General features: G+C 73.0%; 223 protein-coding genes, 3 pseudogenes and 2 riboswitches (3 of these 228 only partly in view). Of the genes and pseudogenes, 105 read left to right on the forward strand and 121 right to left on the reverse strand.

Translation table 11 applies throughout. The features are described from left to right. Positions 1-564, forward strand: partial view of a ZIP family metal transporter gene (locus IEY98_RS14210; protein WP_189210899.1) — the 3' portion only. The gene continues 183 nt to the left of window position 1, outside the view; the window shows 564 of its 747 coding nt (coding positions 184-747); its start codon lies off the left edge, out of view; it ends in the stop codon at positions 562-564. On the opposite strand, the gene IEY98_RS14215 is transcribed toward IEY98_RS14210, so the two are convergent. Genes IEY98_RS14215 through IEY98_RS14225 form a run of 3 tightly spaced genes read right to left on the reverse strand, consistent with a single transcriptional unit; the run spans position 561 to position 3,079 of the window. After that, positions 561-851, reverse strand: a complete 291-nt coding sequence (locus IEY98_RS14215) for a DUF3618 domain-containing protein (RefSeq protein WP_189210900.1) — start codon at positions 849-851, stop codon at positions 561-563. The genes IEY98_RS14210 and IEY98_RS14215 overlap by 4 nt on opposite strands. After that, complete coding sequence (locus IEY98_RS14220) at positions 848-1,246, reverse strand: phage holin family protein (RefSeq protein ID WP_189210901.1); 399 nt, start codon at positions 1,244-1,246, stop codon at positions 848-850. Before IEY98_RS14220 ends, IEY98_RS14215 begins: the two co-directional genes overlap by 4 nt. Before the next feature lie 9 nt (positions 1,247-1,255). After that, positions 1,256-3,079, reverse strand: coding sequence for a transketolase (locus tag IEY98_RS14225; protein ID WP_189210902.1), 1,824 nt, complete (start codon positions 3,077-3,079; stop codon positions 1,256-1,258). Positions 3,080-3,195: 116 nt separating this feature from the next. Here IEY98_RS14225 and surE point away from each other — a divergent pair, with 116 nt between their 5' ends. Both surE and IEY98_RS14235 read left to right on the forward strand, forming a co-directional pair. Then, positions 3,196-3,957 (forward strand): 5'/3'-nucleotidase SurE, encoded by a 762-nt coding sequence (gene surE, locus IEY98_RS14230; RefSeq protein WP_189210903.1) that lies wholly within the window; start codon positions 3,196-3,198, stop codon positions 3,955-3,957. 24 nt (positions 3,958-3,981) lie between these two features. Next, positions 3,982-5,208, forward strand: coding sequence for an AGE family epimerase/isomerase (locus IEY98_RS14235; protein WP_229786901.1), 1,227 nt, complete (start codon positions 3,982-3,984; stop codon positions 5,206-5,208). On the opposite strand, the gene IEY98_RS14240 is transcribed toward IEY98_RS14235, so the two are convergent. Continuing rightward, positions 5,199-5,645, reverse strand: a complete 447-nt coding sequence (locus IEY98_RS14240) for a PaaI family thioesterase (RefSeq protein ID WP_189210904.1) — start codon at positions 5,643-5,645, stop codon at positions 5,199-5,201. The genes IEY98_RS14235 and IEY98_RS14240 overlap by 10 nt on opposite strands. Positions 5,646-5,715: 70 nt before the next feature. Here IEY98_RS14240 and IEY98_RS14245 point away from each other — a divergent pair, with 70 nt between their 5' ends. Both IEY98_RS14245 and IEY98_RS14250 read left to right on the forward strand, forming a co-directional pair. Next, positions 5,716-6,252: a TetR/AcrR family transcriptional regulator gene (locus IEY98_RS14245; protein ID WP_189210905.1), complete on the forward strand. Its 537-nt coding sequence runs from the start codon at positions 5,716-5,718 to the stop codon at positions 6,250-6,252. Between the two features lie 29 nt (positions 6,253-6,281). Continuing rightward, positions 6,282-7,031 carry a GntR family transcriptional regulator gene (locus tag IEY98_RS14250; protein ID WP_189210906.1) on the forward strand — a complete coding sequence of 250 codons (750 nt, stop codon included), beginning with the start codon at positions 6,282-6,284 and terminating at the stop codon, positions 7,029-7,031. A 356-nt stretch (positions 7,032-7,387) separates the two neighbouring features. Here the strand turns inward: IEY98_RS14250 and IEY98_RS14255 are convergent, their stop codons facing one another. From IEY98_RS14255 to IEY98_RS14270, 4 genes are all read right to left on the reverse strand, one after another. Next, the gene (locus tag IEY98_RS14255) at positions 7,388-7,951 is read right to left on the reverse strand and encodes a hypothetical protein (RefSeq protein ID WP_189210907.1); all 564 of its coding nucleotides are present in this window, start codon (positions 7,949-7,951) and stop codon (positions 7,388-7,390) included. A 42-nt stretch (positions 7,952-7,993) separates the two neighbouring features. Beyond that, entirely contained in the window at positions 7,994-8,860 is an 867-nt protein-coding gene (locus IEY98_RS14260) for a DUF8832 domain-containing protein (protein WP_189210908.1), read from the reverse strand. 68 nt (positions 8,861-8,928) lie between these two features. Then, complete coding sequence (locus tag IEY98_RS14265; RefSeq protein ID WP_229786902.1) at positions 8,929-10,584, reverse strand: choice-of-anchor B family protein; 1,656 nt, start codon at positions 10,582-10,584, stop codon at positions 8,929-8,931. Positions 10,585-10,788: 204 nt separating this feature from the next. Beyond that, positions 10,789-11,508 carry a maleylpyruvate isomerase family mycothiol-dependent enzyme gene (locus IEY98_RS14270; protein ID WP_189210910.1) on the reverse strand — a complete coding sequence of 240 codons (720 nt, stop codon included), beginning with the start codon at positions 11,506-11,508 and terminating at the stop codon, positions 10,789-10,791. A gap of 154 nt (positions 11,509-11,662) precedes the next feature. Between IEY98_RS14270 and IEY98_RS14275 the strand changes: the two genes are divergently transcribed. After that, complete coding sequence (locus IEY98_RS14275; RefSeq protein WP_189210911.1) at positions 11,663-12,370, forward strand: hypothetical protein; 708 nt, start codon at positions 11,663-11,665, stop codon at positions 12,368-12,370. Between the two features lie 319 nt (positions 12,371-12,689). Here IEY98_RS14275 and IEY98_RS14280 read toward each other — a convergent pair whose 3' ends face one another. The 4 genes from IEY98_RS14280 to IEY98_RS14295 are packed head-to-tail and all read right to left on the reverse strand — an operon-like array spanning position 12,690 to position 14,303. Beyond that, on the reverse strand, positions 12,690-12,854 hold the full coding sequence (locus IEY98_RS14280; RefSeq protein WP_189210912.1) for a hypothetical protein: 165 nt from the start codon (positions 12,852-12,854) through the stop codon (positions 12,690-12,692). A 21-nt stretch (positions 12,855-12,875) separates the two neighbouring features. Beyond that, positions 12,876-13,346 (reverse strand): hypothetical protein, encoded by a 471-nt coding sequence (locus IEY98_RS14285; RefSeq protein WP_189210913.1) that lies wholly within the window; start codon positions 13,344-13,346, stop codon positions 12,876-12,878. Between the two features lie 59 nt (positions 13,347-13,405). Then, on the reverse strand, positions 13,406-13,813 hold the full coding sequence (locus IEY98_RS14290) for a type III secretion system chaperone family protein (RefSeq protein ID WP_189210914.1): 408 nt from the start codon (positions 13,811-13,813) through the stop codon (positions 13,406-13,408). 25 nt (positions 13,814-13,838) lie between these two features. Continuing rightward, positions 13,839-14,303, reverse strand: a complete 465-nt coding sequence (locus IEY98_RS14295) for an NAD(P)H-dependent oxidoreductase (RefSeq protein ID WP_189210915.1) — start codon at positions 14,301-14,303, stop codon at positions 13,839-13,841. 81 nt (positions 14,304-14,384) lie between these two features. Here IEY98_RS14295 and IEY98_RS14300 point away from each other — a divergent pair, with 81 nt between their 5' ends. Both IEY98_RS14300 and IEY98_RS14305 read left to right on the forward strand, forming a co-directional pair. Further along, entirely contained in the window at positions 14,385-14,714 is a 330-nt protein-coding gene (locus IEY98_RS14300; protein WP_308425886.1) for a PadR family transcriptional regulator, read from the forward strand. After that, positions 14,711-15,553 carry a hypothetical protein gene (locus IEY98_RS14305; protein ID WP_189210916.1) on the forward strand — a complete coding sequence of 281 codons (843 nt, stop codon included), beginning with the start codon at positions 14,711-14,713 and terminating at the stop codon, positions 15,551-15,553. The genes IEY98_RS14300 and IEY98_RS14305 overlap by 4 nt, the downstream gene beginning before the upstream one ends. On the opposite strand, the gene IEY98_RS14310 is transcribed toward IEY98_RS14305, so the two are convergent. Further along, on the reverse strand, positions 15,498-15,983 hold the full coding sequence (locus tag IEY98_RS14310) for a gluconokinase (RefSeq protein ID WP_189210917.1): 486 nt from the start codon (positions 15,981-15,983) through the stop codon (positions 15,498-15,500). The two genes, IEY98_RS14305 and IEY98_RS14310, sit on opposite strands and share 56 nt — an antisense overlap. 65 nt (positions 15,984-16,048) lie before the next feature. Between IEY98_RS14310 and IEY98_RS14315 the strand changes: the two genes are divergently transcribed. Both IEY98_RS14315 and IEY98_RS14320 read left to right on the forward strand, forming a co-directional pair. Further along, entirely contained in the window at positions 16,049-16,738 is a 690-nt protein-coding gene (locus IEY98_RS14315; RefSeq protein WP_189210918.1) for a FadR/GntR family transcriptional regulator, read from the forward strand. 10 nt (positions 16,739-16,748) lie between these two features. After that, entirely contained in the window at positions 16,749-17,366 is a 618-nt protein-coding gene (locus tag IEY98_RS14320; RefSeq protein WP_189210919.1) for a copper resistance CopC family protein, read from the forward strand. A gap of 3 nt (positions 17,367-17,369) precedes the next feature. Here IEY98_RS14320 and IEY98_RS14325 read toward each other — a convergent pair whose 3' ends face one another. Next, positions 17,370-18,911 carry a deoxyguanosinetriphosphate triphosphohydrolase family protein gene (locus IEY98_RS14325; protein ID WP_189210920.1) on the reverse strand — a complete coding sequence of 514 codons (1,542 nt, stop codon included), beginning with the start codon at positions 18,909-18,911 and terminating at the stop codon, positions 17,370-17,372. 50 nt (positions 18,912-18,961) lie between these two features. Between IEY98_RS14325 and IEY98_RS14330 the strand changes: the two genes are divergently transcribed. Both IEY98_RS14330 and IEY98_RS14335 read left to right on the forward strand, forming a co-directional pair. Continuing rightward, positions 18,962-20,122 (forward strand): lycopene cyclase family protein, encoded by a 1,161-nt coding sequence (locus IEY98_RS14330; protein ID WP_229786903.1) that lies wholly within the window; start codon positions 18,962-18,964, stop codon positions 20,120-20,122. A gap of 133 nt (positions 20,123-20,255) precedes the next feature. Then, positions 20,256-21,983, forward strand: coding sequence for a GGDEF domain-containing protein (locus IEY98_RS14335; RefSeq protein WP_189210921.1), 1,728 nt, complete (start codon positions 20,256-20,258; stop codon positions 21,981-21,983). Positions 21,984-21,993: 10 nt separating this feature from the next. Here the strand turns inward: IEY98_RS14335 and glmS are convergent, their stop codons facing one another. Genes glmS through IEY98_RS14390 form a run of 11 tightly spaced genes read right to left on the reverse strand, consistent with a single transcriptional unit; the run spans position 21,994 to position 31,301 of the window. Continuing rightward, positions 21,994-23,814, reverse strand: a complete 1,821-nt coding sequence (gene glmS, locus IEY98_RS14340) for a glutamine--fructose-6-phosphate transaminase (isomerizing) (RefSeq protein WP_189210922.1) — start codon at positions 23,812-23,814, stop codon at positions 21,994-21,996. Positions 23,815-23,824: 10 nt separating this feature from the next. After that, positions 23,825-24,082, reverse strand: a complete 258-nt coding sequence (locus IEY98_RS14345) for a hypothetical protein (protein WP_189210923.1) — start codon at positions 24,080-24,082, stop codon at positions 23,825-23,827. A gap of 28 nt (positions 24,083-24,110) precedes the next feature. Then, complete coding sequence (gene mug, locus IEY98_RS14350) at positions 24,111-24,674, reverse strand: G/U mismatch-specific DNA glycosylase (RefSeq protein WP_373292389.1); 564 nt, start codon at positions 24,672-24,674, stop codon at positions 24,111-24,113. Positions 24,675-24,721: 47 nt separating this feature from the next. Further along, on the reverse strand, positions 24,722-25,108 hold the full coding sequence (locus IEY98_RS14355; RefSeq protein WP_189210925.1) for a metal-sulfur cluster assembly factor: 387 nt from the start codon (positions 25,106-25,108) through the stop codon (positions 24,722-24,724). Further along, a complete protein-coding gene (sufU, locus tag IEY98_RS14360; RefSeq protein ID WP_189210926.1) occupies positions 25,105-25,545 on the reverse strand; it encodes a Fe-S cluster assembly sulfur transfer protein SufU in 441 nt (146 codons plus the stop codon). The genes IEY98_RS14355 and sufU overlap by 4 nt, the downstream gene beginning before the upstream one ends. Further along, positions 25,545-26,837 (reverse strand): cysteine desulfurase, encoded by a 1,293-nt coding sequence (locus IEY98_RS14365; protein WP_189210927.1) that lies wholly within the window; start codon positions 26,835-26,837, stop codon positions 25,545-25,547. The genes sufU and IEY98_RS14365 overlap by 1 nt, the downstream gene beginning before the upstream one ends. 40 nt (positions 26,838-26,877) lie before the next feature. Continuing rightward, entirely contained in the window at positions 26,878-27,651 is a 774-nt protein-coding gene (gene sufC, locus IEY98_RS14370; RefSeq protein WP_189210928.1) for a Fe-S cluster assembly ATPase SufC, read from the reverse strand. 22 nt (positions 27,652-27,673) lie between these two features. Continuing rightward, the gene (locus IEY98_RS14375; RefSeq protein WP_189210929.1) at positions 27,674-27,988 is read right to left on the reverse strand and encodes a non-heme iron oxygenase ferredoxin subunit; all 315 of its coding nucleotides are present in this window, start codon (positions 27,986-27,988) and stop codon (positions 27,674-27,676) included. After that, positions 27,985-29,130: a Fe-S cluster assembly protein SufD gene (sufD, locus tag IEY98_RS14380; RefSeq protein ID WP_189210930.1), complete on the reverse strand. Its 1,146-nt coding sequence runs from the start codon at positions 29,128-29,130 to the stop codon at positions 27,985-27,987. Before sufD ends, IEY98_RS14375 begins: the two co-directional genes overlap by 4 nt. Then, complete coding sequence (gene sufB, locus IEY98_RS14385) at positions 29,131-30,573, reverse strand: Fe-S cluster assembly protein SufB (protein ID WP_189210931.1); 1,443 nt, start codon at positions 30,571-30,573, stop codon at positions 29,131-29,133. Then, positions 30,570-31,301, reverse strand: a complete 732-nt coding sequence (locus IEY98_RS14390; protein ID WP_189210932.1) for a helix-turn-helix transcriptional regulator — start codon at positions 31,299-31,301, stop codon at positions 30,570-30,572. The genes sufB and IEY98_RS14390 overlap by 4 nt, the downstream gene beginning before the upstream one ends. Before the next feature lie 148 nt (positions 31,302-31,449). On the opposite strand from IEY98_RS14390, the gene mptB reads away from it, so the two are divergent. From mptB to IEY98_RS14405, 3 genes are read left to right on the forward strand one after another with little or no spacing between them, the layout of a single operon-like run. Continuing rightward, on the forward strand, positions 31,450-32,997 hold the full coding sequence (gene mptB / locus IEY98_RS14395; protein ID WP_229786904.1) for a polyprenol phosphomannose-dependent alpha 1,6 mannosyltransferase MptB: 1,548 nt from the start codon (positions 31,450-31,452) through the stop codon (positions 32,995-32,997). An 11-nt stretch (positions 32,998-33,008) separates the two neighbouring features. Further along, positions 33,009-33,920 carry an ABC transporter ATP-binding protein gene (locus IEY98_RS14400; protein WP_189210934.1) on the forward strand — a complete coding sequence of 304 codons (912 nt, stop codon included), beginning with the start codon at positions 33,009-33,011 and terminating at the stop codon, positions 33,918-33,920. 53 nt (positions 33,921-33,973) lie between these two features. After that, complete coding sequence (locus tag IEY98_RS14405; RefSeq protein WP_189211792.1) at positions 33,974-34,681, forward strand: ABC transporter permease; 708 nt, start codon at positions 33,974-33,976, stop codon at positions 34,679-34,681. Here the strand turns inward: IEY98_RS14405 and IEY98_RS14410 are convergent. Then, positions 34,665-35,516: a GNAT family N-acetyltransferase gene (locus tag IEY98_RS14410; RefSeq protein WP_189210935.1), complete on the reverse strand. Its 852-nt coding sequence runs from the start codon at positions 35,514-35,516 to the stop codon at positions 34,665-34,667. The genes IEY98_RS14405 and IEY98_RS14410 overlap by 17 nt on opposite strands. A gap of 75 nt (positions 35,517-35,591) precedes the next feature. Between IEY98_RS14410 and IEY98_RS33290 the strand changes: the two genes are divergently transcribed. Beyond that, positions 35,592-36,737, forward strand: a complete 1,146-nt coding sequence (locus IEY98_RS33290; protein WP_189210936.1) for a GyrI-like domain-containing protein — start codon at positions 35,592-35,594, stop codon at positions 36,735-36,737. Here the strand turns inward: IEY98_RS33290 and IEY98_RS14420 are convergent. After that, on the reverse strand, positions 36,724-37,167 hold the full coding sequence (locus tag IEY98_RS14420) for a helix-turn-helix domain-containing protein (RefSeq protein ID WP_189210937.1): 444 nt from the start codon (positions 37,165-37,167) through the stop codon (positions 36,724-36,726). The two genes, IEY98_RS33290 and IEY98_RS14420, sit on opposite strands and share 14 nt — an antisense overlap. Positions 37,168-37,501: 334 nt before the next feature. On the opposite strand from IEY98_RS14420, the gene IEY98_RS14425 reads away from it, so the two are divergent. Beyond that, positions 37,502-38,416: a COX15/CtaA family protein gene (locus IEY98_RS14425; protein ID WP_189210938.1), complete on the forward strand. Its 915-nt coding sequence runs from the start codon at positions 37,502-37,504 to the stop codon at positions 38,414-38,416. Here the strand turns inward: IEY98_RS14425 and IEY98_RS14430 are convergent. Continuing rightward, positions 38,413-38,718, reverse strand: a complete 306-nt coding sequence (locus IEY98_RS14430; RefSeq protein WP_189210939.1) for a hypothetical protein — start codon at positions 38,716-38,718, stop codon at positions 38,413-38,415. The genes IEY98_RS14425 and IEY98_RS14430 overlap by 4 nt on opposite strands. Positions 38,719-38,800: 82 nt before the next feature. Here IEY98_RS14430 and IEY98_RS14435 point away from each other — a divergent pair, with 82 nt between their 5' ends. Next, complete coding sequence (locus IEY98_RS14435; protein WP_189210940.1) at positions 38,801-39,769, forward strand: quinone oxidoreductase family protein; 969 nt, start codon at positions 38,801-38,803, stop codon at positions 39,767-39,769. Between the two features lie 6 nt (positions 39,770-39,775). Here the strand turns inward: IEY98_RS14435 and IEY98_RS14440 are convergent, their stop codons facing one another. After that, positions 39,776-40,330, reverse strand: coding sequence for an FKBP-type peptidyl-prolyl cis-trans isomerase (locus tag IEY98_RS14440; RefSeq protein ID WP_189210941.1), 555 nt, complete (start codon positions 40,328-40,330; stop codon positions 39,776-39,778). A gap of 206 nt (positions 40,331-40,536) precedes the next feature. On the opposite strand from IEY98_RS14440, the gene IEY98_RS14445 reads away from it, so the two are divergent. From IEY98_RS14445 to IEY98_RS14460, 4 genes are all read left to right on the forward strand, one after another. Beyond that, a complete protein-coding gene (locus IEY98_RS14445) occupies positions 40,537-41,538 on the forward strand; it encodes a hypothetical protein (protein WP_189210942.1) in 1,002 nt (333 codons plus the stop codon). A gap of 5 nt (positions 41,539-41,543) precedes the next feature. Further along, positions 41,544-42,176, forward strand: coding sequence for a hypothetical protein (locus tag IEY98_RS14450; RefSeq protein ID WP_189210943.1), 633 nt, complete (start codon positions 41,544-41,546; stop codon positions 42,174-42,176). A gap of 44 nt (positions 42,177-42,220) precedes the next feature. Then, entirely contained in the window at positions 42,221-42,880 is a 660-nt protein-coding gene (locus IEY98_RS14455; protein WP_189210944.1) for an HD family phosphohydrolase, read from the forward strand. A gap of 82 nt (positions 42,881-42,962) precedes the next feature. Further along, positions 42,963-43,463 carry a DUF6328 family protein gene (locus tag IEY98_RS14460; RefSeq protein ID WP_189210945.1) on the forward strand — a complete coding sequence of 167 codons (501 nt, stop codon included), beginning with the start codon at positions 42,963-42,965 and terminating at the stop codon, positions 43,461-43,463. On the opposite strand, the gene IEY98_RS14465 is transcribed toward IEY98_RS14460, so the two are convergent. Next, on the reverse strand, positions 43,445-46,204 hold the full coding sequence (locus IEY98_RS14465; protein ID WP_189210946.1) for an ATP-binding protein: 2,760 nt from the start codon (positions 46,202-46,204) through the stop codon (positions 43,445-43,447). The genes IEY98_RS14460 and IEY98_RS14465 overlap by 19 nt on opposite strands. Before the next feature lie 215 nt (positions 46,205-46,419). Here IEY98_RS14465 and IEY98_RS14470 point away from each other — a divergent pair, with 215 nt between their 5' ends. Continuing rightward, positions 46,420-46,560 carry a hypothetical protein gene (locus IEY98_RS14470; protein WP_189210947.1) on the forward strand — a complete coding sequence of 47 codons (141 nt, stop codon included), beginning with the start codon at positions 46,420-46,422 and terminating at the stop codon, positions 46,558-46,560. Positions 46,561-46,618: 58 nt separating this feature from the next. On the opposite strand, the gene IEY98_RS14475 is transcribed toward IEY98_RS14470, so the two are convergent. Next, positions 46,619-47,557 (reverse strand): heme o synthase, encoded by a 939-nt coding sequence (locus IEY98_RS14475; RefSeq protein WP_189210948.1) that lies wholly within the window; start codon positions 47,555-47,557, stop codon positions 46,619-46,621. Positions 47,558-47,860: 303 nt separating this feature from the next. On the opposite strand from IEY98_RS14475, the gene tkt reads away from it, so the two are divergent. From tkt to IEY98_RS14520, 9 genes are all read left to right on the forward strand, one after another. Continuing rightward, positions 47,861-49,969 carry a transketolase gene (gene tkt, locus IEY98_RS14480; protein WP_229786905.1) on the forward strand — a complete coding sequence of 703 codons (2,109 nt, stop codon included), beginning with the start codon at positions 47,861-47,863 and terminating at the stop codon, positions 49,967-49,969. Between the two features lie 70 nt (positions 49,970-50,039). Beyond that, a complete protein-coding gene (gene tal, locus IEY98_RS14485) occupies positions 50,040-51,170 on the forward strand; it encodes a transaldolase (RefSeq protein ID WP_229786906.1) in 1,131 nt (376 codons plus the stop codon). 28 nt (positions 51,171-51,198) lie between these two features. Continuing rightward, positions 51,199-52,800: a phosphoglucose isomerase-related protein gene (locus IEY98_RS14490; protein WP_189210951.1), complete on the forward strand. Its 1,602-nt coding sequence runs from the start codon at positions 51,199-51,201 to the stop codon at positions 52,798-52,800. Next, positions 52,797-54,329 (forward strand): glucose-6-phosphate dehydrogenase, encoded by a 1,533-nt coding sequence (zwf, locus tag IEY98_RS14495; protein ID WP_189210952.1) that lies wholly within the window; start codon positions 52,797-52,799, stop codon positions 54,327-54,329. Before IEY98_RS14490 ends, zwf begins: the two co-directional genes overlap by 4 nt. Beyond that, on the forward strand, positions 54,326-55,492 hold the full coding sequence (gene opcA, locus IEY98_RS14500; RefSeq protein ID WP_189210953.1) for a glucose-6-phosphate dehydrogenase assembly protein OpcA: 1,167 nt from the start codon (positions 54,326-54,328) through the stop codon (positions 55,490-55,492). Before zwf ends, opcA begins: the two co-directional genes overlap by 4 nt. Then, a complete protein-coding gene (gene pgl, locus IEY98_RS14505; RefSeq protein WP_189210954.1) occupies positions 55,489-56,229 on the forward strand; it encodes a 6-phosphogluconolactonase in 741 nt (246 codons plus the stop codon). Before opcA ends, pgl begins: the two co-directional genes overlap by 4 nt. A 126-nt stretch (positions 56,230-56,355) precedes the next feature. Next, positions 56,356-57,372 carry a sigma-70 family RNA polymerase sigma factor gene (locus IEY98_RS14510; protein WP_189210955.1) on the forward strand — a complete coding sequence of 339 codons (1,017 nt, stop codon included), beginning with the start codon at positions 56,356-56,358 and terminating at the stop codon, positions 57,370-57,372. Next, a complete protein-coding gene (locus IEY98_RS14515; protein WP_189210956.1) occupies positions 57,369-58,775 on the forward strand; it encodes an MFS transporter in 1,407 nt (468 codons plus the stop codon). The genes IEY98_RS14510 and IEY98_RS14515 overlap by 4 nt, the downstream gene beginning before the upstream one ends. Next, positions 58,768-59,517 (forward strand): isocitrate lyase/PEP mutase family protein, encoded by a 750-nt coding sequence (locus IEY98_RS14520; RefSeq protein WP_189210957.1) that lies wholly within the window; start codon positions 58,768-58,770, stop codon positions 59,515-59,517. The genes IEY98_RS14515 and IEY98_RS14520 overlap by 8 nt, the downstream gene beginning before the upstream one ends. 51 nt (positions 59,518-59,568) lie before the next feature. Here IEY98_RS14520 and IEY98_RS32600 read toward each other — a convergent pair whose 3' ends face one another. The 3 genes and pseudogenes from IEY98_RS32600 to pabB form a co-directional block, all read right to left on the reverse strand. After that, positions 59,569-60,546 (reverse strand): glycerophosphodiester phosphodiesterase family protein, encoded by a 978-nt coding sequence (locus tag IEY98_RS32600; protein WP_268244593.1) that lies wholly within the window; start codon positions 60,544-60,546, stop codon positions 59,569-59,571. A 15-nt stretch (positions 60,547-60,561) separates the two neighbouring features. Further along, positions 60,562-61,590, reverse strand: a pseudogene (locus tag IEY98_RS32605) (glycerophosphodiester phosphodiesterase family protein); the annotation flags it as partial. Positions 61,591-62,021: 431 nt separating this feature from the next. Next, on the reverse strand, positions 62,022-64,046 hold the full coding sequence (gene pabB, locus IEY98_RS14530; RefSeq protein ID WP_189210959.1) for an aminodeoxychorismate synthase component I: 2,025 nt from the start codon (positions 64,044-64,046) through the stop codon (positions 62,022-62,024). 237 nt (positions 64,047-64,283) lie between these two features. Between pabB and IEY98_RS14535 the strand changes: the two genes are divergently transcribed. The 5 genes from IEY98_RS14535 to IEY98_RS14555 all read left to right on the forward strand — a co-directional run bounded on the left by IEY98_RS14535 (position 64,284) and on the right by IEY98_RS14555 (position 68,084). Next, positions 64,284-65,411, forward strand: coding sequence for a sensor histidine kinase (locus IEY98_RS14535; protein ID WP_229786907.1), 1,128 nt, complete (start codon positions 64,284-64,286; stop codon positions 65,409-65,411). 97 nt (positions 65,412-65,508) lie between these two features. Continuing rightward, positions 65,509-65,796: a hypothetical protein gene (locus IEY98_RS14540; RefSeq protein ID WP_189210961.1), complete on the forward strand. Its 288-nt coding sequence runs from the start codon at positions 65,509-65,511 to the stop codon at positions 65,794-65,796. After that, positions 65,793-66,722 (forward strand): hypothetical protein, encoded by a 930-nt coding sequence (locus tag IEY98_RS14545; RefSeq protein ID WP_189210962.1) that lies wholly within the window; start codon positions 65,793-65,795, stop codon positions 66,720-66,722. The genes IEY98_RS14540 and IEY98_RS14545 overlap by 4 nt, the downstream gene beginning before the upstream one ends. Next, a complete protein-coding gene (locus IEY98_RS14550) occupies positions 66,719-67,336 on the forward strand; it encodes a DUF3558 family protein (protein ID WP_189210963.1) in 618 nt (205 codons plus the stop codon). The genes IEY98_RS14545 and IEY98_RS14550 overlap by 4 nt, the downstream gene beginning before the upstream one ends. Before the next feature lie 160 nt (positions 67,337-67,496). Then, positions 67,497-68,084 (forward strand): DUF3558 domain-containing protein, encoded by a 588-nt coding sequence (locus IEY98_RS14555; RefSeq protein WP_189210964.1) that lies wholly within the window; start codon positions 67,497-67,499, stop codon positions 68,082-68,084. A gap of 48 nt (positions 68,085-68,132) precedes the next feature. Here IEY98_RS14555 and IEY98_RS14560 read toward each other — a convergent pair whose 3' ends face one another. From IEY98_RS14560 to gap, 5 genes are all read right to left on the reverse strand, one after another. Next, positions 68,133-68,474, reverse strand: a complete 342-nt coding sequence (locus IEY98_RS14560; RefSeq protein ID WP_189210965.1) for an RNA polymerase-binding protein RbpA — start codon at positions 68,472-68,474, stop codon at positions 68,133-68,135. 32 nt (positions 68,475-68,506) lie between these two features. Then, entirely contained in the window at positions 68,507-68,737 is a 231-nt protein-coding gene (gene secG / locus IEY98_RS14565) for a preprotein translocase subunit SecG (protein WP_189210966.1), read from the reverse strand. A gap of 274 nt (positions 68,738-69,011) precedes the next feature. After that, the gene (tpiA, locus tag IEY98_RS14570) at positions 69,012-69,797 is read right to left on the reverse strand and encodes a triose-phosphate isomerase (RefSeq protein WP_189210967.1); all 786 of its coding nucleotides are present in this window, start codon (positions 69,795-69,797) and stop codon (positions 69,012-69,014) included. Continuing rightward, entirely contained in the window at positions 69,797-70,984 is a 1,188-nt protein-coding gene (locus IEY98_RS14575) for a phosphoglycerate kinase (RefSeq protein ID WP_189210968.1), read from the reverse strand. Before IEY98_RS14575 ends, tpiA begins: the two co-directional genes overlap by 1 nt. Beyond that, positions 70,984-71,988 carry a type I glyceraldehyde-3-phosphate dehydrogenase gene (gene gap, locus IEY98_RS14580; RefSeq protein WP_189210969.1) on the reverse strand — a complete coding sequence of 335 codons (1,005 nt, stop codon included), beginning with the start codon at positions 71,986-71,988 and terminating at the stop codon, positions 70,984-70,986. Before gap ends, IEY98_RS14575 begins: the two co-directional genes overlap by 1 nt. 206 nt (positions 71,989-72,194) lie before the next feature. Here gap and IEY98_RS14585 point away from each other — a divergent pair, with 206 nt between their 5' ends. Then, entirely contained in the window at positions 72,195-72,611 is a 417-nt protein-coding gene (locus IEY98_RS14585) for a DUF3592 domain-containing protein (protein WP_189210970.1), read from the forward strand. A gap of 154 nt (positions 72,612-72,765) precedes the next feature. Here IEY98_RS14585 and whiA read toward each other — a convergent pair whose 3' ends face one another. The 11 genes from whiA to rpe all read right to left on the reverse strand — a co-directional run bounded on the left by whiA (position 72,766) and on the right by rpe (position 82,828). Further along, a complete protein-coding gene (gene whiA / locus IEY98_RS14590) occupies positions 72,766-73,752 on the reverse strand; it encodes a DNA-binding protein WhiA (protein WP_189210971.1) in 987 nt (328 codons plus the stop codon). A gap of 76 nt (positions 73,753-73,828) precedes the next feature. After that, the gene (locus IEY98_RS14595; RefSeq protein WP_189211793.1) at positions 73,829-74,773 is read right to left on the reverse strand and encodes a gluconeogenesis factor YvcK family protein; all 945 of its coding nucleotides are present in this window, start codon (positions 74,771-74,773) and stop codon (positions 73,829-73,831) included. Between the two features lie 5 nt (positions 74,774-74,778). Then, complete coding sequence (gene rapZ, locus IEY98_RS14600; RefSeq protein WP_189211794.1) at positions 74,779-75,636, reverse strand: RNase adapter RapZ; 858 nt, start codon at positions 75,634-75,636, stop codon at positions 74,779-74,781. 41 nt (positions 75,637-75,677) lie between these two features. Then, a complete protein-coding gene (gene uvrC, locus IEY98_RS14605; RefSeq protein ID WP_189210972.1) occupies positions 75,678-77,660 on the reverse strand; it encodes an excinuclease ABC subunit UvrC in 1,983 nt (660 codons plus the stop codon). A gap of 103 nt (positions 77,661-77,763) precedes the next feature. Then, on the reverse strand, positions 77,764-78,234 hold the full coding sequence (locus tag IEY98_RS14610; RefSeq protein ID WP_229786908.1) for a Rieske (2Fe-2S) protein: 471 nt from the start codon (positions 78,232-78,234) through the stop codon (positions 77,764-77,766). 76 nt (positions 78,235-78,310) lie between these two features. Beyond that, the gene (locus IEY98_RS14615; protein ID WP_229786909.1) at positions 78,311-78,733 is read right to left on the reverse strand and encodes a PH domain-containing protein; all 423 of its coding nucleotides are present in this window, start codon (positions 78,731-78,733) and stop codon (positions 78,311-78,313) included. Next, the gene (gene ribH, locus IEY98_RS14620; protein ID WP_189210974.1) at positions 78,730-79,227 is read right to left on the reverse strand and encodes a 6,7-dimethyl-8-ribityllumazine synthase; all 498 of its coding nucleotides are present in this window, start codon (positions 79,225-79,227) and stop codon (positions 78,730-78,732) included. The genes IEY98_RS14615 and ribH overlap by 4 nt, the downstream gene beginning before the upstream one ends. Beyond that, positions 79,224-80,483, reverse strand: a complete 1,260-nt coding sequence (locus tag IEY98_RS14625) for a bifunctional 3,4-dihydroxy-2-butanone-4-phosphate synthase/GTP cyclohydrolase II (RefSeq protein WP_189210975.1) — start codon at positions 80,481-80,483, stop codon at positions 79,224-79,226. The genes ribH and IEY98_RS14625 overlap by 4 nt, the downstream gene beginning before the upstream one ends. Further along, positions 80,476-81,099, reverse strand: a complete 624-nt coding sequence (locus tag IEY98_RS14630; protein WP_189210976.1) for a riboflavin synthase — start codon at positions 81,097-81,099, stop codon at positions 80,476-80,478. The genes IEY98_RS14625 and IEY98_RS14630 overlap by 8 nt, the downstream gene beginning before the upstream one ends. An 11-nt stretch (positions 81,100-81,110) precedes the next feature. After that, positions 81,111-82,109, reverse strand: a complete 999-nt coding sequence (gene ribD / locus IEY98_RS14635) for a bifunctional diaminohydroxyphosphoribosylaminopyrimidine deaminase/5-amino-6-(5-phosphoribosylamino)uracil reductase RibD (RefSeq protein ID WP_189211796.1) — start codon at positions 82,107-82,109, stop codon at positions 81,111-81,113. A 65-nt stretch (positions 82,110-82,174) separates the two neighbouring features. Further along, on the reverse strand, positions 82,175-82,828 hold the full coding sequence (rpe, locus tag IEY98_RS14640; protein WP_189211797.1) for a ribulose-phosphate 3-epimerase: 654 nt from the start codon (positions 82,826-82,828) through the stop codon (positions 82,175-82,177). A gap of 118 nt (positions 82,829-82,946) precedes the next feature. On the opposite strand from rpe, the gene IEY98_RS14645 reads away from it, so the two are divergent. The 3 genes from IEY98_RS14645 to IEY98_RS14655 are packed head-to-tail and all read left to right on the forward strand — an operon-like array spanning position 82,947 to position 84,690. Next, positions 82,947-83,591 (forward strand): MOSC domain-containing protein, encoded by a 645-nt coding sequence (locus tag IEY98_RS14645; protein WP_189210977.1) that lies wholly within the window; start codon positions 82,947-82,949, stop codon positions 83,589-83,591. After that, complete coding sequence (locus IEY98_RS14650; protein ID WP_189210978.1) at positions 83,591-84,019, forward strand: NUDIX domain-containing protein; 429 nt, start codon at positions 83,591-83,593, stop codon at positions 84,017-84,019. Before IEY98_RS14645 ends, IEY98_RS14650 begins: the two co-directional genes overlap by 1 nt. Next, a complete protein-coding gene (locus IEY98_RS14655; RefSeq protein ID WP_229786910.1) occupies positions 84,016-84,690 on the forward strand; it encodes a DNA alkylation repair protein in 675 nt (224 codons plus the stop codon). The genes IEY98_RS14650 and IEY98_RS14655 overlap by 4 nt, the downstream gene beginning before the upstream one ends. Before the next feature lie 1,019 nt (positions 84,691-85,709). Here IEY98_RS14655 and pheT read toward each other — a convergent pair. The 6 genes from pheT to infC all read right to left on the reverse strand — a co-directional run bounded on the left by pheT (position 85,710) and on the right by infC (position 91,578). After that, on the reverse strand, positions 85,710-88,250 hold the full coding sequence (gene pheT, locus IEY98_RS14660; protein ID WP_189210979.1) for a phenylalanine--tRNA ligase subunit beta: 2,541 nt from the start codon (positions 88,248-88,250) through the stop codon (positions 85,710-85,712). Beyond that, entirely contained in the window at positions 88,247-89,317 is a 1,071-nt protein-coding gene (gene pheS, locus IEY98_RS14665) for a phenylalanine--tRNA ligase subunit alpha (protein ID WP_189210980.1), read from the reverse strand. Before pheS ends, pheT begins: the two co-directional genes overlap by 4 nt. A 102-nt stretch (positions 89,318-89,419) precedes the next feature. Continuing rightward, positions 89,420-90,211: a TrmH family RNA methyltransferase gene (locus IEY98_RS14670; protein WP_229786911.1), complete on the reverse strand. Its 792-nt coding sequence runs from the start codon at positions 90,209-90,211 to the stop codon at positions 89,420-89,422. Between the two features lie 20 nt (positions 90,212-90,231). Then, positions 90,232-90,609, reverse strand: a complete 378-nt coding sequence (gene rplT, locus IEY98_RS14675) for a 50S ribosomal protein L20 (RefSeq protein ID WP_189210981.1) — start codon at positions 90,607-90,609, stop codon at positions 90,232-90,234. Positions 90,610-90,671: 62 nt separating this feature from the next. Beyond that, complete coding sequence (gene rpmI / locus IEY98_RS14680) at positions 90,672-90,866, reverse strand: 50S ribosomal protein L35 (protein ID WP_189210982.1); 195 nt, start codon at positions 90,864-90,866, stop codon at positions 90,672-90,674. 79 nt (positions 90,867-90,945) lie between these two features. After that, complete coding sequence (infC, locus tag IEY98_RS14685) at positions 90,946-91,578, reverse strand: translation initiation factor IF-3 (protein WP_189211800.1); 633 nt, start codon at positions 91,576-91,578, stop codon at positions 90,946-90,948. A gap of 221 nt (positions 91,579-91,799) precedes the next feature. Between infC and IEY98_RS14690 the strand changes: the two genes are divergently transcribed. Further along, positions 91,800-92,162 carry a DUF1844 domain-containing protein gene (locus IEY98_RS14690; RefSeq protein WP_189210983.1) on the forward strand — a complete coding sequence of 121 codons (363 nt, stop codon included), beginning with the start codon at positions 91,800-91,802 and terminating at the stop codon, positions 92,160-92,162. Here the strand turns inward: IEY98_RS14690 and IEY98_RS14695 are convergent. Together IEY98_RS14695 and IEY98_RS14700 are read right to left on the reverse strand one after the other, a co-directional pair. Continuing rightward, a complete protein-coding gene (locus tag IEY98_RS14695; protein WP_189210984.1) occupies positions 92,143-92,820 on the reverse strand; it encodes a response regulator in 678 nt (225 codons plus the stop codon). The two genes, IEY98_RS14690 and IEY98_RS14695, sit on opposite strands and share 20 nt — an antisense overlap. Then, positions 92,817-94,415, reverse strand: coding sequence for an ATP-binding protein (locus tag IEY98_RS14700; protein WP_189210985.1), 1,599 nt, complete (start codon positions 94,413-94,415; stop codon positions 92,817-92,819). Before IEY98_RS14700 ends, IEY98_RS14695 begins: the two co-directional genes overlap by 4 nt. Positions 94,416-94,542: 127 nt before the next feature. Here IEY98_RS14700 and IEY98_RS14705 point away from each other — a divergent pair, with 127 nt between their 5' ends. After that, positions 94,543-95,889, forward strand: coding sequence for a cation:dicarboxylate symporter family transporter (locus IEY98_RS14705; protein WP_229786913.1), 1,347 nt, complete (start codon positions 94,543-94,545; stop codon positions 95,887-95,889). A 70-nt stretch (positions 95,890-95,959) separates the two neighbouring features. Here IEY98_RS14705 and IEY98_RS14710 read toward each other — a convergent pair whose 3' ends face one another. From IEY98_RS14710 to uvrA, 3 genes are all read right to left on the reverse strand, one after another. After that, positions 95,960-97,891 (reverse strand): YcaO-like family protein, encoded by a 1,932-nt coding sequence (locus IEY98_RS14710; RefSeq protein WP_189210987.1) that lies wholly within the window; start codon positions 97,889-97,891, stop codon positions 95,960-95,962. Further along, positions 97,881-98,075: a hypothetical protein gene (locus tag IEY98_RS14715; RefSeq protein ID WP_189210988.1), complete on the reverse strand. Its 195-nt coding sequence runs from the start codon at positions 98,073-98,075 to the stop codon at positions 97,881-97,883. Before IEY98_RS14715 ends, IEY98_RS14710 begins: the two co-directional genes overlap by 11 nt. 101 nt (positions 98,076-98,176) lie before the next feature. Continuing rightward, entirely contained in the window at positions 98,177-101,029 is a 2,853-nt protein-coding gene (uvrA, locus tag IEY98_RS14720; protein ID WP_189210989.1) for an excinuclease ABC subunit UvrA, read from the reverse strand. Between the two features lie 241 nt (positions 101,030-101,270). Between uvrA and IEY98_RS14725 the strand changes: the two genes are divergently transcribed. Continuing rightward, entirely contained in the window at positions 101,271-102,005 is a 735-nt protein-coding gene (locus tag IEY98_RS14725; RefSeq protein ID WP_189210990.1) for a maleylpyruvate isomerase family mycothiol-dependent enzyme, read from the forward strand. Positions 102,006-102,067: 62 nt separating this feature from the next. Here the strand turns inward: IEY98_RS14725 and IEY98_RS14730 are convergent. After that, positions 102,068-103,024, reverse strand: a pseudogene (locus tag IEY98_RS14730) (acyltransferase family protein); the annotation flags it as partial. A gap of 87 nt (positions 103,025-103,111) precedes the next feature. Here IEY98_RS14730 and IEY98_RS14735 point away from each other — a divergent pair. Further along, on the forward strand, positions 103,112-103,789 hold the full coding sequence (locus IEY98_RS14735; RefSeq protein WP_189210991.1) for an MBL fold metallo-hydrolase: 678 nt from the start codon (positions 103,112-103,114) through the stop codon (positions 103,787-103,789). Positions 103,790-103,822: 33 nt separating this feature from the next. On the opposite strand, the gene IEY98_RS14740 is transcribed toward IEY98_RS14735, so the two are convergent. Beyond that, complete coding sequence (locus IEY98_RS14740; protein WP_189210992.1) at positions 103,823-104,119, reverse strand: hypothetical protein; 297 nt, start codon at positions 104,117-104,119, stop codon at positions 103,823-103,825. Between the two features lie 69 nt (positions 104,120-104,188). On the opposite strand from IEY98_RS14740, the gene rnhA reads away from it, so the two are divergent. Further along, positions 104,189-104,671: a ribonuclease HI gene (gene rnhA / locus IEY98_RS14745; protein WP_189210993.1), complete on the forward strand. Its 483-nt coding sequence runs from the start codon at positions 104,189-104,191 to the stop codon at positions 104,669-104,671. Here the strand turns inward: rnhA and IEY98_RS14750 are convergent. From IEY98_RS14750 to IEY98_RS14765, 4 genes are all read right to left on the reverse strand, one after another. Next, positions 104,631-105,521 carry an XRE family transcriptional regulator gene (locus IEY98_RS14750; RefSeq protein ID WP_189210994.1) on the reverse strand — a complete coding sequence of 297 codons (891 nt, stop codon included), beginning with the start codon at positions 105,519-105,521 and terminating at the stop codon, positions 104,631-104,633. The genes rnhA and IEY98_RS14750 overlap by 41 nt on opposite strands. A gap of 89 nt (positions 105,522-105,610) precedes the next feature. Then, on the reverse strand, positions 105,611-107,440 hold the full coding sequence (locus IEY98_RS14755) for a S8 family serine peptidase (protein ID WP_229786915.1): 1,830 nt from the start codon (positions 107,438-107,440) through the stop codon (positions 105,611-105,613). A 298-nt stretch (positions 107,441-107,738) separates the two neighbouring features. Then, a complete protein-coding gene (locus IEY98_RS14760) occupies positions 107,739-108,323 on the reverse strand; it encodes a DUF7711 family protein (protein ID WP_189210995.1) in 585 nt (194 codons plus the stop codon). Positions 108,324-108,329: 6 nt separating this feature from the next. Next, positions 108,330-109,280, reverse strand: coding sequence for a hypothetical protein (locus IEY98_RS14765; protein ID WP_189210996.1), 951 nt, complete (start codon positions 109,278-109,280; stop codon positions 108,330-108,332). 257 nt (positions 109,281-109,537) lie between these two features. On the opposite strand from IEY98_RS14765, the gene IEY98_RS14770 reads away from it, so the two are divergent. Then, positions 109,538-109,912 (forward strand): FKBP-type peptidyl-prolyl cis-trans isomerase, encoded by a 375-nt coding sequence (locus IEY98_RS14770; RefSeq protein WP_189210997.1) that lies wholly within the window; start codon positions 109,538-109,540, stop codon positions 109,910-109,912. A gap of 146 nt (positions 109,913-110,058) precedes the next feature. Here the strand turns inward: IEY98_RS14770 and IEY98_RS14775 are convergent, their stop codons facing one another. After that, a complete protein-coding gene (locus IEY98_RS14775; protein ID WP_189210998.1) occupies positions 110,059-110,772 on the reverse strand; it encodes an alpha/beta fold hydrolase in 714 nt (237 codons plus the stop codon). A gap of 11 nt (positions 110,773-110,783) precedes the next feature. On the opposite strand from IEY98_RS14775, the gene IEY98_RS14780 reads away from it, so the two are divergent. Then, positions 110,784-112,043 (forward strand): cytochrome P450, encoded by a 1,260-nt coding sequence (locus IEY98_RS14780; protein ID WP_229786916.1) that lies wholly within the window; start codon positions 110,784-110,786, stop codon positions 112,041-112,043. Between the two features lie 35 nt (positions 112,044-112,078). Beyond that, positions 112,079-113,134 (forward strand): ATP-grasp domain-containing protein, encoded by a 1,056-nt coding sequence (locus IEY98_RS14785; RefSeq protein WP_189210999.1) that lies wholly within the window; start codon positions 112,079-112,081, stop codon positions 113,132-113,134. A 131-nt stretch (positions 113,135-113,265) separates the two neighbouring features. Here the strand turns inward: IEY98_RS14785 and IEY98_RS14790 are convergent, their stop codons facing one another. After that, positions 113,266-114,249, reverse strand: a complete 984-nt coding sequence (locus tag IEY98_RS14790) for a Gfo/Idh/MocA family protein (RefSeq protein ID WP_189211000.1) — start codon at positions 114,247-114,249, stop codon at positions 113,266-113,268. Between the two features lie 167 nt (positions 114,250-114,416). Between IEY98_RS14790 and IEY98_RS14795 the strand changes: the two genes are divergently transcribed. After that, complete coding sequence (locus tag IEY98_RS14795; RefSeq protein WP_189211001.1) at positions 114,417-114,815, forward strand: SSI family serine proteinase inhibitor; 399 nt, start codon at positions 114,417-114,419, stop codon at positions 114,813-114,815. 143 nt (positions 114,816-114,958) lie between these two features. Here IEY98_RS14795 and IEY98_RS14800 read toward each other — a convergent pair whose 3' ends face one another. Continuing rightward, positions 114,959-116,836: a beta-propeller domain-containing protein gene (locus tag IEY98_RS14800; RefSeq protein ID WP_189211002.1), complete on the reverse strand. Its 1,878-nt coding sequence runs from the start codon at positions 116,834-116,836 to the stop codon at positions 114,959-114,961. Between the two features lie 155 nt (positions 116,837-116,991). Between IEY98_RS14800 and IEY98_RS14805 the strand changes: the two genes are divergently transcribed. Together IEY98_RS14805 and IEY98_RS14810 are read left to right on the forward strand one after the other, a co-directional pair. After that, positions 116,992-117,576: a DNA-binding protein gene (locus tag IEY98_RS14805; protein WP_189211003.1), complete on the forward strand. Its 585-nt coding sequence runs from the start codon at positions 116,992-116,994 to the stop codon at positions 117,574-117,576. Positions 117,577-117,598: 22 nt separating this feature from the next. Next, positions 117,599-118,252 (forward strand): RES family NAD+ phosphorylase, encoded by a 654-nt coding sequence (locus IEY98_RS14810; RefSeq protein WP_189211004.1) that lies wholly within the window; start codon positions 117,599-117,601, stop codon positions 118,250-118,252. 16 nt (positions 118,253-118,268) lie between these two features. Here IEY98_RS14810 and IEY98_RS14815 read toward each other — a convergent pair whose 3' ends face one another. After that, complete coding sequence (locus tag IEY98_RS14815) at positions 118,269-120,200, reverse strand: S9 family peptidase (protein WP_189211005.1); 1,932 nt, start codon at positions 120,198-120,200, stop codon at positions 118,269-118,271. 68 nt (positions 120,201-120,268) lie between these two features. After that, positions 120,269-121,270: a TerC family protein gene (locus tag IEY98_RS14820; protein WP_189211006.1), complete on the reverse strand. Its 1,002-nt coding sequence runs from the start codon at positions 121,268-121,270 to the stop codon at positions 120,269-120,271. 312 nt (positions 121,271-121,582) lie between these two features. On the opposite strand from IEY98_RS14820, the gene IEY98_RS14825 reads away from it, so the two are divergent. Genes IEY98_RS14825 through IEY98_RS14845 form a run of 5 tightly spaced genes read left to right on the forward strand, consistent with a single transcriptional unit; the run spans position 121,583 to position 128,808 of the window. Next, the gene (locus IEY98_RS14825) at positions 121,583-124,432 is read left to right on the forward strand and encodes an alpha/beta fold hydrolase (protein WP_229786917.1); all 2,850 of its coding nucleotides are present in this window, start codon (positions 121,583-121,585) and stop codon (positions 124,430-124,432) included. Then, a complete protein-coding gene (locus tag IEY98_RS14830) occupies positions 124,429-125,433 on the forward strand; it encodes an ABC transporter permease (protein ID WP_189211008.1) in 1,005 nt (334 codons plus the stop codon). Before IEY98_RS14825 ends, IEY98_RS14830 begins: the two co-directional genes overlap by 4 nt. Before the next feature lie 16 nt (positions 125,434-125,449). Then, positions 125,450-126,520 carry a J domain-containing protein gene (locus IEY98_RS14835; protein ID WP_229786918.1) on the forward strand — a complete coding sequence of 357 codons (1,071 nt, stop codon included), beginning with the start codon at positions 125,450-125,452 and terminating at the stop codon, positions 126,518-126,520. Between the two features lie 40 nt (positions 126,521-126,560). Beyond that, on the forward strand, positions 126,561-127,721 hold the full coding sequence (locus tag IEY98_RS14840; protein WP_189211010.1) for a helix-turn-helix domain-containing protein: 1,161 nt from the start codon (positions 126,561-126,563) through the stop codon (positions 127,719-127,721). A gap of 52 nt (positions 127,722-127,773) precedes the next feature. Then, a complete protein-coding gene (locus IEY98_RS14845) occupies positions 127,774-128,808 on the forward strand; it encodes a helix-turn-helix domain-containing protein (RefSeq protein ID WP_189211011.1) in 1,035 nt (344 codons plus the stop codon). Between the two features lie 514 nt (positions 128,809-129,322). On the opposite strand, the gene IEY98_RS14850 is transcribed toward IEY98_RS14845, so the two are convergent. After that, the gene (locus tag IEY98_RS14850; protein WP_189211012.1) at positions 129,323-129,526 is read right to left on the reverse strand and encodes a hypothetical protein; all 204 of its coding nucleotides are present in this window, start codon (positions 129,524-129,526) and stop codon (positions 129,323-129,325) included. Between the two features lie 259 nt (positions 129,527-129,785). On the opposite strand from IEY98_RS14850, the gene IEY98_RS14855 reads away from it, so the two are divergent. The 3 genes from IEY98_RS14855 (at position 129,786) to IEY98_RS14865 (ending at position 133,061) form a co-directional block, all read left to right on the forward strand. Next, complete coding sequence (locus IEY98_RS14855) at positions 129,786-131,021, forward strand: Rv0361 family membrane protein (RefSeq protein WP_189211013.1); 1,236 nt, start codon at positions 129,786-129,788, stop codon at positions 131,019-131,021. Positions 131,022-131,152: 131 nt separating this feature from the next. Then, a complete protein-coding gene (locus IEY98_RS14860) occupies positions 131,153-131,650 on the forward strand; it encodes a hypothetical protein (RefSeq protein WP_189211014.1) in 498 nt (165 codons plus the stop codon). Between the two features lie 214 nt (positions 131,651-131,864). Then, the gene (locus IEY98_RS14865; RefSeq protein WP_189211015.1) at positions 131,865-133,061 is read left to right on the forward strand and encodes a toll/interleukin-1 receptor domain-containing protein; all 1,197 of its coding nucleotides are present in this window, start codon (positions 131,865-131,867) and stop codon (positions 133,059-133,061) included. Between the two features lie 15 nt (positions 133,062-133,076). On the opposite strand, the gene IEY98_RS14870 is transcribed toward IEY98_RS14865, so the two are convergent. Together IEY98_RS14870 and IEY98_RS14875 are read right to left on the reverse strand one after the other, a co-directional pair. Continuing rightward, positions 133,077-135,017, reverse strand: coding sequence for a vWA domain-containing protein (locus tag IEY98_RS14870; protein ID WP_189211016.1), 1,941 nt, complete (start codon positions 135,015-135,017; stop codon positions 133,077-133,079). Further along, positions 135,014-136,408, reverse strand: a complete 1,395-nt coding sequence (locus IEY98_RS14875) for an ATP-binding protein (RefSeq protein WP_189211017.1) — start codon at positions 136,406-136,408, stop codon at positions 135,014-135,016. Before IEY98_RS14875 ends, IEY98_RS14870 begins: the two co-directional genes overlap by 4 nt. 135 nt (positions 136,409-136,543) lie before the next feature. Here IEY98_RS14875 and IEY98_RS14880 point away from each other — a divergent pair, with 135 nt between their 5' ends. The 4 genes from IEY98_RS14880 to IEY98_RS14895 all read left to right on the forward strand — a co-directional run bounded on the left by IEY98_RS14880 (position 136,544) and on the right by IEY98_RS14895 (position 139,124). Then, positions 136,544-137,014: a YcxB family protein gene (locus IEY98_RS14880; protein ID WP_189211018.1), complete on the forward strand. Its 471-nt coding sequence runs from the start codon at positions 136,544-136,546 to the stop codon at positions 137,012-137,014. 11 nt (positions 137,015-137,025) lie between these two features. Then, entirely contained in the window at positions 137,026-137,820 is a 795-nt protein-coding gene (locus IEY98_RS14885) for an Rv1486c family protein (protein WP_189211019.1), read from the forward strand. Further along, positions 137,814-138,386: an ASCH domain-containing protein gene (locus IEY98_RS14890; protein ID WP_189211020.1), complete on the forward strand. Its 573-nt coding sequence runs from the start codon at positions 137,814-137,816 to the stop codon at positions 138,384-138,386. The genes IEY98_RS14885 and IEY98_RS14890 overlap by 7 nt, the downstream gene beginning before the upstream one ends. A 168-nt stretch (positions 138,387-138,554) precedes the next feature. Next, positions 138,555-139,124 carry a hypothetical protein gene (locus tag IEY98_RS14895; protein WP_189211021.1) on the forward strand — a complete coding sequence of 190 codons (570 nt, stop codon included), beginning with the start codon at positions 138,555-138,557 and terminating at the stop codon, positions 139,122-139,124. A 247-nt stretch (positions 139,125-139,371) separates the two neighbouring features. Here the strand turns inward: IEY98_RS14895 and IEY98_RS14900 are convergent, their stop codons facing one another. After that, entirely contained in the window at positions 139,372-139,980 is a 609-nt protein-coding gene (locus tag IEY98_RS14900) for a TetR/AcrR family transcriptional regulator (RefSeq protein ID WP_189211022.1), read from the reverse strand. A 52-nt stretch (positions 139,981-140,032) separates the two neighbouring features. Between IEY98_RS14900 and IEY98_RS14905 the strand changes: the two genes are divergently transcribed. After that, a complete protein-coding gene (locus tag IEY98_RS14905) occupies positions 140,033-140,881 on the forward strand; it encodes an SDR family NAD(P)-dependent oxidoreductase (RefSeq protein WP_229786919.1) in 849 nt (282 codons plus the stop codon). Beyond that, entirely contained in the window at positions 140,845-142,425 is a 1,581-nt protein-coding gene (locus tag IEY98_RS14910; protein WP_189211023.1) for an AMP-binding protein, read from the forward strand. Before IEY98_RS14905 ends, IEY98_RS14910 begins: the two co-directional genes overlap by 37 nt. Here IEY98_RS14910 and IEY98_RS14915 read toward each other — a convergent pair. The 3 genes from IEY98_RS14915 to fabG are packed head-to-tail and all read right to left on the reverse strand — an operon-like array spanning position 142,422 to position 144,941. Further along, positions 142,422-143,441, reverse strand: a complete 1,020-nt coding sequence (locus IEY98_RS14915; RefSeq protein ID WP_189211024.1) for a ferrochelatase — start codon at positions 143,439-143,441, stop codon at positions 142,422-142,424. The genes IEY98_RS14910 and IEY98_RS14915 overlap by 4 nt on opposite strands. Continuing rightward, positions 143,438-144,205: an enoyl-ACP reductase FabI gene (gene fabI / locus IEY98_RS14920; protein WP_189211025.1), complete on the reverse strand. Its 768-nt coding sequence runs from the start codon at positions 144,203-144,205 to the stop codon at positions 143,438-143,440. Before fabI ends, IEY98_RS14915 begins: the two co-directional genes overlap by 4 nt. A 31-nt stretch (positions 144,206-144,236) precedes the next feature. Beyond that, complete coding sequence (fabG, locus tag IEY98_RS14925) at positions 144,237-144,941, reverse strand: 3-oxoacyl-[acyl-carrier-protein] reductase (protein WP_189211026.1); 705 nt, start codon at positions 144,939-144,941, stop codon at positions 144,237-144,239. A gap of 140 nt (positions 144,942-145,081) precedes the next feature. Here fabG and IEY98_RS14930 point away from each other — a divergent pair, with 140 nt between their 5' ends. Further along, complete coding sequence (locus IEY98_RS14930; protein ID WP_189211027.1) at positions 145,082-146,278, forward strand: PP2C family protein-serine/threonine phosphatase; 1,197 nt, start codon at positions 145,082-145,084, stop codon at positions 146,276-146,278. A gap of 1 nt (position 146,279) precedes the next feature. On the opposite strand, the gene IEY98_RS14935 is transcribed toward IEY98_RS14930, so the two are convergent. Beyond that, entirely contained in the window at positions 146,280-146,885 is a 606-nt protein-coding gene (locus IEY98_RS14935; protein ID WP_189211028.1) for a hypothetical protein, read from the reverse strand. 178 nt (positions 146,886-147,063) lie between these two features. Between IEY98_RS14935 and IEY98_RS14940 the strand changes: the two genes are divergently transcribed. The 3 genes from IEY98_RS14940 (at position 147,064) to IEY98_RS14950 (ending at position 148,802) form a co-directional block, all read left to right on the forward strand. Beyond that, on the forward strand, positions 147,064-147,771 hold the full coding sequence (locus tag IEY98_RS14940) for an ESX secretion-associated protein EspG (RefSeq protein ID WP_268244595.1): 708 nt from the start codon (positions 147,064-147,066) through the stop codon (positions 147,769-147,771). A 97-nt stretch (positions 147,772-147,868) separates the two neighbouring features. Then, positions 147,869-148,243 (forward strand): hypothetical protein, encoded by a 375-nt coding sequence (locus tag IEY98_RS14945; protein WP_189211030.1) that lies wholly within the window; start codon positions 147,869-147,871, stop codon positions 148,241-148,243. A gap of 13 nt (positions 148,244-148,256) precedes the next feature. Beyond that, positions 148,257-148,802 carry a DUF3558 family protein gene (locus IEY98_RS14950; protein WP_189211031.1) on the forward strand — a complete coding sequence of 182 codons (546 nt, stop codon included), beginning with the start codon at positions 148,257-148,259 and terminating at the stop codon, positions 148,800-148,802. Between the two features lie 1,978 nt (positions 148,803-150,780). Here IEY98_RS14950 and IEY98_RS14955 read toward each other — a convergent pair. The 5 genes from IEY98_RS14955 to mobA form a co-directional block, all read right to left on the reverse strand. Continuing rightward, entirely contained in the window at positions 150,781-151,911 is a 1,131-nt protein-coding gene (locus IEY98_RS14955; protein WP_229786920.1) for a S1 family peptidase, read from the reverse strand. 257 nt (positions 151,912-152,168) lie between these two features. Continuing rightward, positions 152,169-153,152: a VWA domain-containing protein gene (locus IEY98_RS14960; RefSeq protein ID WP_189211805.1), complete on the reverse strand. Its 984-nt coding sequence runs from the start codon at positions 153,150-153,152 to the stop codon at positions 152,169-152,171. A gap of 2 nt (positions 153,153-153,154) precedes the next feature. Next, positions 153,155-154,036 (reverse strand): DUF58 domain-containing protein, encoded by an 882-nt coding sequence (locus IEY98_RS14965; protein WP_189211806.1) that lies wholly within the window; start codon positions 154,034-154,036, stop codon positions 153,155-153,157. Between the two features lie 50 nt (positions 154,037-154,086). Next, positions 154,087-155,097, reverse strand: a complete 1,011-nt coding sequence (locus IEY98_RS14970; RefSeq protein WP_189211032.1) for an AAA family ATPase — start codon at positions 155,095-155,097, stop codon at positions 154,087-154,089. A 76-nt stretch (positions 155,098-155,173) separates the two neighbouring features. Next, positions 155,174-155,773 (reverse strand): molybdenum cofactor guanylyltransferase, encoded by a 600-nt coding sequence (mobA, locus tag IEY98_RS14975; protein ID WP_189211033.1) that lies wholly within the window; start codon positions 155,771-155,773, stop codon positions 155,174-155,176. 80 nt (positions 155,774-155,853) lie between these two features. On the opposite strand from mobA, the gene IEY98_RS14980 reads away from it, so the two are divergent. Together IEY98_RS14980 and IEY98_RS33120 are read left to right on the forward strand one after the other, a co-directional pair. Continuing rightward, positions 155,854-157,038 (forward strand): NAD(P)/FAD-dependent oxidoreductase, encoded by a 1,185-nt coding sequence (locus tag IEY98_RS14980; protein ID WP_229786921.1) that lies wholly within the window; start codon positions 155,854-155,856, stop codon positions 157,036-157,038. 61 nt (positions 157,039-157,099) lie between these two features. After that, positions 157,100-157,234 (forward strand): hypothetical protein, encoded by a 135-nt coding sequence (locus IEY98_RS33120; RefSeq protein WP_268244580.1) that lies wholly within the window; start codon positions 157,100-157,102, stop codon positions 157,232-157,234. On the opposite strand, the gene IEY98_RS14985 is transcribed toward IEY98_RS33120, so the two are convergent. Then, complete coding sequence (locus IEY98_RS14985; RefSeq protein WP_229786922.1) at positions 157,231-158,577, reverse strand: rhodanese-like domain-containing protein; 1,347 nt, start codon at positions 158,575-158,577, stop codon at positions 157,231-157,233. The genes IEY98_RS33120 and IEY98_RS14985 overlap by 4 nt on opposite strands. A 73-nt stretch (positions 158,578-158,650) precedes the next feature. Here IEY98_RS14985 and IEY98_RS14990 point away from each other — a divergent pair, with 73 nt between their 5' ends. Both IEY98_RS14990 and IEY98_RS14995 read left to right on the forward strand, forming a co-directional pair. Beyond that, positions 158,651-159,412, forward strand: coding sequence for a GntR family transcriptional regulator (locus IEY98_RS14990; RefSeq protein WP_189211036.1), 762 nt, complete (start codon positions 158,651-158,653; stop codon positions 159,410-159,412). Then, positions 159,412-160,179: a sulfite exporter TauE/SafE family protein gene (locus IEY98_RS14995; protein ID WP_189211037.1), complete on the forward strand. Its 768-nt coding sequence runs from the start codon at positions 159,412-159,414 to the stop codon at positions 160,177-160,179. Before IEY98_RS14990 ends, IEY98_RS14995 begins: the two co-directional genes overlap by 1 nt. Here IEY98_RS14995 and IEY98_RS15000 read toward each other — a convergent pair. Next, positions 160,176-161,153, reverse strand: a complete 978-nt coding sequence (locus IEY98_RS15000) for an LCP family protein (protein WP_189211038.1) — start codon at positions 161,151-161,153, stop codon at positions 160,176-160,178. The two genes, IEY98_RS14995 and IEY98_RS15000, sit on opposite strands and share 4 nt — an antisense overlap. Next, a complete protein-coding gene (locus IEY98_RS15005) occupies positions 161,150-161,653 on the reverse strand; it encodes a SigE family RNA polymerase sigma factor (RefSeq protein WP_189211039.1) in 504 nt (167 codons plus the stop codon). The genes IEY98_RS15000 and IEY98_RS15005 overlap by 4 nt, the downstream gene beginning before the upstream one ends. 212 nt (positions 161,654-161,865) lie before the next feature. Between IEY98_RS15005 and IEY98_RS15010 the strand changes: the two genes are divergently transcribed. Further along, positions 161,866-162,732 (forward strand): alpha/beta hydrolase family protein, encoded by an 867-nt coding sequence (locus IEY98_RS15010; protein ID WP_189211040.1) that lies wholly within the window; start codon positions 161,866-161,868, stop codon positions 162,730-162,732. On the opposite strand, the gene IEY98_RS15015 is transcribed toward IEY98_RS15010, so the two are convergent. After that, the gene (locus IEY98_RS15015; protein ID WP_189211041.1) at positions 162,729-163,487 is read right to left on the reverse strand and encodes a pentapeptide repeat-containing protein; all 759 of its coding nucleotides are present in this window, start codon (positions 163,485-163,487) and stop codon (positions 162,729-162,731) included. The two genes, IEY98_RS15010 and IEY98_RS15015, sit on opposite strands and share 4 nt — an antisense overlap. Before the next feature lie 41 nt (positions 163,488-163,528). Between IEY98_RS15015 and IEY98_RS15020 the strand changes: the two genes are divergently transcribed. Further along, positions 163,529-164,398 (forward strand): hypothetical protein, encoded by an 870-nt coding sequence (locus tag IEY98_RS15020; protein WP_229786923.1) that lies wholly within the window; start codon positions 163,529-163,531, stop codon positions 164,396-164,398. A 1-nt stretch (position 164,399) separates the two neighbouring features. Here the strand turns inward: IEY98_RS15020 and IEY98_RS15025 are convergent, their stop codons facing one another. The 3 genes from IEY98_RS15025 to IEY98_RS15035 all read right to left on the reverse strand — a co-directional run bounded on the left by IEY98_RS15025 (position 164,400) and on the right by IEY98_RS15035 (position 166,862). Beyond that, positions 164,400-164,624, reverse strand: coding sequence for a hypothetical protein (locus IEY98_RS15025; RefSeq protein WP_189211042.1), 225 nt, complete (start codon positions 164,622-164,624; stop codon positions 164,400-164,402). Between the two features lie 331 nt (positions 164,625-164,955). Then, complete coding sequence (locus IEY98_RS15030; RefSeq protein ID WP_189211043.1) at positions 164,956-165,693, reverse strand: class I SAM-dependent methyltransferase; 738 nt, start codon at positions 165,691-165,693, stop codon at positions 164,956-164,958. Then, a complete protein-coding gene (locus tag IEY98_RS15035) occupies positions 165,693-166,862 on the reverse strand; it encodes an aminotransferase-like domain-containing protein (protein ID WP_229786924.1) in 1,170 nt (389 codons plus the stop codon). Before IEY98_RS15035 ends, IEY98_RS15030 begins: the two co-directional genes overlap by 1 nt. Positions 166,863-166,935: 73 nt before the next feature. On the opposite strand from IEY98_RS15035, the gene IEY98_RS15040 reads away from it, so the two are divergent. Genes IEY98_RS15040 through IEY98_RS15050 form a run of 3 tightly spaced genes read left to right on the forward strand, consistent with a single transcriptional unit; the run spans position 166,936 to position 168,808 of the window. After that, the gene (locus tag IEY98_RS15040; protein WP_189211044.1) at positions 166,936-167,448 is read left to right on the forward strand and encodes an Lrp/AsnC family transcriptional regulator; all 513 of its coding nucleotides are present in this window, start codon (positions 166,936-166,938) and stop codon (positions 167,446-167,448) included. Next, on the forward strand, positions 167,445-167,843 hold the full coding sequence (locus IEY98_RS15045; protein ID WP_229786925.1) for a cupin domain-containing protein: 399 nt from the start codon (positions 167,445-167,447) through the stop codon (positions 167,841-167,843). The genes IEY98_RS15040 and IEY98_RS15045 overlap by 4 nt, the downstream gene beginning before the upstream one ends. Positions 167,844-167,845: 2 nt before the next feature. Further along, positions 167,846-168,808: an NADPH:quinone reductase gene (locus IEY98_RS15050; RefSeq protein ID WP_189211045.1), complete on the forward strand. Its 963-nt coding sequence runs from the start codon at positions 167,846-167,848 to the stop codon at positions 168,806-168,808. Here IEY98_RS15050 and IEY98_RS15055 read toward each other — a convergent pair. From IEY98_RS15055 to IEY98_RS15065, 3 genes are all read right to left on the reverse strand, one after another. Then, positions 168,805-170,937: an NACHT domain-containing protein gene (locus tag IEY98_RS15055; RefSeq protein WP_189211046.1), complete on the reverse strand. Its 2,133-nt coding sequence runs from the start codon at positions 170,935-170,937 to the stop codon at positions 168,805-168,807. The genes IEY98_RS15050 and IEY98_RS15055 overlap by 4 nt on opposite strands. Before the next feature lie 65 nt (positions 170,938-171,002). Continuing rightward, a complete protein-coding gene (locus IEY98_RS15060) occupies positions 171,003-171,662 on the reverse strand; it encodes a response regulator (protein ID WP_189211047.1) in 660 nt (219 codons plus the stop codon). After that, positions 171,659-172,456, reverse strand: a complete 798-nt coding sequence (locus IEY98_RS15065) for a sensor histidine kinase (protein WP_229786926.1) — start codon at positions 172,454-172,456, stop codon at positions 171,659-171,661. The genes IEY98_RS15060 and IEY98_RS15065 overlap by 4 nt, the downstream gene beginning before the upstream one ends. Positions 172,457-172,588: 132 nt before the next feature. On the opposite strand from IEY98_RS15065, the gene IEY98_RS15070 reads away from it, so the two are divergent. Both IEY98_RS15070 and IEY98_RS15075 read left to right on the forward strand, forming a co-directional pair. Then, entirely contained in the window at positions 172,589-173,287 is a 699-nt protein-coding gene (locus IEY98_RS15070) for an ABC transporter ATP-binding protein (RefSeq protein WP_189211048.1), read from the forward strand. Then, complete coding sequence (locus tag IEY98_RS15075) at positions 173,284-175,578, forward strand: ABC transporter permease (RefSeq protein ID WP_189211049.1); 2,295 nt, start codon at positions 173,284-173,286, stop codon at positions 175,576-175,578. Before IEY98_RS15070 ends, IEY98_RS15075 begins: the two co-directional genes overlap by 4 nt. A gap of 4 nt (positions 175,579-175,582) precedes the next feature. Here IEY98_RS15075 and IEY98_RS15080 read toward each other — a convergent pair whose 3' ends face one another. Continuing rightward, positions 175,583-176,848 carry an NlpC/P60 family protein gene (locus IEY98_RS15080; protein WP_229786927.1) on the reverse strand — a complete coding sequence of 422 codons (1,266 nt, stop codon included), beginning with the start codon at positions 176,846-176,848 and terminating at the stop codon, positions 175,583-175,585. A gap of 205 nt (positions 176,849-177,053) precedes the next feature. Between IEY98_RS15080 and IEY98_RS15085 the strand changes: the two genes are divergently transcribed. From IEY98_RS15085 to IEY98_RS15095, 3 genes are all read left to right on the forward strand, one after another. Then, positions 177,054-177,503 (forward strand): hypothetical protein, encoded by a 450-nt coding sequence (locus tag IEY98_RS15085; protein WP_189211051.1) that lies wholly within the window; start codon positions 177,054-177,056, stop codon positions 177,501-177,503. Beyond that, positions 177,500-178,942 (forward strand): flagellar basal body protein FliL, encoded by a 1,443-nt coding sequence (locus IEY98_RS15090; protein WP_189211052.1) that lies wholly within the window; start codon positions 177,500-177,502, stop codon positions 178,940-178,942. Before IEY98_RS15085 ends, IEY98_RS15090 begins: the two co-directional genes overlap by 4 nt. A gap of 211 nt (positions 178,943-179,153) precedes the next feature. Next, complete coding sequence (locus IEY98_RS15095) at positions 179,154-181,955, forward strand: aconitate hydratase (protein ID WP_189211053.1); 2,802 nt, start codon at positions 179,154-179,156, stop codon at positions 181,953-181,955. 48 nt (positions 181,956-182,003) lie between these two features. On the opposite strand, the gene IEY98_RS15100 is transcribed toward IEY98_RS15095, so the two are convergent. Further along, positions 182,004-184,127, reverse strand: coding sequence for an ATP-binding protein (locus IEY98_RS15100; protein ID WP_189211054.1), 2,124 nt, complete (start codon positions 184,125-184,127; stop codon positions 182,004-182,006). A gap of 429 nt (positions 184,128-184,556) precedes the next feature. Beyond that, positions 184,557-185,354, reverse strand: coding sequence for an NmrA family NAD(P)-binding protein (locus tag IEY98_RS15105; RefSeq protein WP_189211055.1), 798 nt, complete (start codon positions 185,352-185,354; stop codon positions 184,557-184,559). 713 nt (positions 185,355-186,067) lie between these two features. Here IEY98_RS15105 and IEY98_RS15110 point away from each other — a divergent pair. Next, positions 186,068-186,784: a sulfite exporter TauE/SafE family protein gene (locus tag IEY98_RS15110; protein ID WP_189211056.1), complete on the forward strand. Its 717-nt coding sequence runs from the start codon at positions 186,068-186,070 to the stop codon at positions 186,782-186,784. 44 nt (positions 186,785-186,828) lie between these two features. On the opposite strand, the gene egtD is transcribed toward IEY98_RS15110, so the two are convergent. The 4 genes and pseudogenes from egtD to egtA form a co-directional block, all read right to left on the reverse strand. Next, complete coding sequence (gene egtD, locus IEY98_RS32615) at positions 186,829-187,797, reverse strand: L-histidine N(alpha)-methyltransferase (protein WP_229787048.1); 969 nt, start codon at positions 187,795-187,797, stop codon at positions 186,829-186,831. A gap of 21 nt (positions 187,798-187,818) precedes the next feature. After that, positions 187,819-188,559 (reverse strand): annotated as a pseudogene (gene egtC / locus IEY98_RS32620) (ergothioneine biosynthesis protein EgtC); the annotation flags it as partial. Between the two features lie 2 nt (positions 188,560-188,561). Continuing rightward, a complete protein-coding gene (gene egtB, locus IEY98_RS15120; protein WP_189211058.1) occupies positions 188,562-189,881 on the reverse strand; it encodes an ergothioneine biosynthesis protein EgtB in 1,320 nt (439 codons plus the stop codon). Beyond that, positions 189,878-191,155 (reverse strand): ergothioneine biosynthesis glutamate--cysteine ligase EgtA, encoded by a 1,278-nt coding sequence (gene egtA, locus IEY98_RS15125; RefSeq protein ID WP_189211059.1) that lies wholly within the window; start codon positions 191,153-191,155, stop codon positions 189,878-189,880. The genes egtB and egtA overlap by 4 nt, the downstream gene beginning before the upstream one ends. 125 nt (positions 191,156-191,280) lie before the next feature. Here egtA and IEY98_RS15130 point away from each other — a divergent pair, with 125 nt between their 5' ends. Next, a complete protein-coding gene (locus IEY98_RS15130) occupies positions 191,281-191,871 on the forward strand; it encodes a TetR/AcrR family transcriptional regulator (protein ID WP_189211060.1) in 591 nt (196 codons plus the stop codon). After that, on the forward strand, positions 191,871-193,022 hold the full coding sequence (locus IEY98_RS15135) for an MFS transporter (protein WP_189211061.1): 1,152 nt from the start codon (positions 191,871-191,873) through the stop codon (positions 193,020-193,022). The genes IEY98_RS15130 and IEY98_RS15135 overlap by 1 nt, the downstream gene beginning before the upstream one ends. Positions 193,023-193,266: 244 nt before the next feature. Here IEY98_RS15135 and IEY98_RS15140 read toward each other — a convergent pair whose 3' ends face one another. Continuing rightward, entirely contained in the window at positions 193,267-193,695 is a 429-nt protein-coding gene (locus tag IEY98_RS15140; protein WP_189211062.1) for a hypothetical protein, read from the reverse strand. 263 nt (positions 193,696-193,958) lie between these two features. Here IEY98_RS15140 and IEY98_RS15145 point away from each other — a divergent pair, with 263 nt between their 5' ends. The 8 genes from IEY98_RS15145 to IEY98_RS15180 all read left to right on the forward strand — a co-directional run bounded on the left by IEY98_RS15145 (position 193,959) and on the right by IEY98_RS15180 (position 201,754). After that, a complete protein-coding gene (locus tag IEY98_RS15145; protein WP_189211063.1) occupies positions 193,959-195,275 on the forward strand; it encodes a hemolysin family protein in 1,317 nt (438 codons plus the stop codon). Next, complete coding sequence (locus tag IEY98_RS15150) at positions 195,272-196,309, forward strand: hemolysin family protein (protein WP_189211064.1); 1,038 nt, start codon at positions 195,272-195,274, stop codon at positions 196,307-196,309. Before IEY98_RS15145 ends, IEY98_RS15150 begins: the two co-directional genes overlap by 4 nt. Next, positions 196,302-197,171 carry a 3-methyladenine DNA glycosylase gene (locus IEY98_RS15155; RefSeq protein ID WP_189211065.1) on the forward strand — a complete coding sequence of 290 codons (870 nt, stop codon included), beginning with the start codon at positions 196,302-196,304 and terminating at the stop codon, positions 197,169-197,171. The genes IEY98_RS15150 and IEY98_RS15155 overlap by 8 nt, the downstream gene beginning before the upstream one ends. Positions 197,172-197,297: 126 nt before the next feature. Then, positions 197,298-198,908 carry a carbohydrate binding domain-containing protein gene (locus IEY98_RS15160; RefSeq protein ID WP_189211066.1) on the forward strand — a complete coding sequence of 537 codons (1,611 nt, stop codon included), beginning with the start codon at positions 197,298-197,300 and terminating at the stop codon, positions 198,906-198,908. A gap of 173 nt (positions 198,909-199,081) precedes the next feature. Further along, positions 199,082-199,591 (forward strand): anthrone oxygenase family protein, encoded by a 510-nt coding sequence (locus IEY98_RS15165; RefSeq protein WP_229786928.1) that lies wholly within the window; start codon positions 199,082-199,084, stop codon positions 199,589-199,591. Next, positions 199,588-200,016 (forward strand): hypothetical protein, encoded by a 429-nt coding sequence (locus IEY98_RS15170; RefSeq protein WP_189211067.1) that lies wholly within the window; start codon positions 199,588-199,590, stop codon positions 200,014-200,016. Before IEY98_RS15165 ends, IEY98_RS15170 begins: the two co-directional genes overlap by 4 nt. After that, positions 199,983-201,098, forward strand: a complete 1,116-nt coding sequence (locus tag IEY98_RS15175) for a sensor histidine kinase (RefSeq protein WP_189211068.1) — start codon at positions 199,983-199,985, stop codon at positions 201,096-201,098. The genes IEY98_RS15170 and IEY98_RS15175 overlap by 34 nt, the downstream gene beginning before the upstream one ends. Then, positions 201,095-201,754: a response regulator gene (locus IEY98_RS15180; protein ID WP_189211069.1), complete on the forward strand. Its 660-nt coding sequence runs from the start codon at positions 201,095-201,097 to the stop codon at positions 201,752-201,754. Before IEY98_RS15175 ends, IEY98_RS15180 begins: the two co-directional genes overlap by 4 nt. 94 nt (positions 201,755-201,848) lie before the next feature. Here the strand turns inward: IEY98_RS15180 and IEY98_RS15185 are convergent, their stop codons facing one another. Beyond that, on the reverse strand, positions 201,849-202,187 hold the full coding sequence (locus tag IEY98_RS15185; protein ID WP_189211070.1) for a tyrosinase family oxidase copper chaperone: 339 nt from the start codon (positions 202,185-202,187) through the stop codon (positions 201,849-201,851). Between the two features lie 196 nt (positions 202,188-202,383). Between IEY98_RS15185 and IEY98_RS15190 the strand changes: the two genes are divergently transcribed. Both IEY98_RS15190 and IEY98_RS15195 read left to right on the forward strand, forming a co-directional pair. Continuing rightward, positions 202,384-202,767, forward strand: a complete 384-nt coding sequence (locus tag IEY98_RS15190) for a tyrosinase family oxidase copper chaperone (protein ID WP_189211071.1) — start codon at positions 202,384-202,386, stop codon at positions 202,765-202,767. Between the two features lie 13 nt (positions 202,768-202,780). Beyond that, positions 202,781-203,605, forward strand: a complete 825-nt coding sequence (locus IEY98_RS15195) for a tyrosinase family protein (protein ID WP_189211072.1) — start codon at positions 202,781-202,783, stop codon at positions 203,603-203,605. Between the two features lie 63 nt (positions 203,606-203,668). Here IEY98_RS15195 and IEY98_RS15200 read toward each other — a convergent pair whose 3' ends face one another. From IEY98_RS15200 to IEY98_RS15225, 6 genes are all read right to left on the reverse strand, one after another. Further along, positions 203,669-204,133, reverse strand: a complete 465-nt coding sequence (locus IEY98_RS15200; protein WP_189211073.1) for a peptidoglycan-binding domain-containing protein — start codon at positions 204,131-204,133, stop codon at positions 203,669-203,671. A gap of 14 nt (positions 204,134-204,147) precedes the next feature. After that, the gene (locus IEY98_RS15205; protein WP_189211074.1) at positions 204,148-204,609 is read right to left on the reverse strand and encodes a peptidoglycan-binding domain-containing protein; all 462 of its coding nucleotides are present in this window, start codon (positions 204,607-204,609) and stop codon (positions 204,148-204,150) included. A gap of 116 nt (positions 204,610-204,725) precedes the next feature. Then, complete coding sequence (locus IEY98_RS15210; RefSeq protein WP_189211075.1) at positions 204,726-205,403, reverse strand: response regulator transcription factor; 678 nt, start codon at positions 205,401-205,403, stop codon at positions 204,726-204,728. Beyond that, complete coding sequence (locus tag IEY98_RS15215) at positions 205,385-206,491, reverse strand: hypothetical protein (protein WP_189211076.1); 1,107 nt, start codon at positions 206,489-206,491, stop codon at positions 205,385-205,387. Before IEY98_RS15215 ends, IEY98_RS15210 begins: the two co-directional genes overlap by 19 nt. Further along, complete coding sequence (locus tag IEY98_RS15220) at positions 206,488-207,591, reverse strand: sensor histidine kinase (RefSeq protein WP_189211077.1); 1,104 nt, start codon at positions 207,589-207,591, stop codon at positions 206,488-206,490. The genes IEY98_RS15215 and IEY98_RS15220 overlap by 4 nt, the downstream gene beginning before the upstream one ends. A gap of 78 nt (positions 207,592-207,669) precedes the next feature. Continuing rightward, positions 207,670-208,101: a DoxX family protein gene (locus IEY98_RS15225; RefSeq protein ID WP_189211078.1), complete on the reverse strand. Its 432-nt coding sequence runs from the start codon at positions 208,099-208,101 to the stop codon at positions 207,670-207,672. A gap of 87 nt (positions 208,102-208,188) precedes the next feature. Between IEY98_RS15225 and IEY98_RS15230 the strand changes: the two genes are divergently transcribed. Then, the gene (locus IEY98_RS15230; protein ID WP_189211079.1) at positions 208,189-208,725 is read left to right on the forward strand and encodes a TetR/AcrR family transcriptional regulator; all 537 of its coding nucleotides are present in this window, start codon (positions 208,189-208,191) and stop codon (positions 208,723-208,725) included. A 239-nt stretch (positions 208,726-208,964) separates the two neighbouring features. On the opposite strand, the gene IEY98_RS15235 is transcribed toward IEY98_RS15230, so the two are convergent. Then, the gene (locus IEY98_RS15235) at positions 208,965-209,786 is read right to left on the reverse strand and encodes an aldo/keto reductase (RefSeq protein ID WP_189211080.1); all 822 of its coding nucleotides are present in this window, start codon (positions 209,784-209,786) and stop codon (positions 208,965-208,967) included. Between the two features lie 239 nt (positions 209,787-210,025). Here IEY98_RS15235 and IEY98_RS15240 point away from each other — a divergent pair, with 239 nt between their 5' ends. Continuing rightward, positions 210,026-210,217 carry a hypothetical protein gene (locus IEY98_RS15240; RefSeq protein ID WP_189211081.1) on the forward strand — a complete coding sequence of 64 codons (192 nt, stop codon included), beginning with the start codon at positions 210,026-210,028 and terminating at the stop codon, positions 210,215-210,217. Between the two features lie 88 nt (positions 210,218-210,305). On the opposite strand, the gene IEY98_RS15245 is transcribed toward IEY98_RS15240, so the two are convergent. From IEY98_RS15245 to IEY98_RS15285, 9 genes are all read right to left on the reverse strand, one after another. Continuing rightward, the gene (locus IEY98_RS15245) at positions 210,306-210,698 is read right to left on the reverse strand and encodes a hypothetical protein (protein ID WP_189211082.1); all 393 of its coding nucleotides are present in this window, start codon (positions 210,696-210,698) and stop codon (positions 210,306-210,308) included. A 4-nt stretch (positions 210,699-210,702) separates the two neighbouring features. Next, entirely contained in the window at positions 210,703-212,379 is a 1,677-nt protein-coding gene (locus IEY98_RS15250) for an AbeC-like domain-containing protein (RefSeq protein ID WP_189211083.1), read from the reverse strand. Positions 212,380-212,503: 124 nt separating this feature from the next. Beyond that, the gene (gene gcvP, locus IEY98_RS15255; protein ID WP_189211084.1) at positions 212,504-215,371 is read right to left on the reverse strand and encodes an aminomethyl-transferring glycine dehydrogenase; all 2,868 of its coding nucleotides are present in this window, start codon (positions 215,369-215,371) and stop codon (positions 212,504-212,506) included. Positions 215,372-215,430: 59 nt separating this feature from the next. Continuing rightward, positions 215,431-215,547, reverse strand: a riboswitch (glycine riboswitch). Continuing rightward, positions 215,548-215,651, reverse strand: a riboswitch (glycine riboswitch). A gap of 74 nt (positions 215,652-215,725) precedes the next feature. Next, entirely contained in the window at positions 215,726-216,271 is a 546-nt protein-coding gene (locus IEY98_RS15260) for a MerR family transcriptional regulator (protein WP_189211085.1), read from the reverse strand. Between the two features lie 505 nt (positions 216,272-216,776). Next, complete coding sequence (locus IEY98_RS15265) at positions 216,777-217,253, reverse strand: bifunctional nuclease family protein (RefSeq protein WP_189211086.1); 477 nt, start codon at positions 217,251-217,253, stop codon at positions 216,777-216,779. A 124-nt stretch (positions 217,254-217,377) separates the two neighbouring features. After that, on the reverse strand, positions 217,378-218,031 hold the full coding sequence (ftsR, locus tag IEY98_RS15270; protein WP_189211087.1) for a transcriptional regulator FtsR: 654 nt from the start codon (positions 218,029-218,031) through the stop codon (positions 217,378-217,380). A 5-nt stretch (positions 218,032-218,036) separates the two neighbouring features. Next, on the reverse strand, positions 218,037-218,483 hold the full coding sequence (garA, locus tag IEY98_RS15275; protein WP_189211088.1) for a glycogen accumulation regulator GarA: 447 nt from the start codon (positions 218,481-218,483) through the stop codon (positions 218,037-218,039). Between the two features lie 102 nt (positions 218,484-218,585). Beyond that, positions 218,586-219,152: a cardiolipin synthase ClsA gene (gene clsA, locus IEY98_RS15280; protein ID WP_229786929.1), complete on the reverse strand. Its 567-nt coding sequence runs from the start codon at positions 219,150-219,152 to the stop codon at positions 218,586-218,588. A gap of 13 nt (positions 219,153-219,165) precedes the next feature. Continuing rightward, positions 219,166-219,714: a type 1 glutamine amidotransferase domain-containing protein gene (locus IEY98_RS15285; protein ID WP_189211090.1), complete on the reverse strand. Its 549-nt coding sequence runs from the start codon at positions 219,712-219,714 to the stop codon at positions 219,166-219,168. 84 nt (positions 219,715-219,798) lie between these two features. Between IEY98_RS15285 and IEY98_RS15290 the strand changes: the two genes are divergently transcribed. Further along, a complete protein-coding gene (locus tag IEY98_RS15290; RefSeq protein WP_229786930.1) occupies positions 219,799-221,145 on the forward strand; it encodes an FAD-binding oxidoreductase in 1,347 nt (448 codons plus the stop codon). On the opposite strand, the gene IEY98_RS15295 is transcribed toward IEY98_RS15290, so the two are convergent. After that, a complete protein-coding gene (locus IEY98_RS15295) occupies positions 221,132-221,965 on the reverse strand; it encodes a crotonase/enoyl-CoA hydratase family protein (RefSeq protein WP_189211091.1) in 834 nt (277 codons plus the stop codon). The genes IEY98_RS15290 and IEY98_RS15295 overlap by 14 nt on opposite strands. Before the next feature lie 123 nt (positions 221,966-222,088). On the opposite strand from IEY98_RS15295, the gene IEY98_RS15300 reads away from it, so the two are divergent. Continuing rightward, on the forward strand, positions 222,089-222,235 hold the full coding sequence (locus tag IEY98_RS15300; RefSeq protein WP_189211092.1) for a hypothetical protein: 147 nt from the start codon (positions 222,089-222,091) through the stop codon (positions 222,233-222,235). A gap of 55 nt (positions 222,236-222,290) precedes the next feature. Then, positions 222,291-222,815 (forward strand): ArsR/SmtB family transcription factor, encoded by a 525-nt coding sequence (locus IEY98_RS15305; RefSeq protein ID WP_189211093.1) that lies wholly within the window; start codon positions 222,291-222,293, stop codon positions 222,813-222,815. A gap of 37 nt (positions 222,816-222,852) precedes the next feature. Continuing rightward, positions 222,853-224,061 (forward strand): MFS transporter, encoded by a 1,209-nt coding sequence (locus IEY98_RS15310; RefSeq protein ID WP_189211094.1) that lies wholly within the window; start codon positions 222,853-222,855, stop codon positions 224,059-224,061. Between the two features lie 26 nt (positions 224,062-224,087). Beyond that, positions 224,088-225,645 carry the 5' portion of a MoxR family ATPase gene (locus IEY98_RS15315; RefSeq protein ID WP_229786931.1) on the forward strand. Its footprint extends 14 nt past the window's final position, so 1,558 of the gene's 1,572 nt are visible here — the first part of the coding sequence; the start codon lies at positions 224,088-224,090; its stop codon lies off the right edge, out of view. Continuing rightward, on the forward strand, positions 225,638-225,645 hold the 5' end (the start) of the coding sequence (locus IEY98_RS15320) for a hypothetical protein (protein WP_189211095.1). The gene runs 961 nt beyond the window's last position; only the first 8 of its 969 coding nucleotides appear in the window; its start codon is at positions 225,638-225,640; the stop codon falls past the right edge of the window. The genes IEY98_RS15315 and IEY98_RS15320 overlap by 22 nt, the downstream gene beginning before the upstream one ends.

The raw sequence follows: 225,645 nt of genomic DNA on the forward strand, positions 1-225,645 counted from the left end.
GGGGGCCTCGCGGCCACCGCGGGCGGGTTCCTCGCCGGGGCGCTGGCCTACGTCGCGGCGAACATCGCCCTGTCCCGGCGCGGCGCGCGGCACCGCAAGCGCTCGTCCGGGCTGCAGCCGTCGGAGGAGCAGCACGCGGGCAGCGGCACGGCCATCGCGGTCGGCGCGCTGCTCGACGGCGTGCCGGAGTCGGTGGTCCTCGGGCTGTCGCTGCACGGCGGCGGCGTCGGCGTGACCGTGCTGGCCGCCGTGGCGATCTCCAACCTGCCCGAGGGCCTGTCCAGCGCGGCGGGGATGAAGGAGGCCGGCCGCTCCGCGCGCTACGTCTTCGGCGTGTGGGCCGCGATCGCGGCGGCGTCGGGCGTGGCCGCCCTGCTGGGCAGGGCAGCACTGGCCGACGCGTCGCCCCAGCTGATCGCGGTGATCACCGCCGTGGCGGCGGGCGCCATCCTGGCGATGGTGGCCGACACGATGATCCCGGAGGCGTTCGAGCGCGCGCACCTCTACGCCGGTCTGCTGACCACGCTCGGCTTCCTCACCGCGTTCGTCATCGACCGGGTCTAGTGCCGCAGCCCGCGGGCCAGCGCGCCGAGCGCCCCCACGCCCAGCACGGCGCCGACCGCGACCGGGACGGGATCGCGGCGCACCCGGGCCGCGGTCCGCCTGCCCGCCAGGGACGCGCGGCCGCGCAACTGCCCCGCCTTGGCCGACGCGCGGCCGCGCAGCTCGTCGGCCTTCGCCGAGGCGCGCCCGCGGACGTCGGTCTTCTCGACCAGCAGCTCCACGGTGTCGGCCAGCTCGGCGCGGGCCTGCTTGATGTCCTCGCGCAGGACGTCCTCCTGCCTGCTCATCGGTGTGCCCTTTCCTTGATCGCGTTGATGTCGCGGCGCGTGCTGGCGATGGCCTGCTCGGGCACCGGCGGGGTGGCCTTCTTGACGTCGCCCACGCCGACGGCGGCGAGCACGCCCGCGGCCAGCAGCAGGACCGCGCCCACGATGAGCGCGGCGGCCCACACCGGCAGCACGAGGGCCAGCGCGGCCCCGGCGGCCACGAGCAGGGCGCCCAGCCCGAACCAGGCCAGCACCCCGGCCGCGCCGCCGAGCGCGGCCCCGGCGCCCAGCCGTTTGCCCTTCTGCCGGAGTTCGGCCTTGGCCAGCGCCAGCTCGTCGCGGACCAGGCGGGACACCTGGTCGCCGACGCGGCTGATGAGTTCCGCTGTCGATGGTTCGCTCCTCGGTGCGTCCATGTCCGGGGACTACCCCGTCCGCCCGATGATCACGCGCGCGGCGGCGGCGATGGCCTCGGCGTCGATGCCCGCGGCGGCCAGCAGCTCCGCGGGCTTGCCGGACACGGGCATGTCCCGCACGGCGAGGTGGCGCACGGTGGCCTGGACGTCCGCCTCCGCCAGCGCGGCCAGCACGGCCTCACCCAGTCCGCCCTGCGGCCAGTGGTCCTCGACGACGATCAGCCCCGCGGTCTCGCGGGCAGCGGCGACCAGCGTGTCGACGTCGATGGGCTTGACCGAGTAGCAGTCGACCACCCGGGCGCGCACACCCTGCGCGGCCAGCAGCTCGGCTGCGGCGTCCGCCTCGTCGACGGTGATCCCGCACGCGACGATGGCGAGGTCGTCGCCCTTGCGCACGACCCGGCTGCCGCCGACGCGCACGTGCTCGTCCGCCGGTGTCCGCACCTTCGTCGCGCCCCGCAGCGTCCGCAGGTAGGAGATGCCGGGCAGCTCCGCCATCGCGCGCACCAGCTGTGCGGTCTGGTTGGCGTCCGACGGGTGCAACACCGTGCTGCCGTGCACGGCGCGGAAGAACGCCAGGTCCTCCAACGCCATCTGCGACGGCCCGTCCTCGCCGATGGACACGCCCGCGTGCGAGCCGCAGAGCCGCAGGTCGGCGCGCGACACGGCGGCCATCCGGACGAAGTCGGCAGCGCGGGACCAGAACGCGCCGAAGGTCGAGGCGAACGGCTTCCACCCGCGCGCCTGCATGCCGACGGCGGCGGCGAGCATGAGCTGCTCGGCGATGAACATCTCGAAGTACCGCTCGGGGTGCGCCTCGGCGAACAGCTCGCTGTGGGTGGAGTTCGACACCTCGCCGTCCAGGGCGACCACCGCGCCGTCGCGGGCGCCCAGCGCGGCCAGCGCCACCCCGTAGGCCTTGCGGGTCGCCACCTCCTCGCCGACGCGCCACGTCGGCGGGTCGGCGGAGCCCGGCGGGAACCGGTACGGCGTGCCGTCGGCGGGCGCGGCGACGGAGACTGCCAGGTCGCGCTCGCCGCCGAGCTCGGCGATGGCCGCGCGCGGGTCGTCCAGCGGCTTGCCGTGCTTGCCCGGCTTGTCCTCGACCACGGCGACGCCGTGCCCCTTCTCGGTGCGGGCGACGACAGCGGCGGGCCGGTCGGCGCCCTCGGCCTCGGCGTAGGCGCGGTCAACGGCCTCGACGTCGTGGCCGTCGACCACGACGGCGTGCCAGCCGAAGGCGCGCAGCCGCTCGGCGTAGCCGTCGACGTCCCAGCCCAGCATGGTCTCCCGGGTCTGGCCGAGTCGGTTGACGTCGATGATCGCCACCAGGTTGTCCAGCCCGGCCCAGCCCGCGTGCTGGATGGCCTCCCACATCGAGCCCTCGGCCATCTCCGAGTCGCCGCAGAGGACCCACACCCGGTACGGCAGCCGGTCCAGCCGCTTGCCCGCCAGCGCCAGCCCGACCGCGACCGGCAGCCCCTGCCCGAGCGAGCCGGTGGCCACGTCGGTGGGCGGGATGCGCGGGGTCGGGTGGCCTTCCAGCCTGCTGCCGAAGGTGCGGAAGCCCAGCAGCTCGTCGTCGCTCACCGCGCCAGCGGCCTTGAGCATCGCGTAGTACAGCGGCGACGCGTGTCCCTTGGAGAACACCAGGTGGTCGTTGGCGGGGTCGTCCGGGCGGTCGTAGCGCAGCCGCAGGTGCCCGTCGAGGAGCACGGCCATCAGGTCGGCCGCCGACATCGACGACGTCGGGTGGCCCGACCCGGCCGCCGCCGCGGCCCTGATCGAGTCGACTCGCAGCTGCGCGGCCAGCTCACGGCGGAAATCGGACACGGCGCATCGCCCCCTTCAGGTGTCGGCGATGACCGGCGTACCCGGCCGCCGCCGCGCCAAACCTGTCTACAGTGGACTCTGGGTTGACCGCGCCCCGGACGGGGTAGCAACTGGATATGACGATGGTCGTGATCACCAACGACGACGGCATCGACTCCCCCGGGCTGCTCGCGCTGGCGCGCGCGGCGCTGGCCGCGGGCTACGACGTCGTGGTCGCCGCCCCGCACGCGGAGTCCAGCGGCACCTCGGCGGGGCTGACCGCGGCCGCGGAGGACCGGCGCGTGGTCACCAAGGAGCACCCGCTGGCGAGCCTGCCGGACGTGCCCGCCTACGCGGTGGAGGCCCATCCCGGGCTGATCTCCCTGGCCGCCTGCCACGGCGCCTTCTGCGACGAGCCCGACCTGCTGCTCTCCGGCATCAACCGGGGCGCCAACGTCGGCCGAGCCGTGCTGCACTCGGGCACCGTCGGGGCCGCGCTGACGGCGAGCATCAACGGCGTCCGCGCGCTGGCCATGTCCCTCGACGTCCCGCTGAAGGCGAGCGAGGAGCCGCACTGGGACACCGCGGCGGGCCTGGTCGCCGACCTGCTGCGCACGCTGGCCGAGAGCCCGCCGGACACGGTGCTCAACGTCAACGTGCCCGACGTCCCCGCCGCCGACCTCAAGCCGGTCCAGTGGGCCCCGCTGGCGCCGTTCGGCTCCGTGCGCGCCCTGGTCCAGCGCACCGAGGACGGCGCGATCGAGGTCGGCTCGGTGGTCGGCGACGAGCCGCCCGCCCCGCACACCGACGCCGCGCTGCTGGCCGACGGCCACGTCACGGTCACCGCGCTGCGCTCGGTCGCCGAGGACGCCCGCACGCAGGGCGCGTTGACCGCTTAACCGATTGAGTCCTAAGGTCTGGCCGTGACGATCGACCCCGAGGTGATCACCTCAGCGGCCCATCGCAAGTGGCTGACCGAGCAGCGCAGGGCCCTGGCCGCCTTCGCGACCGGTTCCCGGGTCCCCGGCGGTTTCGCCTGGCTGGACGCCGCGGGCGCGCCTCAGCCCGGCCAGCCCGTCGCCACCTGGATCACCTGCCGCATGACCCACGTGTTCGGCCTCGCCGACGGCCTGGCCGAGATGCCCGCGCCCGGGGTGTCGGCCGCGGACCTCATCGACCACGGGATCGCGGCGCTGACCACCGGCCCGCTGCGCGACACCGCCAACGGCGGCTGGTTCACCAACACCGAGGACACCGTCAAGGACGGCTACGCGCACGCCTTCGTCGTGCTCGCGGGCGCGGGCGCCGCGGCGGCGGGCCGCCCGGGCGGGGCCGACCTGCTGGCCGAGGCGCTGGCCGTGGTCGACCGGCGGTTCTGGGACGAGGACGCGGGCCTGGCCCGCGAGACCTGGGACGCGGCGTGGACGTCGACCGAGGACTACCGGGGCGCCAACAGCAACATGCACCTGGTCGAGGCCTATCTGGCGGCGGGCGACGTCACGGGCGACCGCATGCTGCACGAGCGCGCGCTGCGCATCGCCTACCGGATGGTGCACGAGTTCGCCGCGGCCCACGACTGGCGGCTGCCCGAGCACTACGCCGCGGACTGGACCGTGGACCTGGAGTACAACCGCGACCGGCCCGACCACCCGTTCCGCCCGTACGGCGGCACCGTCGGGCACTGGCTGGAGTGGGCGCGGCTGCTGCTGCACCTGGACGCCGTCCTCGGCGCGGACGCCCCGGCGTGGCTGCTGGCCGACGCCCGTGCGCTGTTCGACTCGGCGGTGCGCCGGGGCTGGGAGGCCGACGGCCACGCCGGGTTCGTCTACACGCTGGACTGGCGGGACCGCCCGGTCGTCGACGCCCGCATGCACTGGGTGATCTGCGAGGCCGTCCTGGCCGCGTGGGCGCTGCACGCGCGCACCGGCGAGGCCCAGTACGCCGACTGGTACAGCCGGTTCTGGGCGTACGCGCGCGAGCACCACATCGATGCCGAACTGGGCGGCTGGCGGCACGAGCTGACCCCGGACGGGCGGCCCGCGGCCAGCACCTGGGCGGGCAAACCGGACACCTACCACGCCTACCAGGCCGTGCTGATGCCCATGCTGCCGCTGACCCCGGCGCCCGCCGTCGCCGTGCGTCAGCGGTAGATCATGCAGGTGGTGGTGCCGTGCGCGACGAGCCTGCCCTCGGCGTCGGTGACCCGGCCCTCGGCCGTCGCGGTGCTGCGGCCGACGTGGACCGTGGTCCCGGCCGCGGTGATCAGGCCGCCGTCGGCCGGGACGGCGCGCACGTAGTTGACCTTGAGTTCCAGCGTGCCGTAGCCGACGCCCGCGGGGAGGCGCGAGTGGACCGCGCAGGCCATCACCGAGTCCAGCAGCGTGGCGCAGATGCCGCCGTGCAGCGTGCCGAGCGGGTTCGCGTACTCCGGCCGGGTCGGGAGGCTGAAGGCGACGTCGCCCTCCTCCAGCCGTTCCACCCGCATGCCGAGGAAGGAGCCGATGTTGGGCGGCGGCTCCGGCATGGCGAACATCGCCCGCAGTGCTTCCAGGCCGGACAGCCCGGCGAAGTCGAGTGCGGTGGTCAACGGATCACCCCGGTTCTATGGAACGGTCGGTCTACGCGCGTAGCATAGACCGACCGGTCTAGGAGGTGGCATGGGTCCGCGGGACCGCCTGATCGCCAGCACGATCGCCCTGATGCGCGAGCGCGGCGTCGCCGCGACCGGCGTGGCCGACCTGCTCGCCCACAGCGGGACCGCGCGCGGGTCCATCTACCAGCACTTCCCCGGCGGCAAGACCGACCTGGTGATCGCCGCCACGCACGCGGCGGGCGACTACGTGCTGCGGCTGATCGAGCGCGTGACCGCCGACCAGTCGCCAGCCGAGGCGATCTCCGCGCTGGTGGAGTGGTGGCGCCCGGCGCTGGCCGGGTCCGGGGACGCGGCGAGCTGCCCGATCGCCGCCGCGGCCGTGGCCGACGAGCGGGTCCGCGCCGCGGCCGCGGAGGTGTTCGCGTCCTGGGAGAACGCCCTGGCCGGGGCGCTGGAGCGGGCCGGGGCGCACGACTGCGCCTCGCTGGCCGGGTTCATCGTCGCCGCGCTGGAGGGCGCGGTGCTGCAGTCGCAGGCCGCCGGGTCGATGCGCCCGCTGGAGAACGCCCGGGACAACCTCCTGCGGCTGCTGCCCCGGTGATGCGAGACTTCCCGGCGGGAGGACTGGTGATGGCGGCACGCACACTCGACCGCGCCGACGCGCGCCCGCTCTGGCGTCAACTGCAGGACGACCTGATAGAGCGGCTGCGGATCGGCGAGTTCGCCGACGGCTTCCCCGGCGAGCTGGCCCTGGTCGAGGACTACGGCGTCAGCAGGCACACCGTCCGCCAGGCCCTCCGCAAGCTCCGCGCGGACGGGATGGTCACCGCGGAGCGCGGCCGCCAGCCCCGCGTGTCGCCCGCGGCCGACATCGTGCAGCCGTTGGGCGTGCTCTACAGCCTCTTCTCGTCGGTCGAGGGGACCGGACTGGCGCAGCGCAGCGTGGTCCAGACCATCGGCCTGCGCGCGGACGCCGTGGTCGCGGACCGCCTCGGCCTGGAGGGCTCGACCCCGCTGGTCCACATCGAACGCGTCCGCTACGCGGGCGACGACCCGCTGGCCATCGACCGCGTCTGGCTCCCCGCCGCCATCGCCGAGCCCATCCTGGACGCCGACTTCTCCCACACCAGCCTCTACACCGTCCTGGCCGAACGCACCGGCCTCCGCCTCGACCGAGGCGAGGAGACGATCCGCGCGGTCCTCCCCACCCCCGGCGAACGCACCCGCCTGGGCACCACCCCCGACCAGGCCGCCCTCTCCATCCACCGCCTCAGCTACGCGGGCCCCCACCGCGTCGAATGGCGCCACACCCTGGTCCGCGGCGACCGCTTCGCCCTCAGCGCCGAAACAACGGCGAGCTACCGCCTCACGGCCCGCTGAGCTGGCTCTAGGGTCGGGAAGACCCACTCCGACGACCGCCGGACCGCCTCCAAGCCCCGCACGCCCAGCCCGCACCACCGGCCGACGGCCCGCTGAGCTGCCCCCGGGCACGCGGGTCCCCACAGCCCGCCGACGCGCCACGAGGTGGACCTCGGCCGACTCCAGCCCGGCCAGACCGCCGCCCACCGTGGTTCGCGAAGCGACTGCGTCCTCGACGCCTCGGTTCGCCCTCGCGCCCCAAGCCCGGCGGCACCCCCCGCCGCGTCGATCCACTCCACCGACCGTCCCCTGAACCGGCTCGAGCAGGCGCAGCCCCCACCCGTCCTGCTCAGCCGCCCAATCCCTCCTCACCCATCTCAAGGCGCGCTGAGGCCGCGCCTGTCCTCGTCGGTCCACTCTGGAGGGCGGCCGAGTCGGGCGCAGTACTCGGCCCAGGTCAGGCGTTGGCCGGCTGGGGTGCCGGGTCTGGCCCAGTACGTCACCTGGCCGTTGTGACGCCAAGCGCCGGTGGCTGGGCCGTACTTGCTCACCAGCTCACCCATCCGCTCCAGGCGGCCCAGGGCGAGGGCGAAGCGGACGCTGGAGGCCGTGTAGGTGCGAGGGCCGAACATCGAGTGGCCCTGCTCGGCCACGTGCCCAGCGAACAAGGCGGGAAAGCCCTTGCGCAGCCGGTGCTCGACGATTCCGTACTCCACGAAGGGCTCGCCCTGGATCACACACGTGCCCAGCGGGGTGAGGAGGTCGTCGGTGACGCCCTCCCGCACCTCACCCGGACCCTTGACCGCCCCCACCGTCGTGAGCCACTCATGGATACCGTGCGCGCCCTCGTTCTCACACCGGTACTGCAGCAGGTGGTCCGGCAGCTTGCGCGGCGGTAGGACGTCGTTGGCGCTGAAGCACCTGGGGCACGTGATGATCACATCGCGGGAATCGGCGCACCGGCCCGACCGTTACCCCCGAACTCAGGTGACCATCACCGTCAGCGCCGCCGTGTGCACGACCCCGCCCACGTTGAACTCCAGGAACAGCCGGTGCTCCCCCCGCTCCGCGAACGCGGCACGGAAGGTCAGTTCGCCGTCGATCAGCGGCGTCCCCGGCGGCTCCACCGGATGCAGGTGCGTGGCCGACAGCAGCATCGTGTTGAACCCGGTCATGTGCCCGCTCGCGCCCAGGTGCGGCTCCACCTTCTCCACCGGCCGCCCGTCGGGCCCGCGGATCGCCAGGCGGAGCAGGGTCGGGGTGCGGACCGGGATCGGCGCGACGCCGTCGGTCCGGCTCACGGTGAAGCCCGCCGCGGTCGAGGTCGACGCGGCGGGCGCGGGCACCGGGGTGAGCGCGGTGTCGCCGGTGATCGCGAACGGGACGCCCAGCACGATGGGGTGCATGGGATCGGCGGAGTCGAACGGGATGAACTCGGCGAACATGCGGTACGCGCCGCCGTCGGGCAGGGCGACCCGCGTGCGCCAGGTGTCGCCCACCAGCTCCGGGTGCACGTGCTGGAACACCGCCATGTCGTCGCGGACCACGAAGAAGTGGACCTTCTTGGTCTGGTTCACCTGGAAGTCGGTCACCGGCGCGCCGTCCGGCCCGATGATCCGGAACGCCGCCTCCAGCGCGTCGCCGCGCTCGGTCGGGACGGTGACGGGCTCCATCCGGTAGCCGTTCTCCGCGTCGGACAGCCCGTCGCTGTGGGCCGCGGGGACGACGGCCTGGGGCATGGTGTGCGCGGACGGGCTGCCCGGGGTGAGCACGATGACCAGCAGCAGGCCAGCGGCGACGACCGCCGCGACCCCGACCGCCACCCATTCGTACAGGCGCAGGGCGCGCATAGGGGACTCCTCACGAACAGAGCGGGGACCGGGGACGCCGTCAGGGCGCCCCCGGTCCCCTCATGGGCTCAGAACTGCAGGCTCCACGCGTTGATGTAGCCGGTGTCGGCCCGGTAGACGTCGCGGACGCGCAGCTGCCACGTGCCGTTGGCCGTCTCCGACGACGCGTTCACCGAGTAGGTGGCGATCACGTTGTCGGCCGAGTCGCTGGAACTGGAGTTCTTCAGCCGGTAGGCGGTCCCGTCCGGCGCCACCAGGTCGATCACCAGGTCGCCCCGGTAGGTGTGCCGGATGTCGACGCTCACCTGCAGGTCGGACGGCGCGTTGCCGGAGAGCCCGCTCACCGCGATGTCGCTGGTGATCGCCGAGCCGCCGTCGGGGATGGTGACGTCGGTGGTGTTCTCGAACTTGTCGCCCGGGGGCTCGGTGCCGCCGTCGAGGTTCGGCCGCACGACGACCAGGCCCTGCTCGATGCCGTTGACGATCACGACACCGCTGGCGAAGTACGGGTAGTTGCTCCACGCGCCGTTGAACGCCGCGCCGTCGCCGGACTCGTAGATGTCGAAGTACCCGACCTCGGTCAGCTGGGCCGACGCCACGTTCGAGACATCGAGGATGCGCAGACCGGCCCGGTAGTTGGCCTGGTAGGCGTACTTGCCCTTGATGTACAGGTTGTGGTCGATGGCCTGCGCGGGCGAGTTGTACGTCCCGGTGTGCACCGGGTTGTCCAGGTCCACCAGGTCCCAGATGTAGGTCTTGGTCCGCTTGTCCGAGCCGTTCTGCTCGTCGAGCTCGTCGTCGAGCAGGAAGTACCGCTGGTCCTCGGTCAGCCAGCCCTGGTGCGAGTACTGCGCGGCGCTGTAGCCCTTGCGCGCGATCTGCACCGGGTTGGACTTGTTCGTCACGTCGACGATGGTGAGAGTGTCCTCATTGGAGTTGAAGCACAGCTCCCTGCCGCGGTAGTCGGCGTCCGGGCCCCGGTAGATCACGCACTGGTTGTCGTGGGTGTAGCCGTCCTGGCTGACACATCCGGCGTACACCGGCGACTTCGGGGTGCGGATGTCCACCATGTGCGGGCCGCCGCTGCAGGTGTTCGACCCGATCGCGTAGGCGTAGCCCGTCTCCTCGTTGATGGCGATGTTGTGGGCCGGGCCGAAGCGGGTGTAGGTGGTGTCCGCGCGGAAGGTCTGCGGGCTGGTCACCGAGCGCAGCCGGGTCAGGTCGAAGACCTGCATGCCGTGCCCGGAGATCATGTCGGCCACGATGAACGCGTGGTCCTTGTAGACCTTCATGTCGCGCCAGGTGCTGCTGCCGCCGTTGGACGGCAGGTTGCCCAGGTAGCGCGGGGACGTCGGGGTGCTGATGTCGACGAACGCCGTGCCGTTGGTGCGGCCGACGATCGCGTACTCCTTGCCGGACTGCGGGTCCGTCCAGCCCCAGATGTCGTTGCCGTTGCCCCCGCCGATGCTCGACAGCGGCAGGACGCTGAGGAGGTCGACGTTCTTGCAGGGGTACTTGTCCGCCCTGCCGTTGACGCACGGGACGCCGTCCGCGGTGCCGACCAGCGGCGCGCGCCGGTCGGCGGGCTCGTGGTCGGCCATGAACGCCTGGACGGCCGCGATGCCCTCGGGCGTGTTCGGGTCGTGCGCCGACGCGGGGGTCAGCGACAGCGTCACCGCCCCGACCGCCAGCACCGCGAGCCCCGCTGTTCGCAGGATTCTCATAATGGGACCTCTCATGGAGTTAACCGGGCCAGCGGTCGTCCCGCTCCCCCGGTCGCAGGGACTCCGTGAACACGCGTGTTTGCGCGATCACATCAAGTGAGTGTAAAGGCGGGGTTCAGCGCGGGCACACCGACAATTCACGGCTACCTGCCGGTAAGTTCCGGCCTTTTATTCCCACTTGCCAGGCGAGATCAATTCAGTGAATCAGAACGGCGTGCGGTCCAGGAAATCCGCCGCCACCGCCTGGTCGCCGAAGACGTCGACCCGGTCGAGCGGCGTTCTGCGCAGCAGCACCAACAACAGCTCCATGGCCGGGCCGCGCACGGCCGCGGTCGCCTTGGCGTGCCCGGGTTCCCACACCACGCCCGCGCCGTCGCGGCGCAGCGTCCACTCGCCGTCGGTGTCGGTGGCGTGCAGGTGGAGGCTGACGCCGTCGTCCAGCGCCGGGGCCTTCCCGTCCGCCAGCAGCGACAGCCACTCGGCCACGCCGTCCGCGGCGAGCGCCGGGTCCTCGTCGACCGCGCTCCCCAGCGCCAGCAGCGCGTCGGCGCGGTGCACCAGGACCTCGTGCAGCCGTCTGCGCACCCACCAGGCGGCGGGCCGGGGCCCGACGAACGTCCACACGGGAACGTCCGGGTCGGCGGCGACGGCGTCGATGAGCAGGCCCGGACCCGCGGCCAGCCAGGCGACGGCGGCGGCGTGGTCGGCGGGCGGCTTGCCGTCGGCGACGGTCTTCGGGTCGACGCGGGCATCGGCGCGCGTGGCCACGATCGTCGCCGCCCAGCGGTCGCCGCGGCCGACGTGGGTCAGCAGCTGCCGCAGCGTCCATCCGGGGCACGCGGGCACGGGCGTGTCCGGGTCGGCGGCGGCGAGCACGTCGGCGAACGCGCGGTTGCGGTCGACGAAGGCGGCAGCGGTGTCCATGCGCCCCAACCCATCCCGGCTGTGATGATCGCCATACGGCGAGCCGTCCCGGCGACGGCTTTCCCGAGTAGATCACGGGTCGGGGGCGGTCGGCCACCGTGATCTCCACCGAACGATGGCCACCCGAATGGCGGAAGCACTACGGTAGGGCCCCGTGTCGGACTCTGTGCCCAAGTTCCCGCCCCGGCCCAGTGACCAGGGGTCGCTGATCGTCAGCTCCCTGCCCGACCAGCTGCCGCTCACGCTGCGCACGGCGCCGGTCGCCGCGCCGCCGCCCCGGCGCCGCCGATGGCCCGTGATCGCGGGCGGCGTCCTCGCCGCGCTGCTGGTGGCGGGCGGGGTGCTGTGGTGGTCGACCGGCTCGGCGCCGCCGCAGCCCGCCCCGCCGCCCGCCGCCCCGGCCGCGGAGTTCGTCTTCGCCCGAGCGCCGGAGACCCAGCGGGCCGTTCTGGACAGCGACTGCTCCGCCCACGCCTACGGCGACACCAAGGCGTTCCTGGTCGACACGCCGTGCGCGCAGCTGACAAGGGCGCTGTTCACGACCACGACGGCGGACGGCAGGACCGTGCACACCTCCGTCGCCGTCGTCCGCATGCACACCGCCGACGACGCGACCCGCCTGGGCGACCTCGTGCGGGTCGACGGGACGGGCAGCGTCAACGACGTCCTGCGCGACCGGGTGGCCGTAGTGCCGGGCCTGACCCGGCTGAGCCGAGGCGGCTTCGCGGCCACCGTGCTCGACCAGCACGTGATCATCGCCGAGTCCGACACGGCCACACCCCTCCCCGACCCGATGGCCCACAAGGCCGAGATGAAGCGCGTCAGCACCGCCGCCCTGGACCTGGGCGTCGGCCTGAACTGAGGGCGGGTCCTTCCGGCCTCGACGCCGGGGAGGCGAGAACCCGCCGCAGGACCGGCGATGGCCTTCGGCTCGCTGGACGTCGGACGGCCGGGACAGCAGGGCTTCGGCTGCCCGGCCGAGACCGGCGTGGGAACGCGCTGGAACGTCCGGCCCCAGCGGGCGGCCTCGCCGATCAAGGTGAGGTGAAGTCCCACGTGCCCCGGCTCCGCGAGCTGGTGCTTCACCACATCGGATGAGCTCGAAGCGGACCGGCGATCTCCCCGGACCCGCGGCGGGGTGAGCTGGAGAAGGCCCACCCGTCAGGGTGGGCCGTGGGTGGTCAGTCGCGCTTGGTCAACAGGTTCGGGCCGAGGATCTTGCGGGCGATCCTGCGGGCCATGCTCTTCTGCGGCGTCGGGCGAGGGGTCGGCAGGGTTCCCGCAAGGCGGATGCGGACCGTCGGGGCGTCATGAGCGGTGGCGGGCTGGGGTTCGCTGGCCGTCATGCGCTCGATCTTGCCAGGGCCTCAGCAGAAGGAGTCCATCCGGTCCAGGGCGTCGCTGGTCTTCTCGCGGTTCTCCGGGGTGTCGCCGCCGTCCAGCGAATCGATGAGGTCGCGGCCCGCCTCCTGGCACTTGGTCAGCTCGCCGACCTTGGTCTCGGCGACGCGCTTGTCCTCCTCGACGCCCGACAGGGTCTCCTCCACCTCCTTGACCCGCTTCTCGCTGTCGGCAAGCGCGCCCTCGCTCTTGGTCAGGCTCTCGCGGGTCGCGGTGTGGTCGCCGCCCTCGATGATCCAGAGCGTGGCGAAGGTGCCCGTGCCGATCACGGCCAGCACCAGCAGCACGACCAGGACGACCACCGGGCCGCGGCCGGACTTGGCCGGTGGCGCGGCGGGCGCGCCGTACTGGCCGTACTGCTGGCCGCCTGCCGGGGTGGCCAGCCCCTGGTACGACGAGGCCGGATAGCCGCTGGACTGATCAGGTCCGTACGTCATGTGGAATCCCCCTCCGGATGTCTCCGCCATCGGATGGCCGACGCGGGCTCTCGGTTCCGTCAGTAGTGGTCGCCGCCGAAGAACATCTCCTCGAGCTGGTCGCCGGTCCCGGCCAGCAGGGCCAGCGGCTCGGTGAACTCGTGGATGTCCAGGGTCGCCAGCGGCAGCGAGTGCCGCAGCACGACGTGCTCCCCCATGATCGCCGCCCCGCAGGCGATGCTGGAGTGCCCGATCTCGGTGAGCAGGGCCCGCAGGTCCACGTCGGCCGCCTTGCCGATGGGCGTGGCGATCTGCACCCACTCGTGCTGCTTGTCGAGGACCTCCCGCACCAGGATCACGACCTGGGTGCGCTCGTCCTCCTCGTTGAAGTGCTCGAAGTCGAACAGGATGCGGATCTCGTCCTCAGCCTCGCTGAGAACCTCGTATTCCTCGCGCACGTACTCGGCCAGATCGGCCCATGTCGACATGTGATCATGCTATCGAGGCGCACCGTCATCCCGGTCGGGAACAGGCGTTGACGGTTTCCAAAGTGCCCAACGCCGCGTCCAGCGGGTCGAGATCGGCCTGGTGCTCGGGCAGGAACAGCGTGGGCAGCGCCCGGGGCCCGAGCGCGGGTCGCAGCGCGTGGTCGAGCACGCGCGCGTGCGCGGGGAAGGCCCCGACCGCGACGGGCAGCGCGGGGAACTCCGGGGCCAGCAATCCGACCAGCGTCTTGAGCAGGCCGCTCGTCGACGCCCGGGTGACGGCGGCGACCACGACCAGCGCCTCGACGGCGTCGCCGCGCAGCCGGGCGATCGCCGGGTGGTCGGCGTCCCCGGTCAGCAGGGCGAGGGTGGGCAGGTCGCGCACGCACACCACGCGGGCGGCCCGCCCCCGCTCGCCGAGGCGGGCCGCCGCGTAGCCCGCGTAGGCCGCCGCCGCGGGCGAGCCGCCGGACAGGATGAGGATGGACGCCACCCGGGCAGCCTCCCCCGCCCCGCTGACACCGCGCCGACGCGGCGCTGGCCTTATACTTCGCGTGCCGATATATTCCGCAGCATGAGCGTTCGAGGCATGTCCGAGCAGGCGTTCCTGGTGGTGACGGCGCTCGCCGACGAGCCGATGCACGGGTACGCGATCGTCCAGGCCGTGGAGGCGCTGTCCGAGGGCCGGGTGCGGCTGCGGGTCGGGACCCTGTACGGGGTCCTGGACCGGCTGGTCGCCGACGGCCTGGCCGAGCGCGACCGCGAGGAGGTCCACCAGGGCAGGCTGCGCCGCTACTACCGGCTGACCGACGCGGGCGTGCGCGCCCTCGCCGCCGAGGTGGCCAGGATGCGGTCCAACGTGCGCGCGGCCAGCGCCGTGCTGCGGGCACGGGAGGCGCGATGACCAGCAGGCTCGAGCGCCGCTACCGCGCCCTGCTGTCCGTGCTGCCCGCGCGGTACCGGGCCGAGCGCGAGGAGGAGATGGTCGCGAGCTTCCTCGACGGGCGCGACGGCGACCTCGACGCGGAGTACGGCTGGCCCGGCTGGGCCGAGACCGGCGCGACCCTCGCGCTCGCCGTGCGGACGCGGCCCCGGCTGCGCGACGCCGCCCGCCACGCGGGGCTGTTCGGCCTGCTGCTCGGCGTGGCGATGGGCGCGTTCTCGCTCGCGTCGGCGCACGCGGCGCCCGTGCTGTCACTGTGGACGCTCGTCGCGGTGGCGTCGGCGGGCGCGGTGGTCGCCGCCGTCCGGGGCGCGTGGACCGAGGCCAGGCTGCTCGCCGCCGTCCCGGTCCTGCCCGCCGCGGCGGCGGTCGTGGTCGCGTTCCCGCCGGAGGACCCGCCGTGGCAGGCCGTGCTGGCCGCGGCGTTCTCCCTGCCCGCCGTGGCCACGGCGCTGTGCCTGTGCGCGGCCACGCCGACCCGGGTGTCCGCCCGCTGGCTGTGGGCGGCAGCGGCGGCCGCCGCCGTCGGCGCGCTGCTGCCGCTCACCGGACTCGACCCGCTGACCTGCGCGCCCGCCGCCCTGCTGGCCGCGGCGGCGCTGCGCCGGGGTCGGGTGTGGACGGACGCGGTCGCGCTGTCGGCGCTCGCCCTGCTCCCGCACGCCGTCCTGCTGGCCTGCCTGCCCGGCGCTGCCCCCCGGCCGCTGCTGATCGCCATGGCGGCCGCGGCCGCGCTGGCCGCCGTCAGGATCGCAGCAGGTCCGCCGCCTCGGCGACGATCCGGTCCACGGGCTCGGTGACGTCGGCGGTGAAGCCCGCCTCGTCCGGGCTCAGCGGCTGCAGGTCGGCGAACTGGGAGTCCAGCAGGGACGGCGGCATGAAGTGCCCGCTGCGCCCGGACATCCGGCCCGCGATCACCTCGCGCGAGCCGTGCAGGTGCAGGAACCACGCCGGGCCGCCGGAGCGCAGCAGGTCGCGGTAGGAGCGCTTGAGCGCCGAGCAGGTGACGACGCCGCCGCTCTCGGCGTGCTCGCCGATCCACACCGCGATCGCCCGCAGCCAGGGCTTCCGGTCGGCGTCGGTGAGCGGCACGCCGGAGGTCATCTTGTCGATGTTCGACCGCGGGTGGAACTCGTCCGCCTCGGCGTACGGCACGGCCAGCTTCTCCGCCAGCGCCATGCCGACCGTGGTCTTGCCCGATCCGGACACGCCCATCACCACGACCACCATTCGCCCGCCTCTCCTCGGCACAAATACGACTTATTCAAGCATCCCGCACGGTAGATTTCCCGCTCATGACCAACGGCATGCACGCGCGGGTGCTGGCCGAGCTGGGCGCCGAGATCGTCTCCGGCGCGCTGCCGCCGGGGTCGGTGCTGCGGCTGGAGGGCCTGCAGTGCCGCTTCGGCGTCTCCCGCACGGCAGCGCGCGAGGTGGTGCGCGTGCTGGAGGCGTTGCGGCTGACCACGAGCAAGCGCCGGGTCGGGATCACCGTCCGGGAGCGCGACGAGTGGAACCACTACGACCCGCTGGTGATCCGCTGGCAGCTCGACGGCCCCGGCCGGGTGGCCGCGCTGCGCGCGCTGACCGAGCTGCGCCACGCCGTCGAGCCCACCGCTGCCCGCTGCGCGGCGGCCCGCGCCACGCCGGAGCAGCGCGGCGCCCTGGCGGACATGGCGCGGCGGCTCGCGGCCGCGACCGGCGACCTCAACGCCTTCCTCGACCACGACATCGCCTTCCACGACCTGGTGCTGCGCGCGTCGGGCAATCCCATGTTCCGCCAGCTGTCGGCGGTGGTCGCGGAGGTGCTGCGGGGCCGGACCGGGCACGGCCTGATGCCCGAGCGCCCCGCGCCCGAGGCCGTCGCCCTGCACGCGACGGTGGCCGCCGCGATCGCCGACGGCGCGGCCGAGCGGGCCGAGGCGGCGATGCGCGCGCTCGTCGTGCAGGCGCACGACGAGGTGGCCGAGCTGGCCCGCGACTAGAGTCTCGCGGATGCACCGTCGACTCACGGTGGCCGCGGTCGCGGCCGCGGCCGCGCTGCTGGCGGGCGCCCCGCCCGCGGCGGCCCACGTGGAGCTGGAGTCCAGCGACCCGGCGCAGGGCGCCGCCCTGTCCTCGGCCCCGTCGGCGGTGACGCTGACGTTCTCCGGGCCGGTCGCGGCCAACCCGGAGTCGGTGCGGGTCACCGCGCCCGACGGCAGCGCGTGGCGGGTGTCCGATGTGGAGGCCTCCGGGTCGGTGGTGACGGCGGCGGTCGTCGCGGCCGGACCGGCGGGCGTCCACGGCCTGGCCTACCGCGTCACCTCCGACGACGGCCACATAGTCACGGGCACGATCCGCTTCACCCTCGCCCGACCCGCGCCGACGCCCCCGCCGAGCACCACTGCGCCGGTCACCACTGCGACGGCCACCGCTGCGACGATCACCACTGCGACGATCACCACTGGGGCGCCCACGACCACGTCCGCCGCTCCCGTGTCGGTCGCCACGCCGTCCGCGCCTGCCGAGGACACCGAGGACGGCGGCGGCCTGCCCGCGTGGTTCTGGGTGCTGTTCTCCGCCGTCCTGGTGTGGGGCGCGCTGTGGCTGTTCCGCGCGCGGCGGTCGTGAGGCTCAGAGCACCAGGGCGTCCGACCAGAACCGGCTCTCCCGGCCGCTGAGCGCGTCGAGCAGGGACACGGTCTGGCCGTCGGTGAGCGAGGCGACGAAGTCGATCACCGCCCGGCCCCTGGCCAGCGCGGGCACGCTGACCTCGCGCTCCCCGCGCGGGCCGACCAGGGTCTCCGGATGGTCCTTCGCCAGCTCGCTGTACTCGTCGTGGGCGAGTTCGACGAGGTCGAACAGCCGCCGCGGCAGCCGGTCGGCCTCGTACGGGTCCGCCAGCCACTGGTCGAGCGCCTCCACCAGCGAGGTGAGCAGCCGCGCCTGTCCGCGCTGGTGCAGCGCCAGGTCGGGCCGCAGCAGCACGAAGCGGCGGTGGACGAACTTGAGCACCTGGACCTCGTGCCACTGGTCGCACGCCAGCAGCACGTGCCCGGACCGCGTCGGCGGGTCGGCGAGCACGTGCACGCCCGCGACCAGCCGCCGCGTCCAGCCGGTGGAGAACGCGCCGAAGGCCTGCTCGGCGGCCACCGAGCCGTCGAACGGGACGGCCAGCAGCGCGTCGACGAGGTCCTCGCGGACCCGGGTGACGGCGGCGGCGAAGGCGTCGTCGTCGACCATCCAGCCGTCGCGCAGGTGCAGACGGCGGCGCAGCGCCTCCAGGGACCGGCCCGGCCTGCGCCGGTCGGCGGCCAGCTCGGTGTCGGAGAGCTGGGCGAACTCCGCGCGCCCGCGCTCCCAGCGGCTCAGCTCGGCGGAGACCGGCGCGTGCTGGAGGACGCCGATGCGGTGGAAGTCCTCCAGGTCGTGGATGGCGTAGGCGATGTCGTCGGCGTTGTCCATCACCGAGGACTCGACGGTCTGCTGCCAGTCGGCGATCCTCCCGGCGAACGGCGCGCGGCAGTCGAGCAGGTCGTCGAGCTCGGTGACGTAGGCGGAGAACTTCGCCGACCCGGTGCCGGGCGACTCCGGCGGCTCGGCGGCGCCGCGCGGCGGGTCGGCCATCGTCCTCGGGTGCGGGTCCGGGTGGGTCAGCCGCGTCCACGGGTACTTGAGGACGGCAGCGCGCACCGCGGCGGTCAGGTCCAGGCCCGCGGCCTTCGGCCCGCGCGTGTCGGTCGTGGTCACGATGCGGAAGCTCTGCGCGTTGCCCTCGAACCCGTCGGGCAGGCCGAAGCGGTGCCGGGCCAGCCGGTCGAGCACCTGCTCGCCGAGGTGGCCGAACGGCGGGTGCCCGAGGTCGTGGGCGACCGCGGCGGCCTCGACCACGTCCGGGTCGCAGCCGCCGAGGTCGGCCAGCAGCGGCGCGACGTCGGGGTCGGCGGCCAGCCGCTCGGCGATCGCCCGCGCCACCTGGGCGACCTTGAGGCTGTGGGTGAGGCGGTTGTGCAGCAGGCCGGAGCCGCCCGCCGTCACCACCTGCGTCACCCCGCCCAGCCGGGCGAAGAACGGCGAGGCGACCAGCCGGTCCCGGTCGCCGCGGAACGGCGTGGCGGCCAGGTCCCCGGGCGCGGGTCCGGGGTCGCGGCGCCCGGCGCGGTCGTGTTCGGCCATGCCGGAGAGCCTATTCCCCGCGTTCGGCCGAACGTGGTGGGATCGTCGCCGTGGCAGCGGTGGACGTGATCGTCGCGGGCAGCGGACCGGCCGGGTGGGCGCTGGCCCGCGCATGCACCACTCGGGGGCTCTCCACGACCGTGGTGGCCCCGCGGCCGGACGCGGCATGGCGGCCGACCTACGGGCTCTGGGCCGACCAGGCCGACACGCTGCCCCCGGGCGCGTACATGGTGACCGCGACGGAGGTGCGCGCCTGCGGGCGTCCCGTCGACCGCCCGTACGCCGTCCTCGACAACGCCGCCACGGTCGCCGCGTACGTCGCGGGCAAGACGCCGGTGGTGCGCGACAAGGCGGTGGGCGTCACCGGCACGGCGCGCGGCGTCACCGTGCACCTGGACTCCGGGGGCGAGATCAGCGCCGCTGTCGTCGTCGACGCGACCGGGCACCGGCGCGGCCTCACCGGCGGGCGCCCGCCCGGTCCCCGGGTCGAGCAGTCCGCCGTGGGCGTCGTCCTGCCCGCCGACGTGGCCGCCCCGCTCGCGCCGCCGGGCACGGCGGTGTTCATGGACGACTGGGACACCGCCGACGGCCTGGCCACGTTCCTCTACGCCGTCCCGCTGCCCGACGGGAGCACGCTGGTGGAGGAGACGTCCCTGGCCGCGCGCCCGGGCGTCGGCTCCGACGTCCTGCGCGCCCGGCTGGCCCGCAGGCTCGCGGCCGCGGGCGTCGCCGTCCCGGCCGACGCGCGGACCGAGCGCGTGCGCTTCCCGCTCGACCTGCCGATCCGCACCCCGGCCACCGCGCGGGGGCACGCCGCGCCGGTGGCCTTCGGCTCGGCGGCGGCCATGGTGCACCCGGCCACCGGCTACAGCGTCGGCGACGCCCTGGCCACCGCGCCCGCCGTGGCCGAGGCGATCGCCGCCGCCCTGCCCGAGGGCCCGGCCGCCGCCGCGGCCGCGGCGCGCGCCGCCGTGTGGCCGCGCCCGGCCCGCGCGGTGCACGCGCTGCGCAGGCAGGGGCTGCGCGCGCTGCTGGCCCTCCCGCCGGAGCGGGTGCCGGAGTTCTTCGCCGGGTTCTTCGCCCAGCCCGCCGGGCGCAGGCGGGCGTTCCTCACCGGGCGCGCGGACCTCGCGGGCACCGTGGCGGCCATGTCCGCGATCTTCGCTACCTCGCCGTGGCCGATTCGCCGAAAACTGGCCACACTGCGATAGATCTTCACCGCAACAATTGATCTTCGGCATTCATTCACCCATTCGGGGAATGCCGGGCGGCGAAGAACAATGCTCAGTGAACACCTGGTGACAAAGGCGCCCAAAGGCCTGGTCGGAGTGCACACTGTCCGGCGTGACCGTGGTGCCGGACGTCAGCTTCGCGTTCCAGCCATTGCTCAGCACCCGCACCGGGGAGACCGTGGCGGTCGAGGCCCTGGCCCGGCCCAAGGACGGCTCCATCTACGACTTGCTCAGGCAGGCCGGAAAAGCGGGCAGGCTGACCGAGACGGATATCTCCCTCGCCAGCGGGGCGCTGCTGGCCGCGGCGGGGCACAGCACCGCGCTGCCGGTGCACGTCAACATCCTCGCCGCCACGGCGACCCGCGCCGACGAGCTGATCCGGTTCCTGCGCCCGGCGCTGGCCCGGTGCGGCAGGCACCCGCACGACGTCGTCCTGGAGATCACCCCGCCGTACAGCCGCGTCCACCGCGCCGCCCTCGTCCGCGGCGTGACCGCGCTGCGCGAGCAGGGCTTCCGCATCGCCTTCGACGCCGTCGGCGACGGCGACCTGCCCCTCACCCTGCTCACCGACCTGCGGCCGGACCTGGTCAAGCTCGACGCCCACCTGATCGGCGGCCTGCCGGACGACGACGCCTGCCGCGCGGTCGTGGAGTTCCTCGCCCAGTACTGCGCCCGGGTCGACGTGCGCCTCGCCGCCGTCGGCGTGGACAACGAGGAGCAGCTGCTCTGCCTCAACCGCGCGGGCGTGCGGCTGGCCCAGGGCAACCTGCTGGCGGGCGCGAGCCGCGTCGGCATCCCGGCCCAGCTGCCCCGCCCGGTCGCCGAGATCATCGAGCTGAACGCCACGACCACCACCGAGGGCACGGGCGTGCCGATGGTCGCCGACTTCCTCCGGCAGGCGTCCACCCTGCCCGAGGACGCCCCCGCCGAGGCCGCCCGCGAGCGCTTCGCCGACGACCCGACGGTCAACGGCATCGTCCTGCTCGACCCGGACGGCAAGCCGGTGGGCACCGTCACGCGCAGCCGCTTCCTGCTGGCCGTCACCGGCCTCTACGGCCACGCCCTCAACGCCAAGCGCCCGGCGGCCCGCCACGGCGAGCCCTCGCGGATCATCGGCATCGACGCCACCGGCCTGCAGCTCCTGGAGGCCGTCGACGACGCCGAGTGGGACCGCTGGGGCGAGGACATCGTGGTCGTGGACGCCGCGGGGGTCTGCCAGGGCGTCGTCCGCCTCGGCGAGGTCGTCCGCGCGGTGGCCGCGGCGCGCATCGAGCAGGCGGCGGCCCTCAACCCGCTGACCCGCCTACCGGGCAGCGACGTCATCGACCGCGAGATCGACCGCCGCATCCGCCGCGGCGCGATGTTCGTGGCCGCCTGGCTGGACGTGGACTCCTTCAAGGCCGTGAACGACACGGCGGGCTTCGCCGCTGGCGACGACCTGATCCGCGCCATCGGCCGCGAGCTCTCCCGCGCCCAGGCCGAACTGCCGGGCGTCCGCGTCGGCCACGTCGGCGGCGACGACTTCCTGGTGGTCGCCGAGGTCGATGAGATCGCCGCCGTGGCCGCCAGGGTGGTCGACCGCCCCTGGTCCACCGAGGGCGTCGAGGTGTGCGTGTCCCTGGCCTCCCTGGTCTGCGGCGCGGGCACGATCTCGTCGTACCGCGACGTCTCCCGGCAGCTGGCGGCCCTGAAGAAGCGCGCGAAGGCCGTACCGGGCTCGAGCTGGGTGCTGGGCCGCACCGGCACCGACCGCGTCGAAGTGCTCCGAGGCCGGACCGTGCGCACCGCGGACCCCGCCCTCCAGCGGGCCATGCCCTCCCCGGACCGAGTGGCGGGGTAGCGCCCGGCGCTTACTCCACCGTCACGCTCTTGGCCAGGTTCCGCGGCTTGTCGATGTCCCGGCCCAAAGCCGCGGCAGTGTGGTACGCCAGGAGCTGCAACGGAATCCCCAGCACCAGCGGGTCCAGCACGGCCTCCCCCCGGGGCACCCGCACCACCTCGTCCGCCACCCCGGCGGGGAGGTCCACAGTGGTCACGGCGATCACCGGCCCGCCCCTGGCGCGAATCTGCTCCATAGTGGACACGTTCTTCACCACGATGTCGTCGTCCGGCACGATCACCACGCTCGGCATGTCCTTGTCGATCAGGGCGATCGGGCCGTGCTTCAGCTCCGCCGCCTGGTAGGCCTCCGCGTGCACGTACGACACCTCCTTGAGCTTCTGCGCGCCCTCCCGCGCCACCGGCCAGCCGCTCACCCGGCCCAGGAAGAACATGTGCCGGGCCGAGGCGTACCGCGAGGCGATCCCCGCGATCTCGTCGTCCAGGGCCAGGGCGGCCTCGATGCGCTCCGGCAGGGCCTGCAGGCCCGCGACGACCCGCGCGCCCGCGGCGGCGGAGAGGTCGCGCACCCGGCCCAGCAGCAGCGCCAGCATGGCGAACGACACGCCCATCGTCGTCACCGCCTTCGTCGACGCCACCGAGATCTCCGGGCCCGCGTGCAGGAACACCCCGCTGCCGCACTCGCGCGCGATCGCGCTGCCGACGACGTTCACCGCGCCTATCACGCGGCCGCCCTTGCGGCGCAGCTCCTGCACCGCCGCGAGCGTGTCCAGGGTCTCCCCCGACTGGCTGACCGCCACGTACAGCGTGTCCGGGTCCACCACCGGGTTCCGGTACCGGAACTCCGATGCGGGCTCGGCGTCGGCCGGGATGCGCGCCAGCGACTCCACCAGCCCCGCGCCGATCTGGCCCGCGTAGTAGGCCGACCCGCAGCCGAGGAACTTCACCCGGCGCACCGAGCGCAGCGCCACCGGGTCCAGGTCGAGGCCGCCCAGGTGCGCGGTGGCGAACCGGGTGTCCAGCCGCCCCCGCAGCGCGCGGCGGACGGCCTCGGGCTGCTCGGCCATCTCCTTGCGCATGAAGTCCGGGTGGCCGTCGAGGCCGTACGAGCCCGACTCGAGGTCCACCGTGGTCGGGGTGCGCGTCGTCGTCGTGGCGTCCAGGGTGCTGGTGCGGTACTCCCCCGCCTTCACCGTGGCCACCTCGCCGTCGTCCAGGAACACCACGCGCTGGGTGTGGTGGACCAGGGCGGCGACGTCGGAGGCGACGAACATCTCCCCCTCGCCCACGCCGAGCACGATGGGGCTCCCGTTGCGCGCGACCACCAGCTCGTCCGGCCTGGTCCGGTCCAGCACCACCAGGCCGTACGTGCCCTCCACGTGCCGCAGGGCGGTGCGCACCGCGTCCTCCAGCGGACCGTCGCCCAGCGACGCGGCGATCAGGTGGGCGAGCGCCTCGGTGTCGGTGTCCGACGCCAGCGCGACGCCGTCGGCGCTCAGGCGGGCGCGCAGCTGCTCGGCGTTCTCGATGATCCCGTTGTGCACCACCGCGACCCGTCCGGACGCGTCCAGGTGCGGGTGGGCGTTGCGGTCGTTGGGCTCGCCGTGGGTCGCCCAGCGCGTGTGGCCGATGCCCGTCGTCGCGGCGCCGGGCAGGTCGAGGCGGTCCCGCAGGTCGCGCACGCGGCCCGCGACCTTGGTCACCGCGATCCGCCCCCGCCGGGGCACGGCGACCCCGGCCGAGTCGTACCCGCGGTACTCCAGCCGGTGCAGGCCCTCGACCAGCACCGGGACGGCCGGACGCGCCCCCACGTATCCCACGATCCCGCACACAAGCGGCTCCTCACCCGTAGACGATCCTGCGCAGCTGCCGCTCGGACAGCGCCTCCGCCGCGAACGGCCGCGCGGCCAGCTCCTCGGCGACGGCGGTCCAGATCTCGGCGTTGCGGTGCTGCCGGTTCCGCAGCTCGGCGTGGCGGCGGCGGACGAACTGCTCGACGGTCTCGCCGTAGTACGCCACCACGTCCGCGACGACCCGGGCCGCCACGGCGGGCGGCAGGCCGGTGCTCTGGGCCACGTGCCTCACAAGCGGGTCGGTCACGACCGGACCCTGCCACCCGGAACCGGGTTCAGCAACTTTCCTGCCCGATTTCGGGCAGGGCGCGGCGCAGAGCGCGGAACTCGGCCGCCAGATCGGGGAGCTGGTAGTGCGCGTTGAGCCCGCTCGGATTGGGCAGCACCCAGACGGCGGCGGACCCGACGGTCTCCGGCCGCCTGCCCACGCGGGCGTCGGGGATGCCGAACGCGACCCGATAGGCCGTCACGCCGACGACGGCCACCACCCTCGGCCGATACCGCCCCACGAGTGCGCGCAGGCGCGCGCCGCCGCGCACCAGTTCCTCGGCGGAGAGCTCGTCGGCCCGCGCGGTCGCCCGGCGGACCAGGTTGGTCACGCCCAGCCCGAACCCCGGCAGCAGGCCCTGCTCGTCCGGGCGCAGCAGCCGCGGCGTGAAGCCCGACAGGTGCAGCGCGGGCCAGAACCGGTTGCCCGGCCGCGCGAAGTGGTGACCGGTCGCCGCCGAGTACAGGCTGGGGTTGATGCCGCAGAACAGCACCGCAAGACCGGGCGCGACGACATCGGGGATGGTGCGGTCGCGGGCGGCGTCCAGTTCGGCGCGGGTGGGGCGGGGCACGCCCACCATGTGATCAGAAGTGGATCAACCCCGCCACCGCGACGCCGCTAGACGGTGAAGCCGAGGGCGCGCAGCTGCTCGCGGCCGTCCTCGGTGATCTTCTCCGGGCCCCACGGCGGCATCCACACCCAGTTGATGCGGAAGTCCGACACGATCCCGCCGCCCGCGCCGCCGGTGAGCGCGGCCCGGGTCTGGTCCTCGATGACGTCGGTCAGCGGGCAGGCCGCCGAGGTCAGGGTCATGTCGATCGTGGCGGTGTTGTCGTCGTCGACCCGGATGTCGTAGACCAGGCCGAGGTCGACCACGTTGATGCCCAGCTCGGGGTCGACCACGTCGCGCATGGCCTCCTCGACGTCGTCGAGGTTGGCCTTGTCGGCGCGCGGGGCGATCTCGGGCATGCCCGCCGCGCCGCGCTCCACGGTCTCGTCAGTCATGCTTGTCCTCCCGTACGGGCCAGCGCGTCCTTGAACGCCATCCAACCAAGCAGCGCGCACTTCACGCGGGCGGGGTACTTCGCCACGCCCGCGAACGCGATGCCGTCCTCCAGCACGTCCTCGTCCGGCTCGACCTGGCCGCGGCCCTGCATCAGCTCGACGAAGGCGTCCATCGTGGACAGCGCGTCGGCCACGCCCCGCCCGACCACGAGATCGGTCAGCACCGACGTCGACGCCTGGCTGATCGAGCAGCCCTGCCCCTCGTAGGAGACGTCCTCGACGGTGTCGCCCGCGAGCCTGACCCGCAGCGTCACCTCGTCCCCGCAGGTCGGGTTGACCTGGAAGGACTCGGCGTCGTACGGCTCGCGCAGGCCGCGCCCGTGCGGGTTCTTGTAGTGGTCCAGGATGATCTCCTGGTACATCTGCTGCAGCTGCATCACGCCACCCCGAAGAACCGCTGGGCCGCCCGGACCCCGTCCAGCAGCGCGGCGATGTCGCCCAGGTCGTTGTAGAGGTAGAAGCTCGCCCGCACGCTGGCGGGCACCGCCAGCCGCCGGTGCAGCGGCCACGCGCAGTGGTGGCCCACCCGGACCGCCACGCCCTCGTCGTCGAGCACCTGGCCCGCGTCGTGCGGGTGGACGCCGTCGATGACGAACGACACCGCGCCGCCGCGGTCGGCCACGTCGCCTGCGGCGTCCAGGCCGGGGCCCAGCACCCGGACGCCGGGGATCTCGGCCAGCCCCGCCAGCGCGGCCACGGTCAGCGCGTGCTCGTGCTCGGCCACGCGGTCCATGCCCACGGCGTTGAGGTAGTCCACCGCCGCGCCCAGGCCGACGGCCTGGGAGGTCATCGGCACCCCGGCCTCGAACCGCTGCGGCGGCGGGGCGAAGGTGGACCGGGCCATCTCGACCATCTCGATCATCGATCCGCCGGTCAAGAACGGCGGCATCGAGCCCAGCAGCTCCCGGCGCCCGTAGAGCACGCCGATGCCGGACGGTCCCAGCATCTTGTGCCCGGAGAACACCGCGAAGTCCACGCCCAGCGCCGCGAGGTCGACCGGCGCGTGCGGCACGGACTGGCAGGCGTCGAGCACGGTCAGCGCGCCCACGGCCTGGGCGCGGGCGACCAGCGCCGCGACCGGGTTGACCGTGCCGAGCACGTTCGACTGGTGGGTGAACGCCACCAGCCGCGTGCGCTCGGTCACCAGCGCGTCCAGGTCGGACAGGTCGAGCCTGCCGTCGTCGGTGACGCCGAACCAGCGCAGCGTCGCGCCGGTGCGCTGGGCGAGCTGCTGCCACGGGACGAGGTTGGCGTGGTGCTCCATCTCGGTGACCACGATCTCGTCGCCGGGACCGAGCACGAACCGCGCCGACTCCGGGCCCGCGGTGGCCGCGTTGCCCATCGCGTACGCCACCAGGTTGATGCCCTCGGTCGCGTTCTTGGTGAACACGACCTCGTCCGGCGTCACCCCGACGAACGCGGCGATGCGCGCGCGGGCGGACTCGTAGGCGTCCGTGGCCTCCTCGGCGAGCTGGTGCGCGCCGCGGTGCACGGCGGCGTTGTGCCGCTCCAGGAACTCCCGCTCGGCGTCGAGCACCTGGCGCGGCCGCTGCGACGTGGCCCCGGAGTCCAGGTACACCAGGCGTTTGCCGTCGCGGACGGTGCGGCCGAGGATCGGGAAGTCCGCGCGCAGCGCGGCCACGTCCAACGGCGCGGTCAGTGCGGTCACCGGGAAAGCCACCTCCTCCAAGGGCCTACGCGGTACAACGTCAGGACGCGCTCGCGGCTTCCTGCTTGCCCGCGTACTTCACGTAGCCCTCGGCCTCCAGCACGTCGGCCAGCTCCTTGCCGCCGGACTCGACGATGCGGCCACCAGCGAAGACGTGCACGAAGTCGGGGGTGATGTGGCGCAGGATGCGGGTGTAGTGCGTGATCAGCAGCACACCGGACTCGCCGGAGGCGCGGAAGCGGTTGACGCCCTCGGACACCACGCGCAGCGCGTCCACGTCGAGGCCGGAGTCGGTCTCGTCGAGGATGGCGATCTTCGGGTTCAGCAGCGCCAGCTGCAGGATCTCGTGGCGCTTCTTCTCCCCGCCGGAGAAGCCCTCGTTGACGCTGCGCTCGGCGAAGGACGGGTCGATCTCCAGCTCGCCCATCGCCGCCTTGACCTCCTTGACCCAGGTCCGCAGCTTCGGCGCCTCGCCGCGGACCGCGGTCGCCGCGGTGCGCAGGAAGTTCGACATGGACACGCCCGGGACCTCGACCGGGTACTGCATGGCCAGGAACAGGCCCGCGCGGGCCCGCTCGTCCACGCTCATCTCCAGCACGTCGACCCCGTCGAGGGTGACCGAACCCGAGGTGACCTCGTACTTCGGGTGCCCGGCGACGGCGTAGCTCAGCGTCGACTTGCCCGAGCCGTTGGGGCCCATGATCGCGTGCGTCTCGCCCGCCTTCACGGTGAGGTCGACGCCCTTGAGGATCTCCTTGGGACCCTCGTCCGTGGCGACCGAGACGTGCAGGTCCTTGATTTCCAGCGTGGCCATTGCGGCTTCCTACTCCAAAAAGTCAGTTCGTCGTGGTGGTGATGTCGACGTGCACATCGCCAGCGACCACGGTCACGGCGTAGACGTCGACGGGTTCGGTCGCGGGCGGCGCGGAGGGCGCGCCGGTGCGCAGGTCGAAGCACGACCCGTGCAGCCAGCACTCGATGCCCTTGCGGGTCACCTCGCCCTCCGACAGCGCCAGTTCGGCGTGGGAGCACTCGTCCCGCAGGGCGTGCACCTCGTCGCCCTGGCGCACCAGCACCACGGCCACGTCGTCGACCTCGACGGCGAACGGCTTGCCGTCGTCGAGGTCGGCCAGGGCGCACACGCGGGTCATGCCCCGACCGCCGCCAGCTCGGCCTCGATCGCGGCCTCCAGGCGCTCGCGCACCTCGGGGACGTCGATCTTCATCAGCAGCTCGTGGAAGAACCCGCGCACCACCAGCCTGCGGGCCTGGTCCTCGGGGATGCCGCGCGCCTGCAGGTAGAACAGCTGCTCGTCGTCGAACCGGCCGGTCGCCGACGCGTGGCCCGCGCCTGCGATCTCGCCGGTCTCGATCTCCAGGTTCGGCACCGAGTCGGCGCGCGCGCCGTCGGTGAGGACCAGGTTGCGGTTCAGCTCGTAGGTCTGGGTGCCCTCGGCCGCGGCGCGGATCAGCACGTCGCCGATCCAGACCGTGTGCGCGTCATCACCCTGCAGCGCGCCCTTGTAGACCACATTGGACGTGCAGTTGGGCTGCGCGTGGTCGACGAAGGTGCGGTGCTCCAGGTGCTGGCCCGCGTCGGCGAAGTACAGCCCGGTCAGGTCGACCTCGCCGCCGGGACCGGCGAACGCCGCCGTCGGCGAGACCCGCACGACGTCGCCGCCGAGGGTGACCACGATGTGCTTGAGCAGCGCGTCGCGGCCGACCTTGGCGTGGTGGGCCGAGACGTGCACCGCGTCGTCCGCCCAGTCCTGAATGGACACCACGGTCAGCTTGGCGCCGTCGGCCAGCACGAACTCGACGTTGTCGGCGTACACCCCGGAGCCGCGGTGGTCGAGCACCACGACGCCCTCGGCGAACAGCTCCGCGCGCACCTGGAGGTGCCCGTAGGCGACCTGGCCCGCGCCCGGCCCGGTCACGGTGACCGTGGTCGGCTTCGACGCCTTGGTCTCCCCCGGCACGGTCACCACGGTGGCCGACGTGAACGAGGAGTACGCCTGCGCCGCGACCCGGTCGGCGGGCACGCCCGCCTGGCCGATGCGGGCGTCGGCGCGCTCGACGGTCTCGACGCGCACCTCGGGCGCGGCGTCCACCTCGACCGACGCCGAGCCGGTTGCGGCGGCGCCGGTGTGCAGGCCCGCGAGCCGCTTCATCGGCGTGAAGCGCCAGATCTCCTCCCGGCCGGAGGGGGTCTCGAACGCCTCGACGTCATAGGAGGTGAACCAGTCGGCCCGCGACGACTCGGGCACGACCGGCTTGTCGACAGAGACGGTCATTTAGCCGACCGCTCCTTCCATCTGCAGCTCGATCAGTCGGTTCAGTTCCAGCGCGTACTCCATGGGCAGCTCGCGCGCGATGGGCTCGACGAACCCGCGCACGACCATCGCCATGGCCTCGTCCTCGGTCAGGCCGCGCGACATCAGGTAGAACAGCTGGTCGTCGCTGACCTTGGAGACGGTGGCCTCGTGCCCCATCTGCACGTCGTCCTCGCGGATGTCGACGTAGGGGTAGGTGTCCGAGCGGCTGATCTGGTCGACCAGCAGCGCGTCGCACTTCACCGTGGACTTGGAGTTGTGGGCGCGCTTGTTCACCTGGACCAGGCCGCGGTAGGACGTGCGGCCGCCACCGCGGGCCACCGACTTCGACACGATCGTCGAGGAGGTGTGCGGGGCCATGTGAACCATCTTCGCGCCCGCGTCCTGGTGCTGGCCCTCGCCAGCGAAGGCGATCGAGAGGACCTCGCCCTTGGCGTGCTCGCCCATGAGGAAGACCGCGGGGTACTTCATCGTGACCTTGGAGCCGATGTTGCCGTCGATCCACTCCATGGTCGCGCCCTCTTCGGCCTTGGCGCGCTTGGTGACCAGGTTGTAGACGTTGTTCGACCAGTTCTGGATGGTCGTGTAGCGGCAGCGGCCGCCCTTCTTGACGACGATCTCCACGACCGCGGAGTGCAGCGAGTCGGAGGAGTAGATCGGCGCGGTGCAGCCCTCGACGTAGTGCACGTAGGCGCCCTCGTCGACGATGATCAGCGTCCGCTCGAACTGGCCCATGTTCTCGGTGTTGATCCGGAAGTAGGCCTGCAGCGGGATCTCCACGTGCACGCCCGGCGGCACGTAGATGAACGACCCGCCGGACCAGACGGCCCCGTTGAGCGCGGAGAACTTGTTGTCGCCGTGCGGGATGACCGAGCCGTAGTACTGCTCGAACAGCTCCGGGTGCTCCTTGAGCGCAGTGTCCGTGTCGAGGAAGATCACGCCCTGCTTCTCGAGCTCCTCGTTGATCTTGTGGTAGACCACCTCGGACTCGTACTGGGCGGCGACACCGGCGACCAGGCGGGCCTTCTCCGCCTCCGGGATGCCCAGCTTGTCGTAGGTGTTCTTGATGTCCTCGGGCAGGTCCTCCCAGGACTGGGCCTGCTTCTCGGTGGAGCGCACGAAGTACTTGATGTTGTCGAAGTCGATGCCCGAGAGGTCGGCGCCCCAGGACGGCATCGGCTTGCGGTCGAAGAGGCGCAGCGCCTTGAGCCGGGACTCCAGCATCCACTCCGGCTCGTCCTTCTTCGCGGAGATGTCCCGCACGACGGCCTCGGACAGGCCGCGCTGCGCACTCGCCCCCGCGGTGTCGGCATCGGCCCAGCCGTACTCGTAGCGCCCGAGCGTGGCAAGGGTCTCTTCCTGCGAAAGCGGCGTGGTGGTGCGCTGCTCGGCAGCGGCAGTCATTCGGACTTCCCTCCATCCGGAACCGGTGGTGCTATGGCCTTGGGTGCGTTCGCCAGCGGGACGTGGGTGGTGCACACGGCGTCCCCGTTGGCGATGGTCGCCAGCCGCTGCACGTGCGTGCCCAACAGCGACGCGAACGCCGCCGTCTCCACCTCGCACAGCTCGGGGAACTCCGCGGCGACGTGCGCCACCGGGCAGTGGTGCTGGCACAGCTGCTCCCCCGCGCCGACGCCGCGGGTCGAGGCAGCGTAGCCCTCCCTGGTCAGCGCGGCGGCCAAGGCCTGGGCCCTGGCCACGGGATCGCTCTGGCCGGTCACCGCGGCGCGGTGGCGGTCGACCAGCGTGGCCACCCGGCGCTCCGCGAACGCGCGCACCGCCTGCTCTCCCCCGTTCTCGGCGAGGAAACGCAGCGCGGCGATGGCGAGATCGTCGTAGGCGTGGCCGAAGCGGGCGCGGCCCGCCTCGGTGAGCAGGAAGAGCCTGGCGGGTCGTCCTCGGCCCCGGTCGCCCCGGCGGGGGGCGTCTCGCGTGCCCGCCTCGCCGTCGGCGACCAGTGCGTCCAGGTGCCTTCGGACGGCCGCCGGGCTCAGGCCCAGCGCCTCGGCGATCGCGGCCGCCGTGATCGGCCCCTGCTCCAGCAGCAGGCGCGCGACACTCTGCCGAGTGCGCCCGTCGTGCTGCGCGGGACCCCCGTCGGGGGTCCGCGGAGCCGGAGCCGTCTTTTTCACAACACAAGTGTGTCTTATTTCGCCGACGACGGCAAAGGCGGGGTGATCGGAGTCACCGGGACCACGCACGAACGGATCTTGCCCGCTGCCCCGATACGCTCTCGACGTGGTGGCGGGAGACACGGATCGGCGCGGAGCGGTGACTCCGGTGACGGGGCTGAACGCCGCCGAGCGCAGGCAGCTCGACGTCATCCGCCGCTTCGGCACGGTCGGCGCGCTGCTGCTGCTGCTCGGCTCGCTGGGGGCGGGCGCGGCGCCGGTGTTCAACCCGGTGCTGCGGCTGCCGGTGCTCAGCCTGTTCAGCCGCATGCCCACGGTGTCCATCGCGGTGGGCTTCACCGGCGTGTTCATGCTCGTCCTGGCCTGGCTGGCGCTGGGGCGGCTGTCGCGGCCCTCGCGCGAGCGGGTGGTGTCGCTGCCGCAGATGGCCCGCACGCTGGTCATGTGGATCACGCCGCTGGTGTTCACCGTGCCCAGCTTCAGCCGCGACGTCTACAGCTACCTGGCGCAGAGCGAGATCGCCGCGCTGGGCATGGACCCCTACACCGAGGGCCCGGCGCAGGCGCTCGGCGTGGACCACCCGCTGACCAAGGGCGTGCCGACGGTGTGGCGGGAGACGCCGTCGCCGTACGGGCCGCTGTTCCTCTCGGCTGGCCGCATCGTGAACTGGCTGACCGGCGGCCACGTCGTGTGGGGCGTGGCCATGCACCGGCTGCTGGCGCTGATCGGCCTGGCGATGATCATCTGGGCGCTGCCCCGGCTGGCCAGGCGCTTCGGCGTGCACCCGGTCAGCGCGCTCTGGCTGGGCGCGGCGAACCCGCTGGTGCTGTTCCACCTGGTCGTCGGCGTGCACAACGAGTCGCTGGCGATCGGGCTCATGCTGGTCGGCTTCGAGCTGGCGCTGCGGCGGATGCCGTGGGTGGGCCCCGACGGCCCGTTCCCGCCGCTGCAGCCCGGCGAGCTCGTCGGCTACGCCGTCGGCGCGTCGGTGATCACCCTTGGCGCGGCAGTGAAGATCCCGGCCGCGCTGGCGCTGGGCTTCCTCGGGGTGATGATCGCCCGCAGGCTCGGCGGGCAGTGGAGCAGGCTGTTCGCCGTCGCGGGCGGGCTGTTCGTGGTCTTCGCCGTGGTGCTGACCGCGGCGTCGCTGGGCAGCGGCCTCGGGTACGGCTGGGTGGCGACGCTGAACACGGCGGCGACCATCAAGAGCTGGCTGGCCCCGATGACCGCGCTCGGGTTCGCCGCTGGCGGGCTGGGCATCCTGCTCGGCCTGGGCAACCACATGGACGCCGCGATCACCGTCAGCCGGGTCGTCGGGTCGGTCATCGGGCCGCTGATCGCGGCCAAGCTGCTGTTCGACAGCTTCCGGTGGAAGCTGCGCCCGCTCACCGGCCTCGGCGTCGCGCTGGGCGCGGTGCTGGTGTTCGGCGCGACCGTGCAGCCCTGGTACCTGCTGTGGGCCGCGGTCCCGCTGGCCGCGGCGGCGGGCGACACGAAGTTCCGCGTGGTGGCGACCGGCATCAGCGTCGCGCTCGCGGTCGTGCTCAACACGACCGGCTCGCCGTTCGACGGGCGGACGTTCCAGCTGCCCTACGCCTACATCGCGGCGATCATCGCCACCGGCCTGGCGGTGCTGCTCGCGCGCAGGCACCTCATCGGCACGCCCGGAGGCCGCGTGACCAGCGGCACGGCCTAGGCTTTCCGCCTGTGAGCGAGTCCGCCGTCGAGGTCGCCGACGTGGTCAAGCGCTTCGGGCCGACGACCGCGGTGGCGGGGGTCGACCTGAGCCTGCCGCGCGGTCAGGTGCTGGCGCTGCTCGGGCCGAACGGCGCGGGCAAGACGACCACCGTGGAGATGTGCGCGGGCTTCCTGCGCCCGGACTCCGGCAGCCTGCGCGTGCTCGGCATGGACCCCATGTCCGCCGCGCTGCGGCCGCGCGTCGGGGTCATGCCGCAGGGCGGCGGGGCGTACCCGGGGGTGCGGGCCGCGGAGATGCTGCGGCTGGTGGCCGCGTGCGCGCGCGACCCGCTGGACCCGCCCTGGCTGCTGGACGTGCTGGGCCTCTCCGGCGCGGCGCGGACGCCGTACAAGCGGCTCTCGGGCGGGCAGCAGCAGCGGCTGTCCCTGGCGTGCGCGCTGGTGGGCCGCCCCGAGCTGGTCTTCATGGACGAGCCGACCGCGGGCCTGGACCCGCAGGCGCGGCGCCTGGTGTGGGACCTGGTCTCGGCGCTGCGCGCCGACGGCGTGAGCGTCCTGCTGACGACGCACCTGATGGACGAGGCCGAGGCGCTCGCCGACCGGGTGGTGATCATCGACGGCGGCCGGGTGGTCGCCGAGGGCACGCCCGCCGCGCTGACCACGGAGGGGCAGATGCTGCGCTTCCGCACCCGTCCCGGGCTCGACCTGACGCTGCTGAGCGCGGCGCTGCCGGAGTCGTGCGTGGTCGCCGAGCCGTCGCCGGGGGCCTACCTGGTGAGCGGGGAGGTCGACCCGCAGGTCGTCTCGGCGGTGACGGCGTGGTGCGCCCAGCAGGGCGTGCTCGCCGAGGAGCTGCGGGTGGGCAGGCGCAGCCTGGAGGACGTCTTCCTGGAGCTGACCGGACGGGAGCTGCGCTCGTGACCTTCCCATCGGGCACCTTCACCCCGGCGCCGGGCGCGGGCCGCCCGCTCCGGATGCTGTGGGTGCACGCGCGCACCGAGGCGACGCTGACGCTGCGCAACGGCGAGCAGGTCCTGCTGACGCTGCTGATCCCGCTGGCCCTGCTGATCGGGCTGACGCTGGTGCCGGTGATCGCGCTGCCCTCGCCGAGGGTGGACGCGGTGACGCCCAGGGTGCTGGCGCTCGCGGTGCTCTCCTCGGCCTTCACCGGCCAGGCGATCGCGCTCGGGTTCGACCGGCGCTACGGCGTGCTGAAGCGGCTGGCGGCCACGGCGCTGCCTCGGTGGCTGCTGGTGCTGGGGCGGGTGGTCGCCGGGCTGGTCGTGGTCGCCGTGCAGGCGGTCGTCATCTCGGTGGTGGCGCTGCTGCTGGGCTGGTCGCCGTCCGGTCTGCTGTGGATGGTCGCGCTGCTCGCGCTGGGCACCCTGTGTTTCGGCGCGCTCGGCGTGCTGTTGGGCGGGGCGCTGAAGGCGGAGGTCGTGCTGGCCCTGGCGAACGTGGTGTGGTTCGTGCTGCTGCTGGCGGGCGGGATCGTGGTGGCCACCGCGGACCTGCCGTCCGGGATGGCGTCGGTGGTGGCGCTGCTGCCGTCCGCTGCGCTGACGGACGGGCTCACCACGGCCCTGTCCGGGGGCGTCCCGCCGCTGTCGGTGTGGGTGACGCTGACGGCGTGGGGCGTGGGCGCGGGCGTCCTGGCGACCCGGACTACCCGGTTGACCTAGCGTAGATCATCCCGCGGCCGTACTCGGTAAAGCCGAGGTCGCGGTAGAGCGTCATCGCCCCCGGATGCCCGGGCGGACTGTCCACTGGGAACACCACGGCGGTCTCCGCGCCGAGGTCCTTGAGCGCGTGCAGCGCGCCGAGGCAGACCGCGCGGGCGAGCCCCCTGCGGCGGTGGTCGGGGTGGGTGCCGACCGGTTCGAGCTCGCCCACCCGGTTGTGGTCGTCGAGCCAGATGAGGCAGTAGGCGGCGTACGTGCCGTCGGGGGCGACCGCCACCCAGTCGAGTTCGGGCCGGAACGGCCAGGTGCTGCTGACGTTCCGGTAGCTCTCCTCGGTCACGCGCGATGGGTGCCACACCGCCCGGTGGCACGCGACCCGTTTCGCCGAGTCGGTGCTGGGGCCGATGGTGTAGCCCGGCGTCGCGGGCAGGTCGGGGAGGTCGGCGAGGCTCCGCGAGAGGTAGTGGTGGACGCACTCGTCTGCGGGGGCGTAGCCGTGGCGTTCGAGCGCGGCCCGCAGGTGCGGCCGGTCGTCGGCGATGCCGACCGTCAGGCGCTCGGCGGTGGCGGTGCTGGCGAACCACTCGAGGATCTCGTCGACGAGGTCCGGGTCGGCGGTGAGGAAGTCGAGGTGGCCGGGCGGGTGCTGCCAGGCCCAGGCGACGGTCTCGCCGCCTGCCTCCCAGAGCACGATGGGCCAGTCCCGGTCGAGGTGCTGCGTGCGCTGCCAGGCCAGGTCGCCGATGTGCCAGTGGCACGGCCACAGGCGCTGGGTGAGGTTCTGCATCGCGCGGAGGTCGGCGAGACCTCCGTAGGGCCGTGCCGTCGCCGCCATCCCGCCACCTTCCCGCCCGGGGCGGCCCGCCCTCAACTCGATTTCCGCCGCTATTCCAGTGCTAGAATAGCGCCTATGTCGCTGACCGATGGCGAGCTGACCGTGCTCGGGCTGCTCGTCGAGCAGCCCCGCCACGGCTACGACCTGGAGCGGGTCATCGAGGAGCGCGGCATGCGCGCGTGGACGGCGCTCGGCTTCTCCTCCATCTACTACGTGCTCGACAAGCTGGCCAAGCGCGGCCTGATCGAGGCGACCGGCGCGCCGCCGTCGGGGAAGTCGCGCGTCACCTTCCGCGCCACCGAGGCGGGCCGCGAGCTGTGCGCCGACGCCACCCGGGAGGCGCTGGCCACGCTGACGCCGCCGCGCCCCCGCGTCCTCATCGGCATGGCCAACAGCCCCGGACTGCCCGACGCCGACGTGGTGGCCGGGCTGACCAAGCGCCTGGCGGCCCTGCGCGGAGAACTCGCGGACGTGCGGGCGGCTCGCGCCGCCCGGGAACCCCTGCCCTCCGCGGCTTCGGCGATCTTCGATTACGGCGAGGCCATGCTCAGGGCCGATGTCGACTGGACACAGGCCACGCTGAACGCGTTCACGAAGGAGTCCGCGGTGGAGAAGTACGACATCAAGAAGGCCCACAAGGACCTCTACTCCCCCTCGTCGCGGGACTTCACCGTCGTCGAGGTGCCCGAACTCCGCTACATCGCGGTCGACGGTCGCGGCGACCCCAACACCTCACCGGCGTACGCGAACGCGGTCGAGGCCCTGTACACGGTGGCCTACACGGCGAAGTTCGCGGCCAAGGCCACCGGCCGCGACTTCGTGGTCGGACCGCTGGAGGGACTGTGGCGAGCGGACGATCCGAGCATGTTCACGGCCCGGCGCAAGGAGAGCTGGCAGTGGACCATGCTGATCAGCATGCCCGCGTGGATCACCGACGACATGGTCCACTCCGCGATCGACACCGCGGCGAGGAAGAAGGACCTCCCCGCGCTCGGCGACGTCCGGCCGCTCACGCTCGCCGAGGGGACCTGCGTCCAGATCCTGCACATCGGGCCCTACGACGACGAGACCCCGACCCTGGACCGGCTCCACAACCGGTTCCTGCCCGAGAACGGCCTGACCTTCAACGGCGACCACCACGAGATCTACCTCAGCGACGCGCGGCGGACCCCGCCCGAGAAGCTGAGGACCGTTCTGCGGCAGCCGGTCAGGCGCGGGTAGCGGGGTCGGTCACGCCGGGCTTGGACGCGGCGCGCTCGATGTCGCGCACGCGGATGGCCATCTCCAGCAGGGCGGCGCGCCCGGCCTCCGACAGCTCGCCCGCGCGCATGGCGATCGCGCGCACCTGGCTGTCGCGCCAGGCGGCCATGAGGTCGAGCTGCTCATCGATGCGCGCGGACTCGGCGTCGTCGCTGAAGTAGGCGATGGGGACGCCGAAGAACTTGGCCAGGGCGGCCAGATGGCGGAAGCTCGGGTTGTCGCGGGTGCCGCGCCGCCACGCCGAGACCGCGCTGTGGGTCAGCTCGACGTTCTGCTCGTCGCGGATGGCCGCGGCGATCTCCTCGTTCGTGTACGGCCCGCGCCCCGCCGGGTGCACCGTGGCCACCAGACGGTTGAGTTTGGCGGCCAGGCTGCCGGTCCCCAGTTCCATGACACCCCTCCCGGTGGCGCTCGACAACCGTCGAACACACCCACCGGCAATTGCACCAGTGTTGAAACGCCTGCACAAGCAGTATAGGTTTACCCGTGAGGGGTGGCGCTACCGCCGGACGGCCCGTTGGGGGGAGCGAACCGTCCGGCGGTAGCTGAAGGAAGGCGATGGGGGAGGCCGCCTTCCGCGACGTAGTGTAGTGCCCTGTGATCGCTCCGTGGGGACGAATCGCGAACATGGCCACACTTTTGTCATTGGGCACGCAGTGAGACGGGCGACACGGTAGGAGACCACCGCCGGGATCGCGCGTCCGCGCACGTCCTACGATTCAGCGGTGAGCCTGAAGACCCGCCTTGACACCGTCCGACCGCTTTCGCGGCGCACTCAGCGGTCGCTGGCGTGGGCCGTCGTCGTCACCCAGGCGCTGATCGCGGTCACCGGGTCGATCGTGCGGGTCACCGGGTCCGGGCTGGCGTGCACCACCTGGCCGGAGTGCCACCCCGGCAGCATGGTGCCCACGGAGCACCCGGAGTACGCCGACCTCAACCAGTGGATCGAGTTCGGCAACCGGCTCTTCACCGGCGTGGTCGGGCTGATCGCGTTCGCCGCGTTCGCCGCCGCCTACCTCGACCGCCCGCGCCGCTCCCGCTACGTCAGGCTGGCGCTGATCATGCCGATCGGTGTCGCCGTGCAGGCGGTGATCGGCGGGATCACGGTCCGGTTCGACCTGTTGTGGTGGACGGTCGCCGTGCACTTCATGGCCTCGGCGGTCATGGTGTGGCTGGCGGTGCTGCTGGTCTACGCCGTGGACGAGCAGGACGGGCCGCCGCGCCCCGTCGGGCCGCCGGTGCTGGGCCGCACGCTCCAGGCGATGGCCGCGCTGCTGGTCGCCCTGCTGATCGCGGGCACCTTCGTCACCGGGGCCGGGCCGCACGCGGGCGACGCGCTGACCCCGCGCCTCGACGTCGAACTCGAGACCATGGCGCACGTGCACGCCGCGTTCCTGTACGCGTTCCTCGGCTTGCTGGTCGCCGTCGGCCTGATGCTGCGCCGGGTCGGGTCGCGGAGGCTGTGGCGGCACTACATCGTGCTGGTCGCCGTCGTGCTCGCCCAGGGCGCGCTGGGCTTCACCCAGTTCGCCCTCGGCGTCCCCGAGCTGCTGGTCGCCCTGCACGTCCTCGGGGCGATGGCGGTCATCGTCGCCGCCGCCGCCCTGTGGAGCGCCGCGCACCCGCGCGAGCGCGCCTAGCCCCGGGTGCGGGCCGCCATCTTGGCCCGGTGGCCCGCGCCGATCCTGGTCGCCGCGACCGTCTCGCGGTCCCACTCCTCGGCCGCCTCCAGCCCGTCGACCCGCTCGACGAGCGCGTCGGCCGCCGCCATGGAGGCGACCATGACGTCGCCGAGCGCGCCGTCCGCGCCGACGAGCACCACGCGCACCCCGGCGAGGCCGACGTTCTCCGCCACGGCGCGCGCGGGCTTGCCGTGCGCGCCGACGAACGCGGTGGCAGCCTTCACCGCGGTAGGGCTGGGCTTCTCGGTCTCAGTCGCCATGCGGGGAGCCTAGAGCGCGGGGCCCGGGAACACCGGGCGGTCGTGATCGGTTCCACTCGACGAGAGCGAGAAGGAGGCGCGCGTGCCCACAGCAGTCCTGGTGTCCGAGACGGGCGGCCCCGAGGTCCTGACCGTCACCGAGGCCGAGCCCGGGTCCCCCGGTCCCGGCGAGGTCCTGGTCGACGTCGCCGCGGCGGGCGTGAACTACATCGACACCTACCACCGCAGCGGCGCCTATCCCCTGCCGCTGCCGTTCCGGATCGGCCTGGAGGGCGCGGGCACCGTCACCGCCGTCGGCGAGGGCGCCGACGCGAAGGTGGGCGACCGCATCGCCTGGTCGAGCACCCTGGGCAGCTACGCGGCCCAGGTCGTCGTGCCGGTCGCGGCCGCCGTGCCCGTCCCCGACGGCGTGGACGACCAGACCGCGGCCGCCCTCATGCTGCAGGGCCTGACCGCGCACTACCTGCTGACCTCCACCTATGCGGTGCAGCCCGGCGACACGGTGCTGGTGCACGCCGCCGCGGGCGGGGTCGGCCTGCTGCTGACCCAGCTCGCCACCGCGCGGGGCGCCCGCGTCATCGGCACGGTGTCCACCGCGGAGAAGGCCGAGCTGGCCAGGGCGGCGGGCGCGGCCGAGGTGATCCGCTACGACCAGGTCGACTTCGCCCCGGCCGTGCGCGAGCTGACCGGCGGCGAGGGCGTCGCCGCGGTGTACGACGGCGTCGGCGCGAGCACCTTCGACGGCAGCCTCGACTCGCTGCGCAGGCGCGGCGTGCTGGCCCTGTTCGGCGCGGCCAGCGGCCCGGTCCCGCCGGTCGACCCGCAGCGGCTCAACCGGGCGGGCTCGGTGTTCCTGACCCGGCCCACGCTGGCCGACCACGTGGTGACGACGCAGGAGCTGCGCGGGCGCGCGGCCGACCTGTTCGACGCCGTCCTCGCGGGTGAGCTGTCCGTCCGGATCGGCGCCACCTACGCGCTCGACGACGCCCGCACCGCCCACGAGGACCTGGAGGGCAGGCGCACCACGGGCAAGGTGCTGCTCATCCCGTAGGTCTACTCAGGACTTCCCGGAGTCGTCGGTTACGGCGACGGCGTCGATCACGAACACCAGCGTCTCGTCGGGCGCGACGCCGTTGCCGCCCGGGCCGTACCCCTTGTCCGGCGGGACGACCAGCAGCCTGCGCGCGCCCTGCTTGATGCCCACCAGGCCCTCGTTCCAGCCGTCGATCACCCGCGCGTTGCCCAGGTTCGCGACGGGGAACGGCTCGCCGCGGTCCCAGGAGTTGTCCAGCACCTGGCGGTTCGACCACGTGGTGAGGTGGTAGTGCGCGAGCACGGTGTCGCCCTGCTCGGCTTCGGCGCCGCTGCCCGGCGTCAGGTCCTTGCTGAGCAGCTTGGTGGGCGGGGAGCAGGTGTCCGGCAGCGTCACCTTCGGCTTGGTGGCCGCCTCGCCCTCGACGGTGATGTCGTCGGCGGTGCACTCGACGGCGGTGGCGATCTCCGTCGTCGGCGACTCGGGCAGGGTGGGCTCGTTGCCCGGGGCGGACTGCTGACCACAGGCGGTGAGAGCCGCGAGCAGTGCCGTCGCCACGGTGGGACCGAGGATGCGCATAACGGCGGACTCTAAGCGCTCACCGTGTGAGGCGACCGTGAGGGCGGTTGGGCCGTTTGTGGTCACTCTGGGTCTCACCCGTTTTGCGCATATGCCCGCACGATCTTCGCGCGTAAAGTGACTGCTCGCGCCCGTTCGGATACTGAAAGCAGCGACTGCTGCCCGCTCCAGTGCCGCACGGCCGTCCGCCGAGGAGGTGACCTGCCTTGCCCGCGGACGCCACCGGCCTCCGCACCCACCGGATCCACGAGATCTTCTGGACCAGGACCACCCTGCTGCTCACCACCCTGCTGGTGGTGTCCGGACTGGCGTTCTGGGCGTCGAGTTCGCTGGACACCGGCACCGGGAGGAGTCTGCTGACCGCGGTGGCCACCGGCACGATGGTATCGGCCGTGGTCGGGTTCGGACAGACGCTGATCACCGCCCGCGCCACGCGCGAGGCGATGCTGAACCCGCTGATCGAGGAGAGTCGCAAGGCGCTGCGCGAGCTGTCGGAGGAGTACCGCTCGCTGAACCAGGAGTTCTTCCCCACGCACGTGTTCGAGGCCAGCGTCGAGCCCGACCCGGCGTTCAACGCGCTCATGATGGAGGACCTGCGCCGCGCCAAGCAGTACTGGTTCCGCGGGTTCTCCGGCCGCTACGCCGCCGTGCGGCTGCTGGCCGCGCGGTCGGAGTGGGAGGTCAGGGCCGTGGTCGCCGACCCGCGCGAGCGCAGCGCGATCAGCGGCCGGGCCCGCTACATCGCCCGCAGGGAGGGCGCGGACACCGATCTCGACAAGATCCGCGACGAGCTGCACGAGGAGATCCGCATCGGCCTGGTCGGGCTGTTCCTCGCGCGGTCCCGGTGCACCCGCATCGACGTGACCGTGGTCGCCGACCCGCCGCTGGACCGCGTGGAGATGTTCGACGACAGCGTGTGGATCACCCTCTACAGCGACCCGGCCGCCCCGTCGCCCTACCCGAGGACGCTGCGGTTCGCCGAGAGCTCGTTCATCCACGGCATGGAGCGCGCCGACTTCGGCAGGCTCCACGCCACCCGCGACGCCCGCCGACTGGTGATCACCCCGGACACCGGCCGCGCGGAGTTCGCCGCGCAGTTCGCCCGGGTCACCGGGACCGCTTTGACCGACGACGGCTTCGGAGAACTGGAGGCCGCCTTCCACGGCTTCCGCCGGGATTTCTCCGCCAAGGCCGAACTGGAGAGTTGATACCGTTGCTGACCCGCGTCCACGCGCTGCCCGACCTCGCCGACCGGCTGCTGCGCGAGCCCCGAGGCCCGGGATGGGACACCGTGCACGCCGTGTTCGAGTCCTGGGTGGACGGACGACCGCCCAGGGCGGCCGTGCGCCGCCACCTCGCCGGACTCGACCCGGCGGAGTCCGCCGCGCTGGTCGCGCGGTCCCGGGAGACCACGACGCACTTCGCCTGGTGCCTGCGCGACGAGCGGGCGGAGCCGTTCTCGTTCTGGCTGCACGAGTACAAGCCGCAGCGGGACTGGCGCGCCGGGTACGCCGACTCGGTGCACAACCACCGCTACCACTTCTGCACCGTCATCCTCAGCGGCGGCTACCGCCACGAGCGGTTCGCCACCCGGGTGGACCCGGTGACCGGCCTGGTCGACTCGGTCGCCATGACCCGGGGCGCCGACTACGACACCGGCACCACCGGCTACCTGCTGGCCAGCGAGTTCCACCGCATCCCCACCGCGCTGGACGGCACCATGACGTTCCTGGTGAAGTCGCGCCCGGTCACGGAGTGGAGCCTGTCCTACGACCCGGTGAGCGGCCTCGGACACCGGCACGTGCCGGTCGAGTGTCGGCTTCCGGAGCTGACCCGGCGCATCTGACACGATTTACCATCGACCCCACCCGAACGAACGGGAGGGGTCACATGTCAGCGCCGACCATCGACGCACCCACCATCAGCAGCGCGATCATCGGTGACGTGGAGGACCGCGTCCGCGCGCTGTGCGAGCGCCATGCCCGCCGTCTGCCGTTCCACGGCTGGCACCACGTGGGGTTCGTCCGCGACAAGGCGGTGGAGTTCGCTGCGGCCAACGGCTCCGACGTGCCCGTGGTGGCCGTCGCCGCCCTCGTGCACGACGTGAACTACCTGGTCCGCCGCAACTCGGCGGCCGCGGCGGGCTCGGGCCTGCGCAGGCGCCTGCTGGCCGACGCAGGCGTGCCCCGCCCGACGGTGGACTGGATCGACGCCATCGTCGACGAGGCCGAGATGCGCACCCGCCACCGCGGCATCAGCCGCGAGGCCCAGGCGCTCTCGGACGCGGACACCCTGTTCAAGGCGCTGCCCGTCACGCCGGTGGTGCTGGCGCACCGGTACCTGGCGGAGAACAACGTCACGCTGCGGGAGCTGGCCGACAAGATCGTCGGCGAGCAGTGCGACGTCCACGACGAGGGCTTCTACTTCTACTCCCCCGCCGCGGCCGCGCAGTACTCCCGGTGGGCCAGTGCCAATCTGCAACTGTGGCGGTGCATCAAGGAGTCCCTCGACGACCCGACCGTGGAGCGGCTGCTGGCGGCGGTCGGCTGACCGATCTCGGTCAGCGTGCCGATGTCTCGGGCGCGGCGCGCGGCGACAGTGGGGTGACCACCACGACCCCACGGAGCGCGCCATGACCACGCAGTCGCCGCCAGTCCCGCACGAGCACGACGAGTCGCCCCGGCAGCGGCTGGCCCGCAACTACGGCGAGCAGCTGCAGGAGGTCAGGGTCGCCCAGACCGGGGTGCAGTTCCTGCTGGCCTTCCTGCTCGCGCTCGCGTTCACGCCGAGGTTCCCGGAGATCACCGGCTTCCAGGAGGACGTCTACGTGGTCGCGCTGGTCCTGGGCGCCTCGGCGACGGCGCTGCTGATAGCCCCGGCCGCCTACCACCGCCTGGTGTTCCGCCGCGGCCTCAAACACCGCCTGGTCCACGCGACGGCGATGTTCACCCTGGCCGGGCTGACCCTGCTGATGCTGGCGATCGGCGCGTCGCTGCTGCTGGTGCTGGACGTGGTCGTGGGCGGACCTCAGGCCCGCTGGCTGACCGGGGGCGTGCTGTGCTGGTTCGGGCTGTGGTGGTTCGCGGTTCCACTGTGGACGCGCAGGCACGGCCGTCAGCCGGACTCCCGGTAGCGGCGCGTCGCCTCGCGGGCGATGTCGGTCCGCGAGGCGACGCCGAGCTTGGCCAGGATGTGCGAGACATGCGTCGCCACCGTGCGCCGGGAGAGCACGAGGCGGTCGGCGATCTGCGGATTGGACAGCCCCGCGGCGACGAGCGCGGCCACGCGGCCCTCGGTCGGGGTCAGGCTCGGCCACCCGGTGCGGGCGCGGCGGTGCTGGGCGCGGGGACCGCGGCGGATGCCGTGCCCGCGCAGGGCGGCGCGCAGGCGGGCGGCGTCCCAGGTCGCGCCGAGTCCGGCGTAGAGGTCGTCGGCCTGGGTGAACGCCGTCCGCGCCTCGGTCGCCTCGCCGAGGCCCGCGAAGGCGACGGCCGCCTGGTGCAGCGCCCGCGCCCTGCCGAACGGGCGACCGGCGGCGTGGTAGCGCTCGGCGGCGGCCATCAGCTCGGCCGGGTCGGCCGCGAGGACACCCCGGCAGTAGGCGGCCGCGGCCGCGCGGTGCGGGATGGCGCAGTCCTGCGCCAGCTTCTCCGCCATCCCCGCGGCGAACGTCGCGGTCCCCCGGTCGTCGAGCTGGACGGCGAGGCGGACCGCGTCGGGGATGAGGTCCTCCATCTCCTCGGCCTCCTCGCCGCCGCCGGACAGCGACGCGACCAGCACGGCCAGCGCTCCCGCCGGGTCGCCCGCGCACTCGCGGGCGAGGCTGCGGGCCAGGGCGAGCGCGGCGATCGTGCGGCTGCCGATGCGCAGGGCGGGCGCCTCGGCGGCGGCCAGGTGCCGGGCCGCGGCCTCGGGGTTGCCCCTGCGCAGCAGGATCACCGCGGCGGTGCCGTGGTCGCAGCAGGCCACGCCGGGGTCCTTGGCCTCGGCGGGCACCGCGGCGACCCCGGCGAGCGCGTCGTCCCACCGGCCGGTGTCGTGGCGCAGCTCGGCCAGCGCGCTGTGCGCCTGCGCGAGCCGGACCAGCGCGCCCGTCCCCTCGGCCAGCGCCTTGACCTGCTCGGCGGCGGCGATCGCCTCCGGGTAGCGGTCGAGGTCGCCGAGCGCGACGGCCTGGTTGATCTGCAGCAGCATTCGCAGGTCGAGCAGGGCGGGGTCGGCGCCGGTGACGGCGAGCGCCCGCTCGAACAGCGGCAGCGCCGCGGCCATCTCCCCGCGCATCACCGCGACGACGGTGAGCACGTGCAGCGCCCAGCCGACCGCCCAGCGGTCCCCGGCCTCCTCCGCGCAGGCCAGCGCCGACCGGGCCACCTCCCCCGCCCGGTCGACCTCGCCGATGTCGCGGTGGGCGCGCGCGGACAGCACGAGCAGCCGCGCCCGGTGCCGCCCGTCGAGGCCGGGCCGGGCCAGCGCGTCGGCCAGGGTCGCCAGGGACTCCGCGCCCCGGCCGTCGAGCGCGCGGCACTGGGCCAGGGTCCAGTGCAGGTCCGCGGTCTCGTCCGGGTCGGTGGACGCCTCCAGCGCCCGTGCCGCGACCGCCTCGGCCCGCGCGCGCTCACCGGTGCGGTAGAGCGCGTCGGCGAGCCTGCCCGCCAGCGGGGCGCCCGCGTCGACCGCCCGTTGCAGCAGGTCGATGGCCACCGCGGGGGCCTGCGCGATCAGCGCGGGCGCCGCGGTGGCCAGCCAGTCCGCTGCCCAGCCGTGCGGGCGGTGGACGCCGCGCAGGAACTGCCGGGCCACGCGCTCGACCGGCGCGCCCGCAGCGGCCAGCGCGCGGGCGGCCTCCTCGTGCCACGCCCCGCGCAACCCGGCGGGCATGCCGTCGTAGATGACCCGGTGGATCAGCGGGTGGCGGAACCGCAGCTCGGGGCCCGACCCGCAGAGCACGCCCGCGGCGAGCGCGTGGTCCACGGCCGTCACCAGCGCGGCGACCCGCGTGTCGAGCACCACGGCGACGTCGGCGAGGGCGAACTCGACGCCGAGCAGCGCCGCGGCCCGCAGCACGGCGCGCACGTCGGCCGGGAGGAAGTCGAGGCGGTGGGCGATGGCGGCGTCCAGCGACCCGGGCGCCGGGTCGCCGGTCACCTCGGCGACCCCGTCGGCCACGGCGACCACCCCGTCCCGGCGCAGGGCGTCGACCAGCTCGGTCAGGTACAGCGGGTTGCCCGCCGCCTCCTCGGCCATGGCCAGCAGCCGGGGCCCGGGCGGTCCGCCCGCGAGCGCGCCGACGAGGTCGCGCGCCTCCCGCTCGGTCAGCCGGGCCAGCCGCAGCCTGCTCTGCGCGCTGGTCGCCCGGCGGACGGCGGCCAGCTCGGCCCGCCTCGGCACGTCCCGGGCCGTGCCGAGGAGCAGCAGCGGCAGGTCGGCCGCCCTGCGGGCCAGCGCGCACCAGAGCGCGACCGTGGCGCGGTCGGCCCACTGCAGGTCGTCGAGCACGACCACCGCCGGGCCCGCCTCGCCGACCAGCGCCACCAGGTGTTCCGCCGCGGCGGTCACCGGGTCCGCGCCCACCGGGGCCTCGCCGCGCAGCAGCCGGTTGACCGCGGCCCGGCGCTCCCCGCCCCCGTCGCGCACGCGCAGCGCGTCCAGCCACGGCAGCAGCGGCAGTCGCTGTCCCAGTTCGTCGCAGGCGCCCCAGGACACGGTCATGCCCGAGCGCTCGGCGCGGTCGCACGCGGCGCGCACCAGCACGGTCTTGCCGATGCCGGGCTCGCCCTCGATCAGCGCCGCCCGGCCGCGGCCAGCCCGGGCGTCGTCCAGCCACCGGTCGAGCCTGGCCTGCTCAGGGCGGCGGCCGAGGACGGGTGCGGACATGAAAGCACTGTAGAGAGGTGAAATCGAGGTGAACAGATCTTGGATCAGCGGTTAATCCGATCGGCCTACGACCGCGCCCGTAGAGCGCCATTGGCTCGTCGTTCACCCGGGGTTGCCACCGGTGTCGACTGCCACTGAGACGCTGATCACCAGCCGAAACGCCCGTCTCCCTCGGCAGATCCGACACCACGGCCGGTCAAACGAACGGAGTTCCCATGCGCGTGCGGCAGGTCATCGCCGCGCTCGCCGTCGCGACGGCGAGCATCCTGGGGGTCTTGGCGGTCAGCGGCGCCGCGGCGGCGTCCGACGACCCCGGCATGACCCACAACGTGACCCCGGACATGACCCACAACTGATCGACGCGACGCGGGCGCTCCCCCGGGAGCGCCCGCCGTCATGTCCGGAGTGGACAGATCAGAACGGCCAGCCGAGCACCGGCAGGCCCAGCGCGGAGTCCACGGCGAGCGCGAGGAACAGCAGGGTCAGGTAGCTGTTCGACAGGTGGAACAGCTTCATCGGGTTGGCGGGCTCGTCGCGCTTGACCGCGGTGTGCAGGCGGTGGGCGAAGACCAGGAACCAGCCCCCGGCCAGGACCGCGAAGGCCAGGTACACCCAGCCGGTCGCGGGCAGCAGGAGCATGCTCCAGGCGACCATGACCCACGAGTACACGACGATCTGCTTGGCGACCTGCGTCGGCGTGGCCACCACGGGCAGCATCGGCACGCCCGCCTTGGCGTAGTCGTCGCGGAACTTCATCGCCAGCGCCCAGAAGTGCGGCGGGGTCCAGAAGAAGATCACACCGAACATCACCAGCGCGGGCCAGCCCACGTCGCCGGTCACCGCGGCCCAGCCGATCACCACCGGCATGCAGCCCGCCGCGCCGCCCCACACGATGTTCTGCGCCGTCCGGCGCTTGAGGACCATCGTGTAGACGAGGACGTAGAACAGGATCGCGCCGACGGCCATCGCCGCGGCCAGCAGGTTCGTCGTGGCCCACAGCCAGGCGAAGGACAGCACGCCGAGCACCACGCCGAAGACCATGGCGTTGCGCGCGGGCACGACGTGCCGGGCCAGCGGGCGCGACTTGGTGCGCTTCATGACCGCGTCGATGTCGGCGTCGACCACGCAGTTCAGCGCGTTGGCGCTGCCCGCGGCCATGGTGCCGCCGACGAGCGTGGTCAGCACCAGCCACGGCGACGGGATGCCGCGCTCGGCCAGCAGCATGGCCGGGACGGTGGTGACGAGCAGCAGCTCGATGATCCGCGGCTTGGTCAGCGCCACGTAGGCGCGCAGCACGTCGCCCCGGGAGGGAGCGGTGGGCGCGTCGGCGGGCACTGGGGTCACCGACGGCATCTCGCTCCTCAACACTGATGGCGCGCCCGATCCCCTGAGACGCAGGTCACTGGGGTCGCGCGGGGTTTGCGTCCAACGCCGCGCGGGTACGCGGCACAGTACGGAATGGTAGCCGCGAAGGGGTCGGGTGCCCGTATCGGGTGGCGCGGCCGGGCCGAGTTCAGTCACAGATCACAGCGCGCGTCCGGCTACGACTAGGCTTGCCCCGGACCAGGGATGACCTGCGGGTCGTGGCAACCCAGCCGTCTGGTGTGCTGGGCGCGACGAACCGCCTACAACTATGGAAGTGGGAGCGCGAAGTCCGTGTCCGCCAGCAGTGACGTCCCAGAGAACCTGACCACAGCCTCGGTGCCCGACGACTGGACCGACCTCGACCGGCGGGCGGTGGACACCATCCGGGTGCTCGCCGCGGACGCCGTGCAGAACGTCGGCAACGGCCACCCCGGCACGGCCATGAGCCTGGCCCCGCTCGCCTACGCCCTCTACCAGCGCGTGATGCGCCACGACCCGAGCGACCCCGAGTGGATCGGCCGCGACCGGTTCGTCCTCTCCTGCGGGCACTCCAGCCTCACCCTCTACCTGCAGCTGTTCCTCTCCGGCTACGGCCTGGAGATCGAGGACATCAAGGCGCTGCGCACGTGGGGCTCGAAGACCCCGGGCCACCCGGAGCACGGCCACACCGCGGGGGTGGAGATCACCACCGGCCCGCTGGGCCAGGGCCTGGCCTCCGCGGTCGGCATGGCCATGGCCGCCCGCCGCGAGCGCGGCCTGTTCGACCCCGACGCCGCGCCGGGCGAGAGCGTCTTCGACCACTTCGTCTACGTGATCGCCTCCGACGGCGACATCGAGGAGGGCGTGACCTCCGAGGCGTCGTCCATCGCGGGCCGCCAGGAGCTCGGCAACCTCGTCGTGGTCTACGACGACAACCAGATCTCCATCGAGGACGACGTCGCCATCGCGCTGTCGGAGGACGTGGCCAAGCGCTACGAGGCCTACGGCTGGCACGTGCAGGTCGTCGAGGGCGGCGAGAACGTCACCGGCATCCTGGCCGCGATCGAGGCTGCCAAGGCCGAGACGAGCAGGCCGTCGTTCATCCTGCTGCGCACGGTGATCGGCTACCCGGCGCCGAACCTGATGAACACCGGCAAGGCCCACGGCGCCGCGCTCGGCGACGCCGAGGTCGCCGCCGTCAAGGAGATCCTGGGCTTCGACCCGGCCCGCACCTTCCAGGTCGACCCCGAGGTGCTGGCGCACGCCCGCCAGGTCGCCGAGCGGGGCAAGGCCGCCCGCGCCGCCTGGGAGCAGAGGTTCGGCGAGTGGGCCGCGGCCAACCCCGAGCGCCGCGCCCTGCTGGACCGCGCCACCGAGTACCGGCTGCCGGACGGCTTCGCCGACGCGCTGCCCACCTGGGAGCCCGACGCCAAGGGCGTCGCCACCCGCAAGGCGTCCGGCGAGGTGCTCAACGCCGTCGGCGGCCTGCTGCCGGAGCTGTGGGGCGGCTCGGCCGACCTGGCCGAGTCCAACAACACCACGATCAAGGGCTCGGACTCCTTCGGCCCGGAGTCGTCGTCGACGAAGGAGTGGACGGCCAACCCGTACGGCCGCACGCTGCACTTCGGCGTCCGCGAGCACGCCATGGGCTCGATCCTCAACGGCATCGTGCTGCACGGCCCGACCCGCCCGTACGGCGGCACGTTCCTGGTGTTCAGCGACTACATGCGCCCGGCCGTCCGGCTCGCGGCGGTCATGGGCCTGCCGGTCACCTACGTCTGGACGCACGACTCGATCGGCCTCGGTGAGGACGGACCGACCCACCAGCCGATCGAGCACCTCGCCGCGCTGCGCGCCATCCCGAACCTGGTCGTGCTGCGCCCCGGCGACGCGAACGAGACCGCGGCGGCGTGGAAGGCGATCCTGTCGCAGTCGACGCAGCCGGTCGGGCTGTGCCTGACCCGGCAGAACCTGCCCGTGCTCGAGAACACCAGGGAGAAGGCGTTCGAGGGCGTGGCCCGCGGCGGCTACGTCCTGGAGGACTCCGAGACCGTGCCGAGGGTCGTCCTGATCGGCACCGGCTCGGAGCTGCAGATCGCGGTCGAGGCGCGCCGGGTGCTGGAGGCCGACGGCATCCCCACCCGCGTGGTGTCGATGCCGTCCGTGGAGTGGTTCGACGCCCAGGACGAGGCCTACCGCGACACCGTCCTCCCGCCGACCGTGCACGCGCGTGTCGTGGTCGAGGCGGGCATCGCCCAGCCGTGGCACCGCTTCACCGGCCGGACGGGCGAGATCGTCTCGATCGAGCACTTCGGGGCGTCGGCGGACTACCAGACCCTGTTCCGCGAGTTCGGGTTCACCACCGAGGCCGTCGTGGCCGCGGCCCGCCGCTCCCTCAGCGCGAATGGAGGCACCAAGTGAGCGAGTTTACGAGCGAACCAATGACACAGGGCCAGCGCGAGCGCCGCCTCGGAGCCTGCGAGGAGGCGTCGTGAGCGACAAGACCGATCTGCTCGGCAGGCTCTCCGCGGCCGGGGTGTCCATCTGGCTGGACGACCTGTCCCGCGAGCGGCTGCAGTCGGGCAACCTGGACGAGCTGATCCGGGACAAGCACGTCGTCGGCGTCACCACCAACCCGACGATCTTCGCCACCGCCCTGGCCGACGGTGAGTCCTACAACGAGCAGGTGCGCGAGCTGGCCGCGCGCGGGGCGTCCCTCGAGGAGGCCGTGCGCGAGCTGACCACCGCCGACGTGCGGCACGCCTGCGACAAGTTCCGCGACGTCTGGCAGGCCACCGACGGGGTGGACGGCCGGGTATCCATCGAGGTCGACCCGCGCCTGGCCAAGGACTGCGACGCGACCGTGGCCGAGGCGCTCGACCTGTGGAAGGCCGTGGACCGGCCGAACCTGCTGGTCAAGATCCCGGCCACCGAGGAGGGCATCCCCGCGATCACCCGCACGCTCGCCGAGGGCGTCAGCGTCAACGTCACGCTGATCTTCTCCGTCGAGCGCTACCGGCTGGTCATGGACGCCTACCTGGCCGGCCTGGAGCAGGCCAAGGCCAACGGGCACGACCTGCGCTCGATCCACTCCGTCGCCTCGTTCTTCGTGTCGCGAGTGGACAGCGAGGTCGACAAGCGGTTGGATGCCATCGGCACCGATGACGCTGTCGCCCTCAAGGGCAAGGCCGCACTGGCCAACGCCCGGCTGGCGTACGCGGCGTTCCAGGAGGTGTTCGCGGGCGAGCGGTTCGCCGCCCTGGCCGCCGACGGCGGCCGCCCGCAACGTCCACTGTGGGCCTCGACGGGCGTGAAGAACCCGGATTACCCGGACACGCTCTACGTCGACCAGCTGGTCGTGGCCGACACGGTGAACACGATGCCGGAAAAGACCCTGCACGCGGTCGCCGACCACGGCAGGATCACCGGTGACGCCTTCGTCGACACCGTCACGGGCACCGCGGACGCGGCGGGCGAGGTCTACGCGGCGCTGGAGCGCGTGGGCATCGACGTCACCGACGTGTACCTGGCGCTGGAGAACGAGGGCGTGGACAAGTTCGAGAAGTCCTGGACCGAGCTCCTGGAGACGGTTCAGGGCCAGCTGGACGCCGCCGAGAAGTAACAGGACGAGGAGAGGGCTGACGCCGCAGATGGCAGACCACCCCGGAGAAGTCGCAGTAACGATCAACGACGAGCGGCTGTCCGAGGAGGCGGCCCCTCTCGTCGGCCAACTCGTCGCGGACAGGGCGGCGTCGCGGCTCACCTCGCAGGACCACACGCTGTGGGGCGAGGCCGCCGAGGCCGTGGCGGCCATCCGGCTGTCCTGGACCACGCTGCACGAGACCTCGCGGCCGCTGCTGGCCGAGATCGACGCCCTCCGCGCGGAGCTGCGCGCGGAGGGCGTCGATCGGGTCGTGTTGGCGGGCATGGGCGGCTCGTCGCTCGCCCCCGAGGTCATCACCGCCACCGCGGGCGTGCCGCTGATCGTCCTGGACACCACCGACCCCGGCCAGGTCGCCGACGCGCTCGCGGGCGACCTGGACCGCACGGTCGTGGTGGTGTCGTCGAAGTCGGGCTCCACCGTGGAGACCGACAGCCACCGGCGGATCTTCGCCGCCGCGTTCGAGGCCGAGGGCATCGACGCGGGCTCGCGGATCGTCGTCGTCACCGACCCGGGCTCGCCGCTGGAGGACCTGGCGGCGGGCTACCGGCGGGTCTTCCAGGCCGACCCGAACGTGGGCGGGCGCTACTCGGCGCTGACCGCGTTCGGTTTGGTGCCCTCCGGCCTGGCGGGCGCCGACGTCGCCGCGCTGCTGGACGAGGCCGCCGCGACGGCCAGGACGCTGTCGCAGGACAGCGCCGACAACCCGGCGGTGCTGCTGGCCGCCGCGCTGTCGGCGGCGCACGCGCGGGGCGCGGAGAAGGTGGTGCTGGCCGACACCGGCTCCGGGATCACCGGGTTCGGCGACTGGGCCGAACAGCTGGTGGCCGAGTCCACCGGCAAGGAGGGCACCGGCCTGCTGCCCGTCGTCGTGGAGGGTCCGGAGGCCCCCGGGTTCGCCGACGCGGGCGAGGACGCCACCGCCGTGGCCATCGGGCCGGGCGGGGCGGTGTCCACTTCGGGCAGTCTCGGCGGGATGTTCCTGCTGTGGGAGTACGCCACCGCGCTCGCGGGCAGGCTGCTGGGCATCAACCCGTTCGACCAGCCCGACGTCGAGGCGGCGAAGAAGGCGGCCCGCGCGCTGCTGGACAACCCGACCGAGCAGGCCGGGTCCGGCCAGTCCTTCCTGGACGGGCCGATCGAGGTGCACGGCGCCCCGGACGGCGTGACGACGCTGGTGGAGGCGCTGCAGGTGCTCACCGGGTCCGCGCCGGAGTTCGGCTACATCGCCGTGCAGGCGTACCTGGACCGCATCGCCGACGCCTCCGCGGCCGTGCTGCGCCCCGAGCTGGCCCGCAAGACCGGGCTGCAGACCACCTTCGGGTGGGGGCCGCGGTTCCTGCACTCGACCGGCCAGTACCACAAGGGCGGCCACCAGAACGGCGTGTTCCTGCAGATCACCGGCTACCCGGAGACCGACATCGACGTGCCGGACCGGCCGTACAGCCTGGGCGTGCTCCAGCTCGCGCAGGCCGTCGGCGACGGCCAGGTGCTGTCCGGGCTGGACCGGCCGGTGCTGCGCCTGCACCTGACCGACCGCGCCGCGGGCCTTGCCCACCTGGTGCACACCCTCGCCGAGGTGTCGAGGTGACCCGCATGTGGACGAACCCCCTGCGCGACGAGCGGGACAAGCGGTTGCCGAGGATCGCCGGGCCGTGCGGCCTGGTGATCTTCGGGGTGACCGGCGACCTCTCGCGCAAGAAGCTGATGCCCGCGATCTACGACCTGGCCAACCGCGGCCTGCTGCCGCCGGGCTTCTCGCTGGTCGGCTTCGCCCGCAGGGACTGGGCCGACCAGGACTTCGGGCAGGTCGTCTACGAGGCGGTCCGCAAGCACGCGCGCACCCCGTTCCGGGAGGCGGTGTGGGACCGGCTGGCCGAGGGCTTCCGGTTCGTCGCGGGCAGCTTCGACGACGACGACTCCTTCGACCGGCTGGCCAAGACCGTCAGCGACCTCGACGAGGCGCGCGGGACCAGCGGCAACCACGCGTTCTACCTGTCGATCCCGCCGGGGGCGTTCCCGGTGGTCACCAAGCAGCTCGCGCGCTGCGGGCTGGCCGAGCCCACCTCGCAGGACGAGTGGCGCCGGGTGGTCATCGAGAAGCCGTTCGGGCACGACCTGGCCAGCGCCAAGCAGCTCAACGACATCGTCAACGACGTCTTCCCCGAGGAGTCGGTGTTCCGCATCGACCACTACCTCGGCAAGGAGACGGTGCAGAACCTGTTGGCGCTGCGCTTCGCCAACCAGCTGTTCGAGCCGATCTGGAACTCGCACTACGTCGACCACGTGCAGATCACCATGGCCGAGGACATCGGCCTCGGCGGGCGCGCGGGCTACTACGACGGCATCGGCGCCGCCCGCGACGTCATCCAGAACCACCTGCTGCAGCTGCTGGCGCTGACGGCGATGGAGGAGCCGGTCTCGTTCAGCCCGTCGGCGCTGCGCACCGAGAAGATCAAGGTGCTGGAGGCGACCCGGGCCACCGGCCCGTTCGCCGAGACCACCGCGCGCGGGCAGTACGCGGGCGGCTGGCAGGGCGGGCAGAAGGTGCCCGGCCTGCTGCAGGAGGAGGGCTTCGCCAAGGACTCCACCACCGAGACCTACGCCGCGATCACCCTGGAGGTGAACACCCGGCGCTGGGCGGGCGTGCCGTTCTACCTGCGCACGGGCAAGCGGCTGGGGCGGCGGGTCACCGAGATCGCGGTCGTGTTCAAGCGCGCCCCGCACCTGCCGTTCGACCAGACCTCCACCGAGGAGCTGGGGCAGAACGCCCTGGTGGTGCGGGTGCAGCCGGACGAGGGCGTGACGCTGCGGTTCGGCTCCAAGGTGCCCGGCAGCACCATGGAGGTCCGCGACGTGTCGATGGACTTCAGCTACGGCCACTCGTTCACCGAGTCCTCCCCGGAGGCCTACGAGCGGCTGATCCTCGACGTGCTGCTCGGCGAGCCCTCGCTGTTCCCGGTGAACAAGGAGGTCGAGCTGAGCTGGGAGATCCTGGAGCCGGTGCTCAAGTACTGGCAGACCGCGGGCAAGCCGGAGGACTACCCGGCAGGCACGTGGGGCCCGCCGTCGGCGGATCAGATGTTGGCGCGTACCGGCAGGCACTGGAGGCGGCCGTGATCATCGACCTGCCCTCGACGACAACGTCGCAGGTCAACTCCAAACTCGTCCAGGTCCGCGAGCAGGGCGGGGCGAACACCCTCGGCCGCGTGCTCACCCTGGTCATCGTCACCGACGACGGCGAGCGCACCGAGGACGCCATCGACGCTGCCAACGACGCCAGCCGCGAGCACCCGTGCCGGGTGATCGTGGTGGCGCGCGGGGCGAAGAAGGCAGCGGCGCGGCTGGACGCGCAGATCCGCGTCGGCGGCGACGCGGGCGCCAGCGAGGTCATCGTGCTGCGGCTCTACGGCGCGCTGGCCGACGAGGGCGCGTCCTGCGTCATCCCGCTGCTGCTGCCGGACGCCCCGGTGGTGGCGTGGTGGCCGTCCGAGGCGCCCGCCCGGCCCGCCGAGGACCCGATCGGGCGGCTGGCGACGCGGCGGATCACCGACTCGGCCGCGGAGAAGAACCCGATCAAGGCGCTGGAGGTGCGGCAGCGGAACTACACCGCGGGCGACACCGACCTGGCGTGGACCCGGCTGACGCTGTGGCGGGCGGTCCTGGCCGCTGCGCTGGACCTGCCGCCGTACGAGCGGGTGTCGTCGGCGACGGTCACCGGCGAGGGCGACTCGCCGTCGACGGACCTGCTGGCCGCGTGGCTGGCCTCGCGGCTGCGGGTGCCGGTGCGGCGCGTGCGCTCGACCACCGGGCAGGGCATCTGCGCGGTGGCGCTGGAGCGCCGGTCCGGGCTGGTGGAGCTGGAGCGCCCGGACGGCAAGGTCGGCACCCTGGTCCAGCCGGGCCAGCCCGCGCGCCGGGTGGCCCTGCAGCGCCGGGAGATCCGCGACTGCCTCGCCGAGGAGCTGCGGCGGCTCGACCCCGACGAGATCTACGAGAACACGCTCAAGGCGCTGCCGAAGATCGAGCGCACCCGCAGCGCGCCCAAGCCGAAGGTCAAGCCCGCGCAGCCGAAGCCGGAGGAGAGCCCGAAGCCGTCGGCGCGCCGGGCCAAGGCCGTCGCCGCGGCCCGCCCCGGCCCGGCGGAGAAGGCCGAGCACCCCGGGACCGCGCCGAAGAGCCCGCCCGCCAAGGCGGCCAAGGCGAAGGCGTCCGGCAAGGCGAAGTCGGGCCGGGCGAAGAAGGACGACCAGGTGGACTCGGCCGCCGGGACCCCGTCATGAGCCACCAGGTCGTCGTGCACCGCTCGCCCGAGCTGCTGGCCGCCGCGACGGCGGCCCGGCTGATCACACGGCTGGTGGACGTGCAGAGCGCCTGCGGGTCGGCGTCGCTGGTGCTGACCGGCGGCCGCACGGGCATCGCGGTGCTGGAGCAGGTGCGCGCCTCGGCGGCGTGCGGGGCCGTCGACTGGTCGGCGGTGGACGTCTTCTGGGGCGACGAGCGCTTCCTGCCCGCCGGGGACCCCGAGCGCAACGAGACGCAGGCGCGGGCGGCCCTGCTGGACCACGTGCCGGTCGACCCGGCCCGCGTGCACCCGATGGCCCCGTCCGACGGCGACCTCGGCGACGACCCGGACGCGGCCGCCGCGGCGTACGCCTCCCTCGTCGCCGACCGCCTGGCCTTCGACATCCTGCTGCTGGGCGTCGGCGAGGAGGGGCACACGCTGTCGGTGTTCCCCACCTCCCCCGCCGTCTACGAGACCGAGCGCCCGGTGGTGGCCGTCCGCGACTGCCCCAAGCCGCCGCCGACCCGGGTCAGCCTGACCCTGGCCGCCGCGCGCGAGGCGACGGAGGTCTGGCTGATGACGACGGGCGCGAACAAGGCCGAGGCCGTGGCGATGGCGCTGTCCGGCGCCGACGAGGTGCAGCTGCCGGCCGCAGGCGCCCGCGGCCGGGAGCGCACGCTCTGGCTGGTCGACACCGCCGCCGCGGCGAAGGTGCCCGCTCCCCCAGCCGCCTGACCCCCGAACGCCGACGCGCCGTGCCGCTCCCGTGGCACGGCGCGTCGGCGTCTCGGGCGCCGACCAGTTTCGGCCGCGCGCGGTGTCCATCCTTGTGTGAGGGATTACCGGAGAGAGGGAGCCGAGATGCTCGCCGCCGATCTGCTGGCGCTGGCACGGCGGGGTGACGGCGAGGCGTTCCGCCTGCTCGTCGAGCCGTACCGGCGGGAACTGCAGGTGCACTGCTACCGCATCCTGGGGTCCGTGCAGGACGCCGAGGACCTGCTGCAGGACACGCTGCTCGCGGCCTGGCGCGGGATCGCCGGGTACGAGGGACGCGCCTCGGTGCGGACCTGGCTCTACCGCATCGCGACCAACCGCTGTCTGAACGCGCTGCGCGCGGACACCCGCCGTCCGCGGGTCTACTCGGCCGAGTCGGAGTTCACGTTGCCCGAGCCCACGCACCGGCGAGCGGAGCCCAGCTGGCTCGAGCCCTACCCCGACGCGCTGCTCGACGAGCTCGCCGACGACGTGCCGGGGCCGGAGGCGCGCTACGAGATGAGGGAGTCGGTGTCGCTGGCGTTCCTGGCCGCGCTGCAGGAGCTGCCGCCCAGGCAGCGGGCCGTCCTCGTGCTGCGGGACGTGCTCGGCTTCCGGGCGGCCGAGGTGGCCGCGATCCTCGACGTGACCGAGAACGCGGTGACCGGCGCGCTGAAGCGCGCCCGGGCCGCGATGGCGGTCCCGGACCGGGAGAGCGCGCCGCTGCCCGACTCGCCCCGGGAGCGCCGCGTCGTCGACGACTTCGCCCGCGCGTTCCAGGCCGGGGACGTCGACGCGGTCGTGGCCATGCTCACCGACGACGCGTGGCTGACGATGCCGCCCCTTCCGCTGGAGTACCGCGGCCTGGAGGACGTCCGGCACTTCCTGGCCACGGTCGCGCTCCGCGAGGGCAACGACCACGTGCTGGTCCCGACGCGGGCGAACGGCCAACCGGCCTTCGGCTGCTACCTGCGCGACCCGAGGACCCCGATCCTGCACGCGCACGGGGTGCTCGTGCTGACCCTGTCCGGCGACCGGATCTGCGCGGTGACCCGGTTCGTGGACAACGCGCTGCTGGCGGCGTTCGGCCTGCCCAGGACGCTGCGGCCGCGGGACGACCGATGACGCCCAAGCAGGCGTGGGCGCTGGGCCTGGCGTCGCTGGCGTCGTTCATGATGGCCCTGGACAGCCTGGTCGTCACGACGACGCTGAGCACGATCCGGCAGGACCTGGCGGCGTCCGTCGAGGAGCTGGAGTGGACGGTCAACTCCTACAACCTGACGTTCGCGGTGCTGCTGCTGACCGGGGCTGCGCTGGGCGACCGGTTCGGCCGCCGCCGGATGTTCGTCGTCGGGCTGGCGGTGTTCACCGTGGCGTCGGTGGCGTGCGCGCTGTCGCCGTCGATCGGCACGCTGATCGCGGCGCGGGCCCTGCAGGGCGCGGGCGCCGCGCTGGTGCTTCCGTTGTCGCTCACGCTGATCAGCGCGCTGTTCCCGCCGCAGCAGCGCGGGAAGGCGATGGGGCTGTACCTGGGCATCACCGGGCTGGCGACGTTCAGCGGGCCGTTCATCGGCGGGGCCATCGCCGAGGGGCTGGCCTGGCAGTGGATCTTCTGGCTGAACCTGCCGGTCGGCGTGCTCGCGATCCTGCTGACCCTGCGGCGCGTGGACGAGAGCGTCGGGCCGAACAACCGGCTCGACCTCGGCGGTGTCGCGCTCGTCACGGTCGGCGCGTTCGGTGTCGTCTGGGGACTGGTGCGCGGCAACGCGGCGGGTTGGGGCAGCGCGGAGGTGCTGGGCGCGCTCGTGCTCGGCGTCGTGCTGCTGGTCGCGTTCGTGCGCTGGGAGCAGCGCGCGGAGGCGCCGATGCTGCCGATGCGGTTCTTCCGGGCGCGCGCGTTCGCCACGGCCAACCCGGCGAACTTCTGCGTGTTCGCCTCGCTGTACGGGACGCTGTTCTTCCTCGCGCAGTACTTCCAGACCGTGCTGGGGGAAGGGCCGCTCGGCGCGGGGCTGCGGCTGATGCCGTGGACGGCGACGCTGATGGTGTGCGCGCCGATCGCGGGCCGGCTGGCCGACAAGCACGGCGAGCGGACGTTCGTCGTTGTCGGTCTGCTGCTCCAGACTGTCGGCATGGGTTGGATCGCCGCGGTCGCCGACACCGACACCGGCTACCTCGCACTGCTGCCCGCGCTGGTCGTCGGCGGGGCCGGGCTGACCATGGCCATGCCCGCCGCGCAGAAGGCGGTGGTCGGGGCGGTGCGCCCGCAGGAGATCGGCCAGGCGTCAGGGGCGTTCATGACGCTGCGCATCCTCGGCGGGGTGTTCGGCGTCGCGGTCTCGGTCGCCGTCTTCGCCGGGGTCGGGGGCTACGCCTCGGCGGAGGAGTTCAGCGCGGGCTTCACCGCGGCGATGGGCGCGGTCGCGGCCCTGGCGTTCACCGGCATGCTCGCCGCGCTCGGCATGCCGCGCAGACGACCGGCGGCTTCCGCCGTGTCCGTAACCACTGGAGGGGATAGGAATGGCTGACTTGAAGGCACACGCCGAACGGCTCAGGGAGCTGCACCGCGGGGAGATGTTGGTGCTGCCCAACGCTTGGGACGCGGCGAGCGCGGCGACGGTGGTGGAGGCCGGGTTCCCGGTGGTCGCCACCGCCAGCGCGGCCGTCTCGGCGATGCTCGGCCACCCCGACGGCGAGGGCGCGCCCTGGCAGGAGATGTTCGCCGCGGCCGCCCGCATCGCCCGCGCGGTGTCCGTCCCGGTCACCGTCGACGCCGAGGCCGGGTACGGCATGGGGCCGAGGGAACTGGTCGACCGCCTGCTGGAGACCGGCGCGGTCGGCTGCAACCTGGAGGACACCGACCACACCTCCGGCGGCCTCACCGACGCCCACGCCCACGCCGAGTGGCTCGCCGCCGTCCGCTCCGCCGCGGACGACGCCGGGGTGCCGATCGTCATCAACGCGCGCGTGGACACGTTCACCGGCTCCGGCGGCATCCCGGAGCACGACCGCCTCCCCGAGGCGATCCGCCGAGGCTCGCTCTACCGCGACGCGGGCGCCGACTGCATCTACCCGATCGGCGTGCGGGACAAGGACACCATCGCCACTTTGGTCAAGGAACTGGGCTGCCCGATCAACGGCAACGCCAGCGACGACCTCGACCTGGCCACCCTCCGCGCGGTGGGCGTGGCCCGCGTGTCCTACGGCCCCCGGTTCTACCGCGCGGCCCTGGCGGGCTTCCTGAGCGGCATCAAGGAGTTGCTGCCGTGAGCTAGGCGTGGTCAGCCGGGCCGCCGCCTGTGCGGCGGCCCGGCTGCCGCGTCAGCGCAGGCCGTTGCGGACGGCGACCTCGACCAGCAGGTCGGGGTCGTCGCTGATCACGCCGTCGACGCCGAGGGCGATCAGGCGCTGCATGGTCGCCTCGTCGTTGACCGTGTACGGGACGACCTTGACGCCCTTGCGCTGGAGTTCGGCCACCGTGGGGCCGTGGAAGTAGGCCGGGTTCTCCCGCAGGTACCAGTCCTCGGACGCGACCGTGCCCTGGTTCGGGTCGTGCACCTGCCAGTTGGCCGACACCGTGGACGCGCCCGACTGGCGGACCAGCTTGGCCAGGTCGCGGTGCTTCCACCAGTCCAGCCCGCCCGTCCACGGGCTCTTGACCGTCGGGTCGCCGTAGACGGCCTGCAGGGAGCACTCGTCGGCGATCGAGGCGCACTCGGCCGGGCCGTACTGCCAGACCAGGGCGACGGTCTCGATGCCGGCCCGGCGGGCCAGCATGATCGTGCGCCAGTCGAACGACTGGAGAGTGGTGCGGCGCGTGAAGCCCGCCCGCTTGATCTCGCCGACGACCTTGCGGGTGAACACGTCGTAGGGCGCGGTGTCTGCCGCGGTCGGGCTGATCTTGGTCTCGATGTTGAGCCGGACGTCGGTGCGGCCGGACGCGCGGACGGCGGCGAACACCTCGGCCAGCGTCGGGACGCGCTCACCCGGGACGGCGCGCTGGCGCGGGAACTCCGGCAGGGTCTTGCTGCCGCAGTCGAGCGTCTTGAGCTGTGCGAGCGTCAGGTCGTGCACGCGCTTGCCGACGTACGGGAACTTCGGGTCGCCCGCCGTCGTGGGCGCGGTGTCGACGCAGTGGGAGCCGTTGATCGTGCGGTCGTGCAGGACGACCACGACGCCGTCCGCGCTGATGCCGGTGTCAAGCTCCAGTGTGGACACATCCGGGTTGGCCAAGGCGTGCCGGAACGCGGCGAGGGTGTTCTCCGGCAGGACGGCGCGGGCGCCGCGGTGTCCCTGGATGTCGAACGGGGAGGCGTAGCCGCGCGGAAGCCGGTAACCGCGGTCGGCGAGCAGCGCGCGCAGGCGGTCCGGGTAGTCGGTGATGAGCCCGTCGACGCCGTCGTCGATCAGCTTTGCCATGGTGGGCACGTCGTTGACCGTCCACGGGATCACCTTGATGCCGTTGCGGTGCGCGTGGCGGACCATGTCGCGGGTGACGTACGGCCGGTATCCCGGGTCGGTGACCTTGCCGTTCTGCGGGAACCCGTGCACGGGCGAGAAGGCGGACGCGCGGAAGGTCCTGATCGCGGCGATGGGGTCGCCGCCGAAGTCGTCGATGTCCAGTCCCCCGAGCCACGGCGACTTGCCGGGCTTGCCGGTCTGGAGGAAGTCGTAGTTGGTCAGCGCGACCCTCGGGATGCGCGGGGCGACCTCCTGCCAGCGCATGAGCGTGCCCCAGTCGAAACTCTGGATGCTCACCCGCCGCTCCATGCCCGCCTTGCGGATCTCGGCCAGCGTCACCTGCACGAACTGCTCACGAGGCGCGGTCTCGTGCGGCGCCCCCGCCTCCACCTTGGTCTCGATGTTGAACCGCACGTCCCGAGCGCCGTACCGCTCGACGAGGGCGAACACCTCGCTCAACAGCGGCATCCGCGCCCCCGGGGCCAACCGCTGCCCCGGGTGGTCCACCAGCCGCAGCGAGCCGCAGTCGAGCGTGCGCACCTGGGCGAGCGTCAGCGTGTTGACGTACTTGCCCACATAGGGGAACTCAGGGTCGCCGTCCGTCACGGGCTCCGTGTCCCGGCACTTGCGGGCGTCGACACGCCGATCGTGCGTGACGACGGCCTGCCGGTCCTCGGTGATCTGCACGTCCAACTCCAAGGTGGACACCCCGAGCCGGATGGCGTTGCCGAACGAACTGAGGCTGCTCTCCACCCGCAACCCCAACCCACCCCGGTGGGCCTGCAGGTCAAACCCCCGCCCACCCTCCGCCGCCGAGGGCACAACCCCCACCACGGATAACGCCGCGGCCACCACCGCAACCACTGTCAAGGATCGCTTCATGCCCGGATGCTCGCCGCCCAACACAACCACCCGGTAGCCACCGGATGAACACCACCACAGCCCCACCACAAGGCCCTCGACCCGACCGGCAGCCGACACTCCTGGCCGCCCAAGTCACGTCTTCATGACACGCGCCCGCACCGCTCGCCACGTCCGAACCCGAGCAGCAGGGACCGCTACCCCAGTGGCACTCCGCCCGCGTGGATCTCGACCCTCAACACCCTCTCACCACCAGGCATAGCGCACCCCCACCCGGAGCCCGGAGCCCGGAGCCCGGAGCCCGGAGCCCGGAGCCCGGAGCCCGGAGCCCGGAGCCCGGAGCCCGAAGCCCGAAGCCCGAAAGGCAGACCCCTCCCGCCCGGGGGCTGACCCCCACGGTCAATCCTATCGCGACCCACCGACAAAACTGGAGCGGACACTCCGAAAGGCCGTCACCGCACCGAGGCCCGGCCGGGGAACTGCACCCCCAGCAGGTCCACCAGCGCCGCCGCCTTGACCGCCGTCTCCTCGTACTCCTCCCCCGGGTCCGACAGCGCCACCACCGCCCCGCCGACCCCGAAGGCCACCTCGCCCGGTCGCACGACCAGCGTGCGGATCACCATGCTCAAATCGGCCGCCCCGGTGAGCGAGAACCACCCCAGCGCCCCCGAGTACACCCCGCGCGGGCCGCGCTCCAGGTGGTCGATGATCTCCATCGTGCGTTCCTTCGGCGCGCCCGTCATCGAGCCGCCGGGGAAGGCCGCGCGCAGGCAGCGGACCGCGGAGACGCCCTCCGCCAGCCGCGCCCGCACCGTGCTCACCAGCTGGTGCACGGTCGCGTAGGACTCGACCTGGAACAACGCGGGCACGTGCACCGACCCGACCTCCGCGTACACGCCGAGGTCGTTGCGCACGAGGTCGACGATCATCAGGTTCTCCGCGCGGTCCTTCTCCGCCGTGGCGAGGTCGTGCCGCAGGGCGGCGTCCTCCTCCGGGGTGCGCCCGCGCGGCCGGGTCCCCTTGATCGGCCGCGACTCGACCATCCCGTCCGAGGAGACCGCCAGGAACCGCTCCGGCGACGCGCTCAGCACCGCCCGGTCCCCGAACCGCAGGAACGCGCCGAACGGGGCCGGGTTGGCCACCCGCAGCCGCCGGTACGTCGCCCACGGGTCCAACTCGGCTGGCGCGGTCAGCTCGTTGGTCAGGCAGACCTCGTAGGACTCCCCGTCCCGGATGGCGGCCAGGCACTCGTCGATCATCGCCAGGTACGCCGCCCGGTCGTGCCGCGCGGTCAGCCCGCCGACCCGAGGCTGCGCGCCCGGCGCGGGCAGCGGGGACAGCGTCAGCAGCCGGGCCGACGTCTCGTCCAGCCAGTGCTCCGCCTCCTCCGAGTCGAGCGCCAGCAGGTGGATCTCCTCGGTCTGGTGGTCGAAGACGATGACGCGGTCGGCGAACACCAGCGCCGCGTCCGGGTCCGGGCTCGCGTGGGCGCGGCTGCCGCCGGTCTCGGCCTTCAGCTCGTACCCCAGGTAGCCGACCCACCCGAGGGCGAAGCCGAACGGCAGGTACGGCACGTCGACCCGCCACCGGGCGAGGTCCGCGTCGAGCCAGTCGAGGAACGAGCCGTGGTGGACGTGCGTGCCGTCCTTGTCCTGCACGGTGACGGTCCCCGCCTGCACGTCGGCGGTCGCCACGCGGGCCAGCGGGCCGGACGCGTCCCCCAGGTACGAGAACCGCCCGCCGCCCGCCGAGTCGAGCCAGAAGGCGTGCTCGGAGTCGCGGTAGAAGGCGTCGAAGGCCTCCTCCGCGGTGACCGGGAGCGTCAGGTGCCGGACCAGCACGCGCGCGTTCGGCGCCTGGGCGCGGGGAGCGAGCGTGATGCGCTCCCTCGGTTGTTCGGCGTGGTGGCGGCGGGTCATCGCCGCGAAGTTGGCCAGCAGGTCGAGCCCGCGCTCGGTGCAGACGGACTCGGGGTGGAACTGCACCCCCCACGCGGGCCGGTCGCGGTGCCGTACGCCCATCAGGACGCCGTCGTCCGCCCATGCGGTCGGCTCCAACTCCGGGGGCAGGTCGGTGACTGTCAGCGAGTGGTAGCGCACGACCCGTAACGGATTGGGTAAGCCGTCGAACAAGTCCCGGCCGTCGTGGTGGACGGTGGAGAGCCTGCCGTGGCGGACCTGCGGGGCGTGCCCGACCTGCGCTCCCGCGAGCAGGCACAGCCCCTGGTGGCCCAGGCAGACCCCGAGCAGCGGCTGGCGGGCGGCGGCGAGCACGGCGGCGCTGAGGCCGAAGTCGCGGTGCTTCGCCGGATGGCCGGGGCCGGGCGAGATGACGACGTTGTCGAAGTCGGCGAGGCCGCCGAGGTCCCAGTCCTCGTCGTTGCGCACCACCGTGGGGCGCGCTCCGTCAAGCGAAGCCAAGGCCTGGTAGAGGTTGTAGGTGAAGGAGTCGTGGTTGTCCACGATCAGCGTCCGCACGGCCCCTCCTCTCGTTTGCGCTCGCACAGAATCTGCGGGCCGGACGTCCCGCCGCCGTGGCAGCCGCGTCTCCCAGGTGACGAGGAGGGGCGATCCATGCCACAGCACCGGCGCCACCCGGCCCCGAACCGCGAGAATGCTACCGCCGGCACGGCGGTGCCCAGGCCCCGCGCCGACGCGCACGACCGGGCTGACCAGCCCGAACCAGCGGATCGGGGAGGTGGGAAGCTGAGCGGTGTGCTGCCCCGACAGGTCCCCCTGCGCCTGCCGCGCGCCCTGGTGAGCGCGAGCCCGCGCACGCGTGCCCTGGCCTCTGACGCCGCTGCGGTCGTCCTGGCCGCCCTGGACGTCTGGCTGGTCGTGCCCGAGGAACCGCCGTGGTACTCCCCGTGGTTCAGCTGGCTCGCGGTCGCGGCGCTGCTGCTGCGCCGCCACCTGCCGTTCGTGACGGTCCTGCTGTGCGTGCCCGGCTTCTTCTTCGGCTGGGCGCAGCTGGCGGCCATGATCGCCCTCGGCTCGCTGGCCAAGCGCGAGCTGTTCTCCTGGAAGACGGCCGCGGGCGCCCTCCTGGTCTGCGTGTGCCGCTTCGTCCTGTGGCCGTGGACCGACTTCCTCGACCTGACGTGGAAGGAGCACATCCTCGACGCGATGTACGGCGTGCTCGTCGCGGGCATGCCGGTGGCGATCGGGATGCTGATCACGGTCCGCGGCCAGCTGTCCGCGCGCATCCGCGACCTCGCCAGAAGCCAGGACCGCGAGAAACGCCTCCATGCCGCCACCGTACGCGCCGCCGAACGCGCCAAACTCGCCCGCGAAATGCACGACGTGGTGTCCCACCAGGTGACGCTGATCGCAATGCAGGCAGGCGCCCTCCAGGTCAGCACGACGGACCCCGAATCCCGCGAGGCCGCCGCCACCATCCGCGCATTGAGCACCCAGACACTGGAAGAACTCCGCGAACTGGTCGGCGTCCTGCGCTCCGGCGGCGACGAAGAGGAAATCCAACCCGGCTTGGACGAGGTAGACGCCCTGGTCCACGACGGCGTGGCAATGACGATTTCCGTGGACCCGCTCTCCGTCCCCGCCCCCATCTCCCGAGCCGCTTACCGGACGGTGCAGGAGGCGCTGACGAACGTGCGCAAACACGCCGGGGGCGCCCGAACATCGGTGCTGGTCAAGGAATCGGACGGCCATTTGGAAATCGAGGTCCGCAACAGCAGGCCCCGCCGCCGCTCCCCCGGCTTCCCCTCCGGCGGCCACGGCCTCCTCGGCCTCCGCGAACGCGCCACCCTCCTCTCCGGCACCCTCGACGCGGGCCCCACCACCGACGGCGGCTATCGAGTGATCGCCCGCTATCCGCTGTGATCTGAGCCCTACCCCGAATGGATGACGCCACCACCGAGTCGAAGGTGGCGTCTCCTGCGCCCCGGTAAATTCCGGGCGGCGACCAGGAGGGGGAGCTATGACCAGCGGTTTCGGCCTGCAGTTGAACGAATTGGACAGGCTGGCCAACCAGGAGTTGCCGTTGCTCGCGGAGATGATGGCCGAGCCCATTCCGGCGCTGGCGGCTCTCCACGACTTCGGTCCCACGCACAACTGCCCGGAGGCCAGCGCCGTGACACGGGCGCATTCGGCGCACTTGGACCTCATCAGCTCGCGACAGCGGCAGGTCTGCGACGCGATCGACGAGACCGCGAGCACGCTTCGGGAAATCATCGCGCTCTACCGTCGCGCCGACGGGCAGGGGTGATCGTGGCGGGCTGGCCGGACGACGACACGCTCGTCGAGGCGGAATCGCGGGTGCAGGCCAAGTTCCGCGAACTCCAGGTCCGGGCGTGGCAACTCGACGACGACCTCTCGTTCGCGGTATTTCCCGGACTCCGGACCTGCCTGGCCTTCGACCCGGAGGACATTCGCCGGGAGTTCGAGGCCATTCAGATCACCGCCCGCCGCCTCGGTGATTCCGAAGAAGCCGAGTTGCTCTTCTCCCGGATCGAGAACAACACATTGGACGGCTGGAACGGCGAAGCGGCGATAGCGTTCCTCGACCGCGTGACAGCGATCCACCGGGCCGCGTCCGTGCAACGGGAACACATCCTCGCCGCGCTCGCTTCCCGGGCGGCCGTGTACCAGATCGCCGTGGACGCTCGGCGCAACCATCTGGAACTCGCCCGCGCCACGGTGTCGGCCATCGACATCGCACTCGGCGAGATGTCCGAGCGAGCGGCGAAAGGCGCGGTCTCCGTCCTCGCCGACCTCGGGAAGGACCTGGCTAACCTTGACCCGACCAAGTTGCTGGGAAGCGGGATCAGCATGCTGATCAGCGTCACCAAGGGCACGGTGGACATGCTGATCGGCGGGAGCGAGTACGAGCAGATTGTCGACACGTTCGTGATCGAGTCTCGCAAGCTCGCAGACGGCCTCAGCTCTGATCTGCTGGCGGTACGTCAGAAAATGCAGGACGACCATTACAACCTGAGCACCGAAGTCGCGGAATCCGTTCTCCAGCAGCCGCTTCCCGCAGCCGCGGATGTGGACAGCCCGGACTTCAGCTACTCGGCCTTCTGGCACGATGGTCGCGAGCCCGTGCAGTTCGAGGACAAGGTCGCGGCCGAGCAGGCTGAGATGAAGGCAGAGGAGTCGACGATCCACCGGCGGCTCAAGGGGGCGCTGTGAGGGCGACGTCGGTCATCGTCGGTTTGGCGTTCCTTACCCTCGCCGCGGGTTGTGTCGCGGAGCCCGGCACGCCGGTGGCCAGCCGACCGAGCACCTCGATCCCCGCACCCACCACTGTCACGACGCCTCCGCGGACGCGGGTGACCACGCACTCTGTGAACCCACCGGAGGTGGTGAGGGAGATCGACGTGCTGGCCTGGACGGACAAGCCCTGCGCCGTCCTCACCGACGCGCAGGCCAATCACGTGGGAATCAACGCCCCCGCGGAATCCAGCATGCCGAACGAGCAGGGCGCACGGTGTTCACGGCGCGCGGAGGCAGGCGGGCCGGAGCTGCACATCAGGCTCTTCGGCAGGCGTGAGGACGTGACGAAGCTGCTGCTCGCGACCGATGAGCGCACCGAGTACCTGGCCGAGGCCACGGTAGCCGGGCAACCCGCGGTCGTAGCCTCAAGCGAGCCCGAACCCGAACAACGGTGCGTCGTGGGCGTCATGATGGCCGAGGACCAGTCGATCGAGGTAGATCTCCGCGCAGGCGAGCACGACCGAGGCGATGTCTGCGACCGCGCCCTGGTGGCCGCCGAAATGGTGGTGGCGACAATCGCGGCAACATAACCAATCAATGACCGTCTTTCCGGCACGAGGAGAACGCCGAGAACCGGTGACTGCGGAGGTCGCATTGAGGAAGACCATCGGTGGTCGAGTTCGCAGGTCCGACCGCCATCGCCTGCGGAATGTGGAAGCGATCCGGACAGGGGTGCGGAGGCGGGGCAGCGTGCTGACGGCACTCGTTCCGATTGTCCTCACGCTGGCCGGGTGCTCGACCACTGAGCCGGGCAGCGCCGTCTCCCACGAGACCGGCACGACAACGGTCCCACCAGCCGTCACCACCCCTCCGTTGACGGAGAAGCCGGAACCGGACGCACCACCCGAGATCAGGGACGGGCCGGCACCAGGGGACTGGGCGCGGCGCCCATGCGACCTGCTCGATGACGCGTCGGCCCGGGCGGTCGGTATCGCCGGGAGCGCCGAGGTCTCGACGATATCGACGTTGGGCGGCAAGTGTCTGCGAGAGCAGGACGGGCAACGATTGGAGTATGTCCTCTACAGCGAGTACAGCCTCTTCTATCAGCCCTACACGCGGACGACGAAATGGCGGTACTACGGCGAGGCAGGGCTAGGCAGGCAACTGGCGGGCGTGTTCGCCGACGAGGACCCACCCACCCGTGAGTGCCTGGTGGCGGTCGGCCTTACGGCGGAGTCATCGCTCGAGGTCACTCTCTCCGGCCCCGAGGACCCCGATGTGTGCGAACGCGCGCTAGCCGTGGCCGCGCACGTCGTCGACGGGATCGCAAGGGGCTAGTAGACAGCGAATGGGCCCTGACCGTGGTCAGGGCCCATCCGGGACACGTCAGAGCTCGCGCTTGGCCTTCAGCTTGGCCAGGGCCTCGGCGAGGATGGCTTCGCCGTCGGCGTCGGAGCGGCGTTCCTTCACGTAGGCCAGGTGGGTCTTGTACGGCTCGTTGCGTGGCGGCTTGGGTGGGGCCTGTTCGTCGAGGCCCGCGGGGAGGCCGCAGCGGGGGCAGTCCCAGGAGTCCGGCTTCTCGGCGTCCACGGCGAACGCCGGGCGGGACTCGTGGCCGTTCGCGCACCAGTACGACACCCGTTGGCGAGGGGCGGACTCGCCGCGCTCCGACTCGCCCATGGGACCGGCTCCGACCCGGGTGCCCCGGATCGCGTTACCACCGGACATCGGTCTTCACACCCCCACAATCAGTTCTTCAGTCAGATCTTCGTCAGCAGGCCGAGGCCGATCACGCAGATGACCCAGATGGCGCCGATGAAGAGCGTCGCCCGGTCCAGGTTCTTCTCGACCACGCTGGAGCCCGACAGGCTGGACTGCATCCCGCCGCCGAACAGCGACGACAGACCGCCGCCTCGGCCCCGGTGGAGCAGGACCAACAGGACGAGCAGCAGGCTGGTGACGATCAGGGCGATCTGCAGGGACAATTCCATGTCATCCTCGCTGTCGAACGGTGGAAGCCAAGGCTACCGTGTGTGGCGCGGAGGTTCGACCACCGGTCTCTCCCAGGGTGTCGCCCACTCCGGTGCAGCGTAACCCGCTCCCGGCGCCCCGCGATCAGCAGGTCGGCGCACATCACGGGCCGATAGTCCGATCGGGCGATGCGGCAGCGGTGCGACCCGGACAATTCCGAGAATCGCATTAATGCGCGATACCGAAGACGACGAAAGGGGGAGCCCTGACCAGGGCTCCCCCTTCCGCGCGGACTTACGGCAGCGGGCCGCCCGCGGCCATGGCGCAGAGCTTGGTGAACTCCTCGCCCTGCAGGCTGGCGCCGCCGACGAGGGCGCCGTCGACGTCGTCCTGGGCGACCAGGTCGCCGATGCTGTTGGACTTCACCGAGCCGCCGTAGAGCACGCGGACGGTGGCGGCCACCTCGTCGCCGTAGGACGACGAGAGCTGCTTGCGCAGGGCCGCGCAGACCTCCTGGGCGTCGGCGGGCGTGGCGACCTTGCCGGTGCCGATGGCCCACACCGGCTCGTAGGCCACGACGACCTTGGCCACCTGGTCGGCCTTGAGGCCCTTGAGCCCGGCCACCAGCTGGTCGGTGCAGTGCTGGACGTGGTTGCCCGCCTCGCGGACGTCCAACTGCTCGCCCAGGCACAGGATCGGGGTGATCCCGTGCTTGAGCGCCGCCTTGACCTTCTTGTTGACCAGCTCGTCGGTCTCGCCGTGGTACTCGCGGCGCTCGGAGTGGCCGACGGTGACGTACGAGCAGCCCAGCTTGGCGAGCATCGGGCCGGACACGTCGCCGGTGTAGGCGCCGGAGTCGTGCTGGGAGATGTCCTGCGCGCCGTACTTGAGCAGGAGCTTGTCGCCGTCGACCAGGGTCTGCACCGAGCGGATGTCGGTGAACGGCGGCAGCACGGCCACCTCGACCTTGGCGTAGTACTTCTCGGGCAGCGCGAAGGCGATCTTCTGCACCAGGGCGATGGCCTCGAGGTGGTTGAGGTTCATCTTCCAGTTGCCCGCGATGAGCGTCTGCCGCGCCATCAGCCCTCCAGCACCGACACGCCGGGGAGGTCCTTGCCCTCCAGGAACTCCAGCGACGCGCCGCCGCCGGTGGAGATGTGCGAGAAGCCGTCCTCGGGCAGGCCGAGCAGCCGCACCGCCGCTGCCGAGTCGCCGCCGCCGACCACGGAGAACGCGTCGGAGTCGACGATCGCCTGGGCCACGCCGCGCGTGCCGTCGGCGAAGGGCGCCAGCTCGAACACGCCCATCGGGCCGTTCCAGAAGACCGTGCCTGCGCCGCGCAGCACCTCGCCGTAGCGCTCGACGGTGATCGGGCCGATGTCCAGGCCCTTCCAGCCCTCGCGGATCTGGGCGGCCAGCACCGTCTGGGTGTTCGCCGCCGCCGAGAAGTCGTCGGCGATGACCACGTCCGCTGGCAGGAGGATCTTGCCGGGGTGCTCGGCGAGCAGCCGCTTGCAGGTGTCGATCATCTCGGCCTCAAGCAGCGAGTCGCCAACGCCCAGGCCCTCGGCGGCCAGGAACGTGAAGCACATCCCGCCGCCGACCAGCAGCGTGTCGACGCGCGGCAGCAGCGACTCGATGACGGCGAGCTTGTCCGACACCTTCGAGCCGCCCAGCGCCACCACGTAGGGCCGCTTGGGCTCGCCGGTCAGCTGGCGCAGCACCTCGACCTCGGCCAGCACCAGCCCGCCCGCGTAGGCGGGCAGCTTGGAGGCGACGTCGTAGACGGAGGCCTGCTTGCGGTGCACGACCCCGAAGCCGTCGGAGACGAACACGTCGGCCAGCGCGGCGAACTCCTCGGCCAGCGCCGAGCGCTCCTCTGCGTCCTTCGACGTCTCGCGCGCGTCGAACCGCACGTTCTCCAGCAGCGCGACGCCGCCGTCGGCCAGCCCCGCCACGGTCTCCCTGGCGGAGGGCCCGGTGACGTCCTCGGCCAGCGCGACCGGCCTGTCCAGCAGCTCGCCGAGCCGCCGGGCGACCGGGGCGAGGCTGTACCTGGCCTCGGGCGCGCCCTTCGGACGGCCGAGGTGCGCGGCCACGACCACCCGGGCGCCCGCGTCGGCCAGGCGGGAGATGGTCGGCAGCGACGCGCGCACGCGGCCGTCGTCGGTGATCTCGGGCCCGTCCAGGGGGACGTTCAGGTCGGCGCGCACCAGCACGCGCCGACCGGCGACCCCCTCGGCGAGCAGGTCGTCGAGCGTGCGCATCAGAGCTTCGACGCCACGAGCGCGGTCAGGTCGGCGAGGCGGTTGGAGTAGCCCCACTCGTTGTCGTACCAGCCGACGACCTTGACCTGGTTGCCGTTGACCTTGGTCAGCGGCGCGTCGTAGATGCACGACGCCGGGTCGGTGACGATGTCGGCGGAGACGATCGGCTCGTCGCTGTAGCGCAGGATGCCCGCCAGCGGGCCGTCGGCCGCGGCCTGGTACGCGGCGTTGACCTCGTCCAGGCTGACCTCGCGGCCCAGGGTGACGGTCAGGTCGGTGGCCGAGCCGGTCGGCACCGGGACGCGCAGGGCGTAGCCGTCGAGCTTGCCGTTGAGCTCGGGCAGCACCAGGCCGATCGCCTTCGCGGCGCCGGTCGAGGTGGGCACGATGTTCAGCGCGGCGGCGCGGGCGCGGCGCAGGTCCTTGTGCGGGGCGTCCTGCAGGTTCTGGTCCTGCGTGTAGGCGTGGATGGTGGTCATCAGACCGCGCTCCACGGTGAACGCGTCGTGCAGGACCTTGGCCAGCGGCGCGAGGCAGTTGGTGGTGCACGAGGCGTTGGAGATGACGGTCTGCGAGCCGTCGTACTTGTCCTCGTTGGCGCCGAGGACGACGGTCAGGTCCTCGCCCTTGGCGGGCGCGGAGATGATGACCTTCTTCGCCCCGCCCTCGTCGACGTGCTTGCGCGCGTCGGCGGCGTTGGTGAAGAAGCCGGTCGACTCGACCACGACGTCGACGCCGAGGTCCTTCCAGGGCAGCTTGCCCGGGTCGCGCTCGGCGAGGGCCCTGATCGTGCGGTCGCCGACCTTGATGCCCTCGTCGGTCACCGAGACGTCCTGCGGCAGCCTGCCCAGGACGCTGTCGTACTTGAGGAGGTGCGCCATCGTGGCCACATCGCCGAGGTCGTTGAAGGCCACGATCTCGATGTCGTGGTCACCGGCCGCCACGGCCCGGAAGAAGTTGCGACCGATACGACCGAAACCGTTGACGCCTACTCGAACCGTCACCGTCTTGTCTCCTCGTGAACTGGGGCTCTTTACCAAGCTCGAACCCTATCGGCCAGGGCGGGCCGCGGCAGGGTCCGGTCGGCAGTGTCTCTTTATCGAATCAGACCTGCGCCCCGTCCGCCATACCCCAGACCGCATCGTGGACATGACCGCTCCTGTCACGGATCTCTCGCGCTCAGCGATGTCGAGGCGGAGAAGGAGGAACGGTGGGCGGAAAGCTGAAGTCCCGGGGCGGGCGGATCGTGGCGGCGCTCGTGCTGGTCGGGTCGGTCGTCGGGCTGGTGTCCGTCATCCGCTCGGCGACCGAGCAGCAGTCGTGGGCGTCAGCGCCCGGTGTCGTGCAGGAGCGGATACGGGAAGGCAAGAGCTTCTCGGTGAAGGTCGCCTACCGGCTGCCCGACGGCAGCGAGCAGGTGGCGACGCTCTCGGAGAACGGCCCCGCGCGGGAGCCGGGTGAGCAGGTGACCGTGCGCTACGACCTGGCGGACGGGAAGGTGGTCGACGCCGCGCTGGCCGACAACGACCAGGCCTTCTGGGTGGGCGGCGTCATGCTGGGCGTCCTCGTCCTCGGCGCGCTGTTCGCGAACCTGATCGTCTGGGCGCCCCGGCGTCGCGCGGACTGACGCCGAACGGAACGAAGCGGAGTCCGCCAGCCCCCACGCCGGGCGGACTCCGCTTCGTTCATCCCCCCGCGGGTGCTCCTCCCCCAAGCAGCACCCGCGCTCCCGGTAGTCAGGAGTGTGGGACGCGCCCGGGAGATACCGGTTGTGACTCAGCTCACGCGTCGACTTCGAGCATCTCCGGCGTCACGACGGACTCGGTGTCGGGGATGCCCAGGTCCTTGGCCCGCTTGTCGGCCATGGCCAGCAGCCTGCGGATGCGCCCGGCGACGGCGTCCTTGGTCATCGGCGGGTCGGCGAGCTGGCCCAGCTCCTCCAGCGACGCCTGCTTGTTCTTCAGGCGCAGCTCGCCAGCGGCGGCGAGGTGGTCGGGGGCGTCGGGGCCCAGGATCTCCATGGCCCGCTGCACGCGCGCGGCGGCGGCGACGGCGGCGCGGGCGCTGCGGCGCAGGTTCGCGTCGTCGAAGTTGGCCAGCCGGTTGGCCGTGGCCCGCACCTCGCGGCGCATCCGGCGCTCCTCCCAGGCCAGCACGCTGGAGTGCGCGCCGAGGCGGGTCAGCATCGCGCCGATGGCGTCGCCGTCGCGGACGACGACCCGGTCGGCGCCGCGGACCTCGCGGGACTTGGCCTGGATGCCCAGCCGCCGGGCCGCGCCGACGATGGCCAGCGCCGCCTCGGGGCCGGGGCAGGTGATCTCCAGCGCGGACGAGCGGCCGGGCTCGGTCAGCGAGCCGTGGGCGAGGAACGCGCCGCGCCACGCGGCCTCCGCGTCGCACAGCCCGCCCGCGACGACGGGCGCGGGCAGCCCGCGCACGGGTCGGCCGCGCGGGTCGAGCAGGCCGGTCTGGCGGGCCAGCCCGTCGCCGTCCTTGACCACGCGCACCACGTACCGGGTGCCCTTGCGCAGGCCGCCGGAGGTGATCACGTGGACGTCGGCGTGGTGGCCGTAGAGGTCGTGGATCTCCTTGCGCAGCCGCCGCGCGGCCGAGCCGGTGTCCAGTTCGGCCTCGACGACGACCCGCCCGCCGACGATGTGCAGCCCACCGGCGAAGCGCAGCAGCGACGAGACTTCCGCGCGCCTGCAACACGTCTTGGACACCGCGAGCCTGCTCAGCTCGTCCTTGACGGCAGCGGTCATCGCCACAACCGGTCTCCTCTCCCACGCGCTCCCGGCGTACATCCCACCACGGCGTGTCGGACCCGGCGTGTCGGGCCTGTCCTCAGCGGGCGCGGACGGCCGCGATGGCCCTGGCCAGGGTCGCGCCGAGCGCGGCGGGGTCGTGCCGTTCCGGGGTGGCGGCGTTGGTGACCGAGTCCAGCCACGCCCGCGCGCCGAGCGCGCCCGCCGCACGTCGGAGCCGGTCGGGGGTGGGCACGGCGTCGGCGTCGGCGACCACGGCGTCCACGCGCAGCCCGGGGGCGTGCGCGCACAGCACGTCCAGGTGCTGCTCGGGCGAGAAGCCCGCGGTTTCCCCCGCCTGGGGGACCAGGTTCAGCACGACGACCCGGGTGGCCGAGGTCTCCACGAGCGCGTCGTGGAGTTCGGGGACCAGCAGGTGCGGCAGGACGCTGGTGAACCACGACCCCGGTCCGAGGAGCACCAGGTCGGCGTCGCGGACGGCGGTGACCGCGTCCGGGCAGGCGGTGGGCAGGTCGCCGCGGCGGCGCGCGTTGCACAGCCGGATGCGGTGCACCCGGCCCGGCGTCGTGGCCACGGCGACCTGGCCGCGGATGCGCCGCACGGTCGAGGGGTCCTCGTCCAGCCCGGTCACGTCGGCCTCGATGTCCATCGGCTCGGTGCACATCGGCAGCACCCGGCCGGTGACGCCGAGCAGCCGCCCGGCCTCGGCCAGCGCCGCGACCGGGTCGCCCAGCACCTCGAGCAGCCCGGCCAGCACCAGGTTGCCGACCGCGTGCCCGGCCAGCGCGCCGGTGCCGCCGAAGCGGTGCTCGAAGACGGTCCGCCAGGCGTCCGGCCCGGCCAGCGCGGTCAGCGCCTTGCGCAGGTCGCCGGGCGGGAGCAGGCCGAGCTCGCGGCGCAGCCTGCCCGACGAGCCGCCGTCGTCGGCGACCGTGACCACCGCGGTGATGTCGTCGGTGATGGTCCGCAGCGCGCCGAGCGTGGCCTGCAGGCCGTGCCCGCCGCCCAGGGCGACCGCGCGCAGTCCCGTCACTCGCGCCCCAGGTCGCGGTGCACGACCTTGACCGCCATGCCGTCGGTGTCGCTCAGCCGACGCGCCAGTTCCTCGGAGATGGCGACGCTGCGGTGCTTGCCGCCCGTGCAGCCCACGGCCAGGGTCAGGTACCGCTTGCCCTCGCGGCGGAATCCGGCGCCGATGAGGCGCAGCAGCTCGTGGTAGCGGTCGAGGAACTCCTCGGCCCCCTCCTGGCTGAGCACGTAGTTGCGCACGTCGCCGTCGCGGCCGGTCAGCTCCTTGAGCTCGGGGATCCAGAACGGGTTCGGCAGGAAGCGCACGTCCATGACCAGGTCGGCGTCCATGGGCAGGCCGTACTTGTAGCCGAAGCTGAGCACGGTGACCCGGGTGCCGACGTCGGTCTCGGTGCCGAAGGCGTCCTCGATCTTGGCGCGCAGCTGGTGCACCGACAGCGTGGAGGTGTCCAGGATCAGGTCGGCGTCGGTGCGCAGCGGCATGAGCACCTCGCGCTCGGCGGTGATGCCGTCGATCAGCCTGCCCTCGCCCTGCATCGGGTGACCGCGGCGGACCTGCTCGAACCGGCGCACCAGGACCTCGTCGGTGGCCTCGAGGAACAGCACGCGCGGCTTGTAGCCGCGGGCGTCGAGGTCCTTGATGATCGCGTCGAGGTCGTGGGTGAACGCGCGGCTGCGCACGTCCATGACCACGGCGATGCGGGTGATCGCGCCGCGGGCCTGCGAGCCGAGCTCCACCATGGTGGCGATCAGCTCGGGCGGCAGGTTGTCGACGACGAACCAGCCCAGGTCCTCCAGGCACTTGGCCGCGGTGCTGCGGCCCGCGCCGGACAGCCCGGTGACGACGGCGACCGACATCCCCGTCCCGCCGGGGCTGGTGGCACTGACAGTCGGATCGGTCACGGCTGGTCCGCCTCCCCGGGAGTGGCTGTGGTGGTCGCGTTGGGCGGTGTCATGCCCTTCCCCTCGGTCGCGCTGTTGAGAGCAGTGTGCACGGCCTCCGCGGTGGCCTTGCCGATGCCCGGCACGCCGCTGATCTCCTCGACGCTGGCCGCGCGCAGGCGCTTCACCGAGCCGAAGTGCTTGATCAGCACCTTGCGCCGGTGCTGGCCGAGGCCCGGGATGTCGTCGAGCGCGGAGACCGTCATCCGCTTGGCGCGCTTCTGCCGGTGGTAGGCGACCGCGAAGCGGTGCGCCTCGTCGCGGACGCGTTGCAGCAGGTACAGCGCCTCGCTGGTGCGCGGCAGGATCGCCGGGTCGGGGTCGGCGGGCAGCCAGACCTCCTCCAGCCGCTTGGCCAGCCCGATCACCGCGACGTCGGTGATGCCGAGGTCGGCGAGCACGTCGGCGGCCGCGTTGGCCTGCGGGCCAGCGCCGTCGACGACGAGCAGGTTCGGCGGGTAGGCGAAGCGGCGCGGGCGGCCGGTCTCCGGGTCGATGCCCGGGGTCGGGTCCTGGCCGCCGGTCTCCCCGGCGTACCGGGCGAAGCGGCGCCGGACGACCTCGGCGATGGCGGCCACGTCGCCCTCGGTGGCGGCCTCGCGCAGCGCGAACCGGCGGTACTCGGACTTGCGCGGCAGCCCGTCCTCGAACACCACGAGCGAGGCGACGACGTCGCTTCCCTGGATGTGGCTGATGTCGATGCACTCGATGCGCAGCGGCGCGGAGTCGAGGCCGAGGTTGTCCTGCAGCTCCTGCAACGCGGCCGAGCGGGCGGTGAGGTCGCCCGCTCGGCGCAGTTTGTGCTGGGTGAACGCCTCCTTGGCGTTGCGCTCGACCGTCTCCATGAGCGCGCGCTTGTCGCCGCGCTGCGGCACCCGGAGGCCGACCTTGGCGCCGCGCAGCTCCGACAGCCAGTCGGCGAGCGCGTCGGCGTCGGCGGGCAGCTCGGGCACCAGGACCTCGCGCGGGACCGGGCTGTCGGCCTCGGCCTGGTCGGCCTGCTCGCCGTAGAACCCGACGATGAACTGCTCGACGAGGTCGGCCACCGGCCGGTCGGTGTCCTCGACCCGGTCGACGACCCAGCCGCGCTGCCCCCGCACGCGGCCGCCGCGCACGTGGAAGACCTGGACGGAGGCCTCCAGCTCGTCAAAGGCGAAGGCGACCACATCGGCGTCGGTGCCGTCGCCGAGGACCACGGCCTGCTTCTCCATCGCCCGCTTGAGCGCGGCGATGTCGTCGCGCAGGCGGGCGGCGCGCTCGAACTCCCATGCCGCCGACGCCTGGCCCATCTCCCGCTCCAGCCTGCGGATCATCGAGTCGGTCTTGCCGGAGAGGAAGTCGGCGAAGTCGGTGACGATCGCCCGGTGCCCCTCGGCGTCGACCTTGCCGACGCAGGGGGCGGAGCACTTGTCGATGTAGCCGAGCAGACAGGGCCGCCCGATCTGCCCGTGCCGCTTGAAGACGCCCGCCGAGCACGTCCGGGCGGGGAAGACGCGCAGGAGGAGGTCGAGCGTCTCCCGGATGGCCCAGGCGTGGGCGTACGGGCCGAAGTAGCGCACGCCCTTCTTGCGGGCGCCGCGGTAGACGTGCAGCCGCGGGTACTCCTCGTTGAGGGTGACGGCGAGCACGGGGTAGGACTTGTCGTCGCGGTAGCGGACGTTGAACCGCGGGTCGAACTCCTTGATCCAGTTGTACTCGAGCTGGAGCGCCTCGACCTCGGTCGTCACCACGGTCCACTCGACCGCGCCCGCCGTGGTGACCATCTGGCGGGTGCGCGGGTGCAGGGAGGCGACGTCGGCGAAGTAGGAGTTGAGCCGCGACCGCAGGCTCTTGGCCTTCCCGACGTAGATCACCCGGCCGTTGGGGTCGCGGAACTTGTAGACCCCCGGCGCGTCGGGAATGGACCCGGCGGACGGGCGATAGGTGGACGGGTCGGGCACGCGTCAACCCTACGACCCGCTACCGACAGCGCGGCGGGGCCATGCCGGAGGCGATCTCCCGGCTGGCTCCGACCCGGTCGCGGTGACCGGGTCGGAGCCGGGATCAGGCGAGGGTGACCTTGCCGCCGTCCACCTTCACCGGGATCTCCGCCAGCCCCGAGGTCGCCGGGCCCCGGGTGACGGCGCCGGAGGCGGCGTCGAAGGTGCTGCCGTGGTTGGGGCAGGTGATCGTGCCCCCCGACGGCGGGCTGACGATGGTGCCCTGGTGCGGGCAGGCCGGGTTGAACGCCTTGACCGCGTCGCCGTCGCGGACCAGCAGGATCTGGGTGTCCGGGCCGTCCACCAGCACGCCGCCGCCGTCGGGGATGTCGGCGACGGACGCCAGCGCGCCGTCGCCCTCACCGCCGCCGGTGGTGCCGCCGGTGGTGCCGCCGCCCGTCGTCGGCCCGCCCGAGGGGGCGGGCGCCTCGGTCGAGCACGCCGCCAGGGCGCCGGGGGCGAGCAGGGCGACCATCAGGCCGCACAGGACCTGCCGTCGGGGTCGGACCGTCTCGGTGGTGGGTTCTGCGGTCACGCGGGAGCCTCCTCGACACAACTGCACTCCAGGACAGGAGATACACCCACCGTTACGTGCCCGCAGGGCGGACGGTTCAGCCCACGGCCGCCTTGTGGAGCTTCCGCAGCTCGCGGATCGCGCGGACGGCCCGCTCGCGGTCGATCGACTGCACGGCCATCAGGACGATGTACTCGTCGTCGGGCAGCTCAAGCCGCGCGTACGACGCGCCGTCGGGGAAGGACACCGCGACGATCTCCGACCACGGGATGGTCTTCGCGCCGAGCATGTTGCGCACGACGACGCCGGACTCGTCCGCGCTCACCTTCGGCCACGTGAACCAGAGCGCGCCCAGCGCCAGCAGCACGCCGATGCCGACCATCGCGACCTGGTCGGACGTCTGGAAGAACACCCCCGTGGGCGTGTTCTTCAACAACACGGCCACCACCGTGAACACCGCGATGAACACCACCGCGAAGCCCGCGGCGACCCACCGCACCTTCACGGGACGGACCGTCACCGGAACCCCTGCTCCGTCCACGGCTGCCGCAGACCCCGCAGCACCAGCGCGGACTCCAACGCCGCCAGACACGCCTCGTACCCCTTGTCCTCCGCCGACCCGGGCAGTCCCGCCCGGTCGATCGCCTGCTCCTCGTTGTTCACCGTCAGCACGCCGTTGCCCACCGGGGTGGACTCGTCCAGCGACACCCTGGTGAGGCCCGCGGTCACCGCGTCGCACACGTACTCGAAGTGCGGCGTGCCGCCCCTGATCACCACGCCGAGGGCGACCACGGCGTCGTGGTGGCGGGCCAGTTCCTGGCAGACCACCGGGAGCTCGATCGCGCCGGGCACCCGCACGACGGTCGGCTCGGCGATCCCGGCCTCGTCCGCCGCCGCGAGCGCGCGCTCCAGCAGCCTGTCGGTGATCTCGGCGTGCCACCGGGTGGCCGCCACCGCCAGCTGGATGCCCTCGCAGTTCGGGACGACGGCCTCGGGCCTGCCTGCGCCACTCACGCGGTCCCCTCCCCGGAAGTCGCCTGCGTGGTGTCGAATTGTTCCAGGTTGGCCAGGTCGTGGCCCATCCGGTCCCGCTTGGTGCGCAGGTAGTGCAGGTTCTCCGGGTTGGGCCACACCGACAGCGGCACCCGGTCGACCACGGTCAGCCCGTAGCCGTCGAGGCCGACCCGCTTGGCCGGGTTGTTCGTCAGCAGCCGCATGGACCGCACGCCGAGGTCGACCAGGATCTGCGCGCCCGTGCCGTAGTCGCGCGCGTCGGCGGGCACGCCCAGGGCGAGGTTGGCGTCCACGGTGTCGGCGCCCTTGTCCTGCAGCTGGTAGGCCTGCAGCTTGTGGATCAGGCCGATGCCGCGGCCCTCGTGCCCGCGCATGTAGAGCACGATGCCCCGGCCCTCGTTGGCCACCGCCTCCAGCGCCGCGTCCAGCTGGGGGCCGCAGTCGCAGCGCAGCGAGCCGAACACGTCGCCGGTCAGGCACTCCGAGTGCACGCGGACCAGGATGTCGTTGCCGTCGCCGATCTCGCCGTAGACGAGCGCGACGTGCTCGATGCCGTCGAGCAGGCTGTCGTAGCCGACCGCGCGGAAGGTGCCGTGCGTGGTCGGGATGCGCGCCTCCGCCACCCGCACGACCTGCTTCTCCGTGCGCCGCCGGTAGGCGATCAGGTCGGCGATGGTGATGATCTCCAGCTCGTGCTCGGCCGCGAACACCTCCAGCTCGTCGCGCCGGGCCATGTCGCCGGTGTCCTTCTGGGACACGATCTCGCACAGCACGCCCGCGGGCCGCAGCCCGGCCATGCGGGCGAGGTCGACGGCTGCCTCGGTGTGCCCGGGACGGCGCAGCACGCCGCCCTCCTTGGCGCGCAGCGGCACGACGTGGCCGGGCCGGGTGAAGTCGTCCGCCGTGGACTTCTCGTCGGCGAGCAGGCGGATGGTGTGCGCGCGGTCGGTGGCCGAGATGCCGGTCGAGACGCCTTCCCTGGCGTCGACCGTCACGGTGTACGCGGTGCCGCGGCCGTCCTGGTTGGTGTGGAACATCGGCGGCAGGTTCAGCCGCTCGCAGTCGGCGTCGGTCAGCGCGACGCAGACGTAGCCGGAGGTGTAGCGGACCATGAAGGCCAGCAGCTCCGGGGTGGTCTTCGCCGCGGCGAAGATCAGGTCGCCCTCGTTCTCGCGGTCCTCGTCGTCGACGACGATCACCGGCTTGCCCTCGGCGACGGCCTCTATTGCCCGCTCGATGGCGGCGAAGTCACTCACCCGCGACCTCCTTCGCGACGGCCCCCAGGTGGGGTGAGGCCAGTCTCTCCACGTACTTGGCGATGACGTCCACTTCGAGGTTGACCTTGTCGCCGATCCCGCGGACGCCGAGCGTGGTGACGCGCAGGGTCTCCGGGATCAGGCTCACGGTGAACCAGTCGGACCCGACCTCCACGACGGTCAGCGAGACGCCGTCGACGGTGATGGAGCCCTTCTCCACGACATAACGCGCCAGCCGCTCCGGCATTCCGATCCGGACCAGTTCCCAGTGCTCGGACGGCTCGCGGGAGACGATCGTGCCCGTCCCGTCCACGTGGCCCTGCACGATGTGCCCGCCGAAGCGGGCGCCGACGGCGGCGGCCCGCTCCAGGTTGACCGGGTCGCCGTCGGCCACCTTGTCCAGGCTCGTGCGCACCAGGGTCTCGCGCATCACGTCGGCGGTGAACGTGCCGCCGTCGAGTTCCACCACGGTCAGGCAGACGCCGTTGACCGCGATCGAGTCGCCGATGCGCGCGTCCGCGGTGACCAGCGGGCCCCTGATGGTCAGCCGCGCGGCGTCGGCGAGGTCGGCCACGGCCACGACCTCGCCGCGCTCCTCCACGATCCCGGTGAACACCGGCGTCCTCCTCACTGCTCCGCGGCCGGCACGGCGCTGACGCGCACGTCCGGTCCACACATGGTGACCTGTTCCACGACCATCCGGTGGGCCTCGGTGATAGTCGACACGCCCGATGCGCCCAACGCCACAGGCCCGCCGCCCAGCAGGACGGGGGCGATGTAGGCCAGCACCCGGTCCACCGCGCCCGCCTCGGCGAACGCGCCCGCCAGGGTCGGCCCGCCCTCCAGCAGCACGTCGACGGCGCCGCGCTCGTCCAGGGCGGCCAGCACCTCGCGCGGGTCGCGGGTGCGCAGGTGCAGGGTCGGCGCGGTGTCGTCGAGGACCTTCGCCGCCGGCGGCAGGTCGCCGGTCCCGACGACCACGCGCAGGGGCTGGCGGTCCAGCAGCGCGCCGGAGGCGTCCCGCGCGGTCAGCGCCGGGTCGTCGGCGAGCACGGTGCCGCGGCCGACCACGATGGCGTCGATACGGGTGCGCAGGTCGTGGACCTCGGCGCGGGACGTCGCGGAGCTGATCCACCGGCTGGTGCCGTCGGCCGCGGCGACCCTGCCGTCGAGGGAGGCCGCGTACTTCCAGGTCACGTGCGGGCGGCCGGTCCGCTGCCGGTGCAGCCACGCGCGCAGCGCGCCCCGCTGGGCCTCCTCGGCCAGCAGCCCGCCCTCGACGCGGACGCCCGCGGCGGCCAGCACCTCCGCGCCACCCGCCGCGACCGGGTTCGGGTCGCCGACGGCGTAGACGACGCGCGCGACGCCCGCGGCCAGCAGCGCGTCCGTGCACGGCGGGGTCCGGCCGTGGTGGGCGCAGGGCTCCAGGGTGACGACGGCTGTCCCACCCTTGGCCCGCTCCCCCGCCGCGCGCAGCGCCATGACCTCGGCGTGCGGTCCGCCGGGCGGCTGGGTCCCGCCGACGCCGACGACCTGCCCGGACGCGTCCAGGACGGCGCAGCCCACCGGCGGGTTCGGGCTGGTCGTGCCGTGCACGTCCGCGGCCCGCGCCAAGGCGGCGCGCATCGCCGCGACCAGCCCGTCCTCCACGCCGATCAGTCTTTCAGGTCCCGTTGACGCCGCGCACCCGCCTAGCTGCGGTGTGCTGAGGCCCGCTCACGCAAGGCGGCGACGGCCGCGGCCGGGTCGTCGGTGTTGTAGACGGCCGAGCCCGCCACGAAGCAGTCGACGCCCGCCTCGGCGGCCTGGTCGATGGTGTCGGCGTTGATGCCGCCGTCGATCTCGATGATGACCTTGAGGTGGCCGGTGTCGACCAGGCGGCGCGCGGTGCGCACCTTGTCCAGCACGTCCGGGATGAACTTCTGCCCGCCGAAACCGGGCTCGACGGACATGATCAGCAGCGTGTCGTAGTCGCGCAGGACCTCCACCCAGGGGTCCAGCGGGGTGCCCGGCTTGAGCGACAGCCCCGCCTTGGCGCCCGCGGCGCGCAGGTCGCGGGCGACGGCGCGCGGGTCGCGCACGGCCTCGGCGTGGATGGTGACGTTGTGCGCGCCCGCCTCGGCGTACCCGACGGCCCAGCGGTCGGGGTCCTCGATCATCAGGTGGCAGTCCAGCGGGATGTCGGTCGCCTTGCGCAGCGACTCCACCACCGGCAGGCCGAGGGTGAGGTTGGGCACGAAGTGGGCGTCCATCACGTCCACGTGCAGCCAGTCCGCGCCGCGGACGGCCGCCATCTCCTCGGCGAGCCGGGCGAAGTCGGCGGACAGGATGCTGGGCGCGATCATGGGGGTGGTCGACACAAAACCGCAGCATATGCAGGGGGCTGCGGGCACGCCGCATCCGCGTGGGGCCCAGGTGAGCCAAGTCTCGGAATCCGCTGGCCGCAACGGCTAGGTTCAGGGCGTGGACTACGCGCGCGTGCTTTCCGTCAATGTGGGTGAACCCCGGCCGATCGAGGCCAGTGTGGGCGTCACGGGGATCGACAAGCGGCCTGCCGACGGCCCGGTGCCGGTGACCGTGCCCGGTCCCTCCCGGTCCGGCCTCGCGGGCGACGCCATCTGCGACGTGACCAACCACGGCGGCCCCGACCAGGCGGTCTACGCCTACGCCCGGGAGGACCTCGACACCTGGGCCGCCGAACTCGGGCGTGAGCTGCCCGCGGGCGTCTTCGGCGAGAACCTGACCACGAGCGGCGTCGACACCACGGGCGCGCTGATCGGTGAGCGCTGGCGGGTCGGCACGACGCTGCTGGAGGTGTCCTGCCCGCGCATCCCGTGCCGCACGTTCGCGGTGTGGCTGGAGCAGGAGCGCTGGCAGCACACGTTCACCCAGCGCGCGCTACCCGGCGCGTACCTGCGGGTCCTGACGCCCGGCGCCATCACCGCGGGCGACTCGATCGACATCGTGCACCGGCCGGACCACGACGTGACCATCGGCGTCGTCTTCCGCGCGCTCACACTGGAGCCGGAACTGCTGCCCCGGCTGGTCGACATCGACGCGCTGTCCGGCAAGTTCCGGGACCGCGCGCGCAAGCGGGTGAACGCCTGATGCGCAGGACGGGACCGCGCGTCGGCGCGTACGTGGTGTGCATTGTGGACGGCAAGCTGCTGCTGAGCCGCATGGTGTACGTGGGGCTGCGGTGGATGCTGCCCGGCGGCGGCATCGAGCACGGTGAGGACCCGGTCGACGCCGCCGTGCGCGAGGTGTTCGAGGAGACCGGGTACACGGTGGAGATCGAGGACCTGCTCGGCCTGCACACGTACGTGCGGACCGAGGGCAGGGAGAGCCACCACGCGCTGCGGGTCGTCTACACGGGCCGGATCACCGGGGGCGAGCTGACGCACGAGGTGGGCGGCAGCTCGGACATGGCGGCGTGGTTCCCCCTGGAGGAGGTCGGCGGCCTGGAGCGGGCGAGCCTGGTCGACCTGGCCCTGGGAATGCTCGACTCGCCCCCGAGGACGGGCCGCATCGCGTGACGTTCACCGACGCCGCCCGCGTCGGCCTGGCCGCGGCCGCCGACCCCGTCAGGGCGGTCGAGATGCGCCGGTACATGAAATCGGCGATGCCGATGCACGGCGTCCCGAAACCGACGCGGGCGGCGTTGGTGCGGAACCTGGTGGCGGAGCACCCATTCACTGATCGTCCTGAGTGGATAGCCGCAACCTGCGACCTATGGCGCGCGGCCCAGTTCCGCGAGGAGCGTTACCTAGCCCTGGACCTGATCGGCCACCCCCGCTACGCGCACTGGCAGGCCCCAGATCTGCTGCCGGTGTACGAGGAGTTCATCACCACGGGCGCCTGGTGGGACTTCGTGGACGAGATCGCCACCCACAGACTCAACGACCTCCTCCACCGCTACCGCACCGAGATGACCCCACCGATGCGCGCTTGGGCGACGTCCCCGGACAAGTGGAAACGCCGCGCGTCGGTGCTGTGCCAGCTGGGCCACAAGGCCGACACGGACGTGGACCTGCTCGCCCACGCGATCGAGGCGAACGCCACCGACCCGGACTTCTTCCTCCGCAAGGCAATCGGCTGGGCACTGCGGCAGTACAGCCGGACAGACCCCGAGTGGGTGCGGGCATTCGTGGACTCCCACCCAGCCCTGTCCCCACTCTCGCGGCGGGAGGCCGTCAAACACCTCTAAGGCCTGTGGACAACTTTCTCGGGCGCCGCTCGGATTCCGGCAACCTGGACCAAGAAGCCCCGATCCGCAGGGCATCCCCAGCTCCGGAGGTCGCCATGTCCACCCTCACCACCTACCCCTTCACCACCCGCCCCCGCACCATCCCGCGCTCCAGCACTGTGGACAGCGCGATCGCCAGCACCCGCCCCCGCTCCACCCTCCGCCGCGCTACCCGCGCACGCACTCGCCAACCCCGCCAAGCCCGCCCCCACGCGACCCGACCTTGCGTCACCCGATCCCAACCAGCCCGCCCCAGCACCACCCGCCCCAGGCGACCCTTTCCCGCGCAGCCCAACCCTATGGCGATCAACCCGAAGCAGCCCGGACCTGCGTCATTCCACCCCACGCAGTCCGTCCCGGCGCCGCTCGCACTCACGCAGTCCCTCCCGGCACCGCTCGGCACTCACGCAGCCCTACCCCGCACCGCTCGCACTCACGCAGTCCTACCCCGCACCGTCCAACCTCACGCAGCTCGACCCGGCACCGTCCAACCTCACTCAGCCCGATTCTGCGCCGCCCAACCCGACCCAGCCCGACTCCAAGCCGCTCAACCTCACCCAGCCCTACCCACCACCATCCGACCCCACACAGCCCTACCCCAAGCCGCTCAACCTCACGCAGCTCGACCCCGCACCGTCCGACCCCACGCAGCTCAACCTCGCGTGGCCCAACCCGTCGCCGTCCAATTCCGCGTCGCCCAACCGACCGAGTTCCCCGCTCAACGACGTCCCCACAACATCCGGCGCATCCAGGTTCACCGACACCGCCACCCTCGCCGCCATCGAACCTGCGCTCGTCCGCATCCGCCAAGCCCCACCGCCATCAGTTGGCGTCCGGTGCTCTCGTGGGGCAGCGCGGCGTGCAGGCCTATGCGCCAGCGTGACCGTTTCCGCCAAGCCTTGTGGGTTCGCGCCTCACCGGGGCCACCGCCGCATGGGATCGGGCGGTGGCCACCGGGTGGAGGCTTGGTCGGGACTGGGTCAGGCGCGCAGGACCGCGCCGAAGCGCTCGGTGGCGGTGGCGACGGCGGTGTCTCGGGCGGCGGTGGCCTCTTCGACGGTCAGGGTGCGGTCGGGGGCGCGGAAGCGCAGCGCGTACGCCAGCGACCGTTTGCCCTCGCCCACCTGCTCACCCGTGTACACGTCGAACAGGGACAGGTCCTCCAGCAGATCGCCGCCGCCCGCGCGCAGGGCGTCGGCCACCTCGGCGACCGGGACGTCCGTGGGGACGACCAGGGCGACGTCCAGCAGGACCGGCGGGTACGGCGAGACCAGCGGGACCGGGCGGGACTCCACCAGCGGCAGCGCGTCGAGGTCCAGCTCCATCGCGCACGTCCGCGCGGGCAGCCCGAGGGCCTCGACGACCTTCGGGTGGAGTTCGCCCGCGTGGCCGACGGGGAAGCCGCCGACGCGCAGTTCGGCGCAGCGGCCGGGGTGCCAGGGCAGCAGGTCCGACTTGTGGACGGTCAGCTCCACGCCCGCCGCGGCGGCGACGGTGCGGGCGGACTGGATCGCGTCGGCCCAGCTCGCCGGTTCGCCTGCGCCCCACCAGCCCGCGCGGGTGCGGTTGCCCGCGAGGACCGCGGCCACGTGGACCGGCTGGTTCGGCAGGGCGGCAGCGAGCATGCGCAGCTCGTCGTCGCCCGGGCGGGCGGTCACGGCGACGTCCGGCATCGGCGCCGACTGGTGGCGCGGGAGCACCACCTGTCCGATGTGGAACAGCGCCACGTCGCGCGCGCCTCGGGAGACGTTGCGGGTCAGGGTGTCCAGGAGGCCGGGCAGCAGGGTGGTCGCCAGCGCGTGGCGGTCGGCCTCCAGCGGGTTCAGCACCGACAGTGTCCGCCGTCGGGAGTCGTCGGCGGGCAGGCCGAACGCGTCGAACACCGCGGGGTCGATGAACGGGAACGGCAGCACCTCGACGTACCCGTGCTCGGCCAGCGCCCGCCCGACGGCGCGCTTGCGCCGCTGCGCCGGGGTCAGGCCGCGGCCGGGCGGGGCCGAGGGCAGCTCGGTGGGGATGGTGTCGTAGCCCTGCAGCCGCAGGACCTCCTCCACCAGGTCCGCCGGCTGGAGCAGGTCGGCGCGCCAGGACGGCGGGTAGGCCGTCACCGTGGGCGTGCCGTCCGCGTCGGCCCCGACGTCGACGGTGCAGCCGATCTGCTGCAGCCGGGTCACCGTGACGCCACGCGCGTAGCGGATGCCCGCGACGCGGTCGGGCAGGTCCATCGCCATGACCACGGGCTCGGGCATGGTCGGGTTGCCCACGTCGGTGCGGCCGGGCTGGACGCGGCCCTCGCCGTACTCGCGCAGCAGCCGGGCCGCGCGCTCCAGGGCCGACGGCGGCAGCGCCGGGTCGACGCTGCGCTCGAAGCGCTTGGACGCCTCGCTGGGCAGCTTGTGCCGCCGCACGGCCCTGGCGATCGACGCCGGGTCCCAGATCGCGGCCTCCAGCAGGATGTCCGTGCTCTCCGGGGAGATCTCGGTCGAGGCGCCGCCCATGACGCCCGCCAGCGAGATCGGCCCGGTCTCGTCGCAGACGACGATGTCGTCCGGGTCGAGGGTGCGGGTGACGTCGTCGAGGGTCACCAGCTTCTCCCCCGGCCGCGCGCGGCGGACGGTGAAGGCGCCCGACACCTTCGTGGTGTCGAAGGCGTGCATCGGCTGGCCGGTCTCCAGCATGACGTAGTTCGTCACGTCGACGGCCAGCGAGATCGAGCGGATGCCCGCGAGCGCCAGGCGGCCGCGGATGAACCACGGCGTCGGCGCGGTCGGGTCGATGCCGCTGATGCGGCGCAGCGCGAACCGGGAGCAGCCGTCCGGGTCCTCGATGGTCACCGGGACGCTCTCGCCCTCGGCGGGCGGGACCTCGACCGCTGCCGGGTCGATGACCCGCAGGTCCAGCGCGCACGCCAGCTCGCGGGCCAGGCCGCGCACCGAGAAGCAGTAGCCCATGTCCGGGGTCGGGGCGACCTCGATGACGGTGTCGGTGAGGCCGAGCAGCTCCACCGCGTCGTCACCGGGGGCGGCCTCGCCGCTGGGCAGCACGAGGATGCCGCTGTGGTCGTCGCCGAGGCCCAGCTCGCTGAGCGAGCAGATCATGCCGTTGCTGATCCGCCCGTACGTCTTGCGCGAGGTGATCGCGAAGCCGCCGGGCAGCACCGCGCCCGGCAGCGCGACCACGACCAGGTCGCCCTCGACGAAGTTCGTGGCGCCGCAGATCACCTGCGTGGTCGCGGGCGCGTGCGGGTCGACCGGGTCGGGGTGGTCGTCGAGCGGGTCGGTGATCAGCGGGTCGCCGATCTCGACAGTGCAGAAGCGGATCGGCTTCTTGAAGCCGGTCAGCTCCTCGATCTCGGCCACCCGGCCGACGACCAGCGGCCCGGTCACCGGGCCGAGCGGGGTCAGCTGCTCGACCTCGATGCCGATGCGGGTGAACGCCTCGGCTACCTGGTCCGGCGTGAGGTCCTTGGTGTCGTCGTTCAGTTCGAGCTGCTGGACGAGCCAGCTCACCGGGAGCCTCACTGCGCCTCCGTGCCGAAGGGAAGGGTGAACCGGACGTCGCCCTCGACCATGTCGCGCATGTCCGGGATGCCGTTGCGGAACTGCAGGGTCCGCTCGATGCCCATGCCGAAGGCGAAGCCGGAGTACGTGTCCGGGTCGACGCCGCAGGCGCGCAGGACGTTGGGGTGCACCATGCCGCAGCCGCCCCACTCGACCCAGCCCGCGCCGCCCTTCTTCTCCGGGAACCACACGTCCAGCTCGGCGGACGGCTCGGTGAACGGGAAGAACGACGGGCGCAGCCGCACCCGCGACTCCGCGCCGAACATCGCCTTGGCGAAGGCGTCCAAAGTGCCCTTGAGGTGGGCCATGGTCAGCCCCTTGTCGATGGCGAGACCCTCGACCTGGGAGAACACCGGCGTGTGCGTGGCGTCCAGCTCGTCGGTGCGGTACGTGCGGCCCGGGCACACCACGTACACCGGCAGCTCGCGGTCGAGCAGCGAGCGGATCTGCACGGGGGAGGTGTGCGTGCGCAGCACCATGCCGCTGTTCTCCGGCGCGACGTAGAACGTGTCCTGCATGCTGCGCGCGGGGTGGTCCTTCTTGAAGTTGAGGGCGTCGAAGTTGAACCACTCGCCCTCCAGCTCCGGGCCCTCGGCCACCTCGTAGCCCATGCCCACGAACACGTCGGCGATGCGGTCGGACAGCGTGGTGATCGGGTGCCGGGCGCCGCGGGGGACGCGGTCCCACGGCAGGGTGACGTCCACGCCCTCCTCGCGCAGCACGCGCTCGTCGCGCTCGGCCTGCAGGCGGGCGCGGCGCTCGTCGAAGGCGGCCTTGATGGCGGCCTGCGCCTCGTTGACCCGCTTGCCCGCCTCGGACCGCGCCTGCGGCGGCAGCGCGCCGATCTCGCGGCGGGCCAGCAGCAGCGGGGAGCGGTCGCCGAGGTGCGCTGGCTTGACCGCGGCCAGCGCGTCGAGGTCGGCGGCGGCGGCGAACTCCGCGCGCGCCTTGTCCACGGCGGCCTGGAGGGTCTGCGGCGACAGCGCCGCGACCTCCTTCGGGTCGTACGGGTCGTTGGCTCCGGACATGGTTGGCAGACAGCTCCCGTTGGTGGCCATTGCGCACACCCGAGCGCCGGGTGAGCAGCCCGATCCTAAGTGATCGCACCGGCCCGCCCGCAGCGAGTTACCTCATCGGGTGGGTCGGCGCTGGGCTCTTGCGGTTTCATAAAGGCACAGCGCGGCCGCGGTTGCCAGGTTGAGGCTCTCGGCGGCGCCGTAGAGGGGGATGCGCAGGGCGTTGTCGCACGCGTCCAGGGTCGCCTGGTCGAGTCCGCGCGCCTCGTTGCCGAAGACCCACGCGGTGGGCTCGGTCAGCTCGACGGCGTGGATGTCGTGCTCGGCGTGGCCGTGGGCGGCGATCAGGCGCAGGCCCGCGGCGCGGCAGGCGGCCAGGGCGGCGGTGACGTCGCGGCTGCGCGCGATCGGCAGGTGGAAGACGCTGCCGGTGGACGCGCGCACGCACTTGCCGTTGTGCGGGTCGACGGTGTCGCCCGCGAACACCACGGCGTCGGCGCCCGCGGCGTCGGCGGCCCGGGTGACGGTGCCCGCGTTGCCGGGGTCGGCGATGCCGACCAGCACCGCGACCAGGGCGGGAGAGCCCGCGAGCGCGGTCTCCAGCGGCTTGTCGAGCAGGTCGCACACGGCGACCACGCCCTGCGGGGTGACCGTCTCGGACAGACCGGCCGCGGCCTTGTCGGTGACCTCCGACACGCGCGCGAACGCCTCGTCGGCGGCGCGCAGCAGGTCGGGGTGCCTGGCGGCGGCCTCGGCCGTGACGAACACCTCGTGCACGCGGCCGTAGGCGAGGGCCTCGCGCACGGCCTGCGCGCCCTCGGCGAGGAAGCGGCCCGCCTTCTCCCGGCCCGCCCTGCGGGTCAGGGCCCGGGCGGCGGCGACCCGGGGCGTGCGTTCGGTGCACACCCCGGGTCGCGGCGCGGTGCTCAGGAAGCGGCCTTGCCCTGGGCGTCGGCGTTGGCCTTCGCCACGTCGACCAGCGCGGTGAACGCGGCCGGGTCGCTGACGGCGAGCTCGGCGAGGATCTTGCGGTCGACCTCGACGCCTGCGATCTTCAGGCCCTGGATGAACCGGTTGTAGGTCATGCCGTTCTGGCGGGCGGCGGCGTTGATCCGCTGGATCCACAGCTGCCGGAAGTCGCCCTTGCGCGCGCGGCGGTCGCGGTAGGCGTAGTTGAGCGAGTGGAGCACCTGCTCCTTGGCCTTGCGGTACAGCCGCGATCGCTGGCCGCGGTAGCCGCTGGCCAGCTCCAGGGTGGTGCGGCGCTTCTTCTGGGCGTTGACCGCCCGCTTCACGCGTGCCACGGTGGTTGTCCTGTCGATCTAGCGGGCGGGGGTGTCCGCCCTGGTGGGCATGTGCGGAGGGGTCAGCGGCCGAGCAGCCGGTTGACGCGGGAGACGTCCGGCTTGGCGACCTCGGTGGTGCCCGAGAGGTCGCGGGTCTCCTTGCTCGACTTCTTCTCGAGCCGGTGGCGCAGGCCGGTCTGCTGCCTGCGCAGCTTGCCCGAGCCGGTGATCCGCACCCGCTTGGCGGTCCCCTTGTGGGTCTTCATCTTGGGCATGTTCGATCCTCGGTTCACGCCGCCCGCGCCCTGCTCGGGTGCGGGCGGCATCGGGGTGGACAGTCGGGGGTGTCCCCGCTCACTCCGTGGCGGAGCCGTCGGCCACCGTCTCGGTGGCCTGGGTGGTCTCGACCTGGGCGTCGTCGGCGTCGGCTGCCTCGCCGTCGCGGCGGCCCGCCGGGCCCTTCGGCTTCGGCTTCACGTTCTTGTGCGGGGCCAGCACCATGATCATGTTGCGGCCGTCCTGCTTCGCCGAGGACTCCACGAAGCCCAGCTCGCGCACGTCCTCGGCGAGCCGCTGGAGCAGCCGGAAGCCCAGCTCGGGCCGGGACTGCTCGCGCCCGCGGAACATGATGGTGACCTTGACCTTGTTCCCGCCCTCGAGGAAGCGAACGACGTTGCGCTTCTTGGTCTCGTAGTCGTGGGAATCGATCTTCGGCCGGAGCTTCTGCTCCTTGATGACCGTGAGCACCTGGTTCCGCCGCGACTCGCGGGCCTTCTGCGCGCTCTCGTACTTGAACTTGCCAAAGTCCATGAGCTTGCAGACCGGCGGGCGAGCCTGGGGTGCGACCTCGACGAGATCAAGGTCCGCTTCCTGCGCCAGGCGGAGCGCGTCCTCGATGCGCACGATCCCGACCTGTTCGCCGTTGGGTCCGACCAGGCGGACTTCCGGCACGCGGATGCGGTCGTTGATGCGTGTCTCCGTGCTGATGGGGCCTCCTCGGTATGGCTAGTGCGCGCGACCGGCGCGGCGAGGCCCCACTGCGTCGAGCCCCGTCGCCGAGATGGCGCGGGGCCCGCTTCCGACCGAATACAGCCCACGTGAGGGGCTGACCGGACCCGGCCACCTGGGGTGACTCGGGTGGGAGCGGGGGCTCCACTTTGCCGCCCCCGCCGTACGGGGGCTGGTCGCACGTGGAATGGTAGCAGACCGTGAACGACACCCCTGACGTCCACCGGTCCGCCGATGAGGACAACGCCCGCGACCTCGCCGAGATTCCCAGCGTCGAGGTGATCAGCCGGGCCGCGGTCATGCTCATGTCGGCCGCGGCCGAGCGGCTGGGCCTGTCCTCGGCCGACCCGTCGACCAGCCCGCACCGCGACCTGGACGAGGCGCGGCGGCTCATCACCGCGCTGGCGGGCCTGGTGACCGCGTCCGTCGAGTACCTGGGCCCGCACGCGGGCCCGGTGCGCGACGGCCTCCAGTCGCTGCAGAAGGCCTTCCGCGAGGAGTCCGCGTTCCCGGACGAGCCCGGTCAGGGCCCGGGCGAGAAGTTCACCGGCCCGGTGTACTGAGCCGGTAGAGCACCTCGGGGCGGCCGACGGCGCCGTAGCGGGGCTGGCGGGCGGCCAGGCCGTGGTCGGCCAGGTACTCCAGGTACCGCCGCGCGGTGACCCGGGAGACGCCGACGGCCTCGGCCGCCCCGCCCGCCGACAGCTCGCCCGCCGCGCGCACGGCGGCCACGACCGCGTCCAGCGTCTCGGCGCTCATGCCCTTGGGCAGGGTGCTGAGGTCGGTGCTGCGCAGCGCGCCGAACGCCTCGTCCACTTCGGACTGCCCGAGGGCGGAGCCGTCGGCGAGCCTGCTGCGGTAGCGGGCGTAGCCGTCGAGCTTGTCGCGCAGCCCGGCGAAGGTGAACGGCTTGAGCAGGTACTGCACCACCCCGACCGACACGGCGGACCGGACGACGGCGAGGTCGCGGGCGGAGGTCACGGCGATCACGTCGGCCGTGCCGCCCGCGGCGCGCAGCGCGCGGACGACGTCGAGGCCGTGCGTGTCGGGCAGGTAGAAGTCCAGCAGGACGAGGTCGACGGGCGTGGTCTCCAGGAACCGCAGGGCGTCGCGCCCGGAGTGCACGACGCCCGCGACGGCGAAGCCGGGCACGCGCTCGACGTAGGTCCGGTGCGCCTCGGCGGCGACCTGGTTGTCCTCCACGACCAGCACGGTGATCACGGGCGGGCTCCCAGCGGCAGGCGGACGGTGAAGACCGCGCCGACGTCGGTGGACACCGACACGGCGCCCCGGCAGCGGCGCACGGCCTGGCCGACGAGGGCCAGCCCGATGCCGCGGCCGTCGTCCTTCGTGGACCAGCCCCTGCGGAAGGCGGCGTCGACGGCGTCGGGCGGCAGGCCGGGCCCGGTGTCGGACACGCTCAGCACCAGGTCGCCGTCCTCCCTGGCCACGCGCACCCGCACGCGGGGCCGACGCGCTCCGATCGGGTCGACGGCGTCGACCGAGGCGTCTATCGCGTTGTCGATGAGGTTGCCGAGGATCGTCACGAGGTCGCGGGCGGTCACCGGGCCGTCGTCGCCGAGCGGGATCGCCGCGTCGGCGTCGATCACCAGCTCGACGCCCCGCTCCCCCGCCTCCGCGGCCTTGCCCAGCAGCAGCGCGGCCAGGATCGGCTCGGAGACCGCGGCGACGACCTGGTCGGTGAGCCGCTGGGCCAGGGCCAGCTCGCCGGTGGCGAACTCGATCGCCTCCTCGGCGCGCCCCAGCTCGACCAGGGACACGACGGTGTGCAGGCGGTTGGCGGCCTCGTGCGCCTGCGCCCGCAGCGACTCGGTGAAGCCCCGGACTGTGTCGAGTTCGCCGGTGAGCGCCTGCAGGTCCGTGCGATCGCGCAGGGTGACGACGGTGCCCAGCGGGCGGCCGTCGACGCGGACTGTCGAGGAGTTGACGACGAGCACGCGGGTGTCGGTGAGGTGCAGCTCGTCGCGCATCTCCGTGCCGTCGAGCAGGTGTCCGACCAGCTCGTCCGGCAGGCCCAGCTCGTCGACGCGCTTGCCCTCGGCGTCGTCGGGCAGGTCGAGCAGGGCGCGGACGCCGTCGTTGCAGAGGGTGACGCGGTGGTCCTGGTCGACCAGGATCAGGCCCTCGCGGACGGCGTGCAGGATCGACTCGTGGTAGCCGATCATCCGGCCCAGTTCGGCCGGGGCGAGCCCGCCGGTCTGCCTGCGCAGCCTGCGGCTGACCAGGTAGCTGCCCGCGGCGCCGACGAGCAGCGCGACCGCGGCCACCACGAGCAGGCCCAGCACGCGGTCGGCGACCATGTCGCTGATGGCCTCCAGCGTGATGCCCGCCGCGACGAGGGCGACGACCCGCCGGTCCGGCCCGAACACCGGGACGACGGCGCGCACGGACGGGCCCAGCGTGCCGGTGTAGGTCTCGGTGAAGGCCTGCCCGGCCAGGGCGGGCGCGGTGTTGCCGAGGAACTTCCCGCCGATGCGGTCCGGGTTCGGGTGGGTGAAGCGGGTGCCGTCCGGGGCCATGATCGTGATGAAGTCGATCCCGGTGTCGGCCAGCACGGCCTCGGTGTAGGGCTGCAGGACGCGCGAGGGGTCCTCCCCGGAGACGGCCTCGACCACCATCGGCGCGTCGGCGATGGCGCGGGCCAGCGCGGTGACGGTAGCCGCGCTGGAGTCCTCCGCCCGCTCGGCCACGTCGACCCAGGCCAGCGCCGCGCCCCCGGCCACGATGAGCGCCACGATCACGCCCTGCAGGACGAGCAGCTGGCGGGCCAGGCTCCACGGCCTCCGCTGGTTCATGCGCGCCAGTGTGGCCGCCGCGGGACCGGGCCGCCCCGCCCGGTTCCGTGTACGCAATGAACACAATCGTGACCGGCGCCACATCCGCCGCCAGGGTCTTGGCCATCACCAGACCCTGGAGGCACCCGTGTCAGGCCCCCGCCGCGACCGCACGCACTGGCTCTACCTCGCCGTCATCGCCGCCGTAGTGCTCGGCGTCGGCGTCGGCCTCATCGCGCCCGACCTCGCCAAGGACCTCAAGCCGCTGGGCACCGGGTTCGTCGACCTGATCAAGATGATGATCAGCCCGATCATCTTCTGCACCATCGTGCTGGGCATCGGCTCGGTGACCAAGGCGGCCAGCGTCGGCCGGGTCGGCGGGCTGGCCCTGGGCTACTTCCTGGTGATGTCGACCGTCGCGCTGGTGATCGGCCTGGTCGTCGGCAACCTGCTGCACCCCGGCGACGGCCTGCGGCTGACCGATGAGGTCGCGGCGACGGGCGCGTCCCAGGTCAAGGAGTCGGAGTCCACGACGGAGTTCATCCTCGGGATCATCCCGTCGACGCTGCTGTCGTCGCTGACCGAGGGCGAGGTGCTGCAGGCCCTGCTGGTGGCGCTGCTGGTCGGGTTCGCGCTGCAGCGCATGGGGCCCGCGGGCGAGCCGGTCCTGCGCGGCATCGGGCACCTGCAGAAGCTCGTGTTCCGCGTGCTGGCGATGATCATGTGGCTGGCGCCGGTCGGCGCGTTCGGCGCGATCGCCGCGGTGGTCGGCGAGACCGGCATCGACGCGGTCAAGAGCCTCGCGGTGATCATGCTCGGCTTCTACGCGACCTGCCTGGTGTTCGTCGTGGCCGTGCTGGGCACGATGCTGTGGCTGGTGGCGCGGGTCAACCTGTTCTCCCTGCTGCGCTACCTGGGCCGGGAGTTCCTGCTGATCCTGTCGACGTCGTCGTCGGAGGTGGCGCTGCCCCGGCTGATCGCGAAGATGGAGCACCTGGGCGTGAGCAGGCCGGTCGTGGGCATCACCGTGCCGACCGGGTACTCGTTCAACCTCGACGGCACCGCGATCTACCTGACGATGGCGACGCTGTTCGTGGCCAACGCGACGGGCGCGCCGCTCTCGGCGGGCGAGCAGATCTCCCTGCTGGTGTTCATGATCATCGCGTCGAAGGGCGCCGCGGGCGTGACCGGCGCTGGCCTGGCGACGCTGGCGGGCGGCCTGCAGTCCCACCGCCCCGACCTCGTCGACGGCGTCGGCCTGATCGTGGGCATCGACCGGTTCATGTCCGAGGCGCGGGCGCTGACCAACTTCGCGGGCAACGCCGTGGCCACGGTCCTGATCGGCACCTGGACCAAGGGCTTCGACCGGGCGCGCGCGCAGGCGGTCCTCTCCGGCGGCGCGCCCTTCGACGAGACCGCGATGACCGACGATCACGGCACCTCCGCGCAACCGGAACGCCACCTGGCCGGAACCTCGGCGACCGCCGCTCGTTGAGCAGACCGAACCGCCCGCGTCCCGATGCCCCCGGGACCACGGGCGGTTCGGTGTTTCCGGGATTCGGCCGCTACCAGATCGGGTGGACCGGCCTGCGGTGGGCGGGCAGGAGGCGCGGGCGCAGCCTCGGCACCGCCACCCGGTCGTTGCCGAAGCCGTAGGACAGCGGCTGCAGGCCCGCGCTCACCGCCCGGACGACCCGGAACGGGCCGGTGGCGACGTCGGCGCTGGTCACGTCGACCAGCGCCACCCGGATGCCCGTGGCGCCCAGGACGCCCGCGAGGTCGTCGGCTGATGCGGGGGCGCCGGTCTCCGGGAGGTCGCCGAGGCGGGTGGTGCCGCCGCAGCGGAGGCGGTCGAAGGCGACGACGCGGTCGGGGCGGAAGTAGTAGGCGGCGTGGTCGAGCATGCCGCGCACGTCCTCCGGTCGCGCCGGGACCGGGTGCGCCCTCTCCCGCAGCAGCATCGTCAGGTGCGGGGCGCTCTGGGCGAGTTCGAGGATGGCCTGGCGCACTGCCTCCCTCGGGTCGCGCGCGGAACCGAGGCCGATGGCGATGCCGGGCAGGCGCTTGCCGTCGCCGAGGGCGAGCGCGGCGGCGGTGGCGCCGTAGGTGCTGGTGGGCAGCAGGTGCACCTCGACGGTGTGGCCCTCGTCGGTGAGCGCGTCCACGGCGTCGGCCAGGTCGGCGTCCAGCGTGTCGTCCAGGTCGATGTACCGGCCGCGGGCGCCGGTGAGCCATGCGGCGAGCATCGCGTCGCGCTCCACGAGTTCCAGCACGGCGGACACGGCGGCGGACTCCGCGTCCGGTCCGGCGGCGAGGCCGTTGGAGGTGCCCTGGCAGATCAGGTGCTCCGGGAGCAGGGCGAGCCGGAGGTAGGCCAGGACGGCGGGCACCCACACGGGCCTGCCGTCGTCGAGCCACGTGCCGCGCACCCACGGGTGGTCGACGCGGTGGTCGAAGGGGACGAACGCGGTGCGCGCGTACTGCTGGGGCTCATACAGCGGCAGGTCGCGGGGGTCGAGGACATCGCCGTCGAGGTCGGCCGGTCGGGCCCAGCGCAGGCGTGCGGGGTCGGGCAGGCTCGCCGCGTACCGCTCGATCGCCTCGCCGACGGCGGAGCGGATGGCCGTGGCCTCGTCCATGCCCTTGCCCCAGCCGATCGGCAGCGGGTGCGGGTGGCCGTCCTCGTCGACCCGGTGCGGCGGCGCGGCCGTGGCGACGTACGGCCCGCCGGGCAGCGGCTGGCGCACCGTGAGCCACGGGATGACGCCGGTCAGCGGGTCGACCCAGCCCGCGAGCGCCTCGACGAGTTCGGCGGGGTCGTCGGTGTCGGGCAGCGAGACGGTGCCGATGCCGTCCGCGCCGCCGCAGACCGCGCAGTCGGGCAGCGGGATCACCCGGTGCCACAGCACCTTGCCCGCCCGCACCTCGGCGACGTGGCCGCGCAGCTGGTCGGGGTCGCGCAGCAGCGCCACGACCGGGTCGTCGATCACCTCGTGCGCCACGACGGCGGTCGGGTCGTCCACGCCTGCGATGAGCGCCGCGGAGACCCGGGTGGTCGCGTCGATGAGCGCGCCGTCCACCCGCGTCGTGGCCTCGCCGTCCGGGCCGAGCAGCCCGCTCGTCCCGACCCACGCCGTGGTCTCGCCGTCGATCACCTCGGCGTCGACGCGGGTCGTGGGCTCGTCGTGGTCGGTGGCCGCGGCCGCGGCTATCCGGCGGAGCCGGGCGCACTCGCCGCAGCAGGGACGCCCCGGTTCGGCCAGCGGGCCGACGTAGACCGTGTCGCCGTCCAACTCGACGATGACCGAGGGCAGCCGCGCCTGCCGCGCCCACCGGCTGGCGTCCACCCGGCTCCCGGCGACCACCGACACGGCGAGCCGGGCCCCGGCCGTCGGCCCATGGCCGACGACGACGCGCGGGCCGAGCGCCGAGCGCAGGCGCGCCGACAGCCCGGCCGGGGTCGGCCGGGCGCTGCGGGCGCGGGGGTCACTCGGCACGAATCGCGATCTCCCGTGCCGCGTTGCCCCGCGCCCGCCCGACGAGCCGAAACTCGGCGGGGGCGGTGATGCCCTTGCGGACGTCCCAGAACCCCGGCCGGTCGTCGCCGCGCAGGGACAGCGTCGCCGCGGTGGCGCGGTGGACCTTGGCGACCTGCGCTCGCAGGTGTCGCGGGGTGGGCATGGCGGGGCCTCCTCGTGGTCTTCGTACACAGAGGAGCACCGCGGACCACTCCGGATACATCCAGACGCGCCATCGTGGCGCGGGCCGCACCGCCGGGCAACTCAGAGGACCTTGGCGAGGAACCTCCCGGTGTGGCTCTCGGCCACCGCGACGATGTCCTCCGGGGTGCCCTCGGCCACGACCATGCCGCCGCCGGAGCCGCCCTCGGGGCCGAGGTCGATGATCCAGTCCGACGTCTTGATCACGTCGAGGTTGTGCTCGATGACGATGACCGTGTTGCCCTTGTCCACCAGGCCGTTGATCACGCCGAGGAGCTTGCGGATGTCCTCGAAGTGCAGGCCGGTCGTGGGCTCGTCGAGGATGTAGACCGTCTTCCCGGTGGAGCGCTTCTGCAGCTCGCTGGCCAGCTTCACCCGCTGGGCCTCGCCGCCGGACAGCGTCGGGGCGGGCTGGCCGAGCCGGACGTAGCCGAGGCCGACGTCGACGAGGGTGTTGAGGTAGCGGTGGATGGCCTTGATCGGCTCGAAGAACTCCGCCGCCTCCTCGATGGGCATGTCCAGCACCTCGGCGATGGTCTTGCCCTTGTAGTGCACCTCCAGGGTCTCCCGGTTGTACCGGGCGCCCTTGCACACCTCGCACGGGACGTACACGTCCGGCAGGAAGTTCATCTCGATCTTGATCGTGCCGTCGCCAGCGCACGCCTCGCAGCGGCCGCCCTTGACGTTGAACGAGAACCGTCCCGGCTGGTAGCCGCGCACCTTCGCCTCGGTGGTGGAGGCGAACAGCTTGCGGATGTTGTCGAACACGCCGGTGTAGGTCGCCGGGTTGGACCGCGGCGTGCGCCCGATCGGCGACTGGTCGACCTGCACCAGCTTGTCCAGCGCGCCCAGGCCGTTGACCCGGGTGTGCCTGCCGGGCACCTGGCGCGCGCCGTTGAGCTTGTTCGCCAGCACCGTCGCCAGGATGTCGTTGACCAAAGTGGACTTGCCGGAACCGGACACGCCGGTGACCGAGATCAGGCAGCCCAGCGGGAACGACACGTCGATGCCGCGCAGGTTGTGCTCGCGCGCGCCCACGACCGTCAGCTGGCGCTTGCGGTCGATCGGGCGGCGCATCGCGGGCGTCGGGATCTCCTCCCGCCGCGCCAGGTACGCGCCCGTCATCGACTTCTTGTTCTTCAGCAGCTCCTTGAAGGTGCCGCTGTGCACGACCTGGCCGCCGTGCTCGCCCGCGCCGGGCCCGATGTCGACCACCCAGTCCGACGCGCGGATGGTGTCCTCATCGTGCTCGACGACGATCAGCGTGTTGCCCAGGTTGCGCAGCCGGGTCAGCGTCTCGATGAGCCGGTGGTTGTCGCGCTGGTGCAGGCCGATCGACGGCTCGTCCAGCACGTACAGCACGCCGACCAGGCCGGAGCCGATCTGGGTGGCCAGCCGGATGCGCTGCGCCTCGCCGCCGGAGAGCGTCCCGGCGGCGCGGTCGAGCGAGAGGTAGTCCAGGCCGACGTCGAGCAGGAAGCGCAGCCGGGCCTGGATCTCCTTGAGCACGGCGCCGGCGATCATCGCCTCCCGGGTGCCCAGCTGGAGGCCGTCGAGGAAGCGCGCGCACTCGCTGATCGACATGGCCGAGACCTCGGCGATCGAGCGGTCGCCCTGGTCGGCGTGGGCGAGGGTGACGGCGAGGATCTCCGGCTTGAGCCGGGTGCCCTGGCAGGCGGGACAGGGCACCTCCCGCATGTAGCCCTCGTACTTCTCCCGCATGAACTCCGACTCGGTCTGCTCCTGGCGGCGCTCCAGGAACGGGATGACGCCCTCGTAGTTCGCGTAGTACGAGCGCTCCCTGCCGTAGCGGTTCTTGTAGCGGACGTGCACCTGGTCGCCGATGCCGTGCAGGACGGCCTTCTGCGCCTTGGCGGGCAGCCGCCGCCACGGGGTGTCCATCCGGAACCCGACGGTCTCGGCGAGCGCGCCGAGCAGGCGGGTGAAGTACTCCGCGGTCTGCCCGCCTGCCCACGGCGCGATGGCGCCGTCCTCCAGGGACAGCTCGTCGTCGGGGACGACCAGCTCCGGGTCGACCTCCATCCGCACGCCCAGGCCGGTGCACTGCGGGCAGGCGCCGTAGGGCGAGTTGAAGGAGAACGAGCGCGGCTCCAGGTCCTCGACGCCCAGCGGGTGGCCGTTGGGGCAGGCCAGGTGCTCGGAGAAGCCGCGGCGGCGCTGGGCGTCGTGCTCGTCGAGGTCGACGAAGTCCAGCTCGACCAGGCCGTCGGCCAGCCGCAGCGCGGTCTCGACGGAGTCGGTGAGCCGCTGCTTGGCGCTGGCCTTCACCGTCAGCCGGTCGATCACGACGGCGATCTCGTGCTTCTCCTGCTTCTTCAGCTTCGGCGGGTCGCTGAGCTGGTGCAGCACGCCGTCGACCAGGGCGCGCGCGTAGCCCTGGGTCTGCAGCTGGGCGAAGAGGTCGACGTACTCGCCCTTGCGGCCGCGGATGACCGGCGCGAGCACCTGGAAGCGGGTGCCCTCCGGCATGGCCAGCACCTGGTCGACGATCTGCTGCGGGGTCTGCCTGCTGATCGCCTCCCCGCAGGCGGGGCAGTGCGGCTTGCCCGCGCGGGCGTAGAGCAGGCGCAGGTAGTCGTAGACCTCGGTGATGGTGCCCACGGTGGAGCGCGGGTTGCGGCTGGTGGACTTCTGGTCGATCGACACCGCGGGCGAGAGGCCCTCGATGAAGTCCACGTCGGGCTTGTCCATCTGGCCGAGGAACTGCCGCGCGTACGCCGAGAGCGATTCCACGTACCGGCGCTGGCCCTCGGCGAAGATGGTGTCGAACGCCAGGCTCGACTTGCCGGACCCGGACAGGCCGGTGAACACGATCAGGCTGTCCCGGGGCAGGTCGAGGTCGACGCCGCGCAGGTTGTGCTCCCGGGCGCCGCGAACGACAAGGCGGTCTGCCACTGCAGGTCCCTTCGGTCGAGCAGGTTGGTCCCGTCGTCGCTGGTCACGGGCGGACGCGCGACGGGATGAGCGGCCACGGAGGTGGCCGGTGCGCATGCTAGGCGGGTGCACCGACAATTCTGGCGGGCGTGCTTGCCCGATGCACCCGCGGAGCGGTACCCGAGAGTAGCCGAAAGCCCCTAACCTGGGTGGAGGGCGGCGCTGCTCCGTTCACCAGTCACCCACGCGTTAGGGACGTTCTATGACGGGATCTACCGCGACCTCCGTATCCGCCGACCGCGCCGCGGCCGCGCTGGCGGCCGTGCGGGAGGCGACGGGCCCGCTGGTGGCGGCGGTGTCCGGGCTGACCCAGCGCGACCTCGCCGGGCCGAGCCTGCTGCCCGGCTGGACGCGCGGGCACGTGGTGAGCCACCTCGCCCGCAACGCCGACGCCCTGGTGAACCTGCTCACCTGGGCGCGCACCGGCATCGAGCATCCGGCCTACCCCAGCCGCGCCGACCGCGACGCCGACATCGCCGACGGGTCCGACCGGATGGCCCGCGTGCAGCGCGAGGACCTGATCGCCGCGGGCGAGCGGTTCCTGCACGAGGCCGCCCGCATGGACCCCGACGCCTGGTCGGCCACGCTGACCCACCCGTCCGGCAGGCCGATGACCGCGGCCGAGATCCCCGAGCTGCGGCTGTTCGAGATCTGGGTGCACCTGGTCGACCTCGACGCGGGCCCGGACTTCACCACCGTCGACCCCGCGCACCTCGACCTGCTGCTGGAGGTCGCCACGCGCGGGCGCCGCGCCGACGACGGGCCGGTCACGCTCGCCGTCGAGCTGCCCGACGGGCGTCAGGCGTCGTTCCGGCTGGCGGGTTCGGCGGCCAGGACCGTGACGGGCCCGGCGGCGGCAGTGCTGGGCTGGCTGACCGGGCGCGGCCCGGCGACCGGGCTGACCGGCGAGCCGCCGGAGCTGGGCCCCTGGGGCTGAGCCCGCCGCCCGCCGGTCAGCCAGGCGTGCGCGGGCCGCTCGACCACGCGCGTGAGCAGCCAGCCGAGGACCACCGCGGCGATGAGGCAGGTCAGCAACCGGCCGACCTGGCCGACGCCCATGTCGACGAGCAGGCGGGCGATGACGTAGCCCAGCTCCTGGTGGACGAGGTACACGCCGAAGGAGATGCCGCCGAGCCAGGTGATCGGCCGGGCCAGCGGGCCCACGTTCCAGTCCGGCCCGCCCGCGGCGGCGGCGAGCACGAGCAGCGCGATCCCGAACGCTGCGGTGGAGGCGGTGTCCTCCGAGCGCGTGTGCACCTCCATCCCGATGAGCATGGCGACGCTGTAGGCGGTCAGGTGGAAGCCCGACAGGCGGTCCTGCGTCCACAGCCACACCGCGACGCCGACGCCGAACACGGCGGCGCGGTGCAGGGTCATGCCGTCGTACACGAGCCGGAGCAGGCCGTCCTCCTGGCGGCGGATCAGCAGCTGGACCACGACGGGGACGACGATCAGCGCCCAGAGCAGGGCCATCAGCGCGGGGCCCCGCAGCCACCGGCGCGGCGCGAGGAGCGCGGCGACGGCGAAGGCGAGCACCTGGGCCGACATCGTCCAGTAGGAGCCGTCGATGAAGTGGAACTCCGGCGACCAGGTCTGGATGAGCAGCACGTTGGCGAACAGGTCGGTGCTGTCGGGGGTGTACCACCCGAAGCGGGGCGCGGCGACCCGCAGGACGGCGTACGTGACGACCGCGGCTACGAGGTAGGGCGGGAGCACCCGGGCGAGCTTGTGCCCCAGCCACCGGGCCGTGCGGCCGCGCCGGACGGTGACGCAGATGAAGTAGGCGGAGACGACGAGCAGCGTGTTCGCGCCGAACAGCACCGGCAGGTGCACCGCGAACGGACCGAGCTCGGGGTGGACGACCGGGCCGTCCCGGGTGATGTGCCCGACGACGACGGCGAGGACGGCGACGACGCGGACCACGTCCCAGCTGACCTTGCGCTCAGTCTTCGCCACGGCTCACACCAGGATGATCAGGTTACGGACCGGTAACACCTTAGACCGTACAGAGCAGCGTGATCGCAGCGGGTACCGTCACCCCTCGTGGAGCTTGTCGACGACTACACCGGCCACGTCTCCCCCGACGGCCCGGCCGCCCGCCGCACCCTGCCCGCCCTGACGGTCACCAAGGTCTCGGTCGGGCCGATGGACAACAACGCCTACCTGCTGACGTGCCGCGCCACCCGCCAGTCGCTGCTCATCGACGCCGCGAACGACCCGGCCCGCCTGTCGGACCTGATCGGCCACGGCCCCGACCGCCCGACGCTGCGCACGATCGTCACCACCCACCAGCACGCCGACCACTGGCAGGCCCTCGGCGCCGTGGCGGGCGCGTTCGGCGCGGAGACCGTCGCCCACCCGCTGGACGCCGACCCCCTCCCGGTCCCCCCGGACCACCTGGTCGAGCACGGCGCCCGGATCACGGTGGGCGAGTGCGAGCTGGAGGTCATCCACCTGCGCGGCCACACCCCCGGCTCCATCGCCCTGCTCTACCGCGACCCTTCCGGCCACCCCCACCTCTTCACCGGCGACTCCCTCTTCCCGGGCGGCCCGGGGCGGACGACGAGCCCGGAGAACTTCACGAGCCTCATGGACGACCTGGAGGCCAGGGTGTTCGGCGAGCTTCCGGACGAGACCTGGTTCTACCCCGGCCACGGCGACGACTCCACGCTCGGCGCCGAGCGGCCGAAGCTCGCCGAGTGGCGCGAGCGGGGCTGGTAAACCCGTCGGGCCCCCGGTAGTTCCAAAGGCAGGCTAGAGCTCGCCTTCCTCCGCGAGGATCGCGCGACACTGCACGCAGGTGACGTTCGACAGCGGTTCATGCAGACGCCGCTCCACCCGGCGGGTACCGGCACGGGAACAGAGAGTCGACGCCGCGACCCTGGTGCGCAGCTTCCGCTGCCGGACCTCGGCGGCGTGCCGCCTCGTCGAGGAGTGGACCGTTTCGACCGGGGTGTAGAAGACGACCTCGCCGTAGGCGGGCTCGTCGGGTTGTTCCACGATCTTGGTGTTCTCCACCAGGATCGCGAAGTCCCCGCGGGCCAACTCCACGGTCTCGCCCGGGCCGGGATCACTGTTACGCGCGGCTGGTGACGTGGGGGCTGCATTACGATCGCCGGCGTGCGGGACGAGGTTGTGGTGGAGATCTACACCGACGGGGCGTGCAGTGGGAATCCCGGGCCGGGTGGGTGGGGTGCGGTGCTGCGGTACGGGCGGCACGAGCGGGAGCTGTACGGCGGTGAGCCCGGGACCACGACCAACAACCGCATGGAGCTGACCGCCCCCATCCGCGCTCTGGAGACTTTGACGCGGCCGTCCGTCGTGCACATCTACACAGACAGCACCTACGTCCGCAACGGCGTCACCGCGTGGATGCCCAAGTGGAAGAGCAACGGCTGGCAGACCAGTGCCAAGCAGCCCGTCAAGAACGCCGATCTGTGGCGGGAGCTCGACGAGGCCGCGGCGCGGCATGAGGTCGAGTGGCACTGGGTCAAGGGGCACGCCGGGCATCCGGAGAACGAGCGGGCGGACCGGTTGGCGGTCAAGGGGTTGCGCGAGGGGATCACCGCCACGTCCAGCGCATCCCGTACCGCCCCGGCGTGAGGTTGTGGGCCACCATGTGCGCCGTGTGAGACGTGTCGAGGGCGACGGCGCGGGCGCGGTGGGTGTCGTCGACGTCGGAGAAGGCGACCACGTGGCGCGGGAGCGCTTCGGGGTGGAAGCCGACCTCCAGCAGGTACTCGCGCACCGGCATCCGGGGCATGTTCTCGAAGTGGTCGATGTCCGGTCCCTGGCTGGCGACCATGAACTCGTACTCGACGACGATCGTCCCCTGCGGCTCGGGCACCTGGTCGAAGCGCAGCTCGGTGGCGACCTGGCCGGTGTCATCGTCGACGTTCACCCGGCCGATCGTGCAGTTGCGGACCGGTCGCAGCGGCAGTGACCGCCCGCCCTCGTTGGCCCACGACAGCACCACCAGGCCGGTGATCCCGGGCTTCTCGGCCCGCAGGACCTGCCGGGCGCGTTCGAGGTAGCCCGACCGGTCGCGGCCGACGTCGACGCGGACGTGCAGGCTGAGCCGGGTCAGGTCGGCGTCGCGGCTGAGGTCCATGCCCTCGACCATGCGCGCGAAGTCGCTGGCCGGGGCCCAGGACGGGCCGCGGTGGACCGGCGTCGGCCTGCGGACGGCGCGGCCGCGGGGCTTGGGGGCGTCGAGGTGGGCGGCGAGCCCGCCCTCCTCCATGCCGAGCAGCTGCTCCAGCTGCGCCAGCGCGGCCAGCGACCGCGCCCGCTCGGGCTGGCTGCGCCCGGACTGCCAGTAGCTCAGCGTCGCCTGGCTGACCGGGGTGCCGCGGCGGCGGAGGTGGTCGGCGATGCGGTCGAGCGGGACGCCGCGCTCGCGCACCGCCGACCGCAGGACATCGGCGAACCGGAGCGGCTGATCGGCGTTCATGCCGAGGACCGTAATTTCCCGATCGGCGCGAGAAAAGCCCTCCCGAGGGAACGGCGGTGTTCCCGCGCGGGGAACACCGCCGTCCGTGATCAGCTGGTCGACAACGCGGTGTCGTCAATCAGGAATGAGGTGGCGAGGTACGCGTCCTCGGTTCCGGTGAACTTGATCGTGACCGTGCGGCCCCGGAACTCGGTGAGCGAGAAGGAACGCCGCTGGTAGGCAGTCGCCTCGTCGACATTGGAGTAGGTCGCCAGCGTCCGCAGCACCGAACCGTCGGAACCGACTACTTGCACACGCAGCGTGTCGTAGACGACGCTGCCGGTCTCCTCGGAATCGATCCCCAAATGGAAGGACAGAGTCGCGGATGTCACGGAAGCCGGAATGCTCACGGACTGGGACAGGGTATCGGTGTGGTTACGGCCGTAACCGTTGAGCCAGGCCTTCCACGAGCCGCTGTTCGCCGAATACGTGGCGTCGGCGGTGATCACGTTCTGGGTGCTCGACCAGTCGACCGCCCCGGACTCGAAGCCGGGGTTGCGCAGCAGCTGCGCGCCGGGCTGCGGGTCGGGGGTGGTGCCGCCGAGGTCGGCGATCGTCTTCGCCGCGTCCACCAGGCCCGCGCCGCAGCCGCCCGAGCAGGAGCCCGGGATCGGCCGGACCGCGGCCTTCAACCGCGACTCGATGTCCGACGGGGTCAGCGTGGACCGCTCGCCCAGCATGAGCGCGACCAGGCCCGCGACGTGCGGGGTGGCCATGCTCGTGCCCTGGTAGAACGCGTAGGACTCGCTGCCGGGCGTGGTGGTGCCGGTGTTCAGCGTGGAGAGCACGCCGTTGGTGCGGGTCGCGGTCTCGCCGCCGGGCGCGGAGACGTCGACGACGTTGCCGTAGTTGGAGTACGCCGCGCGGTCCCCGCCGCGGTCGAGCGCGGCGACGGTGACGACGTTCGCGCAGTTCGCGGGCTGGGAGTACGCCGCGTCGGTGTTGGAGTTGCCCGCCGCCACCACGACGGTCGCGCCGCGGCCGACCGCGCTGTTGATCGCGTTCTGGTAGGTGCTGCCGCAGGAGCCGCCGCCGCCCAGGCTCATGTTGATGACCTTGGCGGGGTTCGGGTTGGCGGGCACGCCGGAGACGGAGCCGCCGGAGGCCCACACGATCGCGTCGGCGATGTCGGCCAGCGTCCCGCCGCAGCGGCCGAGAACGCGCGCGTGCACGATCCGCGCCTTCGGCGCCACGCCCGCCACGCCCCGGCCGTTGCCGGTGACCGCGGCGACGGTGCCCGCCACGTGCGTGCCGTGCCAGGAGGAGTTGCTCCGCCTGCTGTCCGGCCCGCAGGCGCCGTCGTACTCGACCCAGTCGCCCTCGTCCTGCGGGTTGGAGTCCCGGCCGCCGCCGTCGCGGGAGCTGGTGGAGTTGCTGATGAAGTCGTAGCCGCCCACGGTGTTGCCGTCGAGGTCGGAGTGCGCGGTGCGGCCGGTGTCGACGACGGCCACGGTGACGCCGGCCCCGTCGGCGGTGTCCCACGCGGTCGGCAGGCGCATGCCCGCCGTGGACTCGAAGTAGTGCCACTGGTCGCCGTACTGCGGGTCGTTCGGCGTGGCCGTGGCGTGGAAGCGGGTGTTGGGCTCGACGTACTCGACGTCCGGGCGCGCGGCGAGCGCGCGCAGCAGGCCGCGGGAACGCTCGGCGTCGAGCCTGCGCCCGGAGCGCACGAGGTGCGCGCCGGTGGCGAGCCTGCGGACCTCGCTCAGCTCGACCCCGTGGCGCTTGCCCGCCGCGCGCAGGGCGTCCTGGCGGGCCGCGGCGGGCTTGAACGCGACGATGTATTCGTCATATTCGACGCCGTCGACGACGTTCTGCGTGAACGCGCGCCCGCGGTCCATCTTGTCGGGGGCGGGATCGGCGGCGGCCGGTGTGCCCATCGAGGTCACCATGAGCGCCGCGGCGCCCAGCGCGACGCAGCATCGGGTCGCGATTGTTCTTTTCACAGGGATGCGCCCTCTCGAATGCAGGGATCGGGACGTGATCGCGATAGCCGGACCGGTTGCGAGCCCTATTCGCCGACCATCGCCGCCAGGGATTCTGCATCGCGTTTCCACAGCGTGGAAGCCATAACTTTTAACCTTCTGCGCCGCTCGCTCAGCGTGACGGCGGCGGGCTCGGGCAGCCCGATGCCGCGGTCAAAGGGCTTTCCTGAAGGGCATCCGATGTGTTAAAGCGCTATTTCCGGGCTTCCGCCGTTTCGAGGAGGTCGAGATAGCCCGCGCCCGCTTCCCAGAGGGCGTCGGCGCGGGGCTCGATCTTGCCCGGCCGCCACCGGTGCTCGGCGTAGTGGGCGGACCGGTCGCGGAGGGCGGCGAGGCTGACGGCGGTCTCCTCCGCCACCCGCGCGGCGAGTTCCCCGGGAGTCGGCGCGGGGAGGCGGACGTCCTCGCCGCGCCCCTCGGCCAGCGCGGTGAGGACGTCCTCGCGCGTCTGGCCGTCCCAGACCAGTGCGGGCCGGTGGATGCGGTGGTTCCACACCGGGTCGGTGCGCCAGTAGGCGGTGAAGGGGCCGCGCGCGAGGCGGGAGGCGGCTGCCCAGTGCTGCGCGCCCGGCGGCGTGGTCAGCCACGGGACCGACGGGAGGTCGACGACCAGGGCGACGGTGATCGTGTCGAGGTCGGCGGGCGGGCCGAGGATCTCGCCTGCGACCCAGAGTCCGGTCACCCGCAGCGGGTGGATCGGCGAGTCCGCCAGTCGGGCGCAGGACTCCGCCAGCTCGGTCAGGTGGTGTACGGCCCGGCTCCACTTCACGCGGGCCATCTTGCCTCAGTAAAGCCCGGGCAGGATGTCCTCCGGCGCGGCGGCGCGCAGCCGGGCCTCGATCGCGTGCGCGGTGCCGGTCAGGGCGACGTCGGCGTAGCAGGTGAGGCCCGCGGCGGCGAAGCGGCGCACGAGCGGGGCGAACGCGGCGGCCGTCGTCGTCGGCAGCGCGCCGACCCTGCGCCCGTCCACCCGGACGGCGACCGTGCCGTCCTCGGCGTGCAGGCTGCCGTAGACCAGCCCGCGCCCCGGGCAGTACGCCTTCGCCAGGGCCGCGGCCAGCGTCTCCAGGTACTCGGTGCGCAGCGGGTACGTCCGGCCGGGCGGCAGCTCGACGTGCGGGCCGGGGTCGGGCTCGTTCAGCGGCAGCACCTCGGCCGGGTCGGCCAGGTCGAGGGACACGGCGGCGATGAAACCGAGCCCCCGCTGCTCGTAGGACCACCACAGCCGCGCCCGGCACAGCGCGACGGCGACCTGGCGCAGCGCGGGCCCGTACGCGTCAACCGCCTCCGGCGGCAGGTGGCCGACCACGTGATCGTCCATGAGCACCCGGACGCCGTCGTCGTCGGGACGCAGTTCGGCGACGGTGACGCGCTCGCCGGTCCCGCTCCCGGTCAAGGCGCGGAGCGCGGTGAAGCAGTGGGACTCGCCCGTCACCGCCTGGTCGAACGAGCCGCGTCCGTGCAGCACGACCGCCCCGGGCCGCAGGCGCGCGGCCAGCTCGGCGAAGGCGGGGCGCTGCTCGTGCGGGAAGCGCAGCCGGTGCCTGCCGCCGTCGCGCATGGTCAGTTCCAGCACACCCGAGCGCAGGGGCCGGGCGGGCGTCAGGGTGGCGGCGGCGATCTCCGCGCGCGGGATGACCAGGCGCGGGCCGAACAACGCCTCGGCCACCGCGTTGGTGGCCGTGACGACGACCGACGCGCCGTCGAAGTCGACCTCTACCCCGATCCCGTCCACGGCACCTCCTGGTTGGAGGGTATGTCCGCCGTCGGCCGCCGGATGTTACGGGTGATCACCCGGACCGCCGTCCGACCTGGGCCGGTCGGCGGGCGACGGGACGCGGGAGCGGCCCCGCCGTCGGGGGGTGACGGGGCCGCTGACTGCGGTGTCGTCGCAGGCGCCCCGGGCGTTACCGGCGGGTCGTGCGGCGGCGGGGCCGGGCGCGCGCGAGGATGGCGGACGGAAACGCAGTCGATGGAGAACGAGGTACGGGTATGGCCGCGCAGAAGCCCGAGGTCGAGCCGATCGAGGGGGCGCCGCCCGCTGACCTGGAGCAGACGGACATCGCCGTCGGCGACGGTCCCGAGGCCCAGCCGGGCTCGGTGGTGAGCGTGCACTACGTCGGGGTCGCGCACTCGACGGGCGAGGAGTTCGACTCCTCGTGGAGCAGGGGCGAGACCTTCGACTTCCCGCTCGGCGCGGGCCGCGTCATCGCTGGCTGGGACCGCGGCGTCGCGGGCATGCGCGTCGGCGGCAGGCGCCGCCTGGTCATCCCGCCCCACCTGGGCTACGGCGACCGCGGCGCGGGCTCGGTGATCAAGCCCGGCGAGACCCTGATCTTCGTGGTGGACCTGCTCGCCGTGAGCTGACGGGAAACGGGGGCCCGTCCCGTGCGGGACGGGCCCCTGCCATGTCCCGAGCAGGCCGAACCGCGGCCAGGGCACCCTGCTCGTCGGCGTAGGCAGGGACTGTGCTGAGCCGGGTCGGTGTGGACGACTCAGCCCTGCGCGGGCGATCAGCGCAGACGGGCGAGCAGCGCGTCCAGGGCCGCGGGGTCCTCGACGTGCGCGCTGTGGCCGAGGCCGGGCAGCAGGACCGGGTCGGGCACCAGGGTCTCCAGGTGGGCCGCCGGGCTCATCGGGTCGTCGGAGCCCGCAGCCAGGGTCACCGGGCAGCGGGCGGCCGCCAGGAGGCCGGGCAGGTCGGGGCGGCCGACGGCGAACGCGGCCGGGTCCAGCGCCAGGCGCCAGCCCCCGTCGGCCTCGGCCACCAGACGGTCGGTCGGCGCCCCCTCCGGCAGGCCCGCCACCTTCCGCGCGCGGTCCAGCGCCTCCTCCCGGGTGGCGAACACGCGCGCCGGGCGCGCTGCCAGGTCCGCGGCCTTCGCCAGGTCCGACGCCGACCAGCTGACCTTCACGCCCAGGGCGCACACCGCCGTCACCGGGACGCCGAACCACCCGCTGGCCAGCGCCAGGCCGACGACGCCGCCGAGGGAGTGGCCCAGCACCGCGACCGGGCCTTCGACGATCCGGGCCACGGCCGCGGCGAGCGCGCCGAAGGAGTAGCGGGGCAGCGGGACCGAGCCGCCGTGCCCGGGCAGGTCCGGCGCGAGCCACGAGCCCGGCCACCGGTCGATGACGCCCGACCACGCGGCGGACGAGCCGCCGAGGCCGTGCAGGAGCAGCAGGGCGGGGCCGTCGCCGCCGCGGTCGACATGGAGTTCTTCCACGGGACGGGATCATGCCGTACGAGAATGGCAGCATGGACACCGCCGCGCTGCTCGACCCCGACACCTACGTCCGCGGCGTCCCCCACGACCTGCTCGCCGACCTGCGCGAGCGGGCGGCGGTGCAGCGGGTCGGCGACTTCTGGGCCGTCCTGCGGCACGCCGAGGTCCGCCACGTGCTGCGCACCCCGAGAGTTTTCTCCTCCCACCTCGGCGGGACGCAGGTCAAGGACCCCGCCACGCCCGAGGCGCTGCGCTACGTGCGGCGCATGATGCTCAACCAGGACCCGCCGGAGCACACCCGGCTGCGCGGCCTGCTCACCAGGGCGTTCACCCCGCGCGCCGTCGCCCGGCTCACCGACCGGATCGAGGGCTGGGCCGAGGAGATCATCACCACGGCCGCCCGCCGCGGCGCCTTCGACTTCGCCAAGGAGGTCGCCGACCTGCCGCTGCTCACCCTGGCCGAGGTCTTCGGCGTGCCCGTCGAGGACCGCATGCTGATGTTCGACTGGAGCAACCGGGTCATCGGCTACCAGGACGCCGAGTACGCCGTGAGCGCGGCGGCCGACGGCGGGACCGCGCTCGCCCGGATGGCCCGCGCGCTGCGCCCCGAGCCCGGGCCGGACGGAGAGATGCCCGATCCGCGCACCCGCGAGGGCATGCCCGACCTCTACGCCTACGCCCACGGCCTCGCCGAGCAGAAGCGCGCCGACCCGGGCGAGGACATCATGAGCATCCTCATGTCGGCCGCCGACACCGTCTCGACCGAGGAGTTCGAGAACCTGTTCTGGCTGTTCTCCGTCGCGGGCAACGAGACGCTGCGCAACGGCATCCCCGGCGGGATGATCGCCCTGCTGTCCAATCCGGACATCGAGATCGACGACGTCGCCACGGCCGTCGAGGAGATGCTGCGCTGGTGGACCCCGGTGATGAACTTCCGGCGCACCGCGGCCGAGGACACCGAACTGGGCGGGGTGGGCATCAGGAGAGGTGACAAGGTCGTCGTCTGGTTCTCCTCGGCCAACCGCGACCCGAGGGTCTTCGCCGACCCGGACGCCTTCGACCCCGCCCGCTCCCCCAACGACCACCTCACCTTCGGCCACGGCCCGCACTTCTGCCTGGGCGCGCAGCTGGCCAGGGCGCAGATGCGCGCGGTGTTCCGGGTGGTGCAAGCGCTCCCGGGCAGGCTGGTGCCCGCGGGGCCGCCCGTGCGCCTGCGGTCCACGTTCCAGAACGGGGTGAAGAGCCTGCCGGTGCGGCTGGTTCCCCGGTAGCGTCGCCGGAGGAGAATCGACCTGGGGGACCGCCGATGAGGGACATGCTGCTGCTGGCCGACGAGCCCGCCGAGTCCGCCGCCGCGTTCGGCGCGCTCGGCCTGGCCGTCGGGTGGGTGCGGCACCGGGTGGGCGGCCTGCCCGCCGCCGAGTTCGTCCTGGACGACCCCAGCGGCACCCTGGAGCCGCTGGCCCGGCTGCGCGAGCTGTGCGCCGAACGCGGGCTGCGGCCGGTCTACGCCGCGGGCACGACCGACGCCGCCGTGGTCTACGCGACGCTGTGGGCCGAGGCGCTCAAGGTCCGCTGCGCGTGCCCCAGCGAGTGCGTCGACTTCTTCTACGACCGGCTCGTGCAGCGCCGCGAACTCGGCGACCACCCGTGGAACCTCCCCGCGGTCGCCGGGGACGAGCTCGACGCCCTGCCCGGCGACGGCCCGTGGGTGGTCAAGGCCCGGGGCGGGCCCGGCCGGGCCCGGCGCTGCGCGACCGCGGCCGAGGTCGCCGCCACGGTCGGCGGCGAGGGCGCCGACCACGTCGTCGAGCCGTGGCTGCCCGGCATCGACTTCGCCATCGACGCCTTCTACGTGCACGGGGCCATCCGCCTCACCGCGCTCGGGGAGTCCACTGTGGACGGGCCGGTCACCGGCTGGCTGGCCGGGCCGGTGCTGCCCGAGGAACTCGTCGCCGACATGCTGGCCGATCTGTCCGACCTGCTCACCGCGCGCGGGTTCGAGGAGGGGCCGGTGCACGCCCGCTTCCGGCTGCGCGGCAGCAGGCCTACCCTGGTCTCGCTGCGGCCCCGCCCGGGCGCCGACGGCCTCCCCGCCCTCGGCGCGGCGACCGGCGCGGCCCCGCTGATGGACTGCTACCGCCGCATGCTCCACGGCGACGACCTGCCCGCCTACGCCTTCCCCACCAGCTGGGCCTACCAGCTGCGCGCCCCGGCGGGCGTCCCGTCCGCCGCCGCCCGCGCCGCCGTCCCCGACGCCGAGTTCGCCGACCACGGCCCCCTCGGCTGGTCACTGCGCCTGCGGACGCGGGACGAGACGATCGCCAGGGCGGCGAAGGAGAGCATCGAGGCCCTCACCTGACCGACCGTCCTCGGCACGGCCCCTCCCGCTCGACCGACAGCAGTGCGGCATCGATGGTCTCGGCCACGGCTAGCGGCGGCTCGCACTGGTCGAGGTCCACCGCCGTGGAGGAGCAGATGTGCGAGAACCCCTCACCTCGCCACCGGCACACCCCGCTCCACCGACAGCAGCGCGGCGTCGATGGTCTCGGCCAGGGCGATCGCGTCGGCGGTGGGGACCGGGGGCTCGGCGTCGCCGTGGAGCCAGGCGGCGACGGCGCGGTAGTAGCCGAGGTAGTCGCCGGGCTCGATGGGCACGGACTCGACGGTGTCGCCCACCAGCTCGCCGGGGCGGGCGTACGCGCCGAACGCCTCGGTGGTGGGCAGGACGCCCGCGCGGGCGGCGGCCTCCTGCGGGTCGAGGCCCCAGGTGCGGAACCCCGCCTCGGTGCCGGTGACCACGAACCGGGGCGCGACCGGCGGCGTCGAGTCGCTCATCCGCAGCAGCGAGCGCACGCCGCCGGTGTGGGTCAGCAGGATCGTGGCGTCGCGGGGTCCCCGGGACTCGGCGTAGACGGTGGTGGGCGGGCCGAACAGCACCTGCGCCTGGTCGACGAGGTGGGTGCCCAGGTCGTAGATGATGTCGGTCAGGTCGGCCGGGTCGGTGCTGGCCTTCCACGCCGTGCGGCTGGAGCGGGCGGCGCGCTCGAAGCGGGACTCGAAGCGGGTGGGCTCGCCGAGGCGACCGTCGGCGACGAGGGCGCGGATGGTGCGGAAGTCGCCGTCCCAGCGGCGGTTCTGGAACACCGTCAGCCGCCCGTCCGCGATCGACCTGACCTCGGCGGCGGTGCCCGCCGCTGGCTTGTCGACCACGACCGCCGCGCCCGCGTCGAGTGCGGCGCGGGCGTGCTCGACGTGGTGGCGGTTGGGCGAGGCCACCACGACCAGGTCCGGCTCGCGGGCCAGCAGCTCATCCACTGTGGACACGACGGCGACGTCGGAGTATCGCTTGCCCACCTCGGCGGCGTGCGAGGTGGTGACCACGGCGTCGAGCCGCAGGTCCGGGACCGCGTCGATGTAGGGGGCGTGGAAGGCGCTGCCCGCCAGGCCGTAACCGATGAGACCGACCGCGAACATCCGTGTGTCCCTCCACGCGTGACTTACCGGGCGTGATTAAGCATGCCGGCGCGCCACTCGATCGGTTGCAATGGGCCGTCGCCTTCTGGAATCGCCCGACCGGCGGGCCTATCGTCGGAATCCGCCCGCCATGTCGGGCAATTCCCAGCGGCAACCCTTGGAGTGCCATGCCCATCAGCAGAAAGACCATCGCGGGGCTCTCCGCGCTCGGCGCCGTGCTCGTCGCGGGCCCGGTGGCGATCGCCGCACAGCCCCCCACGCAGGAGCGCGCCCGGCTTGCGCTCACCGTGACCGGTCGCGACGGCAGTGTGGACATCAGCACGCTGCGCTGCGGCCCCGACGGCGGGACGCACCCGGCAGCGTCCCAGGCCTGTTCGACGTTGACGCTGGTCAACGGCGACTTCGGCAGGCTCAACTCGGAGCCGGACATGATGTGCACCCTGGAGTACGACCCGGTGACCGCGACCGCCACCGGCTACTGGGACGGCCAGCGGGTCGACTACCGCGAGGTCTTCCCCAACCGGTGCGCGATGTGGTCCTACACGGGTCCGGTGTTCAACATCTGACCGTTTTGCGGTGAACGGGCCCGGCGACGGGCCCGTTTCGCGGCCGATGATCACCCCATCGAGCGAATCGAGCTGAGGCGTTCGCTCCCTTTTTCCCTATCGAGTGGCTTCGCCGAACTCTTTCCGGTGAATTCGGCGGCGACTCAGCCGAACGGCAGCCAGGCGAGCCGGTCCAGGGAATCGAGGTCGAAGGCCAGGGCGCCGCCGTAGCCGAACGTCCACAGCGCGCCGCCCGCGATCACCGCGCGGTTGGTCATCTGGTGGTCGTCGCGGTTCCCGACCCGCCCCACCTCGGCGATCGCGTCGGGCGTGATCCGCAGCAGGACGGCGCCGCCCTTGCCCGTGTGGTCCGAGATCGGCAGGACGACGAGGTCGCGCTCCGGGAAGTGCAGGAAGGCGTGCGGGTCGTGCTCGACCGGGGAGTAGGAGTCGGGCTGGTGGAACTGGTCGACCCTGGTCGGCGCGGGGCCGGTGATGTCGAACAGCGAGACCTGCGTCCCCGTCGTCCGGCCATCGTTCGTCGCCTCCTGGCCGACACCGAGCAGCCTGCCCTCGCCGATGGGGTGCAGGTACGCGGAGAAGCCGGTGATCTTCAACTCGCCGGTCACCCGAGGCGCGGCGGGGTCCGACAGATCGATGGTGTAGAGCGGGTCCGTGCGGCGGAAGGTGACGACGTAGGCCTTGTCGCCGAGGAACCGCACCGAGTGGATCTGCTCGGTCTTGCCGAGGCCGCCCACCTGGCCCACCTGGGTCAACGTCCTGTCCTTGCGCTCCAGCACGGTCACCGCGCTCTCGCTCGGCGGCGCGTCCTCCCGCGCGGGCAGCCACCCGCCGGTCATGCCCGTCGTCGTCGCCACGCGGAGCCTGCCGTCGTGCTCGGACAGCGAGTACTGGTTGAGCAGCCAGCCGTCGACGGTGCCGGACGCCAGGTAGACAGGGGCGCCCGCGTCGGCGACGTCGAACTGGTGCACCTCGGTCTTCGCCGGGCCCGGCGGCGCCATCGGCCGCGCCACCTCGGACGCCCACGCCACGCTGCGGGGCGTGCGGTCGTCGGCGACGTACAGCGAGGTCCCGGTGCCGTAGACGGTGTCGCCGTCGGCGGCGATCGCGATCGTGTCGGCGGTCGTCAGGTCCGCGCGCAGGTCGACCGTCAGCACACTGAGCAACGACGTGCCCACGTAAGCCGCGGGCCTGCTGAGCGCGTCGCAGTCGACGAGCCGACCCGAGCCGCCGGGCGACAGCGTGTACCGAGGCAGCCAGTCGTCGATCGTCGAGCGCTCGATCACCTCCCGGTTGCGCGCCTTGGCCTTCTCCTCGCTCATCCCCTGCGGGTAGGTGAACTCCAGCCGCGGCGACGACCGCACGACCACCCGCGCGACCGACCCGACCATCCGGGCGTCGAGGTGGCCGCCGTCGACGGTGAGCGTCCGCAGCACCTTCGCCGCGGCCAGGTCGACCAGCGCCAGCCCGCTGCGCTCGGACTCGGCGTGCTCCGGGGTGAACATCACCAGTGCCCGGTCGCCGTCCAGCAGCACCGACGACGCGTGCCCGGCCAGCGGCACGACGGCGGCGACCGAGCGGTCGTGCACGTCGACGACCCGCAGCTTGCCGTCGACCACGCTCACGATCCGCTCGCCGTCGGTCTTGACCATGTCGGGCTCGTCGGCGGCGGCCTCGTGCACCGTGGTGCCGGAGTACCCCTTCTGCTGCTCGGGCGCGCTGCCCGCCGCGCTGTCCTCGGCCGCCGCGGGCAGCCCGAGGCCGCGGTAGCGGGCCGAGTCCTCCAGGCCCCACGGGCCGACCTTGGCCAGGCCCGCGCGCTTGAGATCGGCCAGGGCGGCGTCGCAGGAGTCGAACAGGACCAAACGGACCTTTCCGCCGAGGTCGACCGGCGGGGGCGGCCCGGGGTCACCGTCGGTGTCGCCGATGTGCCAGGCCGTGGCGATCACCAACGCCCCGGCCAGAGCCAGTGCTGCGGTCGCGGTCCCGATGGATGGCCAGCGGCGGAGGTCGGTGCTCATGCCGCACAGACGGACGCACGATTGGGTGGGGTTGCACGTGGGTAGTCGGCTATCATTGAGGACTGAGCGTGTTCGAGTATGTGCGATAAGTATTACTTCCGGTGAGTTCTCCCACAAAGGCGCACGAACCCGCACATCCGGGATACCCTAGGCGCATGACGATGGCGCTGGAGACCGTGCTCGCCAAAGCGGGCCTGCGGATCGACCCGGTGGAGTTCCTCGGACTCGTCGAGGACGCCGCGCGCAGGCTCTCCCCGGCCGCGGCCGACCCGGCCGACTACTTCACCGCCGACCAGCGCGACACGCTCGTCGACGTCGGGCTGGACTTAGCGCCGCGCAGGCCGACGGAGGTCGACTCGCGCGCCCGCGCGGTGGCCGCCGAGGCCGTGCTGCGCGACTCCGCGCTGACGGTCAGCTCGGCCGCGGGGGTGGTCGGCGTCGACACCAGCCGCATCCGCCACCGGCTCGCCGCGGGCAGGCTCGCGGGCTGGAAGGACCGAGGCGGCTGGCGGCTGCCCGCGTGGCAGTTCGTGCCCGGCGGCGTGCTTCCCGGCCTGGAGACCGTGCTCGCCGCCGTCCCCGACGACCAGCCGCCGTTGGTGGTGGCCGCGTTCATGACCACGCCCCAACCGGACCTGCGGGTCGAGGACCGCCCCGCCACGCCGCGCGAGTGGCTGCTCGCGGGCGGGTCCCCGGCCCGGGTCGCCACGCTGGCCGCCACCCTGGGCATCCCGGCCTGACCCAGAGGAACCCCACACCCCGATGTCCCGGCTACCTCAGCCGCCGACCCCTGCCGACCTGAAGACCCTGCTGCGCATCGACGAGGACGTCGTCGCCGTGCACAGCGGAACGCACCTGGTGCGCGTCTTCGCCGCGGCGGGCGCGCACCGGCAGCGCTGGAACTCCTTCCGCTTCACCGGCCCCCTCCCGCACGCCCGGTTCGACCCCCACCCGCTCGGCCCCGACGCCGGTCCGGCCCACGACCCCGACCACGGGGTGCTGTACTTCGGGCTGACCGTGCGCACGAGCGTCGCGGAGGTCTTCCAGCAGACGTCGGTGGTCGACCGCAAGACGCGGCGGCCGCACCTGGTGATCATCCGCCCGCGCCGCACCCTGCGGCTGCTCGACCTCACCGGCCTGTGGCCGACCAGGGTCGGCGCGTCGCAGGAGATCAGCAGCGGGAACAAGACGGTCACCCAGGCGTGGGCCCGCGCCATCCGCCAGGCCCACCCCGACCTCGACGGCGTCTGGTACCGCTCGTCGATGGACGGCGGCGAGCCCGCGGTGTGCCTCTGGGACCCACCGGCGGGCAACGCCATGCCCGCCGCCCCCGACCTGCTGCTGCCGCTGGACTACCCGGGCCTGGACCTGCCCCTGGCCCGCATCTGCGACGAGCTGAACTACACGCTCCTCTAGGGCTGTCCGGGTCCGCCTAGGGCTTCACCGGCAGGTGGCGGTTCCACCAGTCCAGGACCGCGTCGAAGCGCTGCCTGCGGTGGTTGGGCTTGCCCGAGCGGGTCAGCTCGTGGCCCTCGCCGGGGAACAGCAGCAGCTCGGTCTCCACGCCGTTGCGCTTGAGCGCGACGTACATGCGCTGCGCCTGCTCCACCGGGCACCGCCAGTCGTGCTCGGAGTGCACGACGGCGAACGGGATGGTGATCTTGTCGGCGTGCGTCAGCGGGCTCGAGGCGAGCAGCGCCTCCGGGTCGGTCCCGCAGTACGCCTCGGCGAACCACCAGCCGATGTCGGAGGTGCCCACGAACGAGTCCCACGCGTTCACCGCGCGCTCGCTCCACGCCGCGGTGAAGCGCTCGCCGTGGTGGGAGGCCAGCCAGCCGGTCATCCAGCCGCCGTAGGAGCCGCCCATGACGCCGACGCGGGTCGCGTCGAGGTCGGGGCGCTCCAGGGCGGCGTCGAGCACCGAGAGCACGTCGTCGGCGTCGACGGTGCCCATCGCCTCGATGATCGCCCGGCCGTGGGACTCGCCGTAGCCCGCCGACCCGCGCGGGTTCGGCAGCACGACGGCGTACCCGGCGGCGGCGTACACCTGGGCCTCGTCGAACAGGCCCCAGCCGTAGTACATGAACGGTCCGCCGTGGACGGACAGCAGCACCGGGTGCGGGCCTTCGCCCTCCGGCAGCACGAGCCAGCCGTGGGTGGCGTAGCCGTCCGGGGAGGAGCCCTTGATCTCCACCGGCTGGCGCAGGCCCTTGGCCCGCAGCGGCGCGGAGTAGTCGGTCAGCTGGACCGTCTCGTCGCCGGAGACCAGCACCACGTCGCCTGCGGAGTCCCAGGTGGACAGCGTGCACACGATCCGGTCGCCGTCCGCGGCGAAGCCCTTGACCTGGGCCTGCTCGCCTGCGATCAGGGCCAGCTCCGACAGCGTGGCCCGGTCGGCGTCCGGGGACACCCGGCGCAGCTCGACCGCGCCGCGGTTGCGGACGCCGACGAGCACGCCTGCCCCGGTGACGACCGGGCGGCCAGCGGCCCGCTCGCAGTCCACGGTCTCCTGGTCGGTCAGCCTGCGCGGCGCGGCGGCGCCGTCCAGGCCGAACGGGACCGCCCACAGCCCGAGGTTGCGCGCGACCGGGCTCGTCCCGGGGAACGCCTCGCCGAAGTAGACGACGATGTTGTCCGCGGTCACCACGGGCAGGTCGGCCGTCCCCTCGGACCGCACGACCAGCACGGGCGAGCCGCCGTCCGCGGGGACCGCGTAGAGGTCGGTGTTGAGGGTGTCGGCCACGCCCCAGTCCCGCTTGGCGCTGACGACCAGGTGCGCGCCGTCCGGCGTCCACGCGGGGTCGCACGGCTCGGCCATGCCTGTCGTCAGGGCGCGGGGCAGGCCATCGCCGTCGGCGTCGACGACGAACAGCTGGCTCGGGCGGTCGACGAGGAAGCCGACGTCGTCGATCCGGAAGTCCAGGTTCGTGATCCGCCGCGGCGCCTCGGCGGCGGCGTCCGGCGCGCCGTCGAAGCCGTAGCGGCCGGGCTCCGGGACGCGGGCGGTGAACGCCAGCCGCGTCGAGTCCGGGGACCAGACCGGGGCGCCCGCGCCCAGCGGCAGGTCGGTGAGCCTGCGGGCCTCGCCGCCGGTCGCCGGGATCACCCAGAGCTGGGGACTGCTCCCCTTCCCGTCGGCGCGCAGGAACGCGACCCGGCTCCCGTCCGGCGAGACGGCCGGGGCCAGGTCGCGGTACCCGCGGGTGAACTCCGCGGCGGGGCCGCCCGCGAGCGGGACCCGGTGCAGACCGCCGCGGTAGGCGTCGGCCTCCAGGTCTGGGGTCGACACCCCGACCAGGAGCAGGTCTCCGCGCAGCGCGGGCGCACCGGGCGCGGTCAGCAGTTGGATGTCCTCTGGGCGCACGCGACGACCGTACCCGACAGTTAGCAAACCTTACGAACTCCGGTTATTACCAGTCGTCCACAGTTGAACTACCGCGCGCCCTCGGATTCCAGCTCGGCCTTTTCGTCGCGCTTGACCTTCACCAGGCTGGCGATGGTCGTGATGGTCAGCACGCCGACGATGACCGACAGCGACACCGCGATGCTCGGGGTCCACACGTCCAGGGGCTGGCCGTCGTTGAGGAACGGCAGCGAGTTGGTGTGCAGGGCCTCCAGCACCAGCTTGACGCCGATGAAGCCGAGGATCACCGCCAGGCCGGTGGACAGGTACACCAGCTTGGTCAGCAGGCCGCCGAGCAGGAAGTACAGCTGGCGCAGGCCCATGAGCGCGAAGGCGTTGGCGGCGAAGACCAGGAACGGCTCCTTGGTCAGGCCGAAGATCGCGGGAATGGAGTCGACGGCGAAGAGCAGGTCGGCGGTGCCGATCGCGATCATCACGATGAACATCGGCGTGACGAACCGCTTGCCGTCGATCTTCACGAACGACTTCTCGCCGTGGTAGGAGTTGGTGACCGGCAGGATCTTGCGCGCCATGCGGGTCAGCGCGTTCTCGTGGTACTCCTCGTCCTCGTGGGTCATGCCCTGGCGGGCCAGGCTCCACGCCGTGTAGATGAGGAACGCGCCGAAGAGGTAGAACACCCAGCTGAACCGGGCGATCGCGACCGCGCCGACGGCGATGAAGATGCCGCGCATGACCAGCGCCAGCAGGATGCCGATGAGCAGCACCTTGTGCTGGTGGATCTTCGGCACCTTGAACGCCGACATGATGATCAGGAAGACGAAGAGGTTGTCCACCGAGAGCGAGTACTCGGTGATGTAACCGGCGAAGTACTCACCGGCGTAGACGCCGCCGGAGAAGACCCAGATGGCGATGCCGAAGGCGACGGCGCAGGCGACGTAGAACGCGACCCACCGGCCCGCCTCACCTACCGTGACCTCATGCGGCTTGCGGTCGACGATGAACAGATCGATCGCGAGCAGCAGGAGCAGGCCGCCGATCGTGGCGATCCATGCCCAGGCAGGGACGAGCATCAGGTGTACCTCCGGTGTTCGGGCACATGCGAACAACCGGAGGTCTCTTCCGCCGGGTGTCGACACCCGACCGCCGGCCCCGGAGCCCGATTACGGCCCGTGTTGACGAGATCGGCGCGAAGGAATACTCCCCTCCGACAGCCCCGGGCTCGGGGCCAGATTGATTGTTGCCTGTCCAAGCACAACGCACCAGTCGGGGGTATGCGTTCCCGGGTTGGCGTTGGTCACACGGATCACAGCCCATCACCCCAGCGTGAGCGGGTCGCCACCCGCTGGGAGGACTCTCAGCGAACTTCGCATAACGTCGCACCCGTGCCCTCCATCCCACGTCCACGACCCCGCCAGGTGGCAGCGGGCGCGCTGGTCGCCGCGCTCGCGGCGGCGGGCGTCGTCTGGCTGAACACCGGTGACGAGCCGCCGCCGGTGGCGACCGCCGACCAGGTGGTCGACGTGCCCGGCGGCCCCGGCGAGGCGCCGACGGTGCGCCTCGACACCCGGCTGTACCTGCCCGAGTCCACCCCCGCCCCGGCCGTGCTCGTCGCGCACGGCTTCGGCGGCAGCAAGGAGAGCGTCGACGACGACGCCATGGAACTGGCCCGCCGCGGCTTCACGGTGCTGACCTGGTCGGCCCGCGGGTTCGGCCGCAGCACCGGCCGCATCGGGCTCAACTCCCCCGAGCACGAGGTCGCCGACGCCCGCGCCCTGGTCGACTGGCTGGCCCAGCGCCCCGAGGTCGTCACCGACGGCCCCGGCGACCCCAGGGTCGGCGTCACCGGCGGCTCCTACGGCGGCGCGCTGTCGCTGCTGCTGGCGGGCACCGATCCCCGGGTGGACACCCTCGTCCCGCTGATCACCTACAACGACCTCGGCCAGGCGCTGGTGCCGAACTCGGCTCAGCGCGAGCCGGTCGACGCGGGCACGCCCGCGGTCAACGCCTTCGCCGACGACGGCGTGTTCAAGCGCTCCTGGGCGGGCATCTTCTTCGCCGCTGGCATGGGCGGCGCGGGCCTGGCCGACCCGGCGGGCGACGCGGTCGAGGAGGGCACCGAGGACGACGACGCGGCCGAGGCGGCCGCCGCGCAGGCGGTCAACGGGCCCGGCCCGCGCGGCGGCGGCCAGCAGGCGCCCACCGACCCGTGCGGCCGGTTCACCCCCGCGGTGTGCGCGGCGTACGCGCAGATCGCGCAGACCGGCCAGGCCGACGAGGCGACGATGGCGCTGCTGCGGTCGGTCTCGCCCGCGACCGTCACCGGCCGGATCACCCAGCCGACGATGCTGGTGCAGGGCGAGCAGGACACCCTGTTCGGCCTCGACCAGGCCGACGCGACCGCGCGGCAGCTGGCCGGGCCGGTCAAGGTCGTCTGGTACACCGGCGGCCACGACGGCGGCAGGCCGGGGCCGGAGCTGCGCGCCGAGATCGGCGAGTGGTTCGACTTCCACCTGCGCGGCATCGGCTCCGACCCGGGCACCGGGTTCGAGTACGCCGTGCAGGGCGCGCTGCGGGCGCAGGGCTCGCCGTCGGTGCGCACGGTGACCGCGCCCGCGTACCCCGGGGTGGGCGGCGCGGCCCCGGTGCAGCGGCGGCCGGTGCCGCTGGCGGGCCCGGAGCAGGTCGTGGTCAACCCGCCGGGCGGCAACCCGGCGTCGATCAGCAGCATGCCCGGGCTCGGCTCGGTGATCGGCAGCTCGTCGCGGCTGGCCGGGCGGCTCGCCGTCGACCTGCCGGGCCAGTCGGCGCGGTTCCGCAGCGAGGCGATGACCCAGCAGCTGCTCATCGCGGGCGCGTCGACGGTGCGGCTGCGCGTGTCGGCCGTGCCGGGCACCCCACCGCCGCCCGGCGGCGCGGTGCTGTTCGCCAAGGTCTACGACCTCGACGCCAACGGCGTGCGCACGCTGCCGGGCTCGGCGGTCTCGGCCTTCCGGGTGCCGGACCTGCCCGCCGACGGCGCGCCGGTCGAGGTGACGGTGACGCTGCCGGGCATCGTGCGGCCGGTCGAGACCGACCACAGCGTCGAACTGGTCGTGACCACGACCGATCAGGCCTACCAGATGCCCGCGCAGCCCGCTGCCTACCGCGTGGCGCTCGCCTCGGCCGACCTGGCGGTGCCGCTGGTGGCGGGGGTCGGGTCGAGCACGGCGCCGCCCGCCGGTCCGCTCATCGGCATCGCGGTCGTCGTCGGACTGGTCGTGCTGATCGGGGTCGTGGCGTACGTGCGGCGGCGCAGGGCGGACAGGTTCGAGCCGGACCTGGCCGACGTGCCGCTGGTGATCGAGGACCTGTCGAAGGAGTACCCGGGCGGGCTCAAGGCCGTCAGCGACCTGTCGTTCCGGGTGGAGAGCGGCCAGGTGCTCGGCCTGCTCGGCCCCAACGGCGCGGGCAAGACGACCACGCTGCGGATGCTGATGGGCCTGATCCAGCCGACCGGCGGCACGATCAGGGTCTTCGGGCACAGCGTGCGCCCCGGCGCCCCGGTGCTGAGCCGGATCGGGTCGTTCGTGGAGGGCGCGGGCTTCCTGCCGCACCTGACCGGGCGGCAGAACATGGAGCTGTACTGGGCGGCCACGGGCAGGCCGGTCGAGGAGGCGCACTTCGCCGAGGCGCTGGAGATCGCGGGCCTCGGCGGCGCGGTCGACCGCCGGGTGCGCACCTACAGCCAGGGCATGCGCCAGCGGCTGGCCATCGCCCAGGCGATGCTGGGCTTCCCGGACCTGATGGTGTTGGACGAGCCGACCAACGGGCTCGACCCGCCGCAGATCCACCAGATGCGCGAGGTGCTGCGCCGCTACGCCTCCACCGGGCGCACGGTGCTGGTGTCCTCGCACCTGCTGGCCGAGGTCGAGCAGACCTGCGACCACGTCGTGGTGATGCACCGCGGCAGGCTGGTCGCGGCGGGCACGGTGGAGGACATCGTGGCGGGCGGCGGCGAGGCCACCTTCCGGGTCGACGACCCGCAGGCAGCGGCCGAGGCGCTGCGCGGCGTCGGCGGCGTCGACGGGGTCACCGTCGACGGCGACCTCGTGCACGCCGACCTCGACGGCATGCCGCGCTCGCGCGCGCTCAAGGTTCTGGTGGATGCCGGTGTCGCGGTGGAGCAGGCCGGGCCGCGCCGCCGCTTGGAGGACGCGTTCCTGCAGCTCGTCGGAGAGGAGCCGCAACGATGAGCGACACCAACGGTCGCGCGCCCGACTGGGGCGTGCCGAAGGCGTCCGCCACGGAGGGCCAGCGCTCGGGCCACGAGACCGTGACCACGGTGCACACCGATCCCGACGCCATCAACGACATGGTGGCCTCGGCCTCGCGCGAGCACATCGGGCACGGCAGCGACGGCTCGGTCGACGGGTTCTCCTCCACCCGCACGCTCCCGCTGCGCGTGGAGCTGCTGCGGCAACTGCGCAGGCGGCGCACGCAGGGCCTGCTCGGGTTCCTGGTGGTGCTGCCGTTCGTGCTGTGGGCGGCGTTCGAGTTCGGGTCGGACAGCTCCAACCGCCGCTCCGGCGGGTTCGTCGACCTGGCCACGGCCAGCGCGCCGAACTTCGTGGTGTTCGTGCTGTTCGCCGCGGGGAGCTTCCTGCTGCCGATGATCGTGGCGCTGTTCTTCGGCGACACGGTGGCATCGGAGTCGTCGTGGTCGTCGCTGAAGTACCTGCTGTCGATGCCGATCCCCCGGCTGCGGCTGCTGCGGCAGAAGGCGATCACGTCGGGGATCCTGTCGCTGCTGGCGCTGGCCCTGCTGCCCGCGGTGGCGCTGGTGGTCGGGATGGTGTTCTACGGCGTCGGCGAGGCGGTCAGCCCGACCGGCGACGCGGTGCCGTTCTCCGACTCGCTGCTGGCGATGCTGTTCGCGGTGCTGTACCTGGCCGTCCACCTGATGTGGGTGGCCGCGGTGGCGCTGTTCCTGTCGGTGAGCACGGACGCGCCGCTGGGCGCGGTCGGCGGCGCGGTGCTGGTGTCGATCCTGTCGCAGATCCTCGACCAGATCACCGCGCTGGGCGATCTGCGGGACTACCTGCCGACGCACTACGCGTTCGCCTGGTCCGACCTGATCTCCACCGACATCGACTGGACGGCGATGACCGAGGGCGCGTTCTCGGCCGTCTGCTACGCGGCGGTGTTCGGCCTTCTGGCGGCAAGGCGATTCGCCCGCAAGGACATCACCTCGTAGTGGAATGATCTCCGCCGTGGACGACGTCGACTACTACGAACTCCTCGGTGTCTCCCGGGACGCATCCACGGCGGAGATCAAGTCGGCGTACCGGGCGCTGGCCAAGGTGCTGCACCCGGACGCGGGCGGCACCTCGGGCACGTTCCGGATGCTGACCACGGCGTACGAGACGCTGTCGCGCCCCGACCGGCGCGCCGCGTACGACTCGGCGACGCCCGACCCGGCGCCGGTCGCGCGCGGGCGGCGCCGGATGTTCCGCGACGAGCCCGCGTGGGTGCCGCCCGCCTGCCGGGTGGCGCCCTCGGCGCTGCCGTGGTGGCACCTGACCAAGCACCAGCCGCGCATCGGCTACGTCCGCACGCCCGGCCACGCGCCCGCCGCCCTGGCGCTGGCCGCGGTGTGCGTGCTGGCCGTGCCGCCGCTGGTGGCGCCGTTCCCGACGTTCCTGGTGGTCGTCTGGCTGGCGCTGGCCGCCGCGGCGGCGGCGGCCGCCGTGCGTCTGGCCCGCGAGTACGCCGCCGCGGTCCGGGGGCACCGGGCGGCGCTGGCGGAGTTCGGCGAGCGCACGGTGTTCGGCGTGGCCGACCACGAGCCCGCGGGCGAGCGGCTGACCGCCGACCTCCTGCGCCGCTACCTGGCCCCGCTGCCCGGCGCCCGCGTCTTCCACGGCCTGTCCCGCCCCGGCTCGGTCTTCGCCGACGTCGAGCACGCCGTCCTGTGCGGCAACCGCCTGGTGCTCATCGAGTCCAAGCTCTGGCTCCCCGGCCACTACGAGTTCGACGACGACGCCGCGATCTGGCGCAACGACCACCCCTTCCGCGGCGGCGAGACCACCCTCCCGGCCACCGTCGAGGCCTTCACCGACCTCCTCCCCGGCGTCGAGATCCGCGGCGCCCTCATCCTCTACCCCAACCGCAGGGGCCCCCTCACCACCGACGACACCCCTGCCCTCGGCGTGTCCCCTGTGGACCCCGACACCTTCGTCCACACCTTCGGCGCCTGGCTGGCAGGCGACTGCGGCCACGTCGACCACCACACCCTCCGCGCCCTCCGCGCCCGCGTCGTCACCACCTCGGACGCGGCCTGACCGGTTTACCCTGGTGCCACGGCGATTCCGGGGAGCGCACATGTCCGACATCGGCAGGCGGTTGCGCCACCTCCGGCACGCCCGCGGCAAGTCCCTCGCCGTGGTGGCGGGCCTGGCGGGCATCTCGCCGTCGTACCTCTCGCGGATAGAGAACGGTCAGCGCGCGGTCGACCGCCGGTCCCTGATCGTGGCCCTGGCGAACGCGCTGGACGTCTCGCCCACCGAACTGGTCCACGAGGCTCTGCCCGTCACCGCCCGGGGCTCGACCGACGCGGCGGTCGACCAGGTCAGGCGGGCGCTGTTGGCCGTGACGATGGGACACCCGGCGGGCGGCGTCGTGCCGGTGGCCGTCCTGGCGGACCGCGTGTCGGCGGTGCTGGACGCCCAGCAGCGGTGCGAGCACGACGTCGTCGGCCGGGCGCTGCCGATGCTGATCCGCGACGTGCACGCCAACCCCGACGCCCGGCGTCTTATCCCGTTGCTCCATGTGCAGGGGACGCAGGCGTGGCTGCGGGACGTCGGCGCGCCGCTGGACCTCGGCTGGCAGGCCGCCACGATCGCCCGCCAGGCCGCCGACGCCCTGGACGATCCGGTGCCCCGCGGCCTGGCCGCGTTCGGCGTCGCCCACGGCCTGTTGGCGGCAGGCGCGTACGACCTGGCGTCCGACGTCCTCGGCGCGACCGAGCGCGACACCTCGACCTCCGAGCGCTCACACCTGGCGGGCATGCTGGCCTTCACCGACTCGCTGCTCGCCATCTGCCGCGGAGACAAGGCCGCGAGCGCCGCCGCCCTGGACCACGCCGCCGACCTCGCGGACCACGTCGGCGAGGGCAACGCCCTCTGGTTCGGCTTCGGCCCCTCCAACGTCGCCGTCTGGCGGATGGCCGTGGCCCTGGAGGCGGGCGACCACGCGGCCGCGGCGGCCATCGCCACCCAGGCAATCCCCGACGCCATCCCCTCACCCCAACGCCGAGCCGCCTACTGGGCCGACTACGGCCGCGCCCTAGCCCACCTGCCCAACCACCGCGACGCCGCCATCACCGCCCTCCGCCGCGCCGAACAGATCAGCCCCACCCGAGTCCACCACCACCCCTTCACCCGCTCGGTGCTCGCCGAACTCCTGACCACGGCCCGCGCCGACTCGGCAGGCCGCGAACTGCGCGGGATGGCGTATCGGGCGGGTCTGCTCCCGATCAGGTGACATTGCCACGGAGGCAACTCCCTTTCCGGGATCGTCCCTAGCGTCCCTGATCATGACCACCACAGACCGGCGGCGGCCGCCGAGGACACGGGATCGGATGATCGGCGCGCGGCTGCGCGCGTACCGGACCCAGTTCACGCCGTTCACCCTGGAGCAGGCCGCCGAGCAGGCGCAGATGTCCGTCCCGACGCTCAGCCGGACCGAGAACGGCCGCAGGCATGTCACCGTCGAGGACGTCGCGACGCTGCTGACGGTGTATCGGGTTCCGCGCGAACTCCGCACGCCCCTGATCGAGGTGGCTCGATCGGGCTTCCAGGACGGTGTCTGGCAGAGCGCGCCGCTGCCGGGGTGTCCGATCGATGCCGACGGGATCACCAGTCTGGAGGCGGGAGCGCACCGGTTGACCGACTGGTGTCCGAGCACGATCCCACCGCTGCTGCAGACGCCGGCCTACGCGGCCGCGGTGCTCGGGGCGAGTGGCGTCGATGACATCGAGAGTCACGTCGAGCATCGGCTTCGGCGGCAGGAGGTGCTGAAGACGACCGACTACACCGCTTTCATCCACGCCCCCGTGCTGGATATGGCGGATGATGAGCAACTGGCGCACCTGCAAGCCGCCACCGAGCGGGGTGTCGGGGTGAGGCTCGTCCCGGCGCGGGTGCTGACGGTGGGGCATCCGTGGTTGCTGATGGAGTTCCCCGACGACCCGCCCCTTGTCTATATCGGACTGCGAAAAGTGGGGATCTACCTGCACGAACCGGAAGCAGACGGCTACCCGAAGCTGCGAGACAGGCTCGATCGCGTCGCGTGGTCCACCTTGGACACCCGGCGGCTGCTCGATCAGGCCAGGTCGACCAAACCGACGGCGGCGGCGCGGCGGGCGATGGTGGCGCGGGAGTCCTCCGGGAGGCGGTCGACCTCGGCGGAGAGGCGGGACAGGCCGGTGGCGTCCAGGTGGGTCAGCACCGTGAAGATGTCCGACGCCAGTGGCTCCTCCGCGGCGACGGCGGCGGTGACCACGGCGGGGACCTCGGTGTCGGGGACCATGGCGAAGATCTCCGCGAAGCGGGTGTCGTCGTCGCTGTAGACGGCGGTGTGGAGCATGTCGGGGGCCGAGAGTTCGGTGACCAGCGCGCGGAGGGCGGGGGCGGGGAGGACGCCGATGAAGCGGCCCATGGTGACGTAGTCGCCCCGGCGGATCAGTTCGACGGCGACCGCGCGCATGCGGTCGACCGGGAGGGTGGCGAGGATGGCGGCGACGCGGCGGGGGTCGAGTTCGGCGGCGACGTCGGCCAGGAAGGACGGGGACACCCGGGCGGCGAGGTCGACGGCCCGCTCGGGTTCGAGCACGCCCGCCACGCGCGCGCACAGCAGGGGGCCGAAGGCGCGTTGGGCGATCGCCGCGGTGATCGCGGCCGGGACCAGTCTGCTCGCGGCCGCGATGCGCTCGAAGACGGCGGCGTTGGCGTCGAAGAGGACGTCGGTGGCGCGCTCGCGGAGTTCGCGGATGTCCTCGGCGGGCAGGTCGGCCAGGTAGGCGAAGCGCTCGGGCGGGTCGCCGAGGAGGCGGGCGAGCTTGACGATCTCCGCGCGGGCGCCGCTCACAGGCCGATCACCTTCCGGACCAGGGGGCGGATCAGCCGGGGCAGCTGTTCGAGCGACTCCTCGGTCGCCGCCATCAGGTGCCTGGTCTGGCGCCGTCGGGCGTCGCGCAGGGCGGCGGCGAGGTCGTCGGCGGCCTCGGCGGGCAGGCCCGCGACGGAGTCGGGCAGCGGCGCCCGGAACTGCCTGCGGAGTTCGTCCACCCGACAACTGTACGCAGAACCGCGCCGGGCCAAACGCGATGACGCACAGTGACCACCCGGGGATCGTCGGGTGATCCCGCGCCGAGGCGGCGAAGGTCACCTTGACCGCGTCCGCCCATGCCTGCGGCCTGCGACGTTGCGGACACCAACGGTCAAAACGGGAACAGACCAGGGCCTTTGGTCCCTGTTGATTACCTTCGCGTTTACATACCGTCCCGGGCACCTCGATATGTACGGCCAGTGAACGTGAGTCGACCGCATGCACGTCTTCATCAGCTATGCCCGACGGGACCAGTCGTCGATCAGCCAGTTGCGCGCGGACTTCGAGCGGTTGGGGCATCCCGTGTGGTTCGACCGGGACCTCGACGGCGGGCAGGCGTGGTGGGACCAGGTCCTGCGGCGCGTGCGCGACTGCCGCGCCCTCGTGTTCGCCCTCTCCCCCGACTCGCTGCGCTCGGCCGCCTGCCTGGCCGAACTGCGGTACGCGATCGCGCTGCGCAGGCCCGTGCTCGCCGTGCGGGTGCGCCCCGTCGACCGGGACGCGCTGCCGAAGGAGCTGCGCGACACCGAGGTCGTCGAGTACGTCGACCGCACGCCGGAGTCCGTGATCGCCCTGCTCAAGGCGTTCAACGCGCTGCCGATGGCCAAGCCGCTCTCCGGCAGGCTGCCCGCGCCGCCCGCCATCCCCACCAGCTACCTCACCGCCTACCTCGCGCGCATCGACGCCGATGACCTCTCCCCCGCCGAGCAGGACGAGCTGTTCGAGCAGCTCAGCTCGCGGCTGACGTCGGCGGAGTTCCCCGCGGTGTGGGACCTGCTGGTCCGGTTGCGCGGCCGGGCCGAGCTGACCCCGCTGGTCGCGGTGAAGATCGAGCGGCTGCTGGCCCCCGGCTGGCGGCCGGACCCGCGCGGGCGCTTCGACGCCCGGCACTGGGACGGGCAGGTGTGGACGACGCTGGTCCGCCAGGGCGACCGCGAGTTCAACGACCGCAACTCGCCCCCGGCGTCGTCGGCGCACCTGCCGACCGCGCTGGAGGACACCGGCACCGACGAGCTGCCGCTGGCGCAGGGCAGGCACGCCGACCCCGAGCCCAAGCCGCGCCGGGGCCTGCCGCTGCTGGTGGCCGCGGGCGTGCTGGTGCTGGGCGGCGGGGCGACCGGCGGGGTCATCTGGGCGGGCTCCGGCCCGGACCAGGACGCCGCCACCAACGTCGCCCGCAACTTCGTCGACGCGGTCAACACCCGCGACGAGGCCGCCATGCAGCGGTTCGTGTGTGGACGCGACGCCACCGAGAACGCGCACCTGTACCGGGGCTTCCTCGAGACGGCGAACGTCACGCTGGAGAGCGTCGACGTGTCCGGCGCCGACCCGAGGTTCACGGTCCTGGCCGCGCGCACGTCCGGCAACTCGTCGGTGAAGCTGAACATCCCGCTCGCCGAGGAGGACGGCGAGTGGAAGGTGTGCGACATCAGCCGGGCCCTGTCGGGGCGCTGACCGCTCGTCCGATCGGGCGGTTGTCGCCGCGACCGGTCTCCGGCACACTCCGCTGCGGTGGGCCGGAATTCCCGCCCATTTCGGACTGGGGAGTCGGGATGCGATTACCTGCCGGTTTATCCGCGCGCGTCATGACGGTCGCCGTCGCCGTGGCCGCCGCTGTCGGCGTCACCGTCCCGCCGAGCGCGGCCGCCGAGCCCGCGTCGCCGGGCGGCAGGTACTGCGCGTCCCTCGTCGGCCGCGCGCCGGAGGGGCCGGGCGCGGTCTCCCCCGTCATCGACCGCGAGTGCTCGGACACCTCCCGCGCCGACGCCCGCGCCCGCCTGCGCGGGGCGCGCGTGGAGACGCAGGCCAGGGCGCTGCTCGTGACCTGGTACACCGCCATCGACTACGGCGGCTTCTCCGAGGACATCTACGGCGACTCCGGTCCGTGCGACCGCCGGGGGTACCGGCTGGACATCTGGCAGACGTACTGGCGGAACAACCTGAGTTCGGTGATCGGCACCGTCCAGTGCAACCGGTCCCTGTTCTCGAACAACGTCAGCGCCGACACTTTCTGGCTGCCGGTGCCCTATCTCGGCAAGTACAACGACAACGTTCACCAGATGCACGTGTACTACTACAGCTGAATGGCAGCCGACTTGCCGAGACCCATTTCACCGGGAAGCATGCTGACGCAGGGCCTATCCTGGGCCTGATGGACCGTGAGCGACAGCCGGGCGATCCCCACCGCTGGGCTCGCGGCGCCCGGCCCGGACGGTCGCCGGTCCCGCTGGCGGACGACCGGGTCGCCGCCTGCGGAGGGCAGCAGCCAGGGGGGCGGCCGAGCCGGGTGTTCGGTCGTTGATCGCGGAGTTGGTCATGCACGTGTTCGTCTGCCACGCGGCCCCCGACCGGGACGCCGCCGCCCGATTGCGCGCCGACCTGGCGCAGATCGGCAGGCAGGTGGCGCTGGACAGAGGCGAGCCGAACGGTCCCCAGTGGTGGGACACGGTGCTGTCCCGCATCCGGCGGTGCGCGGTCTTCGTGTTCGTCGTCTCACCGGACTCGGTGCGCTCCCCCGGCTGCCTCGCCGAGCTGCGCTACGCCGCGGCGCTGGGCAAGCCGCTGGCCGCGGTGCGCCTGGGCGCCGCGAAGTTCCCCGCTGAGCTGGCCGACGCCGCGGTGATCGACGCGGGCGGGAGCACCGCCGAGCGCATCCCCCGCCTGCGCGCGACGATCGACGCCTTCCCCCCGCCGGGTTCGCTGCCGCAGCCGCTGCCGCCGGAGCCGCCCGTGCCGTACCTGGAGGTGTACCGGTCGCGGCTGGACCAGCCGGTGCTCGACCAGACCACGCAGCTGTCGATCATGACCGATCTGCGCTCGCGGCTGCTCGACCCCAAGCAGCGGGCAGGCGCCTGGTCGCTGCTGGTGGGGCTGCGCAGGCGCCCGGACGTGGCGCCCCCGGTCGCCGCCACGCTGGAGAACATCCTGGCCCCGGGCTGGCAGCCGGACCCGGAGCGCCGGGTGGAGCGGCGCTACTGGGACGGCCAGGCCTGGACCACGCTGGTCCGCCACGACGGCCGCGAGTTCAACGAGCGCCGCACCCCGCCGCCGGAGACGACCTGGGAGGCCGACACCCCGGCGCCCGCCGCCCACCGCCGCGCGAGCGCCCCCCGCACGACACCGCGGCGCAAGACGCGCTGGGTGCTGGTCGGGCTGGCCGTCGCGGTCACGGCCGCGGGCGGCGCGGTCGCGGCCCTGGTGCTGCCCGGGGTGACGGCCGCCGACGACGACCCGGTGAAGGCGGCCCGGACCTTCGTCGACGCCGTGAACACCGAGGACGTGGCCGACCTGCGCGCGGTGACCTGCGAACGCGTCCGCGGCCAGGCCGCCGACGTGTTCGTCGACCTGGGCCCGCTCACCCTCGAACAGGTCAACGAGAGCACCGACCCGGTGACGTTCACCGTCGTGACCACCAACGTCGTCGGCGGCGAACTCGAACAGCGCGTGTTCCCGCTGATCCGCGAGTCCGGCGAGTGGCGGGTCTGCGCGCCCTGAGCGCGCCCCGGCGGTTCAGCGCGAGCGCCGCGAGCGCAGGTAGTCGCCCACGACGGCCGGGCCGAGCCCGTCGAGGTCCGGGTTGACCACCCGGCCGCCGCCGCGGCGGGCGACGATGTCGACGAAGCGGGCCAGGCGCTCGTCGTCGCCGAGCTTGAAGACCGACAGGGACGCGCCGAGCCGGGCCAGCCGGTCCACCTCACCCAGGGTCTTCCGCAGCGTGCGCTGCGTGGTCGGGTAGTTGAACACCGCCTCGCCGTCGGGTTCCAGGTGGGCGGTGGGCTCGCCGTCGGTGACGACCAGCACCACGGGCTGCGCGTCGGGGTTCGCGCGCAGGTGCCTGCCCGCGAGCAGCAGGGCGTGGTGCAGGTTGGTGCCCTGCTCCCACACGCCCTCCAGCGCGGTCAGCGTGCCGATGTCGACGGTCGCCGCGTGCCTGCCGAAGGTGATCAGCTGCAGGTCGTCGCCGCGGAAACGGGTCCGCACCAGGTGGTGCAGGGCCAACGCCGTGCGCTTCATCGGGACCCAGCGGTTGTCCTGCACCATCGACCACGACGTGTCCACGCACAACGCCACCGCCGCGCGGGACCGCTGCTCGGTCTCCACGACCTCCACATCGGACACATCGATGCGCACCGGACGCCCGCGCACGACGGCGTTGCGGATCGTGCGCGGCACGTCCCACGGCTCGGTGTCGCCGAACCGCCACGGGCGGGAAGCGCCCGTCGGCTCGCCCGCCGCGCCCGCCCGTCGGGTGTCGCGCGCTCCTCTGCGGGAGCGCAGCGCACCGACCACATCGGACAGCGCGGTCTCGCCGAGCCTGCGCAGCGCCTTCGGCGAGAGCCGCAGCGACCCGTCCGCCGCGCGCTCCAGCAGGCCCTGCGCGCGCAGCTCGCGCTCCAGCTCGGCCAGCCGCCGGGCGTCGACGACCGCGTCAGCGCCCAGCTGGCGTTCCAGGGCCTCCAGGTCGATGTCCTCAAGGCGGGCGCCGGGGTAGCTCTGCGCGAGCTGTTCGGCCAGGGCGTCGATCTCGGCGAGGTCGGCCATGACCTGCGCGCCCTCGCCCATGCCCAGCGGGTCCTTGCCGCGGAAGCGGGCCGACGACGTCCAGTCCTCGCCCGGGCGCAGCGCGCGCAGGTTGGCGTCCAGGGTGGCGACCTGCTCGGCCATGCGCGGGTCGCCGAACGCGCCGGAGAGCAGGTCCTGCAGCTCAGCGCGCTGGCGGTCGCTCATCGAGTTCATCATCCGCTGCGCGGCGGCGGCGCGGGCGGCGAGGGCGTCGATCAGCTCCTCGACGGTGCGCGGGTTCTCCGGGAAGAACTCGCCGTGGCGGCGCATGAACTCGGCGAAGCGGGCGTCGGTGTCGTCCCCGCGCAGGTGGGCCAGCAGCAGGTCGTTGAGGTCGGCCATCATCGCCCGGATGCGCTCGACGTCCTCGGGGCGGACCTCGCTCAGCGCCTGCTTCATGCCCTGGAAGCGCGACTCCATCAGCTCCTGGCCGATGCGGTCGCGGATGCGCTGGTAGTCGGCGCGCGCCTGCTCGGAGCGCCAGTCGTAGGTCGACAGCTCCTGCACGGCCGCGGCGGTGCCGGGCGGCAGCGCGTCCAGCCGCGCCTCCCGGAAGCGGGCGTCGTCGGAGGGGTCGGGGAACAGCTCGCGCCGCTCGGCCTCCATGGCGCGCTCCAGCAGCTCGCGGACCTCGCGCAGGGTGCCGTCGAGGTTGTTGCGGCGCTGGATGCGCGCGCGGCGCTCCCACAGCCGCCTGGTCAGCTCGTCCAGGCCCGCGGTGTCGCCCGCGCCCCGGCGCAGCAGCTCCTCCAGCGCCGAGCGCGGCGACGAGCCGTCCATGATGTCGCGCCCGAGCCGGTCCAGCGCGGCGCGCAGGTCGACCGGCGGGGCGAGCGGGTCGGGGCCGTCGTCGAAGGGCGCGTAGCGGTACCGGTCGGGGACGGTCACGGCCCGTACACCGCCTCGGCGCCGTCCTCGGACTCCTTGGCGACCTTGCGCGTGAGGTACAGGTACTCCAGCGCCAGCTCCACCGCGGCGGCGATGCGCCCGGCCGGGTCGGCCGGGGTGACGCCGACGCGGGCGGCGACCTCGTGCAGCACCGGCAGCTCGGGCAGCGCGGCCAGCACCTCGCTGGCCGGGACGCGCTCGCCGGTGGCGACGAGGTTGCCGTCGGCGACCGCGTCGGCCAGCGGGCGCAGGTCGAGCCCGGCGAGCCGGTCGCGGGCGGTCTCGGCGACCGCGCGGCGCAGCAGGTGGGTCAGGTGCTCGGTCTCCCTGCCCTCCTCGCCCGCCTCGAACTCCAGCTTGCCGCGCAGCACCGACGGCACGGCCTCCAGGTCGATCGGCCGGGCGACGGCGGGCTCCTCGCCGGTCAGCGCGGCCCTGCGCAGCGCGGCGGCGGCCACTGTCTCGGCCGCGGCGACGGCGAAGCGGGCCGAGACGCCGGAGCGCTGGTCCACGGCGCCGGACTCGCGCAGGCCGCGGACGAACCGGGCCAGCGCCTCCAGCAGCGGGTCGCCCACCTCGGCGACCAGCTCGGCCTCCTGCCGGACCAGGTCGACCTCGGCGGCCAGGCTGCGCGGGTAGTGCGTGCGCACCTCGGCGCCGAAGCGGTCCTTGAGCGGGGTGATGATGCGGCCGCGGTTGGTGTAGTCCTCGGGGTTGGCCGTGGCCACGAGCAGCACGTCCAGCGGCAGCCGCAGGGTGTAGCCGCGGACCTGGATGTCGCGCTCCTCCATGACGTTGAGCAGCGCGACCTGGATGCGCTCGGCGAGGTCGGGCAGCTCGTTGATCGCCACGATGCCGCGGTGGGCGCGCGGGACCAGTCCGAAGTGGATGGTCTCGGGGTCGCCGAGCGTGCGGCCCTCGGCCACGCGCACCGGGTCGACGTCGCCGATGAGGTCGCCGACGGAGGTGTCCGGGGTGGCGAGCTTCTCGGTGTAGCGCTCGTCGCGGTGGCGCCACTCGACGGGCAGGTCGTCGCCGAGCTCGGCGGCGCGCGCCCGGGACGCGGGGGTGATCGGGTCGAGCGGGTGTTCGCCCAGCTCGGAGCCCGCGATGACCGGGGTCCACTCGTCGAGCAGGCCCACCAGGGTGCGCAGCAGGCGGGTCTTGCCCTGGCCGCGCTCGCCCAGCAGCACGACGTCGTGCCCGGCCAGCAGCGCCCGCTCCAGCTGCGGCAGCACCGTCTGGCCGAACCCGACGATGCCCGGCCACGGGTCGCGGCCCGCGCGCAGCGCGGCCAGCAGGTTGTCGCGGATCTCGGCCTTGACGGACTTGGGCTGGTGCCCGGTGGCGCGCAGTTCACCGACGGTGCGGGGCAGGGACTGGGTGTTCACCTCCCCGACGCTACGCAGATTCGGGCGCGCAGGCGACGTAAACCGAGGTCGAGGTGTCACTCCAGCCCCGTGGCCGGTGCCGCCCCCGGGCAGGGGCGACACCGGCACGGCGTGGTCTCCCGGATAATCGCGCCCATGCGACTGCAATGGCGACCCGAACCCGCCGACTGGGCCGACGCGGTGCGCACCATGGTCCCGTTCACCCGGTGGTCGCCGTGGTTCGCCGCGGCGCTCGGGGTGTTCTCCGCGGTGCTGATCGTCATCGGGCAGCCGCTGCCGGGGGTGTTCGGGGTGGTGTGCGCGGTGCTCATCGCGGCGCTGCCCGGGGTGGGGGCCCGGCTGGCGTTCAACCGCAACCCCATCGCGGGCCGGACGGTGACCGCCGAGGTCGACGGCGGGCACATCCGGATGATGACCGTGGACGGCACCGCGCACAGCGACCTCGCCGTCGCCGACCTCGCCGGGTGGGCCGAGACGGAGCGCAACTTCGTGCTGCGCACGGCCGAGGGCGGCGTGCACCCGGTGCCCGGCCGCGCCTTCGACAGCACCGAGGACATCGACGCGTTCCGCGACCTGTTGTCCAAGGCGCTCGGGCGACCAGCGTAGGCTCACTCCCCGTGTCATCTCCGAGTGCGACTTTCGCGGTCTGGGTCTCGGCGTGGCTGCCCGGCTCCGCGGCATCCGACGACGTGCTCGACGCCTTGGGCCACTGGTCGGAACTGCACGACGTGGTCGCCGTCGACGAACCCACCGCGACCGAACTGGACCTCCCCGTGCGCGGCGAGGCGGGCGCGCCCGTCGCGTCCCTGCTGACCGCGCTGCGCCGGGTCAACTCCACCAGCGTCCGGCTCGTCCTGCCGGTGCCCGGCGACGTGCGCGGGCTGGGCACGCGCAGCGAGTTCGCCGGGACCGCGCTGCACGCGGGCGAGGCCGTCGTCATCGACGGCACCGGCTACGGCCTGGTCCCCGAGCCCATCGCCGACGGCGTCCTGCGCTGGACCGCGTTCCCGACCGGCGAGACGGCGGGCGTCGAGCACCTGCCGCTCGGCGAGGCCGAGCACGAGCTGACCGGCGCGATGCGGGTGGCCGCGGGCGTGCTGACCGAGCTGGGCGTGGCCAAGCACCGCGCGGGCGTCCGCGAGGAGATCACCGCGCGGATCGCGCACCGGGCCGCCGCCGTGTGGCCGGAGGGCACCCCGCCGCGCTCGCTGCGGGTGCTGCAGCGGGCCAACGAGGTGGCGACGATCCTCGACCTGGCCGCGGAGGACGCCCCGGGCAGCGCGGTCTCGTCGTCGGCGGCCCGCAAGCGCGCCGAGGCGCTGCGCCCGCTCAACGACGCCGTCCGGCTGGCCAGGCTGGCGGCGGTGCAGGAGGCGGTCCGCGTGTTCTCCGATCACGCGGACCAGTGCTGATCCCGGCCCGCTGGGCCGAGCCGATCCGCTCCGGGCGGGTCACCGTCCTCTTCCGCCGCTGGAAGTCCCCTCGGGTCGTCGCGGGCCGCGTCTACCGCACGACGGTGGGCAGGCTCGCGGTGGACTCCGTCGACGTCGTCAGGCGGATCACGGTCCGCGACGCGCGCGCGGCGGGCTACCGCACTCCCGACGACGCCGCCGCCGACCTGCGCGGCGACGAGACCACCCCGCTGTACCGCATCCGCGTCCACCCGGTCGCCGGGCCCGACCCGCGCGCCGAGCTGGCCGAGACCGCCGACCTCACGGCCGAGGACATCGCGGCCATCACCGCGCGCCTCGACCGCCTCGACAGCGCCGCCGCGCACGGTCCCTGGACGCGGCAGACCCTGCGGCTCATCGCCGACCGTCCGGAGGTGCGCGCGGCCGACCTCGCCGCGGCCGTCGGCCGGGAGACGCTGCCGTTCAAGACCGACGTGCGCAAGCTGAAGAACCTGGGCCTGACGCTGTCCCTGGAGGTCGGCTACCGGCTCTCCCCGCGCGGCGCGCGCCTGCTCAATTCCCTTTAAATCTCAACGAATACCACCGCACACCTGGGCGTTCCCGAGTGGACCCCGACCATGATCATCGGCCGGATGGCCGATAAGACAGTGCTATGGGTCATTGGGATGAGCCAGGCGCTTGCGACTCCCCGATAGTGGTCACACTGAACCACACGCTGTTACCGGAGTCACACCATGACCGCTGAGCTCGTCGACCACAGGCCCGCGCTGCCGCGCCCGCCGGTGTTGGATGGCGCGCACCTGGGTGCGCTGCAGATGGTCGCCCGCGGCGAGGTCGGCGGGTACGGCGTGAACGCGGTGCTGCGGCACCGCACGGACGACCTGTCCGCCCTGATGGTGGGCGCGCTGTTCACCCTCAGGAGGGACGGGTTCATCGCTCTGGGCAGCATCGTCGACCCGCACGACGGGTGGGTCACGGCGGAGCTGACGTCGGCGGGCAACCGGCTGATGGAGATCTGGCTGCGCCGCGGCAGGCGCACGCCGGACGAGGTCGCCCGGCACCGGGACTGGTTCGTGCTGCTGCGCTGCGCGCACCGGGGCGAGCTGGGCCTGACCGAGAAGAACCAGATCACCGGGCGCGGGCTGCCGCCCGACACCGACCTGACCGCCCGCGCCCGCGAGCTGGTCAGCGCGGGCCACCTGGTGGTCGGCTCGCTGAAACTGCGCGACTGCAGGCTGGTCACCCTGAGCGAGACCGGCAGGCAGCTGCACAACCGGCTCGACCTGTCCGAGCCGAGAGGGTGAGCGGGATGCCCTCGATCGTCCCCGATCCACGCGGAGAGGTGTGCTGGGGAACCAGCGCCGTGTACCGCGGACGGGCACACCTGGTCCCAACTCACCGCACGGCTGGTCTGTGCGGCATGCCGGTGGACGCGCGCTGCGTACAGCGCCCCGCCGAGCGAGTGGTGTGCCCCGAGTGCGCTATCGCGTACGTCGCGGCGGTGTTCCCCATGCCAGCGCCGGACCTACGGCACGAGGTCCGGTTGCGCGCCTAGCCGCCTTCTGGTGGCGGGGCGGTTCCCTGCACCGCCCCGCCACCCTCCTCGCTCAGCAGCCCCATCGCGGCACGCGTCAGCTCGATGAGGCTGTCCGCGGTCACCGTCGGGTCGATCACCCGGCGCGTGGCCAAACCAATCGCCAGGTTCACGGCCGCGTCGACGAGGGTGCGGACCGGGATGGGCCCGCGCAGCCCGCGCCGCTCGACCGCCTCGGTGAGCGTGTCGACGAGCGCGCGGCGCCGGTCGGCCTCGGCGCGGACGAGAGCCGCGTCACCCCGGACGTCGAGCGCGAACTCCAGTTCCAGCCGCGGCCAGCCCGACGCCATCGCCGCCGAGGTCCAGTCGGCGAGGCCCTGGACGGGGTCGGCGCTGTCGATCACGGCGGCCAGCTCGGCCAGCCGCTCGGCCTGGATCTCCTGCAGCACGACCAGCGCGAGCTGGGCCTTCCCGTCGAAGTTCGAGTAGACCGCGCCGGTGGTGAACCCGGACTCGGCGGCGATCCTGGCGATCGAGGTCGCCTGGTAGCCGTCGCGGAGGAACAGCTCGCGGGCGGTGCTGATCAGCGCGGCGCGGTTGCGGGTGCGGCTCTCCTCCCGGCGCATGCGGCGATCCTAGTCGTTGACAGACTCCGGATAAGGGCGCTATCCAGATAACGTGATTATCCGCGATGGCACGCTGGCCGCCAGGATCAGCCGCAGCAGGCTGGCCGGAGCGCTGATGAGCCCGCGCGGCGGGGTCGGCGTCGAGGAGCTGCGGGGCGCGGTCGAGGGCCGGACGGTCCTCATCACCGGCGCGTCGTACGGGCTGGGCGCGGCGACGGCCCGGATGCTGGCGGACGCGGGCGCGACCGTGCTGATGACCGCCCGGACCGCGGCGGCGCTCGCCGAGGTCGCGGGCGGGCGAGGCCACTGCTACCCGGCCGACCTCAGCGACCCGGCGGCGGTCGGCGAGCTGGCGGCGCGCGTGCTGGCCGAGCACGGGCCGCCGGACGTCGTGGTCAGCAACGCGGGCAAGTCGATCCGGCGGACGCTGGCGGCGAGCCGGTTCCACGACTTCCAGCGCACGATGGCGGTCAACTACCTCGGCCCGGTCCGGCTCCTGCTCGACCTGCTGCCCGCCATGCGCGCCCGGGGCAGCGGGCACCTGGTCAACGTCTCGACCATCGGCGTCCAGGTGCCGCCGGGGCCGCGGTGGGCGGCCTACCAGGCGTCCAAGAGCGCCTTCGACGTGTTCTTCCGGTCGGCGGCGCTGGAGGCGGCCGCGGACGGGATCACCGCCACCTCGGTCTACATGGGACTCATCCGGACCAGGATGAGCGCGCCGACGGCGTCGCTGGCCAACGCGCCGGGGCAGTCGGCCGACGAGGCGGCGGGCGTGCTCGCCCGGGCGATCGCCCGGCGGCCTGCCAAGATCAGCCCCTGGTGGGCGGACCTGGCCGAACTCGGCGCGGCGGTGTCGCGTCGTCCATGGGAGGCGGCGGTGCGGTGGAGGCCCAGGAGATGAACACGGTCGCGCTGCTCGGCCATGCCGCGCGCGTCTTCACGGGCGCCGGTCTGGTGCGCCCCCAGCACTTGGGCGCGATGCTGCGCGCGTTGCGGATGACCGGGCCCACGCCCGCGACCCTGCTGCGCATCGCGGCGGCGCACCACCCGGACGCCCCGGGGGTGATCGACGACGCCGGGATGATGACGTTCGGCGAGCTCGACGACGCCGCCGCCCGGCTCGCGGCGGGACTGGCGGGCGAGTACGGCATCCGTCCACAGTCGACGATCGCGGTGCTGTGCCGCAACCACCGCGGGTTCGTGCTCGCGACCGCGGCCGCGGGCAGGCTCGGCGCGAACCTGGTGTACCTCAACACCGAGTTCGGCGAGGCGCAGGTCGGCGCGGCCTGCGAGGCGACGCGCGCGGACGTGCTGATCGCCGACGACGAGTTCCCCGCCCCGATCGGCGTCCCGGTGGCGTACGAGTCCGTTGTGGCCCGTCTGGCCGCCGGTCCGCCGCCGGTGCGCGAGTCGCGGGTGCGGCCGGGGCGGATCACGCTGCTGACGTCCGGCACCACCGGCACGCCCAAGGGCGCGCCCCGCACGCCGACCGCGCTCGGGATGCTGGGCCCGGCCGTGACCCTGATCGAACGCGCGCGGCTGCGGGTCGGCGAGCCCATGCTCATCGCGCCGCCGCTGTTCCACGGCTTCGGCCTGGCGACCTGGGCGCTGGCGGTGCTGCTGCGCTCCCCCATCGTGCTGCGCCGCCGGTTCGACGCCGAGGCGCTGCTGGCCGACGTCGAGCGCCACGGGGTGGCGTTCGTGGCGGCCGTGCCGATCATGCTGCACCGGATCCTGGCGCTGCCGCCCGAGGTGCGCTCCGCCTACACCACCCCGGCCCTGCGCGCCGTGCTGTCCGGCGGCTCCGCGCTGCGCCCGGAGCTGGCCGAGCGCTTCCGCGCCGAGTTCGGCGAAGTGCTGCTGAACGGCTACGGCTCCAGCGAGATCGGCATCGCGGCCGTGGCGGGTCCGGCCGACCTGCGCGCCGCCGCGGGCACCGTCGGCCGCCCCAGCCTCGGCGTCCCGGTGCGCGTGCTGGACGAGCAGCGGCGGCCCGTCCCGGCGGGCGTGGCGGGCACCGTCTTCGTCGGCGGGCCCCTGGTCTTCGACGGCTACACCGGCGGCGGCACCAAGGAGGTCGTCGACGGCCTCATGAACACCGGCGACACCGGCCACCTCGACCCCGACGGCCGCCTGCACATCCACGGCCGCGCCGACGACATGATCATCTCCGGCGGGGAGAACGTGTACCCGCAGGAGGTCGAGGACGCCCTGGCCCGCCACCCCGCCGTCGCCGACGTCGCCGTGTTCGGCACGGACGACCCGGAGTTCGGCCAACGCCTCGTGGCCTACGTGGTGCCACGGGGAGAGCAGCCGGACCCGGCCGACCTGTCCCACCACGTCCGCACGGCCCTCGCCCGCTACAAGGTGCCCCGCGACTACGTCTTCCTCCCGGAACTGCCGAGGACCGCGACGGGCAAGGTCCGCAGGAGCGAGCTGCCCTAGCGCCTGCGGGCCGGTTCGCAGCAGGCGGTGGCGCAGGGGGCGCCGTTGAGGGTGCAGCCCGCCGCCGGGAAGGGCGACAGCTTGCGGGGTTCGGCGGCGTCGAGGTGTTCGCGGATCAGTTCGACCACCAGGTCGGCGAAGCGGGGGTCGGCGCCGGGGGTGGCGGCGCGGGCGAAGGCCATGCCCAGGGACTCGGCCTTCGCGCGGGCCTCCGTGTCGAGGTCCCAGACGACCTCGAGGTGGTCGCTCACGAACCCGATCGGGCTCACGACGACCGACCGGACGCCCTCGGCGTGCAGGGCCTCGATGTGGTCGACGATGTCCGGCTCGAGCCACGGCACCTGCGGCGGGCCCGAGCGCGACTGCCACACCACGTCGTGCTTCACGACGCCCAGCGACTCCGCGACCAGGCGGGACGCCTCGGCGATCTGGCGGGAGTAACGCCTGCCGCCCTCCTCCGGCGGCCCCGACGCGAGGTCGGCGGACTCCGGGACGGAGTGCGCGGTGAAGACCAGCCGGTACTCCTGCGGCGCGACCGCGCGGACGGCGTACGCCGCCGCCGCGACGAACAGCGGGTGGTCGAAGAAGTGGCGCAGCTTCAGCAGGTCCGGGGCGTCGGCGACGGCCGCGCGGGCGCGGCTGATGTCCTCGTCGTACTGCCTGCACGCCGAATAGCCGCCGTAGGCGCTGGTGGGGAACACCAAAGCGCTGCGGACGCCGTCGGCGGCCATCCGCGCGACGGTGTCCTCGACCATCGGGTGCCAGTTGCGGTTGCCGAAGTAGACCGGCAGCTCGATCCCGGCACGCGCCAACGCGGCCTCCACGGCCTCGATCGCGGCCCGGTTGAGGGCGTTGATCGGGGAGACGCCGCCGAAGTGCTGGTAGTGCGCCTCGACCTCGTCGAGGCGCTCCGGGGGCACGCCCCGGCCCCGGGTGACGTTCTCCAGGAACGGCCGGACGTCGGCGGGCGATTCCGGCCCGCCGAACGACAGCCAGAGCAGCGCGTCGGCCATCACATGCCCAGCGCGTGGACACCGCCGTCGACCCACACCATGGAGCCGGTGGTCGCGGGCAGCCAGTCCGACAGCAGCGCGCACACCGACTTGGCGACCGGCTCGGCGTCGTTGACGTCCCAGCCGAGCGGGGCGCGCGCCCCCCAGGCGTCCTCCAGCTCGCCGAAGCCCGGGATCGACTTGGCGGCCATCGTGCGGACCGGACCGGCGGCGACGAGGTTGACCCGCACCCCCTTCGGGCCCAGCTCGCGCGCCAGGTAGCGGTTGGTCGACTCGAAGGCGGCCTTGGCCACGCCCATCCAGTTGTAGGCAGGCCAGGCGACGCGGGCGTCGAAGTCCAGGCCGACGACGGACGACCCGGGGCCCATCAGCGGCAGCGCGGCGGCGGTCAGCGACTTCAGCGAGTACGCCGAGACCTCCAGCGCGACGGCCACGTCGGACCACGGCGCGTCCATGAACGGCGCGCCCAGGCAGGTCTGCGGGGCGAAGCCGATGGCGTGCACGACGCCGTCGAGGCCGTCGACGTGCTCGCGGACCCGGTCGGCCAGCGTCGCCAGGTGCTCGTCGTTCTGCACGTCCAGCTCGATCACCGGCGCGGGCTGGGGCAGCCGCCGGGCGATCCGCTCGACCAGGCTGAGCCTGCCGTACCCGGTCAGCACGACGGTGGCGCCCTGCTCCTGGGCGACGCGGGCCACGTGGAAGGCGATGGACGAGTCGGTGATCACGCCGGTGATCAGCAGCCGCTTGCCCGCGAGCAGTCCGGTCATCTGGTGCTTGTTCTCCTTGATCGGGGTGGCGTCAGTGGCCCATGCCGAGGCCGCCGTCGACGGGCAGCACGGCTCCGGTGATGTAGGCGGCGGCGTCGGAGGCCAGGAAGGTGACCGCGGCGGCGATCTCGTCGGTGCTGCCGTAGCGGCCCGCCGGGACGGAGGCGAGGATCTGCTTGCGGCGCTCCTCGGTCAGCTGCTCGGTCATGTCGGTGGCCACGAAGCCGGGCGCGACGACGTTGGCGGTGATGTTGCGCCCGCCCAGCTCGCGCGCGATGGACCGGGCCATGCCGATCATGCCGGACTTGCTGGCGGCGTAGTTGACCTGCCCCGGCGAGCCCAGCATGCCCACGACGGAGGAGATGTAGACGATGCGGCCGAACCGCGCCTTGAGCATGTTGCGGGTGGCCCGCTTGGTGACCCGCCACGCGCCGGTCAGGTTGGCGTCGATGACGCGGGTGAACTGCTCCTCGTCCATCCGCATGAGGAGGGTGTCGTCGGTGATGCCCGCGTTGGCGATGAGCACCTCGACCGGGCCGTGGGCGTCCTCGACCTCGGCGAAGGCGGCGTCGACGGAGGCGGCGTCGGTGACGTCGCAGCGCACGCCGAACAGCCCATCGGGCGCGCCGGAACCACGGTGCGTGACGGCCACCTTGTCCCCCTGCTCGGCGAACGCGCGGGCGATCGCCAGCCCGATGCCCCGGTTGCCGCCGGTGACCAGTACCGACCGTCCCATCAGTCTCCCCATCCTGGCGCGTGCGCTCGAACGCCAGTGAGGCTATCGGCTACCGCTGCGTAACCGCTGACGCCCCCGGCGAGGTCTTGGTCACCGGCTCACCCGGCGGGGCGGGTGCCGCGCGGCTAGCGTGGACGACCATGGCCGGAGATCACGCCACCTGGTGCGAGGTGCTGGCCGAGATCATCGACACCGCGCACCTGGCGACCGCGGACGACCTCGACGACCTCGTGCGGGCGGCGTGCCTGCGGGCGGGCATCGGGATCGACATGTACCTGGTCGACATCCCCGAGCGCTCGCTGCGGCCGCTGGGCCCCGGGGAGCCGATCGCGGTGGACGACTCGCCAGCGGGCCGGGCGTTCCAGTTCACCGACATCATCGCCGACGACGAGCCGGGGGCGGTCTGGGCGCCGATGGTCGACGGCACCCACCGGATCGGGGTGGCGCTGCTGCGCCTGCCCTCCGGCGACGACCCCGAGGACGCGGGCACGCGGGCCCGGTGCTGGACGCTGGTCGGGCTCCTCGGCCACCTGGTGATGGCGAAGTCGCCGTACAGCGACGCCTTCCACCGGCTGCGCCGCACGCGGCCGTTCACCGTGGCGGGCGAGTTGCTGGGCCAGTTGCTGCCGCCGCGGACCTTCGCCAGCCAGGACCTCGTCGTCACGGCCGTCATGGAGCCGTTCGACCAGGCGGGCGGGGACGGTTTCGACTACGCGGTGGACGACCACCACGCGTATCTCGCGGTGTTCGACTCCACCGGCCACGACCTGCACGCGGGCCTGATCACGACGGCGGTCCTGGCCGCCACCCGCAACGCCCGGCGCGGGCACGCGGACCTGTCCGGCATCGCCGCGGCGGCCGATGACGTCCTGCGCAACGAGTTGCCCACCGGCGGGTTCTCGACGGCCGTGCTGGCCACCGTCGACCTCGGCACCGGCACGCTGCGCTACCTGCTCGCTGGCCACCCGCCGCCGGTCCTGCTGCGCGACGGGCACCTGGTCGACATCGACACGCCGAGCCCGCGCCCGCCGCTGGGCGTGCGGGCGGCGCGGCCCACGAGCGGGATCGGCGAGGTGACCCTGCGCCCCCAGGACCGCGTCCTGCTGTACACCGACGGCGTCACCGAGGCGCGCAGCCCCGGCAACGAGTTCTTCGGCCTGGACCGCCTGGTGGCGCTTACCGAGCGGCACGAGATCGCGGGGCTGTCGCCACCGGAAACCCTGCGCCGCATCATCCACGAGGTGATGGACCACCAACACGGCACGCTCCAGGACGACGCGACGCTCATGTTGCTGGAGTGGGCAACCCAGGCCCCGGCCCGCCTCCTCCCCGCCTGACTCAGGGCTCCGGGAACAGGACGGCGACCTCGGCGACGGTGGTCAGGAGGTCGCGGTCGACCGCGCCGGAGACGGCCTCGGTCTCGGCGATGACGACCGACGTGCCCTGGACGCGGGAGTCGTAGTGGTGGCCGGTGAAGGTGACGCCGGGGGCGGGCGGGCGGATGTCGCCGTTGCCGTGGATCCGGTGCAGCGCGCGGAAGTCCTCCGCCTGACCCCGGGTGCGGAAGCCGACCCAGACGACGGAGACGGCGACGACGGCGCCGTTGTCGAGGGTGAGCGGGTAGAGCTTGCGGTCGAGGGAGCGGCAGGGGGTGCGCAGGAAGAAGGTGCGGATGTCCCCGAAGGCGGCGGCCGCGCAGTCGGCGCCGGAGCGCTTGACGGTCTTGCCCACCCGCATGCCCAGTCGCGACCACGCGTTGCCCTTGTCCGACTTAGCGGCCTTCTTGGCGTCGGCAGCGCGTGCGGTGACGCCCGAGCCCGCGCTCACCAGCCCCCCGGAGTGGGCCGCCCCGACGGCGAGGACGGCGCCGACGAGCACCGCGCCCGCCCTGCGCGGCCCCTTGTCCGAGCCGCCACCGGCCCCGCCGATCCGCCTACCCGCCATTCCGTCCCCCTTGCCGTTTCGGATGCTCCGGTCTAGCGGATGTCGGGCGCGAAGGGAATGAATGTCGAAGAACTGTCAACTCTTTGGCTGGAGGGAAAACGGTCAACCCACCCGTCCAGGTGAATCTCCCGCGTCCCGCGCGAACGGGCTGACATGATCATTCGGTGGCTCGACTGGACTGCTCGTTCGCGGAACTGGACGCCATCGGCGCCGCACTCGGCGTCACCCTGTGGCGATTCCCGTTCACCACCCCATGCTTCGGCGGACTCGGCCGGGAAGCGCGTTTCGCCGCCGTCAAGACCGCTTTGGAAGCGCGCGTCTCATCAGCGGCACGCGCTTCACCGCTGAACTTGAAGAAACCCTCACCACATTCGCGACCGCTCCGGTGACTATCGCCATCACCGGAATGGCGGACCGCAGGCCGATCATCGCGGCCGTCGCCGTCCATGGAAAGCGAGCAATCCTCGCCGTACAAAGCGAATCCCGCATCGCCTACACACCCGTGACGGCCGAAGGCGCTCCCCGCGCCGCCGTCGGCCTCCTCCCGGCCCTGCGCCCCGGTCCGGGCGGTTCCATCACCTTCACCACCGGCCGCGAACCCGCCGCCCACACCTATCTCCGAGCGGCCCCCTCCGCCGCCGACCCGGCCAGTCGCGCTGCCCAAGCCCTGCTGTCCCGCCCACGCCTGGGCGGCGGCAGTTTCCTCATCAGCACAACGACTCCACGCCTCCCACCCGACTCCATCTCCTGGCTCGACACCGATGCGGGCAGACACGCCGTCACCACCACCCCCTCCCCCGACGGCGCCCTCCACACCACCTACACCCCCGCCGACCAGGCCAGGATCAGCCACCTGATCGCTCGATCCCTCACCAAGTTCACCTGACCGGCCCAGAACCACTCCGTCGCCGAACTCGTCCAATCCAGCGACCACCCCATCACTCACTGCTACAGTCCACCCGGGGAACCGAGGGGGAACGCGAATGTTTGCCATCCACGGAATGCACCAAGTCGCCACCGACCTGGCCTGGGCATCCAGCCAGGGCTTCACCTTCTCCGGCCCAGGCGCTCAAGCCCTCCGCGCCGCCGTCACGGAGATGCAGGACAAGGTCAACTACATGCTCACCGAGGCCGTTTACCTCAGCGAGGAACCACTGCTCGGTCAGACACCCGCGGCCCAGGTCTACAAACCGTTCATGGCTTCCGTCGCGACCGATTCCACCCAGGGGTTCATCCCCTTCCTGAAGTCCCTCCAAGAAGACCTGGCCAGCATCGAGGCTTCACTGAAGGCCTCGACGGGCGCCTACACCGAAGGTGACCAGAATGCCGCACAGGACATCGCCGACGCAGGCATGTGAAAGAGGAACCCCAGTGATCTCGCGTGTTCGCGCCGTCATTGCCACAGCGGCGTTGGCCTTCATCGCCTCGTGCGGCACCAGTTCGCCTGGGGAACCCGTCCCCGGGCCGAACACCGCTGAGCGGACGAGCACGCAGAGCACGTCCGCGGAGCCGACGACCGAGCGAGCCACGACGCTGGCCGACATGAGTCCGTGCGATCTCCTCACCTCGGACGACCGGCAGACGCTCGGCGTCACGAAGGTGGAGGGGGAGGCCCAGACGGGAAGCGCCCGGATCTGCACGGCTCATACGGCAGCGGGTACGACCAGCACCGGAATCCGAACCAACGCAGGTCTCGACGGGGTCAGGGCGTCGAACGCGACGGAGACCAGGGTGGGCTCGCACGACGCCAAGATCGCGAAGAACTCCGCCGCCGGGGGATGCACTGTCTATATCGGCGTGTCGGACTCCTCGCGCGTGGACGTCGTCTCTGTCGATCGCCAGGGGGACGTTGAGGAGTCGTGTGCGTTGGCGGAGCGGACGGCGGGGCTCGTTGAGAAGAATCTGCCGGAATCGTAGGGGGGTCGGATGACCGGGGCGGGGCAGCCGAACATCAAGGCGGCGAAGGACCAGTACGGGATCAACGAGTACGGCCGGTCCATGACGGCCGAGGAGATCCGGCAGGAGTTGATCCGGGGCGGGCAGCAGAAGTACGGGCCGTTCCTCGGTCCGCTGGTGGGGTACGTCGACGCGATGTTGCACACCGGGGACCGGCTCGACGCTCAGGCTCGTGGGCTTGCGCAGAACACGCTGACGCGTCAGCCGCCCGGTGCGCCTGCCGTGCACTACGAGGGGATTCCGCACCAGGAGCTGTACGACTCCGTCCACAATGGAGTTGACCCGGGCGCCGTGGGGGCGACGGGGGATCTCTGGGTTCGGCTGGGCAACGACCTCACCACGTTCGGCGACACGGTCGCCAAAGCCATCGCCGACAGCGAGTCCGCATGGACCGGGGAGGCTGCCACCCAGGCTCGTCGGGCGGTCGCCGAGATGGCCAACAGGGCTGGTGAGGCCGGACGGGCCTCACAGCTCGCGGGCACCGTCACCGCTCGGCAGGCCGACGCGCTGGCCAGTGCGAAGGCGAAGGTCCCGCCACCGCCCTATCCGCCCTACGACCCGGTCGCGGCGGCGGCGCAGTTGCAGACGATCACTGATCCGGCGCTGTACAACCAGCAGGCGGCGGCGAATCAGCGGGCGGCGGCGGCTCAGGAGGCGGCGCATCGGGAGGCGGCTGAGGTTGTTCGGGGGTATGACCTGACGTTGGCGGGTAGTGCGGCCACCGCGCCTGCTTTTGCTCCGCCTGCTACGGCCACGCCGCCTCGGGAGGAGCCGCCGGAGGATGATCCCCGTGGCGGCGGCGGGGGTGGGCGTGGGCCTGGGTACGGCGGGGCCGGGGGTGGTGGGCATCAGGGCGGGGAGCCGGTGGGGGTGCCGGGTGGGGGTGGGACGGGGACGTCCGGGTTTGCGGGGACCGGGGTGCCGGGTGGGGTGTCCGGTGGGCCTTATCCCGGGGTCGGTGGGATGCCGCAGGGGGATCCGATCGGGTCGGTCGGGCCCTGGTACGGCGGTCCGGGTGGTCGTGGGGTGGGGCGGGGGCCTGATGGTGCTGGGTCGGGCAGGTCCGGTGGGTCAGGCAGGTCGGGTCGAGCAGGCGGGCTTGGTGGGGCGGGCGGATCGGGTGGAGCGGGCAGGGCGGCTGGGTCTGGTGGGGTCGGCAGGCCGGGGGTCGGGCCTGGTCCGTTGAGTGGTGGGCAGCAAGGGGCTGGTCAGCAGGGTGGGTTCGGGCCTCGGGGCGGGGGTGTGCCCGGTGGTGCGGGGGCTGCGGCGGGGGGCGCCCGCGGGGGCATCGCGGGCGGGCTGGGGGCGGGTGCCGGTCGGGGGCAGGGTGGGGAGGACGGCGAGCACGAGCGCGCCAGCTTCCTCGTCGAGAACGATCCGGATGGGTTGTTCGGCACGGATCAGGTGACCGCGCCGCCCGTCATCGGCGAGTAGAAGGGGCGCCGCTGCGCGGAGTGGCCCGTTGGGCGGGTCGATCCGCTGAGAAGGACGAACTGTCGCGTGGAGCGGCCCGCCGGGCGGAGCGGCCCGCCGGGCGGCGCGACTCGCTGGGACGAGTGGCTGGCTGGGCGAGGGCGACTGCCGGGTACGAGCGACAGCTGGGCGGAGTGACCTGCCGGGGATGAGCGACCTGATAGTCGGAGGGGCCTGCCAGGGGCGGGCCACCTGCCGGGTGAGGCGACCTGCCAGCGGCGAGCGGCCTGCTAGGCGGAGCGACCTGCCAGCGGCGAGCGGCCTGCTAGGCGGAGCGACCTGCCGAGAAGAGTCACCTGCTGGGAAGAGCCGCCCGTTGAGGGTGACCTCCTGGGCGGAGCGGCCTGCCGCAGTGGGCGATCTGTCGTCGGGGAGTAGGTGATCGTGCCGCCTCATCGAGGCGGCTGCGCCACATACACAAGAGGCATGCGGAGGGCGCCGCCCCGGAGGGGGCGGCGCCCTGGGGCTAGCGGGTGACCAGGGTCAGGCCGTAGCGGTTGAGGATCTCGTTGACGGGCTGGAAGTACGTGGTGCCGCCCGACGTGCAGTCGCCTGAGCCGCCGGAGGTGACGCCCTGGGCCTGGTTTCCGCTGATGAACGAGCCGCCCGAGTCGCCGGGTTCGGCGCAGACCGACGTGCGGGTGAGGCCGTAGACGGCGCCCTCGGCGTAGCGGACGGTCTGGTTCTTCGACTGGATGGTGCCGCAGTGCCAGCCCGTGGTCGAGCCCGACCGGCAGACCGACGAGCCCACCGGGGCCTCCTGCGAGCCGCGCACCGACACGCCGTAGCCGTCGTAGCGGTTGACCATGCCCTGCGGGGTCCACGACGAGTTCACGGCCACCACGGCGAGGTCGTCGCCGGGGAAGGACGAGCCGCGGAAGGTGCCCTGGGCGACGCGGTTGGAGCCGGTGGTCGAGGTGCCGACCCGGCCGCAGTGGCCCGCCGTCACGTAGCCGCCCTGCACGGAGAAGCCGACCGAGCAGCGGCCGCCGCTGCCCATGTAGTAGGCGTCGCCGCCGTAGAGGTTGTAGAGGGTGCGCGGGGTCTCGGCCGACTCCACGACCGTGACCGCGGCGCGGTCGGCGCCCGCGCGGGCCACGAAGGACTTCGCCTGGGCGGTGGCGCCCGGGGCGGCGGTGACGGTGACGGTGTTCCGCCGCACGTCGACGTACCAGCCGGTGACGCCCGCCGGGGCGGCGGCGAGCGAGCGGTCCAGGGTGTCGGCGGTCGCGTCGAGCTTGCGGGCGCTGTGCCGGACGACGGCGGCGCGGGCGCCGTCGGCGCGGACGGCGGACGCCTTGCCCGCGTCGGTGACACCGACGACGAGCGTGCCGGACGCGGCGTCGAACCAGGAGCCGCCGAAGGCGTCGGACAGGGTGGCGCGCAGCCTGTCCTCGGTCCTGGCGGCCTTGTCCTCGGCGGCGATCCGGGCGAGCGCGGCGTCCTTCGACAGGCCGAGGTCGCGCTCCATGGCGGCGAGCATCCCCGGCGACGCGGCGGCGGCGAGGTCGGCGGGGGCGGCGGCGAGTGCCGGGAGTGCGGCGACGGAAGCGCCCGCGACGGTGAGCAGGGCCACCGCGACGAGAGTGCGTTTCACGAGTTCTCCATGCGTTGGGTGCAGGGTTTCGATCGGTCCCGCGATGACGGGAACGGCGTTTCCCGCCGTCTGCGAATCTTTCTCGCAACCGACCGACGCCTCGAATACCACCGCAGCGGCGCACGCCCGCACAAGTGCCGGTGTTTACCGGTTTGCCGACTCGACTGTTAACGCGCAGGTAGGAACCGGAATTCGACCATCCCAGCAGGTCAGCGGGTTGACAGAGGGCGACGGAAAGGCCCTGTTAACTGTGGAACCTACGGAAGCCGCTGCCCGACGACCAACGACATCGCCGCCGCCAATACTGCCAACAATGTGCCCATGATGAGCCACGGTCTGCTCGCGTCGGTGAACTTGATCTCATATCCGATCTGTTCGCCGAGGGTGTCGTATACGCTGCGCAGCTGCTCGGCGGTGGCGGCGGTGTAGAAATCGCCGCCGGAGAGCCGGGCTATCTCGCGCATGGCGTCGTCGTCGACCTCGACCGACTGCACGCGGCCCTCGATCTCGACGGTGCCCTGCATCGTGCCGAAGGAGATCGTGGTGATCGGGATGCCCTTGTCCTTCGCCGCGCGGGCCGCGGTGAACGAGCCCCGGGGGTCGTCCTCGAACTCCGTCGGGATCGTCTGCTTCCCGTCCGACATCAGCACGATGCGCGCGGGCGGCGGTCCGTCGGGGCCGCCGACCACCGATGAGAAGCTCTCGATCGACTGCATGGCCGCGAAGATCGCCTCGCCGGTCGCGGTGGACTGGGCGAGCTTGAGGTTGTCGATGGAGTTGACCACGGCCGCGCGCTCGGTCGTCGGGGCCACCAGGACCGTCGCCGTGCCCGCGAAGCTGATCAGGCCCAGGTTCACCCCGGGCGTCAGGCCCTGGACGAACGTGCGCGCCGCCTCCTGCGCTGCCTTGAGCCGCGACGGCGGCACGTCGGTCGCCTCCATGGACAGCGACACGTCGATCACCAGCACGACGGTCGCCCGGTTGCGCGGCACGCGCTGTTCGGCGGTCGGGCCCGCCATCGCGGTCGTGAGCAGCATCAGGGCGATCACCAGGCCGACCGCGGGCACGTGCCGCACCCAGCCCTGCCGCCTCGGCGCGACGCGCTCCAGCAGCTCCAGGTTGGTGAACCGCATGACCCGGCGGCGGCGCGAGCGCTGCACCAGCAGGTAGCCGACCACCAGCGCGGCGACGGCCAGCAGCAGCAGGAACCACCACGGCGCGGTGAACCCGCTCAGGCTCAGGGTCACGCCACACCTCCCGACCAGCGGCGCTTGCGGGACACGACGAACCGCACGGTGTCGGCGATCCAGTCCGAGTCCGTGCGCAGCGTCAGGTGGGCCGCGCCCGCGCGGCGCAGGCAGGCGGCCACAGTGGACCGGTGCTGCGCCGCGGCGGCGGCGAACTCCTTGCGCAGCAAGGGCGTCGCCGTCACCTCGCGCTGGCGGCCGGTCTCCGGGTCGGCCAGCACGACGGTGCCGACGTCGGGCAGCTCCGTGTCGCGCGGGTCGACGATCTCGACGGCGACCAGCTCGTGGCGCAGCGACAACGCGCGCAGCGGGCGCTGCCAGTCGGTGTCGCCCAGGAAGTCCGAGACCACGACGGCCAGGCCGCGGCGGCGCGGCGGGCGGCGCAGCTGGTCGATGGCGGCGGCGAGGTCGCCGCGCACCCCCTCGGGCGGGCTCGGCGTCTCGGCCACCCGGCGCACCAGACCGCGGGCGTGGGCGAGGCCGCCGCGCGCGGGCACGCGGGCGGTCCGCTCGCCGGTCGCGATGAGCGCGCCGACGCGGTTGCCGCCGCCGCGCGTCAGGTGCGTGATGGCGGCGACGGCGGCCACCGCGAGGTCGCGCTTCTCGCAGGCGGCCGTGCCGAAGTCCAGCGACGCCGAGAGGTCGACCACCAGCCACGTCTCCAGTTCGCGGTCGGCGACGGTCTCCCGGATGTGCGGGGTGGTCGTGCGGGCGGTGACGGCCCAGTCCATGCGGCGCACGTCGTCGCCGGGCTGGTACGGCCGGGCCTCGCCGGGCTCGGAGCCGGGGCCGGGCACCAGGCCGAGGTGGTTGCCCTGCAGCAGGCCGTCGAGCCTGCGGCGGACGTCGATCTCCAGCAGCCGCAGCCCGGCCTCCATCCGGTCGCCGCGCAGGATGGGCGGCGCCCAGCCGGGTCGTTCGCCGCGGGTCACGGCCTGCCCGCTGGCACCTGCGGCCGGGCCGAGACCTGCGGCAGCGGGACGGTCTGCAGCACGCGGGTGACCATGTGGTCGACGGGGACGCCGTCGGCGAGGGCGTCGTAGCTGAGCACCAGGCGGTGGCGCAGCACGTCCGGCACCACGTCGACCACGTCCTGGGGCAGCACGTAGTCGCGGCCGCGGACCAGGGCCAGCGCCCGGGCCGCGGCGATGATGCCGAGGCTGGCGCGCGGGGACGCGCCGTAGGCGATCCAGCCCGCGACGTCGGCGAGGCCGTGCTCGGCCGGGGTGCGGGTGGCCAGCACCAGCCGGACGGTGTAGTCGACGAGCGCGTGGTGGACGAAGACCCGGGAGGCGACCTTCTGCAGCCGGATCAGCTCCTCCGGGCTGAGCACCTGGTCGGGCACCGGGGGCTCGACGCCCATCCGGTAGACGATCTCGCGCTCCTCCTCGGCCGTCGGGTACTCGACGATGATCTTGAAGAGGAACCGGTCGCGCTGGGCCTCGGGCAGCGGGTAGACGCCTTCGTTCTCGATCGGGTTCTGGGTGGCCAGCACCAGGAACGGGTCGGGCATCGGGAAGGTCTGGCCGCCGATGGACACGTGCCGCTCGGCCATGACCTCCAGCATCGCCGACTGCACCTTGGCGGGCGCGCGGTTGATCTCGTCGGCGAGCACGAAGTTGGCCACGACCGGGCCCAGCTCGACGTCGAAGCGCTCGGTGCCCTGGCGGTAGATGCGGGTGCCGAGGATGTCGGCGGGCACGAGGTCGGGGGTGAACTGCACGCGGGAGAACGACCCGCCGACGACCTTGGCGAAGGTCTCCACGGCCAGCGTCTTGGCCACCCCGGGGACGCCCTCGAGCAGCAGGTGGCCCTTGGCGAGCAGCCCGACGAGGACGCGTTCCACCAGCCGGTCCTGCCCGACGATGACGCGCTTGACCTCGAACACGGTGCGCTCCAGCACCTGGGCGTCGTGGGCGGGCGTGGTCGGCTCGGTCACCGGCGTTCCTCCTGTGGCGGGATACCAGGACAGCCAACCCCACCACCGGTATGAGCCCTGTGAAACGCGGGTCCGGCTAGCGCCACCGGTCGAGGTCGGCCGGGGTGTCCAGATCGGACGACGCGCCGCCGGGATCGGGCACGCGCACGGGCGCCAGCGGGCCGAGGACGGCGTAGAGGCCGCGCCCGGAGCGCTCGACGGCGGCACGCAGGACGTCGACGCGCCACGCGCTCAGCAGCCACTGGTCGCGGCCTTCGGTGTCGACCAGCACGGCCCCGGTCTCCCCCACCGCGTCGCGCACACGGCGCACTGTGGCGCAGTCCACGGCGGGCAGGTCGGCGGCAAGCAGCACGACGACATCAGGCGCTGGAATGTCGCGCGCAGGCACGTCAGGCGCGGTGTCATCGAGCGCCGGGACGGTGCCGGCGGTGTCCACGGCCGACAGACCGGCGGCCAGCGCGGCGACCGGTCCGCTGCCGGGCTCGACCTCGCGGGTCCAGACGACCGGGCGGGCGGTGGGCCTGCGCGGGCCCACGACGACCACCGGGTCCGCGCCCTCGACGGCGGCGACGGCCCGGTCGAGCAGGGTCATCCCGCCGATGACCAGGGCGGGCTTGTCGATGCCGCCGAGCCTGCTCCCGCGTCCGCCCGCCAGGACGATTGCCGCCCACCTCACGCCGCCGACCCTAGTACCGCCCTTGATCGCCCACATTATGGGACAGTAATATGTCCGTACATTTCAGTCGGGAGGCGGACGTGGCGGACTGGCGGCACCGGATCGTGATCGTCGGGGGTGGCAGCGCGGGGATCTCGGTCGCGGCGCGGCTGCGGCGGGCGGGCCAGCGCGACGTCGTGGTGATCGACCCATCGGGCACGCACTACTACCAGCCGCTGTGGACGCTCGTCGGCGGTGGTCTCGCGCCCGCGCACAGCAGCGCCCGACCGCAGGCGTCCGTGGTGCCGAAGGGGGTGACCTGGGTCCGGCAGGCAGCGGTGGGCGTCGACCCGGACACCCGCGAGGTCACCCTCGACGACGGGTCCGCGGTCGGCTACGAGTACCTGGTGCTGTGCCCGGGCATCCAGCTCGACTGGGGCGCGATCCCCGGCCTGGAGCCGACGCTGGGGCTCGCGGGCGTGTCCAGCAACTACCGCTACGACCTCGCGCCCGCGACCTGGAGGTACATCAAGGGACTGCGGTCGGGCGCCGCGGTGTTCACCATGCCGTCGGGGCCGATCAAGTGCGGGGGCGCGCCGCAGAAGATCGCCTACCTCGCCGCGGACTACTGGCGCGAGCAGGGCGTCCTCGACAAGATCGACGTGCACCTGGTGCTGCCGACGCCCACGGTCTTCGGGGTCAGGGAGTTCGCGCGCGTCCTCGACGGCGTGGTGCGGCGCTACGGCATCAGGGTGCACTTCCGGAGCGAGCTCGTCGAGGTCGACGCCGACGCCCGCAAGGCGCGGATCGCCGGTCCGGAGGCCGAGAGCGTCCTGGAGTACGACCTGCTGCACGTGGTCCCGCCGCAGAGCGCGCCGGACTGGGTGAAGCGGTCCGCGCTCGCCGGTCCGGACGGGTACGTGGAGATCGACCGGCACACCCTGCGCCACGTCCGCCACCCCGAGGTGTTCGCCCTCGGCGACGCCGGGTCCAGCCCGAACTCCAAGACCGGCGCCGCGGTCCGCAAGCAGGCGCCGGTGGTGGCCGCCAACCTGCTCGACGCCATGGCGGGCCGCCCGCCGAGCGCCCGGTACGACGGCTACGCGTCCTGCCCGCTCACCACGTCCCGACGGTCCATGCTGCTCGCGGAGTTCGACTACTCGATGACGCCGACGCCGTCGATCCCGTTCATCGACACGATCAGGGAACGGCGCGACATGTGGTACCTCAAGCGGTACGGCCTGCCCGCCCTGTACTGGAACCTGATGCTGCGCGGCCGCGCGTGAGGGACCGTCCCGCATCGCGGGACCACTTGCCGCCCGGGTCGGCCGGTGCTCGACTGGCCGGGTGAGCGCGGACACGGTCGACCAGGACACGGCGCCGGAGCCCCGGGCCGACGAGCCGGAGCCCGAGCCGGAGTCGCGGCTGGCCCGCGTCGCCCGGCTGATCCGCGCCGCCAGCGACCACGGCGTGCCGTTCTAGCCGAACCGGTGGGAGTTCGCGGCGAAGTCGTCGTCGACCAGGACGACGTCGTGGCCCGCGCGGGCGAGCAGGCTGGCGGCGATGGCCGCGCGCGTGCCCGCCGCGCAGTGCACCCACAGCCTGCCCCGCGGCACCTCGCCGAGGCGGTCGAGCAGCGAGTGCAGCGGGATGTGCGTCGAGCCGGGGATGTGGCCCGCCGCGCGCTCGTCCTCGCGGCGCACGTCGATGATGTGGACCCCGGCGTCGGCGCGGGCCCGGGCGAGGTCGGCGAACGTGGCGGTCGGGTACGTCCGGACCTCCTCGGGCTTGGCCAGCTCGGACGGTGTGCCGACGGCCGCGCCCGCGAGCCGGTCGACGCCGATGCGGACCAGTTGGCGCTGGGCGTCGGCGACCTGGTCGGCGGTCTCGCCGATCAGCGTGAGCGGGCTGCCCCAGGGGATCAGCCAGCCCAGGTACGTGCTGAAGCGGTCGCCGAGCGCGATGCTGATGGTGCCGCCGACGTGCTCGGCGGCGTACGCGGTCCGGTCGCGCAGGTCGACGACCCACTCCCCCGCGCGGATGCGCCTGCGCAGCTCGTCGGGGTCGACCGGTTCCGGCGGCGAGAGGTCGGGCGCACCGGGGCCCTGCCGGTTGAGCGCGCTCATGTGGGCGTAGTACCTCGGGTACGCGGTCAGGCCCGCGACCAGCTTGGTGACGAACGCGTCCTCGTCCTGCTCGACCAGGGCGTCGTTGCGGCGGCGCTCGTCGCCGATCGTGCTGGTCGCGCCCGCGGCGGCCGATCCGGACGAGCAGAAGCTGCCGAAGCCGTGCGTGGGGTAGACCGGCACGTCGTCGCCGAGTTCGGCGGCCAGCCTGCGGGCCGAGCGGAACTGCGCGCGGGCCAGCTCCTCCGTGCGGTCCGGGTCCACCAGGTCCGTGCGGCCGACCCCGCCGAACAGCAGTGACCCGCCGGTGAAGACCGCGGACTCGGCGCCGCGACTCACCACATAGGACAGATGGTGGTCGGTGTGCCCGGGGGTGGCGACCACGCGCACGGTGAGCGAACCGGCGGTGCGCACGTCCCCGTCGGAGACCGCGTCGCGGTCGAAGGAGACGTCGTCGCCCGCCGCGACCAGGTACGCCGCGCCCGTGCGGCGGGCCAGCTCGTGGCCGCCGGTCACGTAGTCGTTGTGGATGTGGGTCTCCACGACCAGCGCGCACCGCAGGCCGTGCCGGGCCAGCACCGCCTCGACGCGGTCGATGTCGCGCTGGGGGTCGACCACCACGGCCACCGCGCCGTCATGCGCGACGTAGCTGCGGTCGCCCAACTCGGTGGTCTCCACGACCTCGACGCTGAGGCCCACTGCGTCACCTCCGCTTGCCCGCTCTTCCATAATGACCGTACATTAGGCGGCAGCGATCTCAAAGGATGAGAGCATGGGTGCGACACCGCTGCGGCGCGACTCCGGCGAGCCCCTCTGGGCCCAGCTGCTCGCCGACCTGCGCGGACGGCTGGCCGACGGCGAGTTCGCCGAGGGGTTCCCCGGCGAGCTGTCGATCGCCGAGCAGTACCAGGTAAGCAGGCACACCGTCCGCCAGGCACTCGCGCGCTTGCGCGGCGAGGGGACGGTGACCGCCGCCCGCGGGCGCGCGCCCCGGCTGCTGCCCTCCCCCGGCATCGAGCAGTCCCTGGGCACGCTCTACAGCCTGTTCGCCGCCGTCGAGGCCACCGGCGTGCCGCAGCGCAGCGTCGTCCACGTCCTCGACACCCGCGCCGACGGCGTGGTCGCCGCCCGCCTCGGCCTGGAGGAGTCCACGCCGCTGGTCTACCTGGAGCGGCTGCGGCTGGCGGGCGACGAGCCGCTGGCCGTCGACCGGGCCTGGCTGCCCGCCGACCTCGCCGCCCCGCTGCTGGACGTCGACTTCACCCGCACCGCCCTGTACGAGCAGTACGCCGCGCTCTGCGGCGTGCACCTGACCGGCGGGCAGGAGCACATCCGCGCCGTCATCCCCACCCCCGGCGAGCGCGCCCTGCTCGACATCGACGGCGAGGTCGCCGCCCTGGCCATCGACCGGCTCGGCTGCGCGGGCGGCAGGCCGGTCGAGTGGCGGCACACGGTCGTGCGCGGCGACATGTTCAGCGTCACCGCCGACCTGCCCGCCGCGACCGGCTACCGGCTGCGCCCCCGGCGGGCCTGATGGTGGTCCTGCTGGCGGCGCCGCTGGGCGCGGTGATCGGCCTCGTCGTGGGCGCCCTCGGGGGTGGCGGCGGCGTGCTGACCGTGCCCGTGCTGGTCTACCTGCTCGGGCAGAGCGGCCAGGACGCCACCACCGGCAGCGTGATCATCGTCGGGCTGACCGCGCTCGCGGGCGCGGCCGCGCGGGCCCGCGACGGCAGCATCGACTGGCGGACCGCGGTGGCCTTCGGGGTGATCGGCGGGCCAGCCGCCGTCCTGGGCACCGCGCTGAACCGCGACGTCGACCAGTCGGTGCTGCTGCTGGCGTTCGCGGCCGTCACCGTGCTGGCGGCGGGCGCGATGCTGGTCGACACCCGCCGCCACGCCGGGGAAGCGCGGCAGGCCGTGGCCGTGCGCACCCGGGTGGGCGCGAAGGCGGTGGCCGTGGCCGCGCCGATCGGCTTCCTGACCGGCTTCCTCGGCGTGGGCGGCGGGTTCCTGGTCGTCCCGGCGCTGGTGATCGTCCTGCGGATGCCGATGCCGACCGCGATCGGCACGTCCCTGCTGGTCATCGGGTTCAACGCGCTGACATCCTTCGGCGCCCGCGTCGGCGACCTGCACGTGGACTGGGCGGTCATCGCGCCGTTCACGATCACCGCCGTGATCGCGTGCCTGGCGGGGAAGCGGCTCACCGAGCGGCTGCCGGGCCACACGCTCTCCACGGCGTTCGCCGTCCTGCTCGTGCTGGTCGGCGTGTTCACCGGCGCCCAGAGCCTCCTCAGCCTCTAGTTCACGCAGCCATCCCCGCCCGGCGCGGGCGGACCGGACGGCGGCGCCGTTGACCCGGCGGGGGCGAAGAACTCCGCCGTGAACGCCGCGACCTGGGCGGCGTCGACCTTCAGGACGGCCAGGCCGCCCACCGTGCCGTTGACGTCGGCGATCGGGATCGTGGCGACGCGGACCGGGCCGGTGGCCTCGGCGGCCATGGCCACCGGGCTCCAGCCGGGGTCGGTGTCGACCACGTCCTCGACGAGCGCGGTCAGCTCGGCGCGACGGCCGGGGTCGGTGAGGACCGTCGTGACCAGCTTGTCGACCAGTGCCCGCGCGAACACCTGCTGGCGCACGACGCGGTCGAGGTCGCCGTTGGGCAGGCCGTGGCGCTGGCGCACGAAGGCGAGGGCGGCCGCGCCGGACAGGCTCTGCCGCCCGGCCGGGAAGTCGGCCCCGGAGAACCCGTCGGCGGACGGCGCCCGCAGGCACACCTCGACCCCGCCGACGGCGTCGGCCAACCGCTGGAAGCCCGCCATCTCCACGGCGGCGTAGTGGTCGACCGGCTGGCCGGTCAGCCGCTCCACCGCGGCGACCATGGCCTCGGGGCCGGACAGGTACGCCGAGTTCAGCTTGCCCATGCCGTGGCCGGGGATGTCGACCCACGCGTCCCTCGGCAGCGACAGCACCGCGACCCGGCCCGCGTCGACCCTGACCAGCATGATCGAGTCGGCGCGGCCGCCGTCGGACCCGATCACCACCACGTTCCGGGCGGGCGCGGGCGCGGCCGGGGCCACGGGCGCCGTCGGCGCGTCCCGGCCCGCCATCAGGGGGATGCTCACCGCGGCCACGGCAGCGGCCGCCGCGACCGCCACGGCCGCGGCCAGTCCGCCGCGGCGCCTGCGGGGCGCGCGCAGGCGCTCGACCACGACGGACCCGGGCACGGCCCGGGCCGCCTCGTCCGCCAGCACGGCTCGGATGTCGTCCTCGGTCACCGGACCACCTCTCGGGCGGGTTCGGCCACGCGCAGCGCGCGCAGGGCACGGGAGATCTGGGAGCGGACGGTCACCTCGGCGCAGCCCAGCACGCGGGCGATCTCGGCGTCGGAGTAGTCCTCGTAGTAGCGCAGCACCAGGGCCGCGCGCTGTTTGCGCGGCAGGATCGCGATGAGCGCGCGCATGGCGTCGCGGTCGGCGTGGGCATCGGTCCGGTCGCCGACCGACGGCGACAGCGCGGCCATCACCTCGGGCGCGGCGGCGACGTCGCTCGCCGCGCGCCTGCGCCGCCACGACAGGTACTCGTTGGTGACCATCTTCTTCACGTACAGGTACGGCGCGTCGGTCGCGGCTATCCGCGACCAGCGCCGCTGGGCGCGCAACAGCACCTCCTGGACGATGTCCTGCGCCAGGTGCCGGTCGCAGCACAGGGCGGTGGCGTAGCGCAGCAGCCGGTCGATGCGCTCCACCACGAAGTCGTCGAACCCTCCATCGGGCACGGTCCCTCCAACGTGGCTGGATCATTCGGGCGGGAAACGCCTCCGGCGGGCCCGGTTGTTGCACGGGCGGCGGAATTCACCTCGCACCCTGCAACTTCCGGGTTCCGATCACCTTTTCCCAAACCTCTTGACCGACTTTCCTCGATCGTCTAACAATCTAGCTACTCGTCGGTCGGTAAGCGGCCGGTCACCCTCCGATCAGGAGACAATCCATGGCACGCAAGGGCTTCGCCATGCGCGTTCTCGCGCCGCTGGTGCTGGTGGGCGGGCTGACGGCGGGCACATCCGCCGCCCATGCCTCGGACAACCCGTACGAGCGGGGACCCGATCCCACGGAGTCGAGCATCGAGGCGTCGCGCGGGCCGTTCGCGGTCGCCCAGTCCACCGTGTCCCGGACGGCGGCGCGCGGGTTCGGCGGCGGCACCGTGTACTACCCCACCGACACCTCGCAGGGCACGTTCGGCGCCATCGCGATCTCCCCCGGGTACACCGCGACGCAGTCGAGCATCGCGTGGCTGGGCCCGCGCATCGCGTCCCAGGGCTTCGTGGTGATCACCATCGACACGCTGAGCCGCTACGACCAGCCCAGCGCGCGGGCCGACCAGCTGCTGGCCGCGCTCGACCACCTGACCGGCAGCAGCCTGCGCAACCGCATCGATCCGACGCGGCTCGGGGTCATGGGGCACTCGATGGGCGGCGGCGGCGCTATCGAGGCGGCGAACGACCGGCCGTCGCTGCAGGCGTCCATCCCGCTGACCGGGTGGCACACGACCAAGACGTGGTCGCGGATGGCGGTCCCGACGCTGGTCGTCGGCGCGGAGAACGACGGGGTCGCCCCGGTGGCCAGCCACTCCGAGCCGTTCTACGAGGGGATGCCCGCCGAGCTGGACAAGGCGTACCTGGAGCTGAACGACGCGAGCCACTACGCGCCGAACTCGCCGAACGTCACCATCGCCAAGTACAGCATCTCCTGGCTCAAGCGGTTCATCGACAACGACACCCGCTACGAGCAGTTCCTCTGCCCCGCCCCGGCGGAGTCGACGATCTCGGAGTACCGCGACACCTGCCCGCACTCCTAGCGCCAGTGCGCGGGGCGGGTCCGTGCGGCGGGCAGGAGCGTCGTCACGTCGCCCACCGCGGCCGTGAGCTGCGGCTGGGTGACGAACAACGCGCCGGAGAGATCCGCTCCGCGCAGGTCCGCCCCACGCAGGTCGGCGCCGGTGAGGTCGGCCTTGGCGAGGTCGGCGCCACGCAGATCGGCGCCCAGCAGCAGCGCGCCGCGCAGGGACGCGCCGTTCAGAGCGCGTCGGCGCAGGTCGCGGCCGATCAGATCGGCTCCGGCGAGGTCGGGGCCGCGGCCGCGGGCCAGGTCGGCCGCCGCGCGGAGGACCCCGACCGCGGCCGAGCGCTGCGCGCCGACGTCGACGTCGGGGTCGTCGGCCGCTTTGTCCACTTGGTCCCGGATCCGGGCGAGGTCGGCGCGCACCGGCTCGGTCCCGGGCAGGGCCAGCGCCTCGGCGAGATGCCAGAGGAGTTCGTGGAGGGCGCGGACCTTGCCGAACCGGGCGAACATCGGCTCGGCGGCGGCAGGGTCGTCGCGCCAGTCGGGGCCCTGCGACACGCGCTGGCCCGCGCCGAAGCACTCGAAGACGGTGCACCCCGCGTAGCCGTTGTCGCGGAGGCGGTCGTGGACGCCGCAGCGGAAATCGGCCAGCAGGTTCCCGCACGGCGTCCCGGCGGGCTTGTCGACGGGGAAGTCGGCGGACCGGGTGAACGCGAGCGCGACACAGCACAGCCCGTGGCACCGGGAGCAGTCGGAGTGCAGTTCGCCCACACGGCCACAGTAATAGGGCGGATTTCCCTAGCCTGGTCGGCATGGACTTCAGCAACCGGACCGCGTGGTCGCGGATGCCCGGGATCAACCGGGTGAACAGGGAGCGGGCGGGGCTGGCGTACGAGCGGGGCTGGCAGTTCGCCGAGGAGGCCCCCGCCCTCCTCGACCGCTGGCGCGTCCTCCCGCTCACCCAGCGCGGCGACATGCGCATGGCGTACGGCGCCCTCACCGGCGTCTGCGACGGCCTGCCGTTCACCATGTTCGACTTCATCCGCCGCGACCGCGTCGTCAACATGCAGGCGATGGGCCTCACGCTGAACAAACACCACGACTTCCGCACCGACTCGGTCTGGGCCGTCACCCTGCAGGCGCCGATGCCGTTCTTCCAGATCACGTCGAACAACGAGGTGTACGCCGACGTCGACCACCACCCGCGCCCGATGACCGGCGAGCGCAAGTTCGACCGCAGACACCGCCTGGTGGACACCGACCCGCACGTGGCGGCGCAGATCCTCACGCCGCCGCTGGTGGGTTTCCTTCGTGAGGCCGAACTGGGCACGTGGTCCCTGGTGGGGAACGAGCTGGTGTACGCGGAGATGGTGATGCTGGCGAACACGACGCCGCAGAAGGTGGTGGGGACGCTGGCGAAGCTGGCGCATCTGGTGACGTACCTGCCGAGGCACTTCGGTCAACCGCAGCCTTATCCGGGACAGGGGTACCCGGGCTACCCGGCGCAGGGGTACGCGCCGCAGGGCTATCCAGCACAGGGGCAACCGCCTCAGGGCCCGCCGCAGGGGTATCCGGCGCAAGGGCCCTATCCGCCTCAGCCGTATCCGCAGCAGCCTTACCCGCCGCAGTATCCGCCGGGGACGACGCCGCCTCCGCCGTTCCAGCAGCCGGGCTACTACTAGGTCAGTTCCACCGGCCAAGGGTCGGCAGCCCGCCGGAGCGGGTGCGCACCGAGGTGGAGCGGTGCAGGTCCTGATCGCCCCGCTCGAGGACGTCGTTCTCCCAGTCCAGCAACTGCTGCCGCTGATACGGCGTCAACGCCGCGCGCTCGCCGGGATCCAGATCGCTCCACGAGAGCCTGCCGTCCCGGAACAGGCGACGCAGCTCGCGAAAGGGCCGACCCGACACAGACGGCTCGGCACTCCGCCGCGACTCAGCGGTCCGGCGCGGTTCACCGGTCCGCCGGGGCTCTCTGGGCTGCCGCGACTCGCTGGTCCGGCGCGACTCACTGTTCCGGCGCCGCTCACCGGTCCGCCGGGGCTCGCCGCTCTGGCGCGGCTCCGTGGTGCGGCGCGGCGCACTGCTCTGGGGCGGCTCGGCGCGTCGGGGTCCTCGGGCCGCTCGGCGTGGGACGCAGGCGCATCCGAGGCCGACGGTCAGGCCGCATCGCTGGCATTCCATGCCCACCACCCGATGAGAAGTCGATGTCTCCGGGGAAGTCGGGGCACCAGGCGGGGTGTTACAGCGGTTTCCGGGCCAGGAGGGAGAAGGTGTTCGGGAGTTGGCCGCGCCAGGCGGCGGCGTTGGTGTTGTGGGGGCGCCAGAAGGGGTCTGGGTGTTCGGCTAGGTGGAGGAGGTCCAGGTTCGCGGCCAGGACGGCGGTGATGACATCGGACAGGGTTGCCTGCCACTCCACGGCGCCGTTGGCGGGGAAGGTGTCGTTGACGTGGGAGCGGGCGAAGTAGCCTCGGTCGGGGCGGATGCGCGGTTCGTCCTCGTCCCAGGTCCACAGTGGAACCATGGGATGGGCTTCGTACACGAACAGGTGTCCGCCGGGGCGCAGCAAGGCCGTGACGTCCCGCGCCCAGGCGGTGAGGTCCGGGAGCCAGATCAGGGCGCCCTTGCCGGTGTAGACGAGGTCGGCGCAGCCGGGGCGCAGCGGGGCTCCCGGGAGTTCGGCCACCACGTAGCGGCAGGGGACGCCCAGGTCCGCTGCCCGGCGGGACGCCGCGGTGGCGGCTGTCCTGCTGAAGTCGACGCCGACCACCGAGGCCGCGCCCGCCTTCACCAGCGCGACGTCGTCGAGGCCATGGCCGCTCTGCAGGTGGACGACAGCGGGGGCGGCCTCCAGCAAGGGCCGCAGCAGATCGAGCTCCACCGGGAACAGCGACGTCCCCGCCCGAGCCTCGGCCAGCAGTTCGGCGTACTCGCGCACGTGCTTGCGGGAGGCGGTCTCCCACGCGGCCCGGTTGTCCATCACGTCAGGTGGGCGCCGAGGCGGGTCAGGCCGTCGACGATCTTCTCCTCGGACAGGCCGGAGAAGTTGAGCCGGGCGTGGTTGTGCTCGGGCTCCCCCGCGAAGAACGACGCCCCCGGCACGTACGTCACCCGCGCCTTGGGCAGCGCAGTGTCGCGCATGAACGCCGTGGTGTCGAAGCCCTCCGGGAAGGTCAGCCAGGTGAACAGCCCGCCGGTCGGGGAGGTGAAGCGGGTGGTGCCGGGGAACGCGTCGGCCAGGGTCTTCAGCATGAGGTCGCGCTTGTCGCGGTACACCGCGCGGACCGAGGCGATGTGCGCGTCGATGTCGTACCGGTCCAGGTACAGCGACACCGCGGCCATGTTGAGCGTGCCGCACTGGGTGTCGGCGGCGAGCTTCAGCAGGGTGAGCTTGTCCAGGATCTCCGGGCTCGCGACCGCCCAACCCAGGCGCATGCCGGGCGCGAGGATCTTGGAGAAGCTGCCCAGGTGCAGCACCCGGCCCTCGGTGTCCAGGCTTTTCAGGGTGGGCAAAGCCTCGCCGTCGTACCGCAGCGCACGGTAGGGGGTGTCCTCGACGACCAGCAGGTCGTACCGGTTGGCGAGGTCGATCAGCGCGCGCCTGCGCTCCAGGCTCATCGTCACGCCGGTCGGGTTCTGGAAGTCCGGGACGGTGTAGAGGAGCCTGGCGCGCGGCGACTCCGCCAGCACCCGCTCCAGGTCCGCCGGGTCCATGCCGTCGTCGTCGGTGCGCACGGGCGCGTACGTCGGCTCGAGCGGGTTGAACGCGATCAGCGCGCCCAGGAACGTCGGGTTCTCCGTGACCACGGTGTCGCCCGGATTGAGCACGAGCTTGCCCGCGAGGTCCAGGCCCTGCTGCGCGCCCTGGATGATCAGCACGTCGTCGGCGCCGCACGCGATCCCGTCGCGCGCGAGCCGCCGGGCGACGTGCTCGCGCAGCGAGGGCAGCCCGTTGGACGGGCAGTACTGCAACGCCGACGGGTCGCCCGCGAGCAGTTCGTCGTAGACGGCGCGCAGGTCGTCGGTCGGGAACAGCGCGGGATCGGGGTAGCCGCCACCGAAGGAGATGATCGCCGGGTCGGCCCCGTGCCGCAGCAGGTCGCGGATCGCGGAGGGACCCACCCGACTCATCCGGTCTGCGTACCGCACCGAGCCTCCTCGCAATCGCATGGTCCGCCATGCCTTGTGGCTTACGTTCGCCAGTCCTATAGTGCCGATCGACATGGCAAATGACAAGCACGAGCCGGTACCCCGACTCGACGACACGGACGTGGCCATCCTCAAGTACCTCGCCGAGGACGCCCGGCTCTCCCAGCGCGCGATCGCCCGCGGGGTGGGCATGTCCCCGCCCGCGGTCGCCGACCGCATCGCCAGACTGGAGTCGCTGGGGGTGATCGAGGGCTACCGGGCCCGGATCAACTACGGCCTGCTCGGCCGCGCCCTGACCGTCGTCGTGGGCATCGCCTCCGAGCGCAGCGACAACCAGCGCGAACTGGCCCAGCAGGTGGTGGAGATCCCCGAGGTCGAGAGCGTCGACCTGGTGACCGGCGCGCTGGACCTGCAGGTGCGGCTGCGCGTGCGCGACCAGGCCCACTTCAACGAGGTCTACTTCGACCGGCTGCTCGCCCTGCCCGGCATCCGCCACACCGAGACCGCGCTCGTGCTCTACGCCTACACCCCCGACAACTTCGCCGACCGCGTCCTGACCAGCCTCACCCCACCGGAGGAACCGTGACCGAGCACTTCAGCACCGAGGCCAAGGGGACGCCGACCGCGCCCGGCCGGTACGTGACCGTCGGCGACATCGACCCGGTCGAGTTCGTCGAGGGCCTGGCGTTCCGGCCCGTGCTCGGCCAGAGCGCCATGGCCAACTTCGTCAGCTTCGAGCCCAACACGACCGCGCCGCTGCACGTCCACGAGGAGGAGCAGATCACGATCGTGGTCGAGGGCGAGTTCGAGTTCACATTGGACGGCGAGACGCGGACCATGCGCGCGGGCGACGTCGCCGTCATCCCGCCGTGGGTCCCGCACGGCGCGCACACGAAGGACACCACGTGCAGGCAGATCGACGTGTTCACCCCGCCGCGCACGTCGCTGCTCGACCACGCCCGCAAGCAGGCCGAGAGCTGACGATGCGCGCGATCCAGGTCAGCCGGTTCGGCGCCGAGGACGTGCTCGTCCCCACCGACCTGCCCCTCCCCGAGCCCGCGGCGGGGCAGGTGCGCGTGCGCCTGCACGCCGCGGGCGTCAACCCGGCGGACACCTACGTCCGCACCGGGCAGTACGCCTTCTTCACCCCGCCGCTGCCCTACACGCCCGGCTTCGACGGGGCGGGCGTGGTCGACGCGGTCGGCCCCGGCGTCACCTCGGCGGCGCCGGGCGACCGCGTGTTCGTCAGCGCGCTCGGCCGGTCCACGGGGACCTACGCCGAGTACGTCGTCGCCGACGAGCCCGACGTGCAGCCCCTGCCGGACTCGCTGTCCTACGCCCAGGGCGCCGCCGTCGGCGTCCCCTGCGCCACGGCGTGGCGGGCGCTGTTCCAGAAGGCCGCCCTGCAGCCCGGCGAGACCGTGCTGATCCACGGCGCCAGCGGCGGCGTCGGCATCCCCGCCACCCAGCTCGCCCGCGACGCGGGCGCGACCGTCATCGGCACGGCGGGCACCTGCGCGGGCGCGGACCTCGTGCTGGCCGCGGGCGCGCACCACGTCCTCGACCACACCTCCCCCGGCTACCTCGACAAGCTCGCCGCGCTCGCCCCCGCGGTGGTCGTCGAGATGCTCGCCGACGTGAACCTGGCCAAGGACCTGGAGATCATCGCCCCGCGCGGGCGGATCGTCGTGGTGGGCAGCCGCGGCAGCCTCGACTTCACGCCGCGGCTGACCATGCGCAAGGAGGCGACGATCCACGGCACCGCGCTCTGGAACGCCACCGCCGAGGAGTCCGCCACCGCCCTGCGCGCCATCGGCGCCAAGCTCCGCTCGGGCGTCCTGCACCCCATGGTCGGCACCGAACTCCCCCTCGACGCCGCCCAGGAGGCCCACCGCCGCGTCCTCGCGCCGGGATCACTGGGCAAGATGGTGCTGAACACCGCCTAGCCAGCGAGGTGGTCGCGGAGGCGGGCGTGCCGGAACTGGTAGACCCCGCCCGCCTGCCGCAGGACACCCCTGCGGTGGGCGTCGACCAGGAAGCCCATCACCGGCCAGGGCAGCTTCCCGGTGAGCGACAGCCACGTCCGCGCCACCAGCCACGGGCCCCAGACGGTGACGAACAGCATCCAGATCAGCAGTCCGAGCACCGCCATGGTGGCGGTGCCGAGCACCCAGAGGCCGCCGGGGAAGACGACCGCGAACGGCGTGCCGAACGCGGGCTCCATGGCCAGCCGGAGCATCAGCCAGAACACCGCCGAGCCGCCCACGCCCACCGCGAGCCCCTGGCGCAGCGCCGTGCGCCGGTCGGTGCGCAGCAGGTCGGCCGGGCTCGTGGTCTCGGTGGGGGTGACCGGGACGCCGAGCGCGCGGACGAAGGAGACCACGAACCACAGCGCCGCGCCGCAGAACAGCCCGGCGGCCAGACCGACCAGCAGCACCCCGCCGTCCCGCCCGGACAGCGACGCCACCACGCCGAAGAGGAGCCCGCCGACGGTCCAGACCGCGAACCAGGCCAGGTTGCGCCAGGTGGTCAGGCTCCGCAGGAGCCGCGCGCCGATCTGGCGCGCCCGGCCCCGCATCCGGAGTCGGACGCGGGCGGGGGTGAGCCGGATGCCGCGGCCCTGGCCCACGATGAGCCCGCCCGCGAGCCCGGTGGCCGCGCCCGCGATCAGGGTGGCGACCAGCCACGCCTGCCTGCCGCCGCCGTCGGGCCAGTGCCCGGCCCAGCCGGGGAACCCCGCGCCGAGCCAGGTGGCCGCGGTGATCACCAGGCCCGCCACCGCGCCCACGACGGTCCTCGGCACCGCCGTGACGAGCCGCCACCAGGCGATGTCCTGGGTGCGCAGCCGGAGGGAGTGCCTGGCCAGGAAGGCGAGGTGCCGCCGCGCCCTGGCCGCGGTCGCCTCCGTCAGGTCGTCGGAGTAGACCGCGGGCACGAACCCCGCGAGCAGGCGGTCCTCGATCAGTTCCCGCGTGGTCCGGGTGTCCGGGCTGGACACCGCCAGCAGTCGGGCGGGATCGGCGGCGGTGTCGCTGAACACGGCCCGGGCGAGCGCGACCATCAGCGGGGTCGACAGCACCTCGGACAACGCGCTGTCGATGCCGGACCGCCGGGCGTGCGCGAGCACCGGATGCCACTTCGTCCTGGTGTCGCGGCCTTTGCGGGTGGTCAGCGGCAGGTAGCCCGCGACGTCGTCGATCGTGAGCCGGTCGAGGCGCACGACCGCGGCCGAGGCGAGCGGGTCGGCGGCGGCGGCGCGGAACTCGTCCGGCCTGCTGGTCAGCAGGAACCGGTCGCCCGGCAGCACGCCCCGGTTGATCCGGGTGACGACCGCCCCCCGGATGCCCTCGGGCACCTCGTCGAGCCCGTCGAGCACCGGGAGGACCAGGCGGTCGGCGAGCAACCGGGCGGCGAGCGTGCCGCCGCTGTCGTCGGCCGCGCTCAGCATCGGGTAGTCGGCGATGAGCTGCTCGGCGAGCCAGTCCCGCAGGGGAGCGCTCATCGGGTCCCACGAGCCCAGCGGGAAGATCACCGGCACCGGATCGCCCGGGGCGCGCTGGTCGAGCAGGGGCAGGGTGAACCGGGACGCCAGGATCGTCTTGCCCGCCCCGGCCGCGCCGAGCACCACCAGCCGACCGGACGGCACGCGCCGGAACACCGCGACCACGTCGTCGCGGCCCGCCAGGTCCAGCGGCGAGTCGTCATCGTGCGCGCGGTTGATGTTCTGCCAGTGGTCGGTGGTCTCGTCGTCGACGACCGACCAGCGGAACGGCAGCGGGAAAGGGTCGTGGACCCGGCGGATGCGCTCCTCGGTCTCCCACTGGGCGCGCACGGCGTTCGCCAGGACGTCGGCGACGGCCCCCGGCGCCACCGGCCGCTTCTCCTGCGGCGGGGCCGAGATCAGCATGGTGACCAGGGTGACGCAGGCGGTCACCATGCTGATGACGCTGGCGACCTTGTCCCCTCGGTCCAGCTCGCCGTCGGGGAGGAACAGCAGCAGGATCGCGGCCACCGCGACGCAGAACACCACGACGCTGACGACGCGCACCTTCCGCCACACCGCTGACCGCCGCACCCGTCCGCCTCCGCTCCGGCATCCGGTGATCATCATGCCGGACGCGACGCCGAGGGCGGGCGCGATCAGGTGGAGGCGCCGCCGCCCGGGACGACCAGGCCGGTCTCGTAGGCGAGGACGACGGCCTGGGCGCGGTCGCGCAGCGCCAGCTTCGCGAAGATGCGCGCCACGTGCGTCTTGACCGTGGCCTCGCTGAGGGTCAGGTCGGCGGCGAGTTCGGCGTTGGAGCGGCCGCGGCCCACCAGCGTCAGCACCTCCCGCTCCCGGGGCGTCAGCACGGCCAGGTCGGCGGGCACCGAGGGCGGCTCGGCGGCGGCGAAGCGCTCGACGAGCCTGCGGGTGATCGTCGGGGCCAGCAGCGCGTCGCCGGTGTTGACCAGGCGGACGGCGGCGACGAGGTGTTCGGGGGTGACGTCCTTCAGCAGGAAGCCGCTCGCCCCGGCGGCGAGCGCGGAGTAGACGTAGCGGTCGAGGTCGAACGTGGTCAGCATGAGCACGCGGCAGTCAGGGGCCGTGGCCAGCACCTGCCGGGTGGCCGCCAGCCCGTCGAGGTTGGGCATGCGGATGTCCATCAGGACGACGTCCGGGCGCAGGTCGCGGACCAGCGACACCGCCTCGACGCCGTCGGCGGCCTCGCCGACGACGTCGATGCCGCCGGAGGCCAGGATCATCCGGAAGCCGGTGCGCACGAGGGCCTGGTCGTCGGCGATCACCACGCGGGTCACGGGCGCTCCAGCGGTATCCGCGCCCGCACCCGGAACCCGCCGCCGACGCGCCGCCGCGCGTCGAGGTCGCCGCCGAAGACCCGCACGCGTTGCCGCAGGCCGAGCAGGCCGCGGCCCTCGTCGGACTCCGGACCGGGCGCCCGGCCGCCGGAGAGCGCGCTGGGGCCGCTGTTCAGCACTTCCACACGCAGGTAGTTGTCCGCGTACCGCACCGACACCTCGGCCTTCGCCCCGTCGCCGTGCTTCAGCGCGTTGGTCAACGCCTCCTGGATGATCCGGTAGGCGGTCAGGTCCACCCCGGACGGCAGCGGCCGGGGCTCGCCGGAGACCCGGACCTCCACCGGCAGCCCGGCGAAGGCGATCCGGTCGACCAGCGGGCCGAGCCCGCTCAGTCCGGGCTGCGGCGACAGGTCGGCGGGCTCGGAGCCGTCCGCAGGCGGGGCGAGCACGCCGAGCAGGTGGCGCAGCTCGGTCATCGTGTCCCGGCCCGCGGCCTCGACGGCCAGCAGCGCGGCCGCGGCCGAGGACGGCTCGGCGTCGAGCACCCGGCGGGCCGCGCCCGCCTGCACCAGCATGACGCTGACGTTGTGGCTGACGATGTCGTGCAGCTCCCGCGCGATGCGGGCGCGCTCGGCGTCGACAGCGCCGCGCGCGGCGCTCTCCCGCTCCCGCTCCAGCAGCCAGCCGCGCTCGCCCATCGCCTCGGCGAAGGCCCGGCGGGCGCGGACGAGCCGCACCGCCAGCACGGCGGCGACCAGCACCGCCGCCCCGGCGACGACCCATCCGCTCCCCACCGGGCCGACTCTGCCACCGGGGCCGTCACCTCCGCGTCAACCCGGCGCGTACATCCTGGGGATGACCCGTCGGCCGGGTTACCCCCGCCGACCGATGCCCGACCCGCCCCGCCGAGCCCAGGATTGCCGACCGTGACCAGTGATGACAGCGCCGTCGTGGAACTGACCGACGTGCGCAAGGAATACAGCGACTCCGTCGCGCTGGACGGCCTCTCGCTCACCATCCGCGCCGGGGAGGCCGTCGCGGTGATGGGCCCGTCGGGCAGCGGCAAGTCGACCCTGCTGAACATGGTGGCCGGGCTGGACCGGCCCACATCGGGATCGGTGGTCGTCAACGGGGAGGACCTGGGCAGGCTGAGCGAGACCGGGCTGGCCCTGTACCGCCGCAGGCGCATCGGCATGATCTTCCAGTTCTTCAACCTGCTCGACGACCTCCCCGCCCTCGACAACGTCGCCCTGGCCGCGCAGCTGACCGGGACCTCGCCCGCGCAGGCCCGCAGGCGGGCCCTGGAACTGCTCGACGAGCTCGGCATCGCGGGCAGGCGCAACGTCTACCCGGCGCGGCTCAGCGGCGGCGAGCGGCAGCGGGTCGCCGTCGCCCGCGCGCTGATGAACCGCCCCGCGCTGCTGCTGGCCGACGAGCCGACCGGCGCGCTGGACAGCCGGGCGGGCGAGCAGGTGATGGACCTGCTGCTCGACCTCAACCAGATCGGTCAGACGCTGCTGCTGGTGACCCACGACGAGGGCCTGGCCACCCGGTGCGCGAGCAGGCTCGTCGAGGTCGTCGACGGCCGCGTCGCCCGCGAGTCGCGCCTGGAGCGCACGCCGTGAGCGCCGTGTGGCGGGTCGCGCGGGCCGCGGCGCGGCGGCGCAGGCTGCAGACGATCGTGATCGGGGTCGTGGTCGGCGTCTCGACCGCGACGATGGTGCTGGCCCTCGGGCTGCTGACCTCGGCGTCGGCCCCGTTCGACCGGGCGCACCAGCAGCAGAGCGGCGCGCACCTGGTCGCCGTGTTCGACGGCCCGGGCGACGGGCTCGCCGAGACCGCGGGGCGTCCGGCGGTGGCGGCGGCCGCCGGGCCGTTCGCCCAGGTCACCGTGGACGTCGCGATGACCAGCCGGATCGGCATGCCGCTGACCGTCGCGGGCCGGGCCGACCCCGGCGGCGCGGTGGACCGGCTGACCGTGTGGCAGGGCCGGTGGGCGGACGCGCCGGGCGAGATCGTGCTGAACGAGCCTCCCGGCGAGCGCGGGCCGTGGTCGCTGGGCGAGCGCGTCGACGTCGCGGGTGGCCGGACGTTCACCGTCGTCGGATTCGCCTACTCGGTGAGCCGCTCCGCCGACGCCTGGGTGACCCCCGCGCAGATGTCGGCGCTGAACCCGGACAGCGCGCAGATGCTCTACCGCTTCACGGCCGCGGGCACGGCGGAGGAGATCGCCGCGGCCGAGACGGCGGTGACGGCCGGGCTGCCGCTGCTGGGCACGCAGTCCTACCTGACGCTGAAGCAGGAGGTCGCCGCGGAGACGGCCGTCTACATCCCGCTGCTGATCGTCTTCGGCGTCCTCGGCATGGCGGTGGCCGTGCTGATCGTGGCCAACGTGATCAGCGGCGCCGTCGTGGCCGGTTACCGGCACATCGGCGTGCTCAAGGCGCTGGGCTTCACCTCCAACCAGGTGCTGGCCGTCTACCTGCTGATGGTCACCGTCCCGGCCGTCGTCGGCTGCGTGCTCGGCGCGGTGCTCGGCCACGTCACGGCGGTGCCGCTGCTGGCCGACGCGTTCGCGGGCTTCGGCACGACGGAGATCGCGATCGACGCGTGGGTGTACGCCCTGGCCGCGCTGGGGATGCCCGCGGTGGTCGTCGTGACGGCCCTGCTCGCGGCGCTGCGGGCGCGCGGGCTCTCGGCCGCCCAGGCGATCAGCGCGGGCAGCGCGCCCTCGGTCGGCCGGGCGCTGGCGGTCCAGCGCGTGCTCAGCGGGGCGCGGCTGCCGCGCTCGGTCAGCCTCGGCCTCGGCGTGCCGTTCGCCCGGCCCGCGCGCAGCGCGCTGACCCTGGCGGCGATCGTCCTCGGCGTCATGACGGTGACGCTGGCGAGCGGGGTGACCACGTCCGTCACCTCCTACCGCGCCGCCGTCGAGCCGCCGACCGAGAACCGGGTCGAACTGCTCGCCGCGCCCCCGCGCGGATTCCCGGGGCCGCAGCGGCTGCCCGAGCCGACCCTGAGTGACGCCGAGGACGAGGCCCTGCTGCGCTCGCTGCCCGGCGCGGCCGCCGTCGCCGCGGTGGCCCGGCTGCCGGTCGGGGTGGTCGGCGGGGACCCGGCCGAGGTCTACTTCCACCGCGGCGACCGCGACCTCGGCCCGGTGGTCCTGTCCGGACACTGGCCCGCCGCGCCCGACGAGGTGGCCGTCCCGTCCCGGTTCCTCAACCAGCGCGGGCTGTCCCTCGGCGACGCGATCACCGTGGAGTTCGACGGCGACCGCACCCGGCTGCGCGTCGTCGGCGTCGTGCTGACCAACCCCGCCGACGAGGTCTACGCGTCCTGGTCGGCCCTGACGGCGCTGGCCCCCGGCACCCGCGCCCACTCCTACCTGGTCGAGCTGCGGCCCGGCTCCGACCGGCAGGCCTACGTCGACGCGGCCGCCGATGGCGACCCCGGCCTGACGCCGATCCCGCCGGACGAGGGCGGGTCGAGCCAGGCGGTGGTCCTGATCGGCTTCGCCACCCTCATGACGCTCGTGCTGGCCGCGGTCTCGGCGCTCGGCGTGTTCAACACCGTCGTCCTGATCAGCCGCGAGCGCCGCAGGGACCTGGGCATGCTCAAGTCGATCGGGATGACCCCGCGCCAGGTCACGGTGATGATGGTGACCTCGATGGGCGTGCTGGGCGTCGTCGGCGGCCTGATCGGCCTGCCCCTCGGCGTCGCGGCGCACGCGCTCATCGCCCCGGCCATGATGCGCGCTGCCCAGGCCGACGTCCTCGACATCGTCATGGACGTCTACCACGCGCCGCTGCTGGCCCTGCTGGCGCTGGCGGGCGTCGTGATCGCGGTGCTGGGCGCCTACCTCCCGGCCCGGGGCGCGGGCCGGGCGACGATCGCGGAGGTCCTGCACACCGAGTGACGCGTCACAGCAGCCGGACGGCGTAGGGCTCCAGTCCGCCCCAGCGGACCGGGGCCACCCGGACCCGCGAGCCGCTGTACGGGGCCTCCACCATCTGCCCGTCGCCGAGGTAGAGGGCCACGTGGTGGATGCGGCCGCTGGTGGACCAGAACAGCATGTCGCCGGGGCGCATGGCCGACAGCGGGACCTTGCGGCCGTAGGTCGCCTGGTAGCCGGAGTAGTGCGGGAGCCGGATGCCCACGCCAGCGAAGGCGTAGATCATCAGGCCGCTGCAGTCGAAGCCGATCTTGTTGTAGTCGCCGTGGGAGTCGGCCACGCCGCCGTCGCGGATGCCGCGCGTCGGGCCGTGGGCGTTGCCGCCGCCCCACGCGTACGGCACGCCGAGCTGGGACAGGGCGCGGTCGATGACCACCTGCACCGAGCCGCTGGCGGGCGCGCTCGGCGGGGCCTGCACGGAGACGGGGCGGGGGGCGTTGGCCGCGGCCTCCTCCCGCCGCTTCGCGGCCAGCCACTCGTTGTAGCGCTCGCGCTGGGCCTCCAGGCCGCCGACCTTGGCCTGGGCGGCCACGAGCTGGCGCTCGTAGTCGGCCCTGGCGGCCTCCAGCTCGGCGGTCCTGGCCTCGGCGTCGCGGCGGGCCTGCTGAGCGCTGGCCATCGCCGAGTCCGCCGCGGCCTTGGCCAGCTCGGCGTCGGCCTCGGCGCGCTCGGCCTCGGCGAGGGCGGCCCTGGCCAGGGACTCCTTGTTGGCCTGGACCGTGCGGGCGCGTTCCATCCGCTCCAGCGCGTCGAGGCCGCTGCCGCCGACGGCGTTGAGCAGCTGGGCGCGGGCCAGCAGGTCCTCCGGGCTGGACGCGCCGATGTAGGCCGAGATGGAGCCGACCGTGCTGCCCTGCTTGAAGCTGCCCGCGGCGAAGTCGTCCAGCGCCTGCCGGGCGTCGGTGACGGCGCGCGCGGCGCCCTCGGCCTCGCGCGCGGCTGCCTCGGCGTCGGCCCGGGCCTCGCGCGCGGCGTCCTGGGCGGTCTGCAGGTCGACGAGGGCCTTGTTGGCCTCCTCCATCCGGGCCTCGACCTCGGCGTGCAGGTCCATCAGCCGGGCCTCGGCGCGGGCGAGCTGGTTGGTCAGCCGCCCGACCTCGCCTGCCTTGTCCCGCGCCTCGCGGCGGCCCGCGTCGATGTCGGACTGGCTGGGGTTCGGCGGTGGCGGCGGGACGGCGACCGCGGCGCCCGCGGTCGCGAACACCAGCAGCAGCGCGACGATCACGCTCCGCACGACCCCACCTCCTCCGTCCTCAGGGGACTTTCCGACTGTGCCACTTCGGACACATCCTGACCAGTCGTAACAGCGGGAACAGGCGTCGCTCCGGCCACTTTGTCCCCGAATCACACGGTCAGTAGTCCCCGGGTCCGGCGCCCGGCGACCACCGTTCACCCGAAAGCGGTAACGCCGGAGGACCGGACCTGCGAGGATGGTCGCCGTGCCCAACCCACGCGCCATCGCCGCCATCGGCATCGCGGGCCTGCTGACGGCGATCGTCGGCATGTGCCTGCCGTGGCTGCGCTCCGGCGCGGTCCTGCGCGACAGCTTCGAGTTCGCCGGGGTGATCCAGACCCTGGGTTTCCTGCGCGGCCAGGCGCTGGAGTGGCTGCTGATGGTGTGGTACGGGCTGATCCCGGCGATGGTCCTCGGCGTCGGCCTCTACCTGGTCTCCCGCCGGGCGGCCGCAACGTTCCTACTGCTCGTGGCGATAATCCTCGGAACCATCGCGGGCGTCGCGCGCGTCGAAGCGGGCAGTGGCCCGGTCGGCGTCGCCGAGGTGGGCCCGACGGTCACGGTGATCGGGGCCGCGCTGGTCATGGCAGCAGCGCTGGGCACGCTATTCGGCGGGCGCGGACGCGCACGCGAGAACGCAGGAGGGGAACGGTGACGTATCCAGGCCAGGGCGGGCAGTGGCCGCCGAACGACCCGTACGGGCAGGGTCAGGGGCAGCCGCAGGGCTACCCGCAGCAGGGGGGCTACCCGCAGCAGGGCTACCCGCAGACCGGGCAGCAGCCCGCTCAGCCGGGCTACCCGCAGACCGGACCGCAGCCGACCCAGCAGTACGGCTACCCGCAGCAGCAGTACGGCGGGGCGTACGGACACCAGGAGCCCCCGCGCAAGTCGCGCAAGGGCGTCATCATCGGCGTCGTCGTCGCGGTGGTCCTCGCCGCGGCGGGCGTCGGCGGGGCGGTCTTCTTCCTGAACCGGGGCAGCAGCGTCGCCGCGGGCGCGCAGGACCCGACCAGCGCGGCGACCAACCTGGTCACCGCGATCGGCCAGGGCGACGTGGCCGGGGTGCTCACCGGGCTGGCCCCGGCCGAGCGGGACCTGATGTCCGCGCTGAACTCCCAGACCACCGAGGAACTGGTGCGCCTGGAGATCTACAAGCCCGGTGTCGACCCCAACAAGATGACCGGCTTCGAGCTCAAGGCCGAGAACCTCAAGTTCGACGACGCCGCCGCGGAGAAGGTCAACGACCGCATCACGATCACCAAGCTGATCGGCGGCACGGTCACGATCACCTCGGACATGAGCCAGCTGCCCTACACCGAGGAGTTCATCGAGGCCGCGTTCCCGCGCGGGATGGACGCCCGGCCGCAGACCGAGACGGTCGACATCGCCAAGGAGGTCGCCGACAACGGCGGCGAGCCCATCCGCATCGCGACGGTCAACGTGGACGGCGAGTGGTACCCGTCGCTGTTCTACACGCTGGCCGACTACGCGCTGCTGGCGGAGAACCTGGAGTGGCCGAAGCAGGCCATCCCGGCCAACGGCGCCGACAGCCCGGGCGACGCGGTGCGCCAGCTCGCCGACGCGGCCATGGCCGCCGACCTCGAGCGCGTGATCGAGCTGCTGCCGCCGGACGAGATGGGCGTGCTGCACGACGTGGGCCCGGTGCTGGTCGAGCAGGCTGGCCAGCTGGACCCGGCCCCGGCGCGGATCGTCAACCTCGTGACCGAGACCGCCGACGTCGACGGCGGCACCAAGGTGCTGCTCAAGGAGCTCGAGGTCGAGGCCGACGGCCAGACCGTCAGGATCACCAAGGACGGCGAGTGCTACGCCGCCGAGGTGCAGGGCGAGCGCCAGCAGCTCTGCGCGGACGACCTCGCCGCCGAGATCGGCGGCCAGGGCATGCCGCCGGAGGTCGAGAAGGCGCTGACCGGCCTGGTCAAGGGCATGATGGCCAACACCGGCGTCGTGACCGTCGAGGTCGACGGCAAGTGGTACGTCAGCCCGATCCGGTCGCTGACCGACGTCATGGTCACCGCGCTGCAGAGCCTGGAGGCCGAGGACGTGCGGGCGCTGCTGGAGATGGCGAACGGCTAGTCCGACGAGCCCAGCGCGAGGACCCCCGGGGCGCGCCCCGGGGGTCCTCGCGCGTCCTGGATCACACTCCCGGCCCGGCGTGGCGGCTTGAAACGTAATACAGGACAAGCGTACTGTTTGGGGCAGCAGGGGGTTGCTGCGGGCCGCGGCCGGGTACGCGAGACTCACCCCCGTCGATCCGAACCGACATGCGCCGCCACTGGAGTTGGACGTGACTACACCGAGCAAGGACAGCTTCGGCGCCCGCGCCACGCTGAAGGTCGGGGATGCCTCCTACGAGGTCTTCCGCCTGGACGCGGTCAAGGGAGCCGAGCGCCTGCCGTACAGCCTGAAGATCCTGCTGGAGAACCTCCTGCGCACCGAGGACGGCGCGAACATCACCGCCGACCACGTCCGCGCGCTGGCCGAGTGGGACCCGGCGGCCGAGCCGTCGACGGAGATCCAGTTCACCCCCGGCCGGGTGGTCATGCAGGACTTCACCGGCGTGCCGTGCATCGTCGACCTGGCGACCATGCGCGAGGCCGTGACCCAGCTCGGCGGCGACCCGGCCAGGGTCAACCCGCTGGCCCCGGCCGAGCTCGTCATCGACCACTCGGTGATCGCCGACATCTTCGGCCGCCCCGACGCCTTCGAGCTCAACGTCGACCTGGAGTACGAGCGCAACAAGGAGCGCTACCAGTTCCTGCGCTGGGGCCAGACCGCCTTCGACGAGTTCAAGGTCGTGCCGCCGGGCACGGGCATCGTCCACCAGGTCAACATCGAGCACCTGGCGCGCGTGGTCATGGTCCGCAACGGGCAGGCCTACCCCGACACGCTGGTCGGCACCGACTCGCACACGACCATGGTCAACGGCCTCGGCGTGCTCGGCTGGGGCGTCGGCGGCATCGAGGCCGAGGCCGCCATGCTGGGCCAGCCGGTGTCGATGCTGATCCCGCGCGTGGTCGGCTTCAAGCTGCACGGCGAGCTGCCCGCGGGCGCCACCGCGACCGACCTGGTGCTGACGATCACCGAGATGCTGCGCAAGCAGGGCGTGGTCGGCAAGTTCGTCGAGTTCTACGGCTCCGGCGTCGGCGCTGTCCCGCTGGCCAACCGGGCCACCATCGGCAACATGAGCCCGGAGTTCGGCTCCACCGCGGCGATCTTCCCGATCGACGACGAGACCATCGAGTACCTGCGCTTCACCGGCCGCTCGGCCGAGCAGGTCGCGCTGGTCGAGGCGTACGCCAAGGAGCAGGGCCTCTGGCACGACCCGGCGGCCGAGCCGGTCTACTCCGAGACGCTGGAGCTGGACCTGGCCACCGTCGTGCCGTCCATCGCAGGCCCGAAGCGCCCGCAGGACCGCATCGAGCTGACCGACGCCAAGAGCGCGTTCCGCGCCGCGCTGGGCAGCTACGCCACCGCGGGCCCGGAGTCCGGTGTGGACGAGGCGGGCAAGGAGTCCTTCCCGGCCAGCGACTCCCCCGCCGTGTTCGACGGCGACGGCGGCGAGGGCGCGCCGTTCGACTACCACTCGGCCGCGCGGGGCGCGCAGGGCCGCGTCTCCAAGCCGACGCGGGTCACCGTGGACGGTGCGGAGTTCGAGCTCGACCACGGCGCGGTCGCCATCGCGGCGATCACCTCGTGCACCAACACGTCCAACCCGTCGGTCATGATCGGCGCGGCGCTGCTGGCCAAGAAGGCCGTGGAGCGCGGGCTGGAGCGCAAGCCGTGGGTGAAGACCACGCTGGCGCCGGGCTCGAAGGTCGTCATGGACTACTACGAGCGCGCGGGCCTGATGCCGTACCTGGAGAAGCTGGGCTTCCACCTGGTCGGCTACGGCTGCACCACCTGCATCGGCAACTCCGGCCCGCTGCAGGAGGAGATCTCCGCCGCGGTGCAGGAGTCGGACCTGGCAGTGGTGTCCGTGCTGTCGGGCAACCGCAACTTCGAGGGCCGGATCAACCCGGACGTGAAGATGAACTACCTGGCCTCGCCGCCGCTGGTGGTGGCCTACGCGCTGGCCGGGTCGATGGACATCGACATCACTACCGAGCCGCTGGGCACCGGGTCGGACGGGCAGCCGGTCATGCTGTCGGACATCTGGCCGTCGCCGCAGGAGATCTCCGAGGTCATCGCCTCGGCGATGTCGGCGGAGGGCTTCGCCTCCAGCTACTCCGACGTGTTCGCGGGCGACCAGCGCTGGCAGTCCCTGCCGACGCCGACCGGCAACACCTTCGAGTGGGACGCGGAGTCGACGTACGTGCGCAAGCCCCCGTACTTCGACGGGATGCAGATGGAGCCCGCCCCGGTGGTCGACATCGCGGGTGCCCGCGTCCTCGCCCTGCTGGGCGACTCGGTCACCACCGACCACATCTCCCCGGCCGGTGCGATCAAGCAGGACTCGCCCGCGGGCAAGTACCTGACCGAGCACGGCGTGGAGCGCAAGGACTTCAACTCCTACGGCTCCCGGCGCGGCAACCACGAGGTGATGATCCGCGGCACGTTCGCCAACATCCGGCTGCGCAACCTGCTGCTGGACGACGTCCAGGGCGGCTACACCCGCGACTTCACCGCGGGCGGCGAGCAGGCGTTCATCTACGACGCCGCGCAGAACTACGCCGCCGCGGGCATCCCGCTGGTGGTCCTGGCGGGCAAGGAGTACGGCTCCGGCTCCTCCCGCGACTGGGCGGCCAAGGGCACCTCGCTGCTGGGCGTGCGCGCGGTGATCGCCGAGTCCTTCGAGCGCATCCACCGCTCGAACCTGATCGGCATGGGCGTCCTCCCGCTGCAGTTCCCGGCCGGTCAGACGGCGGAATCCCTGGGCCTGGACGGCACCGAGACCTACGACATCACGGGCATCACGGCGTTGAACGACGGCGCAACCCCGCGCACGGTCAAGGTCACCGCCACGAAGGCCGACGGCTCCACTGTGGACTTCGACGCGGACGTCCGCATCGACACCCCGGGTGAGGCTGACTACTACCGCAACGGCGGCATCATGCAGTACGTCCTGCGGAAGATGGTCTCCAACTAAAGACGCGCCATGACGTCGGGGCCGCTCCTCCTGGGGGCGGCCCCGGTGTCATTCGTCCTCCGTCGGCAGATCGGCAAGACGATCACGCAGGTCGGTGGCGCGGTAATCGCAGAACGAGTCGTAGATGCGCAGCGCCTCCGACCAGTGGGCCCGGGCGCTACGCACGTCTCCGAGACTCCGCTGCGCTGTGCCCAGCGTGTCGAGGGTGGCCGCGATGTCCGGAAGGTAGGCATAGTCCGCCGAGATCGCGAGGGCGTCCTCACACGCGCTGATCGCTCCGAGGTGGTCGCCTAGACACGACCGGACGCGGGCCAGCTGGTTGAGCGTGAAGACCTCGCCCTCGCGGTCGTCCGCCTGCCGTCGTAGACGCAGGCTGTGCTCCGCGTGGCTCAGGGCCTGGCGGTGGCGGCCCAGTCCCATCAAGGCGCTGCTGACGTTGCAGTGCACAAACGCCTCTTGACGCCCGGTGTCGGTTCCCCGGCTCAGGGAGACGGCAGGGAGCAGGTAGTCCAATGCGTCGGCGAAACGATTCCGCCGTAGGGACACCATTCCTAGATCATTGCGCGCGTACGCCTCCAGGTAGGGGTCTCCGACTTCGCGAGCCAAGGCCAGCGCGCCGAGCAGGTCGCCGAGCGCGTCCTGCCAACCTGACCGCTGCAGACGTGCCCAGCCGGAGCGGGTCAGGAACCAGGCGTGGCTGGCGGGATCACCCGTCCGCCCCGCGGCGGCGATCCCCAAGGAGAGCATCTCGAACAACTCGTCCCAGTACGCGTGATGGTAGAAGAACGTCTCGACGGCGTGTACCAGAGACAACACCAGGACATCCCGCTCGTGGGCGCTGGCGTGGCGGACTACTGCCATGAGGTTCTGCCGTTCCATGGTCAACCACGCCGTAGCGGCGCCCCGGTCGGCCAACGGGATCAGCTCCACCGAAGTGTTCCCCGGGTGTGCGCGCCAGCGAACGTACGCGGGATAGAGAAGCCGGTCTGCCATGGCGGCCATGCGGGCATACCACGACAGGACGCGGCCGATCGCCTCGTCACGTGCACCGGGCGGATCATCGTGGCGCGCGCGGTCGCGCGCGTACTCGCGAAGCAAGTCATGCAACTCGTAGCGATCTCTCGCGCGCTGTTCGACCAGATTGACCGCGGCCAGATCGTCCAGGAGTCGCCGCGCCTGGCCGGTCGACACGCCGCCGATCGCGGCGGCCGCGTGCAGGCTGATCCCGGGCCCGGGATGCAGGCCGAGGCCGCGGAACATGGCCGCCTGCTCTGCGGTAAGCCGCCGATACGACCACCCGAAGACCGCGGACACGTCTGAGGCCTCGTCGGTCGGCGTGCGCAACACACCGAGCCTGTCGACCCTCATCTCGTCCACCACATCCGCAACCCGCAGATGAGGGCGGCCTGCGATGCGGCTACCCGCGATGCGCAGGGCCACCGGCAGCAGGCCGCAGAGCCCGGCGAGTTCGGCCACCGCCGGGGCCTCGGCCACAGCGCGGTGCCGACCGATGGCCAGACTGATCAGCTCTGCGGCCTCCGTCGGCGTCAGCGGCGCCAAGGTGAGGCGGTGCGCGTGCTGCCCGCTCACCAGGCCGGTGAGACTGTCCCGGCTCGTCACCAGGACCAGGCTGCCGGGACTTCCTGGCAGCAGCGGTCTAACCTGTCCAGCCGAGTTGGCGTTGTCCAGAACTACCAACACGTTGCGTTCGGCCAGTAGTGACCGGTACAGCCCGGCCCGGGCCTCCACAGTCGTCGGGATCTGCTCAGGCCGTGTGCCCAGCGCCCGGAGGAACCCGTCCAACACCTCGCCGGGGCGTGCCGGTCTCCCCGGGCCGTATCCGCGGAGGTCGGTATACAGCGTTCCGTCGGGGAAGGCGGCCTGCACCTGATGTGCCCAGCACAGCGCCAAGGCGGTCTTGCCGACACCGGGTAAGCCCTCGACCGCGGAGATCACCATCGTCCGGCCGTCACGGCCGCCCGCCGTCGCGAACAGGGCGTCGAGCTTCGCCACCTGTTCTGACCGGCCCACCAGGTCCGGTACGGCCATCGGCAGCTGTCGAGGCACTGGCAGGTGGTCGTGGGTCAAGACCAGGTTGTGAATCGAGCCCGTCTGCACCACGGGTCCGATGACTGAGCCGACCACCTCGTTGCGAACACCAGGTTCAGGCACGGACGCGAGTCTGCCAGCGGTCTCTATCCCTCGGAGGGTTATCGCACTCGCCGATTCCACCATGCCTGCCGTTGCAGTCGTGTCAGGCGTGGGGCCACCGACTCAATCCGCGGCGTCCTGAGGTGGAGCGGGTTTGACGTCGATCAGCGTTTCGATGGCGATGCCGCGCTGCGCCAGGCAGTGGCGCATCCATCGCTGCCCGGCGGCGCCTCTGGTCTCCACGTCCACTGGAGTGCGGACACGGGGTCGTCGCCGGGGACGAGGGTGTCGCAGAGGTCGGCCAGGAGCCGAATCTGTTCCAGGTGATCCGCGTCGGGGAAGGAGTCGTGGCAGTGGGCCTCACGGCGGTAGGCCATCGCGCGGATGTGCAGGATCGCTTGGTGGGTGATCCACTTTCTCGCCTGCTCCGCCCGCTTGCGTCTTCGCACGTCACCACGCTTCCGCTACGTAGGTGTCGAAGTCCTTGGGGGCGCGGCCGGTGACGCGGTGGACGGTGTCGGTGGGGGTGCCGTCGCCTTGGGCCTGGAGGGCGGTGAAGGCGGTGATCTCCTGGTCGATCTGCTCGGCTGGCAGGCCGAGGGCGGACATGGCCGCGCGGTAGGCGTCTGGGGTGTCGTGGAAGGTGATGGTGCGGCCGGTGGCCTTGCCGATGCGTTCCAGGGCGTCGGCGAAGGACAGGGCCTCGGGGCCGGTGATCTCGTAGGTGAGGCCCGCGTGGCCGTCCTCGGTCAAGGCGGTCGTGGCGACGGCTGCGATGTCATCGGCGTCGATGAAGGGGAAGCGGGTGTCGGCCAGGGGGACGGCGAGCTCGCCCGCGTCGACGGCCGGGCGGAAGACGCCCTCGTCGAAGTTCTGGTTGAACCAGTCCGGGCGGATGATGGTCCACTCCGCGCCCGAGTCGCGCACTGTGCGTTCGGCGGCCTGGAGACGCTCGTCGCCCATGACCTCGATGGCCCGGCTCGACAGCAGCACGATCCGCTCGACGCCCTGGTCGACGGCCTGGTGGACGAAGGCGGGGTCGACGGGCAGCTCGTGCGGGGCCATCAGGTACAGCCGGGACGCCCCGGCGAGCGCGGGCTCCCAGGTGGCGGGGTCGGACCAGTCGAAGCGCACCGCGCCGGACCGCGACGCGGGGCGGACGGGGAGGGCGCGGGCGCGCAGGCCCGCCACGACGCGGCGGCCGGTGGTGCCGCTGGCGCCGAGGACCAGGATGTCGTTCTTCGCCATGCCCGCCACCCCATCACAGGGCACCGACAATCGCCCGACCACGCCGCTGTCCCACCGCCCGCGGCGACGCCTCCGGGGCCTACGCCCTGACGACCGGGATCACCGGCCGTCCCGCCCACACCGCAACACCTCCAGCACCACGTCGTGCCGACCGGAACCACCCACTGCCCCGCCCACACCGCAATACCTCCAGCACCCACGCCGTGCCGACCGGAACCACCCATCACCCCGCCAACACCTACACCATGCCGACCAGGACTATCCGCCGTCCGCTCACACCGCAACGCCTCCGGCGCCTACGCCGTAACGACCGGAACCACCCGCCAACCCACCCACACACCGCAACACCCCCGGCACCTACACCGTGCCGACCGGAACCACCCGCCAACCCACCCACACACCGCAACACCTCCAGCACCCACGCCATGCCGACCAGAATCGCCCACCGTCTCGCCCACACCCGCAACACCCCCTGCGCCCTACCTCGTAAGACCAGAACTACCCACCGCCCACCCCCACACCGCCCCTACGCCATGCCGACCAGAACCACCCGCCGCCTCACCCACACTCGGCGGTGGCGGGGCAGCAGGGCGGCGTCGGCGTCCCACTCCTCCACCGTCACGCCGGTCGAGCACATACGGCCGGAAGGAGGCGCGCGCCACATCCCCGGCTCGCGCGCACGCTCGTCCCCGTACGTTGGGGCCGGAGGTCTCATGTCCTGGACAGTTATCGCACTCGCGGGGTCGATCATGCTGGCCGCCGCGGTGGTGCAAGGCGCGGTGGGCTACGGGCTCAACCTGATCTCCGGGCCGCTGCTGGCGCTGCTGGACCCCGTGTTCGTGCCCGTCCCCATCCTCTTCGTCGCCTGCGTGCTCGCCGCCGCGCTCAGCCTGCGGGAGCGGCGGGCGATCGACTGGCGCGGGGTCGGGTGGGCGATGGTGGGCAGGCTGCCGGGCAACCTGCTGGGTCTGCTGGCCCTGGTCCTGCTCCCGGTGACCGGGTTCAACCTGGTCATCGGCCTCACCGTGCTCGCGTGCGTCGTGCTGTCGGTGGTCACCTGGCGGCCCAGGGTGACCCCGCCGGGGCTGGTCGTGGCGGGCACGGCGTCGGGGGTGTTCGGCACGGTGAGCGCGATCGGCGGGCCGCCGATGGCGCTGCTCTACCAGAACCAGGCGGGCCCGACGGTCCGCGCGACGCTCAACGCGTTCTTCCTGCTCGCCGCCGTCTCGTCGGTCGCCACGCTCGCGTTCGCCGGGCAGGTGCGCGGCGAGCACCTGGTGGCCGCGGCCGCGCTGGTCCCATTCATCGTCGTGGGGTTCCTGATCTCCGGACCGGCGCGCAGGCTCGTCGCCGGGCCGCGGCTGCGGGTGGCCGTGCTGGCGATCGCGGCGGCCAGCGCCGTGCTGCTGATCATCCGCAGCGTCGTCTGAGCCCGGCGCGGGAGCGGGCGGCGGGCCGCCCGCTCCCGGGTGGACTACTCCGCCCGGGACAGCGACAGGGCGAACCGGTTCTCCGCGTCGGTCCACCAGCGGTGCACGGTGAAGCCCGCGGTGGCCAGCTCCTCGGTGATGCCGTCGCGGCGGAACTTCGCGGAGGTCTCGGTGCGCAGCTCCTCCCCCTCGGCGAAGTCCACAATCATGCCCAGCTCGGCGATCGCCACCCGCTGCGCGCGCACGGACCGCAGGCGCATCTCGATCCACTCCTGCTCGGCGTCCCACACCGCGACGTGCTCGAACGCCTCGACGTCGAAGTCCGCGCGCAGTTCCCGGTTCAGCACCCGCAGGACGTTGCGGTTGAAGTCGGCGGTCACGCCCGCGCCGTCGTCGTAGGCCCGCACGAGCGTGTCGCGGTCCTTGACCAGGTCCGTGCCCAGCAGCAGCCACTCCCCCGGCAGCAGCGTCCCGCGCAGCGCGCCGAGGAACTTGGCGCGCTCGTCGGGCAGCAGGTTGCCGATCGTGCTGCCCAGGAACGCCACCATGCGCGGCGGCTCGCCCGGGACCAGCGCCAGGTGCTCGGTGAAGTCGCCGACCACGCCGCGCACCTCGGCCAGCGGGTACTCCTCGGTCAGCGCCGCCGTCGCCTCGCGCAGCGCCGACTCCGACACGTCCAGCGCGACGATGCTGCGCAGGGAACCGGCGTCGCGCAGCGCGGTGAGCAGCAGGCGGGTCTTCTCCGACGAGCCCGAGCCCAGCTCCACCAGCGTGTGCGCGCCGGTCGTCGCGGCGATGTCTGCGGCATGCGCGCGCAGGATCTCGGCCTCGGCGCGGGTCGGGTAGTACTCGGGCAGGCGGGTGATGGCGTCGAACAGCTCGCTGCCCCTGGCGTCGTAGAACCACTTGGGCGGCAGCGACTTCGGGGACGCGGCCAGCCCGGAGCGCACGTCCGCGGCCAGGGCGCGGGCGGCGTGGTCGGCGGGCAGGTGGATCTCCACGGTGGGGGGCACGCGGTGGCCTTCCGGCTCGGGCAGTGCGGTGATCCGCACGTCGGGATGGGGGTCGAGGGTGGCCGTCACCAGCATGCGGTCCGCGACGGGCGTCCACAGCGGCGAGTCGTCCCCCGGCTCCGAGGCGATCACGACGGCGTCGTCGGCGCGGAGCACGGACAGGGAGTGCCACCAGGTCGTCGCGGCCATCGTGCGGCCGTCGGTCAGCAGGAGGTTGAGGCGGGAATCGGGGGCGCGGGCGATGACGTCCGCGACGACCGAGGACAGCGCGTCGGCGAGCGTCGCCCCGGCGCGCAAGCGGTTGCGCACCAGGACCCAGAGGAACGCGCTGTCCGTGGGCGCGTCCATGGTCATCAGGTCGACGGCGGGCAGGGTCGAGGCGAGATCGGCGACGCTGTCCGGCCAGCCCGCGACGACGCCGTTGTGGCTGAACAGCCAGTCGCCCTCGGTGAACGGCGCGCACGCGGTCTCCACGACCGGCATGCCCACCGTCGCCGAGCGGGCGGCGGCGAGCACGGACCCGCTCGACGTGGCCGCGGCGAGCGACGCGAACGAGGTGTCCGTCCACATCGGAACCGCGCGGCGGTAGCGCACGACGCCCGACGGCGTGTGCCAGCCGACGCCGAAGCCGTCGGCGTTCACCGTGCCGCCCCGGCGCATGTCCGTCGGGGCCCAGGTCTGGCGCAGCAGCCCCGACGGCGGGTCGAGCAGCAGGCTGGACAAGGGCACGGCGGGGCCGAGGTACCCCAGGTGGCGGCACATGATCAGGGCCGTTCCGCGTCGCGGGCGCAGCGGAACCCGGCGAAGATCTGCCGCCGGATCGGGTGGTCCCAGTTGCGGAACGTGCCGCGCACGGCCGCCGCGTCGGTGCCGAACGAGCCGCCGCGCAGCATCTTGTAGTCGCCGCGGAAGAACACCTCGGAGTACTCCTTGTACGGGAACGCCCGGAAACCGGGGTACGGCAGGAAGTCCGAGTCGCACCACTCCCAGACGTCGCCGATCAGCTGCCGCACGCCCAGCGGGGACTCCCCCGCCGGGTACGCGCCGACCGGCGCGGGCCGCAGGTGCCGCTGGCCCAGGTTCGCGTGCTGCGGCCCGGGGTCATCGTCACCCCACGGGTACCGGCGGGAGCGCCCGGACGCCGGGTCCCAGCGCGCGGCCTTCTCCCACTCGGCCTCCGTCGGCAGCCGCTTGCCCGCCCACTTCGCGTAGGCGGCGGCCTCGTGGAAGCACACGTGCACCACCGGCTCGTCGAGCGGGACCGGCTCCACGACGCCGAAGCGGGTGCGCACCCAGCGGTCGCCGTCGCGCTCCCAGAACCGCGGCGCGCTCAGCGACGCCTTCATCCGGTGCGCCCAGCCGCTCTCCGACCACCAGCGCGGGTCGTCGTAGCCGCCCGCGTCGATGAACGCCAGGTAGTCGCCGTTGCTCACCGGCACCGTGTCGATCCAGTACGGCGCGAGGTCCACGCCGAACGCGGGCCGCTCGTTGTCCAGCGCCCACGGCTCGGCCGACGTGCCCATGGTGAACGGTCCACCCGGGACGAGCACCTCGCGCGCGGGCAGCGGCGCGGCGGGCGGCGGCGGCTCGGCGTGCAGCACCGGCGCGCCCTTGCGGAGCTGGTGGGTGGCCAGCATGGTCTCGTCGTGCTGCTGCTCGTGCTGCACGATCATGCCGAAGGCGAACGCCCGCTCCACCAGCGGACGACCCTCCAGCGGGGACCTCTCCAGCACGTCGAGCACCTTGTCGCGGACCTCGCGGACGTAGCCGCGGGCCTCGGCCGGGTTGAGCAGCGGCAGCGACGGCCGGTCGGCCCGCGGGTGCTGGAAGGCGTCGTAGAGGTCGTCGATGTCGTGCCGGACGGGGTCGCGCCCGCCCACGTCCCGCACCAGCCACAGCTCCTCCTGGTTGCCGATGTGGGCGAGGTCCCACACCAGCGGGGACATGAGCCTGGAGTGCTGGCGGACCAGGTCGTCGTCGTCCACGGCGTCGGTGAGCAGGGTGCTGCGCTCGCGGGCCCGCCGCAGGTCCTCGGCGACGCGCTCGCGCAGCCGATCAGTCTGGATGCGCTCCGTGCTGGTCATGCCGGCCTCCCAAGGGTCGTCAGTCGATCGGCCGTGCGCGTCAGCCGGGCGGTGACCGCCGCGGCCGCGCCCGGCGGCAGGCCCAGCGCGGGCAGCGCGCGCAGGCCGAGGTCGATGACGGTGCGCGCGGCGTCGGCCGAGGGGCGGTCGGCCAGGCCGAGCCGGGCGGCGGGCAACCACCGGTCGGCGACCGGCTCGCACGCGGCGACGACCGCCTCGACGGTCGCGCGGTCGGACATCAGGGCGGCCAGCAGCGCCGCCGGGGTGATCCAGTCGCCGCCGTGCTGGGCGTCGAGGTAGCGGACCTCGAAGTAGCCGTGCGGGCGGACCGGGGGGAACAGGGTGGAGATGTGGTAGTCGAGGTCCGTGGTGGTGGGCACGGTGGGCAGCGCGCCCGCGATCCAGTCGGCGAAGGTGACGCCGCTCGGCGCGTCCCAGGCGCCTTCTTCCCTGCGCACGCATAACAGGGGCGTGTCGAGGACGTGCCGGGCCCAGGTGCCCACGGGGTCGTCGGTGATCGGGACGGGTCTGCTGCGCGCGGGGTCGACGCCGAGGACGGCGCGGGTGCGGGTGGACGCCCATCCGGTGACCTGTCCGGACAGGACGGGCGAATTGGCGAACAGCGCGACGAACACGGGCCCCAGCGAGCTGACCGCCGCCCAGCGGACCGCGACGTCGCCGGGCTGGCCGACGTCGATGCAGACCTGCAGGCCCGCGGTGGCGCACATCATCGTGATGCCGTCGGGGCCGATCGGGGCGAAGGCGCGCTCCATCGCCGCGTAGCGCGGGGTGTCGAGCAGGCGGATGGGGGCGCGGAACGCGTCGGTGCCGCGTTCGCCGAGGGTGAGGCCGACCTCGTCGAGCCGCAGGCAGAGCGTGCGGTGGTCGGCGGTGACCGCGTCGATGAGGTCGCCGAGGTGGGCTGCGGGCTGGGAGGAGATCTCGACCTGCCCGCCGGGTTCGAGGGTGACGGCCGAACCGGCCGGGAGCGGGAGATGGGGACTGTCGGGGCGCAGGGTGCGCGGGGTGTGGGGGCCCAGGGCGGCGGCGAGGGCGTCGGGGTCGAGCGGCCGCCGGGGATCGTCGCGGTGGTGGACGGTCCATTCCAGCTCGACGCCGGTGAGGCGCGGTGGGCCGTGTTTGAAGCACACCGAGGCGACGTAGGCCTCCGCCTCGACCCTGGCCCGCAAGCGCCGCCCGTCGGGCTGGGCGGCTTCGCGGAGTGCGGTCACGTGCGTGGTCCCTTTCTGGCGAGAATCGCTGTGCCGTAACATCACCGCTTTGCGGCCCGTCCGACGCTACACGCGGGGACCGACAGTCGCAGCCGTCCTCGGGGGACGTGATACCCAATACGTACGTACGGATTGCTTCTTCCGCACCCGGCTGCCACGATCGCCCCATGCCACGGGTAAGCCAGGACCACCTCGACGCGCGCCGCCGCCAGATCCTCGACGGGGCCCGCTCCTGCTTCGCCCGCCACGGCTACGAGGGCGCCACGGTGCGCAGGCTCGAGGAGGCCACCGGCCTGTCCCGGGGCGCGATCTTCCACCACTTCCGCGACAAGGAGTCGCTGTTCCTCGCCCTCGCCGAGGACGACGTGCTGCGGATGACCGAGGTCGTCGCCGAGCAGGGCCTGGTCCAGGTGATGCGCGACCTGCTGGCCGTGCCCCCCGGCAACGGCGACAGCCCGGCCGACTGGCTGGGCACCCGGCTGGAGGTCTCCCGGCGGCTGCGCACGGACCCGGAGTTCCGCGCCCGCTGGGCCGAGCGCTCCGAGCAGCTCACCGTCGCCACCCGCAACCGCCTGCTGCGCCAGCGCGAGGCGGGCAACCTGCGCGACGACATCGATGTGACGGTGCTCACGGCCTTCCTGGAGTTGGTCCTGGAGGGCCTGGTGAGCCACATGGCGATGGGGCTGCCCGCGGAAAACCTGGGGCCGGTGCTGGACCTCGTCGAGGAGAGTGTGCGCAGGCACCGTCGAGGAGGGTGATGCGCGCGTACCTGGGGGCGGCGACCTGCGCGCGGGTCGCGGACGAGATGGTCGGCGTCGCGGTCGTCCTGCTGGTGCTGGGGCGGACCGGCGATCCTCTGCTGGCGGGCGCGATGGTGACGGCGTACACCCTGCCGTCGGTGGTGTCCGGGCCGCTGTTGGGCGCGTGGCTGGACCGCACCGCGCACCGGCGTGCGGTGCTGGCGCTCGGCGGGGTGCTGCTGGCGCTGTCCTGCGTCGGCATGGTGGTGACGAGCGGCTGGCCGCCGTACGCGCTGGCGGCGCTCACCGGCTTCGCGCTGCCGCTGACCAGCGGCGGCTATTCGAGCCTGGTGCCGCACCTGGCCGCCGACCTGACCCGGGCCAACGCGCTGGACGCGGCGGTGTTCAACCTCGCCGCCATCGCGGGCCCGGCCCTCGCGGGCGCCCTGGCCGCCCTGGTGTCCCCCGAGGCGGCGGTGCTCGCGATCGCGGTCCTCGCGGCGCTCGGCGCGGCGCTGACCGGTCTGCTGCCCGCGATGCCGCCCACGCGGGCCGACCGGCCGGGCCTGCTGTCGACGGTCCGCGCGGGCCTGGCCCATCTGGTGCGCACCCCGCCGCTGCGCGGCGCGACCCTCACCACGGTGCTGAGCCTGGGCTCGGTGGGCATCCTGGCGACGGCGATCCCGCTGTGGACGGCGGAACTGGGGGCGGGCCGGGAGGCGGCGGGCGCGGTGTGGGCGGTGCTGGAGGCGGGCTGCCTGGCCGCGACCCTGCTGCTCGGCAGGCGGCTGCTCGGACGGCGGGTGGACGTCGTGGTGTACGGGTGCGTGGCGGCGTACGGCGCCATGCTGCTGACCTGGCCACTGGCCGACTCGCTCACGGTCCTGCTGGTGCTGGTGCTCGTGACGGGCTTCGCCGAGGGCCTGGCACTGCCCGGGATCATGGCGGTCCGCCAGCGCCACAGCCCACCGGAACTGCTGGCCCAGGTGGCCACGACCGGCGCCAGCCTCAAGATCGCCGCGTTCGCCGTCGGCGCGACCGCGGGCGGCTGGCTGGTCCCGGCGGCGGGCCCGGGCACGGCGATCGCGGTGGTGGCCGCGGCCCAACTGGCGGCAGCGGGGCTGGGTGCGCTGGCGGGCTGTTCGCGTCCTAGTCCGGTGGCGGCGTAGCTGGATTACCAGCCTGCTTCCACCTCTTCGGACTCGCCCCGGCGTTGCCTGTCGACCGCGTGCTCGAGTGCAGGGGTATCGACACCCCGCTCGCGGAGCCCAGGCCCCAACTCACTGCCGGACAGCACCGCGAGCCCGCACTAAGCACACGCTAAATGCCCACAAAGAGTCGCTGACGATTAGCGGGGCAGCCAGCGGAAAGGCCAGATCGAGCCCAACCGCCGAAGGGGTATGGGGTAGGCGGCTAGTCCGCTGACGTCCCCAGCAGGTAGCCCGCCCAGTAGGCGTCCAGGGGGACCAGGTCGTAGTCGCGGCACTCGGGGAGGTTCGCGCCGCTGATGCGGACCGTGCAGCCGCCGCGTTCCAAAGGGAGGTTCCGCAGCAGCAGGGACCACTGCCAGACGCCGGTGGCGTCGCGTCTCGCGCCCGTCGTGCTGGCCGGGTAGGGGGCCTCGACGATGTGCACGATGGCGTCGCCCGGGGTCGGGCGGGTGGCGCCGTGGCACTGGTCGATCTCCACCAGGAGCCTGCCGCCGTCGGCGGGCTGGAACAGGGTCACCAGGCGGAACCGGTGGCCGCCGAGGTCGTCGCGGACGCCCAGGACGCGGCGGGTCCGGTTCTCCACCACGACGCGGCACGCGTCCTCCGGCGCGTCCACGGGTTCGAGGGTCATCCGCATGTGACTCGTCTACCACCACCGGCGACGCGCTGTCGGGAAGAAGACACCGGGTCACCCGGACGCCTTAGACTGTGCCGGTTCACGCCGGTTCGTGCCCGGTTCCCGGGCTCCTGCCGGGCTCCGCCGGTGCCCGGCAGGCCGACCATCCGCCGAGGAGTGACCCCCGACATGCGCGAGGCGCAGTCCCCCGGTCGCAGTAGCGAGCCGGGAGAGAGTCCCGGCTGCCATACCGGTCCGGAAGCCGAGCGGGGTGCTCGGTGACCGGAGTCCTGTTGAGCGTGCTCGGCCTGCTGGCGGTGACGGTGCTGACCGCGGGCACCGCGCTCTTCGTCGCCGCCGAGTTCTCCCTGACGACGCTGGAGCGCACCCAGGTCGACCAGCACGCCGCCACCGTCGGCGACCGGCGGGCGCTGGCCATCCAGAAGGCGCACCGCACCCTGTCCTTCCAGCTCTCCGGGGCGCAGCTGGGCATCACGATCACCACGCTGGTCACCGGCTACATCGCCGAGCCCGCGATCGCCGAGCTGATCGAGCCCGCCTTCACCGCGCTGGACGTGCCCGAGTCGGTGGCAGGCCCCATCGCGCTGGTGATCGCGCTGACGCTGGCCACCGCGCTGTCGATGGTGTTCGGCGAGCTGGTGCCCAAGAACCTGGCCATCGCCCGGCCGCTGCCCACCGCGCGCGCCGTCACCATCCCGCAGATGGCGTTCACCTCGGCGCTGCGCTGGCTGATCCACGGCCTCAACGGCGCGGCGAACTGGGCGGTCCGCGGGCTCGGCGTCGAGCCGCAGGAGGAGCTGCGCTCGGCGCGCTCGCCGCAGGAGCTGGGCGGCCTGGTCCGCTCCAGCGCCGCCCTGGGCACGCTCGACACCGAGACCGCGGCGCTGCTGAGCCGGTCCCTGGTCTTCGGCGACCGGGTGGCCGCCGAGCTGATGACCCCGAGGGTGCGGGTGCGGGCGCTGCGGGCGGACGCGGCCGTGCCGGAGCTGATCGAGCTGGCCCGCGCGTCCGGCCACTCCCGGTTCCCCGTGCACGGCGGCGACCTCGACGACGTGCGCGGCGTGGTCCACGTCAAGCAGGTGTTCGCCGTGCCGCAGGCGCAGCGCGCCACCACCCGGGTCGGGTCGCTGGCCCGGCCGGTGCTGACCGTGCCGGAGACCCTGGAGGGCGACGCGCTGCTGGAGCGGCTGCGCGGCACCGGCCTGCAGGTCGCCATCGTGGTCGACGAGTACGGCGGCACCGCGGGCCTGGTCACCCTGGAGGACCTGGTCGAGGAGATCGTCGGCGACGTGCGCGACGAGCACGACCGCGGCGAGGTCGCCCCGGTGCGCAGGCTGGGCCGGGAGAGCTGGCTGGTCTCCGGCCTGCTGCGCGACGACGAGCTGGCCGAGGCCACCGGCTTCCGGATGCCCGAGGGCGAGTACGAGACGCTGGGCGGGCTGGTGCTCACCCGGCTGGGCCGCATCCCGGCCGTCAACGACGAGCTCAGCGTCGACGGCTGGCGGATCACCGTGCTGCGCATGGACCGCCACCGGGTGGCCGAGCTGCGGCTGGCGCGGGGGGCCGAGGCGTGACCGACGTCCTCGCGCTCGGCGCTACCGTGCTCCTGCTGCTGGGCAACGGCTTCTTCGTCGGCGCCGAGTTCGCCATCATCACCGCCCGCCGCGACCGGCTGGAGGCGCTCGTCCGCGACGGCCAGCGGCGCGCGGCGACCGTCGTCGAGGCGGGCAGGCGGCTGCCGCTGCTGATCGCGGGCGCGCAGCTGGGCATCACGGTGTGCTCGCTCGGCCTGGGCGCGCTGTCCGAGCCCGTCATCGCCCACCTGCTGGAGGCGCCGCTGAGCGCGCTGGGGATGCCGTCGGCTGTGGTGCACGGCATCGCGTTCGCCATCGCGCTGGGCGTCGTCGTCACCCTGCACACGGTCATCGGCGAGATGGTGCCGAAGAACCTGGCCATCGCCGGTCCGGAGCGCGCGGCGATGGCGCTGGTGCCCGCCCACTACGCGTTCTGCCGCATGGTGCGCCCGGTGCTGGCGCTGTTCACCTCGGTGTCGACGTGGCTGCTCGGCCTGGGCAACGTCGAGCCCAAGGACGAGGTGGAGAACGCCTACACCCACGACGAGCTGGCCACGCTGATCGCCGAGTCCCGCCGCGAGGGCCTGCTCGACGCCCCGGAGCACCGGCGGCTGGCCCAGACGCTGTCCTCGGTCGGCCGGACGGTCGCCGAGGTCATGGTCCCGCTCGACCGGATCACGATGGTGCCGCACCCGCCCACGGTCGGCGACATCGCCGCGGCGGTGTCCGACACCGGGTTCTCCCGGTTCCCCGTGCGCCGCGGCGACGGCGGGCTCGACGGGTACGTGCACGTCAAGGACGTGCTCGACCAGGTCGACGCCGACCCGGCGACGGTGGTGCGGGTGCGGAACCTGCCCGAGGTGCCCGCCGACTCGCGCCTGGACGACGCGCTGGCCGCGCTGCGCCGGGCGCACAGCCACCTGGCCAAGGCGGTAGCGGCGGACCGTACCGTGGTGGGTGTGGTGGCGTTGGAGGACCTGGTCGAGGAGTACGTCGGCCGGGTGCGCGACGGGACGCACGTGCGCAATGACTGAGGTTCTTCCCGAGGCGGTCTGGCACGGGCGGCGGGCGGCGCACGTGGCGTTCGTGCGCCGCTGGACGGGGCCGCACCTGGCTCGGCGGCAGCGCCGCGAGAAGCACCCGGTGCTGGACTTTCTGTTCACCTACTACTCCCACCGGCCCGCGCGGCTGGAGCGCTGGCACCCGGGGCCGGGGGTGGTGCTGGCGGGCGACTCGGCGCGCGAGTACCTGGAGTTCCCGGGGTACGTCGAGGTCGCGGGCGGGGTGGCGCTGGACCCCGAGCTGCCCGAGCCGCGGCGGCGGACCGCGGAGTTCGTCCGCGCCCTGCTGTCGGCGACGCGGTCGCGCCCGCCGCGCCTGGGCTGCTTCGGACTGCACGAGTGGGCGATGGTCTACCGGGCGCCGGAGACCCGGCACGCCTGGCCGCTGCGGCTGGGCCCGGACGGCACGGACGCGGTCGTCGAGTCCTCGACGATCCGGTGTGGACACTTCGACGCCTACCGCTTCTTCACCCCGGATGCCCGCCCGCTCAACACGTTGTCGCCCACCCGGGAGTCGCAGGTGGACAACGAGCAGCCGGGGTGCCTGCACGGCAACATGGACCTGTTCAAGTGGGCCTACAAGCTGGACCCCTACACGCCGTCCGAGCTGACCGCCCGGTGCTTCGCGCTCGCCGTCGACATCCGGGAACTGGACATGCGGGCGAGCCCGTACGACCTGGCGGACCTGGGCTACTCCCCCGTGCGCATCGAGACCGAGCGGGGACGGGCGGAGTACGTGCGGGCCCAGGCCGCCTTCGCCGAGCGCGCCGCGCCACTGCGGAGCGCGCTGATCGAGCTGTGCTCGACACTGCTCGACGCGACAGCATCTCGCTGATCAAGCCCAGGATTGACACCGGCGCCGTGCTGGGACTTCAATCCGCATGAGGTCCAGACCAATTCCCCTGCCCCCTGCGGACCGGCAGCGTCCCGCGGCCGGCGCAGGTCCCCACCGGGAGGCCCTGTGCGTACCCGAAACCGCGTGCTCGCGTGTGCGAGCACAACCCTGATCGCGTGTGCGGGCGTGGTGGCCGCGCCCTCGGCGCACGCCGCGAACCTGCTGACCAATCCCGGCTTCGAGTCCGGGAACCTGACCGGGTGGTCCTGCTCCGGCGGCAGCGGGTCCGTCGTCGGCAGCCCCGTCCACAGCGGCACCAAGGCCCTCGCGGCCGCCGCGACCGCGAGCACCAACGCGCGCTGCGCGCAGACCGTGTCCGTGCAGCCGAACACCGCCTACACCCTGTCCGGTTGGGTGCGCGGCGCCTACGTCCACCTGGGCGTGACCGGCGGGACGGCGGCGTGGACGCCCTCCGCGTCGACCTACACGCGGCTGTCGGTCTCCTTCACCACGGGCGCGTCGCAGACCAGCGCCGAGGTCTACCTGCACGGCTGGTACGGCCAAGGCACCTACAACGCCGACGACATCAGCCTCGACGGGCCCGGCGGCGGCGATGACGACGAGGCGCCGACCGCGCCCGCCAACCTCCGGGTCACCGGCACGACGTCGAGCAGCGTGGCCCTGGCCTGGAACGCCGCGTCCGACAACGTGGGCGTGACCGGGTACGACGTGTACCGCGACGGCACGCTCGCCACCTCCGTGACCGGCACGACCGCGACCGTGGGCGGCCTGTCGCCGAGCACGGCGTACAGCTTCACCGTCCGGGCGAAGGACCGCGCGGGCAACACCTCGCCGGACTCGGCCGCGGTGCGGGCGACGACGCAGCCCGGCGGCGGCGGTCCGGGGTTCGTGCAGGCAGCGCCGTACCTCTACCTGGGCTGGGGCAACCCGCCGAGCGCCACCGAGGTCATGCGGGCGACCGGGATCAAGTGGTACACGATGGCGTTCATCCTGGCCCAGAACGGCTGCAACCCGGCGTGGGACAGCCAGCGGCCCCTGCTCGGCGGCGTCGATGAGACGACGATCAAGGCCATCCGCGCGGCGGGCGGCGACATCGTGCCGTCCATCGGCGGGTGGAGCGGCAACAAGCTCGGCCCCAACTGCGCCACCGCCCAGGCGCTCGCGGGCGCGTACCAGAAGGTGATCGACGCCTACGACCTCAAGGCCATCGACGTCGACATCGAGAACACCGACGAGTTCGAGAACCCGGCGGTGCAGGACCGCATCCTGACCGCGTTGAAGATCGTCAAGCAGAACAACCCCGGCCTGCGCACGATCCTCACCTTCCCGACGCTGCGGACCGGCCCCAACTCCTGGGGCAACCGGCTCATCGAGCAGGCCAAGGCGCTGGACGCGGGCATCGACAACTGGACGATCATGCCGTTCAACTTCAGCGGCCACGACGACATGTACGGCGCGACGATCAGCGCGACCGAGGGGCTCAAGGCCAAGCTCAAGTCCGTGTTCGGCTGGTCGGACGCGGAGGCGTACGCCCACATCGGCATCTCGGGCATGAACGGCAGCAGCGACGTCGGCGAGGTGACCACGCCGCAGATCTGGACGCAGATCCGCGACTGGTCCAACGCCCACCACATCGGCAGGCTGGCGTTCTGGTCGGTCAACCGCGACCGGCCGAACTGGGAGTTCACCCGCATCACGGCGGGCTTCACCGGCTGATCCGGCTCGTGCGGCGGCGCCCCTTCCTCGGGAGGGGCGCCGTCTCGTACGTCAGCTGACGTACGCGGCGTACGGTGAGATGCGTAGGCAAGTGTCGCTCCACAGCGGACGCGGCGAAGTCGGGCGGTCCCTAACCTCGGAGAGGTCCGATTCCCGCAGTCCGAGGAGCCCCCTTGCCCGCCGTCGTCGCCGCCGCGTTCACCTGGATCGCCATGCTCTCCTTCGGCGGCATCCTGGTGGAGACGATCGTCATCTACCCCAACGTCTTCCACGACCCGCCCGCGTCGCTCGCGTCCGCTGTGGACTTCTTCACGGTCACGGGCCCGGCGGACCTGTTCCCGCCGCTCGGCGCGGCGACCGGCATCGCCGCCCTCGCCGCGCTCGCGCTGGCCTGGCGGACGCGGGCGCGCTTGTGGTTCGCCGCGGCGCTGCTGTGCCTGGTGGTCGGCGAGTTCCTGTTCTCGATGCTGTTCTTCTGGCCGCGCAACGACATCATGTTCGAGGAGGGCCTGGCCGTGCACACGGCCGAGGTCTTGCGCCGGACGGCGGTGGAGTTCGAGACCGGCCACTGGGTGCGCCTGGCGATGAGCGCCGTCACCGCCACCCTCGGCTTCGTCGGCCTGCTCCGCCTGTGGCGGGCCCCGGCCGCAGCGGCGTCCGGCCACCCCGGGACGGCGTCATGAGGGCGCGGCTGGGGCTGTCGCCGCTGGTCGTGGTCCTGCTCGCGGTGCTGGGCGTGCCCCGGGTGGTCGCGCACGACCTCGCGCTCGTGGGGCCGGGTGTCAACGCGGTGCTGGTGTTCGCGCCCCCGCTGGTGTGGCTCGCGGTGGTCATGGCACGGCGGGTCCCCAATCCGCTGTTGACGTTGACCGTGGTCGGGGTCTGTTACGGCGTGCTGTTGGCCGTCACCCATCAGCTGTTGTGGGGGCACGCCTTCACCGAGGCGCCCGCGCTCGGGGGCGCGCTCGCGGGGGCGCTGTCACCGGGGGCGGAGGCGGCCGTGTTGCGGGTGTTCGCGGTCATCAGCAGCCTGGTCACGGGCACGGCGGTCGGCGCGGTGACCGGGGCGGTGGCGTGGGCGCTCGGCCGGGTGAGGAGGACGTCCTGAGAGACAGGCTGGTCGACGCGGGCCTCGGCGGGCTGGTGCTGGCCGCGGTCGTCGTCGCGGTGGCGGTGAACGTCGGGGACTCCGCGCCCGCGCACCCGGCGGCCTACGCCCTCGGGCCGGTGCTCGGGGCGCTCATGCTGGTGCGCAGGCGGTGGCCGGTGGCCGTGCTGCTCGCCAGCGCGGCGGCGCTGCTGGTGTACTACACGCTCCCGTTCCCGCCGGTCGGCCTGGCCGTGCCCGTCTCGGCGGCGCTCTACACCGCCGCCGAGCAGGGGCGGACGCGCTGGGCGGTCGCCACCGCGGTCGGTCTGCTCGCGATCTCCACCGTCGTGCGGGCCATGGAGGGCGACGACCTCGGCTACCTGTTCGGCTTCGCGTTCACCACCGACGCGGCGCTCATGACGAGCGTGATCGCCGTCGGCGACGGCGTGCGCTCCCGTCGGCGGCAGGCCGAGGCGGCGGCCCGCGAACGCGAGCGCGAGGCCGCCGCCCGCGCCGAACGCGAGCGGCTGAGTATCGCGCGCGACCTCCACGACCTCCTGGCCCACACGGTCACCGTCATCTCGCTGCACGCCGACGTCGCCAGGGAGGCCATGGACGACGACCCCGCGACGGCCCGCGAGTCCCTGGCGGCGGTCCGCTCCGCCTGCGGCGACGTGGTGCGCGAACTACGCGCGACCCTGCGCGCCCTGCGCTCCACCGACGACAGCAGCCCGCTGCCGGGCCTCAGCAGGCTCGACGCGCTGACCGCCGGGCTGGACGTGGACCTCCACACGACCGGGACCCCGGTCCCCCTCCCCGCCGTCGCCGACCACACGGCGTACCGGGTGCTCCAGGAAGCGCTGAGCAACGTCCGCAAACACGCCGGGACGACCCGGGTGGACATCACCGTGGACTACCGCCCCGACGCCCTGCGCCTGCACATCCGCGACCACGGCCGAGGCGCGGCGGGCGGGGGCGCCGGGTGGGGCATCATCGGGATGCGCGAGCGGCTGGCGTTGCTGGGCGGCACGCTGCGGATCGACGCCCCGGCGGGCGGCGGCTTCGCGGTGTCCGCCGAGATCCCGTTGGAGGGCGGATGATCCGGGTGGTCGTGGTCGACGACCAGGCCCTGGTGCGGACCGGGTTGCGGGCGTTGCTGGAGCGCGCGCCCGACATCGTGGTCGTCGGGGAGGCCGACAACGGCGACGCGGGGATGGCGGTGGTCCGGCGGGAACGGCCGGACGTGGTGCTGATGGACATCCGCATGCCGGGCGTCGACGGGATCACCGCCACCCGTCGGATCGGGGCCGATCCCGAGCTGGCGGACGTGCGGGTGATCGTCCTGACCACCTTCGACACCGACGAGCACATCATCGACGCCCTGCGCGCGGGCGCGGCGGGATTCCTGCTCAAGGACACCGGCCCGGACGACCTGCGCGCCGCGGTCCGGGTCGTCGCCGCCGGGGAGTCGCTGCTGTCGCCCGCGGTCACCCGCCGGGTCATCCGGGCGGCGACGAGCAGGCACGTCCCGGACACCACCGCACTGGCGGGCCTCACGCAGCGGGAGCGGGAGGTGCTGGCCGAGGTCGGCGCCGGGCGGTCCAACGACGAGATCGCCGCGCGGCTGACGATCAGCCCGGCGACCGCGCGGACGCACGTCGGCAGGCTGCTGGCCAAGCTCGCCGCGCGCGACCGGGCCCAGCTGGTGGTCCTGGCCTACGAGACCGGGCTGGTCGAGCCCGGCGGCCCGCGCTGAGGGTTCCGGTCGCGCTCGCGCCCGGGCGGAATTTCCCTTCCGCCCGGGCGCCGGAATCAACACCGCGAATCGGACATGAAATCCATCGAGATAATCACCCGTTCGCACCAGGGTTCTCGCCGCCGAGCGTCCGCACCGCGGCGCGGCCCGTTTCCAGCAGGCTCGGGAATAGCTCATAGGCGTTGATCTGGCTGTAGTACATGCCGTCCTCCGTTCGGTAGACGACCAGTTCGTGGTATTCGATGAATACGGCCCAGCGCACGACCGGACCGGGGTCGCACCTGTCGTTGACGACCAGCAGGCGGTCCTGGTAGATCTCGGCGTCGAGCGAGGGAACGCAGCGGCCCGAGCCGGTCGTCGCGCTCGCCGACAGCGGCGCGGCCGCGCAGGTGATCGCGGCGGCCGCCGCGGCGGCGGCGAGTATTCGTCGCATTCGGACACCTCCGGAAGACAATGCGGTACTGGCCGTTCGACATTAGCAAGAAGCGATGGGCATCACAGCACTTGATCTTGTCGATCATCGTCAGTACGGTCGGTGACAGGGCGATGTCGACGCCCGGGGAAAACCGACTTCGCGGACAGCCGATTTTGTGCTGCGCAGAATCACACTGAGGGGAAGCGAAGCATTCATGAAAGAAAACAGCGGGTTAACGCGCCGCAGACTCCTGACCGGCGCGATGGCCGCGGGCGCGGTCGCCGTGGTGGGGACCAGCGGCGCGCTGCTGGTCAACGCGGCGGGCGGCGCCGCCGCGGCCACCGTCGCCGACCAGTTCGACGAGGTCTACCGGGGCCGCCACATCCACGGCGGGGTGGTCGACGCCCCCGGGATCGCGCCCCAGGACCTCATCTACATCGACGACGACCTGCTCCACGTCATGCGCAACGCGGACGGGACGGTCAGCACGTCGATCAACCACTACCAGTCCTTCGACTCGCTGAGGACGGCTGCGCAGGCGGCCGTCGACACCCTCGGCGACCTCCGCCCGGTGCCCGCAGGCGTCGCACACCACTGAGGGAGGGGAACCGATGGGAATCCGCAAGAACCAGGCGAACCTGACCGCGACCGAACGCGCGAACCTGGTCAACGCGCTGCTGCAGCTCAAGGCGAACGGCGGCTACGACCAGTTCGTCCGCGAGCACATCGACCGGGGCAACGCCGACAGCGACTTCAGCGTGCGCGTCGGCCACCGCTCCCCCAGCTTCCTGCCCTGGCACCGCAAGTTCCTGCTGGAGTTCGAGCGCGCGCTGCAGGCGATCGACCCGACGGTCAACCTGCCGTACTGGGACTGGACCACCGCGGGCGCGAGCTCGTCGCTGTGGGCGAACGACTTCATGGGGCCCAACGGCACGTCGTCGCTGAACTGGCGGGTGAACTCGGGCCCGTTCGCGCAGAGCGGCGGCAACTGGACGCTGACCGTGCGCTCGGACTCCGCCAACTACCTGCGCCGCAACTTCGGCAGCTTCGGCACCACGCTGCCCACCGCGACGAACGTCAGCTCGGTGATGGCCCTCTCCACCTACGACACGTCGCCGTGGAACAGCCAGTCCACCAACAGCTTCCGCAACTACCTCGAGGGTTTCCGCGGCCCGAACCTGCACAACCGCGTGCACAACTGGGTCTCGGGGACCATGGCGGGCTTCGGCTCGCCGAACGACCCGGTCTTCTGGCTGCACCACTGCAACGTCGACCGCCTGTGGTCGCAGTGGCAGGCCCGCTACCCGACCCAGACCTACATCCCGACCGCGGGCACCACCAACGTCAACGACATCGATGAGCCCATGGACCCGTGGTTCGGCGACGCCACGCCGCGGAACATGCTCGACCACAGCGCCTGGTACACCTACCAGTAGCGCACGACGCGGGCGGTGAACCCACCCCCCGGGGCGGTTCACCGCCCGCGCCGGCGGGCCCGGTCAGGCGAGGCGGGCGCAGGAGTTGTCGCCCGCCACCCGGAACCTCATCCGGTTGCGGGTCTCGGAGCCGTAGATCCCGTCGACCGTCACGCCCGCGCCTGCCTGCACGGCCTTCACCGCGGCCTCGGTGCGCGGCCCGAAGTCGCCGTCGACGGCGATGTCGCCGACCCGCTCACCGGTGTACGGGGAGGGCATGCGCATGTTGGTGTAGCACCTGACCAACGTGTGCTGGAGCTGGCGCACGATCGTCTCGTTGGCGACGAGGCCGCGGCCGATCAGGCAGTTCAGGCTGCCTCCGCTGGAGGCGGGCACGATGACCTTGGCGCCCACGCCGGTCACGGTCACCACCTTCGAGCACAGCGGCGTCGCGGCGGCGGCCGGTCCGGCCGAGACGACCACCCCCGCGGCGGCCGCGGCCACGACGGCTGCGACCGTGCCGATCCGCTTCACCCTGCCTGCGAGCATTCCGATGACCCCCATCAGTAGTGGTAGCAGGAGACGCGGTCCGGCGTGAGGAACCGCATGCGGTCGCGGGTGTTCGGGCCGTAGATCCCGTCCGCCGCGGTGCCGATGTGGCGCTGGACGGCCTTCAGCGCGGCGATCGTGCGCGGGCCGAAGTAGCCGTCGGCGGTCAGCTCGCCCACCTTCTCGTCGGAGTACGGCGAGGCCAGGTCGAGGCCCGCGTAGCACCGGCGCAGCGTGAACTGGAACCGCGACACGACGGTGCGGTTCGCGGCGAAGTCCCGGCCGATCTGGCAGCTGACGCTGCCCTTGAGCGTCGGCACCATGATGTCGTGGCCCGAGCGCGTCATCTCCGTCAGCGTCGTGCAGGGCGCCAGTGTCGCCGCCGAGGCGGGCGCGGCCGTGGCGGCCGCGATCGCCGTCCCCAGCGCGGCGGCGGCCAGTCCGGCCGCGCACCGGCGCGCGAGTCGTGAGGTCATCGAGTCCCTTCCCCCTTGGCAGATCACCGCCGCATGGCGCGGTGGGCATGACCGCGCGTGGCGCGGCAGGCACGACTGTAGGAATCCCGCGCCCGCCGCGGTGTCCGGCGATCGCCCTACATGTGGGGCGTGCTCCCGCTCAGCTCCTCCAGCGTGATGAGCCCGTCGTCGAGCGCCCGGGTGACCAGCTCGCTCTTGGTGCGGGCGGCCCGGCCCGCGTTGGCGTACTTGATCCGCACCCGGGTGATGTGGGTGTCGACGGTCTTGGCGGTGATGTTGAGCTTGGCCGCGACGAGTTCCTTCGACGACGAGGCGAACCAGGCGCGCAGGACCTCCGTCTCCCGGGGCGACAGCCGGGGCCTGTCCGGGCTGGTGTCGGCGACCAGCGCCCCGGACAGCGACGGGCCGGTGTACGGCGCGCCGCCCGCGGCGGCCCGGACGGCGGGGACCAGGTGCTCGGGCCCCTCGCGCTTGGTGAGGTAGGCGAGCGCGCCGAGATCGATGCACTTGATCACGGTGGCGTCGTCGGCGTGCTGGGAGTAGACGACGACGCGCCTGCCGCTGTCGACGAGCCTGCGCAGCTCGCCGAACTCCGGTTTGCGCGGCGTCAGCTCCAGGTCGAGGATCACCACGTCCGCCGCCGCGCCGGGCCCGGTCCAGACGTTGGCGAGGCGGCCGTCGGCGTCGATGAGCGCGATCGGCGGGTCGGCCCGCTCGCACCAGTACCGCACGCCCGCGGCGATCGCCGCGTGGTCGTCGACGATCACCGCGGTGATCAGCTCCCCGGTTGCCATCGGGCCTCCATCCAGACGGTCCCCCCGGCGCCGTGCGCCTCCACCCGCACCCCCGGCGTGGCCGGTTCGGGCACTTCGACCTCGCCGCAGTCGGCCACGACGCTGACAGACACCAGCTCGGCGCTGCCGACCACGGCGACCCGCGCCCGCGACTCCGCGGTGGCCAGCGCGGTGAGCGCCGCCTCGGTCAGGTCGCGCCGGACGGCCCTGGGCAGCGCGGGCAGGCTGCCGCGGGCTTCCAGCTCCACCTCGACGCCCTTGCGGTCGGCCACGTCGGCGCAGTGGCGCAGCTCGTGCAGCAGCGGGTTCGCCACGGTGTCCGCCTCGGCGAACAGCCGCCGCATCCGGGCGGCCTCGATCGCGCACCGCCGCCGCACCCCGGCGTCGTCGGGGGTGAGCGAGCCGTCGGCGAGCCCTTCCAGCAGCGGGACGGCAGTGTCGGACAGCTCGGCGAAGCGCTGGGCCCTGCGGCGGTGGGACTCCACCGCGACGGCCTCCTCGGTCCGCACCCGGGCCAGCTCGTCGGCCGCGGCTGCGGCGGCCGCGCCGATGCCGCGCAGCACGACGGCCACCACGGCGATGCAGAGCGGGAACCCCACCACGGTCACCGATCCGGTGGCGAAGCGGGCCAGCGCGGCGCGCGTGACGTCCTCCAGCACGAGGAGGTCGAGCAACGCCAGCGACTCGTGCGCGACCAGGAACACCACCATGGAGCGCAGCGGGCGCTCCAGCAGCACCGCGGCGCCCACCCAGTTGGCCGCGCCGAAGGCCCAGTCGACGGAACTGGCGGTGTGCCCGTCCAGCGTCGTGTAGGACAGCGCCGCCGCGGCCAGCACGATGAGGACGGCGGGCCCGCGCATCGCCCCCCACGACCGCCGCCGGACCACGAGCACCGCTTCCGCGGCGAGCACGGCCGCCAACACGGCGAAGGCCGCGAACTGCGCCTGCGGCACGGGAAAGCGGTGCAGGTTCCGGACCAGACTGGACAGGCTCAGTCCACAGAGGATGACGGCGGTCAGCACGAGCATCGCGACCCGCAGGCCGTGCCGCAGCTGGGCCTGGGTCCGCTCCGCCAACCCGTCGCTCACGCCTGCCATCGCAGGCACACCACCGTTCCCGAGCCCGGGGCGGAGTCGACCGTGGCGGTTCCGCCGATCCGCTCCAGCCTTCCGCGCACGGACTCACGCAGCCCGCGGCGGGTCGACGGCACGTCGTCGACGGCGAAGCCCACCCCGTCGTCGGCGATCTCCAGCCGCAGCGCGGTCGCGTCACCGCGCAGCCGCACGGTCGCCCGACCGGTGCCCGCGTGCCTGCGCACGTTCGTCACGGCCTCCCTGGCCGCGTCCGCGATCGCCCTGGCCACGGGAAACGGCAACGCCAGCCGCTCGGGCACGTCGAACTCGACGGTCAGGTGCGCGGTGTCGACGTCAGCCCGCAGCAACTCGACGAGGTCGGCGCGCCCCGGCGTCGGCCCGCCGCTGGAGCGCAACCGCTCCAGGTCGCGCCGCGCCTGCCCGGCCAGCCACCCCGCCCCCGACGGCACCCGCCCGACCCCGACCATCAGCAGCGTGGTCGCCGCGGTGTCGTGCAGCGCCGTTGCCAGTTCCCGCTCATCGGCACGCACCGCCGCCGCCACAGCCGCCTCCCGCCGCGCCCGCTCCGCCACCACCGCCATCCCGTCCGCCCGCCGCGCCGCCCTGGCGACGAGCACCCAGGCCACCCGGGACAGTCCGGCGACGACCAGCATCCACACCTGCGTCCGCACCGAGTCCAGACCGGCCGCGCTGAGCACCGCGAGCATCCCGCCCGCGGCCGCCAGCGCCGCCGCGCCGCCCGCGACGAGCGGGGTGTGCCACTGCCATGTCACGCAGGCGAAGGTGAGCAGCAGCCGCAGCCAGCCGGTGTTCGTGTCCTCGACGGCCTCGGTCCAGAAGACGCTCAAGCACACGCCGACCAGCACCGCGACGTCCACCCCGACCGGGATGGGCTGGCCACTCCCCCGCAGCCGCCACGCGCAGGCGACGGTCCACGCGGCCGCGACACCGACCGCCACCGCGGTGGCCGAAAGGTTCTCCCCCTCGGCGCGGAACAGGGCGATCGCGCAGATCGGCGGCAGCGTCGCCAGCCGGACGGTGGCGGCGTGGCGGCGGCCGAACCGCCACAGCAAGCGCACGGCTTCCCCCGCCACCGGCCACCTCACCCGTCCGTGAATCGATCCCGACAATACCGGCGGCGGGTCCGCGGGCGGCGCGGTTCGGGGGTTTTCTCAGAAGACGACCACCGCGCACGTCCCGATGAAGGCGAGTTGCACCAAGGCGCGCAGCGGCAGCGGCATCGTCTTGATGCCGCCGCCCGCGCGGGCGGCGCGGATGTTCGCGGGGAACATCGCGACCAGCAGTGCCGCCAGGCAGGCGGCCGCGATCTTCGCCGTGGACGGCACGAGCAGGCCGATCGCGCCCGCGATCTCCAGCACGCCGGTGAGGGTCACCAGGGCGGCGGGGTTGGGCAGGGCAGGCGGGACCATCGCGATGAGGTGGGTGCGGCGCGGTTCGGTGAAGTGGGCGCTGGCGGTCAGCAGGAACATGGCGGCCAGGCCGAGTCGGGCCGCGTGCGGCCACGAGTCGAGCCAGTCCACCCCGACCAGGCCCGCGAGCCGGGCCAGCGCGGTGACGGCGATGAGGACGACGAGTGGTGCCATGGAACGCCTCCCAGAATCTTGACAGCGACAAGATAGCTCGGCGCTCCGAATCTTGTCAATGACAAGTTCGCCCGGCAGGATGGCGGCATGGCCAAGAGCACCTACCACCACGGGGACCTGCGGGCGGCGCTACTCGCGGTCGCCGCCGAGCAGATCGCCGCGGGCGGGGTCGACTCGGTGTCGCTGCGCGAGCTGGCCCGGCGGGCCGGGGTGTCGCACGCCGCACCCGCCCACCACTTCGGCGACCGGCGCGGCCTGCTCACCGAGTTGGCCGTCGAGGGCTTCGGCCTGCTGGCCGACGCGCTCGCCGCGGCGCCGGACCTGCGGGAGCGGGCGATCGCCTACGTCCGCTTCGCGCTCGCGCACCCCGGGCACTTCGAGGTGATGTTCCGGCGCGACCTGCTGCGCCCGGACGACCCCCGGCTCGCCGACGCACGCGCGCGCTCCGGCGAGTACCTGCGGTCGGGAACGGCCTCCCCGCCCGCCGCGCTCGCGGCGTGGTCGCTGGTGCACGGGTTCGCCTCCCTCTGGCGCGAGGGCGCGCTGGCCGGGTCCGCGCTCGCCACGGACTCCGACCCGCAGGCCCTTGCCCGGCTGATGGTCGGCGCGATCCGCTTCGAGTGAAGCGCGGGGAAAAGCGGCCCGCGACAGCGTTCCGCCCACACCGGCCGGGTGATGGGAGGACCCATGAACAAGCTGACACGGATCGGCCTGCCGCTGGTCCCGGCGTTGGGAATGGCCTGCCGGGCGCGGAGGGCGCCGGAGGCATGGCGAGTCCACGAGTGTGATCACCTAGCCGCCGGGCCAGCGCGAGCGAACCGACGTGACGCGCAGGCGGCTCGCCGAGATCGGCGCGTCCTGACTCAGGCGTTGAAGTCGTCCGGGTTCGGGCCGGTGCGCCGTCCGTTGTCCAGAGTGGACAGCTCGCGCAGGTCGTCGTCGGTCAGCTCGAAGTCGAAGACGGCGAGGTTGGCCCTGATCCGCTCGGGGGTGACCGACTTCGGGATGACGATGTTGCCCAGCTGGACGTGCCAGCGCAGCAGCACCTGCGCGGGCGAGCGGCCCAGCCGCTCGGCGATCCGTCCGACCACCGGGTCGCCGAGCAGCTCGCCGGAGGCCAGCGGGCTCCACGCCTCGGTGGCGATGTGGTGCTCGGCGTGGAACGCGCGCAGCTCGGCCTGCGGGAGGTTGGGGTGCAGCTCGATCTGGTTCACCGCGGGGACCACGTCGGTCTCGGCGAACAGGCGCTCCAGATGCTGCCGGTGGAAGTTGGACACCCCGATGGAGCGGGCGCGCCCGTCGGCGCGGATGCGCTCCAGCGCCCGCCAGGTGTCCACATAGGAATCCCGGCCGGGCGCGGGCCAGTGGATCAGGTAGAGGTCGACGTAGTCCATGCCGAGCCGGTCGAGGCTCGCGTCGAAGGCGCGCATGGCCGAGTCGTAGCCCTGCTCGGAGTTCCACAGCTTGGTGGTGACGTGGACCTCCGACCTCGGCAGCCCGGACTCGGCGATGGCGCGGCCGGTGCCCTGCTCGTTGCCGTACACCGCGGCGGTGTCGATGGCGCGGTAGCCCGCCTCCAGTGCGGTGGCGACCGCGGCGCGCACCTGGTCGTCGGGCACCTGCCAGACGCCGAAGCCCACCTGCGGGATGGTGGCGCCGTCGTTGAGGGTGACGTGGGGAACCATGGTCGTCCTTCGCGCTGCCGGTCGGATCCTTCCGCCAGGTACCCAACCCGCGCGCCCGCCGAAACCTTCCCCACCGGAAAGGATTGCGCTGCCCCGGGTCCACCCGATACGGTGCGTGACATGACTGCCGGGTCGGCCTGTGGCCGCGAGTGGATCGGTGACCCGGCCCTGAGGTGATCAGGGCCCCTCCCACCCCCGTGTTCCGTCGAGGACACCAGTGGGGAAGGGAGGTGAAACACATGATCCCCAAGGTTGGCGAGGTCTTCGTCGGCACCGCCGTCGAGGTGCGGCCGTTCGGCACCTTCATCGAGCACCCTGAGGGCGCGCACGGCCTGCTGCACGGCGAGACCGCCGAGGTGGGCGCGCGCGTGACGGTGCGCGTGCTGGACGCCGACGTCGAGAACCGGCGCTTCAGCCTGGCCAGGGCGTGAGCCGAGCGGGTCTCCGGCAGCCGTACACTGCCGGAGACCCGCGCTCAGTCTGCCACCGGCGCGCGCCCGGCGCACCGTCCACACCGGCCTACAGCGCTTCCACGCTGTCGGTGATCGCCTTCAGGTGCGGCTTCAGCGCGGCCAGCTCCCCCACCGACGTCGCCAGCGCGGACAGCTCGGGCTGCAGGTCGCGCCAGAGTTCGGCCACGACTCCCGCGGAGTCGCCCTTCTTGCTGCGGGCCTGCGTGGCGATCTGGCTCAGGCCGAGGTCGGTCATCGCCCGCCGGGGCACCTTCTCGGCGTGCGCGCGCAGCACCTCGCGCACCCGGTCGACGTGGTCGGCGAGCCGGGTCATCGGGTCGGCGGCGGCGTGCGCGGTGATGTTGCCGGTGATGGTGGTCGGGCCGCCGCTCTGGATCACCGCCCCGACCACCTGTCCGTCCACGGTCAGCTCGTTGTGCACCCAGCGCGGGTTCTCCACGTCCCTAGCCCTTCACATCGATGTCGCCGGTGGTGTTGTTCATCCCCATGGTGATCGGGCCGGTCATCGACCCGCCGATGTGGACGCTGTTCTGCACGATCGCCTGCGCCTGCTGCTCCAGCGACGCCCGCAGGTAGCCCGCCTCGGCCAGCAGCGCGCTGACCGCGCGGATCGCCCGCGTGTGCAGGATCTTCAGGTAGCGGTCGACGTCGAGGCGCTGGAAGTAGTTGCGCACGTTGGTGTCGGCGGCGAACTCGCGCAGGCTGCTCAGCGAGCCGTACTTGTCCGGGTTCACCATGCCCCGCTCGACCTTGATGGGGCGCAGCACGGTGAACAGCCGGGTCACGTTCCCCGGCAGGTCGCCGGGGAAGGCGGCCAGGTCGACCAGCGCCTGCCGCAGCGCCCGGCCGACGTTGTGCCGCCGGGTGTCGATCTCGCGGTACTCGGCCTTGATGGGCCGCAGCACGCACGGCGTCCACTCGATGTACAGAGTGGACTCGTTCATCGCCACGTGCAGGTACACCGACAGGATCAGGTCGTGGTCCCAGGTCAGCACCGTGAAGCGGCGGAAATGGCGCGCCCACTCGACCGGCTCGTCGCGCAGCGCGAGCGCCCGCTCCTTGGAGATGTGGGTGTACGGGCGGGAGTGCTCGTCCTGGATGAACGGCCTGCCCTCGTCGGTGCGCAGGTGCTCGACCAGCTCGTCGGAGCTGATGGCCACCATGTCCTCGGTGGCGAGCCGGGCGAAGCGGCCGCTCGGCGAGAGCGGGCCCGACTCGCGCAGCGCCTCGATCTCCTTGCTGATGCGTTCCAGCAGCCGCGCGGTGGACAGCGACTGGTGCTCGGCCGCGTGCGGGTTGCGCTCCAGCGGGATCGCCATCGACCACGGCCGGTGCGGCGCGCCCGCGCCGACGAACGGGTCGTAGCCGCGGTGCACGACCACCGGGACCACATCGGTCGCGCCCTGCTCCGTCGGCGCGAGGAACACGTCGGCGGACAGGTACCGCTGCTTGATCATCTCGGTGAGCGTCGGGCTGAACGACAGCAGCTGCGAGTCCAGCCGCGCCGACGGCGACGGCTGGTGGCCCGTGCGCCGCTGGAACCGCCGGGTGATCAGCCGGTTGATCACGATCCGGTTGGCCGCGAACACCGCGAACAGCGGGACGACCACGAGCAGCGCGGTCGGGTCCAGCTCCCAGTCGCTCTCCTCCAGCCCGATCGCGACCGTGATCACCAGGGCGAGGAGCACCAGCACCGCGAAGGTGAGGCCGACCCTGCCGCGCGGGCTGTCCCCGCCGAGCCGCATCCGGTAGTTCGCCCGCGCCAGCATCGCCAGCCTGCCGCTGCGGGCCACCAGCACCGGCAGGGCGACGAACAGCCACACCAGCAGCCAGAACGGCCACAGCAGCGCCAAGAGCACCGCGATGACGAGCGTCACCGCCGCCACCAGCCGGATGCGCACCCGGGCCTCCACCGCCTCGGCCAGCACCGCCCCCGGGTCGATGCCCGGCGACGGCGCCGTCGCCCTGGTCCGCTCGACCAGCATCTCGGCGACGGCGCGGTCGGCGTAGTCGGGGTTCAGGTGCGCGGCCGCGCACAGGTAGCGGGTGCTGTCGTCACGATCGGGGACGGCGGCCGCGACCCTGGGGATGCTGTCGGTGCGCTCGTCGTGGACGACCATCGACGCGGTCCTTTCACAGAGCGGAGCACTGTGGGTACGGACCGCAACCTAGCGCGTCACCGCGTCGACGATCGTCCGCGACAGGGTTTTGTCACCTCATTGTCCTAGTCGAGCGCTGTCCCGGTCAGGCGTACGCGTCCAGGGGCGGGCACGAGCAGACGAGGTTGCGGTCGCCCTTGGCCCCGTCGATGCGGCGCACGGGCGGCCACACCTTCGCCGACGACGAGCCGGTCGGGAAGGCGGCCTCCTCGCGGCTGTAGGGGTGGTCCCACTTCGCCGCGATGCTCGCCGCGGTGTGCGGGGCGTTCACCAGCGGGTTGTCGTCGGCGGGCCACACCCCGGCCGCCACCTTGTCCACCTCGGACCGGATGGCGATCATGGCCGCGCAGAAGCGGTCCAGCTCGGCGAGGTCCTCGCTCTCGGTCGGCTCGACCATCAGCGTGCCCGCCACCGGGAAGCTCATGGTCGGGGCGTGGATGCCGTAGTCGGCCAGCCGCTTGGCCACGTCGTCCACCGTGATGCCGGTGGCCTTGGTGAGCGGGCGCAGGTCCAGGATGCACTCGTGGGCGACGTAGCCGCCCTTGCCGGTGTAGAGCACCGGGTAGTGGTCGTTGAGCCTGCGGGCGACGTAGTTGGCCGCCGCGACCGCGGTCAGCGTGGCGCGCTTGAGCCCCTCGGCGCCCATCATCCGCACGTACGCCCAGGAGATCGGCAGGATCGACGCGCTGCCCCAGGGTGCCGCGCTGATCGGGCCGACGCCGGTCTCCGGGCCCGCGGCAGGCTGCAGCGGGTGGTTGGGCAGGAACGGCGCCAGGTGCGCGCGGACGCCGATCGGGCCCACGCCGGGGCCGCCGCCGCCGTGCGGGATGCAGAAGGTCTTGTGCAGGTTCAGGTGCGAGACGTCCGACCCGAACTTGCCGTAGCGGGCGAGGCCGATGAGGGCGTTGAGGTTGGCCCCGTCGACGTAGACCTGGCCGCCCGCGTCGTGGACCAGCCCGCAGACCTCGCGGACGGTGTCCTCGTACACCCCGTGCGTCGACGGGTAGGTGATCATGATCGCGGCGAGGTCGTCGCGGTGGGCGTCGATGGTGGACCGCAGGTGGTCCATGTCGATGTTGCCCGCGTCGTCGCACTTGACGACGACGACCCGCATGCCCGCCATGACCGCGCTGGCGGCGTTGGTGCCGTGCGCGCTGGACGGGATCAGGCAGACGTCGCGCTCACCGTGGCCCTGGCTGCGGTGGTAGGCGCGGATGGCCAGCAGTCCGGCGAACTCGCCCTGGCTGCCCGCGTTGGGCTGGATGCTCACCGCGTCGTAGCCGGTGACGGCGGCCAGCCAGGCCTCCAGGTCGGCGATGACGCGCAGGATGCCCTGGGCGTCCTCGACGGGCGCGAACGGGTGCAGCTCGGCGAAGCCCGGCCAGGTGATGGGCTCCATCTCGGCGGTGGCGTTGAGCTTCATCGTGCACGAGCCCAGCGGGATCATGCTGCGATCCAGCGCGACGTCCTTGTCCGAGAGCGCGCGCAGGTAGCGCAGCAGCGAGGTCTCCGAGTGGTGCGTGGAGAACACCGGGTGCGTCAGGTACGCGGACGTGCGCAGCAGGCCCTGCGGGAGCGCGTCGCCGGTGCCCGCGTCGAGGGCGTCTGCGTCGGCGTCCACGCCGAACGCCTTCCACACCGCGGCCAGGTGGGCGCGCGTGGTGGTCTCGCCGGTGGCGATGCCGACGTGGTCGGCGTCCACCTGCCGCAGGTTGACCTCCAGCTCGCGGGCGCGGGCCACGACGTCGGCCGCCCTGCCGGGGACCCGGGCGACGACGGTGTCGAAGAAGCCGTCGTGGACGATCTCGACGCCGCCCGCGCGCAGCCCGGCGGCCAGGACGGCGGCCATGCGGTGCACCCGGGTCGCGATGGCCTTGAGGCCGTCCGGGCCGTGGTAGACGGCGTACATCGAGGCGACGACGGCAAGCAGGACCTGCGCGGTGCAGATGTTGGACGTGGCCTTCTCGCGGCGGATGTGCTGCTCGCGGGTCTGCAGCGCCAGGCGGTAGGCGAGGTTGCCGTCGGCGTCGGTGGACACGCCCACCAGGCGGCCGGGGAGCTGGCGCTCCAGGCCCGCGGCGACGGCCATGTACCCGGCGTGCGGGCCGCCGAACCCCATGGGCACGCCGAAGCGCTGGGTGGTGCCGACGACGACGTCCGCGCCGATCTCGCCGGGCGCGCGCAGCACGGTCAGGGCGAGCAGGTCGGCGGTGACGGCCACCTTCGCGCCGCGGGCGTGCGCGTCGGCGATGAGGGCCGCGTGGTCGACGACCGCGCCGGACGCGCCCGGGTAGGACAGCAGGACGCCGAAGAAGTCGCCATCGGGCAGGCCCTCGGCCAGGTCGGCGACGACGATCTCGATGCCCAGCGGCTCGGCGCGGGTCTCGACCACGGCGATGGTCTGCGGGAAGGTGTCGGCGTCGACGACGAACCGGTTCGACTTGGACCGTCCGCCCCGGCGCAGCAGGGTCATGGCCTCGGCGGCGGCGGTCGACTCGTCCAGCATGGACGCGTTCGCGGTGGGCAGGCCGACCAGCTCGGCGACCATCGTCTGGAAGTTGAGCAGGGCCTCCAGCCTGCCCTGGCTGATCTCCGGCTGGTACGGCGTGTACGCGGTGTACCAGGCCGGGCTCTCCAGCACGTTGCGGCGGATGACCGGCGGGGTGACCGTGCCGTAGTACCCCAGCCCGATCATCGGGTGCAGCGTGCGGTTGCTCTCGGCGAGCGCGCGCAGTTCGGCCAGCGCCTCGGCCTCGGTGGCGGGCGCGGGCAGGTCGAGGCGCAGGCCGTCCTCGCGGATGGCCGCGGGCACGGCGTGCTCGGCGAGCTCGTCCAGCGATCCGGCGCCGACGGTGTCGAGGATGCGGGCCAGCTCGGCGGGCCGCGGGCCGATGTGGCGGTCGGCGAAGGGGGTGCCGTGCTCCAGCGCGGCGAGGGGGATGCGGTCGCTCATCGGCAAAGCTCCTCAGGCGGGGCGTCCGGGTCGGGCCGACGGTACGGGTGTTCCGTCGGCCCTCCCCCTCTGTCCGTGCCCGACCGGGCGCCTGAGAGCTTCGTCCGCCGCGGCGGACTTGCACCTTCGGCGGGGCTCGACCGGGGGTACCCGGGCAGCCCGCTTTCCAGAGGTGTCTCCCCCATGCGGTCCTGGGTGCCTGAGAGGTTCCGGGGAGGATTTGCTCCTTCGGCGCCGACCTGACCTGGTGGGGCCGGTCGGACTCTCCCGCGCGGGATCGGCGACGCGCTGAGTCTAGCCCTAATCGGATGACATCCCGGTCCACCGGTGGCGGTGGCGGGCGTCACACCGCGGTCACCCGGCGGATCGCGCCTTTCTGCGCTGGGTGAGTTCGTCGTCGGTGATGACGGCGCCGTCGACGCGCTCGGCGGGGAACTCGTGGATGGTGCCGGTGATCTCCCGGATCGCGCCGCTGACGGCGATGCCGAAGACGCCCTGGCCGCCGCGCAGCAGGTCGACGACCTCCTCGGGCGAGGTGCACTCGTAGACCGTGGTGCCGTCGCTGAACAGGGTGATCCTGGCCAGGTCGCGCACGCCCCTGCGGCGCAGGTGGTCGACGGCGACGCGGATGTTCTGCAGGGACACGCCGGTGTCGAGCAGCCGCTTGACCACCTTGAGGACCAGCACGTCCTTGAACGAGTAGAGGCGCTGCGACCCGGACCCGTGGGCGCTGCGGATGGTGGGCACGACCAGGTCGGTGCGCGCCCAGTAGTCGAGCTGGCGGTAGGTGATGCCCGCGATCTGGCACGCTGCCGGGCCGCGGTAGCCGACCAGCTCGTCCGGGAGCGAGGAGTCGGGGAACAGCTCGCCCTGCTCCGCGTCGTCCGCGTGCTCCCCCATAGCGGAACCGTGCTCCAACACGCCTGCCTCCCCTCGACCGGCCTGTCGACCGGCGAACGAGACCGCTTCCGTTCCGCTAGGTGGGAACGCCTCGGCCGCGCCACTCGCGCCGGTGGGCTCGCACACCGGCGCGAATCGGCTCGTCTCCGACGGTAAGACGCCCCCGCCCGGGGGTCAACGCGACGCGCGGAGGGCGAACGAACCGCAAGGTGAGAGATGGGTTATCCCACCCCACCGCCCTCAGGACCACCACGCACAGCCGTGACCCGGTGTCACCAACGCGACAACCCCACGGCGACGACACCAGGGCGACAACCACCACGGCGACGACACCAGGGCGAGGACCACCGAGGCGACGACACCAAGGCGAGACCACCGAAGCCAGCCACGCTGGGTCAGGAACCCACCGCACCGTGGGGGTCCGGGGGGTCGCCCCCCGGGCAGGCACCGGTAGTCGACCGCGGCCCGCGCTTTCCGCGGGCACACCTCGGCCCAAATACGTCGACTACGTATCCGCTCCGCGGAAGTCCTCCGGCGAGACGGAGTCGAGGAACTCGCGGAACTTCTCGACCTCGTCCTCCTGCTCGTCGGGGATGACCAGGCCCGCTTCCTGCAGGACGGAGTCCTCGGCGTGGATGGGCACGCCCACCCGCAGCGCGAGCGCGACCGAGTCGCTGGGGCGGGCGGAGACGCGGATGTCCCCGTCGAACACCAGCTCCGCGTAGAAGGTGCCTTCCCGCAGGTCGGTGATGCGCACCTGCTCCAGTTCCCGGCCGAGCGCGCCGATGACGTCCTTGAGCAGGTCGTGGGTCAGCGGCCGGGCGGGCCGCACCCCCTGCTGCTCCAGCGCGATCGCGGTGGCCTCCACCGACCCGATCCAGATGGGCAGGTATCGGTCGCCTTCGGTCTCCCGCAGCAACAGGATCGGCTGGTTGGCGGGTAGCTCCACCCGCACGCCCACCACACGCATCTCACTGCTCATCGGGCTCGCCTCCCTCCGCTCGCTGGGGCACCGGCGTCCCGTATCACCGAGCATCGCTTATCGCCTGGCTCCGACGCTACCCGCCAAGGGCGGCCGATGCCCGACAATCCGGCACCGGGCTCGATCACTGGCCGGTCACCCGCCGCAGTCCGGACTTGACCAACAGCGTATGCAAACCCACCGACAGCCCCGTCAATTCCCGGGCCTGCTCCGCGGCCCTGCGCTGGTCGCGTTGCCGGTACAGCGGCGCGACCACCTGCTCGAGCAGGCCGAGCTCGCGGTCGGCCGCGGCCCGGAACGCGCGCAGGTGCCTCGGTTCGAGGCCGTAGCCGCCCAGCGCCGCGGCGATCCGCACGATCTGGACGCCGTCGGGGTCGTAGCTGCCGTTGTCGTCGGGGCGCACGAGGCCGTACTGCTCCAGCTCGGCCAGCAGGGCGGGCGCGACGCCGGTGTGCGCGACGACCTCGTCGCGGCCGAGCCGGTCGGCGGGCGCCGCCCTGGGCGCGGCGGGCAGGGCCGCACCGGAGTCGAGGCGCTCGCGGATGACCTTCAGCGGCAGGTAGTGGTCGCGCTGAGCGGCCAGCACGAAGCGCAGGCGGGCGACGTCGGCGTCGGAGAAGCGGCGGTACCCCGCCGCCGTGCGCTCCGGGCTGACCAGGCCCTCCGCCTCGAGGAACCGGATCTTGGAGATGGTGACGTCGGGGAACTCCGGGCGCAGGCGCGCGAGCACCGCCCCGATGGTCGCCCCGTCCCGCGTCGGTCGCCCGACCGCCGTCATGCCCGCTACGCGCCTGCGCTGGGGCCGGTCAGGAAGACGAGGCGGAACTTGCCGATCTGCACCTCGTCGCCACCGGCCAGCACGGCCTGGTCGACCGGCTCGCGGTTGACGTAGGTGCCGTTGAGGCTGCCCACGTCGATGACCACGAACTCCCCGCCCTCCCGGCGGAACTCCGCGTGGCGGCGGGAGACGGTGACGTCGTCGAGGAAGATGTCGCTGTCGGGGTGGCGCCCGGCGCTGGTGGTGTCCCGGTCCAGCAGGAAGCGCGAGCCCGCGTTGGGGCCGCGCTTGACCACGAGCAGGGCCGAACCGTGCGGCAGGGCGTCGACACCAGCGACAGCGGGCTCCGGGGCGGGGGTGGGCCCGCCCTCGTTGAGGAAGTCGGCCCGGAAGACCGAGGTCCGCTCGGGAGACTGCTCCGGCGGGATTCCGGGCCCGTCGTTGGTGCTCACGTGAGCTCTCCTCCTGCTGGGTCGACTCCGTTGAACAGTGCCAACGTACCGTGCGCGATCAGCAGTGGTGAGGGTGGCTCCCCCGTCCGGCGGGAGATCGTCTCAAGATCGCAACGCGGCGCGGGTCTGGACGAGGTAGAGCAGACCCGACCACAGGAACAGCAGCCCGCCCCAGATCGCCAGCGCGTAGGCGAAGGGCCGGGCGATCTGCGCGGCCGTCGAGCCGCCCTGGGCCAGCAGGAGCAGCGGGAAGGCGTACATCAGGTTGAAGGTCGCCGCCTTGCCGATGTAGGTGACCTCCGGCGGGCCGAACCCGCGGCGGCGCAGCAGCGCGATGCAGCAGGCGACCAGCAGGTCCCTGGCCACCAGGGTGGCCGCGACCCACCAGGGCACGATGTCGCGGACGACGAACGCGACGATCGTGGCCAGGGTGTAGAGGCGGTCGGCGGCCGGGTCCAGGAGCATGCCCAGGCGCGAGGTCTGGTCCAGCCACCGGGCGATCTTGCCGTCGAGCCAGTCGGTGACCCCGCTGAACACCAGGATGGCCAGGGCCCAGCCGTCCGCCTTGGGAACCAGCAGCAGGTAGAGGAACACCGGGACGCCCGCGAGGCGCAGCACGCTGAGGGCGTTCGGGATCGTCCAGATCTTGTCCGCCGGTTCCGTCGTCACGGGCGGAGCGTATTTACGCCCGCTCGAAGACCTCGACGAGGGTCCGGCAGAAGGCGGGCAGGTCATCGGGCTTGCGGCTGGACACGAGCGTGCTCGGCGCGCCCTCGCAGACCACGACCTCGGCGTCGACCCACTCCCCGCCCGCGTTGCGGATGTCGGTCCGCAGGCTGGGCCACGAGGTGATCTTGCGGCCGCGCACGGCGTCCGCCTCGACGAGCGTCCACGGCCCGTGGCAGATCACCGCGACGGGTTTGCCCTGGTCGAAGAAGGATTTGACGAACGCGACGGCGTCGTCGTCCATGCGCAACTGGTCGGGGTTGGCGACGCCCCCGGGCAGCACGAGCGCGTCGAAGTCGTCGGCCCCGGTGTCGGCCGCGGCGCGGTCGACGGGGAAGGTGTCGGCCTTGTCCAGGTGGTTGAACGCCTGCACGCGGTCCTTGCCCGTGGACACCAGCTCGGGCCTGCCGCCCGCCTGCTCGACGGCCTTCCACGGCTCGGTCAGCTCGACCTGCTCGGTCCCCTCGGGGGCGACCAGGAACGCCACTCGGCGGTCGGTGAGCATCGAGACCTCCAGATTGGTCGGTGGGGTTGCCCGAGGGTGTCCCGGATAGGTGGGTGATCAAACCTTTGTCGCTAGCGTGGTGGGGTGGATCTGGTGGCGCGGCTGCGCGCTGAGCTGGGGACCGGGCACGTGCTCACCGACCCCGACCTGCGCGCCGGGTACGAGACCGACTGGACAGGGCGGTTCACCGGCCGGGCGCTGGCCGTGGCGCGGCCCGGCGACCGCGACGAGGTCGCCGCCGTGCTGCGCGCCTGCGCCGAGGCCGGGGTCGCGGTGGTGCCGCAGGGCGGCAACACGGGCCTGGTCGGCGGGGGCGTGCCGCGCGGCGGCGAGGTGGTGCTCAGCACTACCCGGCTGACCGGCCTCGGCGAGGTGGACCGGGTGTCCGGGCAGGTCACCGCCGGGGCGGGGGTGCCGCTGGCCCGGCTGGGCGCGCACGCGCGGGCCGCTGGCCTGGACTTCGGCGTCGACATCGCCGCCCGCGACTCGGCCACCGTCGGGGGGATGGTGGCGACGAACGCGGGCGGGCTGCGGGTGGTGCGGTGGGGGCCGATGCGCGACCAGGTCGTCGGGGCCGAGGCGGTGCTGGCCGACGGGCGGGTCGTGGGCTCCCTGGTCGGGCTGGAGAAGGACAGCACCGGGTACGACCTCACCGGGGCGCTGGTGGGCAGCGAGGGCACGCTGGCCGTCGTGACGGCGGTGCGGCTGCGCCTGGTCCCCGCGGTGGCGCACCGGGCGACGGCGGTGCTGGGCCTGGCGTCCACGGCCGACGCGGTGGCCGCGATCGGGGTCCTGCGGGGTCCGCTGCTGAGCGCGGTCGAGGTGTTCTACGACGACGGCGTGCGGCTGGTGCGCGCGCACCGCGGCCTCACCGGGCCCTTCCGCGCGGACTGCCCGGTCTACCTGCTGGTCGAGTTCGCAGGCGACCACGACCCGACCGAGGACCTGGCGGCGGCGGTGTCCGGGCTGCCCGCCGTGGTCGACACGGCGCTGGCGACCGACGAGGCGGGCAGGCGCGGGCTGTGGGCCTACCGCGAGGGGCACACCGAGGCGATCAGCGCGCACGGCGTGCCGGTCAAGCTCGACGTCGCCGTCTCGCCCGCGCGGGCGGCGGAGTTCGAGACGGCGGTGCGCGCCGCCGTGTCCGCCGCTGCCCCCTCGGCGCGGCTGGTCCTGTTCGGCCATCTCGCGGAGGGGAACTTCCACGTCAACGTGCTGGACGAGGCGGACGGGCACGCCGTGTCCGACGCCGTGCTCACGACGGTCGCGCGCTTCGGGGGGTCGATCTCGGCCGAGCACGGGGTCGGCGTCGCCAAGGCGCCGTGGCTGCACCTGACCCGCACCCCGGCCGAGCGCGACCTCTACGCCGCCATCAAGGCAGCGTGGGACCCGGCGGGCGTGCTCAACCCGGGCGTGCTCATTCCCCGCTGAAGGACGGCGGGCGGCGCTCCAGGAACGCCTGCACGGCCTCGCCGAGGTCGCGGGAGGGCAGGAAGGCTGCGTTCCACGCCGAGACGTACCGCAGCCCGTCGGCGACCTGCTGCTCGCGGGCGTGGTTGAGCACGTCCTTGGTGCCCTGCACGACCAGCGGCGGGTTGGCGGCGATCTCGGCGGCGAGCGCGTGGGCGGCGGCGAGGACGGCGGCCTGGTCGTCGTAGACGTCGTTCACCAGCCCGATCTGCTGCGCGCGGGCGGCCGGGATGTCCTTGCCGGTGTACGCCAGTTCGCGCACGTGGCCCTCGCCGATGATCCCGGCGAGCCGCTGCAGGCTGCCCAGGTCGGCGACGATGGCGACCTTGACCTCGCGGACGCTGAACCTGGCGTCCGCGGAGGCGAGCCGGATGTCGGCGGCGGCGACGACATCCACTCCCCCGCCGATGCACCACCCGGACACGGCCGCGATCACCGGCTTGCGGCAGCGGGCCACGGAGGTCACCGCGTCCTGCAGCGCGCGGATCTCGGTGAGGAACCGCGTGCGCGGGCCCGCCAGCGAGTCGCCCGCCAGCATGGAGCCCCAGGACGGCATCATCGCGGGCAGGTCGAGGCCGTAGGAGAAGTTCGCGCCGCTGCCGGTCAGGACGATCGCCCGCACCTGCGGGTCGGAATCGAGCTCGGCGAAGACCTGCGGGAGCTCACGCCAGAAGTCCGGTCCCATGGCGTTGCCCTTGCCGGGGCCGAGCAGGGTGACCGTGGCGACGTGGTCGGGCGTGTCCCCGCCCGATTTGTCGACCTTCAGCGAAACCAGTGTCATGCGCGTCAGTATTACCCATGGGTAACTTAGCGGCCATACCCGATCGTGTACCCACCGGATGGCGCATGCTGTCGGGGGTGACCGGTAGGTTCCGCACGGATCATGCTGTTGATTGGAGTACCCGTGGCAGGTCAGATGTCCACGCCGATCTTCGACGAGTTGCTGCGCGAGATGACGGCCGCGGCCGAGGCCGCGCAGGCTCCCAAGCCGGAGCCCAAGCCCGAGCCGCAGGTCACCGGCACCGGCGGGCGCAGGCGCAAGCCGGAGTAGTCGACCGCCAAAGAGACGTTTGACAGAACGTGCGCGGAGTTCGCAGACTGCGGCCATGAGTGAGGGGGACCCGCGCACGAGCCTGCACGACATGCGGGCGCTGGCCCATCCGCTGCGCGTGCGCATCCTGACCCTGCTGACCGACTCGGCGATGAGCGCGGCCGAGGTCGCCCGCGAACTCGGCGGGACGCAGGCGAACGTCAGCTACCACCTGCGCAAGCTCTTCGACGCGGGCCTGCTCGACATGGTCGAGGAGGTGCCCATCCGCGGCGGCGTCGCCAAGCGCTACCGCCACCGCCCGCACCGCTCCCGGCCGCACCGGGACCGCGCGATGCTCACCGAGCTGACCAGGCGCAGCGCGCTGCGGGCCGCGCACGGCACGGCCAGCGACGCCGAGCTGTGGGTCGACCCGGACCTGTGGCAGGAGACCGTCGAGGCGGTGCGCGCGCTCAGCGAGCGCATGCACCGCGCCGCCAAGCCCCCGCACACCCCCGGTACCGTCCGGGTCAGCACGACGATCTCGCTGTTCGAGATGGAACCGGGGGAAGCACGTGGGGGACTCCGAGGCGACCGCGGTTAGCGGCACGCCCGCCGACCAGGGGAGACAGCCGTCGGGGATGTGGGAGCCGCTGCGGCACCCGATGTTCCGCAGGCTCGTCATCGGCCGCGTCACGACCTATCTCGGCAACGCCGTCGCGCCGGTCGCGCTGGCCTTCGCCGTCCTCGACCTGACCGGCTCGGTGGCCGCGCTCGGCATCGTGGTGGGCGCGCGGTCGCTGGCCAACGTCGCGCTGCTGCTGCTCGGCCGCGTGCTGGCCGACCGGCTGCCGCGCGGGGTGATCCTGCAGGGCGCGAGCGTGGCCGCCGCGGGCTCGCAGCTGGCGACGGCCGCCGCCGTCCTCATGGGATTCGCGAGCATCCCGCTGCTCGTCGTGCTCAGCGTGGTCAACGGCGCGGTCGCCGCGGTGTCGCTGCCCGCGGCCTCCGCGCTGACGCCGCAGACGGTGCCGCCCGCGCTGCTGCGCCAGGCCAACGCGCTCGCCCGGCTGGGGATCAACACGGCGCTGATCACCGGGGCGTCGTTCGGCGGCATGGTGGCCGCGCTGGTCGGCGCGGGATGGGCGATGGTCGCGACCGGCGCGGTCTTCCTGCTCGCCGCGTTCTTCTACGCGCGCGTGCGCGCCCCCGAGGTCGACAGCGCCGCGCCGACCCGTCCGCTGGCCGACCTCAAGGCGGGCTGGCGGGAGTTCGCGTCGCGGCCGTGGGTGTGGTCGGTCGTGGCGGGCATGATGGTGGTCAACGCGGCCTTCGTCGGCGGCGTCCAGGTGCTCGGCCCGGCGATCGCGGACACGACCTTCGGCCGCCCGGCGTGGGGCTTCATCCTCGGCGCGCAGACGGCGGGCATGGCGCTCGGCGGGCTGATCGCCACCCGCTGGCAGCCCCGGCGCGCGCTGCTGGTCGGCACGGCGCTGATCGCGGCCAGCTCGGTGCCGCTGTTCGCCCTCGCCCACCTGCCCGCGCTGGTGCCGATGCTCGTCGCGATGGTGCTGTGCGGGGTGGCCGTGGAGCAGTTCGCCATCGCGTGGGACGTGTCGCTGCAGGAGAACGTGCCCGCCGACAAACTGGCGCGGGTCTACTCCTACGACGCGATGGGCTCGTTCATCGCGATCCCGCTGGGCGAGATCGCGATCGGTCCGCTCGCGCTGCACTTCGGCGCGCCCGCCACGCTCACCGGCGCAGGCGTGCTCATCGTCGTCGCGGTGGCGGCCGTCGTCGTCACACCGGGCATCCGGACACTGACTATCAGCAAGAAAGGCGTTGCGTAGCGCGGAGAACGGGCATGATGTGCGCCGTGGACGGTTACCAGCACGTGTCCCGCGCCCCGACGCTGCCGGGTGGCGCGCACCACGCGCACGCCGACGAGTTCGACGTCGCCGCGCTCTACGAGGGACCGTACGGGCAGGCGCGCACGGGCGACGCGCCGCTGGACGAGAAGCTGCGCCAGGCGTACTTCTGGATCGTCAACCACGCGATCATCAGCCCGCACTACGACATCGAGTTCCACGACGGGCCCAGCGCCGGGGTGACCCTGGGCGACAGCAAGGCCAGGCTGACCCTCCCGAGTGGACAGAGCTACTCCAGCTTCGTGCTCATCCCGCTGCTGACCTTCGCCGTCCGGCGGCGGTGCCTGCTGGTCGGCGGCCCCGGCCGGGGCAAGACGGCCAGCGCGGTGCTGATGGGCGTGCTCGCGGGCTACCCGCTGACCGAGATCCGCCGGGCGATGCAGCACGGCCACCCGCAGCTGACCATCGCCGACCTGCTCGGCACGCCGCTGCCCGCCGACCTGGTGCGCGCCGAGCGGCTGTCCGACATCGACATCGCGTGGCGGCGCTGGCTGTCCATGCGCGTGAAGATCATCGACGAGTACAACCGCATCCCCACACGCACCCAGTCGGCGCTGCTGACGCTGATGTCCGACGGCTACGCCGAGGTGTTCGACCAGGTCTACGAGGCCGCCGACGCCGCCTGGTACCTCACAGCCAACGACGACGCGGGCGGCGGCACCTACCAGGTCATCGACGCCCTCAAGGACCGCATCGACGTGGTGGTGCAGGCGCTGCCGTTCAACAGCCGCTTCCTCGGGGAGCTGGTGACGCGGGTGGAGCAGCGGCTGCGGCCGGAGGAGCTGGTGCCGCCGGAGATCGTGTTCAGCGAGGCCGAGCACGAGCGCATGTGGTCGGAGATCCTGCGGGTCCCGCTGCCCGCGGCCGTGCGCAGGCGGCTGGAGTTCTTCACCGCGCAGTTCGAGCTGCTGGAGGGCGCGGGCGAGCAGTTCGAGTACCGGACCAAGGACACCGCGCGGCTGGCCGGGGTCGACCCGCACCTGCTGGCCGCCGCCGACACCGGCCGCGACCGGCTGGCCGACCTGGGCGCGCAGACGCTCGGCGGGGTCTCGGTGCGGGCGCTGCAGAGCGTCCTGGCGTACGCGAAGGCGCTGGCCTACTTCCGCGACCGCGCCGAGGTCGGCCTGGACGACCTGCGCGCGGTGCTGCCGTTCGTGCTGCACGACAAGCTGCCCGCCGACGACCGCTCCCCCGCCTTCGACCAGCCGTCGCACAGTCCCTACCGGACGGACCGGGTGAGCTGGCTGCGGCACCTGTTCGACCGCGCGTGCGCCGAGTACGACCGGCTCGACCTCGACGCCGACGATCCGGTCGCGGCGATGCTGGAGGAGTTCGAGCGCGGTCTGGACGGCGTCGGCGAGCCGGAGGTGACGGCGCGGCTGGCGCGCATCGAGGGCGTGCTCAACGAGTGGGCGCGCGGGCGCAAGCTCTACGGCCACGTCCACGACGACGCGCTGGCGTTGAAGTACCTCCACCAGCGGTACGTGAACTACCGGGCGTGGCTGC

Source organism: Actinokineospora fastidiosa, assembly GCF_014648415.1.
In the GTDB taxonomy this organism is placed as follows: Bacteria; Actinomycetota; Actinomycetes; order Mycobacteriales; family Pseudonocardiaceae; genus Actinokineospora; species Actinokineospora fastidiosa.

Coding starts and splice junctions, on each gene's coding strand:
- IEY98_RS14215 (WP_189210900.1), bottom strand. CDS start 851: ATGAGCAGGCAGGAGGACGTCCTGCGCGAGGACATCAAGCAGGCCCGC.
- IEY98_RS14220 (WP_189210901.1), bottom strand. CDS start 1,246: ATGGACGCACCGAGGAGCGAACCATCGACAGCGGAACTCATCAGCCGC.
- surE (WP_189210903.1), top strand. CDS start 3,196: ATGACGATGGTCGTGATCACCAACGACGACGGCATCGACTCCCCCGGG.
- IEY98_RS14245 (WP_189210905.1), top strand. CDS start 5,716: ATGGGTCCGCGGGACCGCCTGATCGCCAGCACGATCGCCCTGATGCGC.
- IEY98_RS14250 (WP_189210906.1), top strand. CDS start 6,282: ATGGCGGCACGCACACTCGACCGCGCCGACGCGCGCCCGCTCTGGCGT.
- IEY98_RS14260 (WP_189210908.1), bottom strand. CDS start 8,860: ATGCGCGCCCTGCGCCTGTACGAATGGGTGGCGGTCGGGGTCGCGGCG.
- IEY98_RS14265 (WP_229786902.1), bottom strand. CDS start 10,584: ATGAGAATCCTGCGAACAGCGGGGCTCGCGGTGCTGGCGGTCGGGGCG.
- IEY98_RS14270 (WP_189210910.1), bottom strand. CDS start 11,508: ATGGACACCGCTGCCGCCTTCGTCGACCGCAACCGCGCGTTCGCCGAC.
- IEY98_RS14280 (WP_189210912.1), bottom strand. CDS start 12,854: ATGACGGCCAGCGAACCCCAGCCCGCCACCGCTCATGACGCCCCGACG.
- IEY98_RS14285 (WP_189210913.1), bottom strand. CDS start 13,346: ATGACGTACGGACCTGATCAGTCCAGCGGCTATCCGGCCTCGTCGTAC.
- IEY98_RS14290 (WP_189210914.1), bottom strand. CDS start 13,813: ATGTCGACATGGGCCGATCTGGCCGAGTACGTGCGCGAGGAATACGAG.
- IEY98_RS14300 (WP_308425886.1), top strand. CDS start 14,385: ATGAGCGTTCGAGGCATGTCCGAGCAGGCGTTCCTGGTGGTGACGGCG.
- IEY98_RS14305 (WP_189210916.1), top strand. CDS start 14,711: ATGACCAGCAGGCTCGAGCGCCGCTACCGCGCCCTGCTGTCCGTGCTG.
- IEY98_RS14310 (WP_189210917.1), bottom strand. CDS start 15,983: ATGGTGGTCGTGGTGATGGGCGTGTCCGGATCGGGCAAGACCACGGTC.
- IEY98_RS14315 (WP_189210918.1), top strand. CDS start 16,049: ATGACCAACGGCATGCACGCGCGGGTGCTGGCCGAGCTGGGCGCCGAG.
- IEY98_RS14320 (WP_189210919.1), top strand. CDS start 16,749: ATGCACCGTCGACTCACGGTGGCCGCGGTCGCGGCCGCGGCCGCGCTG.
- IEY98_RS14325 (WP_189210920.1), bottom strand. CDS start 18,911: ATGGCCGAACACGACCGCGCCGGGCGCCGCGACCCCGGACCCGCGCCC.
- IEY98_RS14355 (WP_189210925.1), bottom strand. CDS start 25,108: ATGACTGACGAGACCGTGGAGCGCGGCGCGGCGGGCATGCCCGAGATC.
- sufU (WP_189210926.1), bottom strand. CDS start 25,545: ATGCAGCTGCAGCAGATGTACCAGGAGATCATCCTGGACCACTACAAG.
- sufC (WP_189210928.1), bottom strand. CDS start 27,651: ATGGCCACGCTGGAAATCAAGGACCTGCACGTCTCGGTCGCCACGGAC.
- IEY98_RS14375 (WP_189210929.1), bottom strand. CDS start 27,988: ATGACCCGCGTGTGCGCCCTGGCCGACCTCGACGACGGCAAGCCGTTC.
- sufD (WP_189210930.1), bottom strand. CDS start 29,130: ATGACCGTCTCTGTCGACAAGCCGGTCGTGCCCGAGTCGTCGCGGGCC.
- sufB (WP_189210931.1), bottom strand. CDS start 30,573: ATGACTGCCGCTGCCGAGCAGCGCACCACCACGCCGCTTTCGCAGGAA.
- IEY98_RS14405 (WP_189211792.1), top strand. CDS start 33,974: ATGCTGTGGGTGCACGCGCGCACCGAGGCGACGCTGACGCTGCGCAAC.
- IEY98_RS14410 (WP_189210935.1), bottom strand. CDS start 35,516: ATGGCGGCGACGGCACGGCCCTACGGAGGTCTCGCCGACCTCCGCGCG.
- IEY98_RS33290 (WP_189210936.1), top strand. CDS start 35,592: ATGTCGCTGACCGATGGCGAGCTGACCGTGCTCGGGCTGCTCGTCGAG.
- IEY98_RS14420 (WP_189210937.1), bottom strand. CDS start 37,167: ATGGAACTGGGGACCGGCAGCCTGGCCGCCAAACTCAACCGTCTGGTG.
- IEY98_RS14430 (WP_189210939.1), bottom strand. CDS start 38,718: ATGGCGACTGAGACCGAGAAGCCCAGCCCTACCGCGGTGAAGGCTGCC.
- IEY98_RS14440 (WP_189210941.1), bottom strand. CDS start 40,330: ATGCGCATCCTCGGTCCCACCGTGGCGACGGCACTGCTCGCGGCTCTC.
- IEY98_RS14455 (WP_189210944.1), top strand. CDS start 42,221: ATGTCAGCGCCGACCATCGACGCACCCACCATCAGCAGCGCGATCATC.
- IEY98_RS14460 (WP_189210945.1), top strand. CDS start 42,963: ATGACCACGCAGTCGCCGCCAGTCCCGCACGAGCACGACGAGTCGCCC.
- IEY98_RS14465 (WP_189210946.1), bottom strand. CDS start 46,204: ATGTCCGCACCCGTCCTCGGCCGCCGCCCTGAGCAGGCCAGGCTCGAC.
- IEY98_RS14470 (WP_189210947.1), top strand. CDS start 46,420: ATGCGCGTGCGGCAGGTCATCGCCGCGCTCGCCGTCGCGACGGCGAGC.
- IEY98_RS14475 (WP_189210948.1), bottom strand. CDS start 47,557: ATGCCGTCGGTGACCCCAGTGCCCGCCGACGCGCCCACCGCTCCCTCC.
- IEY98_RS14490 (WP_189210951.1), top strand. CDS start 51,199: ATGGCAGACCACCCCGGAGAAGTCGCAGTAACGATCAACGACGAGCGG.
- pgl (WP_189210954.1), top strand. CDS start 55,489: ATGAGCCACCAGGTCGTCGTGCACCGCTCGCCCGAGCTGCTGGCCGCC.
- IEY98_RS14510 (WP_189210955.1), top strand. CDS start 56,356: ATGCTCGCCGCCGATCTGCTGGCGCTGGCACGGCGGGGTGACGGCGAG.
- IEY98_RS14515 (WP_189210956.1), top strand. CDS start 57,369: ATGACGCCCAAGCAGGCGTGGGCGCTGGGCCTGGCGTCGCTGGCGTCG.
- IEY98_RS14520 (WP_189210957.1), top strand. CDS start 58,768: ATGGCTGACTTGAAGGCACACGCCGAACGGCTCAGGGAGCTGCACCGC.
- IEY98_RS14540 (WP_189210961.1), top strand. CDS start 65,509: ATGACCAGCGGTTTCGGCCTGCAGTTGAACGAATTGGACAGGCTGGCC.
- IEY98_RS14560 (WP_189210965.1), bottom strand. CDS start 68,474: ATGTCCGGTGGTAACGCGATCCGGGGCACCCGGGTCGGAGCCGGTCCC.
- secG (WP_189210966.1), bottom strand. CDS start 68,737: ATGGAATTGTCCCTGCAGATCGCCCTGATCGTCACCAGCCTGCTGCTC.
- tpiA (WP_189210967.1), bottom strand. CDS start 69,797: ATGGCGCGGCAGACGCTCATCGCGGGCAACTGGAAGATGAACCTCAAC.
- IEY98_RS14575 (WP_189210968.1), bottom strand. CDS start 70,984: ATGCGCACGCTCGACGACCTGCTCGCCGAGGGGGTCGCCGGTCGGCGC.
- rapZ (WP_189211794.1), bottom strand. CDS start 75,636: ATGTCGGTCGCCGTCGTCACCGGGCTGTCCGGCGCGGGCCGCAGCACC.
- ribD (WP_189211796.1), bottom strand. CDS start 82,109: ATGCGCGCCGCCTTGGCGCGGGCCGCGGACGTGCACGGCACGACCAGC.
- rpe (WP_189211797.1), bottom strand. CDS start 82,828: ATGATCGCGCCCAGCATCCTGTCCGCCGACTTCGCCCGGCTCGCCGAG.
- IEY98_RS14650 (WP_189210978.1), top strand. CDS start 83,591: ATGCGCAGGACGGGACCGCGCGTCGGCGCGTACGTGGTGTGCATTGTG.
- pheS (WP_189210980.1), bottom strand. CDS start 89,317: ATGTCCGGAGCCAACGACCCGTACGACCCGAAGGAGGTCGCGGCGCTG.
- rpmI (WP_189210982.1), bottom strand. CDS start 90,866: ATGCCCAAGATGAAGACCCACAAGGGGACCGCCAAGCGGGTGCGGATC.
- IEY98_RS14700 (WP_189210985.1), bottom strand. CDS start 94,415: ATGAACCAGCGGAGGCCGTGGAGCCTGGCCCGCCAGCTGCTCGTCCTG.
- IEY98_RS14715 (WP_189210988.1), bottom strand. CDS start 98,075: ATGCCCACCCCGCGACACCTGCGAGCGCAGGTCGCCAAGGTCCACCGC.
- IEY98_RS14725 (WP_189210990.1), top strand. CDS start 101,271: ATGACGGGATCTACCGCGACCTCCGTATCCGCCGACCGCGCCGCGGCC.
- IEY98_RS14750 (WP_189210994.1), bottom strand. CDS start 105,521: ATGAACGCCGATCAGCCGCTCCGGTTCGCCGATGTCCTGCGGTCGGCG.
- IEY98_RS14755 (WP_229786915.1), bottom strand. CDS start 107,440: ATGGGCACACCGGCCGCCGCCGATCCCGCCCCCGACAAGATGGACCGC.
- IEY98_RS14760 (WP_189210995.1), bottom strand. CDS start 108,323: ATGGCCCGCGTGAAGTGGAGCCGGGCCGTACACCACCTGACCGAGCTG.
- IEY98_RS14770 (WP_189210997.1), top strand. CDS start 109,538: ATGGCCGCGCAGAAGCCCGAGGTCGAGCCGATCGAGGGGGCGCCGCCC.
- IEY98_RS14780 (WP_229786916.1), top strand. CDS start 110,784: ATGCCGTACGAGAATGGCAGCATGGACACCGCCGCGCTGCTCGACCCC.
- IEY98_RS14785 (WP_189210999.1), top strand. CDS start 112,079: ATGAGGGACATGCTGCTGCTGGCCGACGAGCCCGCCGAGTCCGCCGCC.
- IEY98_RS14790 (WP_189211000.1), bottom strand. CDS start 114,249: ATGTTCGCGGTCGGTCTCATCGGTTACGGCCTGGCGGGCAGCGCCTTC.
- IEY98_RS14795 (WP_189211001.1), top strand. CDS start 114,417: ATGCCCATCAGCAGAAAGACCATCGCGGGGCTCTCCGCGCTCGGCGCC.
- IEY98_RS14800 (WP_189211002.1), bottom strand. CDS start 116,836: ATGAGCACCGACCTCCGCCGCTGGCCATCCATCGGGACCGCGACCGCA.
- IEY98_RS14805 (WP_189211003.1), top strand. CDS start 116,992: ATGACGATGGCGCTGGAGACCGTGCTCGCCAAAGCGGGCCTGCGGATC.
- IEY98_RS14810 (WP_189211004.1), top strand. CDS start 117,599: ATGTCCCGGCTACCTCAGCCGCCGACCCCTGCCGACCTGAAGACCCTG.
- IEY98_RS14820 (WP_189211006.1), bottom strand. CDS start 121,270: ATGCTCGTCCCTGCCTGGGCATGGATCGCCACGATCGGCGGCCTGCTC.
- IEY98_RS14830 (WP_189211008.1), top strand. CDS start 124,429: ATGAGCGACACCAACGGTCGCGCGCCCGACTGGGGCGTGCCGAAGGCG.
- IEY98_RS14840 (WP_189211010.1), top strand. CDS start 126,561: ATGTCCGACATCGGCAGGCGGTTGCGCCACCTCCGGCACGCCCGCGGC.
- IEY98_RS14845 (WP_189211011.1), top strand. CDS start 127,774: ATGACCACCACAGACCGGCGGCGGCCGCCGAGGACACGGGATCGGATG.
- IEY98_RS14855 (WP_189211013.1), top strand. CDS start 129,786: ATGCACGTCTTCATCAGCTATGCCCGACGGGACCAGTCGTCGATCAGC.
- IEY98_RS14860 (WP_189211014.1), top strand. CDS start 131,153: ATGACGGTCGCCGTCGCCGTGGCCGCCGCTGTCGGCGTCACCGTCCCG.
- IEY98_RS14880 (WP_189211018.1), top strand. CDS start 136,544: ATGCGACTGCAATGGCGACCCGAACCCGCCGACTGGGCCGACGCGGTG.
- IEY98_RS14895 (WP_189211021.1), top strand. CDS start 138,555: ATGACCGCTGAGCTCGTCGACCACAGGCCCGCGCTGCCGCGCCCGCCG.
- IEY98_RS14900 (WP_189211022.1), bottom strand. CDS start 139,980: ATGCGCCGGGAGGAGAGCCGCACCCGCAACCGCGCCGCGCTGATCAGC.
- IEY98_RS14910 (WP_189211023.1), top strand. CDS start 140,845: ATGGGAGGCGGCGGTGCGGTGGAGGCCCAGGAGATGAACACGGTCGCG.
- fabI (WP_189211025.1), bottom strand. CDS start 144,205: ATGACCGGACTGCTCGCGGGCAAGCGGCTGCTGATCACCGGCGTGATC.
- fabG (WP_189211026.1), bottom strand. CDS start 144,941: ATGGGACGGTCGGTACTGGTCACCGGCGGCAACCGGGGCATCGGGCTG.
- IEY98_RS14930 (WP_189211027.1), top strand. CDS start 145,082: ATGGCCGGAGATCACGCCACCTGGTGCGAGGTGCTGGCCGAGATCATC.
- IEY98_RS14935 (WP_189211028.1), bottom strand. CDS start 146,885: ATGGCGGGTAGGCGGATCGGCGGGGCCGGTGGCGGCTCGGACAAGGGG.
- IEY98_RS14945 (WP_189211030.1), top strand. CDS start 147,869: ATGTTTGCCATCCACGGAATGCACCAAGTCGCCACCGACCTGGCCTGG.
- IEY98_RS14965 (WP_189211806.1), bottom strand. CDS start 154,036: ATGGAGGCCGGGCTGCGGCTGCTGGAGATCGACGTCCGCCGCAGGCTC.
- IEY98_RS14990 (WP_189211036.1), top strand. CDS start 158,651: ATGGGTGCGACACCGCTGCGGCGCGACTCCGGCGAGCCCCTCTGGGCC.
- IEY98_RS14995 (WP_189211037.1), top strand. CDS start 159,412: ATGGTGGTCCTGCTGGCGGCGCCGCTGGGCGCGGTGATCGGCCTCGTC.
- IEY98_RS15010 (WP_189211040.1), top strand. CDS start 161,866: ATGGCACGCAAGGGCTTCGCCATGCGCGTTCTCGCGCCGCTGGTGCTG.
- IEY98_RS15020 (WP_229786923.1), top strand. CDS start 163,529: ATGGACTTCAGCAACCGGACCGCGTGGTCGCGGATGCCCGGGATCAAC.
- IEY98_RS15030 (WP_189211043.1), bottom strand. CDS start 165,693: ATGGACAACCGGGCCGCGTGGGAGACCGCCTCCCGCAAGCACGTGCGC.
- IEY98_RS15040 (WP_189211044.1), top strand. CDS start 166,936: ATGGCAAATGACAAGCACGAGCCGGTACCCCGACTCGACGACACGGAC.
- IEY98_RS15050 (WP_189211045.1), top strand. CDS start 167,846: ATGCGCGCGATCCAGGTCAGCCGGTTCGGCGCCGAGGACGTGCTCGTC.
- IEY98_RS15105 (WP_189211055.1), bottom strand. CDS start 185,354: ATGGCGAAGAACGACATCCTGGTCCTCGGCGCCAGCGGCACCACCGGC.
- IEY98_RS15110 (WP_189211056.1), top strand. CDS start 186,068: ATGTCCTGGACAGTTATCGCACTCGCGGGGTCGATCATGCTGGCCGCC.
- egtB (WP_189211058.1), bottom strand. CDS start 189,881: ATGACCAGCACGGAGCGCATCCAGACTGATCGGCTGCGCGAGCGCGTC.
- egtA (WP_189211059.1), bottom strand. CDS start 191,155: ATGTTACGGCACAGCGATTCTCGCCAGAAAGGGACCACGCACGTGACC.
- IEY98_RS15130 (WP_189211060.1), top strand. CDS start 191,281: ATGCCACGGGTAAGCCAGGACCACCTCGACGCGCGCCGCCGCCAGATC.
- IEY98_RS15135 (WP_189211061.1), top strand. CDS start 191,871: ATGCGCGCGTACCTGGGGGCGGCGACCTGCGCGCGGGTCGCGGACGAG.
- IEY98_RS15140 (WP_189211062.1), bottom strand. CDS start 193,695: ATGACCCTCGAACCCGTGGACGCGCCGGAGGACGCGTGCCGCGTCGTG.
- IEY98_RS15155 (WP_189211065.1), top strand. CDS start 196,302: ATGACTGAGGTTCTTCCCGAGGCGGTCTGGCACGGGCGGCGGGCGGCG.
- IEY98_RS15170 (WP_189211067.1), top strand. CDS start 199,588: ATGAGGGCGCGGCTGGGGCTGTCGCCGCTGGTCGTGGTCCTGCTCGCG.
- IEY98_RS15180 (WP_189211069.1), top strand. CDS start 201,095: ATGATCCGGGTGGTCGTGGTCGACGACCAGGCCCTGGTGCGGACCGGG.
- IEY98_RS15185 (WP_189211070.1), bottom strand. CDS start 202,187: ATGCGACGAATACTCGCCGCCGCCGCGGCGGCCGCCGCGATCACCTGC.
- IEY98_RS15190 (WP_189211071.1), top strand. CDS start 202,384: ATGAAAGAAAACAGCGGGTTAACGCGCCGCAGACTCCTGACCGGCGCG.
- IEY98_RS15195 (WP_189211072.1), top strand. CDS start 202,781: ATGGGAATCCGCAAGAACCAGGCGAACCTGACCGCGACCGAACGCGCG.
- IEY98_RS15200 (WP_189211073.1), bottom strand. CDS start 204,133: ATGCTCGCAGGCAGGGTGAAGCGGATCGGCACGGTCGCAGCCGTCGTG.
- IEY98_RS15205 (WP_189211074.1), bottom strand. CDS start 204,609: ATGACCTCACGACTCGCGCGCCGGTGCGCGGCCGGACTGGCCGCCGCC.
- IEY98_RS15210 (WP_189211075.1), bottom strand. CDS start 205,403: ATGGCAACCGGGGAGCTGATCACCGCGGTGATCGTCGACGACCACGCG.
- IEY98_RS15225 (WP_189211078.1), bottom strand. CDS start 208,101: ATGGCACCACTCGTCGTCCTCATCGCCGTCACCGCGCTGGCCCGGCTC.
- IEY98_RS15230 (WP_189211079.1), top strand. CDS start 208,189: ATGGCCAAGAGCACCTACCACCACGGGGACCTGCGGGCGGCGCTACTC.
- IEY98_RS15235 (WP_189211080.1), bottom strand. CDS start 209,786: ATGGTTCCCCACGTCACCCTCAACGACGGCGCCACCATCCCGCAGGTG.
- IEY98_RS15240 (WP_189211081.1), top strand. CDS start 210,026: ATGATCCCCAAGGTTGGCGAGGTCTTCGTCGGCACCGCCGTCGAGGTG.
- IEY98_RS15250 (WP_189211083.1), bottom strand. CDS start 212,379: ATGGTCGTCCACGACGAGCGCACCGACAGCATCCCCAGGGTCGCGGCC.
- gcvP (WP_189211084.1), bottom strand. CDS start 215,371: ATGAGCGACCGCATCCCCCTCGCCGCGCTGGAGCACGGCACCCCCTTC.
- IEY98_RS15260 (WP_189211085.1), bottom strand. CDS start 216,271: ATGGGGGAGCACGCGGACGACGCGGAGCAGGGCGAGCTGTTCCCCGAC.
- IEY98_RS15265 (WP_189211086.1), bottom strand. CDS start 217,253: ATGAGCAGTGAGATGCGTGTGGTGGGCGTGCGGGTGGAGCTACCCGCC.
- ftsR (WP_189211087.1), bottom strand. CDS start 218,031: ATGACGGCGGTCGGGCGACCGACGCGGGACGGGGCGACCATCGGGGCG.
- IEY98_RS15285 (WP_189211090.1), bottom strand. CDS start 219,714: ATGCTCACCGACCGCCGAGTGGCGTTCCTGGTCGCCCCCGAGGGGACC.
- IEY98_RS15295 (WP_189211091.1), bottom strand. CDS start 221,965: ATGACACTGGTTTCGCTGAAGGTCGACAAATCGGGCGGGGACACGCCC.
- IEY98_RS15305 (WP_189211093.1), top strand. CDS start 222,291: ATGAGTGAGGGGGACCCGCGCACGAGCCTGCACGACATGCGGGCGCTG.
- IEY98_RS15310 (WP_189211094.1), top strand. CDS start 222,853: ATGTGGGAGCCGCTGCGGCACCCGATGTTCCGCAGGCTCGTCATCGGC.